The organism is Curtobacterium oceanosedimentum (genome assembly GCF_040545555.1).
Lineage (GTDB): Bacteria > Actinomycetota > Actinomycetes > Actinomycetales > Microbacteriaceae > Curtobacterium.
The window spans coordinates 1-183,496 of record NZ_JBEPMD010000008.1 but is presented as its reverse complement, the minus strand read 5'-3'; the positions used below and the strand labels follow the sequence as shown (position 1 = coordinate 183,496).

The window sequence follows — 183,496 nt, the reverse complement described above, 5'->3', positions numbered from 1 at the left end:
GTCCCCCCGCCCCCGCGGTGTGCCTAGCATCATGTCGCGCGCGCTGACCCGGCGGGCGGGGGGCCCCCCGTTTTTATCGCCGCCCGGGGGGGGGGGGGGGGGGGGGGGGCCCGGCCGCCCCCCCGCCTCCCGTCCGTCATCGGGTCGCGTCTGCGACCCGCGCACGTCAGCCCTGCGGCGGTGCGTACAGCTGCAGGTCGTTGCCCTCGCTGTCCTTGAAGGGGACGATCTTGCCCCACGGGTGCTCGCTGACGTCACCCGCGAACTCGACGCCCTTCGACCGGAGGTCGGCGACCTCGTCCTCGATGCTCCCGTCCGGCTGGAACGACACGACCGCGCCGCCCCCGCTCGACGGGCTCGCCGACTCCCGGGCGTTCAGGCCGATGCGCAGCCCGTTCGCGTCGATCTCGCTCCAGTCGTCGTCCTCGCTCGCGACCGTCAGGCCGAGCGCGTCGCGGTAGAACGCGACCGCGCGCTGCATGTCACTGACCGGTACCCAGACCGCTGCCACTCCGCTTGCCATGGTGTTCCTCTCGTCGTGCCCTGTCGTCTCGTACCCGGCCGACGGTAGGTCGCGTGCCCGCGTGCGCACACAGGCAGGGTGGTGTCCCAGTGCCCGGGGGGCAGTGTGGGCGACGACGACGGGAGCAGGACATGGCCGGTGTGACGCACGTGGTGCTGGTGCAGTGGGACGCAGCGCGGGACGGGGCCGTCGAGCACGCCGCGCGAGCGGACGACCTGTGCCGCGAGCACCTCCCCCGCATCGACGGAGTGGAGTCGGTGCACTCGGGACCGAGCATCAGCACCGAGGGCCTCGAGGGCGGGTTCGACTGGATGCTCACGGTGCGCTTCCGCGACCGCGAGGCACTCGCCGGCTACCTGCCGCACCCGGAGCACCGCCCGGTCGCCGACCACATCGGCGCGGGGAGCAGTCGCGTCGTCGTGTTCGACGTCGAGGACTGAGCCGGGCTGCTCGAGCGCGTCGAGCTGCAAGGCGAGGGGTCGCGACGACGGCCGTCCTGAGCTACCGTGGAAGCACGACGGGCCGGTTCTCGGAACGTCGCCAGCCGAAGGCCCCGTCATCGGGGCCTTCGTTCTTCCTCGTCGGAGTCGTCGGCACCTCCGTCGGTCGGCCACGTCTCCCGGTGGACGACTGCCGGTGCGATCGCGGCCCACTGCTGTGCAAGCGTCCTGCGAGCGGCCGGGTGCGGATTGCGGACGCGCTCCCGGCGGTAGTGCACGTAGACGGCGAGGTCCACGACCTGCAGCCCGTCGGCGAACCGGGAGCACGCGAAGTTGATCGGGGACGAGATGTTCCGGAGCCTGGACGACTGCGAACCCGGTGTGCCGAACTCCTGGTACCCGGCGAACGCGCGCTGGTGTTCTGCCTGCGTCGCGATCTCGTCGGCGACGACGATCGCCTGCTCCCCGTCGCCGCACGCGCCCGTGTACCGATCGATCTGCTCGAGGACGTGCCCGAAGGCGACTGCGTGCGGCGTCCGTGGATCGTGGGACCGGGCCTTGAGCTGTGCAGTGTCCACTCCGCACAGGACGTACCGGACTCCGCAGTCGAGTGCAGCCCGGAGAACCGCCAGGGAGATGCCCGCAGCCTCACGATGCCTGCCTCGCAACGATCGCCACGAGCCGGCACCGCCCATGAGTTCGTGGCCGTGGAACTCGATCGCCGGATCGGTTCCGTGTTCGACAGCGGTTCGCCTGCGGACCCCCGTCAGCCGCTCCGCGACGGCGTCCCACTGGTCGAGCGTGGCGATCGCCGCAGCGACGTAGTACCGCTCTCGGTCGTACGACTCGTCGACGTAGGCCACCAGCATCCGACGAGCCTGGCACGTGGGGCGCGTCGCCCGTCGGCCCTGTGGATGCCGCATGCGGACCAGGGCCAGGCAGACTGAGTGCTCTCTGATCTGCGGGGGCCGTCCGTGCCGGGCACGAGCGGGTCCTCCTGGGACGATGGGCTGATGAGCACCGAGCCCGAGCGCCGCCGCAGGAGGGCCGACGTCGTCGGCATCCTCGAGCCGAACCCCCACCCGCTGGCGACCGTCACGATCGGCATCGGAGCCGTGGTCGTGCTGACGGTGATCGGGTTCTTCCTCGGTTCGGTCGACATAGGTCTCGCGAAGGCGTTCAACACGCTGCACACCGGCGCGGTCGGAGCGTTCACGACGGCGGTCTACCACGTCATCAGTCCGGTGCCGGCGATCGCGATCACGTTCGTCGTCGCGGGCATCATCTGGTGGCGGGCCAGGGACCTCCGACCGGCCCTGGGCTTCGGGATGACGATCGCAATCACGTGGCTGCCGTCGGCCGTGGTGAAGGAGATCGTCCACCGCGCCCGGCCCGACGTGGCGCTGCTGCCGCACCCGTTCCCCGTCCAGCCCGACCCCGGGTACCCGAGTGGGCACACGGTCTACATCACCGCGTTCGTCATCGCGCTCGTGTGGGTCGTCCGCGAGACCCGGTGGCACCAGGTCGCGCGGGTCGTCGGCGTCGTGGCGATCGTGGTCGTCTTCCTGTCGGTGTCGATCGACGCCGTGCACTACCCGACCGACGCCGCGGCCTCGATCCTCTGGGCGCTCGCCGTGGCACCGGCCGCCCGGGTGGTGTGGGTGGACTGGGCGATGCCGCGCATCCCGTTCCTCCGCCCGCGCGAGGGAGCCGCGGTACCGCTCCGCGTCCGCCGCTGACCGTGCGCCGCTACGTCCGGCTTCGCCGCGCCGCCACGAGTGCGACGACGGCGACCACCGCGGCCGCGAGCATCACGACCGCGAGCGGTGCCGCCGTGCCCTCGCCCCCGATGCTGACGAGCGGCGACACGAGCGCCGCGAGCCCGAACTGCAGGGCACCGAGCACCGCCGACGCGCTGCCGGCGACCCCGGGCACCGCACCGAGCGCCAGCGCGGTGGCGTTGCCGAGCACGAGGCCGAGCGACCCGACCGCGGTGAAGAGCGGCACCGCGAGCCAGAGGACGGGTGCCCCGGTCACGACGAGCAGCGCGAACGCCACGGCGGAGGCCGTCACCAGGACGATGCCCAACGTCAGCACGCCCTCGACCGAGCGGGTCGCGGTGAGCTTCGCCGACAGGATGCTGACGCCCATCAGCGCCAGTGCGTTCAGGCCGAAGGCCAGACCGTAGCCGACGGTGTCGAGCCCGAGCATGCCCTGGTACAGGAACGGCGACGCCGAGATGTACGCCATCATGACCGCGAACGCGAAGCCGAAGACCGCCGTGTAGCCGACGAAGGTGCGCGACCGCAGGGCTCGCAGCGGAGCGCCGGACGCCACGCGCTCGGCCCGGAGGGCGTCACGACGTGAGCGCAGGTGCGTCTCCCGGACGACGGCGAGCACGGCGACGAGCATCAGCACCGAGAGGCCGAGCACGATCGTCAGCAGTCCGCGCCACCCGATCGGTCCGGTGAGCAGCCCGCCGAGGAGCGGTGCCACGACGGGTGCGACCCCGCCGACGATCATCATGAGCGAGAAGGCGCGGGCGGCGGGCCTGCCGGTCGCCAGGTCGGAGATCACGGCGCGGCCGATCACCATGCCGGCTGCACCGCCGAGGCCCTGCAGCAGCCGGGCGACGATCAGCACCGCCACGTTCGGCGCGAGCACCGCTGCGGCGCTGGCGAGGACGCAGAGCGCTGCCCCGGCAAGGAGCGGGGGCACCCGGCCGAAGCGGTCCGACAGTGGTCCGAACACGAGCTGCCCCGCGGTCACGCCGACCAGGAACGCGGTCAGGGTGAGCTGCACGGTCGTGGCCGATGCGGACAGCTCCGTGGTCATCCGGGGGAACGCCGGCAGGTAGAGGTCGGTCGCGAAGGGGGCGACCGCGCTGAGCAGGCCGAGCACGAGCAGCAGGGGTGTCGTGATGCCCGTGGGGCGGGTGGAGGGCGTCGCCGTGGTGGCGCGGATGGATCCCGTGTCCGTCGTCATGGTTATGAAACCATAACTCATTGACCCAGGACGGTACAGTGACGGCATGGCACCAGCGGTCTCCGACGACGCCCTCGCCGAGTTCGCCGACGTCGTCCTGCGCATCGGCCGCGAGGTCGACCCGCACGGTCCGCACGCGCTCGACATCGTCCCGCTGACCGGCACCGAGGCGCTCGTGATGCGGTGGGTGCACCGGAACCCCGGTGCGTCCCCGAGTGCCGTGGCCGACGCCACGGCGCTGCAGCGCAGCAACTGCAGCGTCGCGCTCCGCTCCCTCGTCGCGAAGGGCATGGTCGAGCGCCGCACGGACCCGGACGACGCCCGGACCGTGCAGCTGCACCCCACCGCCCTCGCCCACGACAGCATCGCGCGGTTGCACGCGCACTGGGCGGGCCGGCTCCGCACCGCCCTCGGTGGCGACGAGGGCGGCCTCGGCGCCGCCGCCGACCTGCTGGCACGCATCGACGACGGCCTGCGACGCGGCTGACGACGGCCGGGAGGCGCGTGGCGGGCCCGCCACGCGCCTCCCGGCCGACCCGTGGTGCGTCCCGACCCGACCCCGTGTGCCGTCCGGACGGGCTTGGTACCCTGGACGGACACAACAGCAAGCAGTGTGTATCTACCGGCCGTCGGCCCCACCGACGGACAGCGGCGGCACCCGATGGGCCCGCTGCCCGACAGGCCGGGCCCCAGAAGGCACACCCCCTCATGCTCCAACCCCGACGCTCCGACGCGTCCCTCGTCTCCCTCGCCGGCCGGTGGTACTTCCCGATCGCGTTCGTCGCCCGTCTGCCGTTCGCGATGATGGTCGTCGGTGTCCTCACCCTCGTCGTCGCGTCCCGTGACTCCGTCGCCCTCGGCGGCATCAACTCCGCGTTCGTCGGCATCGGCTCGGCGATCTTCGGGCCGCTCGTCGGTGCCGCAGCCGACCGCTTCGGTCAGCGCGCCGTCCTCGTGCCGGTCGGACTGGCGAACGCCGTGCTCCTCGGGGTCCTGCCGCTCGTCGTCGCGAGCACCGCGCCCGACCTCGCGGTCCTGGCGATGTCGTTCCTGATCGGTGCGACCGCGCCCCAGGTCGCGCCGATGTCCCGCACGCGGCTCGTCGCGATCATCCGGCAGCGCATGTCCGGGGCCCGACGGGACAAGGTGTTCAGCGGCACGATGGCGTACGAGTCCGCCGCGGACGAGACCGTCTTCATCGTCGGACCGTTCCTGGTCGGTCTGCTCGCGAGCACGATCGCCCCGTGGGTGGCCGTCGCGGGGGCCTCGGCGCTGACGTTCGTGTTCGTCACCGCCTTCGCCCTGCACCCGACCGGCGCCCTCGTCGTCGGCGGGCCGACGCAGGAGACGCGTGCCCCGGCCCGGCAGCTGCTCCGCCCGAGGCTCCTCGTGGTCGTCGTCGGGATCCTCGGCATCGGACTCTTCTTCGGGTCGACGCTGACCGCGCTGACCGCGTTCATGGAGCAGCAGGGCGATGCGTCCCGGGCGGGCCTGCTCTACGGCGTGATGGGGATCGGGTCCGCGGCGCTCGCCCTCGGTTCGGCGGCGTTCCCGCAGCGGTTCGGCGTCGCCTGGCGTTGGCTCGTGTTCGGTGTCGTGCTGCTCGGCGGCGCGATCGCCTTCAGCCGGGCGGACTCCGTCGGGTCGGTCGTCCTCGTGCTCGGGATCATGGGCATCGGCATCGGTCCGACGCTCGTGGCGCAGTACAGCCTGGGGTCGGACCGGTCGCCCGTCGGACGCTCGGCGACGACGATGACGATCCTCGGTTCGGCGGTCATCGTCGGGCAGTCGGTCGCGTCGGCCGTGGTCGGCGAGGTCGCGGAGCGGTTCGGGACCGGTGCTGCGATGGCGTTCCCCGCGTACGCCGCCGCGCTGGTCGTCGTCGCCGCCGTGGCGGACCTGCTGCTCGCTCGGCGCGCGGGCACCCCGGTCGCCGCGACCGCCTGACCCCAGCGCCGCGGGACGCCCGGTCGCCGACCGGTGCAGGCTGGACTGCATGCGCATCCTCGTCCTCGGCGGCACCGCCTGGCTCGGTCGGACCGTCGTGCAGTACGCCCTCGACGCCGGCCACGACGTGACGTGCGTCGCACGCGGCTCGGACGTCCCGACCGGCGCCCGACTCGTGCGGGCCGACCGGGACCGCGACGACGCCCTGACCGGGGTCGCCAGCGAGCGATGGGACGCGGTCGTCGACGTCTCCCGCACCCCGGAGCACGTCCGTCGCGCAGCCCGTGACCTCGAGCCCGTCGCCGATCGGTACGTCTTCGTGTCGACCGTGAGCGTCTACGCGTCCCAGGCCGAGCGCGGTGCCGACGAGCACGCCGCCGTGGTCGAGCCGTCCGACGACCCCGCCGAGTACGGCGCTGCAAAGGTGGCGTGCGAACGTGCGGTCCTCGACGCCTTCGGCTCCGAGCGCGCCTCGATCGCCCGGGCCGGACTCGTCGGCGGACCGGGCGACCACACCGGACGTTCCGGCTACTGGCCGTGGCGGTTCGCCCGCGCCGCGGCAAGCGGCCGTGCGGTGGTCGTCCCGGCGCGCACCGATCGGCCCACCTCGGTGATCGACGTCCGCGACCTCGCGGTCTGGCTCGTCGGAGCGGCCGAGGGCGGCCGAGCGGGCGTCCACGACGTCACCGGCGAGGTCGTCACGCTGGGGCAGCACCTCGAGGCAGCACGGGCCGCAGCGGCCGTGGACGTCCCGGTCGAGCCGCTGTCGGACGAGGTGCTCCTCGCGCGCGGGGTCGCACCGTGGGCGGGGGCGCGGTCCCTACCGCTGTGGATCCCCGACGACGACCACCAGGGCATGAACGACCGACCGGCAGACCGCGCACGTTCGGCTGGCCTGAGGTGGCGCCCACTCGCCGAGACGCTGGCGGACGTGCTCGCGTGGGAGCAGCTGCAACCGGTCCACCCGCACGGCGCAGGACTCTCGGACGACGACGAGGCTGCCGTCCGCGCTGCCGGGTGAGTCAGTCCTCGGTGTCGTCGACCAGCAGGTCCTCGTGCCGGTAGTCGTTCGACCGCAGCCCGGCACGGGCGATCATGTGCGTCGACACCGGCACCAGGAAGAGCTGGAACACGAGCACCGGCAGCACCACCCAGAACGCCGTCCAGGTCCACACCGCCACGACGACGGCTGCCAGGGCGAGCGCCAGGCCGAGCACCTGCGGCTTCGCCATCGCGTGCAGCCGGACGAGCGGGTCCCGGAAGCGCACGATCCCGACGGCGGCGCCGAGCGACAGCGCCGCAGCGACCAGCATCAACCCGAGGGCGATCCACGCACGGACGCCGGCACCGTCGACGAAGGACTCCAGGATCTCGATCACTTCGACTCCTCCTCGACGGCGTGCTCCGGCGTGGTCACGTCGATCCCCTCGTCGGACGGGTCCGACGACGGTGTGACGATCCGTGCGACGGCGATGGTCGCGAAGACGCTCGTCGCCGCGATGACGACCAGCACGGGTACGGCGGTGAGGTCGCGGCGGATCATCATGGCCGCGGCGATCACGACGAGCGCGGTGGTCAGCACCATGTCGGAACCGATCATCCGGTCGAGGATCGTCGGACCGCGGACGATCCGACCGACGGCCAGTGCGAGCGTGGCGCCGAGCAGCACGAGCACGAGGGCGATCCCGACGGCCATGACGACGACCGCGGCGCTCACCGGGTCACCTCCCGCAGCGGCTCGGCGAGTTCGGAGACGTCCTGCTTCGACCCGATGGCGCGGATGACGAGTTCCTCGATGCGTGCGACGGTCCGTCGCTCCTGGTCGACCTGCTCGCGGCGCTCGGTGTCGAGCACGTGGATGAGCAGGCGTCGGCGGGGGAGGTCGACGTCGGCGACGTACGATCCGGGCACGAGGGAGATCGCCAGGGTGGCGAGCGTGAAGGTCATCTCCGACGTGGTGTGCAGCTGCACGAGGACGATCGAGCTCTGCCGGACGCCGCGCGGTCGGATCGCGGCCCAGGCCACCTTGAACGAGGCGACGACGACGTGCCCGGCCCACACCACCAGGAACCAGAGCGCGCGCGGCAGCGAGAACCGCTTCGACAGGGGGACCGGCGGCAGCGGGAGCAGCTGGGTCACGAGGAGCGCGACGACCACGCCGCACAGCAGCGTCAGGACGGTCCACGACCCCCACAGCAGCGCCCAGAGCACGGTCAGTCCGGCCACGAGCGGCACGTCGTACCGCCAGGCGACGGCGATCCGTCGGGCGTTGGTGATGCGGCGGGTGTCGCTCATCGGGGACCTCCGTCCGTGCTGCCCAGGACCGCCTGCACGTAGCGCGCCGGCGACTCCAGCGACTCGGCCGCGCGGGTCGCGTACCCGTAGAGCGGCCCGGCGACGACGGTCAGCGCGACCGACCCGAGGACCGCCACGGTCGTGACGGCGACGAGCATCCGCGGCAGCGGCGTGTGGACCGACGGCTCGACGGCCGGGGTCTGGCCGGTGGCCGGACGGGAGGCGCTGCTCGCGTGCGCCGCGTCGGTGACGGTGGTCGAGCCTCCCGGGTGGTACGCCTCGCCGGTCTCCTCGGAGACGGTCAGCGGCGCCGGTTCCGGCGATCGCAGGTGCGCGTGCGGCTCCGCCGTGCTGGCGTGCGGGGCAGCCGCCTCGGCGGCGGGCTTCGGCCGCCAGAACGCGGCGTCCCAGACGCGCATCAGCGCGTACAGGGTCAGGAGGCTCGTGACCACCCCGGCAGCGATCGTCACCCAGGCCATCGGGGAGCCGTCCTCGGCCGCGGCGCGGAACAGGCCGAGCTTGCCGATGAAGCCGGAGAACGGCGGTATCCCGCCGAGGTTGAACGCCGGCACCAGGTAGAGGGCCGCGAGGAGCGGAGCGGCCTTGAGCAGTCCGCCGAGCGACCGGGTCGAGGTCGTCCCGCCGACGCGTTCCATCACGCCCGACACCAGGAACAGCGTGGTCTGCACGACGATGTGGTGCACCGTGTAGAAGACGGCGGCGGCGGTGCCGACGACGGAACCCAGTCCGATCCCCATCACCATGAACCCGATGTGACTGATGAGCGTGAAGGACAGCAGCCGTTTCACGTCGGTCTGCGACACGGCCCCGAGCACGCCGACGATCATCGTGAGCACCGCCACGACGAGCAGGACGTCGTTGAGCTGCGGGCCCGGGAAGATGATCGTCTCGAGCCGGATGATCGCGTAGATGCCGACCTTCGTCAGCAGTCCGGCGAAGACCGCGGTGACCGGCGCCGGTGCGGTCGGGTAGGAGTCGGGCAGCCAGAAGGCGAGCGGGAACACCGCGGCCTTGATGCCGAAGGCGATGAGCAGCATCGTGTGGAGCAGGAGCTGCACGTGCTCGGGGAGCCCGGCGACGCGCTCCGAGATCTGCGCAATGTTCACGGTGCCGGTCGCGCCGTAGACCAGACCGATGGACGCGAGGAACAGCGCCGAGGCGATGAGGCTCGTGATGATGTACGTGGTGCCGGCGCGGACGCGCTGTTCGCTGCCGCCCAGGGTGATGAGCACGTAGCTCGCCACGAGGAGCATCTCGAACGCGACGTAGAGGTTGAAGAGGTCGCCGGCCAGGAACGCGTCGAGCACGCCCGCCGCGAGCACCAGGTAGGTCGGGTAGTAGATCGTGACGGGGGCGTCCTCGTCGTCGGCCGCGAGGCCCTGGCCGATCGAGAAGAGCAGCACGAGCAGGAGCACGCTCGCGCTCACCGTGAGGAGCAGGGCGCTCAGCCGGTCGACGACGAGGGAGATGCCGTACGGCGCCTGCCACCCGCCGACCTGCACGACGATGGTGCCGTGCTGGTCGACGAGCACCATGAGCGTGGCGGCGACGACCACGGCGACGGCGAGCACCGCGACCGTGATGGCGCGCTGGAGCTTCTGGTGCCGGAGCAGGCCGAGTGCGATGGCGGCGCCGAGCAGCGGGACGAGGACGAGCAGGGGGACGAGCCAGGTCATCGCGTGGCCTCCTCGTTCTGGGCCGCTTCGGGGTCGGTGTCGATCTCGGGGTCGTCGTCGGCGGGATCGTCGTCGCGGTCCCTGCCGATCGCGACGTCGGCCTCGTCGACCTCGACCTCGTCGGCGCGTGAGAGCTTCCACGAGCGGTGGATGAGTGCGAGCAGGAACGCGCTCACCGCGAAGGTGATGACGATCGCGGTCAGGGCGAACGCCTGGGGGAGCGGGTCGGTGATGCCCTCGGACGAGCCACCGATCGGGGGCTTGCCCGCGGCGCCGGACATGATGAGCAGCAGCAGGTTGAGCGAGTTGCCGAGCAGCAGGAACCCGAGCAGCATCCGGGTCAGCGACCGTTCGAGCAGCAGGTACACGCCGCACGAGAACAGCACCGCCATCGCGATGACGAGGACCAGGGTGATGGTCATACGGCACTCCCCTCCGGGGTCGCGGCGGCGGCGTTGTCGTCGACGTCGCCCTCCGTGGTGTCGGTGATGCGTGCCCGCGAGTCCTCGAGGCGCTGTCGGTCGACCTCGGCCCCCAGGCTCCGGAGCACGTCGAGGACGAGCCCGACCACGACCAGGTAGACGCCGATGTCGAAGAACGTCGCGGTGACGAACTCCACGTGGCCGAGCACGGGCACGGTCGCCTCGAAGAACGCGGAGTACAGGGCCTCCTTCCCGAAGAACAGCGGGACGATCGCGGTGGTGGCCGCGGTCGCGACTCCGAGTCCGAGCAGGCGTCCGGCACGGACCGGTGCGGCGGCGCCGAGCTCCGCGGGACCGCCGGCCAGGTACCGACCGGCCAGGGCGATGCCTGCGACGAGGCCGCCGGCGAACCCGCCGCCCGCCGCGTTGTGCCCGGCGAAGAGCAGGTAGAGCGAGAGCACGACGAGGCCGTGGAAGAGCAGCCGGACGACCACGTCGAGCAGTGCCGAGCGTCCGGTCGGGATCGCCGCACTCGTCGGCAGCCAGGCGCGGGGCTCACCGTCCGGGCGGTGCTTGTCGCTCGTCACGCTCGCGGGCAGGTCGCGCAGTCGCGGCAGGGTGTCCTCGCGCGAGTCGAGGAAGATCAGGCTCGCGACACCCGTGGCCGCGGCGACGACGACGGTCAGCTCGCCGAGCGTGTCCCAGCCGCGCAGGTCGACCAAGGCGACGTTCACGACGTTCAGGCCGTGGCCGAACGACTTCGTGAGCGCCGGGATGTCGGGCCAGATCGGGGTGCTGTTCCGTGCCGAGGCCGCGACGACCACGACGACGGCGAGCGTGGCTCCCGCGAGACCGGCGAACAGGGCCCGCACGATCCGGAAGCGCGACGGGTTGGCCGTGGCGATCCGCGGGGGGAGCCGGCGGAGCACCAGCACGAACGCGATGAGCGTGACGGTCTCGACCACGAGCTGGGTGAGCGCGAGGTCGACCGCGCCGTGCAGGACGAAGAGCACGGACATCCCGTACCCGGTGACGCCGACGAGCACCGCGGCGGCGAACCGGGTCTTCGCGGTCAGCACGGCGATCGCGGCGACGGCCATCACGGCGACCACCGGCACCTGGCCCCACGAGTCGGCGAAGCGCACGCGGAACGCCCACGGGCCGCCGAGCACCAGGTTCGCCAGCGCACCGGCGACGAACACCGACAGGATCACGGTCAGGTAGTAGGGGAGCGACCCGCGCTGGACGCCGGCGGTGAGCCCGGTCGCCAGGCGGTCGAGCCCGCGCATGGTCTTCCGGTAGGTGTCGGCCGCGCTCGGCGACCCGGAGAGCCGGTGCTGCAGGGCCTCGACGCGGCGTCGTGCGAGGAACAGGAGGACACCGCCGACGAGGGTGATCGCGGAGAGGCCGAGTGCGGGCTCGAGCCCGTGCCAGAGCGCCAGGTGCGGGACCTCGCCCTCGGGCAGTGCGGCCGCGGTGGCGGCGGGCTCGATGCCGTGCGCGACGACGGGGGTGAGCACGCCCAGCGCGAGGCCGGCGACGGCGAGGACGGACGGCACGACACCCAGCCCGTGCAGGCCGTGTGCCTCGGTGTCCGGCACGCCGGGCTTCCGGGCGAAGGTGCCCCATAGGAACCGGAGCGAGTACGCGACGGTGAGCACCGAGCCGAGGGTCACCCCGACGAGCGCGATCCACGCCCAGGCGGCCTGCGGCCCGTGCAGCTCCTCGAGGAAGCCGGTCAGGACGGCCTCCTTCGCGACGAACCCGATCGTCGGCGGGATGCCCGCCATCGACGCGAGCGCGAGGACGGCCACGACGACCAGCCAGGGCAGCTTCCGCCCGAGTCCGCTGAGCTTCCGCAGGTCGCGGGTGCCCGTCACGTGGTCGACCGCACCGACGACCAGGAACAGCGTGGACTTGAAGGTGGCGTGGGCGACGAGCAGCGCGACCCCGCCCAGGGCGACGGCCGGTGCGCCCCAGCCCGCGGCGAGCACGAGGAAGCCGAGCTGGGCGACCGTGCCGTAGGCGAGCAGCAGCTTGACGTCGGTCTGCCGCAGCGCGCGGTATCCGCCGATCAGCATGCCGAGCACGCCGAGCACCGTGATCGTCTCGCGCCAGCCGGTCAGCAGCGCGAACGCCGGGGCCAGCCGCGCGACCAGGTAGATGCCGGCCTTGACCATCGCGGCGGCGTGCAGGTAGGCGCTGACCGGGGTCGGCGCCGCCATCGCTGCCGGGAGCCAGAAGTGGAAGGGGACGATCGCCGACTTCGTCAGCGCGCCGAGGAGCACGAGGACGACCGCGACGGGCACGAGCGGCCCGGGACGGTCGACGAGCTCCGGCGCCTGCGCGATGATCCCCGACAGGCTCGTGGTGCCCGCGGTGACCGACAGGGCGACCAGTCCGGCGAGCATCGCCAGGCCGCCGGCGGTCGTCACGACGAGGGCCTGCATGGCGGCGGCCCGGCTCGCGCGCTTGTCGGCGTCCTGCCCGATGAGCAGGTACGAGAAGACCGTCGTGGCCTCCCACAGCACGAAGAGCACGATCACGTCGTCAGCGACGACCAGGCCGTACATCGACCCGGCGAACGCGGTCAGGACGGACGCGAACCGGCCCAGTCCGGGCTCGTCCCGCTCGAAGTACGACGCGCAGTAGACGAGTACGAGCGCCCCGACGACGGACACGACCAGGGCGAGGACCCACGACAGGGCGTCCATCCGCAGGGACAGTGCCAGGTCCAGCTCCGGGATCCACTGCCACCGACTCGTGACCCCGCCGTGGAGGGCGGCATCGGTCTGCGCGACGGTCAGCACCGCGGCGGCGGCCGGAGCGAGGGCGGCGACGTAGAACACGCGTCGCCCCATCAACGGGGTCAGGGCGGGGACGATCAGGGCGACGATCGCGAACGCGACGAGGACGGAGACCATCGGGCACCTCCTCGGGGTCGGGCTGCAGTCCGGCTCACTGGGCCCTCACAGCCTACGGAGAGGCGGATGGCAACTTCCTGAACGACCGGACAGCTGGCGCGAGGGCTCCCTCCACTCTGCTCCGCGCCGGAGCAGTGCGCGCGGGCTCGACCTCAGCGACCGTGCGCGCGCGCCGGGACCTGTGTCGCGAGCTTGCCGCCGGACACGTCGAGGAGTGTGCCCGTGATGTACGCGGACGCGTCGCTCGCCAGGAAGACCAGCAGGTCGGCGACGTCGTCCGGCGTCTCCCACCGCCGGAGCGACAGCGTGTCGAGGAGTCGGTCCTGGTCGGCCTGCGGCATCCCGGCGAACCCGTTCATCGCGGTCGGCACCATCCCGGGGGCGTAGGCGTTCACGGTGATGCCCCACGGGCCGAGCTCCGACGCGAGCACCCGCGTGAACGAGACGACCGCGGCCTTCGACGCCGCGTAGGCCGCGCTCCCGACGCTCGGCACGATCGCCGCGAACGACGCCGCGTTGACGATCCGCCCGCGTCCGGCCGCCTGCATCACCGGCGCGACCGCCTGGCTGACCAGGAAGGTGCCGCCGAGGTTGACGTCCATGCAGCGCCGCCACTCGTCCCACCCGAGCTCGGCGACGGTCCCGGTGACGTTGATGCCGGCGTTGTTGACGAGCACGTCGACGGTGCCGTGTCGGCGCACGACCTCGTCCACGGCGTCGCGGACGGAGCCCGGGTCGGCGACGTTGCACACGACCCGGTCGACGCCGTCCCCACCGTCGTCGTCGAAGGCGAGGTCGAACGCGACGACGCGGCACCCCTCGGCGGCGAAGCGCGCGGCCAGGGTCCGGCCGATCCCCCGACCGGCTCCGGTGACGACCACCACGCGGTCGGTCAGGTCGAGGTGCATCGTCGCTCCCGTCGTCGGTCTGCTCCGGCACGAGGGGCGCCGGTGCCTTGAATCGTCATACTATTCGAGCATGACGGCGAAGGTGCTCTGGGTCTCGGGTGGCGGCAGCGGGATGGGGGCTGCGAGCGCGGTCGCCGCGGCCCGCGACGGGTGGACGGTGGTGCTCAGCGGTCGACGCCCGGACCGGCTCGAGCAGGTCGCGGACGAGGTCAGGGCGGTCGGCGGCACGGCGGAGGTGCTGCCGCTCGACGTGACCGACGCCGACGCCGTGTCCGCCGCGCGCGATGCCGTGCTCGACCGGCACGGCCGGGTCGACGGCCTGGTGCTGGCGGCGGGGCTGAACACGCCGGCGCGGCGCTGGGACGACCAGTCGCTCGCCGACGTCCGTGCCGTCCTCGCCACGAACACGACGGCGGTGGTGACGGTCGTCGACGCGGCGCTCCCGACGCTCCGGGAGTCGGGCGGCGTGGTCGTGGTGGTGTCGTCCTACGCGGGCTGGTCCTTCCAGCCCGGGGCCGGCGTCGCGTACTCGGCGAGCAAGACCGCCCTGGGGTCGATCGTCCGGACGCTGAACCAGCAGGAGGCCGAGCACGGCGTGCGCGCCACCCACCTGTGCCCGGGTGACGTCGCCACGGACTTCCTCGACCAGCGACCCGAGGTCCCCGACGCGGCGGCGCGCGCCCGGATGCTGCAGCCGGAGGACGTCGGCCGGACCGTCGCCTTCGTGCTCGGACAGCCCGCGCACGTGCGGATCGACGAGCTGGTCCTGTCGCCCGTCGCGCAGCGGTGACCAGCGCCTCCGGCCGGGTGCTCGAGGGGATCGGTGCCGCCGTCGTCGGCGGCACCTCCGCCCCAGCGAGCCGCCGGAGCACAGATGACCTGGTGGCGTGGTCGGGCGCGAGCCGCAGCATCGTGCGCCGCACCGAGCACCGACCGGGCCCCGACCTGGGATGATCGAGTCCGGCGTGCCCGCGCCGACGGAGGTGACCGGTGAACGCAGCACAGGAGATGGTGCTCCAGCTCGTCGGCACGCCCTGGGCCTTCCTCGTCGTCGGGCTCGTGCTCGCCGCGGGCAGCGTCGCGGTCTTCCTCCCGAGCCAGGCACTCGTCGTGGCCGTCGGCACCCTGCTGGTCGGGGGCGACGGCGGACTCCTGCCGGTCCTCGTCCTCGTCGTCGCGGCGACGGTCGGCATGGTGCTCGGCGACGTCGCGCTGTGGCACCTCGCACGGACGGTCGACCTCGGCTCGCGCTCGTGGTTCAGCCGCCCGAAGGTCCGGAAGGCGCGGGAGTCGATCGACGCCCGGTACCGCAAGGCCCCGGGGCGGATCGCCGTCCTCGGTCGGTTCATCCCGATGGGCCGGCTCACCACGAACCTGGTCGGTGCCGACAGCGGCCTCGACCTCCGGCGCTTCCTCGTCACCTGTCTCGTCGCCGACGTGGTCTGGGCGGCGTACTGCGTCGGCATCGCCGCGGCCACCGGGAGCTGGAGTCGCGACCAGCCCTTCCTCGTGACGACCCTCGCGGTCGTGGCGTCGATCATGCTCGGCCTCGGGATCTCCGCGGTCGAGAAGGCCGTGCGTCGCCGCGCCGAGGCCGCTGCGCCCGCCTGACGTCGTAGCGTGGAGGGCACCGTCCGGAGGAGGACACGTGCCGAGCCTGACCGAACTCGTCCCCGACCCCGACGCGCTCGAGCGGATCGCCACGGGCAGCACCTGGGCCGAGGGGCCGTGCTGGATCCCGTCGACCCGCACGGTGCGGTGGTCGGACATCCCGGGTGACCGGATCCTCCAGTGGCACCAGCAGTCCGGCGAGACGACCGTGTACGCGTCGGGCGTCGAGCACACGAACGGCCGGACCCTCGACCGTGACGGTTCCGTCGTGCAGTGCTCGCACGGTCGGCGACGGGTCGAGCGCGACCGGGACGGCGTGGTCAGCGCGGTCGTCGACGGTTGGGCGGACGCGCGGCTGAACTCGCCGAACGACGTCGTGGTCGCCCGGGACGGTGCGATCTGGTTCACCGACCCGGCGTACGGCATCACGCAGCCGCGCGAGGGGCACCCGGGGGAGCGGGAGTACGGCGACCACTGGGTGTTCCGGTGCGGGTCGGACGGCGGAGACCTGCGCCCCGTGGTGCTCGACGTCGACGAGCCGAACGGCCTCGCCTTCTCGCCCGACGAGCGCGTGCTGTACGTGGCGAGCTCCTCGTCGGAGGAGCCGGTCGTCCGCGCCTACGACGTCGACGGGGCGCGGGTGAAGAACGGTCGCGTGTTCGCCCGGCTCGGCGAGGGCGAGGGCGTGCCGGACGGCATCCGCGTCGACGCCCACGGCAACGTGTGGTCGTCGACGCACCGGGGTGTGACGGTGTTCGCGCCCGACGGCGACCGCATCGGCGACGTCCCGGTCCCCGAGGTCGTGGCCAACCTGTGCTTCGGCGGCGACGACGGCACCACCCTGTTCGTCACCGCGACGACCTCGCTCTACCGCATCGCGACCACGACGAGGGACGCGGCTGCCGTATCCTGACCCGGCCATGCAGTGCGACTACTTCGACCGGGGGGTGTGCCGGTCGTGCACGCTCATGGGCCAGCCCTACGGCGACCAGGTGCTCGACAAGGAGATCCGCACGCGCGAACTCCTGCGCGACGCCGTCGACGCTGCCGGGGGCACGGGGTCGGTCGAGTGGCTGCCGGCGATCACCAGCCCGGAGTCCGGCTACCGTAACAAGGCGAAGATGGTCGTCGGCGGGACGGTGCAGCGCCCCACGGTGGGGATCCTGGACCACCGGCAGCGCGGCGTGGACCTGCGGCACTGCGGCATCTGCACGCCGGGCATCCAGCGGGCGCTCCCGGTCCTGGCGGACTTCGTCGCCGACGCCGGGCTGATCCCGTACGACGTCGCGGCCCGTCGGGGCGAGCTCAAGTTCGTGCTCGTGACCGAGTCCCCGGACGGCGAGCTCATGGTGCGCTTCGTGCTGCGCTCCGAGGGGCAGCTGCCACGACTGCGTGAGCGCCTCGACGACCTGCGGCGGGTGCTGCCCGAGGCGGTCGTGGTCACCGCGAACCTGCTCCCGGAGCACAAGGCCGTCACCGAGGGGGACCGCGAGGTGGTGCTGACGGACCAGGAGACGCTGCCGATGCGCTTCGGCTCGATCACGATGCACCTGCGACCGCAGAGCTTCTTCCAGACGAACACGAGCGTCGCGCGTCAGCTGTACGACCAGACGTCGGCGTGGATCGACGAGGTCGGGCCGGCCTCGATGTGGGACCTCTACTGCGGTGTCGGTGGCTTCGCCCTGCACGCAGCGCGCCCGGGCCGTGCCGTCACGGGCATCGAGACGAGTCGTGAGGCCATCCGTTCCGCGAAGCAGTCCGCCCGCGAGGCCGGACTGACCGACGTCCGCTTCGCCGCCGACGACGCGACCGAGCACGCCCTCCGCGCACGGTCCGACGCGCTGCCCGAGCTGGTCGTCGTGAACCCGCCGCGCCGGGGGATCGGCGAGACGCTCGCGACGTGGCTCGAGGAGTCCGACGTCGAGCACGTCGTCTACTCGAGCTGCAACCCGGTCACCCTCGCGAAGGACCTCGCGCGCATGCCGTCGCTCCGCCTGCGGCGGGCGCGCGTGCTCGACATGTTCCCGCAGACCGGTCACCTGGAGGCCGTGACGCTGCTGTCCAGGCGATGACCAGGACGCGACCAGGCGGCGGTCGGGAGGCTCGCTGCCAGGCCGCCACGGGCCTCCCGTTCGCAGCATTGCCAGGAAACTGCCAAGGTCGCGTACCCGGGTACAGACGGATCTGCATGCCCATGGTGATCGAGGCACTCAGGAAGTCCGGTGGGGGACATAGCACTCACGGGTAGAACTCATTGTCTCGGTTTGATAACAGTCGCGAATTTCCTATTGTTGCCGACCAGCGCCACCGGCACGAGACCACTGCCCCCGGCGGCGCACCCCACGACATGACCGCGATCGGTCGGGACGGGCAGTGGCGACCGGGTCCGCTCAGGCGGGCTCCAGGTCCGTGGTCCCGGTGGAGCGATCAACCATGAAGAAGCTTTCCCGTACCCGCACCATCGTCGGTGGCCTGGCCTTCGCCGGCATCGCCGCGACCGGTGTCGGCCTCGCGGCAGCACCCGCGAACGCTGCGTCCGGCTCGACCTGGGACGCCCTCGCGCAGTGCGAGTCCGGCGGCAACTGGGCCATCAACACCGGCAACGGCTACTACGGCGGCCTGCAGTTCAACCTCGGCACCTGGCAGGCGAACGGTGGCTCCGGCAACCCGGCGTCCGCGAGCCGCGAGGCCCAGATCGCCGTGGCCGAGCGCGTCCTCGCCTCGCAGGGGTGGGGCGCCTGGCCGGCCTGCTCCGCGAAGCTCGGTCTGAGCGGTACCACGGGTGCGGCTCCGCAGGCCGCGGCCCCCGCCGCACCGCAGCAGCAGGCCGCGCCGCAGCAGGCGGCGCCGAAGGCGACCACGCAGGCCGCTCCGAAGGCAGTCGCGCCGGCCGCTCCGAAGGCGGCCGTGTCGAGCAAGCCCGCCGCCGTGCCGACCAGCGGGAAGACGTACACGATCCAGTCGGGCGACACGCTCGACACGATCGCGACGAAGCTGAACATCGACGGCGGCTACATGAAGCTCTGGGCCGCGAACACGTCGACCATCGACGATGCGAACCTGATCTACGCCGGCCAGGAGCTCCAGCTCCCCGCCTGATCGACCTCCGATCCGACACGAGACCCCCGTGGCACACGCGCCACGGGGGTCTCGTGCTGTCCGGAACCGTCCGGCGGAACGCTTCAGCGCGGCCGGTCGTCGAGCCACCGCTGCAGGTCGTCCGACCGCAGCGCGGTGGAGATCGCGGCGCGGTCGTGCTCGTCGAGACTGACGAAGGACTGGCCGTCGGGGGTGGTCCCGCCGCCCGCGGTCGGCATCGTGAACGTGACGAGGTCGTCCGGCCCGATCCCGCGCAACGACCACCCGAGGCGGGCGATCACCGCGGCGTCGAGGCCGGGGTCGACCGCCAGGTGAGCGCTCGTCGCGGTGACGAACTCCTGCAGCCGGCCCGGGTTCGTCAGGGTGCCGCGGGAGACGACCTGGTCGAGGACCCCGCGCAGGAACGCCTGCTGGTTCCGGACGCGGGTGTGGTCGGCGTCGGCGAAGGCGTACCGCTCCCGCACGAACGCCAGGGCCTGCTCGCCGTCGAGGCGGTTCGCGCCGCGGACGAACCGGTGGCCCCTCGCCGTGAAGTCCTGCGGGGACTGCACCGTCACCCCGCCGAGCGCATCCGTCATGTCCGCGAATCCGGCGAGGTCGACCTCGGCCACGTGGTCGATCCGCACGTCGAGCAGCTGCTCCACCGTCTGCACCGTGAGCGGGACGCCGCCCCAGGAGTACGCGGCGTTGATCTTCGCCGGGCCGTGACCGGGGACGTCGACCCACGAGTCGCGCATGATCGACATGAGGTACACGTGCTCACGGTCCGCGGGCACGTGGGCCAGCATCAGCGTGTCCGATCGCCCGCCGGCAGCACGGTCACCGTCGGCGTCGAGGCCGGCGCGGGAGTCGGAGCCGATGAGCAGGACGTTCACGGCGTCGCCGGAGGGTGCGGGGCGGGCGCCGGCGGGGAACGGGTCGGCGATCGCTTCGGCGTGGGTGTCGAAGCTCCGCGCAAGGCTCCCGACGAAGGCTGCTGCGACGACCGCGAGCACGGTGGCGACGCCGACGAGGGCGCCGACGGTGGCGAGCAGCGCGACGAGCACCGGGTGCTTCCGCCGAGTGGTCGACCGGGTGTGCTTCGTGGCCGCTCTGGCTTCGGCTGCTGCTGCCTCCGCCGCGGCTCGGGCAGCACGACGCTCGGACATCGGGACTCCTGCGGGTCAGGTCGGCCCTGTGCCGACCGGAGGAGTCTACTACATCTGGTATTTCAGTGCCACGAGCGGTGGAGGACGGCGGTCAGGCGTCGCCGCAGCTCGACGTCCTCGGGCAGGACCTCGCGCTCGATGTGCTGCGCGGTCTCCCATGCTCGGCGGCCCTCGTCGGTGACGGACACCACGCGGCGCCGTCGGTCCTCGGGGTGGGACGTCCGCTCGACCAGGCCGTCCCGCTCCGCTCGCTCGAGGGTCCGCGACATGGTCTGGGGCTGCACGCGCGCGGTCCTGGCGATCGTGTCGGCTCCGGTCGGGCCGGTCCGCAGCAGGATGTCGATCGCGACGAGGGCGGCGTGGGTCAGCCCGACCGCCCGCAGTCGCTCGTCCCACTCGCGCTCGACGGCACGTGCGGCGGCGGAGAGCAGGCGTCCGAGGGGCCACTGCTCCGCGGGTTCGTGCATGGTGGGAGTCTACGGCCGGACCTCGCGCGCATCGCTCGGGACGAGATCGTCAGCATGCTGATGATCGGTGTACGCTCGCCGTCGTGCCCCGGTTCCTGCGCGTCGTCCTGCCCGCCCTCGTCATCCTCGTCTGGCTCGTCGTGGCCGGGGCGGGCGGCCCCGTCTTCGGGAAGATCTCCGAGGTCGCCACGAACGACCAGACGTCGTTCCTGCCGGCATCGGCCGACGCGACGAAGGTGCAGGAGCGCGCCGCGGAGTTCCGACAGGCATCGGGAGCGCCCGCGATCGTCGTGCTCGAGCGCGACGGCGGCCTGACCCGCGACGACCTCGCGACGGCCACCCGGATCGCCGAGACCCTCGACCAGCGCGACGACGTGCAGGGCACGAGCCCGGTGATCCCGAGCGAGGACGGCGACGCGGCCGAGATCGTCGCGACGCTGACCGAGGACGCGGACACCGGCGACGCGGTCACGGCGATCCGGGGCGCGGTGGACGACGCGCTGCCCTCCGGCGTGGCCGGGTACGTCACCGGCCCGGCGGGCTTCACGGCCGACCTGACCGAGGCGTTCGCGGGCATCGACGGCCTGCTGCTCGGGGTGGCGCTCGCCGCGGTGTTCGTCATCCTGGTCGTGGTCTACCGCTCGCCGCTGCTGCCGTTCCTGGTGCTCGGCACGGCCACCTTCGCCCTGTGTGCCTCGATCCTCGTCGTGTACGCGCTGGCGAAGGCGGGCGTGGTGACCGTCAACGGGCAGGTGCAGGGCATCCTGTCGATCCTGGTGATCGGTGCGGCGACGGACTACGCGCTCCTCTACACGGCGCGCTACCGCGAGGCGCTACGCGAGCACCGCACCGGCTGGGAGGCGACGCGGGCCGCACTCCGCGGAGCGTTCGAGCCGATCGTCGCCTCGGGCGGCACCGTCATCGTCGGGGTGCTCTGCCTGCTCCTGTCGGACCTGAACTCGAACAAGGCGCTCGGCCCGGTCGCGGCGATCGGGATCGCCTTCAGCCTGCTCGCCGCCCTCACCCTGCTGCCCGCCCTGCTGCTGGCGTTCCGCCGGGCGGCGTTCTGGCCCCTGCGACCGACCTTCGGTTCCGGCGGTCGTCCGACCACCGGTCCGGAGGCGACCGGGCTCTGGGCACGGGTCGGGCGCCTCGTCGCGCGCCGGTCCCGCACGGTCTGGATCGTCTGCACGGTCGCGCTCCTGGCGATGGGCAGCGGTCTGATCGGGCTCCGGGCCGACGGCGTCCCGCAGAGCGACCTCGTGATCGGTGCGTCCCAGGCCCGGGACGGCCAGCGGGTCCTCGCCGACCACTTCCCCGGCGGATCGGGGAGCCCGGCGCAGGTCGTCGGTGCGGAGCGCGACCTGGACGCCCTCGTCGACGCCGTCCGCTCGGTCCGTGGGGTCGACGGGGTGGTCGCCGCCTCGACCGACTCACCGTCGGGCACGGTCCCCGTCAGCGGGGGAGCCGCCGGCACGGGAGCCGCCGGTGCGGACGCCGCCGCCGGGAGCGCCACGGGCACGGCGGAGCCGACGGTGTCGCGCGGCGACGTCCTGCTCGAGGCGACCCTCGCCGACCCCGCCGACTCCGCCGCCGCCGAGCGGACCGTGCGCGACCTCCGCGTCGCCGTCGAGCGGGTCGACCCGGGCGCCGTCGTCGGCGGCGTCACGGCGACCGCCGTCGACACGAACGACACCGGCATCCGGGACCGGTCGGTCATCATCCCCGTGGTGCTGGCCGTCATCCTCCTGATCCTCGTGCTGCTGCTCCGCAGCGTGGTGGCCCCGCTCGTGCTCGTCGGCAGCGTCGTCGTGTCCTTCGCGGCCGCCCTCGGTGTCGGCGCCCTGGTCTTCGACCACGTGTTCCGGTTCCCCGGGGCCGACCCGTCCGTGCCCCTGTACGCGTTCGTGTTCCTCGTGGCGCTCGGGGTGGACTACAACATCTTCCTCATGACCCGGGTGCGCGAGGAGTCGCTGCGACACGGTCCGCGGGAAGGAGTGCTCCGCGGACTGGCCGCCACCGGCGGCGTCATCACGTCAGCCGGCATCGTGCTGGCGGCGACCTTCGCGGCGCTCGGGGTGATCCCGATCCTGTTCCTGGCGCAGATCGCCTTCGTGGTGGCGTTCGGGGTGCTGCTCGACACCGTCGTGGTCCGGTCCCTGCTCGTCCCGGCGCTCGTGATCGACCTGGGCCGCCGTGCGTGGTGGCCGTCGCGCCTCTCGCGCGCAGCCCGTCACATGTGACACGCTGGTGGCATGCCAGTCCCCTCCACGCAGCCGGCCGCAGAGCGCAAGCTGCTCCGCGACACCGTGCAGGACAAGATCCGCGACGCGATCATGGACGGCACGCTCGAGCCGGGTGAACGACTGAACGACGACGACCTGATCGCGTGGCTCGGGGTCTCGCGGACGCCGATCCGCGAGGCACTGGCAGAACTCGCACGGGCCGGACTGATCGAGATGGCGCCGAACCGCTACACGCGCGTCGCCGCCCCGACGAAGGACGAGCTGCTCGACGCATACCGCACCCTCGGTGTCATCTACGGCGGGGTCGTCCGGCTGGCCGTCCCGCGGTTCTCGGACGCCGAACGCGAGCGCGTCCTCGGGGTGCTCGACGACGTGCTGGCGCGCCTCGACGCCGACCAGCAGGCCGACCTCGCGCGTGAGGGCGCGGACGTCTACTCGATGTGGGCCGACGCCTGCGGCAACGCCTCGCTCGCGCAGCTGTGCCGCTCGACCACCGACGGCCTCGCGTTCCGGCTCCGGGTCCCGGAGCTCGCCGAGCTCGTCCCCACCGACGTCGTGCGTCCTGAGCTCGTGAAGCTCCGCGCCGCGGTCGTCGCGGGTGAACCCGTCGCCGCGGAGCTCGCGATGGAGGCGATCCACCTCCTGCCCACGCGCGACTGAGCACGTCGGGCGCGTACAGCGTCGGCCGCGGACCCTCAGGGATCTCCCTGTCCGATCCACGCTGTGCCGTTATGGTTTCCGGGTGAGCATCGAACCCGAGCAGACGACGCGCCGTGCCCGCCGCGGCCACGTGCCGCCGCGCCACGGGCGCCAGAAGCGCGGGGGCGGGGTGGTTCTGCCGGCGGTGGCCGGTGTGCTGGCCATGGGCCTCGTGCTGACCGGAGGCTACGCCGCCTTCGCCTTCACGAGCCTGAACAGCGGCGTGACGAAGATCGATGCGATCAGCCCGCGCTCGAGCGACGACGACAGCGACGACGTGGACGGCCAGGCGCAGAACATCCTGCTCGTCGGCGACGACCACCGCCCGGACAACGCGACGCCCGAGCAGATGGCCGAGCTGAGCACCGAGGACGACGGCGGCGCGACGAACACCGACACGATGATCGTCCTGCACATCAGCGCCGACGGGTCCCGGGCGACGATGATCTCGTTCCCGCGTGACTCGTACGTGCCGATCCCCGGTGTCGGCAAGGGCAAGCTCAACAGTGCGTTCTACTACGGCACGCTCAACGGCGGCGGCGACACCGGCGGCGCGAAGCTGCTCATCCAGACGATCCAGGACCTCAGCGGCCTGACGATCGACCACTACGTCCGGGTGTCGCTGCTCGGCTTCTACCAGGTGGTCAAGGAGCTCGGGCCGGTCGAGGTCTGCCTGAACAACGCGGTGAACGACCCCTACTCCGGCGTCGACCTGCCGGCGGGGACCTCGGAACTCGACGCCAAGCAGGCGCTGTCGTTCGTCCGGCAGCGGCACGGGCTGCCGAACGGCGACCTCGACCGCAACGTGCGGCAGCAGTACTTCCTGTCGCAGGAGGCCCGCAAGGTCCTCTCGGCGGGCACGCTGCTGAACCCGATCAAGATGAACAACATCCTCAGTGCCGTCGGTGGCTCGATCCAGACGGACACCGACCTGGTCTCGCTCGCGACGCAGATGCGGAACCTGCGGCCCGGGAACATCCAGTCGGCGACGATCCCGACGCTCGGCACCCCGACCATCACGGTGGGTGGCCGCCCGCTGTCCATCGTCGAGATCGACACCGTCGGACTGCCCGCCTTCGTGCAGGGACTCGTGGGCGAGCCGGAGGAGTACACGAAGGCCACGGCCGCCGAGCCCGCCGCGACGACCGCCACCGTGCTGAACGGCAGCGGGACGTCCGGCGCCGCCGCGACCGCGACCGCGAACCTCACCGCGCGCGGCTTCCAGGTCGGGACCCCGGGTTCCTCGGACACGACGCAGAAGACGCAGGTGCAGTACCCCGCCGGACAGGAGGCGCAGGCCAAGGCCGTCGCCGCGCTGGTGCCGGGTGCGGTCGTCGTCCGGTCCACCACGGTGTCGGGCGTCACGCTCGTCCTCGGGACCGACGGCATCACCGTCAGCGCCCCGGCCGCCCCTGCCGACGGGACGTCCGCCCCGGCGGAGGAGGCACCCGAGGCCGAGGCGTCGCAGCCGGCGGAGCCGGAGCCCGCGCCGAGCTCGACCGACGTGAAGAACTACGGCGAGGAAGGCGTCTGCATCAACTGACGCAGCCGACACCACCCTGGGGTCCCCGGCGGGAGCGTGCCGGTAGGTTCGACCGGTGACCCACGCCGCACGTCCGATCACCCTGATGACCTACAACGTGAAGAACCCGGACCCGCGGCACGACTGGCCCGCACGGCTGCCGTTGGTGCTGGACGTCATCCGCCGGCACGACCCCGACGTGCTCTGCGTGCAGGAGGCGTTCGACCACCAGATGGACGCCCTGCGGCACGGGCTGCCCGACCACGACGCCGTCGGGCAGGGTCGCGAGGGCGGTACGGCGGGGGAGCACGCCGCGATCTTCTTCCGCCGCGACCGGCTGCGCCCCGTCGACGTCGGGACCTTCTGGTTCTCCGACACCCCGGACGAGCCGGTGTCGAACACCTGGGGGAGCCTGTACCCGCGGGTCGCCAACCACACGCGGTTCCTCGACACCGACGGGCCCGCGTTCACGCTCCTCACCGCACACTTCGACCACGAGGAGAACGAGCACGGGGACGAGGTGCGTCGGCGCAGCGCAGCCCTCGTCGTCGAGCGGCTCGCTCCGGTCGACGGTCCGGTCGTCTTCGCGGGCGACTGCAACGAGCCGTGGGGAGCGGGTCCGGCCTCCCGGGTGTTCACCGACGGCGGGTACCGGGACGCCTGGACCGATGCCGGTGACCCCGCCGACCGCACGGCGTCCTTCAACGGCTGGCAGACGCCGGTGGACTCGGGCGAGCGGATCGACTGGGTGCTGACCCGCGGCGACGTCACGGCCGAGCGTGTGGTGATGGACCACGACGGACCCGAGACGTGGGCCGCGAGCGACCACTTCCCGGTCGTGGCGACGCTGCGCGTGGCCTGAGCCGCCGGGCGGTGCGCTGACGGCGGCCGCGAGCGGGTGGCGTCAGCAGGAGCGGCGTGCGTGCACCGGCATCGGGGAGCCGATGACGGTGACCTCGGTGTCGTCGGTCAGCGCCGAGACACCGTTCGTGCCCTCTGCGTCGTCGTCCGCGCCGTCGCCGCTGCCGTCGGTGGACTGGTCGCCCGTGGGCGCGGAACCGGCGGTGGTGCCGTCGAGCCCCGTACGCGGGTCGCCTGCGGACGGGGCGTCGTCGTCCGGTGCCCAGCCGGACTCGAGCAGCAGCTGCCACGCCTGGGAGTCGCCGGATCCGAACGAGACCTTGTCGGAGCGCGGCGCGGCCTGGATCGCGTCCGCCACGTCGTCGCCGACCTGGACGCCGTCGGGCCCCGTCAGCTCGACCCGCTCACCGGTCCGGCTCCGCACGGAGTCCCGGAGGACCCGGATCTCGACCGCGTTGCCGACGGAGGACGGTGTGTCGAGCGCGGCGACGCGGACCGCGCCGCCCCAGGTGTAGGTGGTGCCCGACGGGAAGCACGCGCCGCCGTCGCCGGCCGCGGTCTGCGTGCGCGACGGGGTGCCGAGCAGTCGGTTGAGCAGCGTGACGGTCGACCGCGCGTCGCGCATGGACACTTCGGCGACGGTGGCGTCGCCGCGACGGAGCACGAGTGACTCGGCGTCCAGCTCGACGGTGTCGACGCGGCGCAGGTCGCGGTCGGTCACCCGGACCAGCGGTTGCGCCGGGCTCGCGACGTCGCTGCGGTCCTCGGCAGCCGCAGCCGGTGCCGCACCCCCGGGAGCCGTGACGTCGAACCCGACCGTGCCGGCTGCGAAGGCGAGCGCGGCTGCGCCGAGCGCGAGCAGGGTACGGGGAGTCACCAGTCGACCGTACGACCCCCAGCCGTGCAGGACGACAGGTGTTACCGAATCGCAGCCCTCTCGTCACGTGTTCGTGATCTTGGGGATGTGTCACGAAGAGCGGCGCGGGGGACAGCCGGCTGGACGGCCGAGCGTGTCCGGGTGCGTACCGTCCAGGCCATGACGGAGCAGCAGAACGACCAGGCAGGGCCCGGACAGACGGGGCTCGACCAGTACTCGATGCAGGACCCCACGAAGATGTACGCGGACAAGAAGCCGGACGAGCAGTACCTGCAGGGTGCCGGCACCGACGAGGAGATGGCGGAGAACGTCCCCGCCGACCACGGCGAGGACACCTACCGCGGCTCGGGGCGTCTGCAGGGCCGCAAGGCGCTCGTCACCGGTGGCGACTCGGGCATCGGCGCCGCCGTCGCGATCGCGTACGCCCGCGAGGGTGCCGATGTCGCGATCGTGTACCTGCCCGAGGAGCAGGAGGACGCCGACCGCATCGTCGGGCTCATCGAGGCAGCCGGTCGCAAGGCCGTCGCGATCCCTGGTGACATCAAGGACCTCGCGTTCTGCGAGGAGCTCGTGCAGCGGGCCGTCGACGGTCTCGGCGGGCTCGACATCCTCGTCAACAACGCCGGCAAGCAGCAGAACGTCGACGACATCACGAAGATCTCGGACGAGGAGTTCGACGAGACCTTCAAGACGAACGCGTACGCGACGTTCCGCATCACGAAGGCCGCCGTGCCGCACCTGCAGCCCGGCTCGACGATCATCAACACCACGTCGATCCAGGCGTACGCGCCGTCGCCGCACCTCGTGCACTACGCCGCCACGAAGGCGACCGTGAACAACATGGCGAAGGGCCTCGCGGCACAGCTCGCGCCGAAGGGCATCCGCGTCAACGCGGTGGCGCCCGGCCCGATCTGGACGCCGCTGCAGCCGGCCGGTGGCCAGCCGCCGGAGGCGCTGCCGTCCGCGGGCGAGCAGACCTACCTGGGCCGCTGGGGCCAGCCCGCCGAGCTCGCGCCGGCGTTCGTCTTCCTGGCGAGCGGCGAGTCGTCCTACGTGGTCGGCGAGACGCTGCACGTCGACGGCGGCATGCCGACGCCGTAGTCGCGACCAGCAGCGGACGGGAGGCACGGTGCCGGCTGGCACCGTGCCTCCCGTCCGTCACGTGGCCGGGTCGACCGTCGACGGTCAGCAGGCGACGGACCGCGCCATCCGCTCCAGCAGCTCGCGTGCCGACATCGCCGCGGTCAGCTCGACCTCGACCGGGTTGATCCCGATCGCCCGCTCGAACGCGCGGCGACGGGCCTGGTCGGCGACGGGGACCTCGGGACGCTGCGGCAGACGCGCGATCGCCCGTGCCGCGGCGTCGAAGGCACCGGCGGGGGAGCCGAGCTGCTCCCACATCGTCCGCACGTCGTGCGCCACCTGTGCGTCGTCGCCGCCGAACTCGAAACCGGCCGAGGCCATCGTGGCGAGTCCCTGCGCGACGGGGTCCTGCGGGTCCATCCCGGCATGGTCGCACGGAACGCTCCGTCTGCGCTGGGGTCGGACACTTGTCCCCCGACATGCCGACACCCGTACCGGGGATGCCGTGTCCCCCGACACTGCGGTTGGATCAGGGGTGCGGACAGGACGTCCGCCGCACGACGGAGGGCACGATGCTCGAACACACCAGCGCGGACACGCAGGCGGCAGCCGCCGCGGCCGCCTCCCTGCACCTGCGGATCACCATCGTGGGCGCCACGGTCGACGTGCTCCGCGACGTGCCCTTCCACGAGGCCCACGTCGGCATGGTCGCCGAGCGCATGGGCATCACGACCGCGGAGCTCCGTCAGCACTTCCCCTCCTGGGACGGCCTCGTGCTCGCCGCGGTCGACCGGTGGAACGGCGCCCGTCTCGAGGAGGTCGCCCACGAGGTCGGCGACGGCCCGACGGTCGAGCTGCTGCGGGCGATCGTCGCCTCGAACGCCGAGGACCCCGCGCTCATGCGGCTGCTCGTCGCGCTGCTCTCCGTCGCCGGCAACCCCGCGCACCCGATGTCGACGTACCTCCGCTCGCGCTACCAGCTGTTCTTCTCGCAGATCCGACGCGGGCTCGAGCACGACATCGCCGTCGGCCGTGCGCCGCACACGATGGACCCGCGACGCGGCGCCGAGCAGCTCATCGCGCTGTACGAGGGGCTCCAGCTGCAGGCGATGCTGCGTCCGGACCTCGACCTCGTGCCGGCGTTCGACCGTGCCGTCGCGCGGCTCGAGCGCGGGTGGATGGAACGGTACGAGCCGCAGGCTGCGCAGCGCTTCTCGCAGTGGAGCGACAGCGGGAGCTGGGAGATCTGAGGCCTGGCCGCAACGCGCGCCGGCCGGACCGACGCGGAGCCGCGCAGGCGTAGTCGTGGAGGCTCCGACGGAAGGAACCGACATGGCAGCACCGAACCCGATCCAGGTCCAGAAGTACCTCAGCGGCATCGACTACCCGGCCTCGAAGGACGACATCGTGGCGACCGCCGAGAAGGAGGACGCCCCCGGTGACGTCCTCGACGCGCTGAAGAACATCCCGGACGGCGACTACGACGCTCCCACCGCGGTGACGAAGGCCGTCTCCGACAAGGGCTGAGCGGCACCCAGGCGTACCCGAGACTCGGGCTGCGCGACGTTCCTCGTGCTCCAGGGCACGAGATCGGTCGCCCAGCCCGAGTCTCGCGTCCGGGGCGCCCTAGCGCGGGCGGTGGCCCCGCGGCACCGAACCGTTACCCGGGTCGTACCCGGTGTCCCGTAGCACGGGGATCGCCGTCGTGTCGTTGTGGACCGAGTGCACCGTCACCCGACGCGCACGCCGCAGGGCCCGCCGTGCGCCCGGGGTCGCCACGAGGCCGCCGAGCACGAGTCCGGCGCCGATGCCGAGCGCCACCGAGACCGCCGCCACGAAGTCGAGGGCGGCGCCGGACGACCCGGACATGAAGTTGAGCAGTGCGTTCGACACCGCGACACCGGGCAGCAGCGCGCCGCAGAACGCCGGCACCGCGATCGCCGCCACGGCCGTGCGCATCCGGGCGGCCGCGATGGTCGACAGCACGCCGAGCAGCACCGACGCGATGAACGTCGCTCCGAGGAGCGGCATCCCGAGGTGCCGGAGCTCCCAGAGGAACGCCCCGGCCGTGACCGAGAACACCACCGCGACCGGGATCACCCGCGCGCTGGCCTGCTGCACGAAGCAGTTCGCCGCCGCCGACACGACCGTCAGCGACAACGAGGCCCAGAGCGGCAGCGGCTGCAGGACGATGCCGGACGGGTCGACCTCGATCCGGAGCCACTGCAGCACGGCGATGCCCGCGGGCACCCCGACGACGATCGCGGCGATCACGAGCACGATGTAGAACGCCCGGGCGACGGCCATCGCCCGGAAGCCTGAGATCGCGTCCTGGGCCCAGGTGACGAGGGACACGTGCGGCAGCAGCAGGACCACGAGCGCGGCGACCATCGTGGCCGCACCGGTCGCGGTGAGGACGTCGGCCCAGATCGCGAGGGTGCCGATCGCCGAGGCGACCGCGGCCTGTGCTCCGGAGACGAAGAACTGCGGGAAGCCCCGGCCCGTCAGCCAGCGGCCGGACAGGATGATCCCGAGCATGAGCACGAAGGCCCCCGCGCCGGCGCGCCAGCCGCCGCCGGCCTGCATCGCGATCGAGGTGCCGAGCACGGAGAGCCCGACGTCGGCGAGCCAGGACGGCCAGCGACTCGGCAGCCGCAGCACCGCCACCAGGGCGCTCACGGCACTCGTCATGTCGCGTTCGCCGTGCACCAGGTCGTCGACGATCTGGTTCGCACGGGCGAGCCGGTCGAGGTCCGAGCCGTCCGACTGCACGGTCCGCACCTTGACGAGCGGCGGGTGGTCGGCCGGGGCGTACTGGAGCGTCACCGAACTGCCGGAGAAGTCGAGGTCGAGGGGCGCGAGGTTCCACTTCGTCGACACCGCGACGACGGCGGTCTCGACGCTGCGTGTGTCGGCGCCCGAGGCGAGCATGACCTCCGCCAGGTCGAGGCAGAAGTCCACGATCTGCACGGGCGAGTACTGCTCGCGCGGGCGGGTGTCGGGGGTGACGTCCTCGTAGATCGTGCCGCGCAGCCGAGCGCGGGCGTCGCGGATGTCGTGCTGTGCGAGGTTGCGGACGCGCGGCCGGGGTGGACGCCCGGGCCGCGGGACGCCGGGGAGGAACTGCTCGGCCATCAGACCATGGTGCCAGCCGCTCGCGCCCGAGTCCGGACGTCGGCTGGACGCCGACGGTGACGCTTCAGTGTCGGCGCTGTGCGCTGAGTCGTCCGGCCGCGAACGCGGCCACGACCGCGCCCAGGAGCACGACTGCCGGTCCGACGACGAGCTGCCACGGGCGGACGCCGGCGACGTACGAGAAGTCGGACTCCGGCGCGGTCACGAACCAGCCGGACGACGACGGCGGTGCGGCGAGGACGAGCACGACGCCGACGGCTGCCACGACGATGCCGAGCCACAGGGCGACGTGGGTCCGGGTGCGGAACAGACGCATGCAACCCACGGTACCGACGGACGGACGGGAGGCGCGGTGCCAGCTGGCACCGCGCCTCCCGTCCGGCACGTGGTCGCGGCTACTGCTCGAAGGTCGCCTTGAGCTCGATGTCGACGCCGGTGAGCGCCTTGGAGACCGGGCAGGTCGCCTTGGCCTCGTCCGCCGCCTTGAGGAAGGCGGCCTCGTCGATGCCGGAGACCTCGCCGTTCACGGTGAGGGTGATGCCGGTGAGCTTGAAGCCACCCGCGCTGTCCGGGCCGAGCGAGACGTCGGCCTTGACGTCGAGGGCCTCGACCGTGCCGCCGGCCTCGCCGAGGATCGCCGAGAACTGCATCGCGTAGCAGGCCGAGTGGGCTGCGGCGATGAGCTCCTCGGGGCTGGTGGTGCCACCGGCCTCGTCGGCGGCGCGCTTCGGGAAGGAGACGTCGTACGTGCCGACCTTCGAGCTCGACAGCTCGACCTGGCCGGAACCGTCGTTGAGGCCGCCGTGCCAGGCGGTGCGTGCGGTGCGCGTGGGCATGTCCGCTCCTTTCGTCGGGGAGTCGACCCGCTGCGGGCCGACGTGTCCGAGTCAATCGGAGAACGCTCGTTCTCGCAACCGGCTCTCGGTGAGTACGCAGGTCGGCGCCGCCGGAAGGACGGACGCCTGAGCGAGTCTCGAGCTGTGCGACCGCTCTCGGGCTGATCGGCGCGAGGGGCGTCGCTGAGCACGAGACTCGGGCACGTCCGGCCAGCCGTGCGGCGGCGGCCTCGGCGTCAGAGGGCGGGGCCCGCCTTGCGCAGCAGGGTCGCCTGCTCCGGGGACGAGCGCGCCGCGTACCCGATGCGGCTCTCCCGCACGTGCCACGCCATCCGTTCGGCCGCCGCCTCGACGTCCCCCGCGTCGATCGCGGCGAGGATGCGCCGGTGGTCGGGCCACAGCCGCTTGCCGCGCGACGAGGTGTCGAGCGCGTACAGCCACTCGATCTTCCGTGAGAGCTGGCGGAGCAGGGTCGCGAGCGTCGAGCTGCCGGAGAGCTCGGCGACGAGCAGGTGGAAGCGCTCGTTGAGGTCGACGAGCAGCTCGAGCTCGTCCCGCTCGACTGCCGTGTCCCCGTCGTCGAGGACGACGCCGAGCTCGCGGCGCACACGCCACCAGTCCTCGGGCGGGGCGTCGGCGTCGAACAGCGTCCGTGCCCGGGTCGCAGCGCGGCGGGCGGTGGCGGTCTCGAGCGCCTCGCGGACCGCGAACAGGTCGTCGGCCTCGTCGAAGGGGATCGCGGCGATGCGGGAGCCGACGTTCGGGCGGGAGACGACGAAGCCCTCGCCCTCGAGGCCGCGCAGGGCCTCGCGCACCGGCACCCGGGAGACCCCGTACCGCTCCGCGAGGAACGCCTCGGTCACCCGGGTGCCCGGTTGCAGGGCGCCGGTCACGATGTCGTGGCGGATGGCGTCGATGACGCTCGTCCCGTTCAGCACGGAGCCGATCGTGCCACACTCTGTCGGTCGGCCACCCGAGACCCCGTCACGCAGCCGCCTCGGCCAGCGCCTTGCGCCCGAGGGTGCCGCATGGCGTCGAGCAGGTCCGTCACGCAGCCGCCTCGGCGAGACGCTTGCCCGGGATGGCGTCGAGCAGGTCCTTCGTGTACTGCTCCTGCGGGTCGTCGAACACCGCGGCGACCGATCCCCGTTCGACGACCTCGCCCCGCCGCATCACCACGACGTCGTCGGCGATCCGCCGGACCACCCCGAGGTCGTGGGTGATGAACAGGTAGCTCAGCCCGAGTCGGTCCTGCAGTTCCTCGAGCAGCGCGAGGATCTGCTCCTGCACGAGCACGTCGAGCGCGGACACCGCCTCGTCGAGGATGATCAGCTCGGGTTCGAGCGCCAGCGCCCGGGCGATCGCCACCCGCTGCCGCTGCCCGCCGGACAGCTCGTTCGGCCGGAGCTGCGCGACCTCGCGGGGGAGCGCCACCTGGTCGAGGAGCGTCGCGACCCGTTCGGTGCGCGACGCCCGGTCACCGATGCCGAACACCCGCAGGGGTTCGTCGATGATCCGCTCGATGGTCGAGGTCGGGTCGAGCGACCCGTACGGGTCCTGGAACACCGGCTGCACCCGGCGTCGGATCTCCCGCCGCTCGGCGCCACGGGCGGCACCGATGGACTTCCCGTCCACGAGGGCGGTGCCCGACGTCGGCGTCTCGAGCCCGAGCACGATCCGCGCCACGGTCGTCTTCCCCGAGCCGGACTCGCCGACGACCGCGGTGGTCGTGCCGCGACGCACCGCGAACGACACCCCGTCGGCAGCCTTGAGCGTTCCGGCACCACGACCGCGGAGCCGGTACTCCTTCACCAGGTCGGACACGACGAGGATCGGCTCGCCCGCGGCCACGGGCTCCGGCGCCACCCCGGACAGCGCGGGGGCCGCCGCGATGAGCCGCTTCGTGTACTCGTGCTGCGGGTCGCGGAGGATCGCCTCGGGCGCACCCTGCTCGACGATGTCGCCGTCGAGCATCACGACGACGCGGTCGGTCCGGTCGGCCGCGACCCCGAGGTCGTGCGTCACGAACAGCAGCGTCGTGCCGTGCTGGTCGACCAGGGTCTGCAGGTGGTCGAGGATCTGCCGCTGCACCGTCACGTCGAGGGCGCTGGTCGGCTCGTCGGCGATGAGCAGCTCGGGCTGACGGGCGAGCGCCACCGCGATGAGGATGCGCTGCCGCATGCCGCCGGAGAACTCGTGCGGGAACTGGTCGGCCCGACGGGAGGCCTCGGGGATGCCGGCCTCGGTCATCAACGCCACGACCCGGTCCCGGATCGCCGCCCGTCCCCGGAGCCCGCCGGCCCGCAGCGCGTCGGCGATCTGTGCACCGACCCGCATCGACGGGTTGAGGTTCGTCGACGGGTCCTGCGGCACGAGCCCGATCCGTCCGCCCCGCACGCGCCGCATGAGCGCCTCGTCGGCGTGGGCGATGTCGTCGTCACCGAGGCGGATCGCGCCACCCGTGATGTGCCCCGCGCCGGGCAGCAGCCGCAGCAGGGCCGCGATGAGCGTGGACTTGCCCGATCCGGACTGCCCGACGATCGCGACGCGCTCGCCGCGGCGGACGTCGAGGTCGACGCCGTGCAGGACCTCGCGGTCGCCGAAGGCGACCCGCAGGTCGCGGACGGACAGCAGGGTGTCGGTCCGGTCGGTCCGGTCGGTCTGGTCGGTCTGGAGGCGCGGTGCGGCCCCGGTGGTCGTGTCGCCGTCGTGCATGGTCCGGTCCTCAGCGTCCTGCGGCATAGCCCTGTGCTCCTCGCGGGTTGGCGGCGGCGCCCATGACGCCGGTGTCGGGGTCGCGCGTCACGCACGACAGGCGGCCGAGCGACCAGTCGCCCGCGCGGGTGACGACGTGGCCGAGCTCCTCGAGCCCGGCGATGACGTCGTCGCCGAGACGGTCCTCGACGACGAGGCCGCCCGGGGTCCAGGTGCGGGGCCAGAACGACCCCGGGAACGACGTGGTGTGCAGCGCCGGGGCGTCGATCGCCTGCTGCGGGGTCCACCCGCCGACGATGGTACGGAGCAGGAACAGCAGCTGCCACTGGTCCTGCTGGTCGCCGCCCGGGCTGCCCATCGCGACGACGGGTTCGCCGTCGCGGAGCACGAGCGTCGGGGTGAGGGTCGTGCGGGGCCGGGCACCGGGGGTCAGCGTGGACGCGGTGCCCTCCTCGAGCCACGTCATCTGCATGCGGGTGCCGAGGCAGAACCCCAGCTCGGGGATCGTCGGCGAGGACTGCAGCCAGCCGCCGGACGGCGTTGCGCTGACGATGTTGCCCCATCGGTCGACGACGTCGATGTGGCACGTGTCGCCGCGGGTCTCGCCCGTCGCCATCACGATCGGCTCGCCGCGGTCCTCGTGCACGGCGTCGTCCTCGGCGGGGACGGCCACGGCGTCGGGCGCCGGAGCGTCCCCTCGCGCGCCCGGCACGGTCGGCTCACCGACGCCCGCGATCGGCTCGCCGCCCGGCGTGTAGGTCACGCGGAGCGGCGGCAGCGCACCGGCCGGCACCGAGACCGTGCCCGGGCGCAGCTCGTGCGACGCCCGGTCACCGATCAGGGCGCGGCGCTCGTCGGAGTACGCGTCCGAGAGGAGCTCGGCCATCGGGACGTCGCCGTCGCCGTAGTACGCCTCACGGTCGGCGAGCGCGAGCTTCTGCGCCTCGGCGATCGTGTGGGCTCCGAGCACGGTCGACGGGTCGAGCCGCTCGTCGTCCATCGGGTCGAGCAGGCGGAGGGTCTGCAGGAGCGCCGGGCCCTGGCCCCACGGCCCGGTCTTCGCGATCGTGTGCCCGCGGAACTCGGCGGTCGTCGCGGGTTCGGTCGACGCACGGAACGCCGCCAGGTCGCTCGCCCGGACCACGCCGGCGTGGTCGGTGCCCGACGCGTGCCGGTGCGGGGTGCGGACGAACGCGTCGATCGCCTGCGCGACGGAGCCCTCGGCCCACTCGGTGCGGGCGGCCTCGATGCGCGCGACGCGCGCGTCGGCGGTGTCGTCGCCCGTCGTGACACCGGACCCGGCCTGCACGAGCCGTTCCAGGACCGAGGCGTAGGTCTCGTTGCGCACCATCGCCCCGGCGACCGGCACCGAGCCTCCCGGCAGCCACCGCTCGGCGGAGGACGGCCAGTGGTCGCGGAACAGGTCCTGCACGGTCGCGATGGTGGCGACCACCCGCGGCGCGACCGGGTGGCCGTCCCGGGCGTACCCGATCGCGGGGGCGAGCACGTCGGCGAGCTCCCACGTCCCGTGCTCGGCGAGGAGCAGCAGCCACGCGTCGACGGCGCCGGGCACGGCGGCCGCCAGCGCGCCCGCTCCCGGGACGAGGTCGAGGCCCTCGGACCGGAAGTGCTCCGGCGTCGCGCCCGCGGGTGCCGGTCCCTGGCCCACCAGGACGGTCGGGGTCTTGTCGGACGCCGTCGCGAAGACCGCGGTCACGTCGCCGCCGGGGCCGTTCAGGTGTGGTTCGACGACGTGCAGGACGAAGGCGCCGGCGACGGCGGCGTCGAAGGCGTTGCCACCGCGCTCCAGGACGGCCTGCGCCGTCGCGGTCGCGATCCAGTGCGTCGACGCGGCCATGCCGAAGGTGCCCTGCAGGTCCGGTCGGGTGGTCTCCGCCGGGGGCGTGGTGAAGGCGGGGTTGGTGGTGGTGCTCATGGTGCTGGTGCTCATGGTGCTGGTGCTCCTCAGCGGTCCGAGGCGGTGGGGTCGAGGGCGTCGCGCAGGGCGTCGCCGAACAGGTTGAAGCCGAGGCAGATCACGGCGATCGCGACACCCGGCACGACGGCGGCCCACGGCGCCTGGCCGAGGTACTGCTGCGCGTCCGAGAGCATGATGCCGAGGCTCGGGGTGGGCGGCTGGATGCCGAGGCCGAGGAAGGACAGCAGCGCCTCGCCGATCACCGCGACCGGCATGATCACGGTGGCCTGCACGATGATCGCCGAGACGCAGTTCGGCAGGACGTGCTGCGCGATGATGCGTGCGCCGCCGGCGTCCAACGTCTTCGCGCTCGTGACGAAGTCCGCGCTCGTGATCCGCAGGGTCTCGCCGCGCACGATCCGGATCATCGCCGGCACGTGCGAGATGCCGATCGCGATCACGGCGTTCGTCAGGCTCGGACCGCTGATCGCCGCGAGCCCCACCGCGATGATGAGGAACGGGAACGCCAGCGCGACGTCGGTCAGGCGGGAGATGATCGCGTCGAGCCAGCGCCAGTACCCGGCGAGGAGCCCGAGCGGGGTGCCGACGACGACCGCGAGCAGCACCGACAGCACGCCCACGACGAGCGAGACCTGGATGCCGTACAGCGTGCGGGACAGGATGTCGCGGCCGAGGTCGTCGGTGCCGAACCCGAAGCCGACGGTGAACGGGACCTGGAACGGCAGGTCGAAGTGCGTCGCGGTCGGGTCGTGCGGAGCGACGAGCGGGGCGGTGACCCCGGCGAGCACGACGACGGCGAGCATGATGCCGCCCGTCATGCCGAGCCGGTTCGTCCGGACCTGCTTCCAGATGCGCCCGCGGCTCGAGCCCAGGTCGAAGGGAGCGGTGATGGTGGTCATGCGGCGCCTCCGACGCGGATCTTCGGGTTGATGACCGAGTACAGGACGTCCACGGCGAAGTTGATGAGCACGTAGCCCAGGGTGATCACGAGCACGACGGCCTGGATCACCGGGTAGTCGCGGGTGAACACGGCGTCGAGCGTGAGCTTGCCGAAGCCGGGCAGGGCGAAGATGCGCTCCGTGACGACCGCGCCCGAGATGAGGCCGCCGAGCTGCAGGCCGACGATCGTGACGACGACGATCATCGAGTTCCGGAGCCCGTAGCGGAACAGCACCCGCGGACGGCTGAGCCCCTTCGCGCGGGCGGTCCGGACGAAGTCGGTCTTCATCGTCTCGATCATCGACGCGCGGGTCTGCCGCATGATGACGGCGGCGAGCGACGTGCCGAGGATGAGCGCCGGGAGCGTCAGGTGGTGCAGTGCGCCGAGCGGGTCGCGCGTCACCGGGACGTAGCCCGAGGCCGGGAACCAGCCGAGGCCCGCGGCGAGCCAGACGATCGCCAGGATGCCGAGCCAGAAGTTGGGCACGCTCAGCCCGACCAGGGCCGCGGCGTTCGCCATCCACTCGGGCCACTGCCCGCGGTAGCGCTCGGCCAGGGTGCCGAGGGCGACCCCCACGACGACGGCGACGACGATCGCGTAGAGCGCGAGCCAGAGCGTCACGGGGAGCGTCGCGCCGAGCAGTTCCGTGACCGGGGTGCCGGTGCGGGTGGACTGCCCGAGGTCGCCCTGCAGCGCGTTCACGACGAAGCGCCAGTACTGCACGACCAGGGAGTCGTCGAGGCCGAGGTCGGCGCGCACGGCGGCGAGCCGCTCGGGGCTGGCCTCCTCGCCCGCCAGGGCCAGGGCCGGGTCGCCCGGCAGCTGCCGGACCCCGAAGAACACCACGATCGAGGCGAGGACGAGCGTGAGCGCCGCCTGCCAGAGCCGGGTCAGGACGTACCGGGTCACTTGTCGCCGCCTTCCACGAACGCCGCCTGGCTGAGTCGGACCACGCCGTCGGCGTAGGTGGAGACCCCGGCGACGTCGGTGCTGACGCCGGTGATGCTGCGGGTCCGGTAGAGGTAGATGATCGGGTCGTCCTGCTGGACCTTCGTCACGAGCTGCCCGTACAGGTCGGCACGCTCCTGCTGGTCGGTGGCCTGCGACGCCCGGGCGATCAGGTCGTCGACCTCGGGGTCGCTGTACCCGGGGTAGTTGTTGCCGCCGCCGGTGCCGAGGAACGAGCCGATGTTGCCGTGCGGGTCGACCCGGCCGGACCAGCCCAGCTGCAGCGCCTGGAAGTCGCCGCGGGTCTGGTCGTCGAGCAGGGTCGTGTACTCGACCGGGGTGATCGTGATCGCGAAGCCCCCGGCGCGGGCCTGTGCCTGCAGCGCCTGGGCGAACCGGACGGTGTCGGGGGTGTTCGTCACCTCCATCTCGATCGGGAAGGGCTGCTCGACGCCGGCCTCCTCGAGGAGCTCCTTCGCCCGCTCGGGGTCGTACTCCGGGCAGGCCTTGCTCGCGTCGGTGGCGAACGCGCTCGTGTCGGGGATCGGGGAGCACGCGACGTCCGCCCAGCCCCGGAACACGCTCTGCACGAGTTCGGCGCGGTTGATCGACATCGACAGGGCCTGCCGGACCTTCCGCTGCGTGGCGAGCGGCGTGTCGAGCGGCTTCGGGTCCGTGCCGACGCCGTCCTGGTTCGCGAGGTTGATCGTGATGCCCTGGTAGCCGAGGGAACCGGTGCGCAGGACGCTGAGGTCCTTCCGCTTCCGGAGCTCGTCGACGTCCTGCGTGGAGATCGTGTCGGCGACCTGGACGTCCCCGGACTTCAGGTTCTGCGCGCGGATGCTGGCGTCGGTGATGATCCGGTAGGTGATCCGGTCGAAGTGCGCGCTCGCCGGGTCGTGGTACTCCGGGTCACGCTCGACGGTGATCGAGGTCTGCGGCACCCGCTCGACGAACTTGTACGGGCCGATGCAGACCGGGTGGTCGCCGAACCCGTCGCCCTCCTGCTCCAGCGCCGTCGGCGACATGACCATGCCCGCACGGTCGGCCAGTGCCGCGGTGATCGGGGCGAACGGGGTCGCGTAGTGCAGCCGCACGGTGTGGTCGTCGACCGCCTCGATGCTCGACACCGGACCCATCTCGCTCTTGCGGCTCGAGTCGTCCTTCGTCAGGTTGCGCTCGAGCGTCGTCACGACGGCGTCCGCGTCGAAGGGGGTGCCGTCGGCGAACCGGTAGCCGGTGTGCACCGGGAACGTGACGGTCCTCCCGCCGTCGGACACCGTCGGCAGCTCGGTGGCGAGCATCGGGACGACCGTGCCCTCGGCGTCGATGTCGTAGAGCTTCTGGCACATCGTCTCCATGACGTACCGGGTGTAGAGCGACGAGGACGTGGTGGGGTCGAGGCGGTCTGGTTCGGCGGAGAGGGCCATGACGAGGTCACCGCCCTCGCGGACCTGCTGGTCGCCGATCGCGACGGTGGTGACGGTGCCGGCGGTCGCGCCACCGGCCTTCGAGCGTTGGACCGGCACGCAGGCGGTGAGCGCGAGCGAGGCGGCCAGGGCGACGGCGGGTACGGCGAGGAGCGTCCGGCGGCGTCGAGCGGAGGTCTGGGACATCGTGTTCCTGGAGCTGCTGGTGTGCGTGGCGACTCTTGTGGAGTCACGCTCAGGAGTGCGGTGATTGCATACAATCACAGGTGTCGGCGCTGCTTTGTACACATCGTGTTTCGATCGTGTGAAACCTGTCCGAGCACCCGCCGCCGTAGGCTGGCCCGATGCAGGTCCACGGTGCCGAGGCGGTGCTGGCAGCCTTCGTCCGCACTCCCGGCGACGTCGCAGGGGCACGCCGGGTCGCGCGGCAGTTCGCCGACCTCGACGAGGGGGAGCGCTCGGCGTTGCTCTGGAGCGAGGACGCAGGGGCGCGGCTGGTCGCCGTGGTGCTCCTGGTGCAGGCGATGCGCGCGCACCCAGATCCGGAGCTGACCGACGAGTACCTCGCCGCGGCGAAGGCCGAGCGGTTCGAGGACACGGTGCTGGTCGACGTCGCAGCCGAGGAGCTCGTCGGTGCCCCGCTCGTCGGCGGCTCGACCGGACCGCTGTTCGCGCTCGCGAAGTCCGACGTGTCGATGGTCCGTCGGATCGCCGTCGTGGCCACGCTCGCCTTCGCCAAGCAGGGCGATGCCGAGGTACCGCTCGCGATCGCCGGACGCCTGGTCCGCGAACGCGGTGCGACGGTGCAGTCCGCTCTCGGCTGGGTGCTGCGCGAGACCGGGAAGCGCGCGTCCGAGGCGGCGCTCGTGGCCTTCCTCGAAGGGAACGGACGCTTCCTGAGCCCGGCAGCGCGCGCGACCGCGACCGAGCACCTGCCACGGGCCGAACGGGACCGCCTCCGCGCCTGACTCGTGTGGGTGGTCCTGCGCACTGACTGTGCAGTCGGCACGACCGACCGTTCGGTCGGTTAGGGTCGGGGGCATGACGCAGACCACGGTCACCTCGACCCACCGTGCGACCCCGCGGGAGTGGGCGGCCCTCGGGGTCCTCACCCTCGCCGTCGTGCTGCTCGCGATCGACGGCACCGTCCTCGCCCTCGCCGTGCCCGCCCTGACCGCAGACCTCGCGCCGACGGCCACGCAGGTGCTCTGGATCGGCGACGTGTACTCGTTCGCGCTCGCGGGCCTGCTCGTCACGATGGGCAACGTCGCCGACCGGATCGGCAGGAAGCGCCTGCTGCTCATCGGCTCGGTCGCGTTCGGGATCGCCTCGGCCGGTGCCGCCTTCGCTCAGAGCCCGGAGGCGCTCATCGCCGCGCGGGCGCTGCTCGGGATCGCCGGCGCCACCCTCATGCCGTCGACGCTCTCGCTCGTGCGAGGGATCTTCCGGGACCCCCGGCAGCGCACGCGGGCGATCGCCGTGTGGTCGGCCGGTGCGACCGGTGGAGCCGCCGCCGGTCCGCTGGTGGGCGGGGCGCTGCTCGAGCACTTCTGGTGGGGCTCGGTCTTCCTCATCAACATCCCCGTCATCGTCGTGATCGTCGTCGCCGGTGCGGTCCTGCTGCCCGAGTCGAAGGGTGGGGGCCGGACCCCGATCGACCTGCTCTCGGCGGTGCTCTCCGTCGCCGCGATCGTGCCCGTGGTGTACGCCGTGAAGCACCTCGTCGGGCACGGCGCCGACTGGACCGTCCCCGTCGCGGCGGTCGTCGGCATCGGCGCCGGCTGGTGGTTCGTGCGACGGCAGCGTCGGCTCACGACGCCGTTGATCGACCTGCAGCTCTTCCGGATCCCGGCGTTCTCCGGTGCCGTCGTGGCGAACTCGCTCTCGGTGTTCGCCCTGACAGGGCTGCTGTTCTTCTTCTCGCAGTACCTGCAGCTCGTGCGCGGGTTCTCGCCCCTGCTCGCCGGAGCCGCGGAGCTCCCGGCCACGGTGGCGTCCATCGCGGTCATCGCCGTGATCGGGCTGCTCACCCGTCGCGTCGGACCCGGTCGCTCGATCGGGCTCGGTCTCGCGGTCGCCGCGGTCGGCATGGCGGGCCTGGCGTTCGCCGAGGGGCTGCCGACCTACGTCGGGATCGCGATCGCCCTGGCGGTGGTCGGGCTCGGCGTCGGGGTCTCGATGACGCTCGCCACCGACGCGGTCGTCGCCGCGGCGCCGCGCGAGCGAGCCGGTGCGGCCAGCGCGATCTCGGAGACCGGGTACGAGCTCGGCGTGGCGATGGGCATCGCGGTCCTCGGGTCGCTCCAGACCGCGTTCTACCGGGCGAACCTCGACGCCGGTGCGCCGGACCGGGTGCGCGAGTCGCTCGCCGGCGCCGCCCAGGTCCTCGACCCGTCGTCGCCGACGTTCGCGCAGGCGCAGCACGCGTTCACCGGGGGCATGCAGCTCGCCTCGGTCTGTGCCGCCGTCCTGCTCGCGGTCGCGTCGGTCGTGGCCCTGCGGGTGATCCCGAACCGGCAGGATGGTCCCCGTGAGCACTGACGGCACCCGTGACCGCGAGCGCACCCGGGCGGCCGTGCTCGAGGCTGCGGAGCGGCTGCTCGGCGAGCGCGGCACCCGGGTGAGCGTCGCCGAGGTGGCCGCGGCCGCGGGGGTGTCGAAGAGCGGACTGCTGCACCACTTCCCGTCGAAGGACGCCCTGCTCGTGGCGGTCGCCGAGCACGGCCTGCAGACCTTCGTCGACGAGGTGGTGCGGCACGTCGATCTCGCCGAGAACCGGCCCGGCAAGGTCCTCCGCGCCTACGTCCGGACGCTGTGCGGTGGGAGCGAACGGGCGATGGCGGTGTTCTCGCCGAACACGATGTGGTCGGGCCTGATGTCGGTGCCGGGGATGGAGCCGGTGGTGGCAGCGGACGCCGAGCACTGGCGGACCCTCTTCGCCCGGGACGGACTGCCCGAGGGCCGCTCGCTCGTCGTGCGGCACGCCGCCGAGGGGCTCGCAGCCGCATCGTCCGTCCCGCCGTACCTCGACGCCCGCGAACTCGCGGTCGCGCGGGACGCACTCCTCGCCCTGGCCGAGCCCGCCTGACCCCGCCTCTGCCCTGCCCCGCCCCCCGCAAGACGCAACCGTGGCGACGGCTCGCAGCGGTACAGCGCTGCGAGCAGCCGCCGACGTTGCGTCTTGCGGGACCGGCGGACCCGGAACCCGGAACCCGGCCGGGCGTCAGCGCGTGAAGACGTCGTCGAGCGTGAAGGTCGCCAGGCCGCGCTGCTCGAGCAGGGCGTGCAGCCTGGGCAGCGCACCGATCGTCCCCGGGAAGTTCGCGTGCCCGATGACGACGTGCGCCGGCTGGAACCACTGCTCCGCGAACCCCACGATCTGGTCCGAGGAGATGTCCCCCGAGTCGGCCAGAGAGCCGTACCAGAGCGTCGGCGTGGTGTACCCGACCGCGGCGGCGGCCCGGTCGACCCGGGCGTCGTGGTAGCCGTACGGCGGTCGGAAGTACGGACGGGCGTCGATCCCGAACGTGCGCTCGAGGAACTCGTGGTTCCGCATCAGCTCGTCCTGGATCGCCTGGTCGCCCAGCTTCGTCAGTGCCGGGTGGTCCCACGTGTGGTTGCCGAGCTGCACCTGACCGGAGTCGACGAGCGGGCGCAGCAGGTCCGCGTGCTCGGTCCACGACGGCCGGACCCCGTTGACGAAGAACGTCAGGCGCGTGCCGGTCTCGGCGGCGAAGCGGGCGTAGGCCTCGACGACCTCGGACGAGGCTCCGTCGTCCACGGTCCACGCGATCCCCGGCGTCCCCGACGGCAGTCCCGTCACGGTGCCGTGCGGCACGGGCACCTTCGTCAGCGCGGGTCGCGTCGGTGTCGGGCTCGGTGTCGGGCTCGGTGTCGGGCTGGGTGTCGGAGCCGTCGTCGCGGTCGGGGTCGCGGAGCCCCGGGGTGCGTCGGCGCCGGGCGTGCAGGCTGCGAGGAGCCCGGCCGCCAGGGAGCCGGTCGCGCCGACGAGGAGTGCCCTGCGCGTGGTGCAGTGGTCCATCGCTCCGAGCCTGACGGCGGTACCGGGGCCAGCGCATCGGCGGCCGGACGGACCTCCGGCTGGCCGATTGGCCATCCTTCCGACCCATCACGCGTGCAGTGGGGACCGTTCCGCGCGTCGGGAGCAGGAAGGAACGGCATCCTTCACGCGGATCGGCATCCTTCGCGCGGATCTGGTCCGGACGGGAGGCCCGCCCCACCGCCGCCGTCAGCGCGCGCCGCGGACGGGGCTGGGAGGGCACCACGGGGCGGGCGCGTAGCGATGAGGTCACGTGAGCCGTGCCTCCCGGCCGGCCGCGAAGCGACCACGAGAGGAACGCGACGTGCGCGCACTGACCTGGCAGGGCACCGAGAAGGTGTCCGTCGAGACCGTCCCCGACCCGACCATCCAGGAGCCGACCGACGCGATCGTGCGGATCACCTCCACGGCGATCTGCGGCTCCGACCTGCACCTGTACCGGGTGCTCGGCCCGTACATCGACAAGGGCGACGTCCTCGGCCACGAGCCGATGGGCATCGTCGAGGAGGTCGGCTCCGCCGTCACGAACCTGAAGGTCGGCGACCGCGTCGTCGTTCCGTTCAACATCTCCTGCGGGCACTGCTGGATGTGCCAGCACGGCTTCCAGTCGCAGTGCGAGACCACCCAGGTGAAGGAGTACGGCACCGGCGCCTCGCTCTTCGGGTACACGAAGATGTACGGCCAGGTCCCCGGCGGCCAGGCCGAGTACCTCCGCGTGCCGCACGCCGACTACGGCCCCATCAAGGTGCCCGACACCGGCGCGGACGACCAGTGGCTGTTCATGAGCGACATCATCCCGACCGCCTGGCAGGCCGTGCAGTACGCCGAGGTCCCCGAGGGCGGCACGCTCGCGGTGCTCGGCCTCGGCCCGGTCGGACAGTTCGCGGCGCGGATCGGCAAGCACCTCGGCTACCGGGTGCTCGCCGTCGACCCGGAGCAGGTCCGCCGCGACCTCGGGGCGAAGCACGGCATCGAGGTGTTCGACCTCGACGACGACATGGTGTCGAAGCTCGTCGACCTCACCGACGGGCGTGGACCCGACGGCGTCGTCGACGCGGTCGGCATGGAGGCGCACGGCAACCCCGTCGCCGGGTTCGCCCAGCGTGCCGCCGGCCTGCTGCCCGACAAGCTCGCGCAGAAGGCCATCGAGACCGCCGGCGTCGATCGGCTCGCAGCCGTGCACGCGGCGATCGACCTCGTCCGCCGCGGCGGCACGGTGTCGCTGTCCGGCGTCTACGGCGGCATGGCCGACCCGATGCCGATGATGACCCTGTTCGACAAGCAGATCACGATCCGCGAGGGACAGTGCAACGTCCGCCGCTGGGTCGACGACCTCATGCCGCTCGTGTCCGACCCCTCGGACCCGCTCGGCACGCTCGACCTCACCACGCACCGGGTGTCCCTCGAGGACGCCCCGCACATGTACTCGGTCTTCCAGAAGAAGGAGGACGGGTGCATCAAGGTCGTGCTCGACCCGTCGATGGCCGCCGCCTGATGACCGGGCCGTCGCCGCTCGTCGGCAACCGTCCGGGACGGTCGCGCTGATGCGGGTCGTCGTGGTCGGGGCGACCGGCAACGTCGGCACCGCGGTGCTGCGGCGGCTCGCGGCGGCACGGCTCACCGGTGACGGCCGCGCGGGCGACGAGGACGGCCTGCAGGTCGTCGGCGTCGCCCGACGGGTGCCGGACGCGCGCGTCGCACCGTACGACGTGGCCGTCTGGCACGCGGTCGACGTCGGCGGTCCGCGCGCGGTCGACGAGCTGACGGCGGTGTTCCAGGGTGCCGACGCCGTGGTGCACCTGGCGTGGGCGCTGCAGCCGACGCACGACATCCCGGCGCAGCACCGGACCAACGTCACCGGCACGGAGAACGTGCTCGCGGCGGTCGCCCGGGCCGGTGTCGGGCAGGTCGTCGTGTCGTCGTCCGTCGGGGCCTACCGGGGCGTCGACGTCGAGGGCAAGCGGACCCCCGTCGACGAGTCGTTCCCGGCGACCGGCATCCCGACGGCGACGTACTCGATCCACAAGGCCGAGAACGAGCGGGCGATGGACGCGTTCGAGCGCGCACACCCCGACGTCGTCGTGACCCGGCTCCGGCCCGGCCTGGTGTTCCAGCGCGGGGTCGCGGCCGAGCTCCGGGGGCTGTTCCTCGGGCACCTCGTGCCGATGTCGATCGTGCGGGCGGCCCGGTTCGCGGTCCTGCCGCTGCCACTGCCGTTCGTGTTCCAGGCCGTGCACGCCGACGACCTCGCCGACGCGTTCTGGCGGGCGATCGACCGGCGGGCCGCGGGCGCGTTCAACATCGCCGCGTCGCCGGTGCTCACGCCGCCGAGGATGGCGCGGGCGGCGGGGATGCTCGGGGCGGTGCGGGTGCCGATGCGGCTGCTGCGCGGGACCGTCACGCTCACCTGGCGGCTCCGGCTCCAACCGACGGACGCCGGGTGGCTCGACATCGCGGCCGGTGTGCCGATCATGCGGACGGACCGGGCCCGACGCGAACTCGGGTGGGAGCCGCAGCACACGGCGGAGGAGGCGCTGCGCGAGCTCGTGGGCGGGTTCGCGGACGGGGCGAACGTCGCGGCGTCGGAGCCGCTCCGGGGCTGACGGGCTCCGCGCGGGCCTGACGTGCTCGGGCGTCCCTGGCGTGATCGAGCGTGCGTGGTGGAACCGGGCGTACCTGGTGGGACCGGGCGTACCTGGTGGGACCGGGCATGCCTGGTGGGACCGGGCGTACCTGGTGCGTCGGTTCGACCAGGTACGCCCGGAAACTCCTGGCATCGCACCTGTTCTGGGAAGCACCGGGCGCGCTACGCTCCAGGCCAGGGCGCGAGCGTGCCCAGCAGGGGGAGGGGCGGCGTGGCGATCGACGACTTCGGGGCTCCCGGCGGGGAGACCCACAACCCGCTGATCCCGCCGGTGTACGACCTGGTCTGGACCCTCGTGGCCGTCGGCGGCATCGTCACGCTCCTCGGCATCACCGCGATCGTCGTCGTCTCGGTCCTGCGTGCGAGGCGGATGAGGGCCCGGGGGCAGGACCCGTGGACGATGCAGGAGGACCTGGCGTACCGGGCGATGCAGAGCGGGGTGCTCGCCCCGACGGTGTCACGAGAGCAGCGGCTCGCCGAGCTCGACGACCTGCACCGCCGCGGCGTCATCTCCGACGACGAGCACCGCGACGCCCGGGCCGAGGCGCTCCGCGCGTAGCCTGGGCCCGTGCTGCCGACGGACCCACCGCTGCCGACCGACCTGCTCGGGGACTGGACGCTCCGCCGCACGATCGACGACCGGCTCGCGCGCGTGACCGGCACCGTCACCGGGACGACGACCCTGACGCTGACCACGCCGGACGAGGTGCGTTGGAACGAGTCCGGCACGATGCACCTCGGCGATCTCGTCACCCTGGTGTCCCGCACGCTGTTCGTCCGGCGGGGCCCGGACGGCCGCTGGACGGTGCACTTCGCCGACGGCCGCGTCTTCCACCCCTGGGTCTGGGGCGTCGCGGTCGAGCACCCCTGCGCCCCGGACCACTACGCCGGAGTGCTCGCCGGCGACGCCGAGCGCTGGACGGTCCGGTGGGAGGCCCGCGGCCCGGCGAAGGACCATCGGCTCGACAGCGTGCTCGAGCGTCGGTCCGCCACGGCAGACTGAGCACATGGCACGCTCCTCGACCGGTACCGCCGCCCCCCGCATCGCCCCGATCGACCCGCGGGACCTCGAGGACTGGGCGCCGGCACCCGGTGACGTCCTGACCGGGGACCGGATCGAGGGCAAGCGCATCGACGCGCTCGACGTGGCGGGTGAGCGCCTGCCCGACCTCGAGCTCGAGGAGTGCGTGGTCGACACGCTCCGGGCGGACGGCACCGACCTGCGCGGCCTGCGCATCCGCGACTCGGTCGTCGAGACGCTCGACGCCCCGGTGCTCCGAGCGTCGAGCAGCGCCTGGCGCGAGGTCCGGGTCGCGGGCGGCCGGGTCGGTTCCGCCGAGCTGTACGACGCGACGCTGAACGGTGTCGAGTTCGTCGGGATGAAGTTCGGGTTCCTCAACCTGCGCGGCTCGACGCTCACGGACGTGGTGTTCCGGGACTGCGTCGTCGACGAGCTCGACGTCGCCGACGCCCGACTGCTGCGCGTGGCGTTCCCCGGCACGCGGGTCCGCTCCGTCGAGGGCACGAACACCCGCGTCGAGCACGTGGACCTGCGCGACGCCGACCTCGACCGGGTGGAGCGGCTCGAGGGCCTCCGCGGGGCGACGATCGGCACCGACCAGCTGTTCGCCCTCGCGCCGCTCCTGGCAGCGCAGGCCGGCTACCGCGTCGACTGACCCACCGGCTCGGCCACGACGGCCAGCGCCGCCGCGATGTCCGCCTGCACGAGGTCACCGTGCACGGCCGCTCCGGCCTGTGTCCCCGCAGCTGCCGACGCGATGACGGTGGCCATCGGTGACGTGACGTTGCCCGCGGCGTACACCCCGCGGACACCCGTCTGGCCGACGGCGTCGACCGTGAGCCCACCGCCGAACCGGAAGCCGTTCACGACGACGTCCTCCGCGTGCAGCCCGAGCCCCTCGAGGAACCCGACGCGCGGCTCCGCCGTGCTCGACGCCGCGAGCGCATCGAGCGCGACGACCTGCCCCGAGCCGAGCTCGACACCGGTCAGGACGCCGTCCGAGGACAGCACACGGGACACCACTCCCTCGACCACCTCGACGCCGCGAGCACGGACACCGGCGCGGGCGGTGTCGTCGACCAGCGAGGGGTCGGTGACGAACGCCGTCACCCGGTCGCTCAACGCGCGGAACATCTGCGCGTGGTGCGCCCCGTTGGGCGTGGTGACGAGGACGCCGATGCGCTGGCCGCGGACCTCCCACCCGTGGCAGAACGGGCAGTGCACGACCCCGCGCCCCCACTGCTCGGCGAGCCCCGGCACGTCGGGCAGCACGTCGACGGCGCCGGAGGCGACGACCAGCCTGCGCGCGGTGACGACCCTGCCGGAGTCGAGCGTGACCGAGAAGCCGACCGCATCCGTGCCGTCGCCGTCGGTGGCGGACGTGGCCACGACCCTCCCGGCCGTCACCTCGACGCCGTAGGCGGCCACCTCGTCACGGCCGATGCGGGTCAGCTCGGCGGGCGCGACGCCCTCGCGTCCGAGGTAGTTGTGGGCGCCCTCGGCGGGCGCGTTCCGGGGCTCGCCGCTGTCGACGACCAGGACGGAGCGCCGCGAGCGTCCGAGGATGAGTGCAGCGGACAGGCCGGCGGCAGAGCCGCCGACGACGATGACGTCGAAGTGATCGGACATGGAGGCATCCTGCGGCGGCCCAGCCGTCGATGGCAACATCCGTTGCCGGTCTGGCAAGATCGCGGCATGGACGCTCTGGAGGCACGCCCCACCCCGCCGACGACGGCCCAGGTGGTGGACGCGGTCGGCCCCCGCTTGCGGTGGCTGCGCGAACGACGCGACGTCACCCTGGCGGCGCTCGCAGCCGAGACCGGCATCTCGGTCTCGACCCTGTCCCGGCTGGAGTCCGGGCAGCGCCGGCCGACCCTCGAGCTGCTGCTGCCCCTCGCCCGGGCGTACCAGGTGCCGCTCGACGACCTCGTCGGCGCACCGCAGACCGGCGACCCGCGCGTCCACCTCAAGCCGGAGCAGCACGGCGGGCGCGTGGTGATCCCGCTGACCGAGCGCACCGGCGGCGTGCGGTCGTTCAAGCAGCTCATCCCGCCGATGCCCGCGAACGGCGACCGCACCCTGAAGACGCACGAGGGCTACGAGTGGCTCTACGTGCTCTCCGGTCGGGTGCGGTTGCTGCTCGGCGAGCGCGACTTCGACCTCGGGCCGGGCGAGGTCGTCGAGTTCGACACACGGACGCCGCACTGGGTGGGGAACACCTCGGACGCGGTCGCCGAGGTGCTGTGCCTGTACGGGCCGCAGGGGGAGCGGGCGCACGTGCGGTCACGGCCGACCGGCTGAACTCAGCGGAAGACGTTCCCGACGACGTCGTCGAGCAGGCCGTCCGTCGGCACGTTCGACTGGTGGATGTGGATGCCGATGCCGCCCCGCGTGAAGTAGGTGTCGCCGTCGATCACCGGGTACTGCTGGTTCTGCCTGACCTGCTGGCACCGGAAGCCGTCGTCGACGGTCGAGCAGTCGAAGCCGGACAGCCCGCGGAGCGCCTCGGTCGCGCGCGCCGGGACGACGTCCTCCACCAGGACGGTGAGGTTCGACACGTCCGCCCGCGGGTCGCGCCAGACGCAGTACAGCCGCTGTCCGTCGGACCGACCCGCCGGGGTCAGGGCGGTGCGGGGGATCTCCGTACCGCCGACGACGGCGGGGTCGTTCAGCGGCATCACGTCGGTGAAGTCGAACCTGCCCGGCGTCACCACGTCGTCGCACGTCGCCGGGACCTTGCCCGCAGCGGTCGCAGGGGCGGTCGTGGTGCTCGACGCACCGGCTCCCGGGGTCGGGCCCGGTGTGGCACTGCCCGCCGGGGTCGGGGTGCCGGTCGCGCGCGCGGTCGTGCTCGTGCTCGGGGTCGGGGTCACGGCGTCGCCGTCACCGCTCGTGCACCCGGACACGGTGAGCGCCAGGCCCACACCGAGTCCGATCGTGGCGAGCAGTGTCGTCGTGCGCATGTGCGGCATGTCCCCCCTCAGGTGCGTCGTCCGGCTGCCGGTCGACGTGTCCACGACGCTAGTCGTGCCCGGGCGGCGGGCGGCGGGGCGTGCTCCGATCGGAACCGGATCGCGATCCGATCGTGACGTCCGAGGTCGACCTGCCGGTCTGCCGGACTACCGGACTACCGGACTGCCGATCCGCCGGCCGTCGGGCCGGGGCCGGCGCAGCCGGTCAGCGGCGGTGCGGCCAGGACCCGGACGCCCGCGCTCGGAGCGCCACCCGGCCCCGTCGCGCCCACCTCCGCACCGGGTTCGCCCGGCGTCCGTTCACCCGGAACGTGTGGAAGGCCCGCCGCGTCCGTCGGAGCATCGACGCCGCGCCGGACAGCGGCCTCGCCGACACCTCGACGGTGAGCGACCGGGCGGCCACCACGTGCCATGCGGGGTCGAGCTGCATGGAGAGGTCGACGTCGTCGTGCACCTCGGGGTCGTCACGGTGCGCCCGACCCCGGACCGCCGTCCACGTGGCACGGTGCACGGCCATCGCGGAGCCGAACAGCGGCGGACGTCCCAGCGCCGACCACATCAGCACGAAGTACGGGCCCATGTAGAGCCCGCTCCACACCCGGCGGAGGACCGCGCCGCCGTCGCGGGGGCGACCGGGTCCCGTCACCGCGACGACACCCGGCCGAGCCAGCAGCCGGACGGCCTCGGCGATCCAGCCGGGTGGCGGGACCGAGTCCGCGTCGAGCCGGGCGATGACGTCGCCCGATGCGTGGTCGTAGCCGCGTGCCGAGGCCCGTGCGATCCCGCGCACCGGTTCGTGCAGCACGACGGCCGCGGCGGCGCAGGCGACCTCGGAGCTGTCGTCGGTGCTGCCGTTGTCGACGACGATGACCTCGTGCACGGGATGGGTCTGCGCGGCCAGGGCGTCGAGGCAGCGCGCGAGGTGCTCGGCGTCGTCGAGCACGGGGACGACGACGGAGACCAGGAGCACCCTGCCGATCCTGCCGGAGCCGTGCTGGAGGGACCGTCGGGCTCGGTGCTCGCAGGCCTCCACCGCGTTCCGTGGACGGTCCGGCCGCGCCTTCCGACGTTCCTGTGCCGCAGCGCAGCGGTGCTCGCGCACGGTCGGGTCCAGCGCGACGGGTGCCGTACCCGCCGCGACCGAACCGGAAGGCCGACCATGACCACGAACCCACCCGGGAACGACTCCGGGACGCCCATCCACGACCGCACGGCGGCTGCCGAGGGACACGAGGTGTACCCGGGCGTGACCGTGCCGTCGTACGCCGGTGACACGCCGGCCACCCGCCCCGAGGGCTTCGACGACGTCGAGCCGCTCGACGCGCTGCCCGCCGATGAGCAGCTCCCCGCGACCCCGTCGGCCGCCGGTGCCTCGGCGCCCCTGGTCGACTCCACGAGCACCTCCGCCGGGTACGTCCCGAGCGCGGGCTCGTCCGCTGCCTCGTCCACGGGCTCGACCGCGGGCGTCGGCAGCGTCGGTGGCTCCGACAGCACCGGCGGCGGCAAGGCCGACGCCGCGAAGGGTGCCGCGCAGGACGTCGCCGGCGACGCGAAGGACAAGGCCGCGGACGTCGCCGGCACCGCCAAGGAGCAGGCGTCGAACGTCGCCTCCGAGGCGACCGAGCACGCCAAGCAGCTCTACTCGCAGGCCAGCGACACGCTCAAGGAGCAGGCCGCGGGCCAGCAGGAGCGCGCAGCCGGAGGGCTCCGCACCCTGGGCGAGCAGCTCAGCCGCATGGCCGACAAGGACGACGAGCAGGGCCTCGCCGCGAAGGTCGTCCGTGACCTGTCGCAGCGCGCGGGTTCCGCTGCCGGGTACCTCGAGAACCGTGACCCGGGCTCGCTCCTCGACGAGGTCAAGTCCTTCGCCGCGCGCAAGCCCGGGACCTTCATCGCGCTCGCCGCGGGTGCCGGCATCCTCGCCGGCCGCCTGACCAAGGCACTCGCGACCGAGATCAAGCACGAGAAGGAGGCCGACGGCCCGTCGACCGGGACCGGAACCGGGAGCGGCGTATGAGCCAGTCGGTCCCCGGCGCGACCCCGCTGGGCGAGCCGACGCCCGAGGAGCGCGCCGCCACGACCCCGCTGGGCGAACTGCTCTCCGACGTCTCCCGTGACCTCTCGAGCCTCTTCCGTCAGGAGGTCGCACTCGCCAAGGCGGAGCTGACCGAGTCCGCGAAGAAGGCGGGCAAGGCCGGCGGGATGTTCGGCGGCGCGGGCCTGACGGCACTGTTCGCCCTGCTGTTCCTGTCGATCGCAGCGTGGTGGGGCCTCGGGTACCTCATCGGCAACGCCTGGTCCGCCGTCGTGATCGCGGTGGTCTACGCGATCGTCGCCGCGATCCTCGCGGTCCGCGGGCGCAAGGAGATGCGGGACATCACGGGCGCCCCGCAGACGGTCGAGACCGTCAAGGAAGTCCCCGAAGCACTCAAGCCGAACACCGGGAGGAAGCCATGAGCACCCCAGAAGAGATCCGCGCCGACATCGAGCGCACCCGCGGGACCCTCGGTTCCGACGTCGACGCCCTGGCCGACAAGGTCAACCCGTCATCGATCGCGCACCGTCAGACCGACAAGGTGAAGACGCGGTTCCAGAACGTGCGCGAGTCCGTGATGGGCGCCGGCGCCAGCGCTCGCGACTCCGTCGCGGGGGCCGCGGACTCGGCCCGCTCGAGCGTCTCGGGATCGGCGTCGGGTGCGACCGACCAGGCGAAGGACGTCGCGCACAAGGGCGTCGAGAAGGCGAAGGGCAACCCGCTCGCCGTCGGGCTCATCGCCTTCGGTGCCGGGTGGCTCGCCTCGTCGCTCATCCCGACGTCCGACAAGGAGGAGCAGCTCGCCGGCGACCTCAAGGACAAGGCGGCGCCCCTCATCGAGGACGTGAAGTCCCAGGCGAAGGACGTCGGCTCGCAGCTGGGCGACGTGGCGAAGGAGCACGCGCAGGACCTCAAGGGGACCGCGCAGGACGCCGCGCAGACCGTGAAGGACGAGGCGCAGGGCGCCGCGTCCGACGTCCAGGACCACGCGAAGAGCGCGGCCGACGACGTGCGCAACGGCTGACGTCACCACCTGACGGACGGGAGGCCCGTGGCGACGCCGCCACGGGCCTCCCGTCCGTCGTCCAGCCCGCCGGGACTGAGCGTGCCCTCAGGACGCGAGGGCATGCGGTCCGGTACGGCCGGCGTTGACTGGTGTCATGCAGTTGACGAAGTACAACCACGCCACGGTCGTCCTCGAGCAGGACGGCGCCTCGCTCGTCATCGACCCGGGCTCGTTCACGCCCGAGTCCGCCGACCTCGTCGCCGGGGCCACGGTCGTCCTCGTCACCCACGAGCACGCCGACCACTTCGCCGTCGACGCGATCCGTGCGGGTCTCGAGCGCAGCGCCGACGTCGTCGTCCACGGCCCGGCGTCGGTCGTCGAGCAGCTCGGCGACCACGACGGCCGCGTCCGCACGGTCGCTGCGGGCGACACGATCGAGGTCGGACCCTTCCGGGCCCGGGTCTTCGGGGAGGAGCACGCGGTCATCCACCGCGACATCCCGACCATCGCGAACGTGGGCTACCTCGTGAACGACGCCGTCTTCCACCCGGGCGACGCCTACCTCGTGCCCGACGTCCCGGTCCGGACCCTGCTCGTCCCGACGAGCGGGCCGTGGGCGAAGACCGGCGAGGGCGTCGACTACGTCCGCACGGTCGCGCCGGAGCGCGTGGTGCAGATCCACGAGCTGCTCCTCAGCGAGGTCGGTCAGGAGATGAACGTCCGGATGTTCGGCACCGAGGGCCTCGGTGGCGTCCCGGCATCGATCCTGCCCGTCGGTTCGTCGATCGAGGTCTGATCCCGCGACCCTGGGTCGCACCGGTGGTCGGGGGAGCACGCTGGAACGATGCCTGACGCTCCCTCGACCGCTGTCCTCTTCGACATCGACGGCACCCTCGCCGACTCGAACTACGCGCACGTCGACGCGTGGTGGCGCGCCTTCCGGGCCGCCGGCGAGTCCGTGGACGCGTGGCGGATCCACCGGGCGATCGGCATGGACTCCGGGCGGCTGCTCGAGGAACTGCTGCCCGAAGCGTCCGACGAGGTCCGGGACCAGGCGAAGCAGTTCCACACCGCCTACTACTCGGAACACATGCCGCAGCTGCGGCTCCTGCCCGGGGCGCGGGAACTGCTCGAGGCCGTCGCGGAGGCCGGGCACGCGGTCGTGCTCGCCACGAGTGCGCCCGAGTCCGAGCTGTCGGTGCTGCGCGAGCTGCTCGACGCGTCCGCCTGGGTGACCGCGGAGACGAGCTCGGAGGACGTCGAGCAGGCGAAGCCCGCGCCGGCGATCATCCAGGTCGCGCTCGACAAGGTCGGTGTCGCGGCGGACCGGGCGGTGATGGTCGGTGACGCGATGTGGGACGTCGAGTCGTCCGGCAAGGTCGGGCTGCCCTGCGTCGGTGTGATGACCGGCGGGATCGGCGGCGACGAGCTGCGGGGTGCCGGCGCCGCCGCCGTGTACGACGACGCCGCTGCCGTGCTCGCCGCGTTCCGGGCGGGCGAGGGGCCCATCGCCGCACTGGCCTGAGCCCGCGCGGCGCGCCGAGTCTCGGTCCCAGCGACGTTCCTCGCGCCGGATCGCCCGAGGAGTGTCGCCGTGCGCGAGACTCGGGCGGCCCAGCCCGCGCGTGCGAGGATGGACGATCGTGATCACGATCGAGCGCGTTGCCTGGGACGACCCCCGCGGAGTGGCCCTCCGCGCCACCATGGACGACGAGATGCACGAGCGGTACGGCGACGGGCACGCGGACGAGGACCCGGCCGTCACCGCCGAGCGGAACCGCGCGCTGGCCGTCGACCCGGCCACGGTCATCACCTCGCTCCTCGCGATCGACGAGGACGGCACCGCCCTCGGACACATCGCCGTCCGCCACCTCGGCGACGAGGTCGAGCTGAAGCGCCTGATCGTGCTCGCCGCCGCCCGCGGCAAGGGTGCGGCGACGGCGCTGCTCACCGAGGGAGAGCAGGTCGCGCGCGAGCAGGGGGCGTCCCGCGTGATCCTGCAGACCGGCGACAAGCAGCCCGAGGCCGTCGCGCTCTACCGCAAGACGGGGTGGCAGCAGATCGACGTCTACGAGCCGTACGCCGCGACCATGCCCTGGTCGTTCTGCTTCGCGAAGGCCGTGTAACCCGTCCTCTTGTTGCACTATCAGCAGCAGAGTGCAATTCTTGCTCGGTGAGCACCACCGAACGCACCCGAGCGCTGCGCCGACGCATGGTCGTCGAGGCGCGCCGGGCGACGATCGAGCACGGTCTGCACGGCTTCACGATCGAGCAGCTCTGCGACACGGTCGGCGTCTCCCGGCGCACGTTCTTCAACCACTTCGCGTCGAAGGACGACGCCGTGCTCGGCATCGAGCAGGGGCGGACGGAGGAGGTGCTCCGCGCCTACGCGTCGGGCGCCCTCGTGCCGGACGACCTCGACCCGCTCGGGTCCGTCGTCGCCCTGGCGATCGAGCAGATGCACGTCGCCGGGCTCGACCGCGCCGACGAGGCCCTCGTCCGCCGGGTGTTCGAGCGCGAACCCGTCATGGTCGCGAAGTTCCTCGCCGCTGCCGACGTCCAGCTGACCGCGGTCGGTCGGGCCGTCCGCGAACGCTTCGACTGGACCGACCCGGACGACCGGCGCGCGCAGCTCGTCACCGAGGCCGCCGCCGGCCTGCTCAAGGTCACGGCCGGCGAGTACTTCGACGACGCCTTCGACGAGGCCAGCGGGCCGTCGTTCGACGTGCTGCTCACCGACAACCTCCGCCAGCTCAGGGCGGCCATCACCACCACCGGACAGGACCCCACCGCATGAGCGCCACCGCGCAGGGCACGAAGCGTGCCCGACCCGGATCCGACGGACCGCTGCTCCTGACGCAGCGCCGCATCTGGATCATCTTCTCCGCCCTGATCGCGGGCATGCTCCTGTCGAGCCTCGACCAGACCATCGTCTCGACGGCGATGCCCACCATCGTCGGGGAGCTCGGCGGCGTCGCGCACCAGGCATGGCTGACGACCGGGTACCTGCTCGCGTCGACCATCGTGATGCCGATCTACGGCAAGTTCGGCGACGTCCTCGGGCGCCGCAACCTGTTCCTCGTCGCCATCGCCCTGTTCACGATCGCCTCCGCCGGCTGCGCGTTCGCGGGCGACTTCACGCAGCTCGTCGTCTTCCGGGCGATGCAGGGCCTGGGCGGCGGCGGTCTGATGATCCTGTCGCAGGCGATCATCGCCGACATCGTCCCCGCCTCGGAGCGCGGCAAGTACCTCGGCCCGCTCGGCGCGATCTTCGGCCTGTCGGCGATCGGCGGCCCGCTCCTCGGCGGGTTCTTCGTCGACCACCTCACCTGGAACTGGGCGTTCTACATCAACATCCCGGTCGGCATCGCGGCGTTCTTCGTCGCCTGGTTCGCGCTGACGCTGCCGACGAAGAAGGCCGAGAAGCGGATCGACGTGCTCGGCGTCGTGCTCATGTCCGCCGCGACCACCTGCCTGGTGTTCTTCTCGGAGTTCGGCGGCAGCAAGGACCACGGCTGGGACGCCCCGGAGACGTGGGCCTGGTTCGCCGGCCTCGTGGTGTCGGCCGCGCTGCTCGTGCTCGTCGAGTCCCGCGTCGAGGACCCGGTGCTGCCGATGTCGTTCTTCCGCAACCGCACGTTCCTGCTCGCGACCGGCATCGGCCTGGTGCTCGGCATCGGCATGTTCGCCGCGATCGGGTTCGTCCCGACGTTCCTGCAGATGGCCTCCGGTACCTCGGCCGCGGTGTCCGGCCTGCTCATGCTGCCGATGATGGTCGGCCTCATCGGCACGTCGATCGCGTCCGGCAACCTCATCACCAAGACCGGCCGCTACCGGGCGTTCCCGATCGTCGGCACGGTGCTCGTCGCCCTCGCCATGCTCGCCATGACGCAGCTCGCCGCGGACACCCCGATCTGGCTCATCTGCGCCTACCTGTTCGTGTTCGGCGCGGGGCTCGGCCTGATCATGCAGGTGGTCGTGCTCGTCGCCCAGAACGCCGTGCCCGCGGAGCAGGTGGGGACCGCCACGTCGACGAACAACTACTTCCGCGAGGTCGGCGCGTCACTCGGCACGGCCGTCTTCGGTGCGCTCTTCACGGCCCGGCTGACGAGTGCGCTGACCGACGTCTTCACCTCGGCCGGTGGATCCGCCACGGACGCCGCGTCCTCGGCGGGGAGCATCGACCCGGCGACCGTGGCGAAGCTGCCCGAGGCGGTGCGGGACGGGATCGTGAACGCGTACGCCGACTCCCTCGCGCCGGTGTTCTGGTACCTGCTGCCGTTCATCGCGATCGCGTTCCTGCTCGCACTGTTCCTGCCGCAGATCCGCCTGTCGGACACGGCCGGGATGATCGCCCGGGGCGAGGCGGTCGGCGGTGCCGAGGCGGACGAGCTCGAGCGTGCGCAGCGGGCCGGCACGAGCGGGTCGACCGCGGCTCCGACGCCTGCTGAGACGCCGGCGTCGGGTCGGGACACCTCAGCCTGACGCGGGTGCGCCGGCGCCGAGACGCCGACGTCGGCGTGAGACGCACCGGTGCGACGACGGTCGCCCGCGCGCCGAGACGTCGGCGTCGGCGCGAGACGCCCTCACGTGTGCGAGACGCCCCCGGATCCGGAGGCGTCTCGCCCGTTCCGGTGCGTCTCGGAGGAACGCCGGCGTCCGGGGGAGCGACGGCGTCGGACTTCGACGCGTCTCGCCGACCCGGGCGCGCGTCGCCGGGGCCGGGTCGAGGCGGACGGGAGGCACGGTGCCGGACCGGTGCCGCGCCTCCCGTCCGGTGGGCGGTGCGGTGGTGCGGGGTGGTGCGGGAGGCGCCCGTCAGGCGCCGGTGCTCGCGCGCAGTACCAGGCGGGCCGGCAGGTCGACGGGCTCGACCGCGGTGCCGTCGACCGTCGCGAGGAGGCGCAGGGCTGCGGTGCGGCCGAGCTCGGCTCCCGGCAGTGCGACGCTCGTCAGGGCCGGCGCCGTGACCGACGACGACGGCAGGTCGTCGAAGCCGGCGACCGCCAGGTCCTCGGGTACCCGGAGCCCCATCGCGCCCGCGACCCGGAGCACGCCGTACGCCAGTGTGTCCGCGGCCGCCACGACCGCCGTGACCCCGTCCTCGTGCCAGGCCTCGACCACGTGCTCGGTCGCCAGCGCGGCGGCGTCGACCGTCAGGTCCGCGCGGGCGCTGACCTCCGACACGGTGATCCCGGCGGCCGCGCAGGCCTCGTCGAACATCCGGTGGCGGATGCCGAACGTGGCGACCCTCGCGGTGCCGTCGAGGTACGCCACGTGCTGGTGCCCGCGGTCGTGCAGGTGCGCGACGAGCGCGTCGATCCCCGGCGCGAGGTCGTAGTCGACCGCGGTCGTGCCCTCGGCGGCGTCCGGGGCGTCGAGCAGCACCACGGGCACGCTCGCGTCCATGGGTTCGCCGGCTGCCGGTGCGTCGACCAGGATCCCCGCCGGTCGCAGGCGTTCGAAGCGCCGGAGGTCGGCCGCCGTCGGCTGCGCACCGCGCTCGGTGACCGAGAGCACCAGCTGGTACCGGTCGCCGAGGGTGTCCCGCACGCCCCGGATCACCTCGGCGAAGAACGGGTTCGACAGGTCGGGCGCGATGAGCACGACGAGGTCGCCGGTGCCGCGGGCGAGGGAGCTCGCCGCGTGGTCGACGACGTACCCGAGGGCGTCGACGGCGTCGCGCACCCGCTCGGCGATCGGCTGGGAGACCCGACCGCGGTCCTTGCCGTTGACCACGAGGGAGACCGTCGCGATGCTCGTCCCCGCGCGTTCGGCCACCATCGCCGCGGTCACGCGACGACCGTGGGGGGCGGGGGAGGGCACCCGACGAGCCTACCGACCGGGCCGCGCGTGCGGACGGACGAGGATCGCTCGGAGTTGACGTCAAGCGTTTGACGTGTTCGAATGTCAAACGCTTGACGCGCCGTGCTGGAGTTGGTTCCTCCACAGCGCGGACCCCACCGCGTCGAGCACACACGTCCGTCCGGCGCTGCCGGACACGGTGGGCCACGACGGCCCGCAGACACCGATCCCCGACGAAGTGGAGCGCCCAAGGTGCCCGATGCAACGACGCAGAAGATCATCCTCGACTGCGACCCCGGCCACGACGACGCCGTCGCCCTCCTGCTGGCACACGGCAACCCGACGATCGAGCTCCTCGCCGTCACCACCGTCGTCGGCAACCAGACCCTGCCGAAGGTCACCCGCAACGCCCTCGCCGTGGCACGGATCGCCGGCATCACGGGCGTGCCCTTCGCCGCCGGCGCCGATCGCCCGCTGCTGCGCGAGATCGAGGTCGCCCCGGAGATCCACGGGGAGAGCGGCCTCGACGGGCCGATGCTCCCCGAGCCGTCGTTCGACCTGGACGAGCGTCACGCCGTCGACCTCATCATCGACACGGTGATGGCGCACGAGCCCGGCACCGTGACGATCGTGCCGACCGCCGGCCTGACGAACATCGCCCTCGCCGTCCGCAAGGAGCCGCGCATCGTCGAGCGCGTGAAGCAGGTCGTGTTGATGGGTGGCGGCGTGCACGTCGGCAACTGGAGCCCGGTCGCCGAGTTCAACATCGTCATCGACCCCGAGGCCGCCGACATCGTCTTCCGCGCCGGCTGGGACGTCGTGATGGTCGGCCTCGACCTCACCCACCAGGCGCTCGCGACCCCCGAGGTCGCCGCACGCATCGCTGCCGTCGGCACCGGCCCGGCCGCGTTCGTCGGCGAGCTGCTCGAGTTCTTCGGGAGGGCGTACGAGGACGCCCAGGGCTTCGACGCCCCGCCCGTGCACGACCCCTGCGCCGTCGCGTACGTCATCGACCCGACGATCGTCCGTGCGGTGAAGATGCCGATCGCGATCGAGACGACGGGCACCCACACGCTCGGCATGACCGTCGCGGACCTCCGTGGTCCCGCGCCCGAGGACTGCCGCACGTCCGCGGCGATGGAGCTCGACCACGGGCGCTTCTGGGACCTGGTGGTCGACGCCCTCGAGCGGATCGGCGAGACGCCCGACACCGGGTGGAGCCCGCGAGCCGCTGCCGAGGCGGTCGCCGACACCGACACCGACGTGACCGTCGTCGCGCAGGAGCGCTGAGCGCCGTGACCACCACCTCGACGACGAAGTCGACCGCCGCCCTCACCGCGGCCCTGCTCGCCGCGTGCGTCGCGTTCCAGCTGAACGCGAGCATGCTCAGCCCCGCCCTCGCGACGATGGCGGACGAACTCCGCACCGACGACGCGACCATCGGGCTCTCGCAGACGCTGTTCTTCACGATCGCCGCCCTGTTCTCGCTGTTCCTGCCCCGGCTGTCCGACATCGTGGGCCGCAAGCGGGTCCTGCTCGGCATGCTGCTCGTCATGCTCGTCGGCAGCGTCGTCGCCGCCCTGGCCGTGAACGTGCCGATGCTGTTCGTCGGCCGGATGATCCAGGGCGTGACCGGCCCGGTCGTGCCCATCGGCCTGCTCGTCCTGCGCAACGAGATCGCCGACCCGAAGCGCTACGGCGCCGCACTCGGCCTGCTCACCGCGGTGAACGGCGGCATCGCCGGGGTCGACGCCCTGGCGGGCGGCTGGATCGCGACGCACTTCGGGTTCCGTGGCATCTTCTGGGTGATCGTCGTCGTGACGGCCGTCGCGGCGCTCATGGTCGCCCGCTGGGGCGTCGAGTCCCGACCCTCCGCCGGGACGCGCATGGACTGGTGGGGCGTGCTCCCGCTGGTCATCAGCGTCGGCGCGCTGCTCACCGCGTTCAACGAGGCCGGCAAGCTCGCCGCGGCCGACTGGGCACTCGTCGTCGGCGGGATCGTCGTCGCCCTGGTCGCGTTCGGGGTGTTCTGGGCGATCGAGTCCCGGGTCCGCGAGCCGCTCGTCGAGACCCGGTACCTCAAGCGCCGCGGGACGTGGGCGCTGCTCGTCACGACCCTGCTCACCATGACGGGTGTCTTCGCCGTCGTGAACGGCCTGGTCACGAGCCTGGCCCAGAACGACGAGGTCGGCTTCGGCCTGGAGCCGGACGTCGCCTCGCTCGCGTTCCTCGTGCCCTACGCGCTGGTCGGGTGGGTCGTCGGGCCGTTCTCCGGACGCCTCGCGCCGACGCTCGGCTACCGGGCCGTCCTCCGGGTCGGCCTGGTCGGCAGCATCGTCGCCACGCTCGTCATGGCGTTCGTCGGCGTCCACTCCCTGCCCGTGCTCGTCGCCGCCACGGTGCTCATCGGCATCACCTACGCGGGCATCGCGAACATCGTGCTGAACGGGCTCGGCATCGTGCTCTCGCCGGAGTCCAACCCCGGATTCCTGCCCGGCCTCAACGCCGGTGCGTTCAACCTCGGTGCGGGCATCAGCTTCGCGGTGCTGCCGGCGCTGCAGATCGCCCTCGGCACCGGTGGGTCGGCCGGCACCGCCGGCTACTCCGGTGGGATGCTGCTCGGTGCCGTGATCACCGTCGCGGCCCTCGCCACGTCCTTCCTCATCCCGCGCCCGGCCTCGGCCGAGACAGGAGCCACCGCATGAGCGGCATCGTCGTCGTGGGCAGCCTCAACGCGGACCTGGTGGTCCGTACGGAGCGCTTCCCGAAGCCCGGGGAGACCCTGCAGGGGTCGGACCTCGCGATCCTGCCCGGCGGCAAGTCCGCCAACCAGGCGGTGGCGGCCGGGAGGCTCGGGGGCACCGTCCGCATGATCGGTGCGGTCGGCGATGACGGGAACGGCACGCTGCTGCGCGAGTCCGTCGCATCGGCCCACGTGGACACGACGCACGTCGCGGTCCGGCAGGGCGTCGCCACCGGGACGGCCGTCATCACGGTCGACGCCGCGGGCGAGAACACCATCGTGATCTCCGGCGGGGCGAACGCCACGCTCACGCCGGAGGACCTGCCCGCCTCGGCGTTCGACGGCGCCGGTGTGCTCGGGCTCTGCCTCGAGGTCTCGATCGACGTCGTGCTCGCCGCCGCACGGGCCGGCCGTGCCGCGGGGGCCACGGTGCTCACGAACCTGTCGCCGTTCGGGGCCGTGCCGCAGGAGCTGCTCGACCTGACCGACGTGCTGCTGGTGAACGAGCACGAGGCGGCCGAGCTCGGGGACCACGGTGTCGCCCGCTCGATCGTCACCCGTGGCGGCGCGGGGTGCACGGTGCACGACGGGGACGCCGACCCGGTCGACGTCGACGCCGTGCGGGTCGAGCCCGTCGACACCACGGGCTGCGGCGACGCGTTCATGGGTGCGGTGGCGCTCCGGCTCGACGCCGGCGACTCCCTGCTCGAGGCTGCGCGCTTCGCCGTCGGGGTCGGTGCGTACGCCGCGACGAAGCCGGGCGCGCAGGCCTCGTACCCGACCACGTCGGAACTGGAGTCCTTCCTGCGGTCGTAGGCCGAGCCTCCCGTCCGCCCGTCCCTTCCCGCGAAACGCAACCCCGGCGGTTGCTCGCAGCGCTGTACCGATGCGAGGTGTCGTCGGGGTTGCGTTTCGCGGTTCCGTCGGGCCGCTAGCGTTGTGGCATGCGCGTCGGAGTCCTCGACATCGGGTCCAACACCGGCCACCTGCTCGTGGTGGACGCCCACGGCGGGGCCGCGCCGCTGCCGGCGTCGTCGTTCAAGCAGCCGCTGCGGCTCGCCGAGCACCTCGACGAGTCGGGTGCGGTGACGCCCGCGGGTGTCGAGGCCCTCACGACGTTCGTGGCCGACGCCGTCCGCATCGCCGAGGAGCGCGGGTGCGAGGACATGCTCGGGTTCGCGACCTCGGCAGTGCGCGACGCCGTGAACTCCGACGCGGTGCTCGCCCACGTCGAGGAGCGCACCGGCGTGGAGCTCGCCGTGCTGTCCGGCGAGGACGAGGCGCGCCTGACGTTCCTCGCCGTCCGACGCTGGTCCGGGTGGTCCGCGGGACGGCTTGCCGTGTTCGACATCGGCGGCGGCTCGCTCGAGATCGCCGGCGGAGCCGACGAGGCGCCCGACGTCGCGTGGTCGATGCCGATCGGCGCCGCCCGGCTCGCGCGCCGGTACTTCGCCGAGGGGACGCCGAGCGAGGACGACGTCCGACGCATCCGGCACGAGATCCGCGTCGCCATCGCGCGGGACGCCGGGCTGCTGCTCCGCTCGGGTCGGCCCGACCGCGCCGTCGCGACCTCGAAGACGTTCCGCTCGATCGCGCGGATCTGCGGCGCGGCGCCCTCGGTCGCCGGACCGCTCGTCCCGCGCGCACTCGACGGCGCGGAACTGCGTCGGCTGCTGCCGTCGCTGCTGACGAGCTCCGTCCCCGAGCTCGCGGCGCTGCCGGGCGTCTCACCGAGCCGCGCGCACCAGGTCGTGCCCGGGGCGCTCGTCGCCGAGGCGTGCCTGGACATCTTCGACCTGCCCGCGCTCGAGATCTGCCCGTGGGCCCTGCGCGAGGGCGTGATCCTCGAGCGGCTCGACCAGCTGTCGGTGCTCGGTTGAACATGGCTCGGCACGTCGCGGAAGCCCCTCCGGAGGCGCCGACGTCGTTCGCGCTCGGTCCGACCTGGGTGCGCGTCGGCCTGTGGGTCACGCGCGGCGCCGCACTGCTCTGCGCACTCGTCTTCGGGATCGGGTGGCAGTGGTTCGCGGGACTCGCGGCGCCGTCAGCGACGGTCCGCCGCGTTGGCGACGACCTGCGTGCTCTGACCGTCCTCGGGCCGCGCTGCGTGCGGCTGCCGAGGGCGTTCATCGTCCGGTTCCGCATCTGGAGCGGTGTCGGCACCACGCACGGCCTGTTCGTGCTCGATCGGCGGTGCCGGGCGCTGGTCGTCCTCAGCCCCGTCGGTCCTGCCGACACGGGCCGCACGCGGGCGCTGGTCCCCGCCGCGGAGGACTCGCTGTGGAGGGCAGCCTGCAAACACCTGCTCGGGCTCGGGCGGCTCCTCGCGACGGTGGTCGTCGTGTTCGTGCTCGGCGGGGCGCTCGGCGCGGCCTTCTCGGTTCCGGGCTCAGGCCTCGGCTGACCGTCCCTCGGCTCGCGGGGGAGCGAGCAACCACGGGCGGATGAGCTGTGTGACGAACGGCAGCACCCAGAAGGTCATGATCGGCGTGAGCACGAGCGTCGTGACCAGCACGCGCGGCAGCACCGCCAGGTGCCCGAACGCCGGGACGAGCCAGCCGACCAGGTAGGTGAACGCCAGGTTCACCGGGAAGAACCCGAGCCAGATGCTCACGGCCTGCTTCCACCGCGGCGGGGCGCTCGACGCGGGGGCGTCCTGCGGGGCGTCGAACCAGCCCTCGATACCGGTGCGCTTCTCGACACGGGACTCCACCACGAGGTCGCGCCCCTCGTCGAGCCACCGGAGCCGGTCGTCGGAGTTCTCCCACGTGGCGAGCTGTTCGTGGTCGGCGAAGCGGTAGAGCATGTGCCACTCCCGACTGGTGGCGTGCGAGCGGACCCACCCGGAGCCGAGGAAGCCCGGGTAGCGGTTCGCCAGGTTGACACCGGACTGCACCCAGGCGGTGGCGTCGGGGATGCGGTCGGGTTCGACGAGACGGGTGATGGACACGGTGACGGGCGGGCCTGCGGTCACGGATGACGACTGCAGACTCCCTGGCTCTTGTGGAGTCATGCGGACAGTCTCGCGGAGTCGTGTTTCGGGCTCGTGACGGCGCAGTAGGTTCGGCACATGAGCGACGTCAGCGGTGCAGCGCGGGACACCGAGCGTGGGCGGCACGAGACCCCGACCGAGCGGTGGGACCGGAACTGGTCGGACATCCAGCAGGAGCTCCGCATCGTGCAGACCGGGACGCAGATCCTGGCCGGGTTCCTGCTGACGCTGCCGTTCCAGCAGCGCTTCACCTCGCTCAGCACCAGCGAAGAGGTCGTCTACCTCGTGCTGGTGGTCCTCGCGGTCGTGATCACGGTCGTCGCGCTGTCGGCCGTCTCCGCCCACCGGCTGGTGTTCCGGCAGCGTCAGAAGCACGACCTGGTCCGGGCCGGGAACGTGCTGCTCATCACGGCCCTCGCGGCGAGCGCCCTGCTGTTCTCGGGCACGGTCCTGTTCGTGTTCGACGTGGTCATCGGGGACGTCGGTGGCGTCATCGGCGGTGCCGTGGTGTTCGTCGGGACCGCAGCGCTCTGGGTCTCGATCCCGCTCGCGCTCCGTCGGACCTCCCGCGACACCCGGGACCAGCCCGGGTCTGAGTGAGTCCTCGGTCGGGCCCCACCGCAACCGGAGGAACCCGGTCCACGATGGCCCGGACGACCACCACGGGAAGGACGAGCACGTGTCGACCACAGGACCCTCCGTCACCCTGACCCTCGGCCGTCCGGTCCACGCGCAGGCACTGTCCTACACCGCGATGTACCGGGCGAAGCCCTTCCGCGAAGCCCTCCTGGTGTACCGGGAGGGCGGGACCTACACGATCCTGTCGCCCGGCGAGGACCACCACGGGTGCTGGGTCTCGGCGACGACCCCGCTCGACCCGCCTCGGCACGTCTCGTTCATGTCGTGGCCCTCGGCCGACTGGGATCGGGACGTCGCGGCACACACGCTCGTCTTCGCGCCCGACACCGGCGCCTTCACGCAGGAGCTGCGCCTGCCGGGGGAGTCCGTGCCGCGGGCGCAGCACGGCTTCGCGGTGTCCGTGGCGGACCCGGGGGCGATCGACACCACCGAGGGCTGGGCCGTGCTGCGCGAGCGCCACCGCGAGGCCTTCGCACGCGTGCGAGCGCTGGCGGTCGGGAGCGCCGGGGCCTCGTCGGACGGGTAGGGGGGGGCTGGGCCACGCCGGCTCCGCCGAGGGGCTGTGGCGGGCGTCAGTGGATGCTCGTCAGGGAGCGCAACTCGTGCGCCCGAACCCGAGGAAGCGCACGGTGACCACCCGCACCGACTCGGTCGACGTGGCGGTCCAGGTGCTCGTGAGGTCGGTGCGGATGCTGACCGTCGAGGTCCGCCAGGTGAAGAGGTCCCACGAGCCCACCGTGGTGCTCCGGGCGTCCGCGGGGCGCTGTGCGACCTCCTGCCCGTCGACGAGGACCGTGAAGCGTTCGGGTGCGGTACCGGCGAACCCCCACCCGATCGTCACCGATCCGTCGCTGTTCGTCGCGCAGGTCAGCGCGGTGACCGGCGACGCCGTCGCGGTCGCGAGGGTGCTCGTGGCCGACGGGGTCGTCGCGGCGAACGCGGCTGCTGCTGCCGGAGCGGGCAGTGCCAGTGCTCCTGCCACGCACACGGCGGTGACGACCACGGCGGCGGAGACGCGCGGGCGACGTCGGGGGGCGCGGTGGCGGGCACGGCGGTCCGCCGGTGCCGTCGGCGGTCGGTTCCCGGAGACCGCCGGGGCGACGGCGAGGAGCGTGACGGCGAGGACCGCTGCGCCGAGCACGGTCAGGGAGGCGGTGTCACCCGTGGCCGCCCAGGTGATCGGTGCGCCGACGAGGGGCACCCGGAGGTAGCCGACGCCCTCGACGGCGGAGCGGGTGATCGGGGTGGAGTCGGCGTGCGGGTTCGCGTCGCCCTTCGTGGTCAGCGTGTCGTCGCCGTCGAGCGCGTCGAACCGGTGCAGACGCAGGACGCCTGCGTGGTCCGGGTCGTCGAACAGCAGCACCTGACCCCGGTGCAGGTCGCGCGGGTCGACGGGCTTGCTGACCACGACGTCGCCGACGCGCAGGGAGGGCTCCATGGAGCCGGTCATCACGGTGGTGCTGTGCCATCCGATGAGCATCGGAGCGGCTGCCCAGAAGAGCATGCCGAACACCGTCGCGACCACCCCGCGGGCGGCGAGCACCACCGTGAACCGGATCCACGACGTCGAACGCACGGTCGGCTCCTCCTGGCCGGGTCTAGGAGTTCTGTGCTTCCCAGGTGAAGCCGAGGCTCGCGCTGGCACCCATCAGGGACGCCGGGGCATCCGGCGAGACGGTGTAGGCGATCTGGTACGTCCGCGTCTCGGCCTTGTCGCCGGTGGGCTTCCAGGTGCCGACACCCGTGGCGTAGTTCGTGCGGGTGGTGGCGAAGGTCGCGAGCGATCCGTCGTAGAGGGTGCCGTCAGCGCCCGCGGCCGCGGTGAAGCCGGTGCAGGTGCCGTACCCGCCGCCGGTGCCCTGCGTCACCCGCAGCGTCACGTACGAGCCGAGCGACTTCGTCTGCTGCACGTTGGTGGCGTAGAGCTTCACCGCGCTCGGCAGCGAACCGCTCGACGTGACCGCGATGCAGTTCGTCCCGGTCGAACCGGGCTTGAGGTTCGACGCGGAGAACAGCGCGCCGTTCGCGGCGTCGTTGCTCAGTGAGACCGAACCCATGGACCAGTTGTTGGCGTCGTCGGAGGACGTCGCGGAGAAGGCCGAGTAGGACGCGGTCGACACCGCGACGCCACCGGCGACGAGTGCGGCCGGGATCACGGCGAGGGTGGCGATGCGGGAGAGGGCGCGGGTCGGGAGGCGCACGGCGGGTCCAATCGGTTCTTGTTCGCTCGATTTTCGAGCTAATCAGGACAATACGCCTCGAATTATGAGTGTGTCAACAATCGTGCAAAACGGAATCCGTCTAGAGTGTCCTCGTGCCTGGACTGCCCAAGGGAAACCTCGGAGACGACGACCGCTCGCTCGACGACGCGGTGGCGGCGTTCTACGCGGCGCAGGTCGAGCACTCCCACCTGATCCAGCACCTGGCGGTGCTGAACGACCTCAACGCAGTGGACCTGCGCGCGCTGCAGTTCCTCGGCGCGACGGACGAGGACCGGACGCCGAAGGAGCTCGGCGGGTACCTGGAGATGGGCACCGGTGCCGTCACGGCGCTCCTCGACCGGCTGGCCCGGCGGGGGTTCCTCGACCGGGTCCGGAACCCGGACGACCGACGGAGCGTGCGGATCGAGCTCACCGTCGACGGGTTCGCGGTGGTCGGCGCTCTCAGATCGGCGTACCGACGAGCGCTCAAGCGGTCGCTGCCGCGGGAGAGCGTCGAGGTGTTCATCGCGTTCACCGAGCGCATGGCGGAGGAGTTCCGGGCTCCGATCGCTGATGAGGTCGACGGGTCGGACTGACCCGCCGCCAGCAGGTCAGCTGGCCTGCTTCTTCGCGGAGGTCTTCTTCGCCGGGGTCTTCTTCGCGGGCGTCTTCTTCGCAGGGGTCTTCTTCGCCGGGGTCTTCTTCGCGGGTGCCTTCTCTGCCGTCGCGTCCCCGTCGTCGTCGGCGCCAGCGGAACCGGACGACGAGCGTGAGCCGGACGACGAGCGCGACCCCGAGCCTCCAGACCCGGACGAGGACCGGGACGAGGACCGCGACGAACTCGACGAACCGGACCGCTTCTTGTCGACCGAGGCCCGGAGGGCCGCCATCAGGTCGATGACGTCGCCGCCCTCGCCGGCGTCGTCGTCCTCGGAGCGCTCGCCGAACGTCTCCGCGGTGTCGACGTCGTCACCGGCCTCGAGCTTGGCGTCGATGAGCTGCTGCAGTTCCTCCTGGTAGGAGTCCGTGTAGCGGTCGGGGTCGAAGTCGGCGGACATGCTCTCGACGAGCGACGACGACATCTTCAGCTCGTTCGCGCTGACCTTCACCGAGGCGTCGAGGGACGTGAAGTCCGCGGCCCGGACCTCGTCGCCCCACAGGAGTCCCTGCAGCAGGATGACGTCCTCGTTGACGCGGAGCACCCCGAGCCGGGTCTTCTGCCGGAGGGTGAACTGCACGATCGCCAGCCGGTCGGTCTTCGCGAGCGTCTCGCGGAGCAGCACGTACGCCTTGGGGGACCGGGAGTCCGGTTCGAGGTAGTACGACTTCTCGAACATCATCGGGTCGACCTGCTCGACGGGCACGAACTCGAGGACCTCGATCTCGTGCGACTGTTCCTCGGGCAGCTGCTTGAAGTCGTCGGCGGTGAGGACGACGGTCTTGTCACCGTCGTCGTAGGCGCGCTGGATGTCGGCGTACTCGACCTCGTGGCCGAACTCGCACACACGCTTGTACCGGATGCGGCCCTTGTCCTCGTCGTGGACCTGGTGCAGGGACACGTCGTGGGTCTCGGTCGCCGCGTACACCTTGATGGGCACGTTGACGAGCCCGAACGCGATGGAGCCCTTCCAGATCGACCTCATGGGCACATGATGCCCGGGAGCGCGGCGACAGGCCCTCAGTTCCGGGCGGATCGACAGCCGCGCGCGATGTCGGAGGGCGTATCGTGCCGCGCATGACGGGGGAACACAGCACAGGGGCCAGCGACGCGACTGCTGCGACGGACGACGACCGGATCGACGCTGTGGGCTGGTGGCAGCTCGCCGCCCTGGCGGTCAGCGGGGCCGTCGCGCCGGCGCTGTTCTTCGTGCTGCAGCCGGGACCGGTCCCGTGGGTCGCGGTCGTCGTGCTCGGCCTCGCGCTGGCGGTCGCGCTCCCCGCCCTGCAGGTCTGGTCCTGGGCGCGCCGCGGCGGTCGGGCCGCGGTCGCGGACACGCGGCGGTGGGTCGACGAGGGGCGTGTTCCCCCGGAGGTCCCGGAGGCGGTCTGGCGGCCGCGGGTCCAGCAGTGGACGGCGGACGCGCGGCAGCGACGATCCAGCGGGTGGGTGTTCGTCGGTCTGGCTGCCCTGTGGGCGGTCCTCGCCACGACTGGCACCACCAATGGCTGGGGTGTCGCGGTCGTCTGGGCCGTACTCGGCATCGCCACCCTCGTGCAGGGGCGCGGCGACCGGGTCGGCGCCGAGCACCTCCTGGCCACACCGGTGCGACCGACGTCCTGACCCTTCCTGCACAGCTCCGGCACCAGGACGTCCTGTCCACGGAACCGCCGGTCCTGAACCACCGTGCCGCCGCGGCGAGCAGCATGGGCCCATGAGCCAGCTCGACAAGCAGGACCCGCGTTCGCAGTACGCCCGGCCGCCGTTCCCGCCGCAGACCCAGCAGGGGTCCGGGCTGGCCAGCGCGATGGACCCGGCGCCCGACCACGGCGAGACGACGTACCTCGGTACGGGGCGGATGCCCGGGTACCGGGTGCTCGTGACCGGTGCCGACTCCGGCATCGGCCGAGCGGCCGCGATCGCGATGGCGAAGGAGGGCGCGGACGTCGCCCTGAACGCCCTGCCCGAGGAGCGCGACGACCTCGAACAGGTACGCGACGTCGTCGGTGACCTCGGGCGCAAGGCCGTGCTGCTGCCGGGCGACCTGACCGACGAGGCGTTCTGCGACACCCTCGTGCGCGATGCCGTCAGTGAGCTCGGCGGGCTCGACGCGCTGGTGCTCGTGGCCGGGCACCAGCAGGTCCACGAGGACGTCACCGAGCAGTCGACCGAGGACTTCGACCGCACGATGAAGGTCAACCTCTACTCGATGTTCTGGCTGGTCCGGGCGGCCGTGCCGCACATGGCTCCCGGCAGCGCGATCGTCACCACGAGCTCGGTGTCGGCGTACCAACCGCAGGACCGGATGATCGACTACGCCGCCACGAAGTCCGCCATCATCACGTACACGAACGGCCTGGCCCGGCAGCTCGCGGCGAAGGGCATCCGGGCGAACTGCGTCGTGCCCGGTCCGGTGTGGACGCCGCTGCAGCCGATCAGCTACCCCGGCGACGAGATCGCCGCCTACGGCCAGGACACCCCCTTCGGCCGGCCGGCGCAGCCCGTCGAGCTCGGCAGCGCCTACGTCCACCTCGCCGGGCCGGAGTCGTCCTACACGTCCGGCAGCACCCTGACCGTGGCGGGAGCGACCGGGGTCGCGCTGTGAGTCCGGCTGCGCGGAAGGTCACCGTCCTCGTCGGGGACCGCAGGATCGCGCTCACCAACACCGACAAGGTGCTCTACCCCGTCACCGGCACGACCAAGGGTCAGGTGATCGCCTACTACGAGCGGGTGGCGCCGTGGATGATCCCGCACGTCAAGGACCGTCCGGTGACCCGGAAGCGCTGGGCGAACGGCGTGGAGGGCACGGTCTTCTTCGAGAAGAACCTGCCCGACTCGGCGCCCGACTGGGTCCGTCACCACACGATCGCGCACAAGGAGCACGACACCGAGTACCCGATCGTCGACGACCTGCCGACGCTCGTCTGGATGGCGCAGCAGGCGGCGCTCGAGCTGCACGTCCCGCAGTGGCGCTTCGGTCCGCGCGGAGCGCAGCAGCACCCGGACCGGCTCGTGCTCGACCTCGACCCGGGCGAGGGCGTCGGGCTGCCGGAGTGCGTCGAGGTGGCGCTCGCCGCGCGCGAGATCCTGCACGGCATGGGCCTCGACCCGTACCCGGTTACCTCCGGCTCGAAGGGCATCCACCTGTACGCGGCACTCGACGGGCGTGCCACCACCGCGCAGGTGTCCGACGTCGCCCACGAGCTCGCCAGGGCGTTGGAGCAGGACCTGCCCGACCTGGTGCTGTCCTCGATGAGCCGCGCCGAGCGACGGGGCAAGGTCTTCGTCGACTGGTCGCAGAACAACGGCAACAAGACGACGATCGCGCCGTACTCGCTGCGCGGCCGTGACCGGCCGACCGTCGCGGCGCCGCGGACCTGGCAGGAGCTCGAGGAACGCGGGTTCGCCCAGCTTGAGCTCGAGGAGGTCCTCGACCGCCTGGAGGCACACGGCGACCTCCTGCACCCGGTTGCCTCCGCCTCGCTGGCGGTGGGCAGGATCGACCACGGCCACTGGGACAGCGACCGGACCCAGCGGGCGAACGAGGCCGAGCAGCCGGCTCGCGACCGCCTCGCGGTCTACCGCGCGAAGCGCGACGCGACGAAGACGCCGGAGCCGGTGCCCGAGGGGGCACCGACCGTGCGGAGGGACGGCACCCCGACCTTCGTGATCCAGGAGCACCACGCCACCCGCGACCACTACGACTTCCGGCTCGAGCACGACGGCGTGCTCGTGAGCTGGGCGCTCCCGAAGGGCGAGCCGACCGACCCCGGGAAGAACCACCTCGCCGTGCAGACGGAGGACCACCCGCTCGAGTACGGCTCGTTCGAGGGGACGATCCCGCAGGCCGAGTACGGCGGGGGCACCGTCACGATCTGGGACGACGGCACCTACGAGCTCGAGAAGTGGCGCGAGGGGGAAGAGGTCATCGTCACGCTGCACGGCCGCGCGAACGGTGTCCGGCGGCTGGCGCTCCTGCACACCCGTGGGCGTGGTCGCGGCCGCGGTGGGGGGAGCGGCGGCGACGAGAAGAACTGGCTCATCCACCGCACGAAGGACCAGCCCGACCCGAACGGCGACGGGGACGGCGGTGGCGGAGCGGTCGCGGGTCGCGGCTCCCGACCGGTGACGACCGCCGCGGAGCGCCGACGGATCGGGCGCGCGGCGCCCTCCGCGACGCCACCCGGCGAGCGGCGGGCCATGCTCGCGAGCCCCGTGCAGGGCGAGCCGCACCTCGATCCGTCGGTCTGGGCGTTCGAGATGAAGTGGGACGGTGTCCGCGCCCTGGCCACCGTGCGCGACGGTCGCGTCACGCTGCGGAGCCGGAACGACAACGACCTGACCGCGCAGTACCCGGAGCTGCAGGAGCTGGGGGAGCGGGCCGGGGTCGACGGGGTCTTCGACGGCGAGGTCGTGGCGCTGGACGAGCGCGGGCGGCCGTCGTTCGGTCTGCTGCAGGACCGCATGGGGCTGACCGGGACACGTGACGTCGAGGCTGCACGGCGCCGGACGCCCGTGCGCCTGCTGCTCTTCGACGTGCTCGAGGCCGACGGACACGACCTGACCCGGCTCGGCTACGACGCCCGGCGCGAGGCGCTCCTGACGGTCGTCGAACCGGGCGGCGCGATCGAGGTGCCTCCCGCGGTGGACGGCGACCTGGACCACGCCGTGTCGGAGTCACGCGACCGCGGGCTCGAGGGTGTCGTGGCGAAGAAGCGCTCGTCACGGTACGCCGAGGGCCGCCGTTCCGAGGCATGGGTGAAGATCAAGCACCACGTCACGCAGGAGGTCGTGGTCGGCGGGTGGCGGCCCGGCAAGGGGCGGCGGGCCGGTGGCGTCGGATCGCTGCTGTTGGGGATCCCCGGGCCGGACGGACTCGAGTACGTCGGCAGGGTCGGGACGGGCTTCAGCGACCGCGACCTCGACGACATCGCTGCCGTCCTCGGCAGGACCGAACGGAAGACCTCGCCGTTCGTCGACGTGCCGCGGCCGGACGCTCGCGATGCGCACTGGGTGACACCGCGGCGGGTGGGCGAGGTCGTGTTCGCCGAGTGGACCGCGGACGGCCGGCTCCGGCAACCGTCCTGGCGCGGATGGCGGCCGGACAAGGGGCCCGACGACGTCGTCCGCGAGTCCTGACCGGGCTGCTGGCGCCCCACCCCTCGTGCGGAAGCGGCCCGTACGGAAGCGGCTCGTACGGAAGCGGCCCGTGCGGAAGCGGCTCGTACGGAAGCGGCCCGTGCGCCGGATCAGGGGACGCACGGGCCGCCGCCGGCGCACCGTGCTCGGCGATCAGGGGGTGACCGAGCACGGCGCGTCCAGGGCCCGGGACTCCCACGGCCCGGGCATCCGGAACCCCCACGGTTCCGGGACCCACTGGTGTGACGAGTCGACTCCGCGATTCGTCACGCCGGAGCTCGAACTCTCCCTGCGAGCCGTCGCGGACACGACGAGACCGTCCGGGAGCCCAGCTCCCGGACGGTCGCCGGCGTCGGTCGATCGGGCCGGTCAGGCCGCCGGAGCCGGGCCGTCCGCCGGCTTCGCGGTGTCGGCAGCGGGCAGGTCCTCGTCGATCAGGTCCTCCTGCTCGGGCAGGTCGACCTCGGCGGCTGCCGCCTTGGCGTCGTCGATGGACTCCTGCGAGCGCCGGAGGAGGTCGTCGTCTGCTGCGTGATCCGTCATGCGGCCGACGCTACGCGGGCGCGCCTGTGCCCGCGTCGGACCGGGGGACCGGCGGTGCGACCGACGGAGCGGTGACGTCGAAGTCGACCGCCGAGGTCGGTGCCGGCGTGGTCGGCATCGCCGGAGCAGCGGGCTCGTCGACCGCGTCCGCGGCATCCAGCACGGCCCGGGTGGCCGCCGCAGCGGTCCGGAGCGCATCCGACAGCGGCATCGCGCGGTGTGCGGCCGTCCGGACCTCGACACCCCACGGTTCCTCGTGCCCGAGGCTCCGGAGCACGCGGACCAGACCGGGCAGGTCCCAGGCACCCGACCCCGGCAGGTGTCGCGCGGTGCGGGACTCCTCGGCGAGGGTGAGGCCGGACGGGGTGTGCAGCAGCCCGTCGCTGAGCTCCACCGCGGCGAGCACGCCGGGGGCGACCCCCTGCGCGATCGACGCCAGGGTGGATCCGCCGCGGAGCGTGTGCATAGCGTCGAGCAGGAGGCCGGCGTTCGGGTGACCGGCCGCGGCGACGAAGCGGGACGCCCGCTCGACGGTGGGCAGGTTCGACCAGGGCTCCGGTTCGAGGACGAGTCGCGCTCCGACCTTCTCGGCCTGCGCGGCGAGGTCGGTGAAGTCCGCAGCCATCGCCGCCGGTGTCACCGGGTGGACGCCGGTGTCGGCGCGGACGACGACCTGCCAGGCGCCGAGGGTCGCGGCAGCCTCGAGCACGACCCCGCGGTCGGCCTCGTCGTCGGTCGAGCGGTCGACGTGGGTCCACCAGCGGTCGAGCGGGCCGAGCTGCACCCAGACGATGCCGGCCCGGTCGAGGATGCGGCGCAGTGCCGTGAACCCCGTCGTCGCGCGGACCTCGTGGAGGTCGTCGAGCGACAGTGACAGGCCGGAGAACCCGGCATCCCCGACGGCTCGGACCCGGTCGGCGATCGGTTCGTCGCCCGCCCAGGTCCAGGACGTCGCGAGCAGATCGTGTTCCTGCACGGCGCACCTCCTCGGTCGGGACACACACCCGTCCCCGGCGCGCTCGGCGTCGAGCACGCTCGCGGTGTCCCGTGGTCTGACGTCGATGGTCCCCCGACGTCAGGGACTGTCTACGCCGCGTGGCTGCGGGCCCTCCCAGCGGCGCGTGGTCGCAGCCGGTCCGCCCCTACCCGGCGCGCCCGCGCCCCGGCGCGCCCAGTGCCCGGCGCACGCGTGCCGGGCGCCCGTGACCGGGCGTCAGACGATCCGGGTCGTCACCGTCCCCACACCGGCGACGGCGCCCGTGACGACCTGGCCGCGCTGCAGCGGCCCGACGCCGTCCGGCGTCCCGGTGAACAGCAGGTCGCCCGGTGCGAGTGCGATCCAGCGCGACAGCTCGGCGATCGTCTCGGCGACCGACCAGATCTGGTCCGCCAGGTCGCCCGCCTGTCGGAGTGCGCCGTCCACCCGGAGCTCGATCGAGCCCGCGGTCGGGTCGATCCCCGCGGCCGGGACGAGCGCGCCGACCGGGGCCGAGGCGTCGAAGCCCTTCGCGAGGTCCCACGGACGGCCGAGCCGCTTCGCCTCGGCCTGCAGGTCGCGGCGGGTGAGGTCGATCCCGACGCCGTAGCCCCACACCAGTTCGAGTGCGCCGGACACGCCGACGTCCGAGCCCCCGCGGCCGAGCGCGACGACGAGCTCGACCTCGTGCTCGAGCCGGTCCGTGCCCGGTGGGTACGGGGTGTCCGCGCCGTCGGTGACGAGCGCGCTCGCCGGCTTCGAGAAGAAGAACGGCGGCTCGCGGTCCGGGTCGTGCCCCATCTCGCGCGCGTGCGCCGCGTAGTTGCGGCCGACGCAGTACACGCGACGGACGGGGAACCGGCCGCCCGACGCGGTCGGCAGCGTGGGCTGGTCCGGGGCGGGGATGACGAGGTCCTGCACGTGCCCAGCCTGGCACGTCAACCCTCGGCGCTCGCAGTCTCTTGCTCCAGCCCACGGCGACGGGCGCGCTCCTGTCGCTCCCGCCACTCCTGCCGGAGGTCCTCGATCAGCTCGGCCTCGTTCTGCTCGACCATGAGCGGGCCGTAGTGCGGATGCGCGCAGAGCGACCGGTAGATGCGCTCCATCATGTCCAGGCGTCGTTTGAACAGATCGTCGGGTTCGTCGGTGATCATCGGGATCGTCCTCCGTCTCGGTCACGTGTTCGCTCGGGGTGGAGACGCCGACGTTCGGCACGTTGGACGGCCCACACGACCCACTCGTCGTCCTCGGTGACCCACGAGCGGGTCGTCAGCGCGTGCGTCATGAGCGCTGCCGCGTCGTGGTCGTCCGGGTCTTGTGAGAGCGCCCGCTCCACCACCCACGTCCAACGCTGCCACCACAGGTCCCGGTGCACCGAGAACTCGGTATTCCGCCGCATCCGCCGCCCCTCGAGCACGGTCACGACCACACTCGCGGCGGCCACCGCCGCCCCGACCAGCGCGACCACCGCGCTCACCCATCCGACGTCCATGCCCCGAGCCTCACAGCACAGGACCGGCCACGCGGCGGGCGTGACCGGTCCTGTGGACGGTGCGCAGCGCCTCCAGGCTGTGCAGGAGGAGCGTGCAGGAGGCGCCGGATGACGCGCGACGTCAGTTGCCGGGGGCTGCGCCCTCCGTCTCGCCGGCGCCCGGGTCGCCCCCGGTCCCACCGTCGGTCGGCTCGTCCTGCGGCCAGCCCCGGAACTCCCAGCCCGACAGCGACGGGTGGTCCTCGCCCCTCGTGTAGGCGAAGGTCCGTGCAGCGTCCCGCGCTTCGGTGAGCTTGCTCAGCAGCTCCGCGTGCGCGTCGGCGTCGACCCGCGACAGGGCGTCGTGCGCCAGCGAGAAGCGGTCCATGTCGTTGAGCATGAGCATGTCGAACGGCGACGTGGTCGTGCCGTGCTCGAGGAAGCCGTGCACGTGCAGGTCGTCGTGACCGTGCCGGCGGTACGTCAGCTGGTGTACGAGCGACGGGTAGCCGTGGAAGGCGAACACCGTCGGTGTGCCCGGCAGGAAGACCTCGTCGTAGCGCTCGTCGCTGACCGGGTGCTCGTGCTTCCGCGGGTCGCCGAGGGACAGCAGGTCCACGACGTTGACGAAGCGCACCCCGACCTCGGGAGCGTGCTTGCGGATGATGTCCGCCGCGGCCATCGCCTCGACCGTCGGGACGTCACCGGCGCTCGCGAGCAGGACGTCCGCACGACCGACGGCCTGCTCGTTGCCGGCCCAGTCCCAGACCCCCAGGCCCGCAGCCGCGTGCGCGACGGCGTCCTCGATCGACAGGAACACCGGCTCCGGGTGCTTCCCCGCGACGATGACCTCGATGCGGTCGGTCGTCTCGAAGGCGTGCGCGGCGACGGCGAGCAGCGTGTTCGCGTCCGCCGGCAGCTTGATGCGGACGAGGTCCTGCTGCTTCGAGGCGACGACGTCGAGGAAGCCCGGGTCCTGGTGCGAGAAGCCGTTGTGGTCCTGCCGCCACACGTGCGACGACAGCAGGATCGACAGGTTCGACACGGGCGCGCGCCAGTCGATGTCCGTCGACGACTCGAGCCACTTCGCGTACTGGCCGACCATCGAGTCGATGATGTGCGCGAACGCCTCGTAGGTGTTCAGGAGGCCGTGGCGACCGCTGAGGACGTAGCCCTCGAGCAGCCCCTCGAGCAGGTGCTCGGACAGGACCTCGATCACGCGGCCGCGGGCACCGAGGTGCTCGTCGCCGGCGGCGCGACGGGCCCGCCAGACCCTCGAGGTGACGTCGAAGACCGCGTCGAGCTTGTTCGAGATCGTCTCGTCCGGGCCGAACAGACGGAAGGACGATCCGTTCCGCGAGGTCAGCTCCGCGAGCCACGGTCCGAGGGTCGCCGTCGAGCTGGCGTCCTCGCCGACGGGCACGGCGTACGGCTCGAGCGGCGGCCGGTCGAGCGCGGTGCGGATGCGGCCGCCGTTCGCGTGCGGGGTGGCGCTCATGCGGAGGTCGCCCTGCGGACGGATGGTCGTCAGGATGCCGGTCGGCTGGCCGTCGGCGTCGAAGAGCTCGTCCGGACGGTAGCTCCGCATCCACTCCTCGAGCTGCTCGCGGTGGCCGGCGTCCTCGCGGACCGCCGGCAGCGGGACCTGGTGGGCGCGGAACGTGCCCTCGACGCGCTCGCCGTCGACCTCCTGCGGGCCGGTCCACCCCTTCGGGGTACGGAGCACGATCATCGGCCAGCGCGGACGCAGGTCGGCTGCGCCTGCCGGCTGTCCGGTTGCGGCTCGCTGCGCCTGTGCACGCGCCGCGGCCTGGATGTCGTCGATGCTCGCGAGGGCACGGCGGAGGGCGCCGTCGAACAGGGCGTGCACGGCGAACGGGTCGTGGTCGACCCGAGCGGAGTCGACGACGATCGGGTCGTAGCCGAGGCCGCGGAAGTAGGCGGTGAGGTCCTCGTCCGGGACGCGCGCGAGGATCGTCGGGTTCGCGATCTTCCAGCCGTTGAGGTTGAGGATCGGCAGCACGGCACCGTCGGACACCGGGTCGAGGAACGTGTGCGCCTGCCACGATCCGGACAGCGGCCCGGTCTCCGCCTCACCGTCGCCGACGACGCAGGCCACGACGAGGTCGGGGTTGTCGAGCGCTGCACCGTAGGCGTGCGCGAGGGAGTACCCGAGCTCGCCGCCCTCGTGGATCGATCCGGGGGTCTCCGGCGCCGCGTGCGACGGGATGCCCCCGGGGAAGGAGAACTGCCGGAAGAACTTCTGCAGGCCCTCGGGGTCGGGCGTGATGTCCGGGTACAGCTCGCTCCAGGTCCCCTCGAGCCAGGCGTTGGCGTTCATCGCGGGACCGCCGTGCCCGGGACCGCACACGTAGAGCAGGTCGCGGTCGGTCTCGGCGATGAGCGCGTTGCAGTGCGCGTAGACGAGGTTGAGCGCGGGGGACGTGCCCCAGTGCCCGAGCAGACGCGGCTTGACGTCGTCCGGGTCGATGGGTCGGGTGAGCAGCGGGTTGTCGAGGAGGTAGATCTGCCCGACGGTCAGGTAGTTCGCGGCACGCCACCAGGCGTCGATCGCCCGGATCCGGTCGGTGCTCGGGATGTGTGCGGGGGCCATGCCCACACGCTACGGAGCAGGGGACAGGATCTCCCCAGGAACTCCGTCCAATCCGATCCGGCGAGGGTCCCGAATCCCTTGCATCAGCCGGGAAACACCCGGAGCGCTCACCAGCCGCAGGTAGCTGGTTCTCCACCCCTGTGCGGGGTGTGTTCGGCGCGCACTCAGGGAATCGCGCCGAGCGCGACAACGGAAGGAACCCATCATGCGCAAGTCCATGAAGACCTCGATCACCCTCGCCACCACCGGCGCGCTCGTCCTGGGTGGTGCCGCGTTCGGCATCAGCACCGCGAACGCTGCGACCCCGAACGTGCAGACGGTGTCCTCGTCGTCCGAGTCGAAGATCCCGGCCCCGGTCGCGTCGGTGCCCGAGGTCAAGGGTGGCAACACCGCCGTCGCGCTCGACAAGGGCTTCACCGACGCGCTGACCTCGCTGGGGCTGACCCCGGGCGTGTCCGGCAACGCCAAGCTCGAGGACGGGTCGGTGTCGTTCCCGATCACCGCCGGTTCGGTGACGTACTGGAGCCCGGACGGCAACTACCGCCCGTACGTGCAGGGTCTGCTGAACCACGACGACTCGGGTCTGACGCTCAAGGCCGGTGACACCACGGTGACGCTGGAGAACTTCGTCGTGAACCCGGGCTCGTCCAAGCTCTACGGTGACGTCCTGGTCAACGGTCAGGTCGCCGCGTCGAACGCGTACCTGTTCTCGCTGCACGGTGGCACGCTCAAGCCGCTCCAGCTCGAGGGTGACAACGCGATCCTGACCGGCACCACCGTCCACGTCTCCGACGACGCTGCGGGCCTGCTGAACCAGACCTTCAAGACCGACGCCGTCAAGGGCGGCCTCCTGGTCGGCACCGCGACCATCACCGCCCAGATCAAGTAAGCGCAGATCGGGTAACACCCCCGCGGCACACCACCGCACCCCACGACGCGAAGGCGCCGCCCCCGACCACGGGGACGGCGCCTTCCGCGCGTCGTGCGTGGCGTGCGGGTCAGGCCCGACGCCACCACCGACGCGGCCGTGCCGCCTGCTCCGCAGCCGCGCGGTCGGCAGCCGCGCGCTCGTCCGCGGCACGACGGGCGTCCCGCCGCTCGCGCCAGCGCCCGACCTCGGCATCGACGTCGCGCATCGGCGTGACGACCGGCGGCCCGCCGAGCAGCTGCCGCCGCGCCTCCTTCACCCGGGCGTTGAAGTCGACGAGCACCGCACGGACGTCGTCCTCGGTCGTGAGCGCGTCGAGGTGGTCGTCGAGCTCGGCGTCCTCGGTCCGCAGTGCCAGGGCCGGAGGAGCGATGCCGCGGATGTCCTCGCGCTCGATCTTGGCCTTGATCCACCAGTCCGGGTCGTGCCGTCCGTCGTTGCCCGGCAGCGGCTTGCCGTGGTACGGGTTGCCCTCGAAGACCCCGCGGCGCTCGGCCTCCTCGATGCGGGCGCGGGCGTGGCGCTCGACGTCCTGCAGCCGGAGCAGGCGACGTTCCTCGCGGACCTCGTCCGGGTCGAGGGAGCCGCGTTCGATCTCGCTGTCCACCAGCTGCTGGTACCGGTACCGGGCAGCTCGTCGCAGCCGGTCCATGCGTGCGTCGACGTCGTTCATCGCACGTCCATGATGCCCCCGACCGCCGACGCGGTGCCCAGGAGCCGGGCCGCGGCGCGTGAGGCCGTCGTGTCGGACGAGCCGTTCGGCGCACGCCTCGGAGCGTCCCCGGGTGCCGGGGGCCACGGTCGGTGCATGGGATCGCTGCCGCTGTGGGCGCTCGTCCTGATCTTCGTGGCCGGAGCCGCGGTGATCTGGGTCGCGGGCATCCAGCTCTCCAAGACCACCGACGTCCTCGACGACCGACTGCACCTCGGCAGCGCGCTCGGGGGGCTCATCGTGCTCGCGGTCGCGACGAACCTGCCCGAGATCGCCATCACGGTGAGCGCGGGCCTGTCGGGCAACATCGAGGTCGCCGCGGGCAACATCCTCGGCGGCATCGCCCTGCAGACGGTCGTGATCGCGATCCTCGACGCCTTCGGCAAGCGGGGCAAGGGGGTGCGGCCGCTCACCTACCGCGCTGCGTCGCTGACCCTGGTGCTCGAGGCGATCGTCGTCGTGGCGGTCCTCGCCGTCGTCGTCGCGGGGAGTCAGCTCCCGCCGGACCTCGTCGTCGCGCGGCTCACGCCGGACGTGGTGCTCATCGCGGCCATCTGGGTCGTCGGGCTCCTGCTCGTGCAGCGCGCCGGCAAGGGCCTGCCCTGGCACGAGGACGGACGCGCCCCGGATGCCTCCCCGCACACCTCGGGGCACCGGACCCGGAAGCAGGACCCGCCACGGATGAGCACGAGGAAGGCGGCGATCGTCTTCACGGTGTCCGCCCTGGCGACGCTCGTGGCCGGTGTCGTCCTGGAACGCGCCGGCGACGCGGCCTCCGAGCAGATCGGGTTGTCGGGCGTGCTCTTCGGTGCGACGGTGCTGGCCCTCGCCACGAGCCTGCCCGAGATCTCCACCGGCATCCAGGCCGTCCGCCAGGGCGACGACAACCTGGCCGTCTCGGACATCTTCGGCGGCAACGCCTTCCTGCCGGTGCTGTTCCTCGTCGCCACGGTGCTCTCCGGCAAGGCCGTGCTGCCGCAGGCGAACGCGAGCGACGTGTACCTGACGGCGCTGGCCGCGCTGTTGACGCTCGTCTACGCGGTCGGACTGGTGTTCCGACCGAGGCGGCGGATCATCGGGATGGGCGTCGACTCGTTCGTCGTGGTCGTGCTGTACCTGGTCGGCGTGGCGGGTCTCGTGGCGATCACCCTCGGATGAGCAGGGCGCGCGACCCTCGCGTCGGCAGGCCGACCCGCTCACCCGGGCCCCAGCCGGCTCAGGACTCGGCCGCGACCTCCTCGATCGTCAGCGCTGCCTGGATGAGCGCGAGGTGCGACAGCCCCTGCGGGATGTTGCCCATGAACTCGCCGGTCTCCGCGCTCAGCATCTCGCTGAACAGGCCGACGTCGTTCGCCTGCGCCACCATCTCGTCCATCAGCGTCCGGGCGTCGTCCACGCGTCCCGTGCACGCCATCGCCGCTGCGAGCCAGAACGAGCAGGCGACGAACGGTGACTCCTCCTGGTCCATGCCCGTGTACCGGTAGACCAGGGGGCCGTGCTGCAGCTGCTCCTCGATGGCGCGGATGGTCGATGCCATGCGCGGCCCTCGGTCGAACGACGACATCGCGTGCAGCAGGATCGACGTGTCCAGCGCGTCGGAGCCCGGGTACATCACGTAGTGCCCGCGTTCCTCGTCCCACCCGTGCTCCGCCACCCACTGCTCGATGAGCTCGCGGTTCTCGATCCACTTGTCCCGCGGACCGTCGATCATGCCCTTGTCGTGGAGCTCCACCGCGGCGTCGAGGGCCTGCCAGCAGCCGATCTTGCTCGTCACGTAGTGCTGCGTGTCCGTCAGCTCCCACATGCCGGAGTCGGGTTCCTCCCACCGGTGGCAGGCGTCGTTCGCGAGTCGCTCGAGCACCGAGGCCGTCTGGCGGTCGAGCACGTTGCCCGCGACGACGTACTGGCGGAGGATCTCGAAGACGTCACCCCAGACGCCGAGCTGCAGCTGGTCGCCCGCGCGGTTGCCGATCGTCACCGGGCCGACGCCCTTCCAACCGGGGACGTCGCGTTCCTCGACGTCGTCGGTCTTCGAGCCGTCGAGCTCGTAGAAGATCGGCATCGTCTCGTCGTGCGCGGCGATGGTCCGCATCACCCACGACACCGCTGCGTGCGTCTCCTCGCGGAGCCCGAAGCGGGTGAGGGCGTGCACCGTGTACGACAGGTCGCGGACCCAGGCGAAGCGGTAGTCCCAGTTCTTGCCGCCCGTCCGGTCCTCGGGCAGGCTCGTCGTCGGTGCCGCCGCGATCGCACCCGTGGGGGAGTAGATCAGCAGCTTGAGCGCGAGCGCACTGCGCTGCACGGCGTCCGACCACGGGCCGTCGTAGGAGAACTCCTCGGACCACGTCGCCCAGTTGGCGATGGTGCGGTCGACCGCGTCGAGCGTGCGCTCCGGCTCGGGCAGGAAGATCGGCTCGTTCTCGGTGCCGACGATCGTCAGGATCGACTTCGAGCCCTCGTTCGTGGTGAAGCGACCGGAGAAGCGCGGCCCGTCGTCGTGCACCGGCTCGAAGCCGTGCTCGACGATCGCGATCGTGACCCCGTCGATGCCGATCACGGCACCGTTGCCGGTGTCGAGGCGCTTCGGCTCCGCGGTGTTCAGCAGGGTGCCGGGGACGACGGCCCACTCCATCTCCACCGTGCCGGAGACGCCCTGCACGCAGCGGCCGATCTCGGCCCACGGCAGACGACCGGCGACACCGGTGACCATCGCGTCGGTGACCGTGCAGGATCCGGTGTCGGTCGTCCACGTCGTGACGAGGACGTTCGTGCCCGGCAGGTACTCGCGCTCGACATGGGCGTCACCGGTGGGACGCAGCGCGATGTGTCCCCCGTGCTCGGCGTCGAGGATGCTCGCGAACACCGGCGGCGAGTCCATCGACGGGATCGGCAACCAGTCGATCCGGCCGTCGCGTGCGACGAGCGCGACCGTGCGACCGTCACCGATCGCTCCGTAGGAACGGAGCGGCACGTAGCCGTCGGTCCGTTCCTCGTTGTCGGTCGCGTCGGGGGTGTCGCGGGTGCGCTCGGTCATGCCACCAGCCTGCACGGAGGGACGAGGCGACCATCAGCCGGACGTACCCCGCTGTGGATCGGTGAGCCGCGCCTCCCCACCGTGCAGGAGCGATCGCAGGAGCGACCGCCGGAGCGACCGCAGGAGCGACCGCAGGAGCGACCGCCGAGACGCGCGTCAGCGGCACAGCGGACGACGCGACACGCCCGGGCGACTTGTGCGGCCCGGGCGTGTCGCACTACTGTCGGTCCTCCTGCCCGACGGGCGGGACCGCCCGCCCCGGGCACCCGTGGAAGGACCGCGATGCGCGCCCAGCAGCACAGCAGCCGCACCGAGCACCAGCTCGATGCGCTCGTCGTGCTGCCCGCGCTGCAGTACGCGAACCAGTCCCTCCGCGAACCCGCGTAGGCACGCCGCCGTCTCCCGACGCTCCGTGCCCACCCGGCCCGGGGCGTCCCTCCCGTCGTTCCTCCACAGGTGCATCGCACCGGGTCGGAGGCGCAGGACCCGTCCGCCCCGGACCGTCACCACGACGGCCACCGGCCGTCACCACGACGGCCACCGGCCGTCACCGCGACGGCCACCCGGCCGTCGTCGACCGTCACGACGAAGGACGAACACCGTGGAGAAGATCACCGACCGATTGCTCAGCTGGGCCTCGATGCTCGAGGAGAACACCGAGCAGCAGGCCCGCACGACGGCCCGGATGCCGTTCGTGTTCCCGCACCTCGCACTGATGCCCGACGCGCACCTCGGGCTCGGCGCCACCGTCGGGTCCGTCATCCCGACCCTCGGCGCCGTGATGCCGGCCGCCGTCGGCGTCGACATCGGCTGCGGCATGATCGCCGTGCGCACGCAGTTCGGGAGGGCCGACCTGCCCGACGACCTGCAGCCCCTCCGCGAGCAGATCGAGCGGGCCGTCCCGCTGTCCGCGGGGGCCTCGAACCGCAAGATCGTCGCCACCGCCGCGCCGCGGATCGCCGAGCTCGAGACGATGGCCGAGGCCGCCGGCTTCGACCCCGCCGGAGCACACGGCGGCTGGCGGAACCAGCTCGGCACGCTCGGGTCGGGCAACCACTTCATCGAGGTCTCGCTCGACGAGCAGGACCGGGTCTGGCTCTTCCTGCACTCCGGGTCGCGCGGCGTCGGCAACAAGATCGCCCAGCGGCACATCACGGTCGCCAAGCGGATGATGCAGCGGTGGTGGATCGAGCTACCCGACCCCGACCTGGCCTACCTCGTCGAGGGCACGCCCGAGTTCGACCGGTACATCGCCGAGCTCCGGTGGGCGCAGCACTTCGCCCTGCTCAACCGCGAGGAGATGATGGACCGGGTCGTCCGGCAGCTGGCCGAGGTGCTCGGCCGGCCCGTGGACGAGCAGGAGCGGATCAACTGCCACCACAACTTCACGCAGCGCGAGACGCACTGGGGCAAGAGCGTCTGGGTGTCCCGCAAGGGCGCGATCCAGGCGAAGGAGGGGCAGCCCGGCCTCATCCCCGGATCGATGGGCACCGCCTCGTACGTCGTCGAGGGGCTCGGCAACAAGCCGTCGCTCGAGTCCTCGCCGCACGGCGCCGGGCGGCTGTTCTCGCGGTCCGCTGCCCGGCGGACCTTCACGCACGAGCAGCTGCGCGAGGCGATGGCGGGGATCGAGTACCGCGACACGGACGCGTTCCTCGACGAGATCCCCGCGGCGTACAAGCCGATCGACCAGGTCATGGCGGACGCCACCGACCTGGTGACGATCCGGCACACGCTGCGGCAGGTCGTCAACGTCAAGGGTGACTGACGGCGGACGGGAGGCGCGTGGCCGGGTCCGCCACGCGCCTCCCGTCCGACGCTCGTCCCGACACGCTGTGCGCCCCGCTGCGGACAGCGGTCCGTGCGTCGGGCACGCTCGAAGGGATGAGCGACCAGGCGGAACGAGCAGCACGCGAGACCGGACGACAGGCGAAGCGTGTCGCCGACAGCAGGTGGTTCGAGCTGACCGCGCGGGCCGGGTACGTCGGCAGTGGTGTGGTGCACCTGCTGATCGGGTACCTCGTCGTGCTCCTCGGGTTCGGGAACGCGTCCGGGGGCAGCGAGACCGACCAGTCCGGAGCGCTGCAGCAGCTCGCGGACGTACCCGGAGGCGTGGCCCTGCTCTGGGTCGTCGCCGTCGGGACCGCGGCGCTGGCCCTGCGGCTCCTGCTCGAGGCGGTCGTCGGCGGCCGGTCCGACAGCGCCCGCGCCTGGGCGGCACGGGCCAAGGACGTCGGCAAGGCGGTCGTCTACGGCGTCGTGTCGTACACGGCCGGGTCGTTCGCGCTCGGAGCCGGCAGGAGCTCCAGCGGGTCGACCCGGGGCGCGGCGGCGCAGGCCCTCGCGACGCCGGGTGGGGTGTTCCTGCTGATCGCCGTCGGTGCGGTGGCGATCGCGATCGGTGCGGCCCTGGTCGTGCAGGGATGCCGTCGCTCCTTCTGGAAGCAGCTCGTGCGTCCGCGGCAGCCGCTCGACCGTGCCGTGACCGTGCTCGGGACGGTCGGGTACGTCGGGAAGGGCATCGCCGTCGCGGTCGTCGGGGTGCTGATCGTCGTCGCGGGCGTCCGCAGCGACCCGGACCAGGCGACCGGGCTCGACGGGGCGTTCGACGCGCTGCGCGATCTGCCCGCCGGGTCGGTGGTGCTCGTCGCGGTCGGCATCGGGTTCCTGGCCTACGGCGTCTACAGCTTCTTCCGAGCCCGGTTCGCGCGCCTCTGACGCCGAGACGCCGGCGTCTCGACCGATGTGCACGGCCGCGAGACGCCGGCGTCAGCGCGAGACGCACCGAAGTCATCGAGACGCCGCTGGATCCGAGGGCGTCTCGCGGCGATGGCGTCGTCTCGCCGCGACGCCGGCGTCTCCGTGCACCGGGTCGCTGGTAGGTCGTGCACGCCGGCCCCGGTAGACGGGAGGGCATGACCACCGACGCCGTGACCGGGCCCGTGACCGTCTTCTGCGACGAGCAGGCGGTGCTCGCGGAGAGCATCGTCTGGGACCCGACCGCCGAGCGGCTCCGCTGGACCGACATCACCCTCGGGCTGCTCACCACCGCCCGCGCGGACGGCACGGTCGAGTCGAGCGTCGCGCTGCCGCCGCCCCTGGCGAGCTTCCAGCCCCGTGCTGCGGGCGGGTTCGTCGCGGCACTCGGCGACACGGTGGTGCTCACCGACGACCGCGGCGTGGTGGAACGCGAGCTGGTCCGGGTGCACCACGCGACCACCGAGATGCGGTTCAACGAGGGCAAGTGCGACCCGTTCGGCCGGTTCCTCGTCGGCAGCATGGACCTCTCCGACCAGGACCCGGCGGGAGCGCTGTACTCGGTCGAGCCCGACGGGTCGACCCGGGTGCTCCGCGGCGGCTTCGGCGTGACGAACGGCATCGAGTGGTCGGCCGACGGCAGCGTCATGTACGTCACGGACACGAGCACCTCGACGATCTACCGCGGCGCGTACGGCCCGGACGGCGAGCTCGGCGAGCTCGAGCCCTTCGTCAGCGGTGCCGCGCACGACGGGCTGGTCCGCGACGACGAGGGCTGCTTCTGGACGGCGGTCTACGGCGCCGGTCGTGTGGAGCGGTGGGACGCCGAGGGCCGGCACCTCGAGACCGTCGAGGTACCGGCACCGAACGTGACGTCCGTGGCGTTCGGCGGCCGGGACCTGTCGACGCTCTTCGTCGGCACCGCGCGTGAGAACAGCACCGAGGAGCAGCTCGAGCAGTACCCGCACTCCGGCGCGGTCTTCGCGGTGCCGACGCGGGTGCACGGCGCTCCCGCTTCCGCGTTCGGCGGCTGAACGGCGGGTAGCGTGGGAGGTCGCCGATCCCAGGAGGCCCCGTGACCGAACAGGACGAACAGGACGACCGGACCCCGCCGCCCGCTCCCGACCCCGCCGGTGCGCTCGCGCGGGCCGAGGACGCCGACGTGCAGGTCGAGGTCGACCGCATCGCCGTCGACGGCACCTACGTCCGGGTGAGCTCGATCGGGCAGCCGGGCGACCGCGCGTTCGTCCTCGTCGCCGGGCTCGGGATCGCCGCGACCTACTACGAGCGGCTCGCGCCGCACCTCAACGAGAACGGCCCGGTGCACGCCCTCGACCTGCCGGGCTTCGCCGGGGTCCCGCGGTTCCGGGGTGCCGTGTCGATCGAGCGGTACGCGGACGCGGTCGAACAGGTCATCCGTGAGCTCCGGCTCGAGGACCCGGTGCTCGTCGGGCACTCGATGGGCACCCAGGTGGTCACGGAGGTCGCCGCACGGAACCCGCACATCCGCGACCTCGTGCTCATCAGCCCGGTCGTCGACAGTCGTGCGCGGAGCATCCCGACCTCGGCGTTCCGCTTCCTGCGGTCCGCGCTGCACGAGCCCGCCGCGGTCCGGTGGCACGCCGTCACCGCGTACGCGCTCTGCGGGTGGCACTGGTTCCGGAAGGTGCTGCCGCAGATGATCGCGTTCCCGATCGAGGACCGCGCTGCCGAGGTGCAGGCCCGCACCCTCATCGTCCGCGGGGAGCACGACGCGATGGTGCCCCGCGACTGGGTCCGGTCCCTGGCGCGGGTGTTCCCGCACGCGGTGCTGCGCGAGGTCGTCGACGGAGCGCACTCCGTCATGCACGCGCAGGCGGACGCGGTGGCCCGGCTCGCCGTGGCGCTCGTCGACGGACGGATCACCGACCGTGGCGTGAGCTCCCTGCAGCGGGTGCGCGACGACACCACGTCGTCCGACCTGGCCCGGCTCGGCCCGAAGGACGCCTGGCTGGTCGTCAAGTCGCGCTTCATCGAGCTGTTCGGCATGGCGAAGGGCGACGACGAACAGCTGGAGCGGGCGAAGTCCGCGCACGCGGTCGCGATGGCGGACGGTGACGGCATCCCCGTGGACCCGGACGACCGCCGTGCGGTCGTCGACGACGTCGCTCCCGAGGTGCGCGACCGGCACTGACGGCGCGCCCCGCGCACAGGGTGACGGCCTGGAGGCGGGGGGGGGCCCCGGGCGGGGGGGGGGGGGGCCCGGGGGGGGGGGGGGGGGGGCGGCGGGGGGGGGGGGGGGCGGGGGGGGGGGGGGGGCCCGGCCCGGAGTGAGGCGGCGGGGGGGCGGCCCCGGCCGGCGCGCGCGGGGGGGGGGGGGGGGGGGCGGGGGGGGGGGCCCCCCCGCGCCCCGGGCGGGGGGGGGGGGGGGCCCCCCCCCCCCCCCCGGGGGGGGGGGGGGGGGCCCGGGGCCCCCCCCGCCTCCCGTCCGTCACGTCGGGGATACGTCCGGTCCGCCGAGCGGGCCGTATCCGCCACGCTGGGTGCGGCGTACCGACGTCCTTCGCCCTGCGGGCGAACGACGCGCGGCGTGTCCTGCCCGCTCACGAAGGAGCAGATCGCGCCGGTCAGAGGTCCGACGACCCGGGCGACCAGCCGGACTGACCCGCCGAGCGTCCGGCAGTCGATCGGCCAGGCACGATGGTGACCGAAGCGCTCACGGCCGCACACACACCGTCGTCGCCCGAACACGCGTGGTGCGGGCAGCGGCAGCCGACCTCGTGATTCGACGAGCACCCGGACCTGCTGGCACACCGCGACATCGGCACTGTCGAGCGGATCCCGGCCGACGAGCGCGGCGGGGTCGCCGAGGAGTGCATCCCCGTCGACGTCACCGAGACGAACATGAGCGGCGCCGACCCTGGGACCCTGCAGGGGTGGCAGTTCTGCTTCCACCAGACGGCGGACGGGTGGCGGCTGTACGACGAGGGCTACGGTTGATCGGCCGAGCCGTTCCCGGGAGGACCACGACGTGACGACGAGACGAGCGACCCGCGCAGAGGCATCGGCCTGCGGGACGGTGCTGGCGCGCGCGCTCCGGGACGACGCCGTCGTCGCAGCGGTCATCCCCGGCGAACACCGGCGCGAGGAACGACTGACGCAGTCGTACACCGCGAGCCTCCTGACCGGCGCCTTCGCGGACGGGGTGGTCGACGTGGTCGAGTCCGCGGACCGGATCCTCGGGCTCGCCGCGTGGGAACGTCCCGGACACCGCACGGGGCTCGCCGATCGTCTGCAACAGTTCCCGAGGTACCTGCGAGCGATCGGCCTCCGACACCTGCGGACGGCACTGCGCACGTCCGAGGTGTTCGCCCGGCACCGACCCGCGACGCCGCACTGGTACCTCGCCGACGTCGCGGTCGACCCCGCCGCCGCCGGCCGGGGCATCGGCTCGGAACTCCTGCGCACCGGCCTCGTCCGCGTGGACGAGGAGCACGCTGCCGCGTACCTCGAGGCGACCACACCGGGGAGCCGGCGGCTCTACGAACGATTCGGCTTCGTCGCCGGTGCCCCGCTCGGGCTCGCCCCCGGCGGGTACCCCGTCGCCATGCACCGCCCAGGGCGTCCCTGAGGCACCACCGTCCCGTCGCGCTGGCGTGGGCGGCCCGGGCGCGCTACTGTTCCGGGCAGAGGGAAAAGACCCGCGCCGTTCGTCGGCCGGGAGCGTGCACGCGTCTCACGGGAGTCGCCACTTCTTCATCGAAGGAGTGCACCCGTGTCTGCACACACCCCACCCGCCCGTCTCCGTGACGCGTGGATCGCCCTGTCCGGGCTGTCCGCCGTGTTCCTGTTCGAGATGCTCGACAACTCGGTCCTCACCGTCGCCCTGCCGACGATCGGCCGTGACCTCGCCGCCTCCACCGCCTCGCTGCAGTGGGTCTCGAGCGCGTACTCGGTCGCGTTCGGCGGCCTGATGCTCCTGTTCGGGGCGGTCGCCGACCGGTTCGGCCGCCGCCGCACCATGCTCGTCGGGCTGGTCCTGCTCGCGGTGGCGAGCGCGTCGACCGTCCTCGTGACCAGCGTGGAGCAGTTCGTCGCCGTCCGTGCCCTCATGGGGCTCGCCGCCGCGATGACCACCCCGGGCTCGATGGCGCTGACCTTCCGGCTCTTCGCCGGCGACGACCTGCGCGTCCGGGCGCTGACCGTGGTGTCGACCGCCGGACTCGTCGGGCTCGCGATCGGCCCGACCATCGGCGGCTTCGTGCTCGCGGTGGCGCCGTGGCAGGTGCTCCTGGTGGCGAACGTGCCGATCGCCCTCGTCGCGCTCGTCGGCATCCGGTCCGGGGTCACCGCCGACCGGCCGGAGGACCTGCACCGGCACCCGCTCGACCTGGTCGGCGCGGTGCTCGGGACGGCAGCGGTGGTCGGGGTCCTGGTGACCCCGACGCTCTTCGTGGTCACCCCGGGGTGGGGCGCGTGGGTCACAGCCGGCGCCACCGTCGCGGCCGTCGTCGGGTTCGTGGTGCGCGAACGGTCCGCCCGGCACCCGCTGCTCGACCTCGCCCTGGTGGCGCGGCCCCTCGTCGCGAGCGGTCTGGCGTACAAGGCTGCGGCCGGCCTCGCCACCGCCGGGCTGTCCTACGCGGTGACCCTGCAGCTGCAGGCCGCGTGGGGGTGGCCGCCGGCCCTCGCGGCGATCGGGACCCTGCCCCAGGTCGTCGTGCTGCTCGTGAGCGGCCGCTTCGTGGCGCCCTTCGTCCGTCGGGTCGGGCTCGATCGGGCCGCGTGGACGAGCGCCACGGCCGTCGTGGTCGGGCTCGCCGTGTTCACCCTGCTCGGACGTACCGGGTACCCGGCCGTCGCGGTCGCCCTCGTGCTCGTCGCGGGCGGGATGCGTGTCGTCGGGGCGGTCGCCGGCGCGAGTGTCCTGTCCGGGCTGCCGACCGACCGCACGTCGATCGGGGCGGCGCTCGTCGACACCGCGAGCGAGCTCGCCACCGCGGTGGGGATCGGGGCGACCGGCACGGTGCTCGCGGCGTTCGTCCCGGGCAGCATCACCGTCGCCCGGACCACGGCCGTGCACGCTGCCGCCGTCGTCGGTGCGCTGCAGGTCGCCGGGGCCGTGATCACCGTGGTCGCGGCGCTGCTCGTCACCGTCGGGGTGCTCCGCGCGCGACGCGGCGTCGGCACACCGGAACCGACGCCGGCCCCGGCCCCGACACCGACCCCGTCCCCGCCGATGCCGTCGACGGCCACGTCCACGTCCACGTCCGCGTCCTCTTCCTCGTCCACTTCCGCCGACCACCACCAGGAGTCCTCCCGTGCCTGAGACCACCACGCCCCGACCGCCCTTCGACCCCGAGCTCGCCGTCCTCCTCACCGCGCTCGAGGCCCGTGGCCCGTTCACCATCGACGCCGCGGCCCTGCCCCGGATGCGCGCGCTCGACGTCAGCGAACAGGAACTCGACGACCGACTGCGTTCCCGCGGCCTCGAGCGGCGGAGCATCACCGTCCCCGGCCACGGCGGCGACCCCATCGACCTCGCGGTGATCCAGCGCGCCGGTCGGACCGGTCCGACCACGGGCGTCTACACGATCCACGGCGGCGGGATGGTGATGGGGCACCACCTCGGCAACCTCGACTCGTACGACGACTGGCTGCTCGACCACGACGTCGTGCTCATCAGCGTGGACTACCGCCTCGCCCCGGAGCACCCCGACCCGACCCCCGTCGAGGACTGCTACGCCGGACTCGTCTGGGTCGCGGAGCACGCCGACGAGCTCGGCATCGACCCGGCGCGCATCGTGGTGGCCGGGCAGAGCGCGGGCGGGGGCCTGGCGGCGGGGACGGTCCTGCTCGCTCGTGACCGGAGCGGGCCCGAGGTGCTCGCGCAGGTCCTCGTCTCCCCGATGCTCGACGACCGCGACGACACCGTGTCCACCCGGCAGATCGACGGCGTCGGCGTCGCCGACCGCCAGGCGATGCACTTCAGCTGGGGCGCCTACCTCGGCGAGCGCCGTGGTACCGACGACGTCTCCCCGTACGCGGCACCCGCGCGCGCCGAGGACCTGTCCGGGCTCCCCCGCACGTACGTCGACTGCGGCAGCGCCGAGGTGTTCCGCGACGAGACCGTGGCGTTCGCGAGCGCGCTCTGGGCCGCCGGGGTCGACGCCGAGCTGCACGTGTGGCCGGGCGCGTTCCACGGCTTCACCAGCATGGTCCCGGGTGCGGCGGTCTCGCGCTCGGCGGTCGCGGCCCTGGCCGACTGGACGACCCGGCTGCTCGGGGAACCCGACCCGGTCCGGACGCCGGGGGCCTGACCGGGCGCGACCGGCAGCAGCGGCGGCGGGCGGGGCGAGAGCTCGGGCGGACAGCGGACAGCGGGCAGCGGCGGCGGGCAGCGACGAGGATGGAGCGCACCGCCAACGACGGCGGTGGCACCGGCACGTCCCCGACCTCCCCCGGAAGGACCGCACCGCATGCTCATCCCCCGCCCCCGCTCCCGCGTCGACGGCACCGGCTCGTTCACCCTCGACGAGCGGACCCGCGTCACCGCCGACCCCGCGGCCGAACCGGTCGCCCAGTACCTGCAGCAGGTGCTGCGCGCATCGACCCGACTCCCCCTGTTCGGCGCCGGCGGCGCGACCGACGTCCCCCTGGTCGCCCTCCGGATCGCCGCCGACCCGAGCGACCTGCCGGAGGGCCCCGGCGGTGACCGCTCGGAGGCCTTCCGCCTCGCGGTCACCACCGGCGGCGTCGTCGTCACCGGTGGTGGCCCGGCCGGGGTCTTCTACGGCGTCCAGGCGCTGCTCCAGCTCCTGCCCGCCGACGTGTACCGACGCGGCCGGGTGCGTTCCGAGGGGTGGACGCTCCCGGCCACCGTCGTCGAGGACGCCCCGGCCTTCGCCTGGCGCGGCGTGATGCTCGACGTCGCCCGGCACTTCCGCACGAAGGCCGAGGTGCTCCGCCTGGTCGACCAGCTCGCCGTGCACCGGATCAACCGCCTGCACTTCCACCTGACCGAGGACCAGGGCTGGCGCATCGAGATCACGAAGTACCCACGGCTCACCGAGATCGGGTCGTGGCGCACGGAGTCGCAGGTGGGCGCGCACGTCCCCGACGCGGACGGCACGCTCCGGGTGGCCGGCAAGGACGGTCGCCCGCACGGGGGCTCCTACACGCAGGACGACATCCGCGAGATCGTCGCCTACGCGGCCGACCGGTTCGTCACCGTCGTGCCGGAGATCGAGACCCCCGGGCACGTCCGCGCGGCGCTGGCCGCGTACCCGGAGCTCGGCGTGCACCCGGACCGGCAGCTCGACGTCTGGACCGAGTGGGGCATCGCGCACGACGTCCTGAACGCCGAGGACAGCACCGTGCAGTTCTTCCGCGACGTCCTCGACGAGGTCGTCGCGCTCTTCCCCTCGGAGTACATCGGGATCGGCGGTGACGAGTGCCCGAAGGACCAGTGGGAGGACGACCCGCGCACGCAGGAGCGCATCCGCGAGCTCGGGCTCGAGGACGAGGAGCAGCTGCAGGCCTGGATCGTCGGGCAGCTCGCGGCGCACCTCGAGGCGCACGGACGCCGGGCGTTCGGCTGGGACGAGATCCTCGAGGGCGGCACGCTGTCCCCGTCGGCGACGGTCGTCTCGTGGCGCGGGCTGCAGGGCGCGATCACCGCAGCCCGACGCGGGCACGACGTCATCGCGACGCCGGACGACCAGGTCTACCTCGACTACCGGCAGAGCGACCTGCCGAACGAGCCGATCCCGGTGTCGATCGTGCTCACCGTCGACGACGTGTACGCGTTCGACCCGGTGCCGACGGAACTCACCGGGACGGAGCGGGCGCACGTCATCGGTGGCCAGGCGAACATGTGGACCGAGCACGTCGACTCCGTCAGACGGCTCGACTACCAGCTGTTCCCCCGGGTGGTCGCGCTCTCCGAGGCCCTCTGGTCGGCGGACACCACCCGTCCCCGCGACGTCGGGGAGTTCCGGCAGCGTCTGGCGCACCACCTCGGTCGCCTCGACGCCCTCGGTGTCGAGTACCGGCACGAGTCCGGCCCGCGCCCCTGGGAGGAACGACCCGGCGTACCGGGCCGCCCCCAGACGCGCGCGGAGCGCGCCGCGTACATCGACGCGGTCACGGCGAACATCGCGGACGGCGCGTCGACGCCGTAGTCGCGACCGGGTGGCGGACGGGAGGCTCGTGGCGGCACCGCCACGAGCCTCCCGTCCGCCGCGCGTCGAGACGGAGCCGTGGTCGCGTCGCCGGGACCGGCGTCAGTCCTCGGCTGCGGGGATGATCGACTCGAGCAGGCGGAGCACCCGCTCGCCGTCGACCGCCTCCGGGTCGAGCAGCCACTGCACCTGCAGGCCGTCGGACGCGGCGATGCCGAGGCTCGCCAGGTCGACGGGGTCGAGGTCCGCGCGGATCCGACCGGCCGCCTGGTCGGCGGCGATCAGCTCGGCGAGGTCGGCGCGCAGCCGGGTGAAGCGCTCGCGCATGAAGTCGCGGGTGGCGGGGTGACCCTCCTGCACCGCGTCGGCGGCGAGGGTCGTGTAGAGCTGCACGAGCCCGGGGACCTCGCGGTTCCGCGACGCGCTCTCCCGCATGTCGCCGATCGCCGACCGCATCCGGTCCGGGGCGTCCTGTTCGCGGACCTCGTGCTCGCGGTAGACGGCGAGCAGCAGTTCGTCGCGGCTCGGGAAGTAGTGCCGGAGTGCCGCGTGCGTGATGCCGAGCGCGTCGGCGACCGATCGGAGCGACGATGCGTCGACGCCCTGCGCCGCGACCATGCGGATCATCTCGTCGAGGATCTGCGCACGGCGTTCGGCGCCCTTGCGGTACCCACCGCGTCGGGGCGGGGTCGCGCCGTCGTCGTCGACCTCGTGCGTCATCCCCCCAACTTACCGCTGGAAGGTTTTCGCGCCACCCCGCGGTCGCCGCTAGGAGTCGTTCGGCTCCGCAGCGCCGTCGGGGTCGACCGTGTACTCGTCCACGGGGGTCGGGGTCCCGACGGCGAGGGCGTCGGTGATCTGGGACAGGCAGCGCGCGAGCACCTCGTTGTCCTCGCTCGACAGGTGGTCCATCACGCCGACCACTGCCTCGTGGAAGCGGGCGTACGACGAGTCGATCTTCTCGGCGGCCTGCACCGTGGGCTCGAGCACCTGTGCCCGACGGTCGGTGGGGTGCGGTACGCGGACGATGTCGCCCTTCGCCGCGAGCCCGTCGACGATCTTCGTGACCGACGCGTTCGAGACGTTGAGCATGACGGCGAGGTCCTTCGGCCCCATCGCCCGACCGTCCCGGTGCGCCTGCAGCATGTACCGCACGGTGAGGAACTCGTTCTTCGTCAGGCCGCTCTCGGTGCGGGCCTGCTCGAGCTGCTGCTCCTCGACGTGCTGCAGGCGCAGGAGTGCGTCGACGGCGACCTTCGCTGCCTTCGACCGCGGCTCCCTGGCGTAGAGGTGGACGTGCTCACGGCGGACGACGGTCAGGGGCATCGGCTGGTGGGGTCTCTCTGTCGGGCGGATCCGGTCGGAGCGGGTGGCTACGCGGTGGGCGCCGTGAAGAAGTCAGCGTACGACGGTTCGCTGCGCGTCGACAGGAGCGAGGGGTCCTGGATGCGCCGGGACACCCAGGCGTCGATGACGGCGGGGTCGGTCAGACCGACCCGCGTGTGGGTCGCGGCCAGCCGTGTGGTGCGCGGCATCCCGGAGTACGTGCTGTGCATGAGTGATCCCGCCTTCCTGCGTCGTTGCCGTCCTGGTCGGACGAGTGAACTGTTTCACGACGCGAATGATCAGTGCAACGAACTTTTCGCGTTCTGTACGGTTCGCGCGGCACCCGACGGGGCGGGGCCAGGATGGGTCCATGGCCTACATCGCCGCGGACGACCGCTACGACTCCATGCCCTACCGCCGAACCGGCCGCTCGGGCCTCGACCTGCCACTGCTGTCGCTGGGCTACTGGCACAACTTCGGCGACGACAAGCCGTTCGAGACGCAGCGGGCGATCAGTCGTCGGGCGTTCGACCTCGGCATCACGCACCACGACCTCGCGAACAACTACGGGCCGCCCTACGGCGCCGCCGAGGTGAACTTCGGCCGGCTGATGCGCGAGGACTTCCGTCCCTACCGCGACGAGATGGTGATCTCGACCAAGGCCGGGTGGGACATGTGGCCCGGGCCGTACGGGCAGGGCGGCGGCTCGCGGAAGTACGTGCTCGCCTCGCTCGACCAGTCGCTCGAGCGGATGGGCCTGGACTACGTCGACGTCTTCTACTCGCACCGGCTCGACGCCTCGACCCCGCTCGAGGAGACGATGGGCGCACTCCACACCGCCGTCCAGCAGGGCAAGGCGCTCTACGTCGGGATCTCGTCCTACGACGCCGAGCGCTCCCGGCAGGCCGTCGAGATCCTGCGCGACCTCGGCACGCCGCTCCTCATCCACCAGCCGTCGTACTCGATGCTCAACCGCTGGATCGAGGACGAGGGGCTCCTCGACGCAGCCGGCGAGCTCGGTTTCGGCGTCATCGGCTTCACCGCGCTCGCGCAGGGGCTGCTCACCGGGCGCTACCTGGACGGCGTGCCGGAGGACTCACGTGCCGCCGCCGGCAAGTCGCTCGACGCCGGCACCCTGACGGACGAGGTCGTCGGACACCTGCGGGCGCTGGACGACATCGCGTCCGCCCGCGGTCAGAGCCTCGCGCAGCTCGCCCTCGCGTGGGCGCTGCGCGACGAGCGGGTGACCTCGCTCGTGATCGGGGCGTCCCGCGTGGAGCAGCTCGAGCAGAACGTCGCGGCGCTCGGCAACCTGTCGTTCACGGACGACGAGCTGCGTCGCATCGACGAGCACTCGGTCGGCGTGCTCGACGTCGACCTCTGGTCCGGAGCCCGTTCCGGCCAGGTGAGCTGACCTCCGGTCCCGGATCGCAAGACGCAACGTCGGCGGTTGCTCGCAGCGGTACGACGCTGCGAGCTGCCGCCGACGTTGCGTTCCGCGGGAGGAGGAGGGCGTCAGGCCATGCCGAGGCGCTCGTCGAGCAGCGCCAGGAGCCGCTCCCGGAAGGGCACCGACGACCAGCCGTGGTCGGCGCCGTCGACGACCGTCAACCGCGCGCCGGGCAGGAGTTCGGCGTAGCGGCGGCCGTACGACACCGGCACGATCGCGTCCTCGGTCCCGTGCACCACGTCGGCGGGCCCGGCGTAGTCGGACACCGGGCCGTACACGTCGAGGCCGTCCTGAACGTCGGCGATGAACGCGCCACCCAGGGGCATCCCGCCGAAGTCGAACCAGCCGCGCTCGCGCACCGGGGCGAGGGGCTGCCCCTGGATCGCGTCGTGCTCCGTGATGTCGTCGACGACGACGCCGGCCGGCGACCACAGCGTGAGCGTCCGGACGCGCGAGGGCTCCCGCGCCGCGGCGAGCGCCGACTCCACCGCGCCCAGGCTGTGCGCGACGACGTGCACGCCCCGTCCGCGGTCGGCGGCGCGGATCATCGAGACGACCTGCTCCACCTCGTCGCGGATGGTGATGTCCGCGAACTCCCCGTCGCTGACGCCCTGCCCGAGTCGGTCGTGGCTGCGGACGACCGCGCCTCGGGCGACCAGGTGTCGTGCGGTCTGCACGAACAGCTGGTGCCCGCCGAGCGCACTGTCGCTGAAGCCGTGCACGAGCAGTACGACGGGGGCATCCGCCGCCCCGTCCTGCGGCTCCCACTGCCAGCCGCGGATCGTCCGACCGTCGTGGTCGAGCGTGGTCGGGGTGGTGCGGGGGTCGACACCCCGCAGCGGCGCACTGGCCATCAGTTCGTCCGGTCCGCCCAGCCGGCCGGCAGGTCGCCGGGAGCGGTGTCGACCACGGTCTCGTCGTCCTCGCCGACGTGCTCGAACAGCGTGATGTGCGCGAACTCCGGCACGACGTAGATCGGGTAGGTCGGCCCCTCGTCGCGGAAGCGCTGCATCTCGTCCAGGTGGTCGTTCTGGTAGAGCACGGTCTTCTGCCCGTCGAGCTCGATCCAGCGCGGGAAGAAGATCGTCCCGTGCAGGACGCGCTGCTCGGGGATGACGTTGACGACGACGCTGGTACCGGTCGGCTCGTTCCAGGACACCTTGTAGACACCGGGGGCGAGGGCGACGAGGTCGACGGTCTGGTCCTTCACCCAGCGGCCACCGACGTGCCCGGTGTGGATGCGGTAGTCGATGGTCGTGGCGTTCTTGACGTACATCTCGTACTGCCAGCCGTTGGCGTACGTGTAGACGAACCGGTGGCCGACGATGCCGGTGAGGTCCTGGGGCGGTTCGGGGTGCTCGACGGAGGTCTGTGCGCTCATGCGATCGAGTTTGCACCCGGAATGGTTTTGTTGCAAACACTTCTCGCTGCTAGGTTGCCGTGTGTGCAGGGTACGGACGCATCGGACGCCACGACGCAGGTCGCGCGCAGGCTGAGCGACCGCATCGGCCCGTTCCGGCGCGCCCTCCTACGCACGTCCCGCGAGGTCGCCGACCTGCCGGACCTGCCCGACGCCCAGGTCGAGGTGATGCGTGCCCTGACCGGGTCCACGACCACCCCCTCGGCCCTCGCCGCCCGCCTCGGTCTCGCCCGCTCGACGGTGAGCAACCTCGTCTCGGCGATGGAGTCCGTCGGACTCGTCGAGCGACGCCTGGCCGCCGGCGACGGACGCCGGACCGAGCTCCGCCTGACCCCCCTGGCGGAGGAACGGCTCGCCGCCTACGACGAGGCATCGGCCGCGGTGCTCGTCGAGGCACTCGGCCGACTCGCACCCGAGGACCGCACCGCGCTGGCCGCCGCGCTCCCCGCACTCGAGCACCTGCACCACGAGATCACGCACCGCGGCGACCACTGATCGCCATCGGGGCACCGTTCCCAGCAGGCTCCGAGCGGTTTTTTGGCACTCCTGAGGGGAGAGTGCTAGAACGGGTCGCAGTTGAGTCGAGGGGACTCAACGAAGACCACGAAGGAGTTGATCTCGATGACGATGCAGTTCGACCCGTTCCGCGAGCTCGACCGAATCGCCGGCTCCCTGCTCGGAGCCGGAGCCGGTGCTCCCCGCTCGATGCCGATGGACCTGTACCGCACCGGCGACCACTACGTCCTCGACGTCGACCTGCCGGGCATCGACCCGGGCTCGGTCGACGTGGACGTCGACGGCTCGGTGCTGACCATCCGCGCGGAGCGCACGCTCGGCGCCCCGGAGGGCTCCCAGTGGCTCACCCGGGAGCGCCAGCCGGGCACGTTCGTCCGGCAGCTCACGCTCGGTGACCACCTGGACACCGCGCGCATCAGCGCCGCCTACGACAACGGCGTCCTGAGCGTGACGATCCCGGTCAAGGAGTCCGCGAAGCCGCGCAAGATCGACGTGACCACCGGCAGCGGTGCGCAGCAGCTCGCGGTCGGCAGCGGTTCCGCCGAGTAGTCCGGGGGCGTGCGGTGACGACGATCATCAACGCCCTCCTCGCCGTCGCGGTCGTGACGGGAGCGCTGGTCGCGACGAGCCTGGACCGTCGGGTGGCCGTGCTCCTGGGCGCGGCCGGCAGCACGGCGGGGAACTTCCTCACCTGGCTGGTCGCGCCCGGCGCGTGGGCACAGGTCCCGCTCGTCCCCTGGCTCGCCGCGGCCGCCGGCACGGTGGCGCTCATCGCACTCTGGAGTGCGACGCGCCTCTGGTCCGGCATCTTCGAGCCACCGCGCGCACCGCGCGACGACGACACCGCCGCGCTGGTGACGGTGGGTGCGGAGTCGTGACGGGGTGACCACGTGACGGACGGGAGGCGCGGTGCCGGCTGGCACCGCGCCTCCCGTCCGTCTCCCGGTCGCGTCGCGCGACCGGCGGGACGGTCACTCCTTGTGAAGCGTGTCCTGCACGAGGCCGGCGGTCTTCTCGACCACGTTCGGCAGCTCGGTGGTGCCGTACAGCCGGACGTCCGGGTGCGTGGGCGGGGGCATCGGCACCGAGGTGGTGGGGCCGTCGTGGTACGAGTACTCGCCCTTGCCGTCGAACGACGGGCCGCTCGCCCACGGGCCGTCCGCCGCCGCCTTGCCGTCGGAGAAGTTGAGGTACTGGTAGTTGACCTCCTGGTTCTCCTTCGACTGCGGGAAGTTGCTCGGCACCGGGAAGCCCTCGACGCCCTTCTCGCGGAGCTCCGCGGCGGCGGTCGCCCACATGTTCTGGTGCATGGTGTCGCGCGCGATGAGGAACGAGAGCAGGTCCCGCACGCCGTGGTCGTCGGTCATGTGGTAGAGCCGGGCGGCCTGGACGCGCCCCTGCATCTCGGCGTTCTCGTTCGCCGTGAAGTCGGCGAGCAGGTTGCCGGACGCGGTGATGTACGAGCCCTGCCAGGGGTTGCCGTTGCTGTCCACCGGTCGGGCTCCGGCGCCCGCGACGATCGCGTGCTGCACGTCGGTGCCCCCGACGATCGCCGCGACGGTCGGGTCGTCCTGCAGCGCGTCCTCGGTGATGCCGAGCGGGCTCTTCTCGAGCAGCTGCGCGATCATCGTCGCGAGCATCTCGACGTGGCCCATCTCCTCGGCACCGATGCCGAACACCATGTCGCGGTACTTGCCCGGGATGTGCATGTTCCACGCCTGGAACTGGTACTGCAGCGCGACGGAGATCTCGCCGTACTGGCCGCCGAGCACCTCCTGCAACTTGCGCGCGTACACCGCGTCGGGCTTGTCGGGGGTGGCCTTGAACTGGAGCTCTTGCTTGTGGAAGTACAACTCGTTCTCCTGTCTCGGTGATCGTCGTACCGTCGTCGTGCACGGCGGCACGGCCGGGTCCGGTCGTCGTCTCCGACGGTCCGCGCCGGTGACTGGGCGGGCGTCCGGGGTGGACGGATCACGCGGCCCCGGTGGCCGGATCGCGCGGACGAGGTCCCGGTGCCTCCGGTCTGTACGCAGGTGAGTCGTCCCCGCGGCGGGGTCGTGAGCGGGGAGCCCGTGTCGATCGCCCACCGCGTGCTGGGACAGCTGACGATCTGACGGGTTCGTCCTGCAGGACGACCCCGTTCGTCCCTCCGCACGATGCACGGCGACCGGGTCGACCGCCAGGCTCGGTGGCATGGAGAGTTCGACCAAGCACGTGATCGCCACCCTCGCCACCTGCGCCGCGATCGTCGTCGTCACCGCGGTGGCACTCGTCGCGATGTCCCCGATGCCGTGATCCACCGTCGTGCGATGATCGAGCCGTGACGGACCGGCGCACGTTCCTCCGGCCGATGCGGCGCCGGTCGATCCTCGTCGACCTCCTCTGGGCCGGGCTCGCGGCACTGCTCTTCGCCGCACCGATCGACGTCGAGCTCGAGCACGCGAGTCCCCTGGCCGTCGCGGTCGCCTGCGTCGCGATCGTGCTCCGCCGCCTGTCCCCGAGCTCGGCGATGGTCGCGACCGTCGCCCTCGGCGCGGTGCAGGTGGCCGGCGGCGAACGGCCGTCGTTGGTCGACCTCGCCATCGCGGTCGTCATCGGTACCGTCGCCGTCGTCGGCACACGGTTCGAAGCCGTGCTCGCCGGCCTCCTCGCCGTGATCGCCGGAGCCTCGGCGTCCATGTACCTCTCCTCGACCGGTTACCGGTACGCCCTGCTGCTGAACGGGCCACGCGACCAGGTCGTCCTCGTCCTCGCCGCGCCGGCGCTCGTCCTGCTCTCCTTCTGGGCCGCTGGTCTCGCCGGTCGGGCGATCCGGTCGCAGAACGCCGAGGCCGTCCGACGCGCCGACGCCGAGGCAGCTGCCAGCCGTGCGGAGGCCGTGGCCAACCGGGCCGAGGCCGTCGCCACCCGCGCGGTCGACGAGGCCGAGGCCGAGCGCATCCGCGCCGACATCGCCCGCGACGTGCACGACGTCGTCGGGCACTCACTCGCGGTCATCATCGCGCAGGCGGACTCGGTGCCCTTCCTCGACGACGAGGCCCGAATCCGCGAGGTCAGCGCCACCATCGCCAGCACCGCCCGCAGCTCCCTGGTCGAGGTGCGGCAGGTGCTCGGACACATCGACGGCTCCGACACCGCGAGCGACCCGACGTCCTTCGAGGAGATCGTCCGCGGCATCCGCGACGCCGGGGTCGACGTGGAGCACGCCGTCCGCGGTGTCGCCCGGCCGCTCGGTGCCGTGCACGGCACCGCTGCCCGCCGGGTGCTGCAGGAGATGCTCACGAACGCGCTCCGGCACGGGGCACCCGGCGGCGCCGTCGAGGTCCGGGAGACCTGGCGCTCCGCCGACCTCGTGCTCGAGGTCGAGAACCCCGTGCCCTCGAGCGCGCTGCCCGTCGGCGCCGAGCTCGGGCTCGAGGAGCTCGCCGCTGCGGCCACCGGCGCCGTGGCCGTCCGCACCGTCGCGACCGGTGAGCAGCCGACGACCGCGTCGACACGGGGTTCCGGCCGGGGCCTCACCGGCATGCAGACCCGACTCACCACGATCGGCGGGTCGTTCGACGCCGCCGTGCTGGACGCCGTGTTCGTCGCGCGCGCCCGCATCCCGTTCGACGTCCGAGGGGGGACCACTCGATGACCGACCCGATCCGCATCCTGCTCACCGACGACCAGGCGCTCTTCCGCGCAGGCCTCCGTGTGGTGCTCGACGCGCAGCCCGACATGCAGGTGGTGGGCGAGGCGTCCGACGGCGCCGAGGCACTCGACCGCATCCGCGAACTCCGACCCGACGTCGTCCTGCTCGACATGCGGATGGCCGGCGTGGACGGCGTCGAGACGGTGCGCCAGCTGTTCTCCGGCGCGTTCCCGGGGCCGCTCCCCCGTGTGGTGGTGCTCACGACGTTCGGCCTCGACCCCGCGGCCGCCACGGCGATCCGGCTCGGCGCGAGCGGGTTCCTGCTCAAGGACACCACGCCGCCGTTCCTGTTCGCGGCGGTGCGCGCCGTGCACGAGGGCAGCTCGGTGATCGCGCCGAACGACCTCTCGCAGCTGTTCGGCGCCGACGTCGACCGTGCCCCCGCCCCGCAGCCCGAGGCGTTCCAGACCCTGACCGACCGGGAGCGCATCGTGTTCGGTTGGGCATCGCGCGGGCTGTCGAACGCCGAGATAGCGGCGAAGGAGTTCGTCACCGAGTCGACCGTGAAGACGCAGATCTCGAGCATCCTCGGCAAGCTCGCGCTCCGTGACCGGGTGCAGCTCGTGGTGTACGCGCACGACCACGGGCTGGCCGGTGCCCGCGACGCCCGGGCCACCGGCCCGTAGACCGACGCCCATGGGCCACCGACCCCGGCCGCTCGTCCCCGGTACGCTCCGACCGTGTTCCTCCTCGTCGTCGCCGTCGTCTTCGCCGTCTGCTTCGCGGTGTCACGCCGCCGCGACCCGCGCCTGCTCCGCAACGGCGTCTTCCTGACCGCGGCGGTCGTGTTCGGCGTGCTCGGTACGCTCTCCGTCGCAGCCGACCGCTCCCCCGTGGCACTCGTCCTGCTCGCGCTGCTGATGCTCGCCCTGCCCGTCAGCGTCGTGGTGTTCGGCGTCGCCCTCGTCGCGAACGGCGTCACGATGCTCCGCAAGGAGGGCAGGAGCCTCGGCAACCAGCTCTCGCTCATCGCCGGGGTCCTGGTCTTCGCACTGCCGGTCCTCGCCGTCCTGGTCGTCGTCTGGTTCGGCGCCGTCGGGGTGACCGTGGCGGCGCTCGTCGCCCTGGTGTCCGCCTACGCGAGCGCAGCGTTCGTGTCGTTCGCGGTCTACTCCGTCGTCTACGGGCGGATGCGGCACGGACTCGTGCCGACCGCCGTCGTCGTGCACGGCGCCGGACTCCGGCCGGACGGCACCGTGACCCCGCTCCTGCGCGGACGGCTCGACCGGGCGCTCACGGTCTGGCGTGCCGAGACGGCGCGCGGCAACCGGCCGCTGCTCGTGCCGTCGGGCGGCCAGGGCAGCGACGAGGTCCGGTCCGAGGCGGCCGCCATGGGCGAGTACCTCGGCGCCCAGGGCGTCCCGGCGGAGGCCGTGCTGCTCGAGGACCGGTCGACCACCACCCGCGAGAACATCGAGCGGTCCGCCGTGCTCCTGCGGGAAGCGGACCGACACGGCCCCCTGCTCCTGGTCACGAGCGACTACCACGTGCTCCGCACCGCCTCGCTCGCCCGACGCCTCGGGGTCGACGCGCAGGTGGTCGGCGCACGGACCGCGCGCTACTACGTGCCCAGTGCGTTCCTCCGCGAGTTCGTCGCACTGCTGGTCGAGCACCGCTGGGTCACCGTGATCGCGCTCGGCCCGTTCGTGGTGCTGGCGGCGGCCGTCGTCGTCGGCCAGCTCACCCAGCTGGTCCCCTGAGGCACCCGGCCGACCACGGGACGGACGGGAGGCCCGAGGCAGCGGTGATCCGCGCCTCCCGGCCGGCACGCACCCTCCTCGCCGCGCGCGGCCGTGAGCGGGCCCGGGAACGCGAGAAGGCCCCCGGATCCCTCCGGAGGCCTTCCCTCACCTGGTGCGCGAGGGGGGACTTGAACCCCCACGCCGTTTCCAGCACACGGACCTGAACCGTGCGCGTCTACCAATTCCGCCACTCGCGCCAGCCCGGCAACACTAGCACGCGTGGGAGGGTGCCCGTGACCACGCACAGACGGGCAGGAGCGCCACCCACTACCATGCAGTGGTCCCTGACCGACGAACACGGAGACACATGGGCCTCTTGGACAGCTTCGAGCGAGGGTTGGAGCGCGCCGTGAACGGCGCCTTCGCGAAGACCTTCCGCTCCGGCGTGCAGCCCGTCGAGATCTCCAGCGCGCTGCGGCGGGAGCTCGACACGAAGGCCGCCGTGGTCTCGCGCGAGCGGATCCTCGTGCCCAACGAGTTCACGGTGCGCCTCGCACCACCGGACCACACCCGCATGAACGACATCGGTCGGCCGCTCATCGACGAGCTGTCGCAGATGGTGCAGCAGCACGCGGTCGCGCAGAACTACTCGTTCTCCGGCCCGGTGTCGATCTCGCTGCAGCAGGACGGCACGCTGTCCACCGGGATCCTGGAGATCGACTCGTCGACCGTCCAGCGCGACGTCGCCTGGGTCGCCGTGCTCGACATCGGCTCGCAGCGCCACCGGTTGCGCCGCGGCCGCACCGTCATCGGGCGGGGCACCGACGCGGACATCACCGTGGCCGACACCGGGACGAGCCGGAAGCACGTCGAGGTCATCTGGGACGGCAAGCACGCACAGGCCAACGACCTCGGGTCCACGAACGGCTCGAAGCTGAACGGCGAGCGCTTCCAGCAGGCCATCGTCGAGCCGGACTCCACCATCGAGATCGGTCGTACCCGTATGGTGTTCCGGGTGATCCCGGAGAACGACGGAGGTGCACGATGACCACGGGCCTGACCCTGCTCGTCCTGCGCTTCGCCTTCCTGGCGGTGCTGTGGCTGTTCGTGTTCGTCATCGTCTTCGCCCTGCGGAGCGACCTGTTCGGCCAACGTGTCCGCACCATCCCGACCGACCCGAAGGCCGGTGCGTCCTCGCCGACGACGCCGGCCGTCCCCGCCGCAGCAGCACCAGCGGCCGCGGCGCCCGGTGCGTTCACGGAGCTGATCGGCCAGCCCTCGGGCCCGACGCCGCAGCAGTCGGGTGCCGCACAGCCGGCCGCCGGCGTCCCGACGCGCCTCGTCATCACCGAGGGCTCGCGCGAGGGACTGGAGATGCCGCTCGGCGGCGGCCCGATCACGATCGGTCGCTCCAGCGAGTCGAACGTCGTCATCCGCGACGACTACACCTCGACGCACCACGCCCGCCTCGACCTCCGTGGCGAGGGCTGGGTCCTGTCCGACCTCGAGTCCACGAACGGCACGTTCGTCAACGGTCAGAAGGTGACCGGACCCGTGACCATCGCGGAACGGACGCCGATCACGATCGGGACGACGACGTTCGAGCTGCGGCGGTAACCGGCACATGACGGCTCGCACGCTGAGCGCCGCTGTGTCCCACGTGGGGCGCATCCGTGCCAACAACCAGGACTCCGGGTACGCCGGCACGCACCTGTTCGCGGTCGCGGACGGCATGGGCGGGCACGCCGGCGGCGACGTCGCCTCGGCGATCGCCATCCGCCGCATCCGCGAGGTCGACCGCGAGTTCCCGTCCGCGCACGACGCGGAGTTCGCCCTGCAGTCCGCGCTCATCGCCGCGAACCAGCTCATCACCGAGACGGTGTTCGAACACCAGGAGCTCACCGGCATGGGCACCACGGTGTCCGCGCTCATCCGCGTGGGCGAGCAGATCGCGATCGCCCACATCGGCGACTCCCGCATCTACCGGATGCGCGACGGCGAGCTGCAGCAGATCACCTCCGACCACACCTTCGTGCAGCGGCTCGTCGACAGCGGCCGCATCACGCCGGAGGAGGCGGCCGTGCACCCCCGTCGCTCGGTGCTCATGCGCGTGCTCGGGGACGTCGACGCCGCACCCGAGGTCGACACCGCCGTCATGGACATCCAGACCGGCGACCGTTGGCTGCTCTGCTCGGACGGCCTGTCGTCGTACCTGGCCGAGGAACGGATCCGACACGCACTCGCGTCGAACATGGACGCGAACCAGGTGACGCAGCGCCTGGTCAAGGAGACCCTCGACCACGGTGCCCCGGACAACGTGACCGTCGTCGTGATGGACGTCACCGACACGGAGCCCGAGGACGACGACGCCGCAGCCACCACCGTCGGCTCCGCAGCCGCGCCGCTGACCTTCGAGGCGTCGACCGGCCGGAAGCCGATCCGCCTCCCCACGATCCTGCTCCACCCGCTCAAGGTGAGCTCCGTCCCCGAGGACTCCCACTTCGAGCCCGAGTCCGACCAGTACTTCGCCGAGCTCATCGCCGAGGACCGCCGTCGTCGCATCCGGCGCCGTGTGGCCTGGTCGATCGCACTCGTCGTCGCCGTCGCGGCGCTGGTCGGCGCGGTGTTCCTGGGCTGGCGGATCACGCAGGCGCACTACTACGTCGGGACCGACCGCGGCACGGTCGCCATCTACCAGGGCGTGCAGCAGTCCATCGGCCCGATCGCCCTGTCGGACGTCTACGAGGACACCGACATCTCGGTGTCGTCGCTCCCCGACTACACCCGCGAGAACGTGCGCTCGACGATCAACGCGACGTCGCTCTCCGACGCCCGTGACATCGTGGACCGGCTGCGGAAGGCCGCCGAGACCGGTCAGGACCAGGCCGGCACCGGCGGGGACACGTCCTCGTCGCCGACACCGTCGCTGACCCCGTCGGCCTCGCCCTCGGACAGCGCTGCGCCGTCCGAGGCCCCGGGAGCCACCGGATGAGCGCCGCGACCGCCCAGTCCTTCACGCAGGCGATCACGATCAAGCTGCGTGAGCCCGCCCGTGCCCGCAACCTCGAGCTCGTGCTGCTCGTCATCGCGTGCGGCATCTGCGCCGGCGCGATGGTGCTCGTGCAGCTCGGCACCAAGGGCCGGATCTTCGACACCGGCGTGCTCTGGGTCGGCGCCGGCATCCTCGGACTCGCACTCGTCATGCACGTGGTGCTCCGGGTCGTCGCCAAGCACGCGGACCCGTTCGTGCTGCCGATCGCCCTGGTGCTCAACGGCATCGGCATCGCCGAGATCTACCGCATCGACGTCCACAACGGCCTGACCGGCTGGGACGCGATCGGCGTCAAGCAGATCGTCTGGACGATGCTCGCGATGGTCCTGGCGACGATCACCGTCGTGGCGGTCCGCAACCACCGCTTCCTGCAGCGCTACCGCTACATCTTCATGTTCGCGACGATCGCGCTGCTGCTCCTGCCGATGCTGCCCGGCATCGGGGAGAACATCGGCGGTGCCCGGGTGTGGATCCGCATCGGCCCGTTCTCGTTCCAGCCCGGCGAACTCGCGAAGATCACGATGGCGCTGTTCTTCGCCGGCTACCTCGTCACCGCACGCGACTCGCTCTCGATCGTCGGCAAGAAGTTCGCCGGCATGACGTTCCCGCGCGCCCGCGACCTCGGTCCGATCCTCGTGATGTGGGCGTCGGCGATGGCCGTCCTGGTGTTCCAGCGCGACCTCGGGACGGCGCTGCTGTACTTCGGCCTGTTCCTCGTGATGATCTACGTCGCCACCGCGCGGCTCGGGTGGGTCGTCATCGGTCTCGGCCTGTTCATCGGTGGAGCCCTCGTCGCGCAGTCGGTCCTGGTCTACGTCCGAGGCCGCTTCGAGCAGTGGCTCGACCCGTTCGACCAGACGATCTTCGACCGCCAGACCCAGGGCAGCTACCAGCTCGTGCAGGGCCTGTTCGGCTTCGCGAACGGCGGGATCACGGGCACCGGCCTGGGCCAGGGGCGCCCGTACATCACCCCCGTCGCGAACGCCGACTACATCGTCGCGTCGCTCGGCGAGGAGCTCGGGCTGATCGGCGTCTTCGCGATCCTCGCCCTGTTCATCGTCCTGGCGTCCCGAGGCCTGCGCGTGGCCTTCATGGCCCAGGACGACTTCGGCAAGCTGCTCGGCGTCGGCTTCGGCTTCATCATCGCGCTGCAGGTCTTCGTCGTCGTCGGCGGCATCACCCGGATCATCCCGGTGACCGGCCTGACCACACCCTTCATGGCCGCCGGTGGATCGTCCCTGATCGCGAACTGGATCATCGCGGCGATGCTGCTGCGCCTGACCGACTCGATCCCCGCAGAACAGCGCGTCCAGCAGGGCGCGGTCCCCGCCGCCCGTGGCCGTTCCGGACGCGGTGCGACGACCAGGAAGGAGCGCTCCCGGTGAACCGACAGCTCCGCGGCGTCTCGACCGTCATCGTGCTCATGTTCGTCGCGCTCTTCGTGTCGACGACGTCGATCCAGTTCTTCGCGGCCGACTCCCTGCGCGCCGACTCGCGGAACTCCCGCACGATCCTGGACAGCTACTCGACCAAGCGCGGCGCGATCCTGGTCGACGGCAGCCCGATCGCCGAGTCCACCCCCTCGGACGACCAGTACCAGTACCAGCGCAAGTACACGAACGGTGCGCTGTACTCCGCCGTGACCGGCTACTTCACCATCGGGCAGGGCAACACGGGCATCGAGAGCGCCGAGAACACCGTGCTCTCCGGCAACTCCGACGCCTCGTTCTTCCAGAACCTCAACGCCATCCTCACGGGCCAGGACGTCCAGGGCGACAACGTCAACCTGACGATCGACCCGGACGTGCAGCAGGCGGCGTACGACGCGCTCGGCCAGAACAGCGGCGCCGTGGTCGCGATCCAGCCGTCGACGGGCAAGATCCTGGCGATGGTGTCGAAGCCGGCGTACGACCCGAACGCGCTGACCTCGCACGACACCGCACAGGTGAAGCAGCAGTACGACGCCCTGCTCCAGCAGACCCCGACCCCGCTGCAGAACCGCGCGATCGGCGGCGACCTGTACACGCCGGGCTCGGTCTTCAAGCTCGTCGTGGCCTCCGCCGCGCTGAAGGACGGCAAGTACACGCTCGACTCCGAGTTCCCGAACCCGTCCCGCCTGCAGCTCCCGGGCACCAGCACGTACATCAACAACGCCGAGGGGGGTTCCTGCGGCGGTGGCGAGACCGTGCAGCTCCGCACGGCGATCCAGTACTCGTGCAACATCCCGTTCGCCGAGCTCGGTCAGAAGCTCGGGTACGACACGATCAAGTCCGTCGCGGACGAGTACGGGTTCGGCGACGCGATCGAGGTGCCGATGCGTGCCACCGCCAGCCAGTACCCCGACGTCGACTCGACCGCGCAGCTCATGCTGAGCGCCTTCGGGCAGGCCAGCGTGCGCGTCTCGCCGCTGCAGATGGCGATGGTGTCCGCCGGCATCGCGAACGGCGGCAAGGTCATGCAGCCCTCGCTCGTGGACTCGATCACCACGAGCGACCTGAAGACCGTCGAGTCGTTCTCGCCGAAGCAGTACAGCGACCCGCTGTCCGGCTCCGAGGCCGCCGACCTGACCGAGGCGATGCAGAGCGTCGTCAGCGGCGGGACCGGCACCAATGCCAAGATCGACGGAGTCGACGTCGCGGGCAAGACGGGCACGGCGGAAGGCGGTACGGGCGACCCGTACACGCTGTGGTTCACGGGGTTCGCCCCGGCGAAGAACCCGGAGGTGGCCGTGGCGGTCGTCGTCGGGAACGGTGGCGGACTCGGGCAGTCCGGCGTCGGCAACACGGTCGCGGCTCCGGTCGCGAAGAAGGTCATGGAGGCGGTGCTGAACAAATGAGACCCACCAGCGGACTCACTTTCGGTGGGCGGTACCAGCTCTCCTCCCGTGTCGCGATCGGCGGCATGGGCGAGGTGTGGCAGGCGACCGACCTCGTCATCGGCCGGACCGTCGCGCTCAAGATCCTGAAGGACGAGTACCTCGGTGACCCGGGCTTCCTCGAGCGCTTCCGCGCCGAGGCCCGGCACGCGGCACTCGTCAACCACGAGGGCATCGCCAACGTCTTCGACTACGGCGAGGAGGACGGCAGCGCCTACCTCGTGATGGAGCTCGTCCCCGGCGAGGCCCTGTCCACCATGATCGAGCGGGAGCACACGCTGCCGGTCGACAAGGTGCTCGACATCGTCGCCCAGACCGCGAACGCCCTGCAGGCCGCGCACGCGGTCGGTCTGGTGCACCGCGACATCAAGCCGGGCAACCTGCTCATCACGCCCGACGGTCGTGTGAAGATCACGGACTTCGGCATCGCGCGCATCGCCGACCAGGTCCCGCTCACCGCGACCGGCCAGGTCATGGGCACCGTCCAGTACCTGTCGCCGGAGCAGGCGAGCGGCCACCCGGCGTCGCCGTCGACCGACATCTACTCGCTCGGCATCGTCGCGTACGAGTGCCTGGCCGGACGTCGCCCCTTCACCGGCGAGTCCCAGGTCGCCATCGCGATGGCGCACATCAACGAGCAGCCACCCGCGCTGCCCGGCGACGTGCCCGAGCCGGTGTCGGCCCTCGTCCTGTCCTGCATCGCGAAGAAGCCGGCGGACCGCCCGGCGACCGCCGCGAACCTCGCCCGTGCAGCCCAGGCGCTGCGCCGTGGGGACGTCGCCGCTGCGACCGTCGCCGTCCCGGCGGTCGGTGGTGGCGGGACCGTCGCGTTCAACCCGCCGCAGGGCCCCGGTGACGACGCTGCGACCGCGTTGATCGGGACGCAGGCGGGAGCGGTCGCTGGCCCTCCCGGTACTCCGCGGTCACCCGCGGCCCCGGAGGACGAGGAGCCGCGGAAGAAGCGTGCCTGGATCTGGTGGCTCGTGGGCGTCCTCGCGGTGCTCGTGATCGGCGGCGTCATCGCGGCGTTCGCGCTCAGCGGGTCGGACGAGCCGGAGCCGGCTCCCACGTCCTCGTCGCCGGCACCCACCCGGACGACGCCGACACCGACCCCGACGACGACCCGGGTCTTCCTGAACAAGAGCGACTACCTCGGTCGCAACGCCGACGAGGTCCGGAACGAGCTCCAGGAGCGCGGGTTCGAGGTCACGGTCCAGGACGGCAGTCCCGCACCGACGGCGGAGCAGGCCGAGACCGTCGCGGACATCACCCCGACCGGCAGCGTGGTCGAGGGCACCCTCGTCACCATCACCCAGTACACGACCCCGCCGACGGCCAACAAGCCGAACACCCCGACCGCGGGGACGGTGTCGCAGTCCGGTCAGGTCACCTTCAGCTGGTCGGCCGCGACCTGCCCCGACGGGTACACCGTGTCGAAGTACTCGTGGACGGTGTCGGGCGGGAAGGACGCCTCCGGCGCGACCTCCGGTGACACCAGCTCGACGGCCGTCACGATCCAGGCCGACGCTGCGGGCGCCCCGGTGTCGTTCACCTACACGGTCACCTGCGGCTCGCTCGCCGCCTCCGAGTCCTCGGACCCGGCGACCGCGACCTGGGAGCAGGCGACCCCCACGCCGACGGGCACCCCGACCGCGCCGCCGACCGGAGCTGCCAAGCCCTGACCGATCGTCACCCGAACGGGGGCTGTCGACACCGTTGTGTAACGGTTCGTCGGCAGCCCCCGTCGTCAGCGTTCGGGCAGGAAGCGCTGCCGTACACTTGCCCGGACGGACATTCGGAGGAGTACGTGCCAGAAGGTGTGACCGCGGGGATCACGCTCCTCGCCAACCGCTACGAGATCGGTGACGTCATCGGTCGTGGGGGCATGGCGACGGTGCACGTGGGGACCGACACGCGACTCGGTCGCAAGGTGGCCGTGAAGCTCCTCAAGCCGAGCCTCGCGTCGGACCCGACGTTCCGGATCCGCTTCCGACAGGAGGCGCAGGCGGCAGCCCGCATGGCGCACCCGACCATCGTGCGTGTGTACGACGCGGGCGAGGAGACCGTCACCGAGCCCTCGGGCAACCAGGTCCAGGTGCCCTACATCGTCATGGAGCACGTCGACGGCCGCGCGGTGTCCGACGTCCTCGACGACGGCCCGCTCGACCCGGCAGAGGCGGTCCGCATCACCGAGGGCATCCTGACCGCCCTCGAGTACTCGCACCGCGCCGGCGTCGTGCACCGCGACATCAAGCCCGCGAACGTCATGGTGACGCACGGCGGTCAGGTCAAGGTCATGGACTTCGGCATCGCCCGCGCCATCACCGACACGTCCGCCACGGTGGCGCAGACCACGTCGATCCTCGGTACGGCGTCGTACTTCTCCCCGGAACAGGCCCGCGGCGAGACCGTCGACGCGCGGACGGACCTGTACTCCACCGGTGTCCTGCTCTTCGAGCTGCTGACCGGCCGACCGCCGTTCGTCGGCGATTCGCCGGTGGCGGTGGCCTACCAGCACGTGAGCGAGCAGCCGGTCGCCCCGTCCACGCTCGCACCCGAGGTGTCCCCGGCGCTCGACGCCGTCACGCTGCACGCCCTGGTGAAGGACCGCACGCGCCGGTTCCAGAACGCAGCGGAGTTCCGGACCGACCTGCAGCAGGCGGCTGCCGGCAAGGTCCCGGTCTCCACGCGCACGCTGCAGCAGAACGCCGCGCACGACGCGTCCACGATGCTCTTCGGGGTCAACCCCCGCACGACCTCGAACCCTGCGGTCGCGTTCCGGGAGCTCGACGACGACGCCGCCGACCACCGCCCCCAGCGCACGCAGAACCGTCCGCCGGTCGCGTGGATCTGGCTCGGCATCATCCTGACCGCCGCCGTGATCGCGGGCGTGGTGTTCTTCGTCGCCAACCTGCAGCCAGGCAAGGCTCCGGTGTCGTCCTCGGTGTCCGTGCCGAACGTCGTCGGTGCCACGTGGGACTCCGCGCGCACCGAACTCGAGAAGCGCGACCTCAGCGCGGTCGAGGTCGGCGAGAACTCCGACGGCGTGGCCAAGGACACGGTCATCCGGACCGAACCGGGGTCCGGCACCAACGTCGCCCGCAAGCAGAGCATCAGGGTCGTCGTGTCCCTCGGCCCGGAGCAGGTGGCCGTCCCGGACGTCGCGAACCAGACGCAAGACGCGGCGGAACAGGCCCTGAAGGCCGCCGGCTTCGCGGTCGGCGCGATCAACAGCGACTACTCGAGCGACGTGCCCGAGGGCACCGTCATCAGCAGTGACCCGGCGAGTACCACGCAGCTGACGAAGGGCTCGGTCGTCAACCTGACCGTGTCCAACGGCAAGGTGCAGCTGCCGGACGTCACACAGCAGCCCATCAGCGCCGCCAACGAGGCGCTGGCGAACCTCGGGCTCAACGTGGTCGCGTCACCGACGTACACGTGCACCGGCAGCATCGTGGTGCAGCAGAGTGCCCCGAAGGGTGACGTGGCACAGGGCAGCACGATCACGCTGACCTACTGCGCGGCCTCGGCGCAGCGGCCGTCGCAGGCCCCGTCCGCTCCGGCGGCGCCTGCCCAGGGTGGCGCCGCTGGCGGGAGCGTCGGGGGCGGCGGGCAGTAGCCCGGTCCGTCGCGTCGGCTGCGGCGGGCGTCCGTGCGCCTGCCTGGAGGCACGCCGCACCCACCGCCCCGTCGGTCACGTCGCGAGACGGTCACGTCGGTACAACGTCGGTACACCGGTAGCGTCCGGTGGGCTGGCGGCGCTGGACTGCGCACGTCTGGAACGGCCGACGGCCGACGGCCGTTCACCGCCGACACCCTGCGGCGTGCAGCGGTGCGGGGTCGACCGGCGCCGTCAGGACCGGTGCGCGGCGATCAGGGGGTTCAGGGCCGCGGCCCGCTCGGCAGCGCCGACCAGACCGGTGGTCTCGAGCCAGTTGCCGACCATCCGGTACCCACCCTCGGTCAGGACCGACTCGGGGTGGAACTGCACGCCGTACACGGGGTGGTCGCGGTGCTCGACACCCATGATCACGCCGCCGCCGGTCCGCGCGGTGACGGTCAGCTCGTCCGGCACCGTGCCGTCCACGATGGCGAGGGAGTGGTACCGCGTGGCCGTGAACGGGTGCGGGACCCCCGTGAAGAGCACGCTGTCGTCGTGATCGACCTGCGAGGTCTTGCCGTGCATGAGTTCCTCGGCGTGGGTCACCGTCGCGCCGAGCGCCTCGGCGATGGCCTGGTGACCCAGGCACACGCCGAGCAGCGGGGCCTCGGCATCGATCGCCGCCCGGACGGTGGGGATCGAGATGCCGGCGTCCCCTGGCGTGCCCGGACCGGGCGAGAGCAGCACGCCGTCGTAGTCGGCGATCCGGTCGGCGATCTCGGCTTCGGGGAAGGCGTCGTTCCGCACGACGTCGGTGTCCGCGCCGAGCTGCTGCAGGTACCCGTTGAGGGTGTAGACGAAGCTGTCGTAGTTGTCGACGACGAGGATCTTGGTCATGGTCGGATCACCGTACTCGTGGGGGATGTGCGCTGGCTGCTGAGGGTCTTCCCACAGACGTGGTCACGGTAGGATACCGGCCATGGCCAAGGACAAGGACCGCACCAAGCCCGCCCGGAGGACCCGAGCCGACTCGGTCGACACGGCGGGCGACCAGCCCAATCCCGTGTGGTTCAAGCCGGTCATGTTCGGCTTCATGCTCGTCGGGCTCGCCTGGGTGATCGTCTTCTACATCTCGAACACGACCCTGCCGGTGCCGTCGCTCGGCTCCTGGAACATCCTGATCGGCTTCGGGATCATGTTCATCGGCTTCCTCATGACCACGCGCTGGCGCTGACTCGCCGCTCTGCACCTCCGACGCCCGTCGCACCTCCTGGTGCGGCGGGCGTCGTCGTTCGTCCGGCCCCGTCGTCGCAGCCCGCTCTCCACAAGCGCAACAGCGACCGCAGCCGTTCATCCACACTCGAGGGCCGATTCTCCACAGTTGTCCACACTTTCCACACGATCATCCACACCCGCTTCCCCGAGTTGTCCACAGCCTCCTCCACAGTGGGGATAATCACACCCGTGTAACTCACCGAGTTGTCCCCAGTTGTGGAGAACTCAAGGGCAGCTGTGGAGAGCGGTACGCGGAGATGCAGAACGCCCCGCCCCACACTGCGGTGGGACGGGGCGTTCTGACGGTGCTCCGCGGTGCTCAGCCGATCGCGTAGCCGCCGATGCTGAGGTACGCGGCTCCGATGCCGGCCACGAGCAGCACGGCCTCGGCGATGAGCAGACCGATCTGCAGGCCCCGCTGGCGGACGTTCCGGGTCTTGGAGAAGACGAACCCGGTGACGAAGCCGAGGACGATGCCGCCGACGTGCGCCTGCCACGAGATGTTCGTCCCGGGCAGGAACCCGACCACGAGGTTGAGCCCCATGATGACGAGCAGCTGGACGGCGTTGTAGCCGAGGCTCCGCTGGATCACGAAGAACGCCGCGAACAGACCGAAGATCGCGCCCGAGGCGCCGACCACGGGGGTCCCGGGTGTCAGCAGGGAGACCGCGAGGTCACCGCCGAGGCCCGCCAGGAAGTACAGCGCCACGAAGCGCCACGTCCCGAGCAGGTTCTCGAGGATCCGCCCGAAGATGAACACCGCGAGCATGTTGAACCCGATGTGGAAGATCGACGAGTGGACGAAGAGCCCCGTCACGAGTCGCCACGGCTGCGTCCCGACCAGCGGGGTCCAGTAGCTCAGCCACTGGTTGACGACGCCGCCCGACAGCAGGTTCAGCAGCCAGACGACCACCGACACCGCGATGATCACGGTGGTGGCCTTCTGGTCCATCACGGCGAAGCGACGCCGAGCGACGGTCAAGCCGCCCGGCGCCCCGGAGGCACGACGGTTCGCCTGGAACTGCGCACGCTGCTCACGGACGCACTCCGGGCAGTGCACACCGACGGCCGCCGGTGTCTGGCACTCGGTGCAGATCGTCCGCCCGCACCGCTGGCACAGGATGAAGCTCTGCCGGTCCGGGTGCCGGTAACAGTAGTTGTCCCGCCCCGGGGCCTGGTCGGTCACTGGGTTCAGACGTCCTCGACGTCGATGCTCTCGATGACGACGTCGTCGAGCGGCTTGTCACGGCCGTCCGTGGGCACGCCCTCGATCGCGTCGACGACGGCGCGCGACTCGTCGTCGGCGACCTGGCCGAAGATGGTGTGCTTGCCCTGGAGCCACGGGGTGGCCACCGTCGTGATGAAGAACTGCGAGCCGTTCGTGCCGCGCCCGCCCTGGATGCCGGCGTTCGCCATCGCGAAGATGTACGGCTCCTGGAAGGTGAGCTCCGGGTGGATCTCGTCGTCGAAGCGGTAGCCCGGACCACCGATGCCCTGGCCGAGCGGGTCGCCGCCCTGGATCATGAAGTCCTTGATGATGCGGTGGAAGACGACACCGTCGTAGAGCTTGTCGGTCGAGACCTTGCCCGTACCGGGGTGCGTCCACTCCTGCTTGCCGGTCGCGAGGTCGACGAAGTTCTTGACGGTCTTCGGGGCGTGGTTGCCGAACAGGTTGACGCGGATGTCGCCCTTGTTCGTGTGGATCGTTGCGACAGCGGTGTGCAGAGACATGTTCCGATTCTCGCATGTACTCCTGACGGTGGGACGGATCACACAGCCGACGATCCGTGACCTGTCAGGGTGCTCGGTGGCAGGATGGGGTCACGCCGATCCGATGGAGGTACCAGATGACGACGATCGAGATCCCGCGCAAGCGTCGGAAGCAGATCAAGAAGCTCAAGGGCAAGACGGCCTCGCTCCTCGGCGAGCAGCGCAAGGTCCTCGAGCACGCGAACGCGATCCTCGCCGAGGCCCGCTCGCACGCTGCCGACGCAGCCCGCAAGGACATCGCCCCGCGCGTGCAGAACGCGATCGACAACGGGATCCGTCCCGCCGTCGCGACGGGCGTGCACGCAGCGACCTCGGCCGCCCAGAGCGCGTCCCACCGCTTCCAGACCGAGGTCGTCCCCGGCCTCGTCGCGACCGCCGGTTCGGTCATGAGCGTCAAGGACCTCGCGAAGGACCCGCGCGTCAAGAAGATCGTGAAGGACGCCCAGAAGAAGGGCAAGAAGGCCAAGAAGGCTGCGGCCAAGTACACGCCTGGCCAGCAGAAGAAGGGTCTGGGCTTCGGTGGGGTCGCCCTCATCGTGGTCGGTGTGGTCGCCGTCGCCGGTGCCGCGTACGCCGCGTACCAGACGCTCCGCGCCGACGACGACCTGTGGGTCGCCGACGACGCCGACTCGGCGGAGAAGCCCGCCGCCTGACCTCCCCGGTTCGTACGAAGGGCCCCGGCACTGCTCCGGGGCCCTTCGTCGTCCCCGGCGCTGTCCAGCCGTCATGCTCCGATGCCTGCGGACCACCGAGCGGGCGCGTTCGGTCACGCTCGACACGGTCACTCGACCGGAAGAACCCGCTCGGTGGCACGCACACGGCACGTCCTGCCCGCCCACGGCCAGCAGCAGCTTCGAACTGGAGGCACACGCTCAGTCGCCGCGGGGCGTGGTCGCGCAACCTGCCGCGTCGCTCGCCCAGGTGAGACGACATGCCGCGTCGGAACACCCACCGACGGCACGTCGTGCGACCGCAACGAACCGAACGCCCACCGCGCCGGCACCGCTCGCCCGAAGCCAAGCGAAACGAAGCGGCCGCCGCAGCGGCGGAACCTGATGGAAGGCCACCGTTCGGCAACGTCACTGTTCCGTCGGAGGCGACCATCGCGGAGCGGCGCGGCGAAGCCGCTGACGAGCACAACGACCGAGACCGGCGAAGCGAGGAACGAGCGGAGCAGTGTCCGCCCTGAGGGAGTGGAGCCTGGGAGAATCGAACTCCCGACATCCTGCTTGCAAAGCAGGCGCTCTACCAACTGAGCTAAGGCCCCGTGAGGACCAGCATACCGGCCCTCGGAGGGAAGTGGTGGGGCTACAAGGACTTGAACCTTGGACCTCTTCGTTATCAGCGAAGCGCTCTAACCGCCTGAGCTATAGCCCCTCAGACCAGATGAAAGCCTACCGTACCGATCTCGCAGAACGAAATCGAGGGCAGACCGCCGTCCGGCCCGGGTGTGTCAGTTGTTCGTGAAGCCCACGAGCAGGCCGCCCGTGATCCGCACACTGAGGTTGTAGAGGACACTCACGATCGCGCCGAGCACGGTGCCGACGACCACGTTGAGGATGCCCACCACGACGGAGAACCCGAGGACCTGCCCGAGGGAGAACTGGTCCATGATCGAGTAGCTGTTCTGCCCGGTGACGTCCTTGAGCAGGGCGTCGATCTGGGTGAAGACACCGGTCTGGTTCAGGATGACCCACACCAGCGCCGTGGCGACGACGATCACGATCGACCCGGCGAGCGCGATGAGGAAGCTCAGCTTCACCATCGACCAGAAGTCGAGGTACACCAGACGCAGGCGGACCTGCCGGGTACCGGTGGGACGTTTCGCCTTCTTCTGGAGCTTCTCGGCGACACTACTCATTGTTCGACTGGTCCTCTCCGGCCTCGTCCTCGACAGGCTCGGTGTCGGCGGGGTCGGCGGGTTCGGGCGCCGCTTCGTCAGGGCTCACCGTCTCCACCGGGCCCGCAGGCTCGATCTCAGGCTCGGCGTCGTCCTGGTCGTCCAGGTTCCGCTCGCTGTTCCGGGCCACCGCGATGATCCGGTCGTTCTCCGCGAACCTCGCGAAGACCACACCCATCGTGTCGCGACCCTTGGCGGGCACCTCGGACACGGCAGACCTTACCACCTTGCCCGACTGCAGCACGACGAGCACCTCGTCGTCCTCGCCCACGATGAGTGCGCCCACCAGGTCGCCTCGGTCGGTGGCCAGCTTGGCCACCTTGATGCCGAGACCACCACGGCCCTGCACCCGGTACTGGTCGACCGAGGTCCGCTTGGCGTAGCCGCCCTCGGTCATCACCCAGACGTACCCGTCGTCCGACACGACCCGCGCGGCGAGGAGCGAGTCGTCGCCGCGGAAGGACATGCCCTTCACACCGGAGGTCGACCGACCCATCGGACGCAGCGTGTCGTTCGTCGCGGTGAAGCGGAGCGACATGCCGTGCTTCGACACGAGGAGCAGGTCGTCGGTCTCGTCGACGAGCAGCGCCTGGACGAGCTTGTCGCCCTCGCGCAGGTTGATCGCGATGATGCCACCGGTGCGGTTCGTGTCGTACTCGGGGAGCGCGGTCTTCTTCACGAGCCCCTGCTCGGTCGCGAGCACGAGGTACTGCGCGGCCTCGTAGTCGCGGATGTCGAGCACCTGCTGGATCTGCTCGTCCGGCTGCATCGCGAGCAGGTTGGCGACGTGCTGGCCCTTGGCGTCGCGGCTCGCCTCCTGCAGCTCGTACGCCTTGGCGCGGTACACGCGGCCCTGGTCCGTGAGGAACAGCAGCCAGTGGTGGGTCGTGGTGACGAAGAAGTGCTCGACGATGTCGTCCGCCCGGAGCTGCGCACCCTTGACGCCGCGGCCACCACGGTGCTGCGACCGGTAGTTGTCGCTCCGCGTGCGCTTGACGTACCCGCCGCGGGTGATGGTGACGACCATCTCCTCTTCGGGGATGAGGTCCTCGATGGACATGTCGCCGTCGTACCCGAGCATGATCTCGCTGCGACGGTCGTCCCCGAAGCGGTCGACGATCTCGGCGAGCTCGTCACCGATGATCGTGCGCTGCCGGGTCTCCGACGCCAGGATGTCCTGGAAGTCGGCGATCTTCCGCTCGAGTTCCTCGGCCTCGTCGTGGATCTTCTGGCGCTCGAGGGCGGCCAGGCGCCGGAGCTGCAGCTCGAGGATCGCGCGTGCCTGGATCTCGTCGACGGACAGCAGGTCCATCAGACCGGTCCGCGCCTCCTCGACGTCGGGCGAGCGACGGATGAGCGCGATGACCTCGTCGAGGGCGTCGAGCGCGGCGAGGTAGCCGCGCAGGATGTGCGCGCGCTTCTCGGCCTCGCGCAGCCGGTACTGCGTGCGCCGGACGATGACGTCGATCTGGTGGTCGACCCAGGCGGAGATGAAGCCGTCGAGCGACAGCGTGCGCGGCACCCCGTCGACGATGGCGAGCATGTTCGCGCCGAAGTTCTCCTGCAGCTGCGTGTGCTTGTACAGGTTGTTCAGCACGACCTTCGCCACCGCGTCGCGCTTGAGCACGATGACCAGGCGCTGCCCGGTGCGGCCGGAGGTCTCGTCGCGGATGTCGGCGATGCCGGCGAGCTTGCCGTCCTTGACGCCCTCGGCGATCTTGATCGCCAGGTTGTCCGGGTTCACCTGGTACGGCAGCTCGGTGACGACCAGGCACGTGCGGCCCTGGATCTCCTCGACGTTCACGACGGCACGCATCGTGATCGAGCCGCGACCGGTCCGGTAGGCGTCCTGGATGCCCTTGGTGCCGAGGATCTGGGCACCGGTCGGGAAGTCCGGGCCCTTGATCCGCTGCATGAGCGCGCCGAGCAGTTCCTCGCGCGTCGCGTCCGGGTGCGCGAGCGCCCACTGGGCACCCTCGGCGACCTCGCGCAGGTTGTGCGGCGGGATGTTCGTCGCCATGCCGACCGCGATGCCGACCGACCCGTTGACGAGCAGGTTCGGGAAGCGCGCGGGCAGGATCGACGGCTCCTGCGTGCGACCGTCGTAGTTGTCCTGGAAGTCGACGGTGTCCTCGTCGATGTCCCGGACCATCTCCATGGCGAGCGGCGCCATCTTGGTCTCGGTGTACCGCGGGGCGGCCGCACCGTCGTTGCCGGGCGACCCGAAGTTGCCCTGGCCGAGCGCGAGCGGGTAGCGCAGCGACCACGGCTGCACGAGGCGGACGAGCGCGTCGTAGATCGCGCTGTCACCGTGCGGGTGGAACTGGCCCATGACGTCGCCGACGACGCGGGAGCACTTCGAGAACGCCCGGTCCGGCCGGTAGCCACCGTCGAACATCGCGTAGATGACGCGGCGGTGCACCGGCTTCAGGCCGTCACGGACCTCCGGCAGCGCACGTCCGACGATGACGGACATCGCGTAGTCGAGGTACGACCGCTGCATCTCGAGCTGCAGGTCGACCTGCGAGATGCGGTCGCCGGAGACCACGATGTCGCCTACCTCGCCGTGCACGATCTCCGGCTGCTCGTCGGCGCCGTTCTCGTTGTCGTCAGCCATGTGGCTTGGTCACCTTTCTGGTGGCCCTCCGGTCGTCGGCCGGGAGGCACTGGTTCCGTCGGTCGCGCCGGGCGCGACCACAGGGGGTCGGGACTGGTCGACGCGGCTGGCACCGCGCCTCCAGGCCGGTACTAGATGTCGAGGAAGCGGACGTCCTTGGCGTTCTGCTGGATGAACTGGCGACGCGACTCGACGTCCTCGCCCATCAGTGTCGCGAAGACGCTGTCGACCGCGGCGGCGTCCTCGAGCGTGACCTGCAGGAGCGTGCGGGTGTCAGGGTTCATCGTGGTGTCCCAGAGCTCCTTGTAGTCCATCTCGCCGAGACCCTTGTAGCGCTGGATCCCGTTGTCCTTCGGGATGCGCTTGCCGGCGGCGATGCCCGCCTGCATCAGGGCGTCGCGCTCGCGGTCGCTGAACACGTACTCGTGCGCGGCGTTCGACCACTTCAGGCGGTACAGCGGCGGCTGCGCGAGGTACACGTAGCCGCGCTCGATGAGCGGACGCATGTAGCGGAAGAGCAGCGTGAGCAGCAGCGTCGTGATGTGCTGGCCGTCGACGTCGGCATCGGCCATCAGCACGATCTTGTGGTACCGGGCCTTGTCCGGGTCGAAGTCCTCGCCGATGCCGGCGCCGAACGCCGTGATCATCGACTGGATCTCCTGGTTGGCCAGGGCGCGGTCGAGGCGGGCCTTCTCGACGTTCAGGATCTTGCCGCGCAGCGGCAGGATCGCCTGCGTCATCGGGTTGCGGCCCTGCACGGCGGAACCGCCGGCGGAGTCACCCTCGACCATGAAGATCTCCGACAGCGTCGGGTCCTTCGACTGGCAGTCCTTGAGCTTGCCGGGCATGCCGCCCGACTCGAGCAGGCCCTTGCGACGGGTGGTCTCGCGCGCCTTGCGGGCCGCGAGCCGCGCCTGCGACGCCTGGATCGCCTTGCGGACGACGTCGCGCGCCTGGGCCGGGTTGCTCTCGAACCAGTGGGTGAGCTCGGTGCCGACGACGCGCTGCACGAACGACTTGGCCTCGGTGTTGCCGAGCTTGGTCTTCGTCTGTCCCTCGAACTGCGGCTCGCCGAGCTTCACGGAGATGACGGCGGTCAGCCCTTCGCGGATGTCGTCACCCGTGAGGTTGTCGTCCTTCTCCTTGATGATCTTGGTCTCTCGGGCGTACCGGTTGACCAGGCTCGTCAGGGCAGCGCGGAAGCCCTCTTCGTGGGTGCCGCCCTCGTGCGTGTTGATCGTGTTCGCGAAGGTGTGGACGCTCTCCTGGTACGAGGTGTTCCACTGCATGGCGATCTCGAGCGCGATCTTGCGCTCGGTGTCCTCGGCCTCGATCGCGATGACGTCGGGGTGGACCAGGTCCGCCTTCTTCTGCGCGTTGAGGTACTCGACGTAGTCGGGCAGCCCGCGCTCGTAGCGGAAGGAGTCCTTCCGCGACTCCTCGCCCTCGTCCGGGGTGCGCTCGTCGGTGAGGTTGATGCGGAGACCCTTGTTGAGGAAGGCCATCTGCTGGAAGCGCGTGCGCAGCGTCTCGTAGTCGAACTCGACGGTCTCGAAGATGTCGGCGTTCGGCCAGAACGTGATCGTGGTGCCGGTGGTGTCGGTCTCCTCGTCCTTCGAGACGGGGGCGACCGGGACGCCGTCGGTGTAGCTCTGGCGCCAGACGTGACCCTGGCGACGGACCTCGACGTCGAGCTCGGAGCTCAGGGCGTTCACGACGGAGGAGCCGACGCCGTGCAGGCCGCCGGAGACCGCGTACCCGCCGCCGCCGAACTTGCCGCCGGCGTGCAGGACGGTGAGGACGACCTGGAGCGTCGAGACCCCCTCGGCCGCATGGGTGTCGACCGGGATGCCACGGCCGTTGTCGACCACGCGGACACCGCCGTCCTCGCGGATCGTCACGTCGATCGTGTCGCAGTAGCCGGCCAGCGCCTCGTCGACGGAGTTGTCCACGATCTCCTGCACCAGGTGGTGGAGACCGCGCGGACCCGTCGAGCCGATGTACATGCCCGGGCGCTTGCGGACCGCCTCGAGCCCCTCCAGCACCTGAATCTGGTCTGCGCCGTACGATGGTTCCGTCGGTGGAGCCTGCTCGGTCTCGTCCTGCGGGATCGTCCGGTCGTCGTCAGATTCTGATGCCATGTCGGGATTGCTCCTGCCTGCGCGCGGAACGCCCGCACACTGCACTCGCCAGTCTACCGCAGGAGCCCCTCTCCACGGGGCTCATCCGCCCGCTGGACGGGTGTTCTTCATCCCCGAGGACGATTTCGTCGGGTCAACCGTAGGTGTCGCGGGGACCACGCCCCTGGACCGTCCTGGGACCGCGTTTCCAGGTGGGGGCGTCCGGCCCGGAAACCCGGATCGACTGCACGCCCGCTCCGGGGTGGCGCTCGGCGATCGTCGTGGTGACGGTCGCACGCATCAGCCGGAGCTGCGTCGCCCAGGCCGTCGAGTCGCAGCGGATGACGAGCGTGCCGTCGTCGATGGTCATCGGGCGGGAGTGCTTGGCGAGTTCGTCGCCCACCACCGCGGGCCAGTCCACGAAGAGCTCCGAGCGGGCGAGCGGCTCCGACCACCCGAGCTCCTGGGCCAGGGCACCGACGACGTCCCCGAGCCCACGGGGTTCGCGCCCCTTGCCGTACGGCACGGTGTCGGCGTCGAGTTCGCGGGAACGGCGGCGTCGGGCGTCGACGGTGCGGAGGGACGGGTCACCGAGGACGGCGCGGAGGTGGCGGTAGACCCGCGCCGGCTCGGAGGGCTTCCAGGGCTTCGGCATCAGGCGTGCGCCTCGTCGGTCACGATCGTGCCCGCCTCGATCCGGACGGTGTGGGCGGCGAGCTGGTCGGGCACGTCCCCGAACACCGCGGCGGTGATGAGCACCTGCTCGTAGTCGGCGACCGCGCCCGCGAGCCGTTCACGCCGTGACTCGTCGAGTTCGGCGAACACGTCGTCGAGGATGATGATCGGGTCGCCCAGGGTCGACTCTGCGCGGAGCACCGCGGCGCCGGCGAGCTTGATCGCGAGTGCGAACGACCAGGACTCGCCGTGACTGGCGTAGCCGCGGGCAGGTAACCCGTTCAGCTGGAAGAGCACGTCGTCGCGATGAGGTCCGACGAGGGTCAGTCCGCGGTCGAGTTCGTCCTTCCGCCGCCGCTCGAGCGCGCCCCGGAAGGCATCGGCCGCGGCGGCCACGGACACCGGCTCGTCCGGCGTCCCGAGCACCGGGTCGGTGGCCGCTGCGTCCTCGGGGTCCCCGCCCCGCACGCTGAGCACACCCGAGATCGTCGCCTCGTGCCGTTCGCCGGCGACCGTGGCGTAGGCCTCGGTGACGAACGGCGCGAGCCGTCGTGTCAGGTGGTCACGGGCCGCGATGATCTCGGCACCGAACGCGACGAGCCGGTCGTCCCAGACGTCGAGCGTCGCGAGCGACCCGGACCGGGCACCGGTCGACCGCGCCGTCTTCAGGAGCGTGTTGCGCTGCCGGAGCGTCCGGTCGTAGTCGGCGAGGACCCCCTGCATCCGCGGGGCGATCTGGCCGAGGAGCTCGTCGAGCATCCGCCGCCGGCCGGAGGGCTCCCCGCGGACGAGCGCCAGGTCCTCGGGGGCGAAGAGGACGCTCGTGCAGTAGCGCGGCAGTTCGCGGGGCTTGATCGCGGCGCGGTTGACCTGCGCTCGGTTCGACCCGGTGCGGTTGATCTGCACCTCGGCCAGGATGCTGCGGTCCTCGTGGGCCAGTCGAGCGCGCACGATCGCTGCGTCGCAGCCCTGGCGGACGAGGGCCGCATCGGTCGGGACCCGGTGGGAGCCGAGGGTGGACAGGTAGCCGATGGCCTCGACCAGGTTGGTCTTGCCCTGTCCGTTCCGTCCGACGAACAGGTTCGGCCCGCGTGCGAGGTCGACGTCCGCCTCCCGGTAGTTCCGGAAGTCGGTGAGTTGCAAGTGGTCGACGTGCACGCGGGCCGAGACGAGCTCAGGTGGTTACCTGAACTACGCCTTCTTGACGGCGTGGCCGCCGAACTGGTTGCGGAGCGCCGCGACGGCCTTCATCGTCGGGGACGCGCTGCCCTGACGCGAGACGAAGCGCGCGAAGATCGACGCGGAGATGGTCGGCATCGGCACGGCGTGCTCGATGGCCTCCTCCACGGTCCAGCGGCCCTCGCCGGAGTCCTCGACGTAGCCCTCGATCGCGTCGAGCTTCGGGTCCTCGTTCAGTGCGAGCACCATCAGGTCGAGCAGCCAGGAGCGCACGACCGTGCCGCGCTGCCACCCGGCGAAGACCGCGGGGACGTCCTTGATGATGTCCTTGGCCTCGAGGAGCTCGTAGCCCTCGCCGTACGCCTGCATGATCGCGTACTCGATGCCGTTGTGGACCATCTTGGCGTAGTGACCGGCGCCGACGGGGCCGGCGTGCGAGAAGCCCTCCTCGCGGGGGCCCTCGGGGCGGAGCGCGTCGAAGACCGGCATCGCGAACTCGACGTCCTCGGGAGCGCCGCCGACCATCAGGCCGTAGCCGTTGTCCTTGCCCCAGACACCACCGGACACACCGGCGTCCATGTAGCGGATGCCCTTCGCGCCGAGCTGCTCGGCGTGGATCGTGTCGTCCAGCCACTTCGAGTTGCCGCCGTCGATGACGAGGTCACCCTCGGACAGGACGCCGGCGAGGTCGGTGATCACGTCGTCGGTGATCTTGCCGTGCGGGACCATGACCCACACGAGCTTCTTGCCCTCGGGCAGTGCGGCGGCGAGGGCGCCGAGGTCGGCGACGTCGGAGACGGCGGGGTTCGCGTCGTACCCGGTGACCTCGATGCCTGCGTTGCGGAGACGGGCACGCATGTTGTTGCCCATGCGACCGAGGCCGACAAGACCGATGTGCATGATTTCCTCTTCTGTTCGTCGTCGCGCTGGTGGCCAGTGGCGCGTCAGCGCAGTGGTACGGCTGTTGCGCTATCGCAGCAGGAGATTGGGCTGCAGCAGGTACCGGTATCCGTCCGTCGCCGGGGCCTCTTGCGAGGTCTGGCCGGTGATGAGCACCGGGCCCGGCTTGTTGGGGTTCTCCGTCTTGGTGAAGGAGATGCGGACGAACTCGGAGTGCACCGCGTTCAACCCGTCCAGGAGGAAGGCGGGCTTCAGCGAGACCACCGTTTCCTCCCCGGTCAGCAACGCACTGATCGACTCTGACGCCTGCGCTTGTTCGGATCCGATCGCCTCGAGCGTGAGCCCGTCGACCGAGAAGGAGAACCGGAGCGCCGCTTCGCGCTCCAGGACGAGGGACACCCGTCGGACGGCCTCGACGAGCTCGGCGGTGTTGATCACCGCGTGGTCGTTCACCGTCTCGGGGAAGAGCCGGCGGACCGGGGGGTAGTTGCCCTTGATGAGCAGCGAGGTCACGGTCTTGTCGTCGGCGTGGAACGCGATGAGCTCACGGTCCGACGATCCGCTGATCGAGACCGACACCGTGGACGCCGACCCGAACGTGCGGCCGACCTCCTGCAGGGTGCGGGCGGGGACGAGCGCGTGCAGCGGGTCGGAGCCGACGCGTCCGGAGTCCCACGCGATCGTGCGGACCGCGACGCGGTAGCGGTCGGTGGCGATGAGCGACAGGTCGTTGTCGCCGACCTCGAGCTGGACACCCGTGATGACCGGCGTGACGTCGTCGCGACTGGCGGCGACGGCGACCTGGGACACGGCCTCGGAGAAGGCGTCACCGGGGACGACCCCGGTCTGCTCGCCGATCTCCGGCAGCGTCGGGTACTCCTCGACCGGCATGGACAGCAGCGTGAAGTGTGCCGATCCGCAGGTGACCGAGATCTTCGTGTCCTCGGTGGTGAAGGTCACCGGGGCGTTCGGCAGTCGGCTCGAGATGTCGTTCAGCAGTCGGCCGGAGACGAGCACGGTGCCCGGTTCGTCGATCTGCGCCGTGATCGACGTCTGGGCCGAGACCTCGTAGTCGAAGGACGACAGCGTGAGCCGATCGCCCTCGGCGTGGATGAGGACTCCGGACAGGATCGGGAGGGTCGTGCGCTGTGGGAGGAGCTTCACCGCGAAGGAGACGGCTTCGGAAAAGACGTCCCGGTTGACCTCGAACTTCACAGCTGGGACCCCTGTCGATCGGTTGGACTGTCCGGCCGCCCCATTGTGGCACAGCGGAGCAGGGCCCGGATTTCTTGTCATCCCGCCGTCCACAAGGTTGGCCCGCGGAACTTCATCGTTAACCAGGATCAATGGTGTTAACGCCTGTGCACAGTGTGGATAACTCTGTGCATCCCGCTTCTCCACAGGGAACTACACACGTGTGAGTTGTGAGTCGCGTGTTGGCAGCGTCTGGATGAACAAATCTCATCTATCCGCTTCCATCCCCAGTCTCCACAGGTGAGGTCAGAACTGTGAACAACCGGACCGCGTGTCCTCCACAGTTATCCACAGGCTTTCCACACTGGGGGAAACTCGGCCCATGGAACCGTCTCAGATGGTGGATACGCGCCGAGGCGGGCCGATCCGCGGGTGGTGGTGCGGGCCTCCCGGCTGACGACGGAACGACGGACGGGAGGCACGGTGCCGTGTCGCACCGTGCCTCCCGTCCGTCAGCCGGTCGCGTCCGCGTCAGCTGCTCGCGCCCGCGTCAGCGGTAGCGGCGGTCCTGCTTGATGCGGCTCGTCAGCTCGGTGACCTGGTTGTAGATCGACCGACGCTCCTTCATCAGCTCGGTGATCTTCTTGTTCGCGTACATGACGGTGGTGTGGTCCCGGTTGCCGAACAGCTGCCCGATCTTCGGCAGCGACAGGCTCGTCATCTCACGGCACAGGTACATCGCGATCTGTCGGGCGGTGGCGATCGCCTGGGACCGGGACGATCCGTAGAGGTCGTCGACCGAGAGCTTGAAGTACTCCGCGGTGTGGTTGATGATGTCCGTCGGCGCGATCACGTTGTCGTCGTCGAGGGTGATCAGGTCCTTCAGGACGGTCTGCACCAGGGCCATGTCGACGGCCGTCCGGTTCAGGCTCGCGAACGCCGTCACGCGGATGAGCGTGCCCTCGAGCTCCCGGATGTTGCTCGACACCTTCGACGCCATGAACTCCAGGATGTCGTCGGGCACCTGCAGGTGGTCGGACTGCGCCTTCTTGCGCAGGATCGCGATGCGCGTCTCGAGGTCCGGTGCCTGCACGTCGGTGATCAGACCCCACTCGAACCGCGAGCGCATCCGGTCCTCGAAGCCGGTCAGGTGCTTCGGCGCGACGTCCGACGTGATGACGACCTGCTTGTTGTGGTCGTGCAGCGTGTTGAACGTGTGGAAGAAGGCCTCCTGCGTGGAGTCCTTCCCCTGCAGGAACTGGATGTCGTCGATCAGCAGGATGTCGATGTCGCGGTAGCGCTGCTGGAACTGGTTCGAGCGGTTGTTCGCGATCGAGTTGATGAAGTCGTTCGTGAACTCCTCGCTCGACACGTACCGCACGCGGATGCCCGGGTACAGGCTCTCGGCGTAGTGGCCGATCGCGTGCAGCAGGTGCGTCTTGCCGAGGCCGGAGTCGCCGTAGATGAAGAGCGGGTTGTAGGCCTTGGCCGGTGCCTCGGCGACCGCGACCGCGGCGGCGTGGGCGAAGCGGTTCGACGAGCCGATGACGAAGTTGTCGAAGTTGTACTTCGGGTTGAGGCGTGACTCGGGGCGTCCGCCGGTGCCCGGGGAGTCGATCTGGCTCGGGACGAACGGCGCCTCGATGTACTGCCGCGGCGCCGCGCTCTGCTCCACCGGCGCCTGCACGGGCTCGGCGTACTCGGGGACGTGGCTCGCGACGACGGGGTCGACGCGCGGCTCGGACGCCATGTCCGGGTTCACCGTGATGGCGAAGTTCGCGACCGAGTCGTCACCGACCCGCGAGACGGCCTCGGTGATGGGGACCCGGATCCGCTGCTCGAGCATGCCGCGCGTCAGGTCGTTCGGGACCTCGAGGTAGAGCGTGCCGGCGAGCACGCCCTTCGGCTCGACCAGGTTGAGGAAGCCGTGCAGCTGCGGGGTGATGCGGTCGTCCTCGGAGAGGAGGCCCAGGACGGAGGACCAGAGGTCCTCGACGGGGTCGGCCGGCATCGTCATTCGCGCTGGTCTCCTGGTCTGGTGTCGGTGTGCTGGTGTCGGACGTCGGCGGTGGTCCGCCGCTCCCGTGTCGTCCCCGTCGCGTCGAGCCCGTCCGGTCGTCGCGGGAGGCGGCGTGGCTCGGGCCCGCTCGGTCGGAGGTGCTCCACGAGCGTGTCCGGCGCGGCCGATCCACGGGGCCGGACCGCTGTCGCTCCGTGGCGGTGATCCACAGGGTTGTCCACAGTCCTGTCCACGGCGACCCGGCTGCGGACGTCGAGGTGACTCCCCCGTCGCTCCGCGGAACGGGCCGATCGATCACCCCACTGTAAAGGGTCCGGCCGAGTCGTACCGAACGCACGTTTTCCCCAATGTGGATGATGATCGTGCGTGTGCCCCGTGCCCGCCCGGGTCGCGGCGCCGTTTGACCTCACCGCCGCCGTCACGTACCGTTAACCAGTTGACTGCGGCCATTCGGTCGCGCCCGTCGTGTCGTTCGGTTCCGTCGAGCGGCTGTCCAGACATACGTGTCGGCTCGCGCTGAGCCCGTCCTCGAGCGCAGCCGTGTGGAGATCATCATGAGCAAGCGCACCTTCCAGCCGAACAACCGCCGTCGCGCCAAGAAGCACGGCTTCCGCGCCCGCATGCGCACCCGTGCCGGCCGCGCCATCCTCGCCGCGCGCCGCAGCAAGGGCCGCACCGAGCTCAGCGCCTGATCGGGCTCCGCCCCCCGGGGCAGCGCCTGATCCGGTCCCGAATCGGAACCCGGTAGCGATCGTGTTGGCCCGCGCCAACCGCATCGTCCGTGGTGACGACTACCGGTCCGTCGTGCGTCGTGGTCGCAGGAGCGCCACGGCGCACGTCGTCGTATCCGTGGTCCGTCGACCCGTCGGGGCCGAACCCGGTCCGGACGGTCCGACGCGGTTCGGGTTCATCGTCGCGAAGACGGTCGGCAACGCCGTCACCCGCAACACGGTCCGACGACGGTTCAAGGCGATCGCCCACGAACTGCTGACCGAGGTGCCGACCGGCCACGACGTGGTCATCAGGGCCTTGCCAGCCGCGGCGCAGGCCGGATGGCCTACCCTTCTCGAAGACGTCTCGCGCTCCTTCGCGCGCGGGGTGGAGAAGGCAGCATGAACCGCATCCAGTGGACCCGGCTGGCGTTGAACCGACTGGCCTGGGTCGTCGCGTTGCTCCCGCGCAACGTGTGCGTCGTCGTGCTGCGCGCCTACCGCGCGGTCATCTCTCCCCTGTACGGGAACGTCTGCCGCTACCACCCGTCGTGCTCACGGTACGCGCTCGAGGCCATCCAGCAGTACGGCGTCGTGCGCGGGTCGGCGATGGGGGCCTGGCGGATCGCGCGGTGCAACCCGTGGGCCGCAGGCGGGATCGACGACGTGCGCGAGCGTGATCGTCCCTACCGCCTGACCCGGTTCGGGTTCGTGCTCCCCCCGTCCCAGCTGCACCCCCAGCCGTCCGGCGATGCCCGTCGTCCGGTCCTGCTCCCCCAGCGCACTCGAAAGGCGTGACCGTCCTCATGGGTTTCATCGGAACGATCCTCTGGCCACTGAAGTGGGTGGTCTCGGCGATCCTCGTGGCCTTCCACTGGATCTTCGAGTCCATCGGCATGGACCCGTCGGCCGGCATCACCTGGGTGCTGTCGATCATCTTCCTGACCTTCGTGGTCCGGGCCGCGCTCATCCCGATCTTCGTCCGGCAGATCAAGTCGCAGCGACGCATGCTCGAGGTGGCGCCGCAGCTGAAGAAGATCCAGGACAAGTACAAGGGCAAGAAGGACCAGTTCTCGCGTGAGGCCATGAGCCGCGAGACCATGGCGCTGTACAAGGAGACCGGGACGAACCCGCTGAGCTCCTGCCTGCCGCTGCTCATCCAGATGCCGATCTTCTTCTCGCTGTACTCGGTGCTGCACGAGGCGCAGATCAACAAGACGGGCATCGGCCTGCTCACGAACACCCTGGCGCAGGACTTCGGCAACGCCGCCCTGTTCGGCGCTCCCCTGCACGAGACCTTCACCAACGCCTCCGGGTGGGAGGTCCGGGTCATCGCGGGCTTCATGATCGTCGTGATGACCGCGTCGCAGTTCGTCACCCAGCTGCAGCTCGTGGCGAAGAACATGTCGCCGGAGACCAAGGCGTCGCCGATGTACCGCCAGCAGAAGATGATGCTGTACATCCTCCCGCTGGTCTTCGTGATCTCCGGTCTGAGCTTCCCCCTCGGCGTCATGTTCTACTGGCTCGCCTCGAACATCTGGACGATGGCGCAGCAGTACTTCGTGATCCGCAGCATGCCGACCCCGGGTTCCGAGGCAGCGCTCGCCCGCGAGGCCCGTCTCGCCAAGAAGGCCCAGCGCCGTGGCACCCCGGTGCTCGCTGAGGCCGGTGCCGGTTCGGCCGCGGTCGAGGTCGAGCCCGTCCGGGTGACGACGCAGCGTCAGCAGCCCGTCGGCAAGAACCGCTCCAAGAAGAACGGGAAGAAGTAAGTGACCGAGCAGGACACCGCCCCCACCGTCGACGCCCCCGTGGAGTCGGACGACACCCGCGACGAAGCGGACATCGCAGCGGACTACATCGAGGAACTCCTCGACATCTGTGACCTCGACGGCGACATCGAGATCGAGGAGCGTGCGGGTCGGGTCTACCTCTCCGTGACGGACGAGAACGGCGCGCTGCGCGTGCTCTCGAAGCCGGACACCGTGTCGGCCCTGCAGGAGCTCACCCGCATCGCCGTCCAGGCGGAGACGGGCGAGTTCAGCCGTCTCATCCTGGACATCGGCGGCTCGCGCGATGCTCGTGCCACCGAGCTCCAGCGCCTCGTCGACACGGCTGTCGAGCGCATCGAGGCGGGTTCGTCGACCGCGGCGCTGCCCCCGATGTCGTCGTACGAGCGCAAGCTCGTGCACGACCTGGTCGCGGAGAAGGGCTTCCACTCGGAGTCCGAGGGCGAGGGACGAGACCGCCACACGGTCGTCACGCGATGACGGACGAGGCCACGCCGGTCCTGGAGCAGGAGCCGGCGGCGGCTGCGCTGCTGTTCGGCGACCGCATCGAGCTCGCACGGTCCTTCACCGCGGAGCTCGCTCGTCGCGGTGAGGAGCTGGGCCTGATCGGTCCGCTCGAACTTCCCCGGCTCTGGACTCGACACATCCTCAACTCCGCACTGCTGGGTCCCCTCCTGGAGGCTGACGGTCGCGTCGCGGACGTCGGTTCCGGCGCCGGGCTGCCCGGGCTGGTGCTGGCCATCGCCCGCTCGGACGTCTCATTCACGCTCATCGAGCCGATGGAGCGCCGCTGCGACTGGCTGAACGCCGAGTCCGAGCGACTCGGTCTCGAGAACGTCACCGTCCTGCGTGGGCGGGCCGAGGACGTCGCGGATGCGGTCGTGGTCGACCAGGTCACTGCACGTGCGGTGAGCGCGCTGTCGAAGCTGATCCCCCTCACGGTGCCGCTCGTGCGCTCGGGCGGACAGCTCATCCTGATGAAGGGTGCGCGGGTCGACGAGGAGATCGAGAAGGCTCGGAAGGTCATCCTGCGCAAGCGGCTGACCGACGTCGAGGTGCTCGAGCTCGGGGACGGTGTGGTCGAGGAGACCACGCGAGTCTTCCGGGCTACAGTTGACTAACGCCGCGGCTGGGTCCGGCTCCGCCGGACATCGAACGCCCGACGTTCCACGTGGAACACTGACCCGGGGAAGAGGTCTTCGTTGAGTTCATCGACCGACTACGACGCGTCGACGCCCCTGGCTCGTGAGATCGCGGATCTCAACCGGCGCCGCCGGGCGATCGCCACGCAACAGTTCCCGCTCCCCCGGAAGACCCGCGTCTTCACGGTGTCGAACCAGAAGGGTGGCGTCGGGAAGACGACCACCACGGTGAACCTCGCTGCAGCACTGGCCCACGGCGGTGCTCGGGTGCTGGTGATCGACCTCGATCCGCAGGGCAACGCGTCGACGGCGCTCGGCGTGGAACACCAGGCGGAGGTGACGAGCGTCTACGACGTGATCGTCGACGAAGCGCCGATCGCAGACGCCGTGCAGCGCTCCCCCGAGTCCGAGACGCTCTGGTGCGTGCCGGCCACCATCCACCTCGCCGGCGCGGAGATCGAGCTCGTGTCGCTGGTCGCTCGAGAACAGCGGCTCCGGACGGCACTCGACGAGTACCTGTCGTCGCTCGACGAGCCCTACCACTACGTCTTCATCGACTGCCCGCCCTCGCTCGGACTCCTGACGATCAACGCCTTCGTCGCTGCGCAGGAGGTGCTGATCCCGATCCAGACCGAGTACTACGCGCTCGAGGGTCTCAGCCAGCTGCTGCGGAACATCGAGCTGATCGAGCGGCACCTCAACCCGAACCTCCGGGTCTCGACGATCCTGCTGACGATGTTCGACGGACGCACGAACCTGTCGAACCAGGTTGCGGCCGACGTCCGCGAGCACTTCGGTGACCAGGTGCTCAAGGCCGTGATCCCTCGGTCGGTGCGGGTCAGCGAAGCACCGAGTTACGGACAGAGCGTCGTGTCGTACGACGTCAACTCGTCCGGGTCGCTCTCCTACCTGGAGGCGGCCGCCGAGATCGCAGCACGAGGAGCGCAGGACTGATGGCACCCAAGCGAACCGGACTCGGACGAGGCATCGGCGCCCTGATCCCCACGGCCTCGGACCAGCAGGACCGCCCGGTCGACGTCTTCTTCCCGACCGGCGGTTCGCCGGCGTCCGCGCCTTCGGCAGGCACGACCGCCGAAGACCTCGTCGCGGTCCCCGGGGCGCGTCTGGCGAACCTCAACCCGCTCGATGTCGTGCCGAACGCGCAGCAGCCACGCAAGGAGTTCCGCGAGGAGGAACTCCAGGAGCTCGTCCACTCGATCCGCGAGATCGGCGTGCTGCAGCCGATCGTCGTGCGTCCGATCGCCGGCGCCACGGGGACCGAGCCGCAGTACGAGCTCATCATGGGTGAGCGCCGGTTGCGTGCGACGAAGGAGCTCGGGCTCGCCACCATCCCCGCCATCGTCAAGGAGACCCCTGACGACGCGATGTTGCGGGACGCGCTGCTCGAGAACCTGCACCGCGCTCAGTTGAACCCGCTCGAGGAGGCATCGGCGTACCAGCAGCTCCTCGCCGACTTCGGGATCACGCAGGAGCAGCTCGCGCAGCGCATCGGTCGATCCCGGCCGCAGATCACCAACACGATCCGGTTGCTCCGGCTCCCCTCCCCCGTCCAGCGCCGTGTTGCGGCAGGGGTGCTCTCAGCGGGTCACGCGCGCGCGATCCTTGCGGCACCCGATGCTGAGGCGATGGAGTACCTCGCCGAGAAGATCGTCAACGAGGACCTGTCCGTTCGCGCCGCCGAAGCCATCGCCCAGCAGCTTGCGGCGAAGACCCCGGTGAAGCCGAACACGGAGCCCTCGAAGCGTCAGGCGCACTTCAACGACCTCGCCGAGCGCATCGGCGACCGGTTGAACACCCGTGTGAAGATCGCCGTCGGTGCTCGGAAGAGCTCGGTGACAATCGACTTCGCCAACGGTGACGATCTGAACCGCATCCTCGCCGAGCTGGGGATCAGCGACGTCGCTGACTGAGCCCGGGGATCCACTGAGTGGACGGCGCTGCCGCACGCGCCACGGACTCCAGCCTGGCCTTCATTGCGGCAGGCACCGCCGCTGCTGCCCCTGTGCGCCTCGCTGAGCGACCTGGGGCGCCCGGGTCACACCTGGCCAGCGCCACGGCCTCCAAGGCGCGCAGAGCGGCACAGGACGCCCTGAGGAGCGGCAGCTGGACCGCGCGTGCCGGATGGCTGCACGTCGTTGTCGGTGTTCCACGTGGAACATCGATGGCCATGGCCACGGCCACGGCCACGGCCGCCGTCGCTGTCCGCGCGGAGCCGGCCGGAGTCGTCGTCCGCGGCGATGTCCGGTACAGCGGGGTGGCTAGCTCTCCATCGCGTTCACCACCCGGGCGGGACGCGTGCGACCCATCCTCACTCAGTCGCCACGAAGACCCCGCGCTGGATCTGCATCGTCACTCCCCCGCGGATCCCTGCGCGCGCCGTGGTCACTCCGGCCGAGGTTGAACGGGTGAGCACGAGCGCATCGATCGCGATCTCGAGAGCGCAGCGAACCGGCGGTGCGTGGCCACCGTCGCCAGGATGGGCGGCAAGGCACACAGCCATGCAGGCCTGTGCTCTGCCTCCCCCCCACGTGCCGTCGCACGGCGGTGTCCTGAGCCACCGATCGCGGTGTCCGGCGGCGACCGACGAGGCGTCGAGCGGTCTGGCGTTGCATCGCGCAGCCGATGGTTGCTGGCCCTCGTCGGCGGGCTGCGAGAGCCTACGGCTCAGCGATCGGAGCCCGGTGCACGGTTTCACGTGAAACAGCTCGTGCCCGGCGAAGCTTCCAGAGGCCGACCACGGCAAAGATCGGCTTGACGAGCGTCATCTCACCGAAACGGTAGTCATCGGCAGGGACGAGCCGTTCGGCCAACGCGGGGTCTTGACGCCGGAGGTACTCCCGCGCCTTGGCAGCGTGCAGGCCGTTTGAGCAGATCGCTATCAGGCTCGGACCACGAAGGAGTTCTCGGGCGTTGGCGACGTTCTCCCACGTCGAAGTGCTCGTTCGATCGAGCAGGATCGGACCGCGCCAGCCGTCAACGCGGATGGCTTCCGCCAGGAGGTCTGCCTCAGGGTGGACCCCGCGAACAGGCCCGCCACAGCAGATGATGGTGACGGCTGCTCCGGCAGCTGCGAGCCGCTGTGCAGTCCGGTGCGCGATCCTTGCGCGCCACCGGTTCACCACATTCGGACCAGTCCCCCGATTCCCGAAGCCCAGAACGATGACGCTGCACCTGCCGGATGTGCGCGCTGCACCGTGGACGACGCCGGCGGCTCGGGCGGCCGCGAGCGCAGTCCGGGCACGATGAGCGGCACGGGCGTGCACTGCTTCACCGAACGCGAGCGCGACGAGCGTCACGGCTCCGGCGGCTGCAACGCAGAAGGGCAGTGTTCCACGTGGAACACTGCCCTTCTGCACCACGATCAGGCGTGGTGGTCGCGAATGGCCTGCTCGGCGAGTTCTGCGTACGTCCAACCGAGGTCGAACCCCGAAGCGCTGAGAGCCTGCGGCACCAGGGAGGTCTCCGTGAGGCCCGGGAGCACGTTGGCCTCGAGGAACCACGGGGTGCCGGCGCTATCAACGATGAGGTCGACACGGGAGACGTGTCGCAGGCCGAGGGCGGTGTGCGCCGCGACCGCAGCATCGGCTGCAGCTCGCCCGAAGTCATCCGAGAGGCGTGCCGGGGTGAAGAAGGTCGTCTCCCCCGCGTTGTAGCGGGCCTCGAAACCGTAGGTACCGCTCTTCGGGACGATCTCGACCGCCGACAGGGCGACCGGACCGTCTCCTGTGTCGATGATCCCGACGGCGACCTCGGTCCCACGGATGAGCTGTTCGACGACGACGTCGTCGCAGTAGGTGTACGCCGTCACCATCGCGCGGGGTAGGTCGTGCGGGTCCTCGACCAACGTGACGCCCTGCGCGCTGCCACCACGGGCGGGCTTCACTGCGAGGGGCACGGGGTGTTCCGCCGCGATGGCGTCGAGGACGCCGACCGCCCCGAGCTCCCGGAAGACGTCGTGCGACAGCGTGACCGAGCGCGGGGTTCGCACGCCTGCACGCGCGACCAGCGCGGACGAGGTGGGCTTGTCCCACGCGAGCCGAGCCGACGTCGAACGCGAGCCGACGAACGGGATGTCGAGTGCCTCCAGGATGCCCCGCAGGGCCCCGTCCTCACCCGAGGCGCCGTGCAGCGCCGGCCACACGACGTCGGGGCGCGACGCACGCAGAGCGGGCAGCAGCCCGGCGTCGGCGTCGCGGAGGTCGACCTGCCAGCCGTATCCCGTCAGTGAATCGGCGACGCGTCGACCCGAGCGGAGAGAGACGTCGCGCTCGTGCGAGATCCCTCCCGCGACGACGACGACGTGACGACGGGTGAGCTCGGCCATGCGAGGGTCCTCCGAGGGGAACTGGCGGTGAAAGGGCTGGTCAGGAGACGTTGGGCGGCGGCGCGACGACCGTGGACCGCGACTCGCTGACCGCACTGGGGCGGGTTGCGTGACCGAAGGTCTCGATCAGTTCCAGCTCGTCGTTGATGACGGTCGCCAGACGCTTCACGCCCACGCGGATCTGGTCCGGCGTCGGGTAACAGAACGACAGGCGGATGTTGCCGCCCCCGCGACCGTCGGCGTAGAAGGCGGTACCCGGCGTGTACGCGACGAGCTCCTTCACGGCCCGCGGCAGCATGCCCTTCGAGTCAAGCGACTCCGGCAGTGTGAGCCAGACGAAGAACCCGCCGTTCGGCTTCGTCCACGTCAGGTCGGGCAGGAACTCCCCCAGAGCAGCCATCATCGCGTCCCTGCGCTCCGCGTAGAGCCCCCGGAAGGTGTCGACCTGCCCCTTCCAGTCTGCGGCGTCCAGGTAGGCGTTCACGACGTACTGACCGAACGAGTTCGGTGCCAGGACGGCCGACTCGTTGGCGAGCACGAGCTTCTCGCGGATGGCGTGCGGTGCGAGGGCCCATCCGACGCGGAAGCCGGGGGCCAGGGTCTTGGAGAAGGAGCCGAGGTAGACGACGCCCTCGTCGTCGATCGAGCGGATCGCCTGCGGTGCGGGCTCGTCGAACCAGAGCAGCCCGTACGGGTTGTCCTCGAGCACGAGGATGCCGTTCGAACGGCAGATGTCGAGGACCTCGATGCGGCGCTCACGGCTCATCGTGACACCCGCCGGGTTGTGGAAGTTCGGGATCGTGTAGAGGAACTTGATCCGCTTGCCCTGCGTCCGCAGGTTCGCGATCGCCTCGCGCAGCGCCTCGGGGACGAGCCCGTGCTCGTCGGTCGTCACGTGGACGGTCTCCGCCTGGTACGAGCGGAAGACGCCGATGGCGCCGACGTACGAGGGCGACTCGGCGAGGACGACGTCACCCGGGTCGATGAACAACCGCGTGACGAGGTCGAGCGCGTGCTGCGAGCCGGTGGTGACGACGACGTCCTCGGCACTGGCGCGGATGCCCTCGAGGCTCATCACGTCGACGATGTGCTCGCGGAGGGACCGCAGGCCCTGTCCGCCGCCGTACTGCAGGGCCATGGCGGCGTCCTCGGTCATCACGCGGTCGATCGACCCGGTGACGAGTTCGCGCGGCAGCGCGGAGACGTACGGCATGCCGCCGGCGAGCGAGACCACCTCGGGTCGCGATGCGACGGCGAACAGGGCTCGGACCTCGGAAGCGCTCAGCCCGGCGGTCCGCTGGGCGTAGGAGTCGTACCAGGGGTCGAGGCTGTTGCCGTTCGTCATCGTGTGCTCCGTTCAGTGGGACATTCCCGCCACACTACGACATCGCTCCCCGCATCCGCGGTGGGAGACGAGGGCCGATCCTGAAGCTGTGGCCCGCTCACGCCCAGCTGGCACTCCCCCGTCGCTCCCCCGGAACGACGACGGCCCCGCTCTCCGGGGAGAGCAGGGCCGTCGTGTGCTTCGCGGTGCCTACGCCAGGAACTCGGCGAGGTCGGCCTCGAGTGCGGGCTTCGGCTTCGCGCCGATGACGGTCTTCACGACCTCGCCGCCCTTGAACACCTTCATCGCCGGGATGGACGTGATCTGGTAGTTCATGGCCGACTGCGGGTTGTCGTCGACGTTGAGCTTGACGATCTCGATCTTGTCGGCGTGCTCCGCGGCGATCTGGTCGAGGATCGGGGAGACGGCGCGGCACGGGCCGCACCACTCGGCCCAGAAGTCGACGAGGATGGTCTTGTCGGACTTGAGGACCTCGTCCGAGAAGGTGGCGTCGGTGACGGCCTTTGCGTTGGACATGTGTGCTCCTTCGAGAAGTTCAGTTGGTGCAACGGCTGGGCCGCCGCGGTATTCCGGTCCGGGTCAGGCCCGCGCGGCCTCGACGTCGATGATCGCCGGGCCCTCGGGCGTGACGCCCTCGGCCTGGTCGACAAGCGCGTCGTCGAGGTCGGCGAGGTACTTCTCCGCGTCGAGTGCCGCGACCGTGCCCGAACCGGCTGCCGTGATCGCCTGGCGGTAGGTCGGGTCGATGACGTCACCGGCGGCGAAGACACCCGGTAGGTTGGTCCGCGACGAGCGACCCTGGACCGCGATGGTGCCCTCGGGTGCGAGGTCGATCTGGCCGTGGATCAGGTGCGTGCGCGGGTCGTTGCCGATGGCGATGAACAGTCCGTCGAGCTCGAGCGAGGATTCCTCACCGGTGACCGTGTCGCGGAGCGTGACGCCCTCGACCGCGGAGTCACCCGTGATGCCGGTGACCTCCTTGTTCCACGCGAACTCGATCTTCGGGTCGTTCATCGCGCGGTCCTGCATGATCTTCGATGCGCGCAGGGAGTCCTTGCGGTGGATGACCGTCACCTTGTCGGCGAAGCGGGTGAGGAACGTCGCCTCCTCCATCGCGGAGTCACCGCCGCCGACGACCGCGATGTTCTTCTGTCGGAAGAAGAAGCCGTCGCAGGTCGCGCACCAGCTCACGCCGTGGCCGGACAGGCGCTCCTCGTCGGCGAGGCCGAGGTGGCGGTACGCCGAACCGGTCGCGTAGATGACCGCGAGGGCCTCGTACGTCTCGCCGGAGCCGACGGTGACCTTCTTGACCTCGCCGGTCAGGTCGACCGAGACCGCGTCGTCGTACAGGACCTCGGCGCCGAACTTCTCGGCCTGCTCCTGCATCTTGATCATGAGGTCCGGGCCCTGGATCCCCTCGGGGAAGCCGGGGAAGTTCTCGACCTCGGTGGTCTTGGTGAGCTCGCCGCCGGTCTCGACGCTGGACGCGACGATCAGGGGCTTGAGCTCCGCGCGCGCGGCGTAGATGCCGGCGGTGAACCCGGCGGGACCGGAACCGATGATGATGAGCTGGCGCATGCCTCGCTGCCCTTCCGTTGAGTGCTGACCGGGTCAACACATGGTACCGGCGGGACATTCCGGCCCACCGGTGAGCGGACAGCCGGTGAGCGGACAGCCGGTGGGCGGACAGCCGGTGAGCGGACAGCCGGTGAGCGGACAGCCGCCGGTCAGCGTCCGAGTCGGCCGCGGAGGAGCTTGACCGCGTTCGCGATCTCGCCGTTCCTCGCGACGACCAGGACACCGAAGTACACGAGCGCCATGACGGCTCCGGTCAGTGCGATGGTGACGAGGGCGCCCGTCCGGTCGGACATGGCGAAGCCGTCTGCGGAGAACGCTCCGAAGAAGGTGACGACGACGACGCCAGCGGCGCCGGCGATGAGCGCGGCGATGATGAACTGCACGTGCGAACGGGTGACCACGGGCCCTTCGATCCCGGACAGGCGCTTGCGTACCAGGATGAGCGCGATGATCGTCTGCGCCGACCCGGCGAGGGTCGTGCAGGCGGCCACACCGATCCCGATGATCGATGAGGGGAGTGCCGTCACGGCAACAGCGCCGACGACGAAGAGCACGGACTGGACACACTGCATGAGGAACGGTGTCCGGTGGTCGTGGAGGGCCCAGAAGACGCGCTGGATGATGAAGAGCATGCTGAACAGCACGAGACCCGGCATGTAGGCGACCAGGACAGCGCCGACGGCGAGTGAGTCCTCGAACCGTCCCTCGTACATGCGCCCGAAGGGCACCGCGACGACCATCAGTGCCACCGTGGCGAAGACGGTGAAGAGGCCCACGATCCGCAGGGACAGCGAGAGGTTGCGACGGACCGCATCGAGGTCACCTGCGTCCGCGTCGTGACTCATCCGCGTGAAGTACGCGGTCGCGATCGACACGGTGACGATCGAGTGCGGGAGCATGAACAGTAGCCACGCGTTCGCGAGCACCGCGTTGCCGGGCCCGTCCGTGCCACCGAGCCACGCCACACGGGACTGGACGATCCCGGCGACCTGCGTGACGAGGATCATCGCGAAGAGCCACGCCGCGGCGGTCCCGGTCGCCTTGAGGCCGACGCCGCGCCAACGGAAGTCCGGCCGGAACGTCAGGCCAGCCCGCTTCCAGAAGAACGGCAGGAAGGCGGCCTGTGCGAGGACGCCGAGGGACGCGCTGCCCGCGAGGACGGCGATCTTCAACGGCGTCCACTCGCCGACGGAGCTGTTGTCGGTACCGAACATCGCGATGAACACGATCAGACCGGCGACCGCGATCACGTTGTTGAGCAGGGGCGCCCACGTGAAGGGACCGAAGACCTGCTTGGCGTTCAGGACCTCTCCCAGCAGGGAGTACATCGCGTAGAAGAGGATCTGGGGCATGCACCAGAAAGCGAACGCCACGGCGAGGTCGGTCGCTGCGCGGTCGAGGTTCTCCGAGGACGAGTTCGACGTGTAGAGCTGCACGAGCAGCGGTGCGATCGCAGTGGCGACCACCGCGATGCTGACGAAGACGGTCGCTCCGAGCGTGACGATCTTGTTGACGTAGGCGGCTCCGCCGTCGGCGTTCTGCCGCATCGATCGGACGATCTGCGGGATCAGCACCGCCGACAGCAGACCGCCTGCGATGAGCGCGTAGATGTTGTTCGGCAGCTGGTTCGCGACGGCGAACGCGTTCGCCGAGATCGACTGGTTCTGACCGATCGCGAAGGCCAGGACGAAGGTCTTGGCGAACCCGAGCACACGGGACGCCATCGTGCCCGCCGCGAGCATCGCACTCGCCCGACCGAGGTTCCGTTCGGCCGCGGGCTCCGCGTCGACGGCGGGTTGCTGCTGCGTGCTGATGGTCGGCTCCTCGGGGTCTGGCGTGGTGTCGTCCTGGTCCGGACGGCCGGCCTGGAGGCGCGGCTCGCCGCCGTCGTTCACCGTCGCGTCCGCAGGGCGCGTACCGGCCTGCTGCGGTGCGACGCGCGCGGGACCGGACGCGGCAGTGGTGCCGACCACGGCGGCGGCGGGTGCCGCCTGTGCGACGTGGGACGAGCCTCCCGACCGGGCAGGGGCGCCGGGGGCATCGGGCTGGACCGCGAGCGGACGGTTCGGGTCGTCGTCGTCCTCGTCGTCGAGCTCGCCGTTGCGGCGCCGGATGCGCTTGCGGATGCTGCGGAAGATCCCGAAGCCGAAGATCGCGACGAGACCGATCGCGGCCACGGCGGTGATGACCGTCTCCCACTGCGCCTGCACGTTCAGCTCGACCGTGGTGGGCTCCGACACGGTGACCCCGGTCGTCGTCGTCAGCGACATGGTCAGGCTGACCTTGCCGTTCGCGACCGAGCGGACCGGGATGGTCGTCCGGGTGGAGGACTGCGGCTGGAGCTTCACCTCGATGGCGTTGCGGACCACCTGCAGCGCCGAACTGGACGGCTGGACGTCCAGGAGCACCGTGATCGGGTACTCCGACCGGTTGCGCACCGACACGGGCAACGACGAACGGTCGCCGAGCAGGGTCAGTGAACTCGAGTCGGGGATGCTGACCTGGTCGGTGGTCTGCGTCCAGGTCCGGACCTGCTTGGCGACCGCGGTGGCGAGGGCGTCGGACTCGTCGCGCCAGGCGTTGGACGACAGCGCGAGGAGCCGCAGACGTGCGGGCGCGGTGACCAGCGTGGGGTCGTCCACGGCCGACGCGAAGGCGGAGAGGTCCTGCTCGCTCTCGACCAGTCGGCGCAACTGGGCGAGGCGGTCCGACCCGTCGTCCGCGGGCGCGAGCGTGAGGGAGCCGGCGGTGGCCTTCGCCGCGGTCGACAGGTCCGACGGCGAGACCCAGGGGGTGTCCTCGAGTGCGTCGAGGGCGCTGCTCAGCATCGTGGAGTCGGTCGGCCACTCGCGGCCGAGGGTCAGGAGCACGGGGCTCTGGGCGCTGCCGGAGCGGGCTGCGGTGGCGAGGGTCGCGGTGAGCTCGGCCATCGCGGTGTCGTGGTCGGGCTGGTCGGTCGCGGTGGCCGCTTCGCGGAGCAGCGCCGACATGCCCTGGTCGGCGACGAGCACCTTCTGGTCGCCGATGCGCTCGGAGGCCGCGACGGTGGTGTCCTGGCCGGCCGAGGTGTTGCCGCTCGCGACGATCGTCGTCCCGGTGCCCGCCTTCGCGAGCGCCGGCAGGTCGTCCGCAGCGAGGGTGTCCTCGACCGGCCAGGCGACGTCGTCGAGCGCGTACGGGAAGTCCAGCAGGCTCGCGGTGGTCGGCAGTGTGGTGGTCGCGCCGTCGGCGCCGTCGTCTGCCGTCCCGTCCTGGCCCATCGCATCCTGTGTTGCGCCGTCCTGGGGGTCCGCGGTCGCGCCGTCAGGAGAAGTCGGCGTCGCGTCCGGCGTCTCGTCCGGGGCGGCACCGGCGGTGGCCGTCGGCGTCCCGGTGTCGGGGGTCGTCGGGGTCGGGGTCGGCGTGCTGGCACCCGGGAAGTTCTGCTCGCGGACCTCTTGGTCGAGGGAGATCACGCCGGGGATGCCGTCCGCACCGGCCTGTCGGAGCCCGGTGACGTCGGCGTCGGCCCAGGGCAGCGCGAAGGTCTCGTTCCGGAGCCCCTCGAGCCGGTCGAGCCAGGTGCGCGCGCTCGAGGGGGCGTTCTCGCCCAGCAGCCGGATCGAGGCGATGATCCGCGGGTCGACGCCGAGGGCGACGTTGTGGTCGGCGGCGGCGTCGAGCTGCTGCGTGAGGGTGCCGTCCACCGCGGTCGCCGCGGCGAGGTCGGCGGCGCTGATCACGCCGTCGTCGGTGGCGGGGAGGGTGATCGGCATCGCGACCGAGACGCCCACCGGGGTCTGCTGGAAGTCCGGGTACCAGGTGATCGCGGACCGGGCGACCGCGGAGGTGTCGTCCGCGGTGTACTCGGCGGCGATGCGTCGGGCGCCGAACGAGGAGTACCCGCCGAGGGCGACGTTGCCGGGCGCGATCGTCACCGTCTGCGTCACCGATCGGTGCGCCGGGACCGCCGGAACGTCCGCGGAGTCCATCGGGGCGCCGAGGTAACCGGTCGTGCTGGTGTCGGCGAGCCAGTCGGAGAGGACGTCCCGCGTGCTCTCCGAGCGGAAGATGTCGAGCTCGACCGACCCCTCGGGGACCTCGGTGTCGGTGTCGTTCGTCACCGTGATGGTGAGCTGGAGTTCCTGGTCGCGCCGGACGATCCCGCGGTTCGCGGGGGCGATAGAGACCGAGGTCTTGCCCCGGTCGGCAGCGGCCGGCGCCGCGGTGCGGGTCGTGGTGCGGTCGGCGGTAGCGGCGTGCACAGCGGCGTGCGCGGCCTCTGGGCCGGCGGGCGTGACGACGAGGCCGATGGCGACGAGGGCCGTGGCTGCGGCGGCGAGCGTGGAGCGGAGGATGTGCATACAGGAGGGCCCGAGGGTCGGTTCCGGCCGAGCACGAGTGTACGAGGGCGCGCACGGGACGAACCCGTGCGCGCTCGGTCTGTGCAGAACTCGCGGAGGGTCTGGGAAGATGGGGGCCGTCATGCAGTCCGTTGCCCAGGCCGTCGAACGACTCGACGCACTCGCCGCCACCGAGCCCGTCGCCACCCTCGCTCGGGCGTTCGCCGACGCCGGACACGAGCTGGCCCTGGTCGGTGGGCCCGTCCGCGATGCGTTCCTCGGCCGTGCGGTCACCGACCTCGACTTCACGACCGACGCCCGCCCCGACGACGTCCTGCGCATCGTCGAGCCGATCGCGAGCGCCACGTGGGACGTCGGCCGGCAGTTCGGCACCATCGCCGCCCGGGTCGCCGGCGAGCAGGTCGAGATCACGACCTACCGCAGCGACGTCTACGACGGCGAGACCCGCAAGCCCGAGGTGGCGTTCGGCGACACCATCGAGGACGACCTGCTCCGCCGCGACTTCACGGTGAACGCCATGGCGCTCCGACTCCCCCAGCGCGAGCTCGTCGACGTGCACGGCGGGGTCGAGGACCTGCTCGCCGGCCGCCTGCACACCCCGCAGGCGGCTCCCGTCTCGTTCCGCGACGACCCCCTGCGGATGATGCGTGCCGCGCGCTTCACCGCGCAGCTCGGCTTCACCGTGTCCGACGAGGTCCGTGCCGCGATGACGGAGCTCGCCGACTCGATCGACATCGTGTCGGCCGAGCGCGTGCGCGACGAACTCGTGAAGCTGCTGAACACGTCCGAGCCGGTCCCCGGCATCCGCCTGCTCGTGGACACCGGGCTCGCCGAACGCTTCCTGCCCGAACTCCCCGCGATGCGGCTGGAGATCGACGAGCACCACCACCACAAGGACGTGTACGAGCACTCGTTGACGGTGCTGTCCCAGGCGATCGGGTACGAGGCCGAGCGCCACCCGGGCGAGGCACCCGACACCGTGCTCCGGCTCGCGGCGCTGCTGCACGACATCGGCAAGCCGGCGACCCGGAAGCTCGAGCCCGGCGGGGCCGTGAGCTTCCACCACCACGACCTGGTCGGCTCGAAGCTCGCGAAGAAGCGGCTGCGGGCGCTGCGGTTCGACAACGACACCATCGCCGCGGTGTCTCGCCTGATCGAGCTGCACCTGCGGTTCTTCGGCTACACCGAGGGCGCCTGGACCGACTCCGCCGTCCGCCGGTACGTGCGCGACGCCGGTCCGCTGCTCGAGCGCCTGCACGAGCTCACCCGTTCGGACGTCACGACGCGCAACCGCCGTAAGGCCGACCGCCTCGGCTTCGCCTACGACGACCTCGAGGACCGCATCACGGCGCTGGCCGACCAGGAGGAGCTCGACGCGATCCGTCCCGACCTGACCGGTGACGACATCATGCGCATCCTCGACATCCCGCCGGGGCGTGCCGTGGGCGAGGCGTACCGGCACCTGCTCGAGGTTCGGATGGACGAGGGGCCCCTCGGCGCGGACGAGGCCGAGCAGCGCCTGCGCGCCTGGTGGTCCGAGCGGGACACGACGGCCTGAACCGGCCGCGGCCCCCGGGTGAGCGGCTGCCGGACCGTGGCCGCTCTGCACGAGCGGTGGCGCGCCTCCAGGCCGTGAGCTAGGCTAGTGGGGTTGTCCGCGCGCTCCTGCGCGACCGGACACATGCATCAACCCTCCTGCTCCGGGAACCGCCCGGAGCCGCCGAGACCAAAGGAGGTGGGTTCCGCATGCACCAGTACGAACTGATGGCGATCCTCGACCCCGAGATCGACGAGCGCACCGTCGCTCCCAGCCTGGACAAGTTCCTCGCGGTCATCCGCAACGACGGTGGCACCGTCGACAACGTGGACGTCTGGGGCCGTCGTCGCCTGGCCTACGAGATCGCGAAGAAGTCCGAGGGCATCTACGCCGTCGTCGACTTCACCTCGACCCCCGAGGCCGCCAAGGAGCTCGACCGTCAGCTCGGTCTCTCCGAGGCCGTGCTCCGCACGAAGGTCCTCCGCGCCGAAGAGGCGATCGCCCAGGTCGCCGCGCAGAAGCAGCGCGACGAGGCCCGCGCGGCCCGCAAGGCCGCGAACGCGACCGCGAGCGCCGAGTAGGTCATGGCCGGCGAAACCGTCATCACGGTGGTGGGCAACCTCACCGCGGATCCCGAGCTGCGCTACACGCAGAACGGGCTCGCGGTGGCGAACTTCACCATCGCATCCACCCCTCGCACGTTCGACCGTCAGGCGAACGAGTGGAAGGACGGCGACGCGCTGTTCCTCCGTGCGAGCGTGTGGCGCGAGTTCGCCGAGCACGTGGCGGGCTCGCTGACGAAGGGCTCGCGCGTGATCGCGCAGGGTCGTCTGCGTCAGCGCTCCTACCAGGACCGTGAGGGCCAGCAGCGCACGAGCATCGAGCTCGAGGTCGACGAGATCGGCCCGTCGCTCCGCTACGCGACCGCACAGGTCACCCGTGCTGCGGGTGGCTCCGGCGGCGGTCGTGGCCAGGTCGGGGGCGGCAACGCTTCCGGTGGCGGCCAGGGCGGGAACGGCGGCGGCTGGAACGGCAACAGCAACGGCGGCGGTCAGTCGGACGCACCGTGGTCGCCCCAGGGCGGCCAGCAGGGCGGCAACGCACAGTCGAACGACGTGTGGAGCCAGCCCGGCGGCTCGTACGACGACGAGACCCCGTTCTGATACTCAGCGGTCTGACGGACACACAACTTCTTCTTCTCTAAGGACAAACAATGGCTGGAAAGAGCACCGGCGACCGCCGGAAGCCTCGCGGCAAGGGCGGCAAGAACGCCGCTCCCGCGAAGTCGATCAAGGTCGGCGTCATCGACTACAAGGACGTCGCGACCCTTCGCAAGTTCATCTCGGAGCGTGGTAAGATCCGCGCCCGTCGCATCACCGGCGTCTCCGTCCAGGAGCAGCGCCTCATCGCCCGTGCCGTGAAGAACGCCCGTGAGATGGCGCTCCTCCCCTACGCCGGCTCCGGCCGCTGATCGGAGGACTTCCCATGTCGAAGCTCATCCTCACCCACGAGGTCTCCGGCCTCGGTTCCGCCGGTGACGTCGTCGACGTCAAGAACGGCTACGCCCGCAACTACCTCATCCCCCAGGGCTTCGCTGTCGCGTGGTCCAAGGGCGGCGAGAAGCAGGTCGAGTCGATCCGTGCGGCCCGTGCCGCTCGCGAGCTCGCCACCATCGAAGAGGCCCAGGACCTCAAGATGAAGCTCGAGAACGCGACCATCAAGCTGACCGTGAAGGCCGGCAAGGACGGTCGTCTCTTCGGCTCCGTCCGTCCGGGCGACGTCGCCGACGCCGTCCAGGCGCAGGGCGTCGGGTCGCTGGACAAGCGCAAGGTCGAGGTCCCCGCGACCATCAAGACCGTCGGTGACCACGAGGCCACCGTGCGTCTGCGCGAGGACATCACCGCAGTGATCTCCCTGCAGGTCGTCGCCGCCAAGTAAGCAGCGTCACCACCGTCGAAGGGCGGGTCTCCTCCGGGAGGCCCGCCCTTCGTCGTGCGCGCGGGGTCACCCCCGTCGGACGGTCGGCCGTGCACGGCGCGTTCATCGCCCTCTCGTGCTGCGGAACTCCAGGTGAACAGCCCTCGAACACCCCCGTTCGGGGGCATCCGCGCCGGTACCGTCGTCTCGGCTTCCGGTACCGGAGGCGAACGACATCGAGACCAGGAGCACGACATGCCCAACTTGAACGTCACCTACGGCGAGATGCAGGACGCCGCGACCCGACTCGTGAACGGTGAGCAGGACATCACCTCGAAGCTGCGGGAGCTGAAGGCCCTGGTGGACTCGCTGATCTCCGGCGGCTACGTGACGGATCAGTCGTCGGTCGCGTTCGGTAGCTCGTACCAGGAGTTCAACGACGGTGCGACGAAGACCATCGAGGGTCTCGAGGGCATGTCGATGTACCTGAACAAGGCGGCCGAGGCGCTGCAGCAGACCGACCAGGAACTCGCGAACGCCATCAAGTAGCGCGGGGCACCGGGCGGTCGATCACCGACCGCTCCGGACGACGGGCGGCCCACTGACGGGCCGCCCGTCCCACCTTCCACCGGCACACCGGCACGGGCAGCGATCGGGAGTACCCATGGCAGACCTCATCATCACCAAGGCCGTCCTCGAGGACTCGGCCACGAAGCTCCAGCACATCTCCGACGAGCTGGAGCACCAGAAGTCCGACGACCGTGCCCTGACCGAGGTCTACGGCCAGCACGACGTGCAGCGGGCGATGCACGACTTCTCCGGCGACTGGAAGATCCACCGCGGCAAGATGACGGGCGCGGTGAAGGACCTGCACGACAAGATGCAGAAGTCCGTCGAGAACTGGTCGGCGCTCGAGCACGACCTGGCGGAGAAGCTCACGACCGAACGCACCGACACCGGCCACACCGACGGGACGGCCGCCTGATGCCCGCCCGCGGAGGGAACTGGTCGCTCGTCGGCGAGGCGTCGGACCCGATCGTCGCGGACACGCAGGTGGTCCACGAGCTGGTGGACTACTACCGGTCGATCGCCGACGAGATCCGCAGCGAGGCGGACGTCCTGCGGCGCATCGGCGAGGGCGACGAGTCGCAGTTCAAGGGCGAGTCCGCCGACGCCGTCCGGAAGAAGAGCGGTGAGGTCGCTGCTTCGCTGCAGAAGATGTCCGGCCGCTACGACGCGATCCGGGACGCCCTGACCGGGTACCTGCCGTCGCTCGAGACCGCGCTCGACGAGTCCGCCGCAGCGTTGCGTGAGGCCGAGGACGCGTCGGCAGCCGGGTCGCGGGCCGCGAGCATGGTCGACCCGTCGCAGGGTCGGGCGCAGGACGCCCCGCCCATGACCGCGGAGGAGCAGGGGGCGGTCGACGCGAAGCACCGCGCGACCGAGGACGCACGGGCGGGAGCGGACGCGGCGACCGCGAAGCTGCGACGCGCCGTCGACACCCTGAACGGCGCCGGCCGCCAGGCAGCGTCGACGATCCGCGCGGCCTGGGACGACGGCCTGCACGACACCCTCGGCGACAAGATCAAGGCGTTCTTCTCGAAGCTGCTCAAGATCCTGGTCAAGGTCTTCACCTACATCGGCATCGCCCTGGCCGCGCTGGCCATCCTGATCCCCGGCGTGGGGATCCTGACCTTCATGGCGGCCGTGGCGGCGTCCGTGACCCTCGTCGCCAACATCGCGCTCGCGAGCATGGGCGAGGGCTCCTGGCTCGACGTCATCACCTCGGCGGTCGGTCTGGTGCTCGTCGGCGTCGGTGGAGCCCTGACGAAGGCGGTCTCGACGCTGAAGACCGCCGGGCTCGCGAAGGGGTTCGCCGGCTTCCAGAAGACGTCGCTGGACAAGATCAGGAACCTGCAGGACCTGCGCTCCGTGCAGATCGCGAAGGCACTCGGCGCCCGTACGGGAAGCGAGTACTCCGCGGCACGGTCCGAGATGCGGGAACTCAGTGGGCAGATCGCGACGGTGAAGCAGACCTTCACGGCCGCGAGGACGAAGAACGTGCTCGACGGCTTCAAGGAGAAGCCGAACTGGTGGCGGCCGAGCCGGGCGCTCTGGAACGAGGACAAGGCGAAGGTGCTCGACGTCTTCGGCAAAGACGGCAAGGGCTGGCAGTGGGAGCGCCTGTTCAGTGTCGACCGGCAGTTCGAGATGACGAAGATGCAGAAGGAGATGTGGTCGAAGTACGGCGTGCCGATCGCCGCGTCGCCGACGTGGCACTCGTGGGCCGCTGGAGGTCGCGTCGTGGCCAGCTGGGCGAACACGTTCGTCTACGGCCAGGGCATCAAGCCGACCGGCTGGGGCAGTGACCAGGAGCGTGTCCCGGGCTGGAAGGACGCGAACGCGGCGCTCACCACGGGCTGATCGCGCCGGAGCCTGTCCGGCTTCCGGGGGACAACGGACCGCTTCCCGAAGCGCGACACGCCGATACTCGCAAGTCTCGACACGGCGGTGGCATGTGAATACCGCTCGGTACCGAGCCCGATACGACGGCGATGTACTGGAATGTGCACATCACTGTGCACGCCCCCGGGTGGACCGCGTCGAGAAATGTACCCCCCGAGATGGTTCCGCTCTGGAATAACGTTCCCGGTGTCCCTCGACCGGGGGGCGCGACGAACGACAGGAGCAGGCCATGCCCAACTTGAACGTGACCTACGGCGAGATGCAGGACGCCGCGACCCGACTCGTGAACGGTGAGCAGGACATCACCTCGAAGCTGCGGGAGCTGAAGTCCCTGGTGGACTCGCTGATCTCCGGCGGCTACGTGACGGACCAGTCCTCGGTCGCGTTCGGCAGCTCGTACCAGGAGTTCAACGACGGTGCGACGAAGACCATCGAGGGTCTCGAGGGCATGTCGACGTACCTGAACAAGGCGGCCGAGGCGCTGCAGCAGACCGACCAGGAACTCGCGAACGCCATCAAGTAGCGCGCTCCCCGCGCCCCGGTCGACGCTGCCGTCAGCGATGTCGGCCGGGGCGCGTCCCGTTCCCGTCCCGTTCCCTCGGAGGTACCCGTGTCCGATCTCGTGATCAGCCAGGAGCTCAGCGACAGCGCCGCGAAGGTGCACGCCATCAACGACGAGCTCGAACACCAGAAGTCCGACGACGACCAGTACCACGGCGTCTTCGGCGAATCCCACCTGCAGGACGCCTTCTCGCACTTCAGCAAGGACTGGAAGCTCCACCGCGAGAAGATCCGCAAGAACGTCGACAAGCTCGACAAGAACCTGCAGAACTCGGTCGAGACGTGGCGCGACCTGCAGCAGCAGCTGACCGACGGCCTGCAGTCGCACGAGGAGTCCGCCTGATGGCCGGCCGCGCAGGCGACTGGGCCGCGCTCGACGAGCCGGGCGACCCGATCACGACGCAGCCGGCGAAGGTGCTCGAGCTCGCGGCGTACTACCGGGACATGGCGGAGTCGATGGAGACCACCGCCGCGACGCTCGAGAAGGTCGGCAGCGGCGACGAGTCCGTCGGCAAGGGTGAGGCCGTCGATGCCGTCCGCAAGCGGGCGAAGGACGTCGCCGGCTCCCTGAAGCAGATGACCGGACGCTACCGGTCGGCGGGCGAGGCCCTGACCGGCTTCGCCGCCGCGGTCGGCGACGAGAGCGACCGCTCGGCGGGCACCGTCATGGGGACCTCGTGGCAGGCGCTGCAGGACGCGATCGCCGCGAAGGGTGACCTCGGTTCGGCCCAGGGACTCGCCGACCCCGTCGCCGATGCGAAGGCGGGCGGGAAGGAGCCGACGCCCGAGGACACCGCGGACAGCCAGAAGCGCGCCGACCGGATCTCCGGTGCCGAGGGCGCGGTCGCGGCGGCGAAGCGGAAGCTGCAGGACGCCCGCGACCAGCTGAGCGCCGCGGGTCGGACGGCCGCGAGCACCATGCGGGACGGCTGGCACGACGGCCTGCACGACTCCGGCTGGTACAAGTTCATCCACATGCTCATCAAGATCCTGACCATCATCGGGATCGTCCTGGCCGTCTTCGCCTTCCTGATCCCGGGCCTCGGCATCGGCGCCATCCTCGGAGCCATCTCCGCGGGGATGACCCTGATCGCACAGGCGGCGACCTTCGCGATGGGCGAGGGCAACGTCTTCGACCTCGTCATGGCCGTCGTCGGCGTGCTGACGCTCGGACTCGGCACCGCGATCACGAAGGTCACCTCGACCGCCGTCAGCAACGGCATCAAGGCGACCAAGGGCGCGATGACCACGAAGTTCGACAAGGCGCTCGGGACGGCGAAGGCCGAGGTCACCGCGCGGAAGGCCGACCTGGAGGCCGTGAAGACGTCGCTCACGGCCGCTCGTGCGCGCAAGGCAGCAGCGACCACCGCGGCGGGCCGGAACGCCGGCCGACGCGAGATCGTCGCGCTCCGGAACGAACGGGACACGCTCGCACAGGTGCTCCACGGTGCGAAGCGGAACCTCGAACGGACGAAGGTCGAGTCCATCGGGACGAAGGCCGACTTCGCGGCGAAGTTCTCCGACAACCCGAACTGGTGGAACGTCGCGAAGATCCACAAGGTCATCGCGAACGACGCGAAGCTCGTCAAGAAGCAGTTCTGGACTGAGGTCGGCACCCGCGGTGGGCTCAAGGACTGGGGCGAGCGTTTGGGTGGCGTCGACTTCCAGTTCACCCGCGACCGCTTGAGTGACTTCGAGAAGCTGAACCGCCTCCGGTCGGGCGTCACCGCGGCGCCCTGGTACCACGCCGGCGCGAACGGCTTCATGAGCGCCTGGGGCAAGGGCAACGCGATCGCCGGCCTGGTGATCGGCCCGATCGGCATCGGCGCCGACCAGGAGCGGCCGTGGACCGAGTGGGTGGCGGAGCACAAGCACCCCGTCACCGACCTGCCGACCGTCCCCGCCGCCCAGCGCTGACCCCCGCTGCACCCCCGAGAGGACCACCGTGACCACCGCCACCGTCTCGTCGAGCATCACCACCGACGGCGCCACCTGGCTCCTCGTGCCGCACCCGGACGAGGTCGACACCGCCTGGCGTGCCGAGACGCTCGAGCTGTTCGACGCGGTCGTCCGGCTCGACGACGAGCGTCCGGAGCACCGGACGGACGAGCGACTCGACACCGTCGCGGCCCTCGACACGCTGCTGGCGTTCCGCGCCGGTCTCGGGCCGGGTCAGTGGCTCGTCGCCTCGCTCGCGGTGCCGGGGAACTGGCCGCTGCCCGTGGTGGTCACCGTCGGGCTCGCCGAGGGCGGCACCACCGAGCTGCTCGAGCTGGCCGGGGCGACCGGTGGACTGCCGGTCGAACCGCCGTCGGTCGACGAGCTCCCGGAGCACGTCGGGGGCGAGGGGCCCGTCGTCACCCGCTACGACCTCGACGAGGACGGCGCGATCTGGGCGAGCGTCACCGCCGTCCGCCGGGCCGACGGCGTCGACACGCACGTGCTCTGGCGGACGACGGACCTCGGGCTCGTCCCGGTCTTCGCTCCGCTCGTCGTCGACCTGCTCGCCACCGTGGAGAACGAGGTGCACGCATGACCACTCCGACCGCGTCGTTCCTGGTCGTCGTCCCGCCCGGGTGGGCACGCCTGCCCGCCGGCGAGGACCAGCGCGGGGAACTCGGCGAGATCGTCCGCACCGTGATCGCCCGGGCGCTGCCGGACGACCTGCCGCGGGACCGCGCCGAACCCCTGCGACAGGAGATGCGGAAGCGCCTGCTGCGCGCCGTGGTCGAGGCCGGGGACAGCGGCGCGACCGCGGTGTACATGCCGGTCCAGCCCGTCGACGGCTACACGCCCCCGGTGTCGATCATCGAGTCCGAGGTGGACGACGACTCCGAGGAGGCCCCCGAGCAGGTCGTCGCGCAGTTGCTCGCCGAAGCCCTGCCGACCCGGCGCGACCCCGACGACACGGGGCTGCGCGAGGTCGACGGTGGCATCGCCGCACGCACCGAGCAGACGGTCCGGCGCGCGGACGTCGCCGCCGAGCTCCCGGAGGTCGGCGCGGACCTGCCCGTCGTCGACGACCGCCAGGTCACGTACTCGATCCCCGTCCCGCACCGTCCGGGTCGGTGGGTGCTCATGTCGTTCTCGGCGATCAGTCGCAGCGACCCGGAGGACCCCGAGGCCGCCGAGCAGCTCACCGACGCACTGGTGATGCTCTTCGACGCCGTGATGACCACCTTCCGCTGGACGGACGTGCCCGGCACCGAGCCGACCGCACTCGAGCGCCGGATCTCCCAGATCGCCGAGGCCCGCGCATGACCTGGTCGTTCCTCGCCCCCGAGTCGCACCTGCTGCTCACGATGTCGGTCGTCGTGCTCCTGGGAGCGCTGGCCGTCGTGGTGCCGACCCTCGTCGCGCTGCGCCGCCGGACCTCGACCGACGCCCTCGTCTGGGCCGACCAGGTCCGCCGGGACCCGGCCGCCGCCTGGGCCGTCGACCGGGTGCTCCGCGGCATCGAGGCCTCGTGCGCCGGGGCGGGCGTGCTGTTCCCCGGAGCGGTGCGGATCACGATCGGTGCGATCGTGCGGATCGACGTCGCCTCGCCGACGATCGCGCCGCCGGCACCGTGGACCGCCACGCCGGACGGTCGGACCTGGTCGGCGCCGATGTGGGCGCTGCAGACGGTCCCGCTCGTCGGCGGAGCCCCGGCCGAGTTCGCCACGGCGGTGTCGCTCGGGACCCGCCAGGACGAGACGGTCGTGGTCGACCTTCGCCGGGTGGGCGGGATCGTCGCGCTGCGCGGGGAGGGTGCCGCCCGACAGGCGCTGCTCGTCCGGCTCGTCGAGCAGCTCGCGACCGCACCGTGGGCCGTCGGCACCAGCGTGCTCGAGGTCGGCTCGCCGGTCGGGGTGGGCACGCCCGTGACGGTGCACGAGGCGGTCGCGGCGGTGACGGCCGACGCGACCCCGGGCCTCCTGGTCGTGGCGCGGGTGCCGGCCGGTGCGGACGGGCGTGAGCTCGCCCGTCTCCTCGAGCGGCCGGGCGGCCGCTGGGCGTGCGTCTCGGCCGCACCGCACCCGCTCGCGCGCTGGACGGTCGAGGCGCGCCGGGACGGCACGCACGTGTCCGACGAGCTCGGGACGCTGCAGTGGGCGGCCCTCGGCCGGTCCGTCCCGGCGGACCCGGCGGCGCCGGCCGACGAAGCGCTGCCGGCCGACGTGCGGGAACAGGCCTGATGCGCGTCGTCGTCACCGTCGTCGACGACGCGACCGGCGAGCACTCCGACGTCCTCGTCGACGCCGCCGGGCAGACGCCCATGCGGACCGTCGTCGACGCACTGGTCCGTCGCACCGGCGGACGACCGGTGCCCGAGGGGGCGCCCGACGGCGACGTGCCGTTCGCGCGCAGCGGGCTGGTCGACGGCGCCGTCCTGCACGTCGGTGGCGCCGAGCGGCCGCAGCCCGAGCACGGCATCGTGCACCTGCTCGTCGTGGGCGGGGTCGACGCGGGTCGCGTGCGCCGGCTGCCACCGGGGACCGTCCGCATCGCCCTCGCCGACGACGGCGCGGCAGCCGTCGGTGCCGCCGCGGGTGGACGGACCGGTCTGGAGGCACGGACCGCGTTCGACGGATCGGTGACCGTCCGGCTCACCCCGACCGAGGACGACGGCGAGCGTCCCACGGACCGTCCCACCCCGACGCTCGAGGGCGACCCGGTCACCGTCGAGTGGCGCGACTGGCCGGCCGGCGCCCTCGTGCGCCTCGGTGACACGGTGCTGAGCGTCGGCCCCGTCGAGGTCGTCGACCGGATGCTGCTGCGCCCACCGGACTCCGGCCAGCTCGACTTCAACCGGCCGCCGCGGCTGCTCCCGCCGTTCCTGCAGACCGACTTCCGGATCCCGAAGCCGCCGGTGGCCCCGCAGCGCTCGGCGATCCCGTGGATCATGGTGTTCGTGCCGGCGATGTTCGGCATCGCGATGGCGACCATCTTCCACTCGCCGTTCTACCTGCTGTTCGCGGCGATGACGCCGATCATGGTCGTCGGGCAGACGATCAGCTCGCGCCGGACGGGCAAGAAGAGCCACCGCAAGCAGCTCGCCGAGCACCGGGAGCGCGTCGCCGCCCTCGAGGCCGCCATCGACCAGGCGGTGCTCGACGAGCGCGACCAGCGGCGGACCTCGGCGCTCGACGCGGCCTCGCTCCGGGTCGTCGCGACCACCCCCGGTCGACGGCTGTGGGAGCGTCGGCCCTCGGACGGCGACCACCTGCACGTGCGGATCGGCACCGGTGACCTGCCGTCGACGGTCACCGTGGTCGACGACCGCGACCTCGACGGCCTGGCCCACGCGCCGCGGACCACCCGGGGTGTGCCCGTGACGGTGCCGCTCGCCGAGGTCGGGGTGCTCGGCATCGCCGGGGCCGGGGAGTCACCACGCGAACTCGGTCGGTGGGTGCTCGGACAGCTCGCCGTGACGCAGAGCCCGCGCGAGGTGCAGTTCGTCGTGCTCACGGCGCAGCAGCACGTGCCGGCGTGGGCGTGGACCCTCTGGCTGCCGCACGTGCGGCCGACGGGCGGACAGGAGGCCCTGGCGCTGATCGGTGCCGACGGCGAGACGATCGGCCGCCGCCTGGCCGAGCTCACCCAGGTGCTCGCGGAGCGCCGGGCCGAGCGCCAGAAGAACGGGATGAACCGGTCACGGTTCTCCCCCGAGATCGTCGTGGTGCTCGACGGCGCCCGCCGACTCCGTGCGATGCCCGGTGTCGTCGGGCTCCTGCGTGACGGGCCCGCGTGCGGCATCCGCCTCGTGTGCATCGACGAGGAGGAGTGGCAGCTCCCCGAGGAGTGCGTCGCCACCGTCACCCACCGCAGCCCCACCGAGCTCGTGCTCCGCCGCCAGCTGTCCGCACCCGTCGAGCTCGTGCTCGCGGACCGGGTCGCGGACGACTGGTACGACGACGTCGCGCGAGGCACCTCGCCGCTCCGCGACACGAGCGGGTCCGACGGCGACGGCCTGGTGCCGGACGCCGCGCGACTGCTCGACGTGGTCGACCTGCCGCAGCCCGACGGCCCGAGCGTCGCCGAACGCTGGGCAGCATCCGGTACGAGCACCTCCGCGGTCGTCGGCATCGGGATCGACGGCGCCTTCGAGCTCGACCTGGTCAAGGACGGCCCGCACGGCCTGGTCGCCGGCACGACCGGTTCGGGCAAGTCCGAGTTCCTGCAGACCCTCGTCGCCTCGCTCGCACTGCGGAACCGCCCGGACCGGATGACGTTCGTGCTCGTCGACTACAAGGGCGGTGCGGCGTTCAGCGTCGCGTCGGACCTGCCGCACACGGTCGGGCTGGTCACCGACCTCGACCAGCACCTGGTCGAGCGTGCCCTCCGATCGCTGCGCGCCGAGCTCACCCGACGCGAGCACATCCTGGCTGCGTCGGGCGCGAAGGACATCGAGGACCACGAGGCGCACCTCGCCCGCGGTGGTGCCGGCGAGCAGATGCCGCGGCTCGTGCTCGTGATCGACGAGTTCGCGGCGATGGTCACCGAGCTGCCCGACTTCGTCGCGGGGCTCATCGGCATCGCCCAGCGCGGCCGGTCGCTCGGGGTGCACCTCATCCTGGCCACCCAGCGCCCCGGCGGTGTCGTCGGTCCGGACATCCGGGCGAACACCAACCTGCGCGTCGCGCTGCGCATGACCGACTCCGGCGAGAGCACCGACGTCATCGACGTGGCCGACGCCGCACGCATCCCGAAGAGCGTGCCGGGGCGCGCGTTCGCGCGCCTCGGGCACTCGTCGGTGGTGCCGTTCCAGTCGGCGCGGGTCGGCGGCCGGTGGGCCGGCGAGGAGGACCCGGCCACGGGCCTCCCGTTCGTCCGCGTGCTCGACTGGCGCGACTTCGCCACCGCACCACCCACGCGACCCTCGCGCAGCGACCAGGCGACCGCCGCGACGGACCTGTCGGTCCTGGTGCAGGCGATGGGGGACGCCCGCGACCGGCTCGGCATCGGACGGGTGCACAGCCCCTGGTTGCCGCCGCTGCCGGAGCTGCTGCCGCTCGCCGGGGTGGCGTCCGCCGCCGTCGGGTCGCGCCGGGAGACGTCGTCGACCGACGACGCCCTCCGCTTCGCCGTCGGACTCGAGGACCTGCCGGACACCCAGGAGCAGCGCGCGGCCGAGGTCGACCTCGCGCGGTTCACGCACCAGTTCGTCGTCGGCGCGCCGGGGTCCGGTCGGTCGACGGCGCTCCGGACGCTGGCCGCGTCGGCGGCGCGCTCCCTGTCGTCCGCCGACCTGCACGTGTACGCGATCGACTGCGGCAACGGCGCCCTCGCGTCGCTCCAGCAGCTGCCGCACTGCGGTGCGGTGGTGCAGCGGACGCAGGTCGAACGCGCCACGCGCCTGATCGACCGGCTGACGCGGGAGACCGCCAGGCGGCACGACCTGATCGCCGCGGCGTCGGCTGCGGACATCACCGAGCAGCGTCTGCTCGCCGCACCGGGCGAGCGGCTGCCGCACGTGCTCGTGCTCATCGACCGGTGGGAGAACTTCACCACCTCGCTCGGCGAGGTCGACGGCGGAGCGCTCACCGACGCCGTGCAGTCGTTGCTCCGCGACGGTGCGGCCGCCGGGATCCACGTCGTCGTGGCCGGCGACCGGTCGCTGCTGTCGTCGCGGATGTCGACCCTCACCGACGACAAGATCGTGCTCCGGCTGACCGACCGGCTGGACTACTCGCTCGGCGGCATCAACCACCGGAAGCTGCCCGCGTCGATCCCGGCCGGGCGCGGGTTCCGCGCCGACTCGGGCACCGAGGTGCACGTCGCGACGCTCGGCACCGACGTGTCCGGCCAGGGGCAGACCACCGCCGTGCGGGACCTCGCCGCGGAGCTCCGCGCCACCTCGCCGGTCCCGCCGTCGCCGCGTCCGTTCCGGGTGGACGCGATGCCGAAGGACCTGGACCTCGACACCGCGCTCGCGCTCGAGTCCGCTCCGGTACCGACCCCGATGGTCGCCGTCACCGGGGTCGGCGGGGACGACATGGAGCTGCAGACCGTCGACCTGCGCACGGGTGGCGGCACGTTCGTGGTCGCCGGGCCGTCGCGGTCCGGCCGCTCCACGATGCTCGCCGCGATGGCACGGTCGCTCCTGGCGGGCGGGACGTCGCTCGTCGTGCTCGCGCCGCGACCGGGACCCGTGCGGGACCTCGAGGGGCTGCCCGGTGTGCGGGCGGTGTTCAGCGGGGACGACGTCACGCAGGAGCACCTCGAACCCGTGCTCGCGCCGGACGGCGCTCCCCTGGTGCTCGTCGTGGACGACGGCGAGCTGCTCATCGACTGCTCGGCGGCGCGGTGGCTGCGCGACTGGGGTCGTGCCGCGGTGGACAACGGGCAGGGCATGCTGCTCGGGGGCAACACCACGGGACTCGCGGCCGGGTTCGGCGGGTGGCAGGTCGACGCGAAGAAGAACCGTCGCGGGGCGCTGCTGTCACCGCAGGACACCCTGGCCGGGGACCTGATCGGGGTGCGCATCGCGCGGTCGTCGATCTCGTCGCGGATCGAGCCCGGATCGGCGCTCGTGCACCTGGGGACCGGGCTGGCGTCGACGCTGCAGGTGCCGATGGTGCCGGCCGGGACGCGGGCGGGGACGCAGGCGTTGCCGCGGGCAGGGACCGAGTCCGGCGCGCTGGTCGGCTGAGGCAGGTGCTGGCTGGTTACTCCTCGCGGCGCGCTGCCGATGCTGGGAGCGGCCCGAGAACGGTTCCCACAGGAGGCCGGTTTGTCAAGTCGTTGTGCACAGTGAGGGCTCCGATCCACCAACCTTCAAGGTGCAGTTGAAGCACGGTTTTCCACACACCGCGTGCAGCAGAAAAGCCCAGGTCAAGTGGTCGAACATGCATTCGACGACCGTCTTGTCCACATGTTCTTCCACAGTTGTGCACATGGGGACGCGGCGTGTTCGACATGGTCTCCACAGAGTTATCCACAGGGCTGTTTGCTGGGGATAACTCTGTCCCCGTAGCTTGGCCCAGCGACTCGGCGGAGGCAGGGGATGTCGGTCGTCCGGGGTAGGAAAGCCGGTGTGGGCCGAGGTCCGCACCGTCACGACAAGAGGGAGTCCGTGTGTCGATCGCGCATCTCGATCCGTCCCCGCAGGACCTGTCCGAACGGGGCTCGGAACGGACGCCGCCGCACGACCTGCTCGCCGAGCAGTCGACGATCGGCGGCATGCTGCTGTCGAAGGACGCCGTCGCCGACGTCATCGAGACCGCCCGCGGCGTGGACTTCTACATCCCCAAGCACGAGGTCATCTTCGACGCGATCCTGTCGCTCTACTCGCACGGTGAGCCGACCGACGTCATCGCCGTCACCGACGAGCTGACCAAGACCGGACTGCTCTCCCGAGCCGGCGGCGCCGAGTACCTGCACAGCGTCACGAGCATGGTGCCGACCGCCGCGAACGCCGGGTACTACGCGGCGATCGTCGCCGAGAAGGCCGTGCTCCGCCGCCTGGTCGACGCGGGGACCCGCATCGTGCAGATGGGCTACGCGTCCGAGGGTGAGGTCACCGACCTCGTCAACAGCGCACAGGCCGAGGTCTACAACGTCGCCGGCGGCGTGCAGACCGAGGACTACGTGCCCCTGACCGACGCCATCGGTGCCGCCATCGACGAGATCGAGGCCGCCAAGGGCCGCGACGGGCAGATGACCGGCGTGCCGACCGGGTTCAGCGGCCTCGACGCCCTGACGAACGGCTTCCACCCCGGGCAGCTCATCATCGTCGCCGCCCGCCCCGCGCTCGGCAAGTCGACGCTGGCGCTCGACCTGTGCCGCGCCGCCGCGCTCAAGCACGACCAGACGGCCGCGTTCTTCTCGCTCGAGATGGGTCGCGCCGAGATCGCGATGCGCCTGCTGTCCGCTGAGTCGAGCGTGCCGCTGCAGAACATGCGCAAGGGCACCGTGGACTCCCGCGACTGGACCACGATCGCCCAGACCCGCGGGCGCATCAACGATGCCCCGTTCTTCATCGACGACTCCCCCAACATGACGCTCGTCGAGATCCGTGCGAAGTGCCGCCGGCTCAAGCAGCAGCACAACCTCAAGCTCGTGGTGATCGACTACCTGCAGCTGATGACCTCGGGCAAGAAGGTCGAGAGCCGTCAGCAGGAGGTCTCCGAGTTCTCGCGTGCACTGAAGCTCATGGCGAAGGAGCTCGGCGTGCCGGTCATCGCGCTGTCGCAGCTGAACCGTGGCCCCGAGCAGCGTGCCGACAAGAAGCCGATGATCTCCGACCTGCGTGAGTCGGGGTCCATCGAGCAGGACGCCGACATGGTGATCCTGCTGCACCGTGAGTCGGCGTACGAGAAGGACAACCCGCGGCAGGGTGAGGCGGACCTGATCGTGGCGAAGCACCGCAACGGGCCGACGGACACCATCACGGTGGCGTTCCACGGGATGTTCTCGCGGTTCGTCGACATGCCGCAGTAGGCGGGTGTTGTTGTGGTTGAGCAGCACAACGTGTCCATTTGGCAGCGTTACTTGTCCGCTGACGAAGGTTTGACAAGTTCCGCTGCCAGCATCGGCAGACGGGCAGGATTTTTGACACGTATCGTTGCCAGAGCGTCGACAATGACGCGGTGTGCGGTCACGATTCGAACGGGTCTTCGACCGGAGAGTCGCCGGGGCTGAGACATCCCACCAAGCGCCCGTGCCCAGCGGATCCTGTGGGAGCTGGACGACGAGCTCGCGGACATTGCTGCCCACGACCTCGCCCGCACGAACCCCGCGATGTCGGCACGGACCGTGCTTTCCCGTGGCCAGCAGGTCAGCGGCGCCACGGCTGTGCTGGTGTTCGTCCTATGTCTCGTCCTCGCCCCGCGCACCACGGCGGCGATCGGGACGGCGGTCCTTTCGCTCGGCTTCCTCGCCGGGGTCGTCTTCAACTTCTGGGTGTCGATGGTCGGGGCGCGGTTCGACCTCGTCGAGCAGGTGTCGGCCGCGGACATCGAGGCGCTCGACGAATCGACCCTGCCGACGTACACCGTGCTCGTGCCCGTCTTCCGCGAGGCGAACAGCGTGCACAATCTGGGGGCGTCGGCGCCGCCGACGGTCGCCCATGAGGTCTCGATCTCGAGGACGGTCTCCGGGCTGATCTGCGAGATAAAACGGTCGTAGACGAGTCGGTGCAGCCTGCAGCAGCATGGTGAGGGAATGAGAACCGACGAACGAGGTGATCGTCCGGTTCGTGGCACCTAGAGGTCTTTGCCGCGCTACCATTCCTCGCGTTCGATGTTGCGCTTAGGGCCGTGGAATTGCTGCGGCCGAATAGCCACATGTAGCTGCAGCGGCAATAGTTGTCTTTAAGTGCTGCTCGTCGACGGTGGTTCAATCCATCGGGCCGGTGCAGCGTCCGCGGAAGCGGCCGGAAGGGCGAACAGGTGGGTGCCGGTGAGCTGAAGGCCACGGTGCCGGCCGAGGGTCGAGGTTGCGAGCGCCGCGACGGCGGCTTCGTCGGCGGCGGAACCTCGGAAGGTTGGTATTGAGCATCCTCGTACGGGAGTGATCTGATCCGCCGGTGTTGCTCGCTCCCAGAACCCGTGGTAGGCCTCGAGCGTCGGGTCATCTACCACGATTCGACCGACCTCTAAGTCGACCTCTGCAAGCGTACGGTGATCGCTCGTGCCGCGCACGGTGACGAGCCCGTGGGTTCCGAATGAGGGATCGGTCGCAATTTGCGCGACGACGGCGTCGGGGGACGGGAACTGCTGTACGAGGCTCTGAAGGCTGACGGCTGCCGCGAGATTTGCCGTGGCATCCACGATGAAATCTGCGCTTGTGAAGGCTGTTGTTGCAGCCGCCCAGTCCAGCTCGGTGAGCTGTTGCACGTTCAGACCATCCGAGATTGCTCTGAGCCGGTCCGCGAGGGCGTTGCTCTTGGGCCGTCCAACATCGGATTCGCGGTAATTCTGACGAACGAGAAGCCCACGGTTGATCAGCGCGGAGTCGGCGAGAACGATTCTTGTGGCACCCGCGCGGGCAGCGAACTCCGCGAACCATGACCCGATCGCCCCGCAGCCATAGAGGGTGATGCTCGCGCCGAGAAATCCAGATGCATGCGTACCGACGTCCCGTCTGGTGGCGACAGCGGGGCGGTCATCGGAGATGCGACGCCAGTTGAGGGGGATCGCCCGTACGGATGCGGTGGCTGAGCGAAGGGTCTCGGCGCCAGCAGCATCGATCCACGCTGCCGCCACATGTTTCGCCCCACCGGCCGGATGAGGGACGCCCAGGAGCAGGTAGAGACCGTTCTCGGCGGCTGACCGGCAGGCCGCGGAGTGAAGCACCCGCGGAACGACACTCAGTAGCGAGTCATGGTTCAGCGCGAATCGGTCCAACAAGTCGCCGATGGTGTCGCCGACGCCGTACGGGAACGCAGCAGCAGCGGGCACGAACACCACGGGCGCCGCGCCATCGACCGGTTGGTTGTGCACGTCCACTCGGACGCGTGTTCGTCGCACGCCCCAGAGCAGGGCCGATCGGTCCGGCACTTCGTCCTGCAAGGTGAGCGTCTCGGCTTCCTCCGCACCCGCTGGCACTCCGCCGATCGCGTGGTACAGGGAGTCACGAGCTGAGAAGCGGCCGGCCGCGGCGTCGGCCAACCAGTCCCACAACCGGTTGAAGAAGCTAGTGGCTCCGCCGGTCGGATCCCATTCGCGCGCCGCGTCGAGATACAAGCACAACTCGCGGCCGTAGAGCACATGGGGAGCGCCGACGAACCGGTCGTGCCCGACGACCGCCGCCGGTGGCTTCGATGAATCCTCCGGGACGTGAACTGCGACCCCCTCTCGCTGGTTGAGGGCAAGCCCGCCGGGCAACGTGATCATCCCGCTTGTGTCGATTGTGATGACGAGGACGAGATCACCACGCCCATTCCGGTGCCGCCGCTCGTTCAACCGGATGGGTCGCTCCGCACGACCGGAGAGTTCGCGTGTGTCGGCAAGGAACGCGGCCTGCCAAGCGGTGAGGTCGTGCCTGCCGCTCATCCGGCGCGGCCGGCGATGAACGACGAGGTCGTCGACTTCTCCGGCGTTCCGAACCGCTCTCGACCCGTCGAGGGCCCGGTCTCTTTGAACCCTGCCCCGAAGAGCGATTGCCACAGTTTTACACTCTCGTCCTTGTCGTTGGACGTATATGCGCGCCGGGTGACGTCAGCGATGTCGTGCAGCCGCTTCCGGAAATTCCCATAGGTCTCCTGGGACCACCGGTGATCGAACGTGAGACCGGTCCCCGAGGGATCCACTACCGACGGCTTCTGCTCCCGAGCCCACACGTAGTCGTCGAGGTCCGTGATGAGGTGGAAGAACGAGGTGGGCAGATCGGAGTAGTAGTTTCCGTCGAAGATCTCCTTGCTCCGGGAAACAAGATCACCGAGCATCGTCGTGAGCAAGATCGAGCGCACGCCGTTGAAGCTGTTGCGGTTGTCTCGCACCCACTTCATCAGACGGATGACTTTGCGGAGGTTCCCGTGCGCGTCGGCGTCTTTCGCCTGCATCCAGGCTGTGAACGCGGACGGGTTCGTCGGCTCCCAGGTGTTGTCTTCGTAGTTGGCGATGTACTGCACACCGCCACGCTCAACGGACGGAACGACGTCGACATGGAAGTCGTTGGCGTAGAGGACTCGCACACACCGGGTCTTCCGGTTCAGCGTCATGCCGGTGTAGATGTGGTGGGCGGCCAGGGCGGCTCGCGTCCGGTCCAGGTAGTCGCGGGGTGACCAGGCCGGATCGTCGTTGAGGTGCAACGTGAAGTCCGCGTCAAAGTCGCGGCCATTCGACGGGTTGATGATCGTCCTCTGCGCCCACGACCCTTGCGGCGTCATGTCGTACACCATCGGACCAAGGTCGTCATCGAGTTTGAGAGCGGCGTAGATCCGGTCGGCTCGCTTTTCCAGTTCCTCGAGGCGCGCCGGGCTGAGGTTCACGCTGTCGGTCAGCAGCGTGTTGAAGTGGGGTTTGAGCTTCATGAGTGTTCCGTTCGGGTCGGATCATCGAACGTGACCCTTTGTCGCGTTCCGGTGCTTCTTCTAGGGTAACGATGACCAGCGACAAACTGCGGGAGGGTGTCATGACGGAAGCGGCGACGGGAGTCATGAAGCGAGTGAGCCCGAGCCGGGCTGCGGAACGGGAAGTGTGGGCCAAAGCTGCGGGCCGGTGCACGCTGTGCGCCCGGTACCTGTTTGGAGAGACCCCGTCGTACGCCTCGGTCGCGGTCGGCCAGGTCGCCCACCAGGTCGGCGCGACGGACGGTCCGAAATCGCCACGGGGTGACTCAGAACTGACCGACGTTCAACGCTCCGAGCCGTCGAACCTCATGCTGCTATGTCAACCGTGTCACCGACTCATCGATGAGGAGCCGGACGACTACCCGGTGGAATGGCTCGCTCGCCAGAAGAACGAGTTCGAAACGCGTGTCCGAGAAGCCACACGGTTCCCCACGCTCGAGCCGACCGGAGTGGTGATCTTTACCGCGCCGATCCGCGGCAACGTCGTCACCATCTCGAAGCCGCAGGTCTTCGAGGCGCTGCAGGGGGCGAACCTGCGGTTTGCGAGCGACCACCACCGCGACTCAACCGTCGAGATCTACTTGACCTTGCCCGAGACGGCACTCGGCGCATCGGCGGCTGGACAATCACAGATTCACCACGCACTCCAGCAAATCCCTCGACTGATGACCGATGTGCTGGCGGAGTCGATAAGCATTTTCGCCCTTGGGCCAATTCCGCACCTCGTAGCACTGGGTTCGGAGATTGGGAACAAAACAGCTGTGCACGTTTTCGAGCCGCACCGTTCGGACGGGCGGACCCGATGGCGTTGGCCGGCTACCGCCGAACCACCCCGACAGTTCGTCCTCGACGTGTCCGAGCGCGATGCCAACGTCGAAGATGTCCTCGTCACCGTCTCGATCACCGCCGACGTTCAGGTTGACCGTCTGCCGGAGGAGGTTGCCGCGACCCCGCGCGTCGAGCTTCGAGTCGTCGGCGACCACAAGCCAGGTGCCATCGATTCCGAGGCTTCGCTGGCGAACTTCGCCGACGCCTGGCGGCAGCTATTGCAAAACGTCGAAGCGACGTACCCCTCGGTGCGGCGACTGCATGTCGTGGCGGCAGTGGGCTGTTCGGCCGCCGTGGAGCTCGGACGTGCGCGCATGCGGGACGCGCACCCCCAGTTCGTCGTGTATCAGCTCACCGGTGGAACCGATCCGCGCTACGAGCCGGCGCTGACAATCGGGTGAGGCACTCACGGCGCCCTAGCTGCGGAGCGCTGACCGAATCAGCGTGATCCGATCGTGCAACGTCTTCAGCCCGTCCGACGTGGCAGCCTCCAGCGCCTCATGCTCCTGCACCCGTCGCTGTATCGACCCACGTGAACGCTGCAGGTCCTCGCGGGCGACGCAGGCCATCGCCCCCTCGGGCGAAAACCGCAACCACACCGGAGAACGCGGGGCGAACACGCTCTCGCCGCATAGTGTGTCGTGACCTCGAGCCACCCAGTGTCGGCGCCGACGATTAGCATGAGGAGTATGGGGATGATTCAGCTCATTGCGGTGGGCTCCAACGAGCATCCCAAGATCGAGTACCGGGACAACCAAGCCGATCGCTCTCTGCGGAGCTTCGCGACTGACACGGAGCGGCCGCTGCTCTGGTCGAGCGCCGATCTAGTGCACGTCGCCGTGAAGCTCAGAGAGCATGGTTTCCGAGTCACAGAAGCGAACGTCACCGACGCGGGCAGACGACCCATCGACCCGGAGTCGTTGACAAGCTTCATCCGTATCCTAAACAAGTCAGACGAGCGTTCCGCGCACGACTACCTCGCCCGCGACGACGTCGACGGGTTTGTGCAGATGGTTATGGTCAGCAGTCGAGCCGCTCACAGCACCTTTCGTTTGCTGCAGAACGGCCGGGTGGACAGCAAGGACAGCGCCGACCCCGAGGAGCTGGTCGCAGCACTGAGCGCACCGTGATCCGCGGCAAAGCCGACTTCTACACGAAGTTGTGGGCCGGTTTGGAACTGCTCAGCGCACTCGCCCTTATCGGAGCTGGTTGGCTGTTCGGCTCCATCTTCCCGGGACACCCGATCATCGCCCGCGGTGTCGGAGTGGGATTGGGGTTCATCGCTGGCTGGCTGCTGCCTTCGCTCCTGTTCGGACGGCCCGTCTTCGAACTGCACTGGCGGATCGATGACATCGAGACCAGCGGTACTGCATCCGTCGATGTTCGAAGGCGGCAGCCCGACGACACCCTCAGCCGGGACGACGTCGAGCTGTACTTCAAGGTCGTCCTCCGAGCGAAATACTCTTCATTCGCCGCGTGGCGGCTGCTGAGGAAGGCGCAGCGGCGAGGCGTGCAGGTCCTGGTACATTTCCGGCCGGTCGGGGTAGCGAGCGTGAAGTCGCAACGACCGATCGAGGGTAGTTCGTTGGAAACCGGCGACACCAAGCCCATCATTCGGCTCGATGTGATTGACACGGACCATGACACCGAACAGACGCAATTCGTGGGTAGCATCGTCCCGGGGGCGAACCGCTCAACCACCGACTCGATCGACATCCGTGCCGAGATTCATGACCCTGAGACTGGGGAGTCATTCCGCTGGGCACGTGTCGATGTCGGCACTAGCAACATCACGATAAGGAAGTGAAGTGGGGGTACTTTCCTCTTCGCAGGTCAGCGCGCGGCCGCTGCGTCTGACAACCGATGCGACTCTCGAGCAGCTTTTAGACGCGCTGAGCGGTGCCCGCTTCGTGCCGACGTCCGACTCACCAAGCGTTGGCTGGGGCAGCGTATTCGACGACGCGTTCGCGGTCGGATACCGCCCAGGCACTCAGTTCCGCGTCGGATCGAGTTCCATTGTCGCCGCCGACGACGTGCTCCCCCGTCGCCTTCGGGCACGCTTCTATTGGATGCACGCCAACTCAGAACGAAAGCGGACCCGGCCAGGAGACGACACCTCCGACTGGCGAACTCGACATGTTTTGAAGGCTGCTGATGTGCTTCTCTACGAGGAGCGTCAAGGTGCCTTCACCGGTCTTGTGACCGCTCGTGACACGGCATCCTTCAAGACAGTCACCGAGGCGTTGAAGGCTGCAGTCCTCTCGGCCGGGGACCGCGCCGACCTTGTCTACGACACAAACGAAGAGCAGATCCCTGAGGATCTGTTCCTGTGGCTGGTTTACCTGCTGCAGGACAGGGAGGTCATCACTGACAACCTGTACCTCAACGCCATCACCGAGCTGTCTTCGCGGGATCGGAATCTCCGCCCTGCGAAGTTCGGCGAATCTGCAACGCTTGAACGGGTAGAGCTTGCCGCGCTGATCGCCCTCGGCAAGGTGCACTTCGGTCCGGCGAAGTTCATCCTCGACGTCGCGGATCCGGCACTGTCCGCCGATTTGCAGCTCTACCCGGACGGTGGGTTCCAGGCGTTCCGCAGCAGCTTGTACGAAGACGAGGCGCCGAGCTTTGACGGCGTCGAGCAGGCGCTGGCTCTGTTCGACGACATCTGGGTCCGGATCCTCCCGGAACTTCGGCAGGCGCATCGCGAAGCTGACGAATGGGACACGAGTGGGCGAACGACGCTCCGGGAGGAAGCCCTCGAGCAGGTTCGTGCTCTGCTGAGGCTCGGCCCGTAGCGTCGGGAAGTAGGCGTAAGCAGACACTTACGGAGCCCATCTGCAGCACTCCGATTCACCGTGGTGTTATCGGTGTAGTTCCTGCTGTCTTCGACCTCGGACGTGATCTAGGGCGCACCCGACCGACCAGGAGTGCCACGAGGCCGTCGAAGCGCGGATTGATCGCCTCGGACACTCCATCGGGGAGTATGACTAGCCGCGTCCGTTAGACGGTCATCAACCGGACGCCCGGCAGTCGGAAGGGGGTCTTCAAAGGACTGCGCCGAGCACTGTCCGGATGGGTGGTCCGGAACAGGTTCCGGTGAAGGTGCCCTGTGCCGACGTGTTGCCGTCGTCCCACCCTGCACTGGAACACCACGATGAGCACCGCTGGAACGACAGACCGACCGACGTGCTTTCGCGCTCTCGGTCAGGTGAACCGCGCCGGCACCGACCGTGCTCGCGAAGTGCTGTCTGCTCCTCTCACCGGGGGCAGCGGAGACCGTGACCGCACGTCGTGCAGGAATCAGCCGGCGATCCCGTCGAGCTCGTGGACGTCGTCCTCGGACAACTCGATCCCGGCACCCGCGATGTTCTCGCGGAGGTGCTGCGACGACGAGGTGCCCGGGATGAGGAGGATGTTCGGCGATCGCTGCAGCAGCCACGCCAGGGCGACGGACATCGGCGTCGAACCGATCCGCGTCGCGACCGCCGAGAGGGCGTCGCTCTGCAGCGGGCTGAAGCCACCGAGGGGGAAGAACGGGACGTAGGCGATGCCGTCGGCGGCGAGGTCGTCGATCAGGGCGTCGTCCCATCGGTTCGCGAGGTTGTACATGTTCTGCACCGAGACGATCGGTGCGCTGGAGCGTGCCTGCGCGACCTGGTCCGCCGTGGCGTTGCTGACCCCGAGGTGGCGGATCACGCCCTGTCGCTGCAGGTCGACGAGCGTCGCCATCGCGTCGCCGATGTCCTCGGCGACGGGTCCGTTCGCGTCCCCGAGACGGAGGTGCACCAGGTCGAGGGTGTCCACGCCGAGCTGGTCGAGGTTGTCGTCGACCTGCGCGCGGAGCTCGTCCGGCTCGCGGGCCGCGGGCCAGCCGCCGTCGGGGTCACGCCGACCGCCGACCTTCGTCGCGACGAGCAGGTCCGCAGCGTAGGGGTGCAGGGCCTCCTTGATGAGTTCGTTGACCACGCGAGGACCGTAGGTCTCGGCCGTGTCGATGTGCGTGATGCCGCTCGCGACGGCGTCGCGGAGGACGGTGATCGCGGCGTCGTGGTCCTTCGGGGGCCCTGCGACCCCGGGGCCGGCGAGCTGCATCGCGCCGTACCCGAAGCGGGTGACGGTGCGGTCGCCGAGCGTCCAGGTGCCGCCGGGGAGTCCGGTCGAGGTGGTGGAGGTGGTGTGCATGATTGCCTTCCGGGGCTTGTGGGACGTGGTGTCGTCGATCAGTCTTGAGGTGCTGCTTCCCGCTGGGAAGGAGTTACCCACAAGTGCGTAGGTACCCGGGAGGGACGCGATGGCGACGACGACGGCTGCCCAGAAGAAGGCCGAGGCGAAGGTGCAGTACGACGCCTTCCTCGCCGCCTGCCCCAGTCAGCAGCTCCTCGCCCGGGTCTCCGGCAAGTGGGTCACGCTCGTGCTGTCGGCGCTCGGCAGCGGTCCGGACTGCGACGGCGAGCCCCGGCCGATGCGGTACTCCGAGCTGGCGCGGACCCTCGCGGGGGTCAGCCCGAAGATGCTGTCGCAGACGCTCCGGTCCCTCGAACGCGACGGTCTGGTGTCTCGGGTCGCCACAGCGACCGTCCCCGTCACGGTGACCTACGAACTGACGGCGCTGGGGCTGTCGCTGCACCAGACGGTCCGACAGCTCAAGACGTGGTCCGAGCAGCACCGTGACGAGGTCGCGGCGCACCAGCAGGCGTTCGACGCGACCCGATGACGGACGCAGGCGGCGACGGCCGCTGGCACCGCGCCTCCAGGCCGGCGGCCCCTGGTGCGGCGACGCACATCCGACGGGCCGACGTCGGTGACGCCGACGCGGTGGGGCGGTTCCAGGTGCGGGCCTGGGAGCAGACCTACCGCGGGATCGTCCCGGACGCCTTCCTCGAGGCCCGGTCCGTCCGATCCGGGATCGACCGCTGGGCGGAGCGCATCCGCTCCGGTGTGCGGCGGGTGCTCGTCGCCGAGTCGTCCGACGGGAGCCTCCTCGGAGTGGCGAGCACCACGCGCGCGTCCTCGGTGCAGGAGGACCTGCCCGACCTCGAGCTGGCGACGCTGTACGTCGATCCCGTCGCACACGGGACCGGGCTGGCGTCGGACCTGCTGGAGGCCGCGACCGGCGGCGAGGACGCGCACCTGCTCGTGTTCTCGGTCAACCTGCGTGCTCGACGCTTCTACTCCAGGCACGGATTCGTGCCCGTCGGTGAGCCGGTGCTCGACCCGGGGACCGGCCTGGACGAGGAACGGTGGGTCCGTCGGTCCCCCCTTGCTCTGAGAGCTGCGCGGTCAGACCGCGGCGTCCCGCAGGGCGGGTCTGACGAGCAGTAGCGCGAATCCGTGCGCCGTGCGAGCGCTACTGGGCGAGTGCGGCCTGGATCCTCCCGATGTGTGCTCCGAGCGCGCCCGTTGCGAGGAGCCCCGCCCCGAGCGGCCCGGACCGGTCCGTCCCGAGCGGCGGAAGGCGGCGGAGCGCAGCCCGCACCGGGTCGTCGATCCGCTCCAGCTGCCAGTCCAGCTCCGCCGCTGCGCCATGACCGGGAGCGACGAGTTCGGCCGCCCGCGCCGCGTAGGCGGCCGCACCGAGGGCGTGCGCGCCCATGTGCGCAACGCCCGATGCTTGCCCCGCTGCGCGTGCCGCTGCCGCACCCGCGGCCGACGAGGCCGAGCGCGCTCCGCGACCCGCGACGAACCGCAACCGGATCTGGCTCGCGGCGTCGACCTCGCCGCGCGCGAAGCACCGGGCCCGGGCGATGCCCTCCCGCGGCCGGGCATCGTCGGGTGCTTCGGCTTCGAAGACGGCGAGTACCCGCTCGGCACTGTCCGCCGCCCACCTCGCGACGAGACGACGGTCGTCCTCGGTCAACGACTGCGGCGAGAGCACACGCCAGAGCTTGGCACCTCCCGTCCGCCACCGGAAGCGCCATCACCCGCACGGCAGCCGGACTCGTCGTCGGCGAGCGGCACCGCCGTGCCGGATGATGGGTCCGTGAACCGCACCGACCGCCTCTACGGCATCGTCGAGGAGCTGCGGGCCGCCGCACCGCGGCCACGCAGCGCACGTCGCCTCGAGGAACGGTTCGAGGTGTCCGTGCGGACCGTCGAGCGGGACCTCGCGGCGCTGCAGCAGTCGGGCATGCCGATCTGGGCCGAGCCCGGCCGCACGGGTGGCTACGTCATCGACGCATCGGCGACGCTCGGCCCCGCCGGCTTCACGCCGGACGAGGCGCTCGCGGTGCTGATCGGCCTCGGTGCCCTCGGCACCAGCCCGTTCCGGCAGGCCGCCCGCACCGCGGCACGCAAGGTCCTCGCCGTCATGCCGGACCGCGACGCGGCACGCGCGGGTGCCGTTGCGTCCCGGGTGCACTTCCTGGAGGCCGACGAGGACCCCGTCACGCCGGTCGCCTTCGCCGACGCCCTGCGTTCCGACCGCGTGGTGCGCCTGCGGTACCGGGCTGCGGACGGCACGGAGTCGACCCGCGACGTCGAGCCGCTGGGATCGATCGAGAAGGACGGGCAGTGGTACCTGGTCGCCTGGTGCCGGCTGCGTGACGGTGTCCGGGCGTTCCGCGGCGACCGGATGGCGTCGATCGAGGTCACCGACGAGCGACCGCCGAGGCGCGTCCTCCGGACCGAGGACCTCGGCATCCGGTACGGGCGACTGCGGCCCGTCGTCTGCGACTGACCGCGAGCGACGGATCTCCGCGAACACCGACAGGACGGTGTCGCGACCACCCGTGAAGCTGGGCCCGACCGCACCAGCACCAGCTCCACCGGAGGAATCCCCTTGTCGTTCGCATCCATCCGCATCGTCACCGACGACCTCGACGGCCTCGTCGCCTTCTACGAGCGGGTCACCGGTCAGCGCGCCGAGCGTCCCGCGCCCGTCTTCGCCCAGTTCACCGGGCCCGGAGCGACCCTCGCGATCGCCGGCACCGCCACCGTCGCCATGCTCGGCTGCGCCCTGACGCCCGCCACGAACCGGTCCGTGTTCGTCGAGTTCGAGGTCGACGACGTCGACGGCGCGTTCGCGGAGCTCGGCCTCACCGACGATGACGTCGTCCTCGGACCGACCACGATGCCGTGGGGCAACCGCTCCGCCCTGGTGCGCGACCCCGACGGCAACGTCGTCAACCTGTTCAGCAGGCCGGAGCCCGACGGCGCAGCGTGACCGTGGCACCGGCGCCGATCGCGGGCGGTCCCGCCGTGTCCGAGAGGGACGGGGCGGGGCCGCGGGAGGAGCCTCCCGGCCGAGACGACCTACCCTGGACGGATGCTCTCCCGCCGTGACGCCGCCATCCGGCTCGACATCCCCCTCGAGATGGCCGCTCGCCACGGCATCCCCTCCCACATCAGCGAGGCCGAGCTCGAGCGCATCGAGCAGGATCCGCCCGCATGGCTCGTGCAGTCCCGGGGCAACCGCACGGGGAGCAAGAAGGTCTGGGCGCACCTGGAGTGTGCCGTCTGCGGCTTCTCGGAGCAGGAGCGGCCGAAGAAGTGGTGGCCGGAGTGGACCCTGCTGGTGTGCGACGACCACGACGAGGTGCCGCCGCCCGCGAGCGGGACCACGCGGCACCTCGTGTACGGCATCGGCAGTCGGTTCACCGCCCTGGTCGACGAGCCCGCCTGAGCGGACCCGGTCAGTCGTCGAGCGTGACGTCGCCCCACGGCACCGGCGTCACGCCGCCCGTCTCCCAGTCACGTCGGAGCACCCCGTAGGCCACCGATGCCAGCGGATCCCCGCCCTCGACCGGCCACGACTCCCGGTAGTACGCCTCCTGCACCCACCCGGTGCGCAGGAACACACGACGCATCGCGGTGTTGTCCTGGCGCGTCTGCCCCTCGAAGCGCGTGACGTCAGGCATCGTGCGGAACACGTGGTCGGTGACCGCACGCAGGGCCGGCACCCCGAGCCCTCGCCCGCGGAACGCCGGGGTGAGCCGCAGGTCGAGCAGGGGTGCGGGGTCCTGCAGGTCCTCGAGCACGACCAGACCGACGCGACCGAGCCGGTCGTCGTCGAGCCACCACGAGTCGTGCTCGTCGTCGCGGAACGCGCCACCGTCGACCGCGCGCTCCAGGTCGGCACGGGTGGGCCGCGGACGGACGTGGAAGGGGAAGTGGGCCGACGTGTGGAAGGCGACCAGGGCCTCCCGGTCGGCGCCCTGCGGGTCGGTCCTGGTCAGCGTGATCGTCACGCCCCCACGGTACGACCCGGGGCGGTCAGCGCTCGGGCGGGGCCGTGGCGAGCAGGATCTGGGCGTCGAGCATCGGCTCCGCGACCGCGGTCCGCGCCAGCGCGTCCGCAGCCGTGCGCACGGCGGACCGCTCGTCGGGGGTCATCCGGCGCAGTGCCGCCCGGAACTCGACGGCGCGACGCGCGAGCACGCGATCGACGAGCGCGACGGCGTCGTCACCGGCGGTGACCAGGACCTCGCGACCGGAGGTCCTCCGGGTGACCCAGCCGTCCCGGACCAGCCGGTCGACCATCCGGGTGATGCCGGACGGGAGCAGTCCGAGCTCGTCGGCCAGGTCGCCGGCACGCAGCGGTCCGCGGGTGACGAGGAGGACGAGGATCCGGTACTGCTGCAGGGTCACCTGCTCGAGCGCCGGTGCGAGGGAGCGGAGCACGATGCCGAGTCCGACGACCGACGCGTCCACGACGGACGACTCCGTTCGTGACTGCTGCTCATCGTCGTCGCTCACGCGGACAGCCTACGGCGACGTGGCCCGGTCGACGCTGCGGTGGTCCGGCCGGAACCCGTGGTCGGTCCCCCACAGCACCGCGTCGACCCGCGTCCGCGCGCCGATCTTGCTGTAGAGCGTCCGGATGTGGGTCTTCACCGTGTTCGGACTGAGGTGCGTGAGGACGGCGATCTCCTCGTTGCGCTTGCCCTGCGTGATCAGGGCGAGGATCTCGGACTGCCGGTCCGAGATGCCGTGCTCGCGGCCCGGCCAGTCGACCCCGGGGCCGCTCGGGACCCGGCGCCGTGGTGCGTCGAGGACCCGCTCACCGGCAGCGACCCGCAGCAGACCCTCGGCGAGTGCGTCGGCGGTGGAGCTCTTGGCGAAGTACCCGGTCGCTCCGCGGGCCACGGCGGCGTCGATGAGGTCCTGGTCCATCTTCCAGGTGAAGACGGCGACGGTGCGGATCCGGGGGTTCCGCGCAAGCCGGGTGACGTCCTCGTCGTCGGGCTCGGGCTGGGCGAACGTGTCGTAGAGCGCGACGTCGACGTCGGTGGTCACCCGGTGGCGGGCATCGAGCTGCACGACCTGGAGGCGGTCCGAGAACGGTGCGAGCAGGTCGGCGAGTCCGCGCAGGACCAGCTCGTAGTCGTTGACGAGCGCGACACGGATGCGGTCGGGCATCTGGATCCTCTCAGGACCACCCCTGGGGGTGAGACGGGTGCTGGTCGACGCGTGTTCCGTCGGGATCACCACGCTACGGACGGCGATGTACCCCGTCTGCAGCCGGGCCTGGGAACCGCGACGGTTGCCCAGGAGCAAGTTTTCCTGGTCGGCGCTGTTCCGCCGGCCCTCGACCCCCCGGAAGGACCCTCATGTCGGATGCACTCGCTCCGTGGAACGCGACGCTGACGCTCGCGGAGCACTCGATCATCGTCTACGCACTCTCCGTCGCCGGCCTCGCGCTCCTCGCGTTCTTCGTGAAGTCGCTCGTGTCGACGAACGAGGTCACCGGTCGCTACCGGACCGGCGTCTACGCGGGGATGGCGATCACCGGCGTCGCCTTCCTGTCGTACGTCGTGCTCGTCGCGTCCTTCGCGCTCGGCTACGACCGCAAGGGTGACTCGTGGGTCCCGAACGCGAACGCGATCCTGTCCTGGGCGCCTCGCTACTTCGACTGGACCGTCACCGTGCCGCTGCTCGTCATCGAGCTGCTGGCCGTCGCCACCCTGGCCGGCGTCGCGGCCCGACGTCTGCGCGCGGTCGGCGTGGCCGCCGCGTTCCTGATGATCAGCACCGGGTTCATCGGCGGCGTCGTGATCGACTCCGGCACGAGCATCCCGGCCCTCTGGACCTGGGGCGTCATCTCCGGCGTCTTCATGGTGGTCCTGTACCTCCTCGTCATCTACGTGGTCGTCAAGGGCGGCCGTGACCTGAAGGGCTCCGAGGCGGCGGCGACGCTCCGCAACGCGGGGATCCTGCTCATCGTCACGTGGATGGCGTACCCGATCGTCTTCGGGCTGCAGGGCTGGGGCCACGGCGGCGCGGTGTTCACCTGGATGCAGGTCGTCCTGTCGGCCGCCGACATCGTCGCGAAGGTCGGCTTCGGCGCGATGATCCACAAGGTCGCCAAGTTCCGGTCCGCCGAGGACGTCCGCGCCGGCGTCGACACCCTGCCCGAGGCGCTGTGGGTCTCGTCCGAGAAGCTGTCCGACGGCACGCTCCCGGAGTCCGCCACTGCGCACCACTCGCAGCACGCGGCCACCGCTCCCGGTGCGCAGCGTGGTCGTCGCTGACCTGTCGGTCGCGATCGGCTCGGGGGTCGGAGCGGACGTCGCTCCGGCCCCCGGCCCCGTCCGTGCGGTCCTGCCGGGTACCGTCGACGTCGCGATCGTCGGGGCAGGCTGCTCCGGTCTGGCCGCGGCGGTGCGGCTCGCCGAGGCCGAAGCCGCGGCCGATGTCGATGCCGAGGCCGGCGTCGACGCTGCGCGGACTCCGTCCGTCCTCGTGCTCGAGGGGCGCTCGACGCCCGACCCGCGGTCGTGGTGCTCCTGGGACGACGGCAGCGATCCCCTGGCGGAGGCGCGGTCGGCGAGCTGGGACCGCTGGGACGTCCGTACCGACCGGGGAACGAGCACCGGGAGCGACCCCGCACACCCGTACGTGCTCGTGCGGGCCGCCGACCGTCGGAGCGCTGCCGACCGACGCATCTCGGCCGGACGACGCGACACCGGTGGGACGGTCCACGTCGTCGACGGTGCCCCGGTGTCCGCGATCGTCCGCACCGACGACGGGTGCGTCGTGACGTCCCGGCTCGGGACGGTCCGCGCGCGTCAGGTGCTCGACGCCCGCGGGCCCCGGTGCCCGGACCACGTCGGAGCAGGCCGCGCGCTCCTGCACCAGCGGTTCGTCGGGCAGTGGGTCACCGCCGACCGACCCGTGTTCGACACGTCGACCGTGACGCTCATGGACTTCACCGGGCAGGACTCCGCCGGGCCCGTGCGGTTCGTCTACGTCCTGCCGGTCTCCCCCACCGAGGCACTGGTCGAGAGCACCCTGTTCACCCAGGACGCCGCCGATCCGTTCGACCACGAGGCCCACGTCGCCGGGTACGTCGGGCGACGGTGGGGGCTCGGTCCGGACGAGTGGCGTGTGGTCGACGAGGAGCGCGGGTGCATCCCGATGACCGACGCACCGGCGCAGCCCGACGCGCGGTGGTCCGCGGCGGCGGCCGTCGTGGGGACGACCCGACCGAGCAGCGGCTACGGCTTCGCCCGGAGCAACCGGCACAGCGCCGTCGTCGCGCAGCACCTCGCTGCAGGCACCGCGGTGCCGCCGTTCGTCGACGGCTGGCGGACGCGCTTCCTCGACGCGGTGTTCCTGCGGTTCCTGCGGGACCGGCCGGAGCAGGCCCCGGAGGCGTTCCGTCGACTCTTCGCGCTGCCCGGTCCCCTCGTCGTCCGGTTCCTGTCGGAGCGGTCCGGCCCGATCGACGAGCTGCGCATCGTCCTCGCGCTGCAGAAGCGCCCGTTCCTGGCGGCACTGGTCCGGACCGTCCGTGACACGGTCGTCCGCACCCGGAGCCGATCGTGACCGCGGTGCCGGCCCGTGTCCTGCCCGACCGCGGGTTCGCTGCGCCGCCCGCGCTCCGCACCTGGGTCGCCGACCGCGTGCTCGCGCCGGTCACCGCGGTGCTGGCGCTCGTCGCACTCGCCGGCGCCGTCACCACGCTCGCCGGCGTCGCCGTCCCCCTGGCGGTGCAGCTCGTGCCCTTCGCGGTGAGCGTGCTGGTCTTCGGGCTCCCCCACGGCGCTCTCGACCACCTCGTGCCCGCACGCCTGCGTCCGGGGACGAGCACCGCGCGGTCGGTCGTCACGGTCGTGGCGCTGTACCTCGTCGTCGGCGTGGCGACCGTGGCGCTCTGGACCACCGCCCCGCTGCTCGGGTTCGCGGTCTTCGTCGGGATCACCTGGTTCCACTGGGGGCAGGGCGACCTGTTCGTCGACCGGCTGCTCGGCGACGGCGTGCCCGGTGCGCTCGGGTCCACCCTGACCGTGGCGGTGCGCGGGGCACTGCCGATGCTCGTGCCGTTCGTCGCGCAACCGGCCGCTGCGGTGCACGTGGTCCTCGAGTCGGCGGCGGTGGTCGACGGGAGCCTCGACGGTGCCGTGCTCGTCGTGCCCGGGGCGGTCCGGCTCGCCGGGGCCGTCCTGGTCGTCGCACTCGTCGTGCTGCACGTCGTGGTCGTCGCCCGCTCCGACGGACCGCGGTGGCGGCAGGTCTCGGAGGACCTCGTGCTCGTCGCGTTCTTCGCCGTCGTGCCGCCGGTGCTCGCGGTCGGCCTGTACTTCACGCTGTGGCACGCGGTCCGGCACATCCTGCGACTCGAGCTGACCGAGCCGACCAGTGCAGGGCAGCTGCACCGAGGTCGGCTGCTCGCGCCGTTCCTCCGCTTCGCCCGCCAGGCGTGGCCGATCACCGCGATCGCGGTGGCGATGCTCGTGGCGCTCGCCGTCGTGGTCCGTCGAGCCGACCTCGGCGTCTACCTGGTGCTCATCGCCGCACTCACCACCCCGCACACCGTGGTCGTCACCTGGATGGACCGGGTCCAGCACACCTGGGCCGGGGGCCCGCCCGAGGCCACCCGCTCAGCACCCCGAACGAAGGACACCCCGTGACCACCACACCCGCTCCCCGTCCGTCCGGCCTGAGCCCGCGGTCACCGCCCCCGGCGGTAGGCGCTCCCGTCGCACGTGTGCACCGCGTCGTCGTCGAAGAGCAGGCGGAGCGAGTACGCCGCACAGTCGACGAAGGTCGCGATGCTGATCCACGTCCGGGACCGCCGCAGCTCGCCCTTCGACGGGCCGTCCGAACCGATGCCCGCGCGGTGCACCACCCAGGCCAGGTCGCGGGCCTCGGTGTCGAGCCACCGCATCACGGCCTCGTTGTCCCGGTGCTGCCCGTCGTAGGAGCGGGCGATGGTCGCACGGACGAGACGCAGCACGGGCATGAGCCGCTTCCCCGGCGCCGCACTGAGCCCTCCCGCCTGGTACAGCAGGCGGCGCACGCCCTTCCGGCGCATCGCGGGGACGAGCTCCTGGACGAACGCCGTGTTCACGAGGCGGTCACGCTGTGCCACCACGTCGCCGAGCATCAGGACGACCGCGTCCACCCCGTCGAGCAGGGCGTCGAGGTCGAGCGGTGCCGTGATCGAGCCCTGCACGACCTCGAGCGCGTCGTGCTGCACGGGGAGCTTCGCGGGGTTCCGGGCGAGTGCGCGGACACGGTGGCCGGCGTCGAGGGCGAGTCGGGTGAAGTGCCGTCCGGTCTGCCCGGTCGCACCGAGCACCAGGAGTGTGCTGGAAGTGGTCATGGGCTCAATCTAGGCAGTGACAAGAATCTGGTCAATGCCTAGATTGGGAGTAGGATGACCCGATGAGCGACCGCCCCTTCCACCACGGGAACCTGCGCGCCGCGCTGCTCGATGAAGCGATGTCCGTCGTGCGCGAGTCCGGTGTCGATGGGCTGTCCCTCCGGGAGCTCGCACGCCGGGTGGGCGTGAGCCACGCCGCACCACGGAGCCACTTCGCCGACCGGCAGGCACTGCTCGACGCCCTCGCCGAGGCCGGCTTCCGCCGCCTGACCAGCGAGGTCCGGCGGGCCGTCGACGGACGCCACGACGTCCGGGAGCGGTTCCTCCGCGTCGCGCACGCCTACGTGGACTTCGCCATCGACGACGCCGCGCTCATGGACCTCATGTTCCAGACCGGTGCAGCCAGCCGCCCCGACGCGGTGTCGGATGCGGCCCGGGACCTCTTCGACACGCTCGACAGTGCGATGGGTCCCCGGGTCGCGGGGACGGACGAGGGTGCCCGCGACACGTTCAAGATGCTGTTCGCCGCGTCGATGCAGGGCATCGCCGCCCTCGTCGCTGCCCATCGGCTCGCGCGCGCTGACGGAGACCGGCTCGTCGGCGACGCGATGGAGATGATGCTCGGGTCGGACCTCGCGGCCCGGACGGTCAACGCCCGCTGACCACCGCGTCCCGCCGCATCCGCACCAGGCTCGCACCCGTCGCGCCCGCCATCGCCACGAGGATCACCACGAGGGACACCCACGTCGGGATCTCCGGCGCCCACGAGAAGCCCTCGCCGCCGTTGAGGAACGGCAGCTCGTTCTCGTGCAGGGCGTGCAGCACGAGCTTCACGCCGATGAACGCCAGGATCAGCGCGATCCCGTACTTCAGGTAGACCAGGCGCTCGAGCAGCCCGCCGAGCAGGAAGTACAGCTGCCGCAGGCCCATCAGGGCGAAGACGTTCGCGGTGAAGACGATGAAGGCGCTCTCGGTGATGCCGAAGATCGCGGGGATCGAGTCGAGCGCGAACAGCAGGTCCGTCGTGCCGATCGCGATGAGCACGATGAGCAGCGGGGTGAAGTGCTTCGCCCCGTCCTGGGACACGCGGAACTTCATGCCGTCGAACTCGTCCGTGATCCGGACCCGCCGGCGGAGCAGGCGGACGAGGGCGCTGTCCTGCTGTTCCTCGTCGTCGTCCTCGCGGAGCTGCTGGATCGCGGTCCAGATCAGCCACGCACCGAACAGGTAGAAGATCCAGGTGAAGTCCTCGATCAGCTGTGCGCCGACCAGGATGAACACCCCGCGCAGCACCAGGGCGATGATGATGCCGAGCATCAGCACCTCCTGCTGGATCGCCTTCGGCACGCTGAAGCGCGCCATGATGATGACGAACACGAACAGGTTGTCGATGCTCAGGCTGTACTCGGTCAGCCAGCCGGCGACGAACTGCCCCGCGGCGTCCCCACCCGCGAAGACGAGCATGAGGACGGCGAAGACGAGCGCCAGCCCGACGTAGACGCCGACCCAGGCTCCGGACTCCCGCAGGCTCGGCACGTGCGGCCGCCGGGCGACGATGAGCAGGTCGACGAGCAGGATCGCGACGAGCGCGATGATCGAGCCGACCTCGAAGACGACGGGGAGCTGGGGCATCGTCCCAGTCTGGGGCATGCGGACGGGAGGCGCGCGGCGGGCCCGCCACGCGCCTCCCGTCCGTCGCGTCCCCTGGTCAGTCCCCGCGGTCGCCGACCGCGTCGGCCGCCTGCTCGTACAGGTTGGTCGCCAGGGAGTTGAGCACCTCGTGCAGCTCGCCGCCGTGCGCGCCGTCGACGGCGCGCAGCATCGCCCCGTAGCGGGCGCGGTAGTCCTCGACCACGGCGTCGCCGGCCGGGAGCAGGCGCAGCAGCGACCCGCGGCGGTCGGCGGGGTTGGGCGCACGCTCGAGCAGCCCGGCGGCCGTCATGCGGTCGATCATGTTCGTCACCGCGCCCGAGGTCAGGCCGAGGTACCCCGCGACCTCGGTGGGGGTGGAGTAGCCCGTGTCGCTGACGAGCACGAGCGCGCGCAGGGCGTTCTCGTGGATGCCGGCTCGCGCGCTCAACTGCCCGATCAGGCTCGTGTTCGCGCGGACGACCGCGGCGAAGGCCGCCATGAGGTCGGCGTCGTCGTCGCTGGTGGGGGCCACGGGACCTGCTTCCGTCGGAGGGGGACACGGGGCGTCCCCCGCTCTGGGGTAAGTATAAGAGTGGTCAACTTGGTGAATGAATGACTATCTTGATGATTGAAGCAAGTGAGCCCGAACCACTTGCTCCCGATCCTCCGACAAACCCGAACCACCACCACCGAACGAAGAGGTCCACCGTGTCCACCAAGCTCCGCACCTCCGCGCTGAAGCGGATCCGTTTCGCCCCCGTGGCACTCCTGGCCGGCATCTTCGCGGCCGTCCTGCTCTCGCTCTCCCTCACGGGCACCCTGTCCGGGTTCGCGGCGAGCATCACCAACTCGAGCAACACCGCCGCCACCGGCACCCTGGTCATGCAGGAGCAGAACGCCGGAGCGACCGTCACCTGCCTCAGCACCGACGGCGGCTCGGTCTCGACGAACGCGGCGACCTGCTCGACGATCAACAAGTTCGGTGGCAGCACGACGATGACGCCGGGCAACACCGTGAACACCGCGATCTCGATCAAGAACACCGGCACCGCGAACGCCGCGACCTTCACGCTCACCCCCGGTGCGACCTGCACGCAGTCGGCCAACGGCACCCAGAACGGCACCGCCGCCGACCTGTGCGCGAAGATGAACCTCGTCATCACCTCGGGTTCGACCACCGTCTTCAACGGCACCCTGGCGAGCTTCAAGGGTGCGCCGGCCTCGTCCTTCACGATGCCCCAGGCACCCGCCGCCGGCGCGACCGTCCCGTTCAACTTCGCCGTGACCCTCGACCAGTCGGCCGGCAACACGTACCAGGGCCTCGCAGCGTCCGTCCCGATGACCTGGACGTTCACCGCCTGACCCGCAGGGAGCGCGCCGGCGTGACGACCTGATCCCGCCCCGCCGGCACCTCCCCGCTCCCGCACCCGCCTCCCCGGACCGACCCCCCGACCGACGCCCCCCGACCGGCCTCCCCCCTTCCGGCCGGGTGACGTCATCCCCGGCGCAGTCCGACCGTTGTCCCCCCCGTCCGGTCGGACGCGCCCACCCCGGCGGCGCTCGGACGTCCCCCGCGTCCGAGCGCCGCCACCCCCTCCCACGCAGTCCCCCACCCGCACCACCCGCCGTCCCCGCCTGCCGGGGCGGCCGACCCCACCGGAGCAGCAGATGAGCCAGACCGCAGC

Annotated in this window: 183 protein-coding genes and 3 tRNA genes; 110 read left to right on the top strand and 76 right to left on the bottom strand. The window is 71.3% G+C overall.

Annotated elements, in window-relative coordinates; translation table 11 throughout:
- Nucleotides 1-166: 166 nt before the first annotated feature.
- Nucleotides 167-523, bottom strand: a complete 357-nt coding sequence (locus tag ABIC52_RS10945) for a VOC family protein (RefSeq protein ID WP_209676094.1) — start codon at nucleotides 521-523, stop codon at nucleotides 167-169.
- 131 nt (nucleotides 524-654) lie between these two features.
- On the opposite strand from ABIC52_RS10945, the gene ABIC52_RS10940 reads away from it, so the two are divergent.
- Complete coding sequence (locus tag ABIC52_RS10940) at nucleotides 655-963, top strand: Dabb family protein (RefSeq protein ID WP_126891178.1); 309 nt, start codon at nucleotides 655-657, stop codon at nucleotides 961-963.
- Nucleotides 964-1,079: 116 nt separating this feature from the next.
- Here the strand turns inward: ABIC52_RS10940 and ABIC52_RS10935 are convergent, their stop codons facing one another.
- Complete coding sequence (locus ABIC52_RS10935) at nucleotides 1,080-1,832, bottom strand: DUF3800 domain-containing protein (protein WP_209676098.1); 753 nt, start codon at nucleotides 1,830-1,832, stop codon at nucleotides 1,080-1,082.
- Nucleotides 1,833-1,976: 144 nt separating this feature from the next.
- Here ABIC52_RS10935 and ABIC52_RS10930 point away from each other — a divergent pair, with 144 nt between their 5' ends.
- On the top strand, nucleotides 1,977-2,702 hold the full coding sequence (locus ABIC52_RS10930) for a phosphatase PAP2 family protein (RefSeq protein WP_126891180.1): 726 nt from the start codon (nucleotides 1,977-1,979) through the stop codon (nucleotides 2,700-2,702).
- Between the two features lie 10 nt (nucleotides 2,703-2,712).
- Here the strand turns inward: ABIC52_RS10930 and ABIC52_RS10925 are convergent, their stop codons facing one another.
- Nucleotides 2,713-3,948 carry a multidrug effflux MFS transporter gene (locus ABIC52_RS10925; RefSeq protein ID WP_209824419.1) on the bottom strand — a complete coding sequence of 412 codons (1,236 nt, stop codon included), beginning with the start codon at nucleotides 3,946-3,948 and terminating at the stop codon, nucleotides 2,713-2,715.
- Between the two features lie 46 nt (nucleotides 3,949-3,994).
- On the opposite strand from ABIC52_RS10925, the gene ABIC52_RS10920 reads away from it, so the two are divergent.
- The 3 genes from ABIC52_RS10920 to ABIC52_RS10910 all read left to right on the top strand — a co-directional run bounded on the left by ABIC52_RS10920 (nucleotide 3,995) and on the right by ABIC52_RS10910 (nucleotide 6,916).
- Entirely contained in the window at nucleotides 3,995-4,435 is a 441-nt protein-coding gene (locus ABIC52_RS10920) for a MarR family winged helix-turn-helix transcriptional regulator (protein WP_126891755.1), read from the top strand.
- 221 nt (nucleotides 4,436-4,656) lie between these two features.
- Entirely contained in the window at nucleotides 4,657-5,895 is a 1,239-nt protein-coding gene (locus ABIC52_RS10915) for an MFS transporter (protein ID WP_354027315.1), read from the top strand.
- 49 nt (nucleotides 5,896-5,944) lie between these two features.
- Entirely contained in the window at nucleotides 5,945-6,916 is a 972-nt protein-coding gene (locus ABIC52_RS10910; protein WP_354027314.1) for an NAD-dependent epimerase/dehydratase family protein, read from the top strand.
- A 1-nt stretch (nucleotide 6,917) separates the two neighbouring features.
- Here ABIC52_RS10910 and ABIC52_RS10905 read toward each other — a convergent pair whose 3' ends face one another.
- The 7 genes from ABIC52_RS10905 to ABIC52_RS10875 form a co-directional block, all read right to left on the bottom strand.
- Nucleotides 6,918-7,274 (bottom strand): cation:proton antiporter, encoded by a 357-nt coding sequence (locus ABIC52_RS10905; protein ID WP_126891752.1) that lies wholly within the window; start codon nucleotides 7,272-7,274, stop codon nucleotides 6,918-6,920.
- Nucleotides 7,271-7,612: an MrpF/PhaF family protein gene (locus ABIC52_RS10900; protein ID WP_126891751.1), complete on the bottom strand. Its 342-nt coding sequence runs from the start codon at nucleotides 7,610-7,612 to the stop codon at nucleotides 7,271-7,273. The genes ABIC52_RS10905 and ABIC52_RS10900 overlap by 4 nt, the downstream gene beginning before the upstream one ends.
- Nucleotides 7,609-8,190 (bottom strand): Na+/H+ antiporter subunit E, encoded by a 582-nt coding sequence (locus tag ABIC52_RS10895; RefSeq protein WP_209676112.1) that lies wholly within the window; start codon nucleotides 8,188-8,190, stop codon nucleotides 7,609-7,611. The genes ABIC52_RS10900 and ABIC52_RS10895 overlap by 4 nt, the downstream gene beginning before the upstream one ends.
- A complete protein-coding gene (locus ABIC52_RS10890) occupies nucleotides 8,187-9,887 on the bottom strand; it encodes a Na+/H+ antiporter subunit D (protein WP_126891749.1) in 1,701 nt (566 codons plus the stop codon). The genes ABIC52_RS10895 and ABIC52_RS10890 overlap by 4 nt, the downstream gene beginning before the upstream one ends.
- The gene (locus ABIC52_RS10885; protein WP_209676114.1) at nucleotides 9,884-10,309 is read right to left on the bottom strand and encodes a Na(+)/H(+) antiporter subunit C; all 426 of its coding nucleotides are present in this window, start codon (nucleotides 10,307-10,309) and stop codon (nucleotides 9,884-9,886) included. The genes ABIC52_RS10890 and ABIC52_RS10885 overlap by 4 nt, the downstream gene beginning before the upstream one ends.
- Entirely contained in the window at nucleotides 10,306-13,233 is a 2,928-nt protein-coding gene (locus ABIC52_RS10880; RefSeq protein ID WP_354027313.1) for a Na+/H+ antiporter subunit A, read from the bottom strand. The genes ABIC52_RS10885 and ABIC52_RS10880 overlap by 4 nt, the downstream gene beginning before the upstream one ends.
- 152 nt (nucleotides 13,234-13,385) lie before the next feature.
- On the bottom strand, nucleotides 13,386-14,141 hold the full coding sequence (locus tag ABIC52_RS10875; protein WP_126891746.1) for an SDR family NAD(P)-dependent oxidoreductase: 756 nt from the start codon (nucleotides 14,139-14,141) through the stop codon (nucleotides 13,386-13,388).
- A 70-nt stretch (nucleotides 14,142-14,211) separates the two neighbouring features.
- On the opposite strand from ABIC52_RS10875, the gene ABIC52_RS10870 reads away from it, so the two are divergent.
- The 5 genes from ABIC52_RS10870 (at nucleotide 14,212) to ABIC52_RS10850 (ending at nucleotide 18,851) form a co-directional block, all read left to right on the top strand.
- Entirely contained in the window at nucleotides 14,212-14,931 is a 720-nt protein-coding gene (locus ABIC52_RS10870) for an SDR family oxidoreductase (protein WP_354027312.1), read from the top strand.
- A 200-nt stretch (nucleotides 14,932-15,131) separates the two neighbouring features.
- A complete protein-coding gene (locus ABIC52_RS10865) occupies nucleotides 15,132-15,752 on the top strand; it encodes a DedA family protein (protein WP_354027311.1) in 621 nt (206 codons plus the stop codon).
- Nucleotides 15,753-15,789: 37 nt separating this feature from the next.
- Nucleotides 15,790-16,665 carry an SMP-30/gluconolactonase/LRE family protein gene (locus tag ABIC52_RS10860; RefSeq protein WP_308222925.1) on the top strand — a complete coding sequence of 292 codons (876 nt, stop codon included), beginning with the start codon at nucleotides 15,790-15,792 and terminating at the stop codon, nucleotides 16,663-16,665.
- A 7-nt stretch (nucleotides 16,666-16,672) separates the two neighbouring features.
- Nucleotides 16,673-17,824 (top strand): 23S rRNA (uracil(747)-C(5))-methyltransferase RlmC, encoded by a 1,152-nt coding sequence (gene rlmC, locus ABIC52_RS10855; protein WP_354027310.1) that lies wholly within the window; start codon nucleotides 16,673-16,675, stop codon nucleotides 17,822-17,824.
- Nucleotides 17,825-18,185: 361 nt separating this feature from the next.
- Nucleotides 18,186-18,851 carry a LysM peptidoglycan-binding domain-containing protein gene (locus tag ABIC52_RS10850; RefSeq protein ID WP_126891742.1) on the top strand — a complete coding sequence of 222 codons (666 nt, stop codon included), beginning with the start codon at nucleotides 18,186-18,188 and terminating at the stop codon, nucleotides 18,849-18,851.
- Nucleotides 18,852-18,934: 83 nt separating this feature from the next.
- Here ABIC52_RS10850 and ABIC52_RS10845 read toward each other — a convergent pair whose 3' ends face one another.
- Nucleotides 18,935-19,999 carry an LCP family protein gene (locus tag ABIC52_RS10845; protein ID WP_354027309.1) on the bottom strand — a complete coding sequence of 355 codons (1,065 nt, stop codon included), beginning with the start codon at nucleotides 19,997-19,999 and terminating at the stop codon, nucleotides 18,935-18,937.
- Nucleotides 20,000-20,061: 62 nt separating this feature from the next.
- Entirely contained in the window at nucleotides 20,062-20,466 is a 405-nt protein-coding gene (locus tag ABIC52_RS10840; RefSeq protein WP_126891740.1) for a MarR family winged helix-turn-helix transcriptional regulator, read from the bottom strand.
- A gap of 83 nt (nucleotides 20,467-20,549) precedes the next feature.
- Between ABIC52_RS10840 and ABIC52_RS10835 the strand changes: the two genes are divergently transcribed.
- From ABIC52_RS10835 to ABIC52_RS10820, 4 genes are all read left to right on the top strand, one after another.
- Nucleotides 20,550-22,709, top strand: coding sequence for an MMPL family transporter (locus ABIC52_RS10835; protein WP_209676132.1), 2,160 nt, complete (start codon nucleotides 20,550-20,552; stop codon nucleotides 22,707-22,709).
- A gap of 12 nt (nucleotides 22,710-22,721) precedes the next feature.
- A complete protein-coding gene (locus tag ABIC52_RS10830; protein WP_126891125.1) occupies nucleotides 22,722-23,372 on the top strand; it encodes a GntR family transcriptional regulator in 651 nt (216 codons plus the stop codon).
- A gap of 82 nt (nucleotides 23,373-23,454) precedes the next feature.
- Nucleotides 23,455-24,954, top strand: coding sequence for an LCP family protein (locus ABIC52_RS10825; protein WP_126891124.1), 1,500 nt, complete (start codon nucleotides 23,455-23,457; stop codon nucleotides 24,952-24,954).
- A 55-nt stretch (nucleotides 24,955-25,009) separates the two neighbouring features.
- On the top strand, nucleotides 25,010-25,795 hold the full coding sequence (locus tag ABIC52_RS10820) for an endonuclease/exonuclease/phosphatase family protein (protein ID WP_209676133.1): 786 nt from the start codon (nucleotides 25,010-25,012) through the stop codon (nucleotides 25,793-25,795).
- 42 nt (nucleotides 25,796-25,837) lie between these two features.
- Here the strand turns inward: ABIC52_RS10820 and ABIC52_RS10815 are convergent, their stop codons facing one another.
- Nucleotides 25,838-26,671, bottom strand: coding sequence for a hypothetical protein (locus ABIC52_RS10815; RefSeq protein ID WP_354027308.1), 834 nt, complete (start codon nucleotides 26,669-26,671; stop codon nucleotides 25,838-25,840).
- A 159-nt stretch (nucleotides 26,672-26,830) separates the two neighbouring features.
- On the opposite strand from ABIC52_RS10815, the gene ABIC52_RS10810 reads away from it, so the two are divergent.
- Nucleotides 26,831-27,772 (top strand): SDR family oxidoreductase, encoded by a 942-nt coding sequence (locus tag ABIC52_RS10810; protein WP_126891121.1) that lies wholly within the window; start codon nucleotides 26,831-26,833, stop codon nucleotides 27,770-27,772.
- Between the two features lie 84 nt (nucleotides 27,773-27,856).
- Here the strand turns inward: ABIC52_RS10810 and ABIC52_RS10805 are convergent, their stop codons facing one another.
- The gene (locus ABIC52_RS10805; RefSeq protein WP_354027307.1) at nucleotides 27,857-28,174 is read right to left on the bottom strand and encodes a hypothetical protein; all 318 of its coding nucleotides are present in this window, start codon (nucleotides 28,172-28,174) and stop codon (nucleotides 27,857-27,859) included.
- 152 nt (nucleotides 28,175-28,326) lie between these two features.
- Between ABIC52_RS10805 and ABIC52_RS10800 the strand changes: the two genes are divergently transcribed.
- The gene (locus ABIC52_RS10800) at nucleotides 28,327-29,004 is read left to right on the top strand and encodes a TetR/AcrR family transcriptional regulator (RefSeq protein WP_126891119.1); all 678 of its coding nucleotides are present in this window, start codon (nucleotides 28,327-28,329) and stop codon (nucleotides 29,002-29,004) included.
- Between the two features lie 82 nt (nucleotides 29,005-29,086).
- Nucleotides 29,087-29,281 carry a DUF2795 domain-containing protein gene (locus tag ABIC52_RS10795; RefSeq protein WP_126891118.1) on the top strand — a complete coding sequence of 65 codons (195 nt, stop codon included), beginning with the start codon at nucleotides 29,087-29,089 and terminating at the stop codon, nucleotides 29,279-29,281.
- Between the two features lie 99 nt (nucleotides 29,282-29,380).
- Here the strand turns inward: ABIC52_RS10795 and ABIC52_RS10790 are convergent, their stop codons facing one another.
- From ABIC52_RS10790 to ABIC52_RS10750, 9 genes are all read right to left on the bottom strand, one after another.
- A complete protein-coding gene (locus tag ABIC52_RS10790; RefSeq protein ID WP_126891117.1) occupies nucleotides 29,381-30,889 on the bottom strand; it encodes a threonine/serine exporter family protein in 1,509 nt (502 codons plus the stop codon).
- Nucleotides 30,890-30,953: 64 nt separating this feature from the next.
- A complete protein-coding gene (locus tag ABIC52_RS10785; protein ID WP_354027306.1) occupies nucleotides 30,954-31,205 on the bottom strand; it encodes a hypothetical protein in 252 nt (83 codons plus the stop codon).
- A 79-nt stretch (nucleotides 31,206-31,284) separates the two neighbouring features.
- Complete coding sequence (locus tag ABIC52_RS10780; RefSeq protein WP_058727514.1) at nucleotides 31,285-31,725, bottom strand: OsmC family peroxiredoxin; 441 nt, start codon at nucleotides 31,723-31,725, stop codon at nucleotides 31,285-31,287.
- A gap of 236 nt (nucleotides 31,726-31,961) precedes the next feature.
- Nucleotides 31,962-32,663 (bottom strand): GntR family transcriptional regulator, encoded by a 702-nt coding sequence (locus ABIC52_RS10775; RefSeq protein WP_238638124.1) that lies wholly within the window; start codon nucleotides 32,661-32,663, stop codon nucleotides 31,962-31,964.
- Between the two features lie 109 nt (nucleotides 32,664-32,772).
- On the bottom strand, nucleotides 32,773-34,440 hold the full coding sequence (locus ABIC52_RS10770) for a dipeptide ABC transporter ATP-binding protein (protein ID WP_354027305.1): 1,668 nt from the start codon (nucleotides 34,438-34,440) through the stop codon (nucleotides 32,773-32,775).
- Nucleotides 34,441-34,450: 10 nt separating this feature from the next.
- Nucleotides 34,451-36,391, bottom strand: a complete 1,941-nt coding sequence (locus ABIC52_RS10765) for a gamma-glutamyltransferase family protein (protein ID WP_435526075.1) — start codon at nucleotides 36,389-36,391, stop codon at nucleotides 34,451-34,453.
- A 14-nt stretch (nucleotides 36,392-36,405) separates the two neighbouring features.
- Nucleotides 36,406-37,278: an ABC transporter permease gene (locus ABIC52_RS10760; protein ID WP_126891114.1), complete on the bottom strand. Its 873-nt coding sequence runs from the start codon at nucleotides 37,276-37,278 to the stop codon at nucleotides 36,406-36,408.
- Nucleotides 37,275-38,228: an ABC transporter permease gene (locus tag ABIC52_RS10755; protein ID WP_126891113.1), complete on the bottom strand. Its 954-nt coding sequence runs from the start codon at nucleotides 38,226-38,228 to the stop codon at nucleotides 37,275-37,277. Before ABIC52_RS10755 ends, ABIC52_RS10760 begins: the two co-directional genes overlap by 4 nt.
- Nucleotides 38,225-39,883 carry an ABC transporter substrate-binding protein gene (locus ABIC52_RS10750; protein ID WP_354027304.1) on the bottom strand — a complete coding sequence of 553 codons (1,659 nt, stop codon included), beginning with the start codon at nucleotides 39,881-39,883 and terminating at the stop codon, nucleotides 38,225-38,227. Before ABIC52_RS10750 ends, ABIC52_RS10755 begins: the two co-directional genes overlap by 4 nt.
- A 158-nt stretch (nucleotides 39,884-40,041) precedes the next feature.
- On the opposite strand from ABIC52_RS10750, the gene ABIC52_RS10745 reads away from it, so the two are divergent.
- The 3 genes from ABIC52_RS10745 to ABIC52_RS10735 all read left to right on the top strand — a co-directional run bounded on the left by ABIC52_RS10745 (nucleotide 40,042) and on the right by ABIC52_RS10735 (nucleotide 42,785).
- Complete coding sequence (locus ABIC52_RS10745) at nucleotides 40,042-40,665, top strand: DNA alkylation repair protein (protein ID WP_354027303.1); 624 nt, start codon at nucleotides 40,042-40,044, stop codon at nucleotides 40,663-40,665.
- Nucleotides 40,666-40,738: 73 nt separating this feature from the next.
- A complete protein-coding gene (locus ABIC52_RS10740; protein WP_354027302.1) occupies nucleotides 40,739-42,238 on the top strand; it encodes an MFS transporter in 1,500 nt (499 codons plus the stop codon).
- Nucleotides 42,228-42,785 carry a TetR/AcrR family transcriptional regulator gene (locus ABIC52_RS10735; RefSeq protein WP_250367773.1) on the top strand — a complete coding sequence of 186 codons (558 nt, stop codon included), beginning with the start codon at nucleotides 42,228-42,230 and terminating at the stop codon, nucleotides 42,783-42,785. Before ABIC52_RS10740 ends, ABIC52_RS10735 begins: the two co-directional genes overlap by 11 nt.
- 135 nt (nucleotides 42,786-42,920) lie before the next feature.
- On the opposite strand, the gene ABIC52_RS10730 is transcribed toward ABIC52_RS10735, so the two are convergent.
- Entirely contained in the window at nucleotides 42,921-43,739 is an 819-nt protein-coding gene (locus ABIC52_RS10730; RefSeq protein ID WP_354027301.1) for a polysaccharide deacetylase family protein, read from the bottom strand.
- Nucleotides 43,740-44,061: 322 nt separating this feature from the next.
- Here ABIC52_RS10730 and ABIC52_RS10725 point away from each other — a divergent pair, with 322 nt between their 5' ends.
- The 5 genes from ABIC52_RS10725 (at nucleotide 44,062) to ABIC52_RS10705 (ending at nucleotide 48,077) form a co-directional block, all read left to right on the top strand.
- The gene (locus ABIC52_RS10725) at nucleotides 44,062-45,252 is read left to right on the top strand and encodes a zinc-dependent alcohol dehydrogenase (RefSeq protein WP_126891107.1); all 1,191 of its coding nucleotides are present in this window, start codon (nucleotides 44,062-44,064) and stop codon (nucleotides 45,250-45,252) included.
- Nucleotides 45,253-45,301: 49 nt separating this feature from the next.
- The gene (locus ABIC52_RS10720) at nucleotides 45,302-46,360 is read left to right on the top strand and encodes an NAD-dependent epimerase/dehydratase family protein (RefSeq protein WP_354027300.1); all 1,059 of its coding nucleotides are present in this window, start codon (nucleotides 45,302-45,304) and stop codon (nucleotides 46,358-46,360) included.
- A gap of 252 nt (nucleotides 46,361-46,612) precedes the next feature.
- Entirely contained in the window at nucleotides 46,613-46,960 is a 348-nt protein-coding gene (locus ABIC52_RS10715; protein WP_209676150.1) for an SHOCT domain-containing protein, read from the top strand.
- 9 nt (nucleotides 46,961-46,969) lie between these two features.
- Nucleotides 46,970-47,404: a DUF6314 family protein gene (locus ABIC52_RS10710; protein ID WP_209676153.1), complete on the top strand. Its 435-nt coding sequence runs from the start codon at nucleotides 46,970-46,972 to the stop codon at nucleotides 47,402-47,404.
- A gap of 4 nt (nucleotides 47,405-47,408) precedes the next feature.
- Complete coding sequence (locus ABIC52_RS10705) at nucleotides 47,409-48,077, top strand: pentapeptide repeat-containing protein (protein ID WP_354027299.1); 669 nt, start codon at nucleotides 47,409-47,411, stop codon at nucleotides 48,075-48,077.
- Here ABIC52_RS10705 and ABIC52_RS10700 read toward each other — a convergent pair.
- Nucleotides 48,062-49,051 (bottom strand): NAD(P)/FAD-dependent oxidoreductase, encoded by a 990-nt coding sequence (locus ABIC52_RS10700; protein WP_354027298.1) that lies wholly within the window; start codon nucleotides 49,049-49,051, stop codon nucleotides 48,062-48,064. The genes ABIC52_RS10705 and ABIC52_RS10700 overlap by 16 nt on opposite strands.
- Nucleotides 49,052-49,117: 66 nt before the next feature.
- On the opposite strand from ABIC52_RS10700, the gene ABIC52_RS10695 reads away from it, so the two are divergent.
- A complete protein-coding gene (locus tag ABIC52_RS10695; protein WP_126891101.1) occupies nucleotides 49,118-49,723 on the top strand; it encodes a helix-turn-helix domain-containing protein in 606 nt (201 codons plus the stop codon).
- A gap of 2 nt (nucleotides 49,724-49,725) precedes the next feature.
- Here ABIC52_RS10695 and ABIC52_RS10690 read toward each other — a convergent pair whose 3' ends face one another.
- Nucleotides 49,726-50,385, bottom strand: a complete 660-nt coding sequence (locus tag ABIC52_RS10690; RefSeq protein WP_126891100.1) for a hypothetical protein — start codon at nucleotides 50,383-50,385, stop codon at nucleotides 49,726-49,728.
- A gap of 214 nt (nucleotides 50,386-50,599) precedes the next feature.
- On the bottom strand, nucleotides 50,600-51,364 hold the full coding sequence (locus ABIC52_RS10685; RefSeq protein ID WP_126891099.1) for a glycosyltransferase: 765 nt from the start codon (nucleotides 51,362-51,364) through the stop codon (nucleotides 50,600-50,602).
- Nucleotides 51,365-51,553: 189 nt separating this feature from the next.
- Between ABIC52_RS10685 and ABIC52_RS10680 the strand changes: the two genes are divergently transcribed.
- The 8 genes from ABIC52_RS10680 (at nucleotide 51,554) to ABIC52_RS10645 (ending at nucleotide 57,920) form a co-directional block, all read left to right on the top strand.
- A complete protein-coding gene (locus ABIC52_RS10680; protein WP_354027297.1) occupies nucleotides 51,554-52,411 on the top strand; it encodes a hypothetical protein in 858 nt (285 codons plus the stop codon).
- The gene (locus ABIC52_RS10675; protein WP_354027296.1) at nucleotides 52,408-52,851 is read left to right on the top strand and encodes a phage holin family protein; all 444 of its coding nucleotides are present in this window, start codon (nucleotides 52,408-52,410) and stop codon (nucleotides 52,849-52,851) included. Before ABIC52_RS10680 ends, ABIC52_RS10675 begins: the two co-directional genes overlap by 4 nt.
- Nucleotides 52,848-53,453 (top strand): DUF3618 domain-containing protein, encoded by a 606-nt coding sequence (locus ABIC52_RS10670; protein ID WP_209824495.1) that lies wholly within the window; start codon nucleotides 52,848-52,850, stop codon nucleotides 53,451-53,453. Before ABIC52_RS10675 ends, ABIC52_RS10670 begins: the two co-directional genes overlap by 4 nt.
- A gap of 136 nt (nucleotides 53,454-53,589) precedes the next feature.
- Nucleotides 53,590-54,231 (top strand): MBL fold metallo-hydrolase, encoded by a 642-nt coding sequence (locus tag ABIC52_RS10665; RefSeq protein WP_354027295.1) that lies wholly within the window; start codon nucleotides 53,590-53,592, stop codon nucleotides 54,229-54,231.
- A 48-nt stretch (nucleotides 54,232-54,279) separates the two neighbouring features.
- Entirely contained in the window at nucleotides 54,280-54,960 is a 681-nt protein-coding gene (locus ABIC52_RS10660) for an HAD family hydrolase (protein WP_354027294.1), read from the top strand.
- Between the two features lie 118 nt (nucleotides 54,961-55,078).
- Complete coding sequence (locus tag ABIC52_RS10655; RefSeq protein WP_250367784.1) at nucleotides 55,079-55,561, top strand: GNAT family N-acetyltransferase; 483 nt, start codon at nucleotides 55,079-55,081, stop codon at nucleotides 55,559-55,561.
- Nucleotides 55,562-55,608: 47 nt separating this feature from the next.
- Entirely contained in the window at nucleotides 55,609-56,232 is a 624-nt protein-coding gene (locus ABIC52_RS10650) for a TetR/AcrR family transcriptional regulator (protein WP_354027293.1), read from the top strand.
- Nucleotides 56,229-57,920, top strand: a complete 1,692-nt coding sequence (locus ABIC52_RS10645; protein WP_354027292.1) for an MDR family MFS transporter — start codon at nucleotides 56,229-56,231, stop codon at nucleotides 57,918-57,920. Before ABIC52_RS10650 ends, ABIC52_RS10645 begins: the two co-directional genes overlap by 4 nt.
- Before the next feature lie 333 nt (nucleotides 57,921-58,253).
- On the opposite strand, the gene ABIC52_RS10640 is transcribed toward ABIC52_RS10645, so the two are convergent.
- Nucleotides 58,254-59,261 carry a LacI family DNA-binding transcriptional regulator gene (locus tag ABIC52_RS10640; RefSeq protein ID WP_354027291.1) on the bottom strand — a complete coding sequence of 336 codons (1,008 nt, stop codon included), beginning with the start codon at nucleotides 59,259-59,261 and terminating at the stop codon, nucleotides 58,254-58,256.
- Between the two features lie 231 nt (nucleotides 59,262-59,492).
- Between ABIC52_RS10640 and uriH the strand changes: the two genes are divergently transcribed.
- The 5 genes from uriH (at nucleotide 59,493) to ABIC52_RS10615 (ending at nucleotide 64,387) form a co-directional block, all read left to right on the top strand.
- Complete coding sequence (gene uriH, locus ABIC52_RS10635; RefSeq protein WP_209676173.1) at nucleotides 59,493-60,530, top strand: uridine-preferring nucleoside hydrolase UriH; 1,038 nt, start codon at nucleotides 59,493-59,495, stop codon at nucleotides 60,528-60,530.
- A gap of 5 nt (nucleotides 60,531-60,535) precedes the next feature.
- A complete protein-coding gene (uriT, locus tag ABIC52_RS10630) occupies nucleotides 60,536-61,945 on the top strand; it encodes a uridine transporter UriT (protein WP_250367788.1) in 1,410 nt (469 codons plus the stop codon).
- The gene (locus tag ABIC52_RS10625) at nucleotides 61,942-62,799 is read left to right on the top strand and encodes a ribokinase (protein ID WP_250367789.1); all 858 of its coding nucleotides are present in this window, start codon (nucleotides 61,942-61,944) and stop codon (nucleotides 62,797-62,799) included. The genes uriT and ABIC52_RS10625 overlap by 4 nt, the downstream gene beginning before the upstream one ends.
- Nucleotides 62,800-62,927: 128 nt before the next feature.
- Entirely contained in the window at nucleotides 62,928-63,863 is a 936-nt protein-coding gene (locus tag ABIC52_RS10620; RefSeq protein WP_354027290.1) for a Ppx/GppA family phosphatase, read from the top strand.
- Between the two features lie 2 nt (nucleotides 63,864-63,865).
- Nucleotides 63,866-64,387, top strand: coding sequence for a hypothetical protein (locus tag ABIC52_RS10615; RefSeq protein WP_354027289.1), 522 nt, complete (start codon nucleotides 63,866-63,868; stop codon nucleotides 64,385-64,387).
- Here the strand turns inward: ABIC52_RS10615 and ABIC52_RS10610 are convergent.
- On the bottom strand, nucleotides 64,373-64,996 hold the full coding sequence (locus tag ABIC52_RS10610; protein ID WP_354027288.1) for a putative antibiotic biosynthesis monooxygenase: 624 nt from the start codon (nucleotides 64,994-64,996) through the stop codon (nucleotides 64,373-64,375). The genes ABIC52_RS10615 and ABIC52_RS10610 overlap by 15 nt on opposite strands.
- Before the next feature lie 57 nt (nucleotides 64,997-65,053).
- Between ABIC52_RS10610 and ABIC52_RS10605 the strand changes: the two genes are divergently transcribed.
- Both ABIC52_RS10605 and ABIC52_RS10600 read left to right on the top strand, forming a co-directional pair.
- The gene (locus ABIC52_RS10605; RefSeq protein ID WP_209676176.1) at nucleotides 65,054-65,575 is read left to right on the top strand and encodes a DUF6328 family protein; all 522 of its coding nucleotides are present in this window, start codon (nucleotides 65,054-65,056) and stop codon (nucleotides 65,573-65,575) included.
- A gap of 79 nt (nucleotides 65,576-65,654) precedes the next feature.
- Nucleotides 65,655-66,140, top strand: a complete 486-nt coding sequence (locus tag ABIC52_RS10600; protein ID WP_354027287.1) for a hypothetical protein — start codon at nucleotides 65,655-65,657, stop codon at nucleotides 66,138-66,140.
- 60 nt (nucleotides 66,141-66,200) lie between these two features.
- On the opposite strand, the gene ABIC52_RS10595 is transcribed toward ABIC52_RS10600, so the two are convergent.
- Both ABIC52_RS10595 and ABIC52_RS10590 read right to left on the bottom strand, forming a co-directional pair.
- A complete protein-coding gene (locus tag ABIC52_RS10595; RefSeq protein ID WP_354027286.1) occupies nucleotides 66,201-67,190 on the bottom strand; it encodes a signal peptidase I in 990 nt (329 codons plus the stop codon).
- 22 nt (nucleotides 67,191-67,212) lie between these two features.
- On the bottom strand, nucleotides 67,213-67,815 hold the full coding sequence (locus ABIC52_RS10590; RefSeq protein WP_111228498.1) for a hypothetical protein: 603 nt from the start codon (nucleotides 67,813-67,815) through the stop codon (nucleotides 67,213-67,215).
- Between the two features lie 113 nt (nucleotides 67,816-67,928).
- Here ABIC52_RS10590 and ABIC52_RS10585 point away from each other — a divergent pair, with 113 nt between their 5' ends.
- The gene (locus tag ABIC52_RS10585; RefSeq protein ID WP_209676185.1) at nucleotides 67,929-68,411 is read left to right on the top strand and encodes a MarR family winged helix-turn-helix transcriptional regulator; all 483 of its coding nucleotides are present in this window, start codon (nucleotides 67,929-67,931) and stop codon (nucleotides 68,409-68,411) included.
- Nucleotides 68,412-68,426: 15 nt separating this feature from the next.
- Here the strand turns inward: ABIC52_RS10585 and ku are convergent, their stop codons facing one another.
- Nucleotides 68,427-69,458, bottom strand: coding sequence for a non-homologous end joining protein Ku (gene ku / locus ABIC52_RS10580; RefSeq protein ID WP_354027285.1), 1,032 nt, complete (start codon nucleotides 69,456-69,458; stop codon nucleotides 68,427-68,429).
- 92 nt (nucleotides 69,459-69,550) lie between these two features.
- On the opposite strand from ku, the gene ABIC52_RS10575 reads away from it, so the two are divergent.
- The 3 genes from ABIC52_RS10575 (at nucleotide 69,551) to ABIC52_RS10565 (ending at nucleotide 73,612) form a co-directional block, all read left to right on the top strand.
- Nucleotides 69,551-70,096 (top strand): hypothetical protein, encoded by a 546-nt coding sequence (locus ABIC52_RS10575; RefSeq protein WP_209676199.1) that lies wholly within the window; start codon nucleotides 69,551-69,553, stop codon nucleotides 70,094-70,096.
- A 91-nt stretch (nucleotides 70,097-70,187) separates the two neighbouring features.
- Nucleotides 70,188-71,078 carry an SDR family oxidoreductase gene (locus ABIC52_RS10570; RefSeq protein WP_209676202.1) on the top strand — a complete coding sequence of 297 codons (891 nt, stop codon included), beginning with the start codon at nucleotides 70,188-70,190 and terminating at the stop codon, nucleotides 71,076-71,078.
- Nucleotides 71,075-73,612 carry an ATP-dependent DNA ligase gene (locus ABIC52_RS10565; RefSeq protein WP_354027284.1) on the top strand — a complete coding sequence of 846 codons (2,538 nt, stop codon included), beginning with the start codon at nucleotides 71,075-71,077 and terminating at the stop codon, nucleotides 73,610-73,612. The genes ABIC52_RS10570 and ABIC52_RS10565 overlap by 4 nt, the downstream gene beginning before the upstream one ends.
- A 369-nt stretch (nucleotides 73,613-73,981) precedes the next feature.
- Here ABIC52_RS10565 and ABIC52_RS10560 read toward each other — a convergent pair whose 3' ends face one another.
- The 6 genes from ABIC52_RS10560 to ABIC52_RS10535 all read right to left on the bottom strand — a co-directional run bounded on the left by ABIC52_RS10560 (nucleotide 73,982) and on the right by ABIC52_RS10535 (nucleotide 79,216).
- Nucleotides 73,982-74,155, bottom strand: coding sequence for a hypothetical protein (locus ABIC52_RS10560; protein ID WP_153257435.1), 174 nt, complete (start codon nucleotides 74,153-74,155; stop codon nucleotides 73,982-73,984).
- A 10-nt stretch (nucleotides 74,156-74,165) separates the two neighbouring features.
- Entirely contained in the window at nucleotides 74,166-75,131 is a 966-nt protein-coding gene (locus ABIC52_RS10555) for a sugar phosphate isomerase/epimerase family protein (protein ID WP_354027283.1), read from the bottom strand.
- A gap of 237 nt (nucleotides 75,132-75,368) precedes the next feature.
- Nucleotides 75,369-76,052, bottom strand: coding sequence for a fumarylacetoacetate hydrolase family protein (locus ABIC52_RS10550; protein ID WP_354027282.1), 684 nt, complete (start codon nucleotides 76,050-76,052; stop codon nucleotides 75,369-75,371).
- Nucleotides 76,053-76,069: 17 nt separating this feature from the next.
- Nucleotides 76,070-76,285: a hypothetical protein gene (locus ABIC52_RS10545; RefSeq protein ID WP_126891430.1), complete on the bottom strand. Its 216-nt coding sequence runs from the start codon at nucleotides 76,283-76,285 to the stop codon at nucleotides 76,070-76,072.
- Nucleotides 76,282-76,623, bottom strand: a complete 342-nt coding sequence (locus tag ABIC52_RS10540) for a hypothetical protein (RefSeq protein ID WP_126891429.1) — start codon at nucleotides 76,621-76,623, stop codon at nucleotides 76,282-76,284. Before ABIC52_RS10540 ends, ABIC52_RS10545 begins: the two co-directional genes overlap by 4 nt.
- Nucleotides 76,624-76,744: 121 nt before the next feature.
- Nucleotides 76,745-79,216 (bottom strand): phosphoketolase family protein, encoded by a 2,472-nt coding sequence (locus ABIC52_RS10535; protein WP_354027281.1) that lies wholly within the window; start codon nucleotides 79,214-79,216, stop codon nucleotides 76,745-76,747.
- Between the two features lie 205 nt (nucleotides 79,217-79,421).
- On the opposite strand from ABIC52_RS10535, the gene ABIC52_RS10530 reads away from it, so the two are divergent.
- Nucleotides 79,422-80,105 (top strand): ABC transporter substrate-binding protein, encoded by a 684-nt coding sequence (locus ABIC52_RS10530; protein ID WP_126891427.1) that lies wholly within the window; start codon nucleotides 79,422-79,424, stop codon nucleotides 80,103-80,105.
- A 109-nt stretch (nucleotides 80,106-80,214) separates the two neighbouring features.
- Here ABIC52_RS10530 and ABIC52_RS10525 read toward each other — a convergent pair whose 3' ends face one another.
- Nucleotides 80,215-80,817 carry a DnaJ family domain-containing protein gene (locus ABIC52_RS10525; RefSeq protein ID WP_209676219.1) on the bottom strand — a complete coding sequence of 201 codons (603 nt, stop codon included), beginning with the start codon at nucleotides 80,815-80,817 and terminating at the stop codon, nucleotides 80,215-80,217.
- A gap of 135 nt (nucleotides 80,818-80,952) precedes the next feature.
- On the opposite strand from ABIC52_RS10525, the gene ABIC52_RS10520 reads away from it, so the two are divergent.
- The gene (locus tag ABIC52_RS10520) at nucleotides 80,953-82,014 is read left to right on the top strand and encodes a sodium:calcium antiporter (RefSeq protein WP_209676222.1); all 1,062 of its coding nucleotides are present in this window, start codon (nucleotides 80,953-80,955) and stop codon (nucleotides 82,012-82,014) included.
- 58 nt (nucleotides 82,015-82,072) lie between these two features.
- Here the strand turns inward: ABIC52_RS10520 and ABIC52_RS10515 are convergent, their stop codons facing one another.
- Nucleotides 82,073-83,890, bottom strand: coding sequence for a glycoside hydrolase family 15 protein (locus ABIC52_RS10515; RefSeq protein WP_354027280.1), 1,818 nt, complete (start codon nucleotides 83,888-83,890; stop codon nucleotides 82,073-82,075).
- Between the two features lie 601 nt (nucleotides 83,891-84,491).
- Between ABIC52_RS10515 and ABIC52_RS10510 the strand changes: the two genes are divergently transcribed.
- The 8 genes from ABIC52_RS10510 to ABIC52_RS10475 all read left to right on the top strand — a co-directional run bounded on the left by ABIC52_RS10510 (nucleotide 84,492) and on the right by ABIC52_RS10475 (nucleotide 94,809).
- On the top strand, nucleotides 84,492-85,658 hold the full coding sequence (locus ABIC52_RS10510) for an RtcB family protein (RefSeq protein WP_126891953.1): 1,167 nt from the start codon (nucleotides 84,492-84,494) through the stop codon (nucleotides 85,656-85,658).
- 116 nt (nucleotides 85,659-85,774) lie between these two features.
- Nucleotides 85,775-86,608: a DUF1206 domain-containing protein gene (locus ABIC52_RS10505; RefSeq protein ID WP_126891954.1), complete on the top strand. Its 834-nt coding sequence runs from the start codon at nucleotides 85,775-85,777 to the stop codon at nucleotides 86,606-86,608.
- Between the two features lie 197 nt (nucleotides 86,609-86,805).
- Nucleotides 86,806-87,681 carry an SMP-30/gluconolactonase/LRE family protein gene (locus tag ABIC52_RS10500; protein ID WP_354027279.1) on the top strand — a complete coding sequence of 292 codons (876 nt, stop codon included), beginning with the start codon at nucleotides 86,806-86,808 and terminating at the stop codon, nucleotides 87,679-87,681.
- A 41-nt stretch (nucleotides 87,682-87,722) separates the two neighbouring features.
- The gene (locus tag ABIC52_RS10495; protein WP_354027278.1) at nucleotides 87,723-88,820 is read left to right on the top strand and encodes an alpha/beta fold hydrolase; all 1,098 of its coding nucleotides are present in this window, start codon (nucleotides 87,723-87,725) and stop codon (nucleotides 88,818-88,820) included.
- 837 nt (nucleotides 88,821-89,657) lie between these two features.
- Nucleotides 89,658-90,257, top strand: a complete 600-nt coding sequence (locus tag ABIC52_RS10490; RefSeq protein WP_354027277.1) for a GNAT family N-acetyltransferase — start codon at nucleotides 89,658-89,660, stop codon at nucleotides 90,255-90,257.
- A 144-nt stretch (nucleotides 90,258-90,401) separates the two neighbouring features.
- On the top strand, nucleotides 90,402-91,955 hold the full coding sequence (locus ABIC52_RS10485) for an MFS transporter (protein ID WP_354027276.1): 1,554 nt from the start codon (nucleotides 90,402-90,404) through the stop codon (nucleotides 91,953-91,955).
- Nucleotides 91,948-92,946 (top strand): alpha/beta hydrolase, encoded by a 999-nt coding sequence (locus tag ABIC52_RS10480; RefSeq protein WP_126890003.1) that lies wholly within the window; start codon nucleotides 91,948-91,950, stop codon nucleotides 92,944-92,946. The genes ABIC52_RS10485 and ABIC52_RS10480 overlap by 8 nt, the downstream gene beginning before the upstream one ends.
- A 159-nt stretch (nucleotides 92,947-93,105) precedes the next feature.
- On the top strand, nucleotides 93,106-94,809 hold the full coding sequence (locus ABIC52_RS10475) for a beta-N-acetylhexosaminidase (protein WP_209825037.1): 1,704 nt from the start codon (nucleotides 93,106-93,108) through the stop codon (nucleotides 94,807-94,809).
- 102 nt (nucleotides 94,810-94,911) lie between these two features.
- On the opposite strand, the gene ABIC52_RS10470 is transcribed toward ABIC52_RS10475, so the two are convergent.
- From ABIC52_RS10470 to ABIC52_RS10460, 3 genes are read right to left on the bottom strand one after another with little or no spacing between them, the layout of a single operon-like run.
- Nucleotides 94,912-95,529 (bottom strand): TetR/AcrR family transcriptional regulator, encoded by a 618-nt coding sequence (locus ABIC52_RS10470; RefSeq protein WP_126890001.1) that lies wholly within the window; start codon nucleotides 95,527-95,529, stop codon nucleotides 94,912-94,914.
- Between the two features lie 48 nt (nucleotides 95,530-95,577).
- Nucleotides 95,578-96,135, bottom strand: coding sequence for a MarR family winged helix-turn-helix transcriptional regulator (locus ABIC52_RS10465; protein WP_066651217.1), 558 nt, complete (start codon nucleotides 96,133-96,135; stop codon nucleotides 95,578-95,580).
- 47 nt (nucleotides 96,136-96,182) lie between these two features.
- Nucleotides 96,183-96,365 (bottom strand): hypothetical protein, encoded by a 183-nt coding sequence (locus ABIC52_RS10460; RefSeq protein ID WP_126890000.1) that lies wholly within the window; start codon nucleotides 96,363-96,365, stop codon nucleotides 96,183-96,185.
- 140 nt (nucleotides 96,366-96,505) lie between these two features.
- Between ABIC52_RS10460 and mgrA the strand changes: the two genes are divergently transcribed.
- Nucleotides 96,506-97,549, top strand: coding sequence for an L-glyceraldehyde 3-phosphate reductase (gene mgrA / locus ABIC52_RS10455; RefSeq protein ID WP_354027275.1), 1,044 nt, complete (start codon nucleotides 96,506-96,508; stop codon nucleotides 97,547-97,549).
- Between the two features lie 101 nt (nucleotides 97,550-97,650).
- Here mgrA and ABIC52_RS10450 read toward each other — a convergent pair whose 3' ends face one another.
- Both ABIC52_RS10450 and ABIC52_RS10445 read right to left on the bottom strand, forming a co-directional pair.
- Complete coding sequence (locus ABIC52_RS10450; protein WP_354027274.1) at nucleotides 97,651-98,439, bottom strand: alpha/beta hydrolase; 789 nt, start codon at nucleotides 98,437-98,439, stop codon at nucleotides 97,651-97,653.
- Nucleotides 98,439-98,966, bottom strand: coding sequence for a phenolic acid decarboxylase (locus tag ABIC52_RS10445; RefSeq protein ID WP_354027273.1), 528 nt, complete (start codon nucleotides 98,964-98,966; stop codon nucleotides 98,439-98,441). The genes ABIC52_RS10450 and ABIC52_RS10445 overlap by 1 nt, the downstream gene beginning before the upstream one ends.
- Nucleotides 98,967-99,029: 63 nt before the next feature.
- Between ABIC52_RS10445 and ABIC52_RS10440 the strand changes: the two genes are divergently transcribed.
- From ABIC52_RS10440 to ABIC52_RS10430, 3 genes are all read left to right on the top strand, one after another.
- On the top strand, nucleotides 99,030-99,500 hold the full coding sequence (locus ABIC52_RS10440) for a MarR family winged helix-turn-helix transcriptional regulator (protein ID WP_354027272.1): 471 nt from the start codon (nucleotides 99,030-99,032) through the stop codon (nucleotides 99,498-99,500).
- A gap of 126 nt (nucleotides 99,501-99,626) precedes the next feature.
- Nucleotides 99,627-100,070: an Hsp20/alpha crystallin family protein gene (locus ABIC52_RS10435; RefSeq protein WP_354027271.1), complete on the top strand. Its 444-nt coding sequence runs from the start codon at nucleotides 99,627-99,629 to the stop codon at nucleotides 100,068-100,070.
- Between the two features lie 14 nt (nucleotides 100,071-100,084).
- Nucleotides 100,085-100,399: a hypothetical protein gene (locus tag ABIC52_RS10430; RefSeq protein WP_126889994.1), complete on the top strand. Its 315-nt coding sequence runs from the start codon at nucleotides 100,085-100,087 to the stop codon at nucleotides 100,397-100,399.
- A 93-nt stretch (nucleotides 100,400-100,492) separates the two neighbouring features.
- Here the strand turns inward: ABIC52_RS10430 and ABIC52_RS10425 are convergent, their stop codons facing one another.
- A complete protein-coding gene (locus tag ABIC52_RS10425; protein ID WP_126889993.1) occupies nucleotides 100,493-101,374 on the bottom strand; it encodes a manganese catalase in 882 nt (293 codons plus the stop codon).
- A gap of 467 nt (nucleotides 101,375-101,841) precedes the next feature.
- Between ABIC52_RS10425 and ABIC52_RS10420 the strand changes: the two genes are divergently transcribed.
- The 3 genes from ABIC52_RS10420 to ABIC52_RS10410 are packed head-to-tail and all read left to right on the top strand — an operon-like array spanning nucleotide 101,842 to nucleotide 104,915.
- A complete protein-coding gene (locus ABIC52_RS10420) occupies nucleotides 101,842-103,158 on the top strand; it encodes a sensor histidine kinase (protein ID WP_126889992.1) in 1,317 nt (438 codons plus the stop codon).
- Nucleotides 103,155-103,841, top strand: coding sequence for a response regulator (locus tag ABIC52_RS10415; RefSeq protein ID WP_209675855.1), 687 nt, complete (start codon nucleotides 103,155-103,157; stop codon nucleotides 103,839-103,841). Before ABIC52_RS10420 ends, ABIC52_RS10415 begins: the two co-directional genes overlap by 4 nt.
- Nucleotides 103,842-103,895: 54 nt before the next feature.
- Nucleotides 103,896-104,915, top strand: coding sequence for a YdcF family protein (locus ABIC52_RS10410; RefSeq protein ID WP_126889990.1), 1,020 nt, complete (start codon nucleotides 103,896-103,898; stop codon nucleotides 104,913-104,915).
- A 152-nt stretch (nucleotides 104,916-105,067) separates the two neighbouring features.
- Here ABIC52_RS10410 and ABIC52_RS10405 read toward each other — a convergent pair.
- Nucleotides 105,068-105,154: transfer RNA gene (locus ABIC52_RS10405), tRNA-Leu, on the bottom strand.
- Between the two features lie 110 nt (nucleotides 105,155-105,264).
- Here ABIC52_RS10405 and ABIC52_RS10400 point away from each other — a divergent pair.
- From ABIC52_RS10400 to pknB, 7 genes are all read left to right on the top strand, one after another.
- Nucleotides 105,265-105,945: an FHA domain-containing protein gene (locus ABIC52_RS10400; protein WP_126889989.1), complete on the top strand. Its 681-nt coding sequence runs from the start codon at nucleotides 105,265-105,267 to the stop codon at nucleotides 105,943-105,945.
- On the top strand, nucleotides 105,942-106,514 hold the full coding sequence (locus tag ABIC52_RS10395; protein ID WP_209675854.1) for an FHA domain-containing protein FhaB/FipA: 573 nt from the start codon (nucleotides 105,942-105,944) through the stop codon (nucleotides 106,512-106,514). The genes ABIC52_RS10400 and ABIC52_RS10395 overlap by 4 nt, the downstream gene beginning before the upstream one ends.
- A 7-nt stretch (nucleotides 106,515-106,521) precedes the next feature.
- Complete coding sequence (locus tag ABIC52_RS10390; protein WP_126889987.1) at nucleotides 106,522-107,889, top strand: Stp1/IreP family PP2C-type Ser/Thr phosphatase; 1,368 nt, start codon at nucleotides 106,522-106,524, stop codon at nucleotides 107,887-107,889.
- Nucleotides 107,886-109,334 (top strand): FtsW/RodA/SpoVE family cell cycle protein, encoded by a 1,449-nt coding sequence (locus tag ABIC52_RS10385; RefSeq protein WP_126889986.1) that lies wholly within the window; start codon nucleotides 107,886-107,888, stop codon nucleotides 109,332-109,334. Before ABIC52_RS10390 ends, ABIC52_RS10385 begins: the two co-directional genes overlap by 4 nt.
- Complete coding sequence (locus ABIC52_RS10380; protein ID WP_126889985.1) at nucleotides 109,331-110,785, top strand: peptidoglycan D,D-transpeptidase FtsI family protein; 1,455 nt, start codon at nucleotides 109,331-109,333, stop codon at nucleotides 110,783-110,785. The genes ABIC52_RS10385 and ABIC52_RS10380 overlap by 4 nt, the downstream gene beginning before the upstream one ends.
- A complete protein-coding gene (locus ABIC52_RS10375) occupies nucleotides 110,782-112,506 on the top strand; it encodes a protein kinase domain-containing protein (RefSeq protein ID WP_354027270.1) in 1,725 nt (574 codons plus the stop codon). The genes ABIC52_RS10380 and ABIC52_RS10375 overlap by 4 nt, the downstream gene beginning before the upstream one ends.
- A gap of 125 nt (nucleotides 112,507-112,631) precedes the next feature.
- A complete protein-coding gene (gene pknB, locus ABIC52_RS10370; protein WP_354027269.1) occupies nucleotides 112,632-114,443 on the top strand; it encodes a Stk1 family PASTA domain-containing Ser/Thr kinase in 1,812 nt (603 codons plus the stop codon).
- Between the two features lie 234 nt (nucleotides 114,444-114,677).
- Here pknB and ABIC52_RS10365 read toward each other — a convergent pair whose 3' ends face one another.
- On the bottom strand, nucleotides 114,678-115,322 hold the full coding sequence (locus ABIC52_RS10365; protein WP_126889983.1) for an anthranilate synthase component II: 645 nt from the start codon (nucleotides 115,320-115,322) through the stop codon (nucleotides 114,678-114,680).
- An 82-nt stretch (nucleotides 115,323-115,404) separates the two neighbouring features.
- Between ABIC52_RS10365 and ABIC52_RS10360 the strand changes: the two genes are divergently transcribed.
- Complete coding sequence (locus ABIC52_RS10360; RefSeq protein WP_111228127.1) at nucleotides 115,405-115,659, top strand: cell division protein CrgA; 255 nt, start codon at nucleotides 115,405-115,407, stop codon at nucleotides 115,657-115,659.
- A 360-nt stretch (nucleotides 115,660-116,019) separates the two neighbouring features.
- Here ABIC52_RS10360 and ABIC52_RS10355 read toward each other — a convergent pair whose 3' ends face one another.
- On the bottom strand, nucleotides 116,020-116,886 hold the full coding sequence (locus tag ABIC52_RS10355) for a rhomboid family intramembrane serine protease (protein WP_354027268.1): 867 nt from the start codon (nucleotides 116,884-116,886) through the stop codon (nucleotides 116,020-116,022).
- A 5-nt stretch (nucleotides 116,887-116,891) separates the two neighbouring features.
- Complete coding sequence (locus ABIC52_RS10350; RefSeq protein ID WP_126889981.1) at nucleotides 116,892-117,431, bottom strand: peptidylprolyl isomerase; 540 nt, start codon at nucleotides 117,429-117,431, stop codon at nucleotides 116,892-116,894.
- 116 nt (nucleotides 117,432-117,547) lie between these two features.
- Between ABIC52_RS10350 and ABIC52_RS10345 the strand changes: the two genes are divergently transcribed.
- Nucleotides 117,548-118,123, top strand: coding sequence for a hypothetical protein (locus ABIC52_RS10345; protein WP_126889980.1), 576 nt, complete (start codon nucleotides 117,548-117,550; stop codon nucleotides 118,121-118,123).
- Nucleotides 118,124-118,664: 541 nt separating this feature from the next.
- On the opposite strand, the gene ABIC52_RS10340 is transcribed toward ABIC52_RS10345, so the two are convergent.
- The 10 genes from ABIC52_RS10340 to dnaA form a co-directional block, all read right to left on the bottom strand.
- Nucleotides 118,665-118,737: transfer RNA gene (locus tag ABIC52_RS10340), tRNA-Ala, on the bottom strand.
- A 33-nt stretch (nucleotides 118,738-118,770) separates the two neighbouring features.
- Nucleotides 118,771-118,847 (bottom strand) — tRNA-Ile (locus ABIC52_RS10335).
- 76 nt (nucleotides 118,848-118,923) lie between these two features.
- Nucleotides 118,924-119,331, bottom strand: a complete 408-nt coding sequence (locus ABIC52_RS10330) for a DUF3566 domain-containing protein (protein WP_126889979.1) — start codon at nucleotides 119,329-119,331, stop codon at nucleotides 118,924-118,926.
- On the bottom strand, nucleotides 119,324-121,987 hold the full coding sequence (gene gyrA / locus ABIC52_RS10325) for a DNA gyrase subunit A (protein WP_250366431.1): 2,664 nt from the start codon (nucleotides 121,985-121,987) through the stop codon (nucleotides 119,324-119,326). Before gyrA ends, ABIC52_RS10330 begins: the two co-directional genes overlap by 8 nt.
- 131 nt (nucleotides 121,988-122,118) lie before the next feature.
- Complete coding sequence (gyrB, locus tag ABIC52_RS10320; RefSeq protein ID WP_354027267.1) at nucleotides 122,119-124,128, bottom strand: DNA topoisomerase (ATP-hydrolyzing) subunit B; 2,010 nt, start codon at nucleotides 124,126-124,128, stop codon at nucleotides 122,119-122,121.
- 133 nt (nucleotides 124,129-124,261) lie between these two features.
- The gene (locus tag ABIC52_RS10315; protein WP_209675847.1) at nucleotides 124,262-124,762 is read right to left on the bottom strand and encodes a DciA family protein; all 501 of its coding nucleotides are present in this window, start codon (nucleotides 124,760-124,762) and stop codon (nucleotides 124,262-124,264) included.
- Entirely contained in the window at nucleotides 124,762-125,940 is a 1,179-nt protein-coding gene (gene recF / locus ABIC52_RS10310) for a DNA replication/repair protein RecF (RefSeq protein WP_354027266.1), read from the bottom strand. Before recF ends, ABIC52_RS10315 begins: the two co-directional genes overlap by 1 nt.
- A gap of 33 nt (nucleotides 125,941-125,973) precedes the next feature.
- Nucleotides 125,974-126,861 (bottom strand): phosphogluconate dehydrogenase (NAD(+)-dependent, decarboxylating), encoded by an 888-nt coding sequence (gene gnd / locus ABIC52_RS10305; RefSeq protein WP_126889975.1) that lies wholly within the window; start codon nucleotides 126,859-126,861, stop codon nucleotides 125,974-125,976.
- 69 nt (nucleotides 126,862-126,930) lie between these two features.
- On the bottom strand, nucleotides 126,931-128,076 hold the full coding sequence (dnaN, locus tag ABIC52_RS10300) for a DNA polymerase III subunit beta (protein WP_126889974.1): 1,146 nt from the start codon (nucleotides 128,074-128,076) through the stop codon (nucleotides 126,931-126,933).
- A gap of 529 nt (nucleotides 128,077-128,605) precedes the next feature.
- Nucleotides 128,606-130,072, bottom strand: coding sequence for a chromosomal replication initiator protein DnaA (dnaA, locus tag ABIC52_RS10295; RefSeq protein WP_058728337.1), 1,467 nt, complete (start codon nucleotides 130,070-130,072; stop codon nucleotides 128,606-128,608).
- Nucleotides 130,073-130,629: 557 nt separating this feature from the next.
- On the opposite strand from dnaA, the gene rpmH reads away from it, so the two are divergent.
- The 8 genes from rpmH (at nucleotide 130,630) to ABIC52_RS10255 (ending at nucleotide 135,645) form a co-directional block, all read left to right on the top strand.
- Nucleotides 130,630-130,767: a 50S ribosomal protein L34 gene (gene rpmH / locus ABIC52_RS10290; RefSeq protein WP_019181680.1), complete on the top strand. Its 138-nt coding sequence runs from the start codon at nucleotides 130,630-130,632 to the stop codon at nucleotides 130,765-130,767.
- A 61-nt stretch (nucleotides 130,768-130,828) separates the two neighbouring features.
- Nucleotides 130,829-131,191, top strand: coding sequence for a ribonuclease P protein component (gene rnpA / locus ABIC52_RS10285; RefSeq protein WP_126889973.1), 363 nt, complete (start codon nucleotides 130,829-130,831; stop codon nucleotides 131,189-131,191).
- Nucleotides 131,188-131,583, top strand: a complete 396-nt coding sequence (yidD, locus tag ABIC52_RS10280) for a membrane protein insertion efficiency factor YidD (RefSeq protein WP_126889972.1) — start codon at nucleotides 131,188-131,190, stop codon at nucleotides 131,581-131,583. Before rnpA ends, yidD begins: the two co-directional genes overlap by 4 nt.
- 8 nt (nucleotides 131,584-131,591) lie before the next feature.
- Nucleotides 131,592-132,554 (top strand): membrane protein insertase YidC, encoded by a 963-nt coding sequence (yidC, locus tag ABIC52_RS10275; protein ID WP_126889971.1) that lies wholly within the window; start codon nucleotides 131,592-131,594, stop codon nucleotides 132,552-132,554.
- On the top strand, nucleotides 132,555-133,052 hold the full coding sequence (locus tag ABIC52_RS10270; protein ID WP_126889970.1) for a Jag family protein: 498 nt from the start codon (nucleotides 132,555-132,557) through the stop codon (nucleotides 133,050-133,052).
- Nucleotides 133,049-133,693 (top strand): 16S rRNA (guanine(527)-N(7))-methyltransferase RsmG, encoded by a 645-nt coding sequence (gene rsmG / locus ABIC52_RS10265; RefSeq protein ID WP_354027265.1) that lies wholly within the window; start codon nucleotides 133,049-133,051, stop codon nucleotides 133,691-133,693. The genes ABIC52_RS10270 and rsmG overlap by 4 nt, the downstream gene beginning before the upstream one ends.
- Nucleotides 133,694-133,774: 81 nt before the next feature.
- On the top strand, nucleotides 133,775-134,668 hold the full coding sequence (locus ABIC52_RS10260) for a ParA family protein (RefSeq protein WP_354027264.1): 894 nt from the start codon (nucleotides 133,775-133,777) through the stop codon (nucleotides 134,666-134,668).
- Complete coding sequence (locus ABIC52_RS10255; protein ID WP_354027263.1) at nucleotides 134,668-135,645, top strand: ParB/RepB/Spo0J family partition protein; 978 nt, start codon at nucleotides 134,668-134,670, stop codon at nucleotides 135,643-135,645. The genes ABIC52_RS10260 and ABIC52_RS10255 overlap by 1 nt, the downstream gene beginning before the upstream one ends.
- A 747-nt stretch (nucleotides 135,646-136,392) precedes the next feature.
- On the opposite strand, the gene ABIC52_RS10250 is transcribed toward ABIC52_RS10255, so the two are convergent.
- The 6 genes from ABIC52_RS10250 to ABIC52_RS10225 all read right to left on the bottom strand — a co-directional run bounded on the left by ABIC52_RS10250 (nucleotide 136,393) and on the right by ABIC52_RS10225 (nucleotide 145,325).
- Nucleotides 136,393-137,031 (bottom strand): YdcF family protein, encoded by a 639-nt coding sequence (locus tag ABIC52_RS10250; RefSeq protein WP_354027262.1) that lies wholly within the window; start codon nucleotides 137,029-137,031, stop codon nucleotides 136,393-136,395.
- 65 nt (nucleotides 137,032-137,096) lie between these two features.
- Entirely contained in the window at nucleotides 137,097-138,059 is a 963-nt protein-coding gene (locus ABIC52_RS10245) for a D-alanine--D-alanine ligase family protein (protein ID WP_126889965.1), read from the bottom strand.
- Between the two features lie 40 nt (nucleotides 138,060-138,099).
- The gene (locus tag ABIC52_RS10240) at nucleotides 138,100-139,404 is read right to left on the bottom strand and encodes an aminotransferase-like domain-containing protein (RefSeq protein ID WP_209675829.1); all 1,305 of its coding nucleotides are present in this window, start codon (nucleotides 139,402-139,404) and stop codon (nucleotides 138,100-138,102) included.
- 189 nt (nucleotides 139,405-139,593) lie between these two features.
- Nucleotides 139,594-139,920: a thioredoxin gene (gene trxA, locus ABIC52_RS10235; RefSeq protein WP_022832611.1), complete on the bottom strand. Its 327-nt coding sequence runs from the start codon at nucleotides 139,918-139,920 to the stop codon at nucleotides 139,594-139,596.
- A 63-nt stretch (nucleotides 139,921-139,983) separates the two neighbouring features.
- Nucleotides 139,984-140,982, bottom strand: coding sequence for a thioredoxin-disulfide reductase (gene trxB / locus ABIC52_RS10230; protein ID WP_209675828.1), 999 nt, complete (start codon nucleotides 140,980-140,982; stop codon nucleotides 139,984-139,986).
- 149 nt (nucleotides 140,983-141,131) lie between these two features.
- The gene (locus ABIC52_RS10225; protein WP_354027261.1) at nucleotides 141,132-145,325 is read right to left on the bottom strand and encodes a DUF6049 family protein; all 4,194 of its coding nucleotides are present in this window, start codon (nucleotides 145,323-145,325) and stop codon (nucleotides 141,132-141,134) included.
- Between the two features lie 121 nt (nucleotides 145,326-145,446).
- On the opposite strand from ABIC52_RS10225, the gene ABIC52_RS10220 reads away from it, so the two are divergent.
- From ABIC52_RS10220 to ABIC52_RS10140, 17 genes are all read left to right on the top strand, one after another.
- Nucleotides 145,447-146,883, top strand: a complete 1,437-nt coding sequence (locus tag ABIC52_RS10220; protein ID WP_354027260.1) for a CCA tRNA nucleotidyltransferase — start codon at nucleotides 145,447-145,449, stop codon at nucleotides 146,881-146,883.
- A 188-nt stretch (nucleotides 146,884-147,071) separates the two neighbouring features.
- Nucleotides 147,072-147,443, top strand: a complete 372-nt coding sequence (rpsF, locus tag ABIC52_RS10215) for a 30S ribosomal protein S6 (protein ID WP_058728349.1) — start codon at nucleotides 147,072-147,074, stop codon at nucleotides 147,441-147,443.
- A gap of 3 nt (nucleotides 147,444-147,446) precedes the next feature.
- Nucleotides 147,447-148,025 (top strand): single-stranded DNA-binding protein, encoded by a 579-nt coding sequence (locus ABIC52_RS10210; protein ID WP_126889961.1) that lies wholly within the window; start codon nucleotides 147,447-147,449, stop codon nucleotides 148,023-148,025.
- A gap of 50 nt (nucleotides 148,026-148,075) precedes the next feature.
- Nucleotides 148,076-148,333 carry a 30S ribosomal protein S18 gene (rpsR, locus tag ABIC52_RS10205; protein ID WP_017887834.1) on the top strand — a complete coding sequence of 86 codons (258 nt, stop codon included), beginning with the start codon at nucleotides 148,076-148,078 and terminating at the stop codon, nucleotides 148,331-148,333.
- 14 nt (nucleotides 148,334-148,347) lie between these two features.
- The gene (gene rplI, locus ABIC52_RS10200; protein ID WP_069712629.1) at nucleotides 148,348-148,800 is read left to right on the top strand and encodes a 50S ribosomal protein L9; all 453 of its coding nucleotides are present in this window, start codon (nucleotides 148,348-148,350) and stop codon (nucleotides 148,798-148,800) included.
- A gap of 234 nt (nucleotides 148,801-149,034) precedes the next feature.
- Nucleotides 149,035-149,328 (top strand): WXG100 family type VII secretion target, encoded by a 294-nt coding sequence (locus tag ABIC52_RS10195; RefSeq protein WP_058748771.1) that lies wholly within the window; start codon nucleotides 149,035-149,037, stop codon nucleotides 149,326-149,328.
- A 115-nt stretch (nucleotides 149,329-149,443) separates the two neighbouring features.
- Nucleotides 149,444-149,764, top strand: coding sequence for a hypothetical protein (locus ABIC52_RS10190; RefSeq protein ID WP_354027259.1), 321 nt, complete (start codon nucleotides 149,444-149,446; stop codon nucleotides 149,762-149,764).
- On the top strand, nucleotides 149,764-151,203 hold the full coding sequence (locus ABIC52_RS10185; RefSeq protein ID WP_354027258.1) for a WXG100 family type VII secretion target: 1,440 nt from the start codon (nucleotides 149,764-149,766) through the stop codon (nucleotides 151,201-151,203). Before ABIC52_RS10190 ends, ABIC52_RS10185 begins: the two co-directional genes overlap by 1 nt.
- Before the next feature lie 271 nt (nucleotides 151,204-151,474).
- Nucleotides 151,475-151,768 carry a WXG100 family type VII secretion target gene (locus ABIC52_RS10180; protein ID WP_144761334.1) on the top strand — a complete coding sequence of 98 codons (294 nt, stop codon included), beginning with the start codon at nucleotides 151,475-151,477 and terminating at the stop codon, nucleotides 151,766-151,768.
- Nucleotides 151,769-151,855: 87 nt separating this feature from the next.
- Nucleotides 151,856-152,149 carry a hypothetical protein gene (locus tag ABIC52_RS10175; protein ID WP_058748770.1) on the top strand — a complete coding sequence of 98 codons (294 nt, stop codon included), beginning with the start codon at nucleotides 151,856-151,858 and terminating at the stop codon, nucleotides 152,147-152,149.
- Nucleotides 152,149-153,723, top strand: coding sequence for a hypothetical protein (locus ABIC52_RS10170; RefSeq protein WP_354027257.1), 1,575 nt, complete (start codon nucleotides 152,149-152,151; stop codon nucleotides 153,721-153,723). Before ABIC52_RS10175 ends, ABIC52_RS10170 begins: the two co-directional genes overlap by 1 nt.
- A gap of 28 nt (nucleotides 153,724-153,751) precedes the next feature.
- Nucleotides 153,752-154,342 carry a hypothetical protein gene (locus ABIC52_RS10165; protein WP_250366419.1) on the top strand — a complete coding sequence of 197 codons (591 nt, stop codon included), beginning with the start codon at nucleotides 153,752-153,754 and terminating at the stop codon, nucleotides 154,340-154,342.
- Nucleotides 154,339-155,067, top strand: coding sequence for a hypothetical protein (locus tag ABIC52_RS10160; protein WP_354027256.1), 729 nt, complete (start codon nucleotides 154,339-154,341; stop codon nucleotides 155,065-155,067). The genes ABIC52_RS10165 and ABIC52_RS10160 overlap by 4 nt, the downstream gene beginning before the upstream one ends.
- The gene (locus ABIC52_RS10155; RefSeq protein WP_354027255.1) at nucleotides 155,064-155,984 is read left to right on the top strand and encodes a hypothetical protein; all 921 of its coding nucleotides are present in this window, start codon (nucleotides 155,064-155,066) and stop codon (nucleotides 155,982-155,984) included. Before ABIC52_RS10160 ends, ABIC52_RS10155 begins: the two co-directional genes overlap by 4 nt.
- Complete coding sequence (locus ABIC52_RS10150; RefSeq protein ID WP_354027254.1) at nucleotides 155,984-160,441, top strand: FtsK/SpoIIIE domain-containing protein; 4,458 nt, start codon at nucleotides 155,984-155,986, stop codon at nucleotides 160,439-160,441. The genes ABIC52_RS10155 and ABIC52_RS10150 overlap by 1 nt, the downstream gene beginning before the upstream one ends.
- A 425-nt stretch (nucleotides 160,442-160,866) precedes the next feature.
- Nucleotides 160,867-162,231 carry a replicative DNA helicase gene (gene dnaB / locus ABIC52_RS10145; RefSeq protein ID WP_066657525.1) on the top strand — a complete coding sequence of 455 codons (1,365 nt, stop codon included), beginning with the start codon at nucleotides 160,867-160,869 and terminating at the stop codon, nucleotides 162,229-162,231.
- A gap of 300 nt (nucleotides 162,232-162,531) precedes the next feature.
- On the top strand, nucleotides 162,532-162,918 hold the full coding sequence (locus tag ABIC52_RS10140; RefSeq protein WP_354027253.1) for a hypothetical protein: 387 nt from the start codon (nucleotides 162,532-162,534) through the stop codon (nucleotides 162,916-162,918).
- Between the two features lie 185 nt (nucleotides 162,919-163,103).
- Here the strand turns inward: ABIC52_RS10140 and ABIC52_RS10135 are convergent, their stop codons facing one another.
- Nucleotides 163,104-164,786 carry a ThiF family adenylyltransferase gene (locus ABIC52_RS10135; protein WP_354027252.1) on the bottom strand — a complete coding sequence of 561 codons (1,683 nt, stop codon included), beginning with the start codon at nucleotides 164,784-164,786 and terminating at the stop codon, nucleotides 163,104-163,106.
- Complete coding sequence (locus ABIC52_RS10130) at nucleotides 164,783-165,766, bottom strand: SMODS domain-containing nucleotidyltransferase (protein ID WP_354027251.1); 984 nt, start codon at nucleotides 165,764-165,766, stop codon at nucleotides 164,783-164,785. The genes ABIC52_RS10135 and ABIC52_RS10130 overlap by 4 nt, the downstream gene beginning before the upstream one ends.
- Nucleotides 165,767-165,837: 71 nt before the next feature.
- On the opposite strand from ABIC52_RS10130, the gene ABIC52_RS10125 reads away from it, so the two are divergent.
- The 4 genes from ABIC52_RS10125 (at nucleotide 165,838) to ABIC52_RS10110 (ending at nucleotide 169,428) form a co-directional block, all read left to right on the top strand.
- On the top strand, nucleotides 165,838-167,034 hold the full coding sequence (locus ABIC52_RS10125) for an SAVED domain-containing protein (RefSeq protein WP_354027250.1): 1,197 nt from the start codon (nucleotides 165,838-165,840) through the stop codon (nucleotides 167,032-167,034).
- A 294-nt stretch (nucleotides 167,035-167,328) separates the two neighbouring features.
- On the top strand, nucleotides 167,329-167,763 hold the full coding sequence (locus ABIC52_RS10120; protein ID WP_354027249.1) for a hypothetical protein: 435 nt from the start codon (nucleotides 167,329-167,331) through the stop codon (nucleotides 167,761-167,763).
- Nucleotides 167,760-168,440, top strand: coding sequence for a hypothetical protein (locus ABIC52_RS10115; RefSeq protein ID WP_354027248.1), 681 nt, complete (start codon nucleotides 167,760-167,762; stop codon nucleotides 168,438-168,440). Before ABIC52_RS10120 ends, ABIC52_RS10115 begins: the two co-directional genes overlap by 4 nt.
- A gap of 1 nt (nucleotide 168,441) precedes the next feature.
- On the top strand, nucleotides 168,442-169,428 hold the full coding sequence (locus tag ABIC52_RS10110; RefSeq protein WP_354027247.1) for a hypothetical protein: 987 nt from the start codon (nucleotides 168,442-168,444) through the stop codon (nucleotides 169,426-169,428).
- Nucleotides 169,429-169,933: 505 nt separating this feature from the next.
- On the opposite strand, the gene ABIC52_RS10105 is transcribed toward ABIC52_RS10110, so the two are convergent.
- On the bottom strand, nucleotides 169,934-170,815 hold the full coding sequence (locus ABIC52_RS10105) for an oxidoreductase (RefSeq protein ID WP_354027246.1): 882 nt from the start codon (nucleotides 170,813-170,815) through the stop codon (nucleotides 169,934-169,936).
- A gap of 109 nt (nucleotides 170,816-170,924) precedes the next feature.
- Between ABIC52_RS10105 and ABIC52_RS10100 the strand changes: the two genes are divergently transcribed.
- Both ABIC52_RS10100 and ABIC52_RS10095 read left to right on the top strand, forming a co-directional pair.
- Entirely contained in the window at nucleotides 170,925-171,347 is a 423-nt protein-coding gene (locus tag ABIC52_RS10100) for a winged helix-turn-helix transcriptional regulator (protein WP_354027245.1), read from the top strand.
- The gene (locus ABIC52_RS10095) at nucleotides 171,344-171,955 is read left to right on the top strand and encodes a GNAT family N-acetyltransferase (protein WP_354027244.1); all 612 of its coding nucleotides are present in this window, start codon (nucleotides 171,344-171,346) and stop codon (nucleotides 171,953-171,955) included. Before ABIC52_RS10100 ends, ABIC52_RS10095 begins: the two co-directional genes overlap by 4 nt.
- Before the next feature lie 25 nt (nucleotides 171,956-171,980).
- Here the strand turns inward: ABIC52_RS10095 and ABIC52_RS10090 are convergent, their stop codons facing one another.
- On the bottom strand, nucleotides 171,981-172,508 hold the full coding sequence (locus ABIC52_RS10090; RefSeq protein WP_354027243.1) for a putative immunity protein: 528 nt from the start codon (nucleotides 172,506-172,508) through the stop codon (nucleotides 171,981-171,983).
- Between the two features lie 105 nt (nucleotides 172,509-172,613).
- On the opposite strand from ABIC52_RS10090, the gene ABIC52_RS10085 reads away from it, so the two are divergent.
- The 3 genes from ABIC52_RS10085 (at nucleotide 172,614) to ABIC52_RS10075 (ending at nucleotide 174,254) form a co-directional block, all read left to right on the top strand.
- Entirely contained in the window at nucleotides 172,614-173,309 is a 696-nt protein-coding gene (locus tag ABIC52_RS10085; RefSeq protein ID WP_354027242.1) for a helix-turn-helix transcriptional regulator, read from the top strand.
- 102 nt (nucleotides 173,310-173,411) lie between these two features.
- Complete coding sequence (locus tag ABIC52_RS10080) at nucleotides 173,412-173,795, top strand: VOC family protein (RefSeq protein WP_354027241.1); 384 nt, start codon at nucleotides 173,412-173,414, stop codon at nucleotides 173,793-173,795.
- A 102-nt stretch (nucleotides 173,796-173,897) separates the two neighbouring features.
- A complete protein-coding gene (locus ABIC52_RS10075; RefSeq protein ID WP_209825066.1) occupies nucleotides 173,898-174,254 on the top strand; it encodes a hypothetical protein in 357 nt (118 codons plus the stop codon).
- A gap of 10 nt (nucleotides 174,255-174,264) precedes the next feature.
- On the opposite strand, the gene ABIC52_RS10070 is transcribed toward ABIC52_RS10075, so the two are convergent.
- The 3 genes from ABIC52_RS10070 to ABIC52_RS10060 are packed head-to-tail and all read right to left on the bottom strand — an operon-like array spanning nucleotide 174,265 to nucleotide 175,990.
- Nucleotides 174,265-174,819: a GNAT family N-acetyltransferase gene (locus ABIC52_RS10070; RefSeq protein WP_354027240.1), complete on the bottom strand. Its 555-nt coding sequence runs from the start codon at nucleotides 174,817-174,819 to the stop codon at nucleotides 174,265-174,267.
- Between the two features lie 25 nt (nucleotides 174,820-174,844).
- Nucleotides 174,845-175,327: a MarR family transcriptional regulator gene (locus ABIC52_RS10065; protein ID WP_354027239.1), complete on the bottom strand. Its 483-nt coding sequence runs from the start codon at nucleotides 175,325-175,327 to the stop codon at nucleotides 174,845-174,847.
- A gap of 9 nt (nucleotides 175,328-175,336) precedes the next feature.
- On the bottom strand, nucleotides 175,337-175,990 hold the full coding sequence (locus tag ABIC52_RS10060; RefSeq protein WP_126891908.1) for a response regulator transcription factor: 654 nt from the start codon (nucleotides 175,988-175,990) through the stop codon (nucleotides 175,337-175,339).
- A 191-nt stretch (nucleotides 175,991-176,181) separates the two neighbouring features.
- Between ABIC52_RS10060 and ABIC52_RS10055 the strand changes: the two genes are divergently transcribed.
- Genes ABIC52_RS10055 through ABIC52_RS10045 form a run of 3 tightly spaced genes read left to right on the top strand, consistent with a single transcriptional unit; the run spans nucleotide 176,182 to nucleotide 179,484 of the window.
- Nucleotides 176,182-177,102, top strand: a complete 921-nt coding sequence (locus ABIC52_RS10055; RefSeq protein ID WP_126891909.1) for a bacteriorhodopsin — start codon at nucleotides 176,182-176,184, stop codon at nucleotides 177,100-177,102.
- The gene (locus tag ABIC52_RS10050; RefSeq protein ID WP_354027238.1) at nucleotides 177,089-178,399 is read left to right on the top strand and encodes a lycopene cyclase family protein; all 1,311 of its coding nucleotides are present in this window, start codon (nucleotides 177,089-177,091) and stop codon (nucleotides 178,397-178,399) included. The genes ABIC52_RS10055 and ABIC52_RS10050 overlap by 14 nt, the downstream gene beginning before the upstream one ends.
- Nucleotides 178,396-179,484, top strand: coding sequence for a Brp/Blh family beta-carotene 15,15'-dioxygenase (locus tag ABIC52_RS10045; protein ID WP_354027237.1), 1,089 nt, complete (start codon nucleotides 178,396-178,398; stop codon nucleotides 179,482-179,484). Before ABIC52_RS10050 ends, ABIC52_RS10045 begins: the two co-directional genes overlap by 4 nt.
- Nucleotides 179,485-179,525: 41 nt before the next feature.
- Here the strand turns inward: ABIC52_RS10045 and ABIC52_RS10040 are convergent, their stop codons facing one another.
- Nucleotides 179,526-180,179, bottom strand: coding sequence for an NAD(P)-dependent oxidoreductase (locus tag ABIC52_RS10040; protein WP_354027236.1), 654 nt, complete (start codon nucleotides 180,177-180,179; stop codon nucleotides 179,526-179,528).
- Between the two features lie 62 nt (nucleotides 180,180-180,241).
- Here ABIC52_RS10040 and ABIC52_RS10035 point away from each other — a divergent pair, with 62 nt between their 5' ends.
- Nucleotides 180,242-180,841, top strand: a complete 600-nt coding sequence (locus ABIC52_RS10035) for a TetR/AcrR family transcriptional regulator (protein ID WP_354027235.1) — start codon at nucleotides 180,242-180,244, stop codon at nucleotides 180,839-180,841.
- On the opposite strand, the gene ABIC52_RS10030 is transcribed toward ABIC52_RS10035, so the two are convergent.
- Together ABIC52_RS10030 and ABIC52_RS10025 are read right to left on the bottom strand one after the other, a co-directional pair.
- Nucleotides 180,828-181,811 (bottom strand): TerC family protein, encoded by a 984-nt coding sequence (locus ABIC52_RS10030; RefSeq protein WP_058749078.1) that lies wholly within the window; start codon nucleotides 181,809-181,811, stop codon nucleotides 180,828-180,830. The genes ABIC52_RS10035 and ABIC52_RS10030 overlap by 14 nt on opposite strands.
- A 76-nt stretch (nucleotides 181,812-181,887) precedes the next feature.
- The gene (locus tag ABIC52_RS10025; protein ID WP_354027234.1) at nucleotides 181,888-182,343 is read right to left on the bottom strand and encodes a MarR family winged helix-turn-helix transcriptional regulator; all 456 of its coding nucleotides are present in this window, start codon (nucleotides 182,341-182,343) and stop codon (nucleotides 181,888-181,890) included.
- A 176-nt stretch (nucleotides 182,344-182,519) separates the two neighbouring features.
- On the opposite strand from ABIC52_RS10025, the gene ABIC52_RS10020 reads away from it, so the two are divergent.
- On the top strand, nucleotides 182,520-183,173 hold the full coding sequence (locus ABIC52_RS10020; protein ID WP_354027233.1) for a COG1361 family protein: 654 nt from the start codon (nucleotides 182,520-182,522) through the stop codon (nucleotides 183,171-183,173).
- Nucleotides 183,174-183,496 lie beyond the last annotated feature (323 nt).

Coding starts and splice junctions, on each gene's coding strand:
- ABIC52_RS10945 (WP_209676094.1), bottom strand. CDS start 523: ATGGCAAGCGGAGTGGCAGCGGTCTGGGTACCGGTCAGTGACATGCAG.
- ABIC52_RS10940 (WP_126891178.1), top strand. CDS start 655: ATGGCCGGTGTGACGCACGTGGTGCTGGTGCAGTGGGACGCAGCGCGG.
- ABIC52_RS10935 (WP_209676098.1), bottom strand. CDS start 1,832: ATGCTGGTGGCCTACGTCGACGAGTCGTACGACCGAGAGCGGTACTAC.
- ABIC52_RS10930 (WP_126891180.1), top strand. CDS start 1,977: ATGAGCACCGAGCCCGAGCGCCGCCGCAGGAGGGCCGACGTCGTCGGC.
- ABIC52_RS10925 (WP_209824419.1), bottom strand. CDS start 3,948: ATGACGACGGACACGGGATCCATCCGCGCCACCACGGCGACGCCCTCC.
- ABIC52_RS10920 (WP_126891755.1), top strand. CDS start 3,995: ATGGCACCAGCGGTCTCCGACGACGCCCTCGCCGAGTTCGCCGACGTC.
- ABIC52_RS10915 (WP_354027315.1), top strand. CDS start 4,657: ATGCTCCAACCCCGACGCTCCGACGCGTCCCTCGTCTCCCTCGCCGGC.
- ABIC52_RS10910 (WP_354027314.1), top strand. CDS start 5,945: ATGCGCATCCTCGTCCTCGGCGGCACCGCCTGGCTCGGTCGGACCGTC.
- ABIC52_RS10895 (WP_209676112.1), bottom strand. CDS start 8,190: ATGAGCGACACCCGCCGCATCACCAACGCCCGACGGATCGCCGTCGCC.
- ABIC52_RS10890 (WP_126891749.1), bottom strand. CDS start 9,887: ATGACCTGGCTCGTCCCCCTGCTCGTCCTCGTCCCGCTGCTCGGCGCC.
- ABIC52_RS10885 (WP_209676114.1), bottom strand. CDS start 10,309: ATGACCATCACCCTGGTCCTCGTCATCGCGATGGCGGTGCTGTTCTCG.
- ABIC52_RS10880 (WP_354027313.1), bottom strand. CDS start 13,233: ATGGTCTCCGTCCTCGTCGCGTTCGCGATCGTCGCCCTGATCGTCCCC.
- ABIC52_RS10875 (WP_126891746.1), bottom strand. CDS start 14,141: ATGCACCTCGACCTGACCGACCGCGTGGTGGTCGTCACCGGAGCCGGT.
- ABIC52_RS10870 (WP_354027312.1), top strand. CDS start 14,212: ATGACGGCGAAGGTGCTCTGGGTCTCGGGTGGCGGCAGCGGGATGGGG.
- rlmC (WP_354027310.1), top strand. CDS start 16,673: ATGCAGTGCGACTACTTCGACCGGGGGGTGTGCCGGTCGTGCACGCTC.
- ABIC52_RS10850 (WP_126891742.1), top strand. CDS start 18,186: ATGAAGAAGCTTTCCCGTACCCGCACCATCGTCGGTGGCCTGGCCTTC.
- ABIC52_RS10845 (WP_354027309.1), bottom strand. CDS start 19,999: ATGTCCGAGCGTCGTGCTGCCCGAGCCGCGGCGGAGGCAGCAGCAGCC.
- ABIC52_RS10840 (WP_126891740.1), bottom strand. CDS start 20,466: ATGCACGAACCCGCGGAGCAGTGGCCCCTCGGACGCCTGCTCTCCGCC.
- ABIC52_RS10830 (WP_126891125.1), top strand. CDS start 22,722: ATGCCAGTCCCCTCCACGCAGCCGGCCGCAGAGCGCAAGCTGCTCCGC.
- ABIC52_RS10810 (WP_126891121.1), top strand. CDS start 26,831: ATGACGGAGCAGCAGAACGACCAGGCAGGGCCCGGACAGACGGGGCTC.
- ABIC52_RS10805 (WP_354027307.1), bottom strand. CDS start 28,174: ATGGACCCGCAGGACCCCGTCGCGCAGGGACTCGCCACGATGGCCTCG.
- ABIC52_RS10800 (WP_126891119.1), top strand. CDS start 28,327: ATGCTCGAACACACCAGCGCGGACACGCAGGCGGCAGCCGCCGCGGCC.
- ABIC52_RS10795 (WP_126891118.1), top strand. CDS start 29,087: ATGGCAGCACCGAACCCGATCCAGGTCCAGAAGTACCTCAGCGGCATC.
- ABIC52_RS10790 (WP_126891117.1), bottom strand. CDS start 30,889: ATGGCCGAGCAGTTCCTCCCCGGCGTCCCGCGGCCCGGGCGTCCACCC.
- ABIC52_RS10785 (WP_354027306.1), bottom strand. CDS start 31,205: ATGCGTCTGTTCCGCACCCGGACCCACGTCGCCCTGTGGCTCGGCATC.
- ABIC52_RS10780 (WP_058727514.1), bottom strand. CDS start 31,725: ATGCCCACGCGCACCGCACGCACCGCCTGGCACGGCGGCCTCAACGAC.
- ABIC52_RS10770 (WP_354027305.1), bottom strand. CDS start 34,440: ATGCACGACGGCGACACGACCACCGGGGCCGCACCGCGCCTCCAGACC.
- ABIC52_RS10765 (WP_435526075.1), bottom strand. CDS start 36,391: ATGAGCACCAGCACCATGAGCACCACCACCAACCCCGCCTTCACCACG.
- ABIC52_RS10760 (WP_126891114.1), bottom strand. CDS start 37,278: ATGACCACCATCACCGCTCCCTTCGACCTGGGCTCGAGCCGCGGGCGC.
- ABIC52_RS10750 (WP_354027304.1), bottom strand. CDS start 39,883: ATGTCCCAGACCTCCGCTCGACGCCGCCGGACGCTCCTCGCCGTACCC.
- ABIC52_RS10745 (WP_354027303.1), top strand. CDS start 40,042: ATGCAGGTCCACGGTGCCGAGGCGGTGCTGGCAGCCTTCGTCCGCACT.
- ABIC52_RS10740 (WP_354027302.1), top strand. CDS start 40,739: ATGACGCAGACCACGGTCACCTCGACCCACCGTGCGACCCCGCGGGAG.
- ABIC52_RS10730 (WP_354027301.1), bottom strand. CDS start 43,739: ATGGACCACTGCACCACGCGCAGGGCACTCCTCGTCGGCGCGACCGGC.
- ABIC52_RS10720 (WP_354027300.1), top strand. CDS start 45,302: ATGCGGGTCGTCGTGGTCGGGGCGACCGGCAACGTCGGCACCGCGGTG.
- ABIC52_RS10705 (WP_354027299.1), top strand. CDS start 47,409: ATGGCACGCTCCTCGACCGGTACCGCCGCCCCCCGCATCGCCCCGATC.
- ABIC52_RS10700 (WP_354027298.1), bottom strand. CDS start 49,051: ATGTCCGATCACTTCGACGTCATCGTCGTCGGCGGCTCTGCCGCCGGC.
- ABIC52_RS10695 (WP_126891101.1), top strand. CDS start 49,118: ATGGACGCTCTGGAGGCACGCCCCACCCCGCCGACGACGGCCCAGGTG.
- ABIC52_RS10690 (WP_126891100.1), bottom strand. CDS start 50,385: ATGCGCACGACGACACTGCTCGCCACGATCGGACTCGGTGTGGGCCTG.
- ABIC52_RS10680 (WP_354027297.1), top strand. CDS start 51,554: ATGACCACGAACCCACCCGGGAACGACTCCGGGACGCCCATCCACGAC.
- ABIC52_RS10675 (WP_354027296.1), top strand. CDS start 52,408: ATGAGCCAGTCGGTCCCCGGCGCGACCCCGCTGGGCGAGCCGACGCCC.
- ABIC52_RS10670 (WP_209824495.1), top strand. CDS start 52,848: ATGAGCACCCCAGAAGAGATCCGCGCCGACATCGAGCGCACCCGCGGG.
- ABIC52_RS10665 (WP_354027295.1), top strand. CDS start 53,590: ATGCAGTTGACGAAGTACAACCACGCCACGGTCGTCCTCGAGCAGGAC.
- ABIC52_RS10660 (WP_354027294.1), top strand. CDS start 54,280: ATGCCTGACGCTCCCTCGACCGCTGTCCTCTTCGACATCGACGGCACC.
- ABIC52_RS10645 (WP_354027292.1), top strand. CDS start 56,229: ATGAGCGCCACCGCGCAGGGCACGAAGCGTGCCCGACCCGGATCCGAC.
- ABIC52_RS10625 (WP_250367789.1), top strand. CDS start 61,942: ATGAGCGGCATCGTCGTCGTGGGCAGCCTCAACGCGGACCTGGTGGTC.
- ABIC52_RS10620 (WP_354027290.1), top strand. CDS start 62,928: ATGCGCGTCGGAGTCCTCGACATCGGGTCCAACACCGGCCACCTGCTC.
- ABIC52_RS10615 (WP_354027289.1), top strand. CDS start 63,866: ATGGCTCGGCACGTCGCGGAAGCCCCTCCGGAGGCGCCGACGTCGTTC.
- ABIC52_RS10610 (WP_354027288.1), bottom strand. CDS start 64,996: ATGACTCCACAAGAGCCAGGGAGTCTGCAGTCGTCATCCGTGACCGCA.
- ABIC52_RS10605 (WP_209676176.1), top strand. CDS start 65,054: ATGAGCGACGTCAGCGGTGCAGCGCGGGACACCGAGCGTGGGCGGCAC.
- ku (WP_354027285.1), bottom strand. CDS start 69,458: ATGAGGTCGATCTGGAAGGGCTCCATCGCGTTCGGGCTCGTCAACGTG.
- ABIC52_RS10575 (WP_209676199.1), top strand. CDS start 69,551: ATGACGGGGGAACACAGCACAGGGGCCAGCGACGCGACTGCTGCGACG.
- ABIC52_RS10570 (WP_209676202.1), top strand. CDS start 70,188: ATGAGCCAGCTCGACAAGCAGGACCCGCGTTCGCAGTACGCCCGGCCG.
- ABIC52_RS10560 (WP_153257435.1), bottom strand. CDS start 74,155: ATGACGGATCACGCAGCAGACGACGACCTCCTCCGGCGCTCGCAGGAG.
- ABIC52_RS10545 (WP_126891430.1), bottom strand. CDS start 76,285: ATGATCACCGACGAACCCGACGATCTGTTCAAACGACGCCTGGACATG.
- ABIC52_RS10540 (WP_126891429.1), bottom strand. CDS start 76,623: ATGGACGTCGGATGGGTGAGCGCGGTGGTCGCGCTGGTCGGGGCGGCG.
- ABIC52_RS10535 (WP_354027281.1), bottom strand. CDS start 79,216: ATGGCCCCCGCACACATCCCGAGCACCGACCGGATCCGGGCGATCGAC.
- ABIC52_RS10530 (WP_126891427.1), top strand. CDS start 79,422: ATGCGCAAGTCCATGAAGACCTCGATCACCCTCGCCACCACCGGCGCG.
- ABIC52_RS10525 (WP_209676219.1), bottom strand. CDS start 80,817: ATGAACGACGTCGACGCACGCATGGACCGGCTGCGACGAGCTGCCCGG.
- ABIC52_RS10520 (WP_209676222.1), top strand. CDS start 80,953: ATGGGATCGCTGCCGCTGTGGGCGCTCGTCCTGATCTTCGTGGCCGGA.
- ABIC52_RS10515 (WP_354027280.1), bottom strand. CDS start 83,890: ATGACCGAGCGCACCCGCGACACCCCCGACGCGACCGACAACGAGGAA.
- ABIC52_RS10505 (WP_126891954.1), top strand. CDS start 85,775: ATGAGCGACCAGGCGGAACGAGCAGCACGCGAGACCGGACGACAGGCG.
- ABIC52_RS10500 (WP_354027279.1), top strand. CDS start 86,806: ATGACCACCGACGCCGTGACCGGGCCCGTGACCGTCTTCTGCGACGAG.
- ABIC52_RS10475 (WP_209825037.1), top strand. CDS start 93,106: ATGCTCATCCCCCGCCCCCGCTCCCGCGTCGACGGCACCGGCTCGTTC.
- ABIC52_RS10470 (WP_126890001.1), bottom strand. CDS start 95,529: ATGACGCACGAGGTCGACGACGACGGCGCGACCCCGCCCCGACGCGGT.
- ABIC52_RS10465 (WP_066651217.1), bottom strand. CDS start 96,135: ATGCCCCTGACCGTCGTCCGCCGTGAGCACGTCCACCTCTACGCCAGG.
- ABIC52_RS10460 (WP_126890000.1), bottom strand. CDS start 96,365: ATGCACAGCACGTACTCCGGGATGCCGCGCACCACACGGCTGGCCGCG.
- mgrA (WP_354027275.1), top strand. CDS start 96,506: ATGGCCTACATCGCCGCGGACGACCGCTACGACTCCATGCCCTACCGC.
- ABIC52_RS10450 (WP_354027274.1), bottom strand. CDS start 98,439: ATGGCCAGTGCGCCGCTGCGGGGTGTCGACCCCCGCACCACCCCGACC.
- ABIC52_RS10445 (WP_354027273.1), bottom strand. CDS start 98,966: ATGAGCGCACAGACCTCCGTCGAGCACCCCGAACCGCCCCAGGACCTC.
- ABIC52_RS10435 (WP_354027271.1), top strand. CDS start 99,627: ATGACGATGCAGTTCGACCCGTTCCGCGAGCTCGACCGAATCGCCGGC.
- ABIC52_RS10415 (WP_209675855.1), top strand. CDS start 103,155: ATGACCGACCCGATCCGCATCCTGCTCACCGACGACCAGGCGCTCTTC.
- ABIC52_RS10400 (WP_126889989.1), top strand. CDS start 105,265: ATGGGCCTCTTGGACAGCTTCGAGCGAGGGTTGGAGCGCGCCGTGAAC.
- ABIC52_RS10395 (WP_209675854.1), top strand. CDS start 105,942: ATGACCACGGGCCTGACCCTGCTCGTCCTGCGCTTCGCCTTCCTGGCG.
- ABIC52_RS10390 (WP_126889987.1), top strand. CDS start 106,522: ATGACGGCTCGCACGCTGAGCGCCGCTGTGTCCCACGTGGGGCGCATC.
- ABIC52_RS10385 (WP_126889986.1), top strand. CDS start 107,886: ATGAGCGCCGCGACCGCCCAGTCCTTCACGCAGGCGATCACGATCAAG.
- ABIC52_RS10375 (WP_354027270.1), top strand. CDS start 110,782: ATGAGACCCACCAGCGGACTCACTTTCGGTGGGCGGTACCAGCTCTCC.
- ABIC52_RS10365 (WP_126889983.1), bottom strand. CDS start 115,322: ATGACCAAGATCCTCGTCGTCGACAACTACGACAGCTTCGTCTACACC.
- ABIC52_RS10360 (WP_111228127.1), top strand. CDS start 115,405: ATGGCCAAGGACAAGGACCGCACCAAGCCCGCCCGGAGGACCCGAGCC.
- ABIC52_RS10350 (WP_126889981.1), bottom strand. CDS start 117,431: ATGTCTCTGCACACCGCTGTCGCAACGATCCACACGAACAAGGGCGAC.
- ABIC52_RS10345 (WP_126889980.1), top strand. CDS start 117,548: ATGACGACGATCGAGATCCCGCGCAAGCGTCGGAAGCAGATCAAGAAG.
- ABIC52_RS10330 (WP_126889979.1), bottom strand. CDS start 119,331: ATGAGTAGTGTCGCCGAGAAGCTCCAGAAGAAGGCGAAACGTCCCACC.
- gyrA (WP_250366431.1), bottom strand. CDS start 121,987: ATGGCTGACGACAACGAGAACGGCGCCGACGAGCAGCCGGAGATCGTG.
- gyrB (WP_354027267.1), bottom strand. CDS start 124,128: ATGGCATCAGAATCTGACGACGACCGGACGATCCCGCAGGACGAGACC.
- ABIC52_RS10315 (WP_209675847.1), bottom strand. CDS start 124,762: ATGCCGAAGCCCTGGAAGCCCTCCGAGCCGGCGCGGGTCTACCGCCAC.
- gnd (WP_126889975.1), bottom strand. CDS start 126,861: ATGCACATCGGTCTTGTCGGCCTCGGTCGCATGGGCAACAACATGCGT.
- dnaA (WP_058728337.1), bottom strand. CDS start 130,072: ATGACGATGCCGGCCGACCCCGTCGAGGACCTCTGGTCCTCCGTCCTG.
- rpmH (WP_019181680.1), top strand. CDS start 130,630: ATGAGCAAGCGCACCTTCCAGCCGAACAACCGCCGTCGCGCCAAGAAG.
- yidD (WP_126889972.1), top strand. CDS start 131,188: ATGAACCGCATCCAGTGGACCCGGCTGGCGTTGAACCGACTGGCCTGG.
- yidC (WP_126889971.1), top strand. CDS start 131,592: ATGGGTTTCATCGGAACGATCCTCTGGCCACTGAAGTGGGTGGTCTCG.
- rsmG (WP_354027265.1), top strand. CDS start 133,049: ATGACGGACGAGGCCACGCCGGTCCTGGAGCAGGAGCCGGCGGCGGCT.
- ABIC52_RS10255 (WP_354027263.1), top strand. CDS start 134,668: ATGGCACCCAAGCGAACCGGACTCGGACGAGGCATCGGCGCCCTGATC.
- ABIC52_RS10245 (WP_126889965.1), bottom strand. CDS start 138,059: ATGGCCGAGCTCACCCGTCGTCACGTCGTCGTCGTCGCGGGAGGGATC.
- ABIC52_RS10240 (WP_209675829.1), bottom strand. CDS start 139,404: ATGACGAACGGCAACAGCCTCGACCCCTGGTACGACTCCTACGCCCAG.
- trxA (WP_022832611.1), bottom strand. CDS start 139,920: ATGTCCAACGCAAAGGCCGTCACCGACGCCACCTTCTCGGACGAGGTC.
- trxB (WP_209675828.1), bottom strand. CDS start 140,982: ATGCGCCAGCTCATCATCATCGGTTCCGGTCCCGCCGGGTTCACCGCC.
- ABIC52_RS10225 (WP_354027261.1), bottom strand. CDS start 145,325: ATGCACATCCTCCGCTCCACGCTCGCCGCCGCAGCCACGGCCCTCGTC.
- ABIC52_RS10220 (WP_354027260.1), top strand. CDS start 145,447: ATGCAGTCCGTTGCCCAGGCCGTCGAACGACTCGACGCACTCGCCGCC.
- rpsF (WP_058728349.1), top strand. CDS start 147,072: ATGCACCAGTACGAACTGATGGCGATCCTCGACCCCGAGATCGACGAG.
- ABIC52_RS10210 (WP_126889961.1), top strand. CDS start 147,447: ATGGCCGGCGAAACCGTCATCACGGTGGTGGGCAACCTCACCGCGGAT.
- rpsR (WP_017887834.1), top strand. CDS start 148,076: ATGGCTGGAAAGAGCACCGGCGACCGCCGGAAGCCTCGCGGCAAGGGC.
- rplI (WP_069712629.1), top strand. CDS start 148,348: ATGTCGAAGCTCATCCTCACCCACGAGGTCTCCGGCCTCGGTTCCGCC.
- ABIC52_RS10195 (WP_058748771.1), top strand. CDS start 149,035: ATGCCCAACTTGAACGTCACCTACGGCGAGATGCAGGACGCCGCGACC.
- ABIC52_RS10190 (WP_354027259.1), top strand. CDS start 149,444: ATGGCAGACCTCATCATCACCAAGGCCGTCCTCGAGGACTCGGCCACG.
- ABIC52_RS10185 (WP_354027258.1), top strand. CDS start 149,764: ATGCCCGCCCGCGGAGGGAACTGGTCGCTCGTCGGCGAGGCGTCGGAC.
- ABIC52_RS10180 (WP_144761334.1), top strand. CDS start 151,475: ATGCCCAACTTGAACGTGACCTACGGCGAGATGCAGGACGCCGCGACC.
- ABIC52_RS10170 (WP_354027257.1), top strand. CDS start 152,149: ATGGCCGGCCGCGCAGGCGACTGGGCCGCGCTCGACGAGCCGGGCGAC.
- ABIC52_RS10160 (WP_354027256.1), top strand. CDS start 154,339: ATGACCACTCCGACCGCGTCGTTCCTGGTCGTCGTCCCGCCCGGGTGG.
- ABIC52_RS10155 (WP_354027255.1), top strand. CDS start 155,064: ATGACCTGGTCGTTCCTCGCCCCCGAGTCGCACCTGCTGCTCACGATG.
- ABIC52_RS10150 (WP_354027254.1), top strand. CDS start 155,984: ATGCGCGTCGTCGTCACCGTCGTCGACGACGCGACCGGCGAGCACTCC.
- ABIC52_RS10140 (WP_354027253.1), top strand. CDS start 162,532: ATGTCGGCACGGACCGTGCTTTCCCGTGGCCAGCAGGTCAGCGGCGCC.
- ABIC52_RS10135 (WP_354027252.1), bottom strand. CDS start 164,786: ATGAGCGGCAGGCACGACCTCACCGCTTGGCAGGCCGCGTTCCTTGCC.
- ABIC52_RS10130 (WP_354027251.1), bottom strand. CDS start 165,766: ATGAAGCTCAAACCCCACTTCAACACGCTGCTGACCGACAGCGTGAAC.
- ABIC52_RS10125 (WP_354027250.1), top strand. CDS start 165,838: ATGACCAGCGACAAACTGCGGGAGGGTGTCATGACGGAAGCGGCGACG.
- ABIC52_RS10120 (WP_354027249.1), top strand. CDS start 167,329: ATGATTCAGCTCATTGCGGTGGGCTCCAACGAGCATCCCAAGATCGAG.
- ABIC52_RS10105 (WP_354027246.1), bottom strand. CDS start 170,815: ATGCACACCACCTCCACCACCTCGACCGGACTCCCCGGCGGCACCTGG.
- ABIC52_RS10100 (WP_354027245.1), top strand. CDS start 170,925: ATGGCGACGACGACGGCTGCCCAGAAGAAGGCCGAGGCGAAGGTGCAG.
- ABIC52_RS10095 (WP_354027244.1), top strand. CDS start 171,344: ATGACGGACGCAGGCGGCGACGGCCGCTGGCACCGCGCCTCCAGGCCG.
- ABIC52_RS10075 (WP_209825066.1), top strand. CDS start 173,898: ATGCTCTCCCGCCGTGACGCCGCCATCCGGCTCGACATCCCCCTCGAG.
- ABIC52_RS10060 (WP_126891908.1), bottom strand. CDS start 175,990: ATGCCCGACCGCATCCGTGTCGCGCTCGTCAACGACTACGAGCTGGTC.
- ABIC52_RS10055 (WP_126891909.1), top strand. CDS start 176,182: ATGTCGGATGCACTCGCTCCGTGGAACGCGACGCTGACGCTCGCGGAG.
- ABIC52_RS10040 (WP_354027236.1), bottom strand. CDS start 180,179: ATGACCACTTCCAGCACACTCCTGGTGCTCGGTGCGACCGGGCAGACC.
- ABIC52_RS10035 (WP_354027235.1), top strand. CDS start 180,242: ATGAGCGACCGCCCCTTCCACCACGGGAACCTGCGCGCCGCGCTGCTC.
- ABIC52_RS10030 (WP_058749078.1), bottom strand. CDS start 181,811: ATGCCCCAGCTCCCCGTCGTCTTCGAGGTCGGCTCGATCATCGCGCTC.